Origin of the sequence: Psychrobacter vallis (genome assembly GCF_904846715.1) — a bacterium.
Lineage (GTDB): Bacteria > Pseudomonadota > Gammaproteobacteria > Pseudomonadales > Moraxellaceae > Psychrobacter > Psychrobacter vallis.
The window spans coordinates 1-230686 of record NZ_CAJHBU010000003.1 but is presented as its reverse complement, the minus strand read 5'-3'; the positions used below and the strand labels follow the sequence as shown (position 1 = coordinate 230686).

The window sequence follows — 230686 nt, the reverse complement described above, 5'->3', positions numbered from 1 at the left end:
TAGCCCTTACTCAATGCTGACCACCTTCTGATAATTGCCCTTATAACTGCCGTTTGCATCACTAAAGTAGTCTAGAAGACTATTTTGTATTGCTATTCCTAACTGCCGAGCAGTTGCATTCAAGTGACCATTGTTAATAGTGCATCGAAGAGTGCCTTTGTCATAGATATTCAGTTCTAGTAACATAGCTCTTAATATTGTTCAGTAGTCATCTTTGAGCATGGTGCGAGGCATAGCGAACGAGATTTTTTGGTATGAGAACTTAAAGATTACTGGTTCGCTGTTTTTTGGTTAGCATTTTATGCTCAATGTTCAAAACGCCCTAGTAATGCTATTCTCCATTTCATGCTCTGTAACAGCACTTATTTGAATCGGTACGGCAAAGCTCCATGGCATGCCAGCACTGCAATAAAAATATCCATTCTGGAATGACATGATATAAGCTGTAAAATCGTTACCATAATGATCCATCATGGCTTGTTCATCGCTTTCATCGCACACGGCACACCATATTTTTTTCTTTCCTCGTGCCAACATCACTCGTGTCAAATCACTCCCTTTCAATTCGTTATTCACTTTGAGCTCCTTAGATCCTCTAAGCACTTAAAAAACCACACATTCTCAAAAAGTTAATCTTACCCATAATTAGGTTTTGAGTTTGATATAAGCCACAATGAATAACTTTTTTGAGCAATCAAGAGGCATGACAAATATTGCTTGTTGTTCTACAGTCATGGACGATTGTGGATACTTAATTGTAAAACAACAGCATTAAAACTGTAACAGTTATACATGTATTTATGACAAACGGTAAAATATTAAGACGAACGGTCGTATAAGTCATTTAGAATGAACAAATATTTTATATTTCATAAGAATGATATTCCTAACAATTGATACTGAAATGAGGCAGTTGAGTCGGGTAAAATAATGATTATGACAGTCTCTACCAATTCTAGCCCTCGTAAAATTATTCACATAGATATGGATGCTTTTTACGCCAGCGTTGAGCAGCGTGACTTTCCTGATCTGCGTGGTAAGCCATTGGTCGTTGGAGGTGACCCCAACGGTCGCGGTGTGGTCGCGGCTGCCAGTTATGAAGTACGAGAATTTGGCGTGCGTTCTGCTATGTCTTGCTATGAGGCGCGTAAACGTTGTCCAGAAGTCATATTTGTACGACCGCGCTTTGAGGTTTATCGAACCGTTAGTAATGATATCCGCAAAATTATGCACAGCTTAACGCCCCATGTTGAGCCATTGTCATTGGATGAAGCTTATCTTGATGTCACTGGGCTGCAAATTCATCAAGGTTCAGCGACATTAATGGCCAATTGGCTCAGAGCTCAAATCCTAGAACACACTGGTTTAACAGCATCTGCTGGGGTGTCATTTAACAAAATGTTGGCTAAAATTGCATCGGATATCAATAAGCCCAATGGCATAGCCGTAATCACGCCAACTGATGCCGATGACTTTATTAGTACGCTACCTATTGAGCGCTTTCACGGTATTGGTAAGGCAACTGCCCAGCGTTTACATGCGATGGGTGTGAATAATGGTGCTGACCTTCGGTCTATGTCGTCTACTATATTGGTACAGGAATTCGGTAAGCGTGGACAGTTTTATCACGACATTGCTCATGGCCGTGATGAACGCACTGTAAAATCTGAGCGTACGCATAAATCTGTCGGTTCGGAGACCACCTTTCGAGACAATTTAAATGATGATGATAAGTTACGCATACAAATCTATGAGCAAAACGCAGATGCCTTTAATCAAATGCAAAAAAAACAACTGATTGCCTATACCATCACACTCAAAATAAAATATGCAGACTTTACGCAAATCACCCGTTCACACACGCTATCAACAGCGTTTGATAGCGCCAAATCTACCCATTATTGGTTAGATAAATTATTTTCAGACATTCCGCGCCAGCTGCCTATTCGACTGGTCGGTGTGACTTTTTCTTCATTAGTTCCTGCCGCACAATTACTGCCCCAGCTGAATTTATTTGAGTGATTTTATATGTAATTATGGCAAAACATTTTACTATTTATCTTTGGCAATTAATGCTTAGGCTATTTAGGTCATTCAGATAAATTTTATGCAAATGTGTGCTTATTAAACTGTCCTTTCATAACGGCGTTTCTGCTACAATTACGCCAAAATCTATATTCATTTAAAGACTTATTATGACCCATTCTCACGTGCCAAATGCTGCTACCCATACCTTGATTGATACCAATACAGATAACGCTATCTTAGATTATTTGAGTGTTGCCGATTACGATTATGAGCTACCAGACAGCCTTATTGCTCGCTACCCGTTGGCGCAGCGCTCAGCCTCAAAACTCTTGTACTTAGCCGCTGATAAGCAAAAAAATACGGCCAGCGCAGAGGATCGTTTGTTTGCTGAATTGCCTGATTTATTGAATACTGGCGATCTCATTGTATTTAACGATACCAAAGTCATGAAAGCACGACTATTCGGTCAAAAAGATACGGGCGGTAAGCTTGAAGCGCTGATTGAGCGCTTGGTGACCCTCTCAGATTTGGATACAGCGAGCTTACATTTAGAGGCTATAGACGGTACGCCCGTTAATAAAGAACATATCGCGCTTTGCCACGTTAAGGCAAGTAAAGCGCTCAAGCTCGGTCAACGCCTGCAACTTGCCGATGGTCATATGCAGGCGGTGATGATTGGTCGTCAAGACAACTTATTTATTTTGGCGTTTGATGCACCTATCTTGCCACATTTAGAGCTTTATGGTGAGCTGCCTATTCCGCCCTACTTTGAGCGTCATGCTGATGATACCGATAATACCCGTTATCAAACGGTCTTTCATGATCCAGCCAAACTCGCAAGTGTGGCGGCACCCACGGCAAGCTTGCATTTTGATGAGTCAATACTCAGTAAACTGGCAGAAAAAGGCGTTAACACGGCTTTTGTTACTTTGCATGTGGGCGCGGGTACCTTTGCACCAGTCAAAACAGACAATTTACTGAATCACACCATGCATAGCGAATATGCGCATCTGCCACAAACCACCGCTGAACTCATTAATCAAACCCATGCAAATGGTAACCAAGTTATCGCCATTGGTACAACCGTGACGCGTGTCCTCGAAACAGCGTATCAAAAAACAGCCGTAAATGGGCAAGCGCTTTCTAGCTGGTCAGGCGATACGGACATATTTATTTATCCTGGGTTTAGATTTGGTGTTATAGATCGCTTATTGACCAACTTTCACTTGCCTAAATCAACACTATTGATGCTGGTGTCGGCATTTTCTGGTAAAGCGGCCATTGAACACGCCTATCAACATGCGATCAAAGAACAATATCGCTTCTTTAGTTATGGTGATGCGATGTTGCTCGACAGAAAAGCAGAGTGAACATAACGCAAACATTTTTATATTGGACACAACAGTTGTGAAATAAACTGGTAAACTAAACGGTATTTTGTTATAACAGCAAAGACAACTTATATCTTAAAGGGCGGCTCATGTCTTGTCATTTCTCTCATCGCTTGACTACTGTACATCGCGCGATATCGATGGCATTACTTTGTTCTGTAGGCTATGCCACTCTAGCATCAACTGCACAGGCTGCAACGATTGGCAAAACGGTGGTGACTTCTGCCCAACATGAGCCCCTAGCTGCCAGTATTGTAGTCACTAATATTCGCTCAGCTGATTTTTCAGCAAGTTTGGCAAATCCGATTATTTATCAACAAATGGGGTTGACGCCCACTGATTCGATGATGGTAAGTTTTAGACCTACCTCAGCGACCAGCGGCCAAGTATTCATTACCACCTCAAAACCCGTTTCTAAGCCATTTGCTGATGTCGTATTGGCGATAGAGGATAATGGTCAGCGCAATGTCATTCCTAAAACGTTATTGATGCCACTCGATACTAGCTTACCCATTGCAATGCCTAAAGACATCGTAACAGGTGCCAAAAAACCCAACTTACCAAGTGTGTCGGCAAATAATGCCAAACCATTGACGGTGAGAGAAGGTGCGCCGCCGCCATTGATGGCAGTATCTCAGTCGTCATCAACACCCAAGTCATCAACACCCAAGTCATCAACACCCAAGTCATCGACGAGCGAATTGATAGCTTCTAGATTGCCAGCGCCCAGTATCAACACATCTGGTATTCAAGCACCTACTGTGACTACTACATCGCAAAACAACAACCTTACTTATGCCTCTAGCCGCTTAGATAATGGTCGTTTGAATAACGCTAAAAATATTGGGACAATCAACATTGGTAGCAATACTACTCAAAATACAGCCAATAATGTGATGGGTAATAAAACCATTACGAATGACGCAGCCACACTCCGTGACAAAGCAATGTTAACGGAAAACAATAAGCCTAAGACAGCTATCATTACAGACAAACAGTTAGACATTTTAAACATACAAGTCACTCGTCAAATACAGCCGAGTAGTCAGGTAGATGTTGGTATGATGGCGGCTTCCCCAACCATACCAACGCCAAATAACAATAGTACTAATGTCTTAAATCCCCATACTAATACCAGCACTGCAACTGCTGCAACGAGCAATGTGACTGCTAACGCTGTTGCATCTACAGCGCCTAGTACCGTCAAGAATACCGCTGTTTCTGCCAATAAGGCAACGAATAGCACCACAGCCCAATATCAAGTACAACGCAACGATAGCCTGTGGGTTATCGCGCAGCAGATCGCGCAGGAAAATAATCTAGATATCCAAACCGTGATGAAAGAAATCCAGTCACAAAACCCTGACGCATTTATTAATAAAGACGCTGGTCAATTAAAGGCTGACGCCAAGCTGAGCTTACCCAGTTATGATGTCTTACCTTCTCAAAATAATTTAGAAGCTGCTATTAGTGCACAAAGACAATATAGCCGCCGAGCAAACACCCCAGTAGCAACAAAGACTGCTAAGACCTCCATTAAAAAATCCTCTGAGACAACTCAAGCGGCCAAAGTGCGTGAAAAACCAACAGTTACTAAGACGCAAACACTGCCAAAAGCACAATTTTCAGTGCTCGCTCCTGATAACAATGGTAGCGCAGAAGGTACGCAAGTAAAATCAGCTGCGACAACAGGTAACGGCCTCAGTACCGATATATTAGCAACGCTTAAAGCATCAAGACAAAGTACAGCGTCACAAGCTCAGCGCTTGTCAAAAACCAGTAGTGCGCTTGACAGTTATACTAAAAAAATTCAATTACAGAATCAAAAACTGGCTGAGCTACAAGCTCGTCTCAAAAAACTACGCAATCAATAATTGCCTGACTGATCAACGCAGTATGCCATGATCATAGGCGTGGGAAAAACTATGGACAATATGCTATATATCATCGCCGGATTGGTGCTTATCTTATTAGTAGCTGGTTTAGTATTGCGCAAAAACAAAGCACAGAAACCTTCAGTGCCGCCGCATGTCATACCAACACAGAATGCCGCTACCCAAAACACGACAACTAAAAAAAATTACGACACGCCTGCCCCAAGCCATACAGATGACAATAAATTCGATCCTATTATGATTGCCCAACGTTTTATGGATCAGCAGCGCTATGACAAAGCCATTGAAACGCTCAATCGCGGGCTTAACGAAAAACCGAATGATAGTCAGTTGTCTCTTAAGCTACTTAGCATCTACGCTACCATCGATCAACCCGAAAGCTTTAATACCGTTTACGAGGCTATCAAGGCGCATAACGACTCAGATGCTATCGCACGAGCAAATGAGTTAAAAGGGTTGTATTTTGAAGAACAAAATTCAGTATTCGCACAAGAAGTACCGGCAGAAGACAATACCAATTTCGAAAGTATAGATTTCGACTTACCACCGCCACCCACCCAAATCGATAATAATAAGACTCAGTCTGAGCAAGCATCTGCGGAGAATAGCAGCCGCCCCTTGATAAATGAGTCTGTCGAGACACCAGTATTATCAAATGAACGGGGTGAGATTGACTCTACTACCGACAATGTAGAAGACGACTTTGATCTTACGCTAAGCGACTTCGAGAATGATTTCGACGAACCTGCTACTACCGCCACATCATTAGACATGTCAGACGATAAAAGCTTTGATACACCTACTACTGATAGTACAGATGCCATTGAAGATACAGATATTAGCGACTTCGATTTTAGTTTTGATATCTCTGAAGCAGACAATGCGCCATCAGAACCTTCTGTCACGTCGAATACAGCGGAGAGCGCTACCGAAACAATGGCGTCAGATCACGAAGAGTTTATTTTAGACTTTGATGACTTGACAACTGATGCTGATGAAAATACGGAAAAATCAATTGTTGAAGCCGTGACTGTCGACACCACTCAAAACATTGAAGATGACTTCACATTATCTTTAGAAGATTTTGATGAAGCGGATAACTCGAATAGCACAGAGACTGTATTAGAAAACGAGAAGCCTACCCTCGAACAAAGTCATGATATCGACAATTTTGTGCTTGAAGACAGTAGCTTTGAAGACCACACGTTAGATGATACCTTTCAAGAGAGTAATCTTAAAGAGAGCAGTCTTGAAGACAGTAATTTTGAACCTACTCACCTTGAAGAACAATCATTCGATGAACATAATTTAGAAAGTTCTCTTACTGAATCGTCAAGCATCACGCCAACTGCGCCTTTATTATTCGATGATAATACTCTATTAGATGATGACTTTGAAGCTGGCTCCTCGGTAGCAACCACTCCAGAAGCTCCAGTCGAAATCGACACCAACATTGCTACTGAAGCAGATGTTGAAACACCAGACGATTTTTCAGCGCGTTTTGCAGCAGACTTTGATTTTGTAAAATCGTTAGACAGTAATCAGGTAACTTTAGATTTGGCTGGTCAATATCTACAATTGGGTGAATATGACAGTGCCAAACGCTTGCTCACTGAAGTGATAACCCAAGGCAACAGCGAACAGCAAAAACAAGCACAATTATTACTTGAGCGTACCGCATAATAAATAATTGGGTCTCTTGTCAGTCAGTATTCTATGGTTATAAGATGTAGAATACTGGCTGATTTTTTTGCATTTAGCCTTGATATTATCTATTATTGGGCTCCTTATCTTTCACATTCTTTCATTGTGCCACTATTATGCCAGCCGCTGCTATGACAAAGACCGTATCTGACCCTATTCAACTGATTTATGCTGGTGGTACTTTTGGTAGCTATGGGCGACCTTTAGCACCATTGTCAGCAGAAGTATTTTTACCTACTCTAAAAAAACTATTACTAGAACAAGACAATGCTGCCAACTTACCAACCATTTCATGGTTAGACAATCCGCTGATTAAAGACAGTAGCCAACTTACCCCCAGCGATTTTATACATTTCTATCAATTGCTACTGACCGCTTATGCACAAGGTGATAAACGTTTTGTTTTAATCACTGGCACTGATACTTTAAGTTATCTAGGCGCTTTTTTAGCAGAAGCTTTTGCAAGTAGCGATATTTGTGTCATTTTAACCGCAAGTATGCGCCCTCTATTAGACAGTGAGGTACTCCACTCTTACTGTATCGATACTCACAGTGATGCTTGGGACAACCTCAATGATTCATTAAGATTGGCGGCGGCTGGTGAGTCAGGCGTCAGAATTGGTTTTGGCGGTGAATCGTGGCCTGCACAAACCGTACAAAAAATTCACAGTCATGACTTGATGGCATTTACAGGTCATTTTCGGGCAGCATATCCAGCCAATAGTTATATAAAAAATCTACCAGATATCCGTCGGCAGCATTGGCTTGATGATCAGCAAAAAGTACTGAGTAGCATTCAAACGCGCGCCGAGCACGCGCGTATCCATGCGCTATATTGTCTGCCTAATGATGCCGAAGTCATTAATAATCAGCTACAGGCATTATTAACACAGCCGCCATGTGGCATCATCCTGCTAGGATTTGGTTCAGGCAATGTTCCTTATTCAGCAGCGCTAGCAGAAACACTAGAGCTTGCCCACAAAAAAGGACACATGGTGATAGGTGGCAGTCAGTGCCCCTTTGGCGGGGTTAGCGACAGTTATGCCGCTGGCAGTTGGCAATATGACCATCATGTGATTGCTGGGGGGCGTTTGACCATTCCCGCTATTTATGCACGATTATTATGGTTGCTGCTGCGTTATGACAGTCCAGCAAGACGTCGGCAGCGCTGGTTAAATAATGTCAATCAGGCTGGAACAAGTATCAAAAAACGATAAACGATGCTCAAACACTTTTAACTTCATGAGCTTAAAAACTATAATGTCTGAGAATGAAATTACTGAAACTGAATGTTTACCCACTTATACCTTAGCAATTGCTATTGAGTTCTTGGGCACACATTACCATGGCTGGCAGCGGCAACGAGAAGTGCTGGGTGTACAAGAAGCGTTAGAGACAGCTATCGGCAAAGTCGCTAATGAACCAGTAGAAGTCATCGCCGCTGGGCGTACTGATGCCAGCGTGCATGCCAGCAATATGATTGCTCATTTTACGACTCGTGCATATCGTCCCACGCACAACTGGTTACGCGGTGTGAATAGCTTATTACCTGATGACATTGCCCTTCGATGGATTCAACCAATGCCAGCCGACTTTCACGCGCGCTTTGGTGCTATTGCCCGTCGTTATCGTTATATCACCCTCAACCAAGCCCAGCGCCCTGCGATACTCAATCATCAAGTGACTCATGTTTATGAGCCTCTCGACTTAGTAGCGATGCAGCAAGCTGCTGCCGATATCGTTGGTACTCACGATTTTAGCAGCTACCGCGCTGCCGCCTGTCAATCCAATCAACCAGTACGCAGTGTCAGCCACGCCAACCTGTTCGCTCATGGTCAATTTATGGTCTTTGACATTCAAGCAGATGGGTTTTTGCATCATATGGTGCGCAATTTAATGGGCACGCTATATGCTATTGGCAGACATGAGCTGGAACCAGAAGATTTTTTACGTATTTTGCATCAAAAAGATCGCACGATTGCACCGCCTACTGCTTCTGGCGATGGCCTGTATTTTGTTAATGCTTACTACCCTGAGCGTTTCCAGAAACTATTACCGAACGCCCCTCTCACGCCTATTTGGCTAAATCTGCCCGAATAAATCAATACAAGTTGGCATACATATCACTTACATGCTGTCAAGTCAAAAGCAGGTTCTGTATTGCTTTAATCTGCTAACTTACGTATAATATGGGCTTATTTTTAATTGATTGATACAAATTATGGCAAAAGACGATATTATTGAATTTGAAGGCGAAGTCATCGACACCCTTCCTAACACTTTGTTTAAAGTTCGTTTAGAAAATGGACATGAAATTATTGCTCATATCTCAGGTAAGATGCGCAAACATTATATTCGTATCTTGACGGGTGATAAAGTTAAGGTAGAGATGACACCTTATGACCTATCTAAAGGTCGCATCACTTACCGTGGTAAGAACTAAATACTTGTTAACTACAATGGTTATTAACGTATTTGTAAAGATACAGCCAATAGCCGAATAGCTACTTTTTCGCTGATAACTGATATAGACGCTTGGGTGGTTTAACTGATAATAATAATGAAAACGTTCACCTGCTCATTATTGCCTATCAATGTTTTAGTTATTTAGTATAAGCTGTCTTTTCTTACCATAAAAAATACCGCTAAATTTCAGCGGTATTTTTTTGTCTATATTTTCTCGTTCAATTAAACTCAACGGTTGCGTCATTTTCAATAACACCCAAAAGACTGAGCGCATCCCAATTGGTTAGACGGACACAGCCCGCTGATGCTTGACGACTAATACGCTCAGGATCGGGTGAGCCGTGAATACCGTATGAGGGCTTACTCAGCCCAATCCATACTACACCAACAGGATTGTTGGGGCCCGGCGGAATGACAGACTTTTTACCATCATCACCAGTATAGGTGTAGTTGGGCTCGTGAATTTTGACTTTGACCTGATGCGTACCTGTTGGAGACGGTGTTGCCGTGCTGCCCACTGTCGTCGGATAGCTTGCGATCAGATTGTCATTATCATCGTAAGCATAAAGCGTTTGAGTGGACTTGTCAGCGACTACACGGCTCACTGGTTTGGTGTTAGGGTTACCAGGATTATAGACGATGATTGTCTCACCACTTTTGAAGCTGGCATTGGGATTGAGCGATTTGAGATAGTCCCGACTGATATGAAATTTTTCACCCAAGGCTTCAAGGACGCTTTCATAATACATGCCATCGAGCTTGGCTTTGGCTTCAGCACTAGCAGGAATATCGATGGTTTTGACATTCACATCGCTATCGGTCAGCTTATAGCTTACCAGCACAGGCTGTGAGATGAGGGAACTATTCTTAGTCAAAGCTTGCCAAGTTTGAGTATTCATTTCTTCAGTTACTGGTAGCCCTTGCCCTTTTTGAAACGCTTGCATGGCTTTACGAGTGTTTTTTCCCCAGTAGCCGTCAACAGCACCAACGCCACTATGATTCCAGTTCAATAGCGCTTGCAACTTGGTACCGACGTTACGATCAATCTTACTGCCATCCTTCCATGTTGCTTGATTGACCTTTTTAGCAGTCGTCGACAAACTGTCTGTAGTATATTTAATTTTGGGTAGTAATCTGTTTAGCGAATTGGCAGTTTTACTGTCGCCTTCAAGTTGTTGACTAACGCCATTGGTAACTGGACTTGTATCGTTGCTATCAGTCATTGTGCTGTTTGTATTCATGCCGTCCATATTATTTATGGCATTACCTGTACCATCCGTATTTGTCATATCGCTGCTTTGGCTGCTACTACCATTCACCTCAGATTCAGTATCTGCATTCATACTAACATTTACTGCGGTACTATCTGTATTATTGTCTGTCGCATCCCTTTCAGACGACTGGTTAGCATTAGTCGTTTGTACACTATTATCAGTAGTATTGGCATCACTGCAACCAACCAATAACGCTGACGCCGTACCCATGGCAACAATCATGCTGCCCACCTTAAGTAGTTGAGACATAAAACCCTCCTAAATCATCACTGTGTATCAAAAAAATTATTCAAATTTACTATAAAAACATCTTGCCATACCTCTACCACTACTCCCTAACGGCTTTATGTTACCAACGGACCATTCTTGCTCTATCTTTGTTAATAGGATGAGTAAAAGCGTCAATTTGTTTACAATAAGCTGCGATTCAAGACCTAGGCATAAAAAACCCATAAACTGCCAAGCAATTTATGGGTTCGTTTTCTCATCTTGGGTAATTGCTACTTACATTTAAAGCAGCGCTCGACTTATAGCAATTTGGCCAATACTGCCTGACCCATTTCTTGGCACCCTACTTGCTTGAGGCCAGCTTCGCTACTATCTAGAATGTCAAGCGTGCGTAGACCATCATCTAAAACATCACTGACCGCTTTTTCAATCGCTAGCGCTGCCTCTTCTTGCTTAAAAGTATAGCGCAGCATCATGGCAACAGACAAAATAGTCGCCAATGGATTGGCTTTATCTTGTCCAGCAATATCAGGTGCTGAGCCATGGCATGGTTCATACATGCCTTTGCCTGCTTCATCTAGGCTCGCTGATGGCAACATGCCAATAGAACCTGTGAGCATAGCAGCTTCATCAGACAAGATATCACCGAACATATTGCCCGTCACCATAACATCGAACTGCTTGGGATCTTTGATCAGTTGCATACAAGCATTATCAGCATACATGTGGGATAACGCCACATCGCTATAATCTGCTTGCTGCATCTGGGTCATGGTCTGCTTCCACAGTTCCGTGACTTCTAAGACGTTTGCCTTATCCACTGAACAAACTTTTGGCGCTGTACCCGCTGCTTGCGCACGCGTTTTTGCCAATTCGAAAGCAACCTTGCCGATGCGCTGAATCTCACTCGTGCTATACACCATAGTGTTATAGCCTTGCTGCTCACCGTTCTCTAGTGTGCGAATACCACGCGGCTCACCAAAGTAAATACCTCCCGTCAACTCACGCACGATCAGTAAATCTAAGCCTGAAATGATCTCAGGTTTGATACTTGATGCATTAACAAGCTGCGGATATAGCTTTGCCACCCGTAAGTTAGCAAACAAACCAAGCTCACCGCGAATTTTAAGGAGACCACGTTCAGGGCGTTTGCTGCGTTCAATTGCATCCCATTTAGGACCGCCAACAGCGCCCAGTAATACCGCATCTGCAGCTCGTGCGCGCGCCAACGTTTCATCTGGCAGAGGCTCACCAGTGGCATCAATTGCCGCGCCGCCAATCAATCCAGATTCAAGGGTCAAACCTAATGCAAACTGCTTATTGACAGCTTCGAGCACATCAATGGCTTGAGTCATGATTTCGGGGCCGATACCATCGCCTGCTAATGTTAAAATCGTTGCCATACTGGTCCTTTTGGGTAGGTAAATTCTTATTAACTGGGGTATGTTATAACGTAGAAGGAGCTAACCCGTTTTAACTTTTCATGTTCTATTTACTATACTTTGACTTTTAGATACTGTTTGTACCGTCTGAATCATACTGGTTTCTAAAAACTCGCCTTGACGCTCGGCGCCCAGTTGCTTGCAAAATCGGCGCTGCACCTCACTACCTTTAAACAGCTCAATACATAACGGTTCAGGTGAGGCATTTTCCAATAAGCTACCAGAATTCTCACCAGATTTTTTTTGATAAGCACGCAGCTGATAAGTACCCGATTCAGAAAAATCATGAATCATTGCAAAACGCTCAACGTAGCTGCTATTGTTTTCTGGATAAAAATTCACATGGATTTCACGCTTTGCAGGCATCACCCGTGCATAATAATTGGTCAAGCCTGGCATCGCCGATGCAGACAATGGCACTATTTTAATGGCATTTTTGTTGGTAAGTGGTGCCATCTCCAAATTCATTGGCGCTTTGGCAGTTTCTTTAGCGCCATTATCACCCGGCAAACCCATTACCATACTGGGATTGACTGGTTCATGGCTATCCGGCGCAATGATTAATGTTCTATCTATTCGCACAATTTCACAGTGATAAGTGCCGACACAGGCAATATTCACTTCACCAGCGATAGGCTGAATCTTACCTACCCACGCATTAGCACTTTCTGCATTATCTATTTTCTGATAGCCAGTTAATAACTGGCAACCTGATAATAATAAGCTGGCAGTAAAAATCGTACTGCTCCATAAGACGTAACGTTTTTTATTCATAATGGTGGCTACTATTCATAGGAAAAATAATAAAATGTTGTAAAAAACTTTCATTCATTTTAGCCAGTTCACCACCATAACTCAACGCCACATTACTACTGTTCAGTAGTTTTGTGAGCAATAACTATATATTCACTATTTAGGCACGTACTTCGTTGAATATCCAAGGGGTTTTCTGCATCATTTTATATTCATAATCCTTGATAGCATCACTTTGCTGCAAGGTTAGACCAATATCGTCAAGTCCATTTAATAAGCAGTGTTTGCGAAAATCATCCACTTCAAAAGGATGCTCTTCACCCGTTGGCGTGATGACTACTTGACGCTCAAGATCTGCCGTCAACTCATAGCCTTCATTGGCCACCGTGGCTTTCATTAACGTATCCACGATTTCTTCGTTTAGTACGATTGGGAGCATGCCGTTTTTGAAACAGTTGTTATAAAAAATATCAGCAAAGCTTGGCGCGATAACCGTACGAAAACCATATTCTGACAACGCCCAAGGCGCATGTTCACGACTAGAGCCACAGCCAAAGTTTCGACGTGCCAGCAAAATAGTCGCGCCTTGATAACGTGGTTTATTTAGGACAAATTCTGGATTGATAACGCGTGTGCTATTGTCTTGACCCGGATAGCCTTCGTCAAGATAGCGCCAATCATCAAATAAATTGACGCCAAAGCCTGTACGTTTAATGGACTTCAAAAACTGTTTTGCAATAATCTGATCGGTATCGACGTTTGCACGATCAAGCGGGCAGACAATACCAGTTTGGGTGTTATAAGCTTGCATAAAATGTCCTATCAATGATATTTTTATTGATGCGTATCAGTCTTAAAATGTTCTTACATCTACAAAGTGACCCGCTAACGCTGCTGCTGCTGCCATCGCTGGACTGACCAAATGCGTACGACCGCCATTACCTTGACGACCTTCAAAGTTACGATTGGACGTTGAGGCACAATGCTCTTGTGGCTCAAGTTTGTCGGCATTCATGGCAAGACACATAGAGCAACCCGGCTCGCGCCATTCAAAACCAGCCTCGGTAAACAAGGTATTCAAGCCTTCAGCCTCTGCTTGCTGCTTTACTTGTCCAGAGCCGGCAACGACGATGGCTTCTTTGACATTGTCTGCAACTTTTCGACCTTTGATAACGGCTGCAGCATCACGCAAATCTTCAATACGTGAGTTGGTACATGAACCAATAAATATACGATCAAGCTGAATATCGGTAATTTTTTGACCAGCTTCTAAACCCATATACGTATAAGCGCGCAACCAACCTTCTTGTTGCGCTTCATCAATGGCTTGATCAGGTGTTGGAACTGATTGCGTAATATCAACGACCATCTCAGGTGAGGTTCCCCAAGATACTTGCGGCGCTATTTGGTTACCGTCAAGCTCAATTACCGTATCAAATACCGCATCATCATCTGAATACAGTGTGCGCCAGTAAGCTTCCGCTTTATCCCACTGTGATTCGTTTGGCGCATAAGGACGACCTTTGACATAATCTATTGTCGTATCATCGACAGCCACCATACCCACGCGAGCGCCGGCTTCAATGGCCATATTACAGACAGTCATGCGACCCTCCATACTCATGTCTTCAAACACTTGACCTGCAAATTCAATCGCGTGCCCTGTCCCGCCCGCAGTACCAATCTTTGCAATGATGGCGAGTACCACGTCTTTTGAGGTCACGCCAGCGCCAAGCTTGCCTGTGACACGGATTTGCATATTTTTTGATTTCTTTTGAATCAAGCACTGTGTTGCCAATACATGCTCAACTTCAGACGTACCAATACCATGCGCCAAACAGCCAAGTGCCCCGTGCGTTGCCGTATGCGAATCACCACAAACGACCGTCATACCCGGCAATACCAAGCCTTGCTCGGGACCAACGACATGCAAGATACCTTGACGCGCATCATTGATGGTAAATTCAGCAATATCAAATTTGGTACAGTTATCATCCAATGTGACCACTTGCAAACGTGACACCTTGTCTTTAATACCAGGAACGCCTTCTAGACGCTCTTTGGTCACTGTAGGCACATTATGATCTGGACTGGCGATATTGGCAGACAGGCGCCACGGCGCTCTATTGGCCAGCTCCAAGCCTTCGAATGCTTGCGGACTCGTCACTTCATGCAACAGATGGCGATCGATATAAATCAGGCTCGACCCATCATCACGCTTAGTGACTTCGTGAGCGCTCCAAAGTTTGTCATATAATGTTTGACCAGCCATGTTGCTATCCTTTATTAAAGTTACTAATTACTTAGTTTTTCGTTTGCTTACGCAGGGGTAAGCGAATCTTCTATTTAAATTTTATATAAATAAAGACATCATCTAATGGTAATTTGATATTTATTACTGCTTTTACCTATCAAAATAGGTTTTATGCCGCAAATTGCCAAGTAAATATAATAAATACCTCTCGATGTCTTGTGATTATAGCAGGCTAATCCTATAATAATAATTGATGATTTTTAACCAGACGCAAACTTTTATTTCTGATACGTTATGATTGGATCAGCCAACTTTTCTTTATACCTCGCTAAACCATTAAGGACATTCGTTTGAACACCACAAACTTAACGACATTCGTGACTGTCATGCACACTGGTAGTATCTCAGGCGCAGCAGAAAAGCTGTTTATTACTCAGCCTGCTGTCAGTAAGCGTATCAAAAATCTGGAAGATGAGTTTAATATCACCTTATTTGACACAGTCGGACGAGGGATTGTCCCAACACAAGCTGCCAGTGAAATGCTGCCACATGCCAAGCGCTGGCTAGAAGACTATGAGAATTTCAAAATTAACCTGCAACATTCTCAACACATTGTCTCCGGCAAGTTGGTCATCGGCACCAGCCATCACATTGGCTTACATCATTTAGCCCCTGTGCTTAAACACTTTATTCAAACCTATCCTGCCGTACAGTTAGAAGTTCATTTTGTCGACTCAGAAAAGGCGCACAAAGCTGTATTAGACGGAGATTTATCCTTGGCTTTTGTCACTTTGCCGCCTGTTTATGACAAACGTTTGACCTATCACACATTATGGTCAGATCCGCTATACTTTATGACGGGCACTTTGTCACCTTTAGCGACCAAATCCAATGTGACCTTAGAGCAATTGGCACGATACCCTGCTATTTTGCCATCGGCCAATACTTTCACCAGTCAGATTACGTTGGCTGAATTCGCTAAACACAATCTCAAGCCTTATGCCACCATGAGTACCAATCCTCTTGAGTCTATTCGTATGTTGGTCTCTGTGGGACTTGGTTGGTCCGTTTTACCACAAACTATGATTAGTCAAGATTTAGAACGCATTGATATGGCAGACAATATCGAATTGCAGCGATATTTAGGCGTGGTTATCAATCCAAAACTCACTCAATCCAACAGTGTTACCGCTTTGCTAGACTTGCTTGCGCCTATTGAGTAGAGATTTCTCAGGGTATTTACAATATTGGATGACATTTTATTGAATTTGGCAAGCACACTGTTCGCATTTGTGACACTCATACGTTATAATACACTTGACGTTGCTTTATAACAAAAATTTACCACAAGGACACTGATAGTCATATATTGAATACTTTTAGTAAGATATGATGGTTAACAGTAGGTTTAATGGTTTCAAATGATTGATTATATATAAGTTGCTAATACTCATATATAAATAGCAGATGCGAGCAATAAACACCAAAAAACGGAATGCGACGTTCCTGTTGCTCTCTATCTCTATATGAGTGCTAGCCATAGAACAACATCAATCATATAAAACTAATAGCGAATACTGAACAAAGCCATTATGTCTCAATTAATGGCTTTTTTTGTCTTTAAATATTGTTTTAACATCGCCTTGTAAGAATGAAATTTTATAGTTAAAAATAATTACAGCCAACTGTGTTGGTTAAGGACAATTTATATGAACGGAGTTTCTAGTGGCGTACTGATATCACTTGGCGCCTATTTTTTAGTGATGATTGGGATTGGGATTTATGCTTATTTCAAGCAAGCCAATGATACTGAAGGCTACCTGTTAGGGGGACGTAATTTAGGACCCGCCGTTACTGCGCTTTCGGCAGGCGCATCTGATATGTCAGGTTGGTTACTACTTGGCCTACCTGGTTATATGTATGCTGATGGTGTGGTTAGTGTGTGGATTGCGCTTGGTTTGACACTTGGTGCATTTTTAAACTATATGATCGTGGCTCCGCGCCTGCGTGTTTACACTGAAATTGCAGACAATGCCATTACCTTACCTGATTATTTCGCCAATCGTTTTGAAGACAAATCGCACATGCTGCGTGTTATCTCCGCAATAGTTATTATCCTATTCTTTACGGTTTATACTGCCGCAAGTCTCGTAGGCGGTGGTAAGCTTTTCGAAAGTTCACTCAATATGTCTTATAGTACAGGTCTTTGGGTAACAGCTGGTGTGGTCGTCGCTTATACGCTATTTGGTGGTTTCTTAGCCGTATCAATGACTGACTTTGTTCAGGGTATCATCATGCTATTTGCGATGGTTATCGTGCCTGTCGTTGCCTTTACGGATCTTGGCGGTATATCAGCCACTACTGAGGCTGTGAGGAATATCGATCCAAGCTTGCTCAATATCACTAGCGGCATGAGTTTCATTGGTATTATTTCGTTGATGGCGTGGGGCTTAGGCTATTTTGGCCAGCCGCACATTATCGTTCGTTTTATGGCAATTCGCTCAGTAAAAGATGTTCCTACTGCCCGTAATATCGGTATGAGCTGGATGATTGTCAGTCTTATTGGTGCATTGATGACTGGTTTTGCTGGTCGCGCCTATGTACAAAAAACTGCCATGACACTAGATGATCCTGAGACCATCTTTTTGGTATTCACTCAGTTCTTATTCCATCCATTGGTTTCAGGTTTCTTATTAGCCGCAATTTTGGCAGCAATCATGAGTACCATCTCATCGCAGCTATTGGTGGTATCAAGCTCGCTAACCAAAGATGTTTATAAATTGTTTTTTGATCAAGAAGCACCAGAAGCCCGCCAAGTATTGGTTGGTCGTATTTCAGTTGTGATCGTTGCTATCGTCGCTATTTTGCTGGCCTCTAATCCGGAAAGTTCCGTATTAGACTTGGTTTCTAATGCTTGGGCAGGATTCGGTGCAGCATTTGGTCCATTGGTTATCTTTAGTCTCACATGGCGCCGTATGAACCGTAATGGCGCGGTTGCTGGTATGGTCGTTGGTGCTCTGACCGTTATCTTGTGGATCTATGGTCCTTTCCAAGTCAATGGCATGGCACTAAATAGCTGGTTATATGCTATCGTTCCGGGCTTTATCTTAAGCACGATTGCCATCTTTGCCGTTAGTATCATGACTGGTGGTCCAAGACCTTCGGTATCTGAGAAGTATAAAGAGATGGAACTGAACCTAAACAAATAAGTTAAGTTAGTACCTTTATCTTATCGCTACAAAAAAATCTCGCTATCATTAGCGAGATTTTTTTTGAATCACAGTTTATATTAAGCGATAGTCGAAGCAGCTTAAAGTTGGTACAAGGCAACCGAGCGCAGATAGTACCGTTATACAGCAAGCGAGGTTAATACCGTACTGATTTACAAATGCTTTTACTATATATAATAGCTGCACTCGTGTCTTTTGTTACTCAAATTTTTGGAAATAGTTTTATCTTCCATTAGAAAATATATTATCACCATTAAAACAGGTGAACTTGCCTCTATTAATACGTCATATCTACCAAAAAAATCTCATAAAAAAGCGACCCATGATGGATCGCTTTTTTACTTATTGGTCAATACAGAGACTACTTAATATCTTGATAAGACACTTTTAGACCTAGGATATAACCATCATTGTCTTGAAAATCTCCAACAATTTTACCGCTTGGTAGTCGACCTTTAGCATCACCGAACCATAGGTATTTACCACCAGCTGAAACTGCCCAGTTTTCGGTGACATTATATTTGGCACCAAGACCTGCACTGTAGTAACCATCAATAGGACCTAATGAAGTGGTTGGATCACCAGCACCACTGTCCCAACCAACTGTACCACTGACTGCCAATGCTGGTGCTAAACGTTTAGAAAGACCCAGCTCAACCTGCCACTGATCATCATCATAATCTACCAAATTCAAACCATCAGGACCATATATAGGATTAAGTTTACTAACTTCATTATACAATGGCGGGGTAATTTTGAAGTCACCCCATGGCACCCAACGTACTTTTGCGGTCGCTAATGTCGTCGGATTGATACCAGTCTGGAAATCAAAGTTAACTGATTTAGGGGTAGAAATCTCATAATTGCTAACTTGATTTGCCGCTGCTGCTGCCTGCTCAGGAGTAGCGCCTTGCCCAATAGCTCTAATACCTACTAGCGGATAAGTCTCAGCGATCTTTACGTCATGATCAATCTCAGAACGATACGTTAGCGCCGCTTTTAGAGCAATCTCTGGCTTGCTATAGGAAATACCCGCAATATAACCATAATCCATGTCAGGGTTGCTATTTGACGTGTAGCCAGTAGCAGGACCATAGGCTAAACCACGTAACTTCACATCGGCTTGAATACGCTGTGCTACTGGACCACCATACACTTGGAACTCTTTATTGGCACCAAACTTCATACCAAGAAGTCCAGTTAAGCTTTGGCTACGAACTTCTACATTGGTATTTTCACCTGCGCTTCCAGCTTCGGCTTGTGCTATTGCATTTACCGTACTAAGCTTTGTTATTTGCTCTATAATTCCAGCTCTTATTTCTGCATTAGGCTCTGCTGCAGCTTGGGTTCTCAACGCATTTATTGTAGGGCCAAGCGTTGCACCATTAAACTGACCATTGGTTAATTGCTGAATAGAAGAATTGAGGTCGCCTTTTGATACAAAGTTGCTGTCCCCTCTATATTCAGCAGCCGCACCAAACGGCTCATCATATAAAACACCAACGCTAAAGGTATCGTTGATATCTGTTTTTACACCATAACGAAAGAAATCATAAGCTTCAGCAATATCACCCGTTTTATCGCCACGTACATAATTATTTTCATTAGGATTGTTGTTAGCGCTATCATAACCACTGACATCAGCATCGATATAGGTATAAACAGCTTCGGCGTACGTACCGTCTTGCAAGAAGGCTGTGACATCTTGTCCTGAACGATCAAGACCAGCAGCATTAGTGACGCTAGCGACAGAAAGAGTAGCTATGGCTACTGCAAGGGTTTTTAAATGAAAGGTAGTGCGCATTGTGTATCTCCAAACGTCCTCGTTGTTTAATCACTCCAATAATCAACATGTTGCATGACTGCTCACAACATTTAGATTACCAAAGCGGTGTCCTAAGTTGAATACTAATGGCTTTTTGACACTAAAACAACAATTAAAACCCTTTATTTCTCAAATATGACTGAACAGTACACATAATATGTAAGCAAGATACCGATACTTGTTTTGCAAAATTCGTTGATTGCCTTAAATATATTTAGCAGATGAAAATAAACTTGCGTTTAACTCTATGCAATATCAACTTTTCTTTATGAAAAAGACAATAAAAAAGCGACCCATAAAGGATCGCTTCGATTTTGCCATTGAATAAAAATCTTTACCGCATAGTGCTAGATATTAATTTGATTGATAAGAAACCTTCATCCCAAGAATAAAGCCATCGTTGCTTTCGAAATCACTAACGATAGTTTTACTCGGTATTTGACCTTCAGCATCACCGAACCATAGGTATTTGCCACCAGCAGAGACCGCCCAGTTTTCAGTGACGTTATATTTTGCACCAAGACCAGCACTATAATAGCCTTCGATAGGGCCTAATGAAGTGACAGGGTTGCCTGCACCGCTATCCCAGCCGACAGTACCGGTCAAAGCCAATGCTGGCGTCATGCGTTTGGCAAGGCCTAGCTCAACTTGCCACTGATCTTCATCGTAACTCACCAAATCTAAACCCTCAGGAGGAATACCAGCACCTTGAGGTATTGTTGCTAACACTTGGCTAACATCATTGTATAACGAAGGGGTAATTGCAAAATCGCTCCATGGCACCCAGCGTACTTTTGCAGTTGCTAATGTCGTCAGGTTAATACCTGTCTGGAAGTCAAAGTTTACTGACTCAGGTGTAGTAATATCAATGCTACCAGTACGACTTGTGGGAATACTAAAAGCAATAGCACGTGGATAGTTTTCAGAGGATTGGGCGTTGTGTTCAATCTCAGAACGATACGTTAGCGCCGCTTTTAGTGCAATCTCTGGCTTGCTATAAGCAACACCAGCTAACCAACCATAATCTTGGTCAGCACTTACATGCGTAGTATAACCGTCAGCAATGCTATAAGCAGTGTCACGTAATTTCACATCCGCTTTTACGCGTTGAGCAACGGGACCACCATATACTTGGAAATTCTTATTTTCGCCAATTTTTGCACCAAGAATACCAGTAATGCTCTCAGTACGTACTTCTACATTGGTGCCTTCACCATTTCTAGGTGAAACAGGATTTTGGTCTACAAAGTTATTGTTACCGCTATAATCAGCCGCAGCACCAAAAGGCTCGTCGTATAAAACACCGATACTAAAAGTATCATTGATGTCTGTTTTTACGCCATAACGAAAAAAATCGTAAGACTCTGCGATATCATCAATATTATTACCTGACGTATCTTTACCAGTCACATCGGCATCGATATAAGTATAGACAGCTTCAGCATAGGTGCCATCTTGTAAGAATGCGGTGATATCTTGGCCTGAGCGATCAAGGCCAGCAGCACTAGCAACGCTAATAATAGAAAAAGCAGCGATCGCTACTGTGAGTGTTTTTAACTGAAAGGTTGCGCGCATTATATATCTCCAAACATCCACATTGTTTCGCTGCTACACTTATTTTTGCCAAGTAAGCAGCTTCCGAGGTGGACGATATTAAAGATTTTCAAACCGTAAAACAACTGTAAAAACACATTATTTCTCTATTATGACCAAACAGTCACTAGAGGGTAAATAAATTTAAAAATATGACTATGGTTATAAGTGTATGCAAATCCTTCTACTTATTTTTTGACATTAGTAATGTGGTGGTCGATCTGTCATCACATCAAAAGGAGCAATGCCCCCTTCTGTGTCTTGGCTCTCAACTTGTTTATAAATAAGCTGTAACTGGCGCTGTAATGTCTGAATATCTTTGTCTTGCCGTGCAATCACCTCATCGAGTCGCTCTACTGTCAGCTCCAGATGTGCCATGCTCATTTGTAAATCAATCACCTGCTGCGTTTGCAATTCGGTTTGCTCGTTCGATATGTTTTTTTGAAAGTTAGAGTGGTTCATATATTTCTCTGAGTTAGGATAAATATAAAGCTGGCAGGATTCTTTAGTACGATAGAGGCACAACCAACCAGTAGCAGCCATGACTGATGGCCTTATAGTAGCGATGCGTAATAAAAGCTATAATAAATAGTGCTGATAAAACCATTTACACGCACTACAGTCGCGTGGTGGCATGTTATACTGCTGGCAATTTTGCAACAACCCCTACTCTCTATTATATAAGCTTAAGATATTCTATGGCACTGATACATTTAAAAGATATTCACTTAGCCTTTGGCGTCGCGCCTGTTCTCGATGGCATTGATTTTGCGATTGAAGCTGGCGAGCGCGTCTGTCTGATTGGCCGTAATGGCGAAGGCAAATCTACCCTATTTAAACTGATTAGCGGCACCTTACAACCTGATAGCGGTGAAGTCATTATCAATAGTAGCGTACGCGTTGCGATGCTTGAGCAAGACGTTCCTGAGACCAGCGGACGTATATTAGACATCGTGATGGGTGGCAGTCGCCGCACAGCTGACCTGCTAATCAATTATAATGCACAAACAGATTTATGCGCCAATGGCGACATGGATGCTTGCGAGCGTATGGCCGATTTGCAGCATGATATCGATGCCGTACATGGTTGGGACTTAGAACGTGAAGCCACCCGCCTTATCACCACGATGGGTCTTAATCCAGACGATGATTTATCTTCGTTGTCAGGTGGTCGTAAGCGCCGTGTACTCCTCGCCAGATCTTTAGTCACCAAGCCTGATGTACTGCTGCTCGATGAACCAACCAACCATTTGGACGTTGATAGTATTGAGTGGCTAGAGCGCTTTTTGCTCGACTGGCAAGGTCTGACTTTATTGTTCGTTACCCATGATAGAGCCTTCGTGAATAAACTATCGACTCGCATCATTGAGCTTGATCGTGGTCAATTGACCAGCTACGACGTGACACAAGGTGAAGGTGGCTACGCACGCTACCAAGAGCTAAAAGAATTACAGTTATTGGCCGAAGAAAAAAACAATGCCAACTTTGATAAAAAATTGGCACAAGAAGAAGTTTGGATTCGCCAAGGTATCAAAGCACGTCGTACCCGTAATGAAGGCCGTGTCCGCGAACTAAAAGCACTGCGTGAAGAGCGTAGCGATCGCCGTGAACAAGTCGGTAATGTAAACATCACGATGGGTCAAGGCGAGAAAAGCGGCAAGCTCGTCTGTAAGGTTAAAAACCTACATCTTGAGTACGATGGTAATGTGTTGGTTGACAATTTTACTACGACCATCATGCGTGGCGATAAAATCGGTATTGTCGGGCCTAATGGTGCGGGTAAAACCACACTTATCAAAGCCCTACTCGATATGTCTGATGATGAAGTCACCAAAACCGGTAGTGTCGAATTAGGCACTAACTTAAAAATCGCCTTCTTTGATCAGCTGCGTGATCAGTTAGATCTTGAAGCCAGTGTTGCGCAAAACGTTTCAGAAGGTTCAGACTTCGTCGACGTTGGTGGTCGAAAGACACACATCATGAGTTATTTGCAAGACTTCTTGTTTGCACCAGAGCGTGCGCGTACGCCCGTAAAAGCCTTATCAGGTGGTGAGCGTAACCGCGTACTACTCGCCAAGCAATTACTGAAGCCTGCTAACATTCTGGTACTAGATGAGCCAACCAACGATTTGGATATGGCGACACTTGAATTATTAGAAGAATCAGTAGCCAGCTTTGGTGGTACGATTTTGCTGATCAGTCATGATCGCTCATTTATGGACAATGTCGTCACCTCTACTTGGGTGTTTGATAATGATGAAGAAGGTAAAGGCATCGTCAAAGAGTATGTCGGTGGCTATCAAGAATACTTAGTGCAGAAAAATCGTGAAGAAGCGGCACGCGTTGCCAGAGCCCCAGTCAATCAGGTCACGAACAACAAAGCGACTCATAAATCGACAACAGCCACCCAGCCTATCAAAGTGGCAAAAAAGCTCAATTACAATGAGCAACGTGAGCTGGACAATTTACCAAAAGAAATCGCGGCGCTCGAAACAGAGCAAAGTCAGCTTGAAGCAAAGCTAGCGGATGGCTCATGGTTTAACACCGACGTTGATGCCGCCACTGCAGCTAGTGAGCGTCTGTTGGCTATTGAAGAAGAAATGATGAGCAAGCTTGAACGCTGGAGCACTCTTGAGGGTTAGCACTAGCAACCAACTCATGGCTTTTATAACTTATGACTTTTATAAAGGCCCTCAATATTCTTCTTTAGGTTCTGTCTTAATAATTCGTCGAAGATAATGAAATAATCACCACTTTATTATATAGAGTGGTGATTATTGGTTTATGACTCAGTTACATAGTAGTTAGGTACTGAAAGTTAGTGAACATTGCCGCAATTTCAAGTATCATTCGCTATTGCTAAATATCCTTATTAATTATAAGGTCATCACGTTTACAATCCTTACTCAAAAACGGGTGTTAAACATTGATAATCCAGCTGTTTTGCTTTGGTTGTCATGTTCAACCTTATAATATGTCCTATAAAGGTTGCTTTATTTTTAACGCAATAATTTATTTTATCACCGAAATAGCTTAGAATAGCAACAATTAGCAAAATTAGGCACAGCTAAAGTGGCTTGATATTGTATATTTTCTAAGCCACAAACCCAGTGTGGGATAATCCCATTTCATTCACCTGGAGGAAGTATTAATGAGCCAAGCCGAAGGCGTTAATGTACAACGCCGTAGAGTTCTTATTGCCTCAACTGCCGCAATTGGTGCAGCTGGGGTAGCTGCTGTGGCAACACCTTTTGTCCGTTCTTGGTATCCAAGCGCCAAAGCCGAAGCTGCAGGGGCTGCAGTTACCCAAGATATTGGTTCTATCGAAGCAGGACAGATGATCGTCGTCAAATACCGTGGTAAACCTATCTTTGTTGTCAAACGCACAGAAGACATGCTAGCGACTTTAGAATCAGTAAAACCCTTATTGTCTGATCCTGATTCTAGCGCATCACTGCAACCTGAATATTGCAAAAACCCACAACGCTCTATCACACCCGAAGTTTTGGTGGTTGAAGGCGTTTGTACACATTTAGGATGTGCACCAAACTACCGTCCCGATGTGGGCGCAGCTGACTTGGGCGGTAACGATTGGTATGGTGGGTTTTTCTGCCCTTGTCATGGTTCTAAGTATGACTTAGCAGGTCGTGTCTATAGTGGCGTTCCTGCACCGCTTAATTTACCTGTTCCAGAATATAACGTGGATGGTAGCATCTTGACGGTTGGGGAGGCTTAAATATGAGTATGGGTAAAAAGTTAATGCATTGGGTGGACGCGCGTTTTCCAGCGACCGAAACCTATGAATACCATATGTCAAAGTACTATGCACCAAAAAACTTTAACTTTTGGTACTTCTTTGGCGTGTTGTCGATGATTGTATTGGTCAACCAATTGGTGACCGGTATATGGCTGACGATGATGTACAACCCGAGTGCCGAAGGGGCATTTGCGTCTGTTGAATATATCATGCGTGATGTAAAAGGTGGCTGGCTCATTCGTTATATGCACTCGACTGGCGCGTCTGCGTTCTTTGTCGTGGTGTATCTACACATGTTTAGAGCATTGTTATACGGTTCATACCAAAAGCCGCGTGAGCTTATTTGGCTCATCGGTATGGGTATCTACTTAGCGCTAATGGCAGAAGGCTTCTTTGGTTACCTATTACCTTGGGGCAACATGTCATTTTGGGGTGCACAGGTTATTTTGAACCTTCCTGCTGCGCTGCCAGTCATTGGTGATGGTCTTGCTGAATGGGTACGTGGTGACTATATCATCTCAGGTATCACGCTAAACCGCTTCTTTGCTTTACACGTGGTTGCTATTCCTTTAGTACTTGTCGGCTTAGTATTCATGCACATTGTGGCGCTGCATCATGTGGGTTCAAACAACCCTGATGGCATCGACATCAAAAAGCTAAAAGATAAAAACGGTATCCCATTAGACGGTATCGAATTCCATCCGTACTACACTGTGCATGACATGGTTGGTATCGTAGTCTTCTTTATCTGCTTCTTTGCAGTGGTGTTCTTCTTCCCTGAAGGCGGCGGTTTCTTCCTTGAGCCACCAAACTTTGAGACAGCAAACTCACTGAAAACACCAGCACATATTGCACCAGTATGGTACTACACACCATTTTATGCCATCTTACGTGCCGTTCCAGATAAGCTGGGTGGCGTCATTGCGATGGGTGCTGCGATTGCTGTATTATTCTTGATACCATGGCTTGATAGATCACCTGTACGCTCTATGCGTTATAAAGGCATCTTGTCTAAGATTGCACTGACTGTATTTGCCATTAGCTTTGTTGTATTGGGCTACTTGGGTGCAACACCTGCTACACCGACGGCGACAATTATGTCACGTGTATTCACGGTTTTATATTTCTTATTCTTCTTATTGATGCCGTTCTACACTGCTATTGAGAAGTGTAAACAGCCACCAGAACGCGTTACCGGAGGTCACTGATGAATATCCTAACAAAATCCTTAACAGGTTTAGGATTAGGTGCAGCATTAACTCTGACTGCCGGTACAGCACTGGCAGCTGGCGGCGGCGGATGTGGTACATTCGTGAACGCTGAAGGTGTAGAAGAACACTTGGCTTGTAGTACTGCCCCTATTGATTTTACCAATAAAGGCTCACTACAAAATGGTGCAAAAATCTTTATGAACTACTGTGCGGGTTGTCACTCAGCACAGTACGTTCGTCACTCTCGCATCGCCAAAGATTTAGAAATACCACCTGAACTGGTCGAAAAATACCTAATGGTAACTACCGATCAAATCGGTGAGCATATCAATGCTGAGATTGATCCTGAAGTACAAGCATCTTGGTTTGGTGCAGCACCTCCAGATCTATCATTAGAAAATAGACTACGCGGTGATGACTGGGTCTACACTTATTTACTATCGTTCTATGAAGATCCAAGCCGTCCTTGGGGTGCTAATAACTTAGTGCTACAAAATGCGGCAATGCCTCATGTATTGCATAATATGCAAGAACAATTGAGTGCAGAGGAGTTTGAAAGCGAAGTGGGTGACTTGGTCAACTTTATGGCGTGGATGGGCGAACCTGTACGCCATGACCGTAAAGTCATTGGATTCTTTGTGATTTTATTCTTATTAGTATTACTGATTCCAGTTTACTTACTGAATAAAGAATTCTGGAAAGACGTAAAATAAGTAAATGATTAGCCTATAAAATCGAAAGATAATATTAAGCACTACTTCTGTAGTGCTTTTTTGTGCTTTGATATTAGGGCGTGTTGAATATTCACAAATAGGCACTGCTGATCATATTTTCTGAAACGGATTATAAGTGCTAAAAATAAGACAAATAAGGCGCTCGCAAGCAATGTTTACGCACGTTCCCTTGATAAATAAGCCGACTTTGTTTACGATGACAGTCTTCACTATTAACATTAGGCTTTCATGATTGATGCGAATGACATTCCAAGTAGTCAGCTAATTTTATACGCTGATGACGGCTACGACAGTCATGTAGTGCGCCTATTACTTGAAGAAAAAAAGCTCGCTTACTATTTATCACGTTTGCACTCTGAGCGTCCTGAAGATTTAACTGAGCTAAACCCTTATCATACTTTGCCGGTCTTACAGCAGCGTGATATTGCACTCTACGAAATCAACGTAATCTTTGAATATCTTGAAGAACGCTACCATACAAACAAGTTGCTGCCTGAAACACCGCAAGAGCGTGCGCAGTTTCGACAGTTGGCTTGGCGTATCCAGCGCGATTGGCTGTCACTAGGTAAACGCCTCCTGATGCATCCAGATAGCTTTAATAAAGGACAAGCGGCAATCGCTAAAAAACAGCTCAGCGACTCATTAATTACCCTATCACCGTTATTTGCTCACAAATCATATTTCATGGCAGATGAGTTTGGCTGGTGCGACATTTTATTGGCCCCTCTATTATGGCGACTAGATGAAATGGGCATAGAACTACCACACGCGATCAGTCGCCCATTGTTTGATTATCAAACACGGGTCTTTGAGCGTAATAGTTTCCAAAAAAGCATCCGTTAATTAGACAAGTGCTGACCGTTATCTTAGAATAAATAACAATTAAAGAGTGATACATCTTCTATAGATTAATAACAACCTTAAGCCAATGTTTTATTCACCCTTATTTAATATAATCAGTTTAATACTATCAGTATAGGAAACCAAAAAATGAGCGAAATGACCTCTATCACCCCAACACGTCCGTATATGGTGCGCGCAATATATGAATGGATAGAAGACAATGCGCTCACCCCGTACTTAATGGTCGATGCCACTGCTGAGAATCTACAGATTCCAACAGAACATGTACAAGATGGGCGTATTGTACTAAATATTGCCAGCCGTGCGACGGGCAATATGAATATGGAAAACGAATATATCCACTTTAGTGCACGCTTTGGTGGGGTATCACAAGAGATTTGGGTACCACTTACTGCGGTCATGGGCATTTACGCCAAAGAAAACTCGCAAGGTATGTTTTTTGACCCGAATGAGTACGAAAACTATCAACCTGAAGAGGATTCGGTAGCGCCTCCTAAGCAAGCCAATGCCGCTCCTAAACCCAAACGTGATAATAAAGCTGGCTTAAAAGTTTTAAAGTAAAAAATGCATAGCGTCAAAAAAGCCAGCCATATTTGATATGGCTGGCTTTTTGGCGATTTTGCTAAATGAACTGGATTATTAAAGCAATTCCTAAGTTCTTGGCAACGTAACCCCACGCTGACCTTGGTATTTACCGCCGCGATCTTTGTAGCTGGTTTCACACACATCGTCAGCATCACTTTGGAAAAACAGCATCTGTGCCACCCCTTCTCCCGCATAAATACGCGCTGGCAGATTGGTGGTGTTACTAAACTCTAAAGTGACATGTCCTTCCCACTCAGGCTCAAGCGGTGTGACGTTGACGATGATGCCACAGCGCGCATACGTTGATTTGCCAAGGCAGATAGTCAATACGTCACGTGGAATACGGAAATACTCCATCGTACGTGCCAGCGCAAAAGAATTGGGCGGAATGATGCACTCGTCACCTACAATATCGATAAAGCTTTTTTCGTCAAAATTCTTAGGATCGACCACGACTGAATGGACGTTGGTGAAGACTTTAAATTCAGGGGCGCAGCGTACATCATAACCATAGCTTGAGGTGCCGTAGCTGACCAAACGCTCGCCAGCATCATTGAATCGTACTTGACCCGCTTCAAATGGCTCAATCATGCCATGCTCTTCGGCCATTTTACGAATCCAGCGGTCAGATTTAATAGACATTTTTATTCCTTAGCAAATATTTCACAGTGATGATTTTTCGATAGCGACGATTATACGGAATTGATGGGTTAATTTATAGGGTAGTGATTCCTTTAATCAAACTTTTTAAACATCAAAAAATACGCTTATCATCGACTGGTTTGGCAAACTTATTGATATTGGCTTCGATATTTTTAGCAATGTTTAGATAATACGTCGCAAACTCGTCATTAACTAAGACGCTTGGCTCGCCTTTATCCACTTGCGCACGGATACCGCTGGCGAGTGGGAGTTGTCCTAATAACGGTACGTGATACTGCTCAGCGATAAACTCACCGCCACCAGTACCAAAAATCGCTTCAGTATGCTGACAATTGCTACACGTATGCAGCGCCATGTTTTCAACCACGCCCAATACTGGAATATTGGTTTTATTAAACATCTCGATGCCTTTTTGGGCGTCAAGTAGCGCAACATGCTGCGGCGTCGTGACAATCACCGCGCCGGTCACTGGAATACGCTGAGCCAATGTCAGCTGTATATCACCAGTTCCTGGTGGCATATCAATGACCAAATAGTCTAGCTGTGGCCAGTTGGTTTGATTATACAGTTGCATCAATGCCCCCGTCGCTTTAGGGCCACGCCACGCAACAGGTGTATTATCGCCATCGAGCAGACTGCCAATCGATAGCATCGCCATACCATGAGCGTTAACGGGGACGAATTGCTCATTCTCTAACTGGGGTTTGACATTATCTACACCTAGCATCGTTGGCATGCTCGGACCGTAAATATCCGCATCGAGTACCCCAACGCGGTTACCAAGCTTTTGTAACGCCAAAGCAATATTGACTGTCGTGGTTGATTTACCGACACCGCCTTTGCCTGAAGCAACCACAATGATGTGACGAATGCGTGGATGTGCCGCTAATGACGTTTGTGTTGGTGCTGATTTAGTGATTGGCGGTTCGGCATCAGTGCTTGGAGGTGGTTGACTTTGACTGTCCATGGCATTGGTCGTCTTGGGGATTGGCTTTGGTAAGGTTGAGCCTGCGCCTTTCTCTGGTGCATGCAAGCGCACATTCATATGGATGGTTTTGATACCATGCGGCTGGAGCATCCGTCCAAGCTCCTGTTGGATGGTTTCAGGATTGCTGTTTTGTGGCAAGCGCAAATCTAAGGTAAGCTGATCACCATCACGCTCAAGACCAGTAACCATGGTAACGATGCTGACAGTACCGACTTCATAGCCGAGCAGCACCTTATCCACGGCACTATCACGTTCTGCCCGCTGTTGCGGGGTTTCAGATGCTGAATTGGATTTTTTTTTCATGAAGTTAAACATAGCTGCCGTTACTACCTATATAAGTGGGTTGGTATGGTATATTCAATCCACTATAAAAGCGTTAACCTCGCTTGACGTATTCAATATACATCTACACTCGGTTGCCTTGTAACACTTTCAAATTGAATTAACTATAGGACAAATCGATATATACTGGGACAGACATGGTCAATAGTATAGCCGACAAGCCTGTTGTCCAAACCTGTTATCGTGACAGTGTAGCTCAATTGAAAGCATAAAAAAACCACAACGCCATTGGGTCTGACGTTATGGTTTGTACAAATGATACCTACTTAGTCATAAACCCGTTAATTCATAAACCAACCATGACTCGCAACGATAGATTGTCCAGTAAAAACATTGGTAGGAAATGCGGCTAAAAATAAGGCCAATTGCGCAATATCATCGACCGTCGTAAACTCTTTATCAACTGTATTCACGAGCATGATGTCGTTAACCACGGATTCTTCACTGATGCCTTTTTCAGCCGCTTGTTGCGGAATTTGCTTGTCGACTAGAGGCGTTTTGACAAAGCCCGGACAGATCACGTGCGCGCGTACATTATGCTCCGCGCCCTCCTTTGCTAGCACACGACATAGCCCAAGCAAACCATGCTTGGCCGTGACATAAGGTGCTTTATACAATGACGCTTCATGCGAATGCACTGAGCCCATATAGATGACTGTGCCACCTCTATCCTCTTTATACATGTGTTGTACGGCCGCTTTGGTGGTCAAAAATGCCCCATCCAAATGAATAGCCAGCATTTTTTTCCAATCATCAAAGGCCATTTTATTGATCGGATCAATGATCTGAATACCTGCGTTAGAAACCAAAATATCAATGCCACCAAAAGTATCGACCAGTTTTTGTACGCCATCGTTGACAGCGCTTTCAGAGGTAACGTCCATAGCAATAGCGAGTGCTTGACCACCGCTAGCTTCGATCGCGGTGGCGGTTTTCTGGGCGGCACCAACGTTTATATCTGCGATGCCCACAGCAGCGCCTGCCTGAGCATAAGCTTCAGCGATATTCCGTCCAATACCACTTGCCGCGCCAGTGACCAACGCCACTTTGCCCGTCAAATCCTGTTGTAATTGGGTCGCCATATATCTTCCTTAACAGTGGTCTAAAAGCAATCGTTTAAAGGCAATGATCTAAAACTATTGAGCGATATTCACGGGTGTTTTTTCTTGTAGTTCTTCAAAGCTCACACCATCCGCCAGCTCAACCAACTTCAGCCCATTGTCAGTGACATCCAGTACGGCAAGCTCAGTGATGATACGATCAACCACGCCTTTACCTGTCAATGGCAGCTCACAGTTGGCAAGAATTTTTGGGTCGCCGTGCTTATTGACTTGCTCCATCAATACAATGACGCGCTGCACGCCTGCCACAAGATCCATAGCACCGCCCATGCCTTTGACCATTTTTTTGGGAATCATCCAGTTGGCAAGATCGCCTTGCTCTGAGACTTCCATTGCGCCCAGTATGGCCAGATTGACATGACCACCACGAATCATCGCAAAGGATTCTGAGCTACTAAAATAACTGGCTCCCGGCTCTGCTGTTACCGTTTGTTTGCCTGCATTAATCAAATCAGCATCGACGTTTTCTGCGGTTGGAAACTCCCCTATGCCTAATAGGCCGTTTTCTGATTGTAGCCACACATCCACATTTTCAGGAATATAATTGGCCACGAGTGTTGGTAAACCAATACCCAAATTGACATAATAGCCGTCTTTTAACTCTTTTGCGGCACGCTGTGCCATTTGTTCTCTTGTCCATGCCATGATGATTTCCTTATTTTTTTAATACTTTATTTTATAAATTCAAAAATTTTCTGCCAATTATTTAGAGGCTTTCAGGGGCTTTGATCGTGGTTTTTTCGATACGTTTTTCAGGATTACTGTTCAAGACAATTCGCTGAACAAATATACCCGGTAAATGAATCTCATCTGGATTCAGTGTGCCAGTCTCGACAATTTCTTCTACTTCGACAATGGTGATTTTGCCCGCCATCGCGCAGTCTGGATTGAAGTTACGCGCCGTCTTATTGAATATTAAATTACCAGATTTATCAGCCTTTTGTGCTTTGATTAGTGCTACATCGGCACGTAGTGAATGCTCAAGCACATAAGTACGTCCATCAAAGTCACGCGTCTCCTTACCCTCAGCGACAAGTGTCCCAACACCAGTTGCGGTATAAAATGCTGGAATGCCAGCACCACCTGAGCGCAGCTTTTCGGCCAATGTTCCTTGCGGCGTTAACTCAACTTCTAACTCGCCCGCCAAGTATTGGCGCTCAAACTCTTTGTTTTCACCCACATAAGAGGAGATCATCTTTTTGATTTGACGAGTCTCTAGTAGTAACCCTAAGCCAAATCCGTCGACACCCGCATTATTACTAATACAGGTGAGGTCTTTTACCCCGCTATCACGAAGCGCTTCAATCAATGCTTCTGGAATGCCGCATAGACCGAAGCCACCAATAGCCAGTGTTTGACCATTACTAACCACATCTTTTAGCGCCGCTTCCGCATTGCTATATACTTTTGATTGACTCATGCTCATCTCCTTGCCCGTCTGTTTTTTGTTATTCAAGCGTATTCATCATCAGTGATATTCGCTTGTTTATGCCATTAGACTATCCATTATTGCTAACAATTCATATCAATACATTCTTTATCGATATACCATATATGAAATACTTATGCTAACTTAACATATTATTTTTGTAGCGACTAGAGAATAACGTGTAGAACGTATTAGCCAGTGTAGCCGCTCAGCATAGGACAAATTAATACCGTATCGATATAGGTTCAGGGATAAAAACACACCAAATTGGCATATTTTTATCCCTGTTATTGATCACGGCCTACCTGCTTTGTTTACTCACTGTCTTAATTTTGCCAAGGAGGGCGATTATGTTTAGTACCTTTGCTATTATCATTACTTTATTACTTTTGATGTTCTTTGCTTATCGCGGTTATTCCGTGCTGATCTTAGCACCGATTATGGCGACACTAGCCGTCTTACTGTCAGGTGACTTTTTAAGCACCATCCCCGCTTACACCGATGTCTTTATGGGCTCATTAAGTGGATTCTTACTCAAGTTCTTCCCTATATTCTTGCTGGGCGCCTTATTTGGACGTTTGATGGCTGACTCTGGTGCAGCAACTGCGATTGCCAGTACCGTCGTCGAAAAGCTCGGTGCCAGCAAGGCCATACTCGCGGTGATTTTGGTCTGTGCGATTTTGACCTACGGCGGCGTCTCGTTGTTTGTTGTGGCCTTTGCCATTTATCCCATTGCAAAAGATTTGTTCAAAGCAGCCGATATTCCTAAGCGCTTGATTCCAGCGGCCATTGCCTTAGGCTCATTTACCTTTACTATGACCGCTTTACCGGGCACACCTGCCATTCAAAACGCCATTCCCATTCCTTACTATAATACCAACGTCTTTGCCGCCCCTATCTTGGGAATTATTGGCGGTACTATCATGTTTATTGGCGGTTGGTTATGGTTGCAATCACGAGCCAAAAAAGCCAATGCCGCAGGCGAAGGCTACGGTCAACACGATGAAGAAGATGTGGGCGGTATTGGAGCGGCTGAAAAACAAGCCGAAGTATTAAGCACGCATCAGACGTCATTTAATATTGCTATGATTCCACTGATATTGGTGATCGCTTTAAACGCTTTATTGACGTATGCGATTTTTCCTTCGATGGACTTTAGTGGCTTGCAAACCCAATTTCCAGAGCTGAATATCGCAGGTTCACTCGGTTTATGGTCAATTATCATCTCATTGGTCGTGGCTTGCGTAGTGATTATTGTGCTGCGTATCGGGCACTGGACCAATCTACAAAAAACCATCAACCGTGGTACTTACGACTCGATGTTACCTATTTTTAACACCGCATCGGAAGTTGGTTATGGAGCAGTTATTGCTTCACTAGCAGGTTTTATTATTATCCGTGACAGTATTTTGAACCTAACGCCTGACAACCCACTCATCTCAGAAGCGGTTGCGATGACCACGCTGGCTGGCATCACAGGTTCATCCTCTGGTGGTTTGAGTATTGCACTCTCGACATTGGGTGAAGACTATCTAAGAATGGCGGTGGCTGCTGGTATCGACCCAGAACTGATGCACCGCGTCGCTGTGATGGCCGCTGGTGGTTTGGATACGTTGCCGCACAGTGGTGCTGTGATTACCTTACTTGCCATTTGTGGTTTGACACATAAGCAGTCTTATCTAAACGTCGCGATGGTGACCATGGCCATTCCTCTCATCAGTGTGGTCGCCGTTATTATTTTAGGGACAATGTTTGGTTCGTTTTAAATAGTAGGTAAACTTTCACTCACTTTTTATGATCAAATAGTCTTGTCCCAATAAAAGCCCACTAAGCAAATGGTTTAGTGGGCTTTTTTATAGCAACTAAATCCTAGTGTTTGCGGCTAGAGCATATCCTCATTCGTTAGCGTATTAGTTTCTGATGAATGTCACAAATTTGGCTGAATTAAGTTATCATAGACACACTTTTTAAATTTTTCTTATTTTTGGAAATTTTTAGACTTGATAATATCGCGTCCAATAGGCATAAACTGCTTAGGACGTTTGATAACCAACCCGTTTATATAAAAATATAGGTGATGAAAGTGCGTGAGATTCTAGTAACCAGTGCGCTGCCCTACGCCAATGGAGACATCCATTTGGGGCATCTTTTAGAGCATATTCAAACTGACATTTGGGTACGTGCGATGAAAGCACAAAGCCATAAAGTCACTTATGTCTGCGCGGATGATGCTCATGGCACTGGCATTATGCTCAAAGCAGAAGCCAATGGCGTGACGCCAGAGGAGCAAATTGCAGCGGTCAAAGCTTCACACGAAGCAGACTTTTCGAAGTTCTTGATTGATTATGATAATTATCACACCACCCATTCAGAGGAAAATAAACAGTTTTCTGAGCTGATTTATCGTCGTCTTAATAGTGCTGGACATATCAGCACAAAGAATGTCGAGCAGCTATTTGATCCTGAAAAGCACTTGTTTTTAGCTGATCGCTTTGTCAAAGGAGAGTGCCCAGAATGTGGTGCGCTGGATCAATATGGCGATAACTGTGAGGTTTGTAGCACAACTTATAATGCCGTAGAGTTAAAAAATCCGCGCTCCACTATCTCAGGCGCAACACCCATACTCAAAACCTCCAAGCACTATTTCTTTGATCTGCCAGAGTTTGAGCAGTTCTTACAGGATTGGACACGTAGTGACAACCGTCTACAAACCTCGGTCGCCAACAAACTACAAGAATGGTTCGACTCTGGTCTTGCCAGCTGGGATATCTCGCGCGATGCGCCCTACTTCGGTTTCCAAATTCCAGACACCCCAAGTGACGAGCCAGACAAATATTTTTATGTCTGGCTAGATGCGCCTGTTGGTTATATGGCAAGCTTTAAAAACCTGTGTGATAAGCTTGAGGGCACTGACAATGCGCTTGATTTCGACCGTTATTGGACGCAAGAAAACGAGCACAAAACCGAGGTTTATCACTTTATCGGTAAAGATATTGTTTACTTCCATGCGCTGTTTTGGCCAGCCATGCTGGCAGGTAGTGAGCTGCGCACGCCGACAGGTGTTTTCGCCCATGGTTTCTTGATGGTCAACGGCGCAAAAATGAGTAAGTCACGCGGTACCTTTATCAATGCCCGTACCTATGCCAAGTACTTGCATCCTGAATATCTGCGCTACTACTTCGCTAGCAAATTGACGGACAAAGTAGAAGACATCAACTTTGATTTAGAAGACTTTATGCAAAAGGTCAACTCTGACTTGGTTGGTAAAGTGGTCAATATCGCCAGTCGCAGCGCAGGATTCTTGGTTAAGAAATATGATGGCGTGCTCTCAGACATTTGCGTAGAGTCAGAATTATTAGAAGACATTACCAAAACGGGAGATGAAATTGCTGCCGCTTACGAAAATCGTGAGTTCTCGCGTGCCATGCGTTTAATCATGCAGTGTGCGGACAAAGCCAATGAATATATCGATGCCAAAAAACCATGGTCACTGGCAAAGCAGGAAGGGTCAGAACAAGAAGTACAAGACGTCTGCTCGGTCGCTATCAATATCTTCCGTCAATTGATGGTCTATCTGGCTCCTGTATTGCCTGAATTAACCGACAACGCCAAAACGTTCTTAAATCTTGATGATTTAAGCTTTGCCAGTCGTAATGAGTGGTTATTAGGGCACAAAATCAATAAATTCAAACCACTGATGCAGCGTATTGAAGAAAAAGATATCGAAGCCATGGTAGAAGATTCCAAAGCATCATTGACGCAAGCCGATGCACCTACTGCTACTAAAAACAGTAAAGCAGATGCGAAGAACGAGCCTGCCACAACAACAGATGCCGAGCAAGCTGACTACATTGGCATCGAAGACTTTGCCAAAGTTGAGATGAAAGTGGCGCACGTCTTAGAATGCAATCACGTAGAAGGCGCGGATAAGCTATTACAGTTCACATTAGATGTTGGCGAAGACAAACCACGTAATGTCTTTAGCGGTATTCGTAAATTTTATGAGCCTGAGCAACTGGTCAATAAAAAAGTCATTTGCGTCACCAATCTAGCGCCACGCAAGATGAAATTTGGTATTTCAGAAGGCATGGTACTGTCAACTGGCAATCCAAAAACTCAGCTAACGGTGGTTACTCTACCTGACAACTGTGTTATTGGTGATGTGCTCGCCTAACAACGTTAAATTGCGTAATGATGTAAGTAATCATTAAAGAACAAAAAAAACGGTCTAAATAGACCGTTTTTTTATGGCTGACTTAAAAGATTAGAGTTTATTGTTATCTATTCAAGATATCGATGATCTGCAGCGTGTCATTAATCACCGTCACAATATTATTTTCTGGCGTACGAATACGAACGTAGCGGTCATCATAACGGTCTAACACAACAGAACGATCATAATCTCTTCTGTCAATCTTGCCGACTACTCTATAGCCATATTTATCAAGATCACGCTTAAATGAGGCATTGGGGCTAGCATTGCGATAAGCATTGATGTTGGGTTGGGCGTTGCCACTATGCTTGTAATCTTTACTAATATGAGCAGAGTTACCCTTGGCATTTCCATGACCGTTCCCATGATTGTCTTTTGCCATAGCTGGCAAGCAAATCAATGAGGTGGCAGTAATGCCAGCGATGGTTAATAACTTTAAATTAGCAGTGTTCATAATGTTATCCTTAAAATATTTATACGAAAAAATTAAGTACATATTAGAGTCTATTACACCTTCACTACGTCAAAATAAACATGGTATGAGTGGTAGACTTACTATAACTTTCGAATAAGAACTGGCTTAAGTTAATTATAAAGTGAGATCGTAATAGCTGCGTTGCTGGTTTGTACTCTTTTCAAGTATCGTTTTACCACATAACAAAATGTTCTAAGTGGCATCTTTTTTATGGGCAGAATAAATAAGAACTCAGCGCATAAGACTGTCAATACCTGCCTTAATAACACTGGTGACGAATACGCTTTAATTTCTTATTGCGATAAGTTACATTACTGTCATAATATGAACATAATGATCGATGGAATGATTACTTTATTGTTAGCCTGCTATTTTGGCATCAACATAGCATTGACTCGGCTAACCTGCATTTTCCAATATCATTTTTCAAAATCAAGCATAATTCAGGCAAGCATAAGCACTATAACCAGTAGGCTTAGCACGTCTCATAATATTGGCTTGGTTTTTTACGATTGCTATAAACTACGAGTTAACCTAATAATGACTATTGCCACTACCTTACGCTTGAGCCTATACGGTGCTGCTATCAGCGCCACCCTTGGATTGATTGGCTGTTCAAATACTACAGACACAGCCGCAACAACTGATGAAAACGCAGCGGCTGATACCGACAAGCCTGCCAAATCATTAGCCATCACCCAAATTGTCGAACATCCGTCATTAGATGAGATGCGTCGCGGCATTATTGATGAATTGGCTGACAATGGCTATGTGGAAGGTCAAAACCTAACAATCAATTTTCAAAGCGCCCAAGGCAACACGGCAACAGCAGGTCAGATTGCAAAACAGTTTGCAGGTGACAATCCAGATGCCATCGTAGCAATCTCGACGCCATCCGCTCAGTCTATCGTCGCCTCAACCAAGACAGTCCCAGTCATTTATACTGCCATCTCAGACCCTGTCGCCGCAAAGCTGATTGACGAAAATAACGTACCCATCCAATCTAATGTCACAGGCTTGTCTAGTGAACTACCTATCGAGCCGCAGTTAGACAATATTCAAAAAATCGCGCCCAACGCAAAGACCATTGGCTACGTTTATAGCCCAGGCGAAGTCAATTCCGTTGTGGTGCTCAATCAACTCAAAAAAGCCGCACCAGCACGTGGGCTTAAAATATTAGAAGTCACCGCCAATCGCCCAACGGATGTTGCCATGGCGACTCGTAGCCTTGCTGGTCGCGTCGATGTGATTTACACCTCGTTAGACAACAATGTTGTATCAGCGTTTGAAGCGATGGCTGGTGCCGCAAACGAGCTTGACATTCCAGTCATTGCCTCAGATGAGTTCAGCGTGAGACGCGGTGCTACTGCTGCCCTAGGTGTCAATGATTATGACTTTGGTCGTACGACGGGCAAAATGGTATATCGTGTATTAAATGGCGAAGCGATCAATACGATTAAGCCTGAAGTGATGAATACTCTAACCTTATACGCAAGTCCCAAGCACGCCGCTGAGCAAGGAGTAAGCTTGACAGACGACTTGTTAAAAAACGCCATCAATATCGACAAGCAAGCACAGAGTGCGAATAAATAGTGCCAAAAACTGATATTTAGCCATCTATCTTTTATATCGATGGCTCTTTTTACCCTTTATTTTATTCATTTATTAAATAATGTACGGACACATTATTATTTTCAGGAGTGAGACCCATGTTGTATCAAAATCGTTTTGGTCGTTTCAGTTTTAGTAAAGCGCTATTGTTAGGCGGCGTTTGTACCGCTGTCTTGACAGGTTGTAATCAATCAGCCCAAGATACCAGTGGCACCGATACAGCTGCTAATGGCGATGCAGCCACAGCGATGAAGACTGTCGCAATCACCGCTATCGTTGAACATCCAGCGCTTGATGATGTACGCAAGGGTGTCATCGACGAGTTAAATGAGGCGGGCTTTAAAGACGGTGAAAACTTAACCGTTAACTTTCAAAGTGCGCAGGGAAACACCGCCACTGCTGGCCAGATTGCTAAGCAGTTCGTTGCAGACAACTCAGACGTTATCATCGCGATTGGCACGCCATCAGCGCAGTCAGTAGCTGCTGCGACAAGCAGTATTCCTTTGGTATTTTCAGCAGTGACTGACCCCGTCGCAGCCAAACTGGTAACAAAACTAGATGGTTCTGGCACCAATGTTACTGGTGGTTCTGATGCTCTTCCTTATGAGCCACAGATTGAATTGATGCGTCAAATCATTCCAAATTTAAAGAACGTTGGTTACGTTTATAGCCCAGGTGAAGTCAACTCAACCACCATCTTAAACAACCTAAAAGAAAAACTGACCCCATTAGGCATCAATGTACTCGAAGCGCCAGCACAGCGTAGTACGGATATTGCGATGGCCGCACGTAGTCTCGAAGGTAAAGTCGATATGATCTATACCTCGACCGATAATAACGTTGTATCAGCCTACGAGTCATTGTATCAAGTTGCCAAAGAAAGTAAGATTCCTTTGATTGCTTCAGATACCAGTTCAGTTGAGCGCGGTGCAGTGGCAGCATTGGGTGTGGATTATTACGATCTTGGCCGCGAAACGGGTAAAATCGTTGTCCGTATCTTAAATGGTGAAAAAGCAGGGGCTATCCCTGTCTATACCCCACAAATGCTGAATCTATACGTCAGTCCAACACATGCCAAAGAACAAGGCATTACTTTGTCACAAGCGGTTATCGATAAAGCAAAAGAAGTGGTAGAATAACGCATTTTTAGCATTGGCTTATCATAGCAACCGTAAGATAGATGTCCATTTTGACCGTGTCATTATTTGCCGTTTGCTTTGACGCTAAGTGTTTAATACAAGAAACCCAGCTATGAATCAGTAGGCTGGGCTTCTTGTTTAAGCAGGTGTTGTTCCAGTAGCGGTTCATACCATACTTTAACTTATCTCATTGCTTATAAAACGCTTATTCAGTATAAAGTATTCATGCCATTTCTAAATTTGCCCTATCTTGAGTCAAATTATTGAGCCAAGGTAGCCTATGTTAATGCTTTATCGTGACATGTTTTGGTTTACCCTAACCGCAGATTGCTTAATCTGTTAAATTCACCGCTTAGCCGTTTAGCTAAAATTGACTTATAGAACCCTAAATTAAATAAGGTAACGCTCATATATGCGGCCTTATCTGATGAGTTAACGTCTATAACGTTAATTGTTGAACGCTTGGTTATGACTTACTGATCTCTTATGTCCTTAATTGCTTTTTTTGGTGCGCTTGAAAGTGGTCTGATTTATGGCCTAGTCGCACTCGGTGTGCTGATTTCATTTCGTACCCTCGACTTTCCGGACTTGACCGCTGATGGTAGTTTTCCGTTAGGCGGTGCCGTCGCTGGTATTTCTATTATTGCGGGTATCAACCCATGGCTGGCTTGTGCCTTTGGTATGTTGGCAGGCTCAGTCGCTGGTATCGTCACTGCGTGGTTGCATGTCAAGCTTGGCATTTTGCAATTACTTGCCAGCATCCTAGTGATGGTCGCCTTATATTCTGTCAATTTGCGCATCATGGGTGCGCCAAACTTGCCGCTATTGGGCGAAACCACAGTATTTAGCACCTTGGTCACTGATGGCAACGGCTATTGGATGCGCTGCCTTATCATCGGGGTGGTCGTGCTATTTGCCATGTTATTTTTAAACTGGTTTTATAGTACCGAAACTGGTTTGTCCATGCGAGCAACTGGCTCGAACCTACGTATGGCACAGGCACAAGGCATCAATACCTCATGGATGACCATTATCGGTATGGCGATTTCGAACGGTTTGATTGCTTTGGCTGGTGCGCTGTTTGTACAGACACAAGGCGGCGCCGATATCTCAATCGGTATCGGGACGATTGTCATTGGTTTGGCAGCGGTCATCATCGGTGAGACCATCATTCCTGCCAAGCGGATTTGGCTGATTACTTTTGCGGTGGTCGTCGGTGCCGTGTTGTACAAGCTATTTATTCAGGTGGCTCTATCGAGCGATACGCTACGCAGTATTGGCTTTGGCCCGCAGGATTTGAACTTGATAACAGCGCTGCTCGTGGTATTGGCATTGGTACTGCCCAAAGCCAAAAATAAATTTTTAAGTCGTAAAGTTCGGGCTTAATATCAAGGTGCAACCATAAGGAATAATTATTATGATGCAAGCTACAGATTTGCGGTTGACCTTTAATCCTGGAACGCCCATTGAAAACCCTGCCCTACGTGGTATCGATCTCAATATCGCTGATGGTGAATTTGTCACTGTTATTGGTACCAATGGTGCAGGCAAATCTACCTTTTTAAATGCGGTCAGTGGCACCACGCGCGTTGATAGCGGCTCAATTTTGTTAAATGGTATTGATGTTACCAAAAAAACAGCGCATCAACGCGCCCATTGGGTGGCTCGCGTGTTCCAAGATCCGATGGCTGGAACTTGTGAAGCGCTCACCATTGAAGAAAATATGGCGCTTGCCTATAAGCGTGGTGGTCAGCGCGGGCTCAAATTTGCCCTGAATCCGAATAATCGTGATTTGTTCCGAGAAAAGCTATCTGTCTTAAAGCTAGGGCTAGAAAATCGGTTGACCGACCGTATGGGGCTGTTATCAGGTGGCCAGCGTCAGGCTGTGAGTTTGCTGATGGCCTCATTACAGCCCTCTAAAATTCTCTTGCTTGATGAGCATACGGCTGCGCTTGATCCCAAAACTGCTGCTTTTGTTTTGGAGTTAACGGACAAAATTGTCACCGACAATAAGCTCACTACTATGATGGTGACGCACTCCATGCAGCAAGCCTTGGCACATGGCACGCGTACCGTTATGCTGCACCAAGGTCAAGTCGTCCTAGATGTTGCTGGTGATATCCGTAAAGATATGACGGTACATGACTTGCTTGATATGTTTGAGCAAACGCGCGGTGAAAAAGTTGAAGATGACAGTTTGATCTTAAGCTAACTTAGAATATAAATATCCACTTATAAACCTTCAAGGAACTTCACGTTTCTTGAAGGTTTTTTTGTTATCTATGGTTAATGATCCTATAAAGTTTATGTGCTTCATTATATAGTCGTTATATGTCAGACTTTGCCTATCCAGCTTATCTATATAGTCAAAGCATTTATAAATGGGTACGGTGTTAACCTCGCTTGCTGTACAACGGTACTTTCTGTACTCGGTTGCCTTGCACTCCTTTTAAACTGCCTCGACTATATGAGATTCATCATGCGTAAAATTCCTGTTTATAGCCACCCTGCTGCTGGTTGGCCAGCACTGCTCTCCTCTGCTCGTAAGCTAATGGACTATCAGACTTTTTTGCGTGGCAGTGTGAGTGTGTTCAAGAGTAATCAACCTCAAGGTGGATTTGACTGTCCAGGCTGCGCATGGCCCGATCATAAGTCACATAAGGCGATAGACGTCTGCGAAAATGGTATTAAAGTGGTTGCTAGTGAAACCATGACAAAAAAGGCAGATGCGGCATTTTTTGTAAGGCATACTGTCACTGAGTTACAGGGATGGTCAGGCTATGAGCTTGAGCACAGCGGTCGTCTATCAGAGCCAGTATATTATGATGCGGCGCAAGACCGCTATCTACCGATCTCTTGGGAAGCGGCTTATCAATGTATCGCTGAACAGTTAGGACAGCTTGATTCGCCCGATGAAGCGTTATTTTATACCTCAGGCCGAGTCACCAATGAACCTGCCTTTATGTATCAGTTATTTGTGCGCTGCTTTGGGACCAATAATTTGCCAGATTGTTCTAACATGTGTCATGAGCCAACCTCAGTGATGTTGGGTAAACAGTTGGGTGTTGGCAAAGCCACGGTGAAGCTAGAAGATTTTGAACAGGCCAAACTGATATTGATGTTTGGGCAAAATCCTGCAACCAATCACCCGCGTATGCTTGAAATACTTGCCCATTCTCACGAGCAGGGATGCCGAATTATTTCGATCAATCCTATGCGCGAACAAGGTTTACGTAAATTTAGAAACCCACAAAAGCCCTCCCATATGGTAGCAGGCCAAAGCGATGATATGGTCGACGAGGTCATTCAAATTCAAATTGGTGGCGATGCAGCATTATTAACAGGTATTGCTAAGTGGTTGACTAAAAACAAGAGAATAAATCAGGATTTTATCCATGAGCATACCTTAGGATATGAGGCGCTCGACGTATGGCTTCGTCAGCAATCATGGACAGATGTGGAGCGAGGGTCTGGTATCAGTAAAGAGCAAATCATTGCTATTGCCAAACTGGTTGCCGACAGTCCAGCAACGATTTGCACATGGGGCATGGGTATCACCCAGCATGTGCAAGGCGATGATAATGTGGCGATGATTGCCAATTTACTACTGCTGATGGGTATGATTGGCATTGATGGTGCAGGCGCCTCTCCAGTGCGTGGGCACTCCAATGTGCAGGGTGACCGTACCATGGGCATCCATGAACGTCCTGCACGAAAACTACTGGATAGTCTTGAACGTGTTTTCAAACGTCCGATGCCGCAAGAGCACGGCTATGATGTTGTGACAGGCGCAAAAGCACTCATTGCTGGAAAGTTAAAGGTGTTTATGAGTATGGGTGGGAATTATGCGGTTGCCGCACCTGATACCAGTGCCATTCAGCAAGCATTAACCACGACACAGCTTAATATTTTTGTCGGCACCAAGCTCAATGAAACCATGTTATATCCGGGTGCCAATAACTTGATTTTACCTTGCTTAGGTCGCACCGAACGCATTATTACCGCTAAAGGTGAGCAGTTTGCAACGATCGAAGACTCTATGTGCCAAATTGTGCCGACTCAAGGTAACCTTAAACCCGTCAGTGATACCCTAAAGTCTGAAGCACAAATTGTCGCAGACATAGCAACTCATGTATTAGAATCTGGCTCTGCCATTCCTTGGCAAGCAATGAGCGAAGATTTCGATATCGTTCGTGATTATATCGCTCAGGCGATTGATGGATTTGAGAATTTTAACCAACGTATTCGTGCTACCGAACGCGGCTTTCACCTATATCACCCAGCGCGCCATCGCGTATGGAACACTGACAGTGGTAAAGCCCAATTTGAAGTGCCACAGTACTCAATTACCTATGTCGCAGCGCAGATGTCAGAGGCCACTCTATCGTTTAAAGAACAAGCTAATGACATTGACAATAATGACGACTCTCAACATGACACTCAAAAAATTTGGCAGTTAACCAGCGTCCGTAGCCATGACCAATTTAATACCATGATTTTTGGCTATAACGACCGCTATCGCCAAACCAATCGCCGTGATGTCTTGTTTATGCATCCAGATGAAATCAGCCGCTTAGGTTGGCAAAAAGGCGATCCTGTGATGGTCACCCGCCACGCCAACAAAAACAGCTCGGATCAGCCGCGGCAACTGGGTCCACTGGTACTCACTGAGATGGACATTGCATCAAATGCTGTTGCCGCTTACTACCCTGAGTGTAACGATTTATTTGACTTAGACACACATGCGCCAGACTCCCATATTCCAGCGTATAAATCTACGACGGTCGTTTTGCAACGAGTGGCTGTAGATGCTAGCGTAGCTGAGCCTGTGTCGTAAGTGATGAGCGATATATTGAGCCATAACCCTACTTGCGAGGCAGATGAAAAAACAATGCAGATAATTAAACATGGCACTTTGTTCTGATGACAGCTCATACTCACATGAAAGAAGACGACCAATTTGATCAGCGGTTCTTGTCAAATAAAAATTCAGAGGCCTCAGAAATCGCTATCACGCCGCTTTCGCGCACCCATTTATCACAAAAGCACGCCTATTTATCCAATAAACCTCAGGTTATTGGTCAGACTCACATTGATTGCCAGCCTGTTAGTTTGGCAGTAGAAGCTGCCATTGCTATCGTTATCAATGGTATTCACTATGCTGTATTGATGGCCAGCCCTCATCAGCTAGAGTATTTAGCCATTGGCTTTTTATTTAGCGAAGGTTTGATTCATCATAGTCACGAGCTACTTGATTGGGAAGTCAACCAGCTGACAGATATCGTAAGCTATCAAAGATTTACGCAAGACTTGGATAATGAAAATATTGGCTCAGCAGAATTTGAGAAAATATCCCAGCAGTTGCAAGACTACGATATTTATGTGGTGGAGCTGATACTAAACCAGCGCTGTCACCAACGTATTCAAGCACAAAAACGTCAGCTAGCCGGACGTACAGGCTGCGGTATGTGCGGTATCACTGGGTTGACACAGGCACTGCCCGATCTTAGTAGTTATTCGCAAAGCAATTTACCCAATAACAATTGTAATAACTTGAAGAAAAAGGCGGTGATACCGAGTCTTGATACGCTACTACAAATGCGCCAAGAAGTTGATAAGTTGCAACACATACATCAACTCACAGGAGCGGTACATGCAGCGGCAACAGTACATCAGCAGGCGTTATATCTATTTGAAGATGTGGGGCGTCATAACGCCCTTGATAAACTGATTGGCTGGCAATTGCGCCAAAAAATAGAAGTTGAGTGTGTCCTGATGACTTCGCGTCTGTCAATTGAGCTGGTACAAAAATCCATTCGTGGACATATACCTTGGCTTGTTGGTATGTCTGCACCAACCAGTACAGCGGTGCGTATAGCTGAGCGTTATGGATTGGGATTGGCTGGATTTTTACGTCATGATAGAGTAACTTATTATTCGGGCTACTCGGACTGCTAAGTCGCTGCACTATATTTTTTAATATTTATCATTTATAGACATGAAACTTATACTACTCCCCAAAATCAGAGTAACAAGGAAAACGAGCGCAAATACTACGAATCGTAGGCTAAACGAATTTTACACGGTTAATCGTATTTTTGGGTTTGGTATTAAACCAGACTAGACTACTGCTTAAAATGAACCTATAAAGATTATCTATGCCCTAAATGAGTACAAATTATGGCCAAACATACTCAAGCCAGCAAATAAGTTATCTTTAATTAAAAAATAACTTGTAATTTGCTATATTTTTGCTAATATAGGCCACCTTGATTGGCTGGATGGCAGAGTGGTCATGCAGCGGACTGCAACTCCGTTAACGCCGGTTCGATTCCGACTCCAGCCTCCAATTATTTATTAACTTTACGTTAATTTTGGCTTGCATTATTATCACAACCGATTATAATAGCGACCACTTATCTAGTAACTAGATGGTCTATCAGCTAGCTTACATTTTAGATAAAACAAGTTTTGCCCGGGTGGTGAAATTGGTAGACACAAGGGATTTAAAATCCCTCGCTAGCAATAGCGTGCCGGTTCAAGTCCGGCTCCGGGTACCATTACATAGTCCTATACTATCTTATAGAACAGCTAAAGCCCCTTATATAAGGGGCTTTGTTGTATCTGGCGTTCTATACTGTCCTGCTCTATCTATCCCAATCCATGCACTTTAAGTATACCGAGTTTTGAGTTTACTCATGAAGATCTAGGATATGGAAAGAAAAGCGATTAGTTCAGACCGGGGCATGAGGATAAAAAATACTTCGTTTCTGTCAAAAACCATCCTAAACTATTCTTAATGGTGCGTCCTACTGAAACCAAGTCATAGATGCATCGCTACTACCCGCCTTCAAACCCTAAGAAAAGTATTATCTCTATCGGTATATATCCAAGTATCTCATATGCTCGTGCCTGTGAAGTTTGGCGTGAATATGAAGACTTGCTAAGTAAGGTGTAATGGGCAAAATTCATGCTACTCGAGAGACTTTGAGAGTAGAAAGTCTTTAATAAACCGTAACTTACGGTGCTCATTTAAGCTATGATGACTGTGCAATTGTCGCTTTAACTCACTGAATAAACTTTCAAGCATATTGGTCGTATTTGGCATGTCTAAATGCTCATATTCTCGATAAGTAAATAGCCAATCACTATTGGTTCTGAGACTACGATAAGCACTTCTGAGACGTTTATGTGTGTACCATGTTCTACCAGCATCAGTGTTAATACTACGTTCGTTCAGATAGTCTTCATGAGTTAAATACCAGTGATCTCAGCGCTTAATGAAGTCGACTTATCAAGCCCAGCTAGATTTAAAGTGAGCCCTCTAAGCTCAATACTGGCGATGTTCTTAGGGCGACGAGTCAGGTAACGGGTCACAATTTGTAGCTGATGAAGAACCGTTCTAGTGGTATTGTCCATAAATAACATAAGACCAAACTGGCGACCCAAGTAAGTAGTATCCATAATAATGTTAACGCACTTAGGCCGTTTAACTTGATACTCAATACTGACCTTGTCTAAGCGTCTTTGAATGGTTTTAAGACTACAGTGGTATTTGTCAGCCAGTTGTTTGTACGTCTGTTTACCTTGCGTATATTCAGTCCAAAGTGCTTCGTTATTGAGTCTTGTGCCACCTGAAAACTGCCGTTTGCAAGATAGACATTGGTACTGCTGTTTGCCTAGTTTGCGCCCATTCTTTTTAGTGTATTTTTCACGACAAAAAGGGCAGTTTTTTGATTCATGGCGTTGATTCCTTGCAAATACTGACAGTATATAGCGTTAAGAGGTGTGCTAGCATGAATTTTGTCCATTCCACCAGCAATATCCTTACTATAAGGTCGCTCAAGTGGGTTATTCAGATCACTAATATGCTTGACAAAATTGTCGCGTAGTTGCATTCAAAACCTTCCAATTTTCATCTAAGCAATCACCAGCATCACATACAGTATCGAACCGATAAACCATGTAGCATTAATAGCAATACCTGAATACCATTTTTGCTTAACTTTTTGATTTTGGTTAGCAAAGGCCGCTTGCCGCTCTGCCGTGACAGGCAAGATATTATAAGGATTATTTTTTCCATCCCACATGCACCGACGTTGCACTTCAGGATGCAGTGCAGGATTGGCGCTTGATTGATAGATATTGCCTTCGGCTAAGTCTAAGTAGCTGACGGTACAAGCACGCAACCAACCCATAAAAGTCACCTCATGGCGTAGTCCAGTCAAACCTTTGTTTTTCTTCTCTTGAGCAATATCAGCGCAGGCCAGTAACGAGGTACTAACATCTGTCGGACAGGCATGAGCATATCTTGGGTCAAGCGGCAACTCGTCTGCAGGACGCTCCATATAGGTTCGGATAAATGTCCATTGGTCGTAAGGGTTAAGCTGCATGTCTTCAAGATTGATACTTTGAATGGTTTGACTTGTTTTAGGATCAATCACATGCAGGTTCAAGGCTTCATATACGACGCCTTTGTTATGTCTGACTGAGGCGACAATATCTTTATAATTAATTAAATGAAAAATCGGCTCTTGCTTGCGATTATGCTCGTAATAGGCAATTTGTTGAGTCTGTTTTAACAATAAAATCTTATTGTAATAGGATTTTTTATTTTTAAACTGTTTATATGCTATATACGGTAGTAATCCAAACATTAAAAAGTTTAAAATAATAATAAAAAAAGCTAAGAAATAATAAAATATAGACCCATCTTTAATAATTGCCATAACCATAGCTGTCATCAAAAAGAACGACTGCCCAAATAACCAACTAAAGCAATAGGTCATTAAGAAACCAACCAACTGGTGCGAGTTAATAATCGGGTGAAACAATAAATAATCTGGGTTTACCTCGTGTACATCACGGCTCAGCTTCTCTATGCTGGCTAATTTTTCCCGATACGTAGGTATGCTCCCTTCCCAAGGTCTACTTAGTAGCTTTTCGATAGGATGGGTATTGTTAGGAGGATTGTAAATCATAGTTAGACAACATGTGATTAGCGAGCAATATTGACTAGCTATTATAAGCCACCACCGCCCACACAAACAAACTTATGTTAATTAATATAGCCACTATCCATCTAAGGTTAACTTGCCAACTCTTACCTTGAAATGCTTTTTCGGCCTCAGCAGTGATTGGTTGTATGGGATAAGGATTATCTTTACCATCCCATGTCAGTAATTTCTTAACATCAGGATGTAATATGGCTTGTTCAGCACACTGGTAGTTATTGCCTTGTAATAAGTAACCAAGCGCATATATTGAGCTAATTATAAGCATAACGATGCCGCCAGCGCCTGAATGGTGCGTATTGAGAATACCGTATTTGCGAAAGACAATATCGCTACAAGCAAATAGTGATTTACTGTTTTCTGCTGGATAAGCCTCACAGAACTCAGGATTTATCGGTAAGTCGGCGGCATCACCTTCCATATAGGTGCGAATAAACGCCCAATGCACCCGAGGATTAACTGAGACATCATGTGGTTTGATATGATGGGTAATACCTCCTGTTTTAGGGTCTGCAATATATAGATTTAATGGCGTGTAAGCCGTGTTGTGTTTGATTGTATGTATTTCAGGAATGATGTCTTTGTAGTCTACTATCTTTAATTCAAAGGGTTTAAAAAACTGCAGTGATGGTCGGTAGTAGTAAGCTACTTTTTGTTCTTTTTTTAAGAAGTAGTATTGAATGCGGTACGGATGCTTTCTGATAAATTGATAGAAGAGTAAGAAAAGAGGAGTACCAAACACAAGTAGCCAGAAAAAAGTAAGTATTATATCAAATAAGTCAAAATTACCATTTATAAATACAACTTCTCCAATATCTTGCAAAAAATAGTTACCTAGCCAAAATGTAGAAAAATAAACCCAGCCTATGCAGAAATACCAATACCAAAAGTAGCTAGGTAAGAAAGTCATATAATCAGGATTAATGTTGGCAATCTCTTTGTTAAGATGCTCAATGTCTTCTCCTTCTTCTAATAAACCTTTATTTATCTCGCTACTATACGGACTTTCAAGAACTTCTTGTAGCTCATTAACATGTTTAGCAAATTCACTGTGCTTGTCTTCAATCATTGGCTTGTCTCAATTTCCATCAACTATTATAAGCCATTACCGCCCAAGCAAATAAACTAACATTAATAAGTATGATACATACCCATCTGACATTAACTTCCCAATTTCTACCTTCAAAGGCTAATTTGGCTTCATCAGTTATGGGCTGAATAGGATAAGGATTGTCTTGACCGTCCCATGTGAGTAGCTTCTGAACTTCTGGATGTAGGATGGCTCGCTTGGTACATTGGTAATGATTAGCCTGAAATAGATTACCTAAAGCTATTATTGAGCCTATTATAAAGACCATGATCTGACCACCGCCAGAATGATCGCTAGACAGTATGCCGTTTTTACGATAGATAATATCGGCACAGGCAAATAGTGAGCCACTAGTATCAACTGGATAAGCTTGGCAGATTTCATTGTCTATTGGAAGCTCATCCACAGGGCTTTCCATATAGGTGCGGATAAATGCCCATTGTACGCGCGGATTGACTCTATAATCTTCTAGCTTTAGATGATGGGTAATATCGCCTGTTTCAGGATCAGCGACGTAGAGATTGAGCGGTGTATAAGCTCGATTGTATGGGTCCTGATGCAAGTCTGGGCGTATGTCTTTATAATCTACTATCTTAAGCTCGTAGGACTGTCTAAACTTCCAGAGTGGACGGTAGTAGTAGGCTATCTTTTGCTCTTTTTTTAAAAAGTAGTATTGGGTGCGAATGGGATATTTTCTAATAAATTGATAGAGAAGTAGGATTAGAGGTGTACAAGCAACTATGAATAAAGCTATTAGAAAGAATACTCTAAAGTAGAAAATACCTCCTAAAGACACACCTCCCTTAAACATATCTTTGTAAAATATATCGCCAATGAAAGTAGCTACAAAAAAATGTGAAGAAAAATAAACCCAGCCAATCGCAAAATAAAACACCCAAAAGTACGCAGGTAGGAATGTTAAGTAATCAGGATTGACGTCGTGAATTTCTTTGTTAAGATGTTCAATATCTTCAGTGTTCTTTAATAAGCTTTTGTCTATACTAGCGGTATAAGGACGGTCAATAGGATTGTGAAGCTCACTAATATGTTTGGCGAAGTCGTCGCGTAATTGCATTTAAAGCCTTCCAATTTTCATCTAAGCAATCACCAACATTACATACAGTATTGACCCGATAAACCATGTCGCATTGATCGCAATGCCTGAATACCATTTTTGCTTAACTTTTTGATTTTGGTTAGCAAAGGCCGCTTGCCGCTCTGCCGTGACAGGCAAGATATTATAAGGATTATTTTTTCCATCCCACATGCACCGACGTTGCACTTCAGGATGCAGTGCAGGATTGGCGCTTGATTGATAAATATTGCCTTCAGCAAGATCTAAGTAGCTAACGGTGCAAGCACGTAACCAACCCATGACAGTCACTTCATGACGTAACCCTGTTAAGCCCTTATTTTTCTTTTCTTGAGCGATATCAGCACAAGCCAATAATGAGGTGCTAACATCTGTTGGACAAGCGTGAGCGTATCTTGGGTCAAGCGGTAGCTCTTCAGCGGGACGTTCCATATAGGTTCGAATAAATGTCCACTGGTCATAAGGGTTGAGCTGCATGTCTTCAAGATTGATGCTTTGGATGCTTTGGTTGGTTTTAGGATCAATCACATGCAAGTTTAGGGCTTCATACACTAAACCTTCATTGCGCCTTATGGAGGCAGTAATATCTCTGTAATTGACCAAATGAAAGATAGGGTCTTGCTTACGCTTATGCTCATAATAAGCGATTTGTTGAGTATTTTTTAATAGCAATATTTTATGGTAGCGAGATTGCTTTCTTTTTAGTTGTTTTAGAGTAAAAAATGCACCGAATGATAAGATTGATATCAGTATAATCAGCATCATTATTAATGAAAGACCAACAATATCGAAAGGACTTAAAAAAATATAATCATATATAACCGCCAACAAGAAAAATATATTCTGCCCACCTAACCATGCACCACAATATGACGCTAAAAGCCATACGTTTTGAATAGAATTAATACTAGGATGAAATAACAAATAGTCTGGATTGACCTCATGAGCAAGTTTACTTAGCCTCTCAATACTGGCATTTTTTTCTTTAAAGTTAGGAATATCTCCCTCGCAAGGGCGACTGATTATTTTACCGACAGGAGGTATGGGAGGAGTGGGTAAGATCATAGCAGAATTCAACTCAAGTATATTTTTTAATATTTATTATTATCTAAATAGCTAATATCTTTTAAAGGATATGGCGGATTGCGGCTGGTATCAGCCATATAAGTAACGATAACTTTTGCCTTATTAATATTATGGGGTTCAAACTTTAATAACTGTGTATCAATAATAAATTGAGGTTCCGATTCTTTTTCAGTCTCTTTTTTTGTCACTATAGGTAGTAATCTCTCAATGGCTAATGACGTAATAGTACTAGCAACCGGTTCATCGCTAGTAGAGTTATAGAATGTCGCTTTATATAGGTTTTGTTCTCTGCCGTTTTTGTCAGCGACTACTTCTATAGTCAGTTGACTTGCTTTGTCCCAATTTCCAATGTGGATCTGACTTTCAAATAAGGTCAGATGCTCTTTTACAATTTCAAGGACTGGCGGAAGTCTTATCTCACTGTTTGTGCTTATTTCGTGCGCCACAGGTACATTACCTTGAAAGGTTTGCAAACGATTATTGGCTAAAAATAAGGTGCAAGCTGTAATAAAACCACTGATATCTTGTTCTAGATTAACAAAAGCTGGCTGTGTCTGAAACGGATTTATCAGATAGTAATTTTGTCCTCGCATGGCTTTATGACCAAACACGCTGTTGTCTAACCAATACTCTATTAATGTATTGTTTTTATCATCACATTTGTAAGCCAAGCGTTGAAAGACATAACTTAGCGTCATGCCTATCATCATAACACCAAGTAGTGGCGCACCAGGAATAGCTGCCGCGCCACCAGTTGCAGCGTTTGCCACCCCATAACCATAAATCAAGCCCGCCACTGCTGAAGCAGTTATTGATGCTCCCGCTCCAGCTGTCATCACGGCAGACATCCTATTCCCATCATTAAACTTACGATAGCCATAAATCGCTAAACTGCCTACCTCAAACGTCGCGCCGACCACTCCTATCCATCCTGCCCGATAGACCAGTCTGTTTGCAAAGCTGGTCTTGCCCAGTAAGCCTGCTCCTGAAGCGGTCACATCCATACTAGCCGTCACCAGTGCAAGCCCAGAACTTACTGTGCCCAATTGCTCTTGCGTTAATCGAAGCGAGTCACCTGCGTATTTTAATCTGGCAATCGCTGGTACACTAGCAATCACTGCTTTTAACTGGAGAAATGCGATGAAACCAGATAAAACTCCTGTGGCTCCTATCGCACCTTTTTTGATGTTGTCATGCCATTCAATAGCTCTAGCAGCTAATGCTTCAGCGTCTAATTGATCAAGATTAATGGGACGCTGACCATCATTTAGCTGGCTTAAGGCACTCATACCTTTACCTGTTGAAAAAGCTTCATCAAAATAATACAAAACTTGCGTTTTAGCCTGCTGCAAATTATCAATCTGTGGCGTACGCACAATATTAGTATCAGTAACGGTTTCCAAGATACTGGTTACACCTCTTTGAGCTTGTCTGGCTCTTTCATTAATTCTATTAACGACTGATTTTGGAAGCACTGAGCCTAAGGCGAAATTTGCAAAGGCAGCCATAGTATCAGCTGTGGCAGTCACCTTTTTAGGAACAACTACTAATCCTGAATGACCATAGATACTAAGTTCAAGTGTTTTATACAAATTTCTAAATGCTTTTGAATCATAAAAACTCAATGCTAATAAATTTTGACTTAGTGTCTGAATCAATTTACCTTTATTGATAGCAGCGCTTCGATTACTGTTGACTGTTATCTTATTCAACGTCGCAGCACTAACCCCTTCGACCGTATAGCCTATTCCAGCACCTACTGCTTCAGAAGCTCTATCTTTCTTGCTAAAGTCATAAATAATCTCGACTAGCTCCTTATCCAAACCGCCAAGTGCTTTGAATAGCCAGTTTTGATTGATTTTGATGCTACTACTGATCTGAGGCAATAATACTTTTTTAAACTCCTCTTCAGTGGCCATATCACTTTTTGGTGCAGTAGACTCAAAAGCATCAAGCATGCTTTGTGGGATACCAATATTACTATCATCAATACCACAGCCTGCAATACAAGAAGCAATCATCGCCTCAAAATATTTAGCAGTCTGTTCATCGTGAACAAGCTCAATGTCAAAGTCACTTTCAATAATAAATTTGAATTCTTCACTGGTGATTGCTTTGACAAAGACTTTACGAGCATTAACAATTTCTTTTTTAAGGGAAATTATTTTTTGGGAAGACTGTAGATAAGATTCATAACTGCTCTTATCGATATGCTTAAATATCAAATCATCTGGGTCAGTATCTGAGAACCCTATATTTAACAAAGTGCCAAGATAGTCGTTATTACCCGCGTTAAAGAACTTTTTGCCCTTAAACTCCGTTGTCTTAATACTTGCTTTTTCAAGATTTTTTATGATTAAAGCATTAATAGTTTTACGAATATAATCATTATTTTCTGATAGCTCACTGAGTTGACTAATCAAGTAGTTTCGTTTCTCTGCTGCTGCAATGACCTCTCCTACAGGATCAGGTAAGGCAACCATCATGGGTTTTATTTCTAAAGCAAGACCTTCATCGTATTCTACGATGCTTCTTTGCATACTTTGGTACAGTGATAATGCGGCTAGGACGCTTCCCGATACTTTACTATCTCCATTTTTCTCTAACGCATTAACCTTATTACTAATATCTCCACCTTGGGTAAGCTGTTTACGTTGAGAAAAACTCTTTATATACCCAACTTCATTAGTGCTCATATTAATGGTATTTTTATTACCTGTTAATTCATCAGCGACAAACTTTTGCATACGTTTATTACGTAGTGTTTCATCTTCGATATATTTCTTTAATGTGGGTTTACTCAGTTTGGCATGGCTCACCATTAGCCATGCCGTATCTCCTTGAAGCAAAGTAATATATTTACTATCCAACGTACTATGTTCTTTTTTATTACAGGTGAATGGCTGTACATCTTCTTCAGAAGTATCACTGTCAGACTCATTTATGTTTTGTACGTCTATTTGTCCAGATCCACTGGCTCTTTCTTTAAAATCTTTGTCAGAATACGATTGAGTACGTTTAAATGCTCCATCTGCACCTGTGTAATACTCTTTAAAACTATATCCTTCACTATCTTCTATATAACAATAAAGATAAGCATGATTTGGTAGGCTCGCAACAGCAGTATGAGTAGATGCTATAGAGGCAATCTCGTGGGCGAAACACCGCTCATCTTGGGTCGCTACTTTATAATCTGTTTTACTAAACGCCACAGGTAATATCGGAATACCCGTTTTTCCACATTCATAATCGCATTTCTTGACTGATGGGTCATCCGTAGGGATTTCATATTCTAGCTCTAATACTACAGGCTCAGCTTTCTTTTTATCTTGGGAACTTTTATGATTACTTGTCAATCTATTCATAAAGCTTAAATCATTACTCATCCCGCTACTCCCTGGCTTCTAGGCTGCTCCAAACCCTCAATAATATTATTAACCGCCTGCTGCTGCGTCATTTGACGCTTGGCAATCAATAATGCTTGGCTCATGACAATTTCATAAGATTGAGCGTTGATCACTATTTGTTCTTTCAGTTGCCGAAATATCATATTTATCCACTCTGTTTGCTCAAGCAGTTGCCACTGCTGCTGATTAAATCTAAAGGGTAAAGGCCTGAGCTGCTCCAATGCTGCTTCAATATTAGACGGATATACCTTATTGGGTATCGGCAACGTTAGTACCTTCATTTTGTTATTCCAATCAACATAATAAATATGAGAGAGCCCCAACTGGTAAATTTGCAGCTTTTGTGGCGCTGTCCATAAATAGTCCAACAACTGTATTACTCTCGGATCCCAGTAACGCAGATAACGGCGCTTGTTTGATCCTAGTCCATATGCTTGTCCTATCAGATACAGACTTTGTTTTAGCTTTTCAGTAATCGGTTGCTCAAACAACCACAAGCAAATGCTACGTGGATGCGGATTACCTGCTATATCATTGATATTCTCATATAGTGCTAGAGCCAATAGTTGCTCTAGTATGCGCTGACCAGTACTGTCACCTAACTGAATGTCAACAAGAGCTAAGTCATCGTTGAAGGTATGATGAATGCGTTTTATACGCTCAAATGGCAAATCTACGCCGCAGTCAAGGACGTTAAATATTTCTGTCCCATACGTATTTAAATCAATGAGCACAGTGAGCTGCTGATACTGATTCTCTGAGATAATTTGGTACACAGATTTGAGCTGATCTTGATACTGTTTCGTGGCTTGAATATCATCAAGACACTCTACTTGTGGTAATAACATATTTAGACAGCTCCACCTTTTTTACTCGTACTAGCCGTTTTGGCAACACAGTCAGCAAGCTCGTCTTGAGGCACAGTAATCGTTGAACTACCTCCACCCCCACTGCCCCAATCCACCTTACTCGCCTTATAGCCCACCTGCCTCGGTGTAATAAACGTCACATTACCGCCTGATATCTCAATTCCACTGCCAGCGGCTTTCAGGGTTAGGGTATCAGGGGCGATAATCTCAATACTGTCACGGCTATGGATACGGAGTACTTGCTCGCTATCGAGGCGCATTTGTGCTTTATGTGCTTGTATGGTTACATCACCATACGCTGCGGTATGGGTTTGTGCTTTGTTTGAGTAGTAGTGGATATCGCCTGCGACCAGCTGATTCATTTGAGTTTGGCTATGATAATGGGTACTGTCTGTGGCATGACTATGGGTATTTTGAGTGCTGGTAAATTGGCTATGCTGTCCACTTAGCATGGCAAGATGACGCTGTGAGTCGATGAGCAGGTTAGCTTGTTGCCATTGTCCAGCTTCGTTAAGCGCGGCATCGTTGGTGTCTTTACTAAACTTGATAAATGGCGTTTGAGCGTCTTCTTGGTTTTGGCTACCATTTGGTTTGTCATTGGCGCTACCGTCCAATCCTACTGGTTGATGGGTATTGGCGAGTTGCTCGTATGCTTGTTGATGCTGATCGGCCGTTTGTAGTTTGCTGTGACTGTTATGACTCATATGCTGGGGGCTGGTACGGCTACTGATGTGCAAGCCTTTGCTGCCTTGTATATTGGCGGCTGCCCCAGTCTCTATACTAATACCTTGTCCCCGCGCTTGACCGCGCGCATGGTCGGTGTGCTGATACAGCTGGCCTATTGTGAGGCTGCTTTGGTAGCTTGTGCTATAGAGATTGATTTGTGGACTATCAGGATGGCCGTCAAACATGAGCTGGTTATAACCATTGGTTAAGCTGTCTTTGCTGGCGTCCCCTGTTCGGCTTGAGTCAATACTTTGGGTTTTGATGCCATCTATGGGGTATAGATGGCTTTGGTTGATAAACCAAGCGGGACTGGTGGCATCAAGGGCATCTGTGTCGCTGACGCTGCTATTGTGCTGGGCATCACGATTGCCTCGACCGTTGTGGGTACTACCGATGATGATGGGATGAGTGATGTCACCACCGATAAAGTCGATAAGGACGTGCTGACCATGCCGCAGCGGATGGGTTTGTCCCATGTGGTCGGCAACGAGGTGGCTGGCGATGGGTATCCAATGAGCGCTGTCACTACTGCTCTCCTGTCCATCTTCATCCTGTTGCCAATGATAGCGAATATGGGCACGATGATTACGATCAGTATCAATAGCGCTGCCACTAACAGTATCGATAATACTGGCACTCATTAGACCAGTGAGACTAGGATGCGGTTGCCCAAGATTTGTCAGCTGTTCGCCAAAGGGAATATGGTGATGATTTGGAAATGGCAGGTAGCAAGCAGTAATATGATGGACAGTGTCGTCATCACTATCCTTTTTTAAATAAGGCTGTAGAGTCATCGGATCAAAGGGTGCTATACCCAACCAATCGGTAGGAATATGATTGTTAATACGGTGATGAATAGAAGCCAGGCTTATTGGCTCAGTCACGTAAGGATTGCCATCGATATAGTGAGCGCTTGGCAAAGAGAGATGCCGGATGTTGCCTGTGATGCTACCTAGATTGGCAAGCTGCTGAGCATTTTTTTGATAGAGAGTAGCAAGTTGATCAAGACCTTTATCATCAAAATGAGTATGGCTATGCAAAAAGCGGTTGTGACTGTTTGGACTGCTTGAATCAATAGAATGTTCGCTAGTGCTACTGCCACCATAGGTACTCAATAACCGATTGTCATAACGATGTAGGTCGGTTTGTTGGATATACTGGGTAATACGCGGACGAATGGCAGTGATACGGTCTTGTCTGTCAGCAAGATTGGCCGTATTCTGACTGAGCGTGCTATGGATGTCACTCGTGTCTGGACGCAAGTCCTCACAATCATGGGGAAGTAATACCAGAGTATGCTTGTCTGCTTCATGACGGTAATAGCCTGTGATGCCATATAGAGCAAGATACTGTGTTAAATAGGCCAGATCTGTTTGATTGTATTGCACACTGTGCTGAATATGGCAATCACTCAAACGCTCGTCAATTTCGATATCCATATCATAAGGGCTTATGATGTCAGTGATAAGCTCGCTAAGACTAAGATGATGGTGACGACGGTTGTGGCTAGAGAAGCGTAGCTGGCTTATAGCTGGCTCGCAGATAATACGATAGGCTGCCATGCCACTATTACTACCAAGGGCTGTGGCTTGCGTAACGATACCATGGCGAATTTGATTTGAATGTATAGCATTACCAGTGTGCCACTGAATCGACACACTCTGCCCTATCCAATCTTTTATATTAAGTCCCACTTGCGGATGTAATAAGGTAAGGCTAATACGGTAGCCGCAATATAGAGCAAGCTGTCGCTCTTGATAAGACTGTACACGTTGGTCGTGATGATAAGGACTTGGATAAGCACTGGGCACAGGCATAAGAGCAGGCGTATCCCAAACACTGTCTGGCAGTGGCATTCCCAATAAACTTTCAATAACATCAGCTTGCTGGATAAGGCTTGTGGCAATATCAGGATGGCCGCTACTAAGTTGCACATGCCGCTTTGTTTGAGTCCAAACCATGATAAGCCCTTCTCTATCTGTTCAAAGGTGGAAATTTTAATATTGCAAGATCACAAATAGTGTATAAATTGCTAGTTAACCAAGCATTGGTTTGTAGTTGGTTCAATTAATAACCATCGTCAGATGAATCACGTTTGGTCTGAATCCCAATCATGTCAGAGAGCATTGCTAATTGGTCTTCGTTTTTAATGATATGGGTGAGCCATTGATCCAGTGGCATATCTGCCCAATCAATCGCCCGACCGAGTAAGAATGTCACTGGACTGTGCGGCTCATTGGTCGCAAAGTAGTCTTGAATTTGACTCAATAATTTAAGGGCTTGCTGGCGGTTACTTTGATGATCGCGATTGCTCGGATTAAAACTGGTCAAAGTAGTGTTTATAGTGTTGGCGGCTTGTCCATCGTTGTCCAAAGTGACCTTCTCGTTGTCCATCATGTCAGCTGCATTCTCTTTGCCAGCACCATTCTCATTAATAGCAGACTCTGGGAGCAATGAGCGCAGATGTTGACTAAGTGCTGCCAATAGATCGGTTACTGGCGCAAACACTGGCGCATCCATACCCATAAGACTATTTAGTTGGTCGGTGAGTGTCTGCCATTGTTCTGTAATAGTATTGAGGTTTGTCATGAGCGCTTGTTGCCAAAACTCGCTACTGTTTTTTATGGCATGATTGTAGTCACTCAGTATGAGTTGATTGTGCATTTCACCATCGGGGTTTTGCTGACGCTGCTTATCATGATCGCGAGCGGTTAGATAATAATTATAATTATATTTTTGCGTCTTCGTGTCAGCGAGCGACAGCTGCTTGATATCATCAGTAAGTGCTTTAACGAACCATGAAAGCAGCCCTGCCCTGATATCCATACTGTCTTCTTCACCATCTAACGGTGGATACATAGTGAGCCAATATTCTTCATTGAGTGCCTGTAACAGGAGGAGTCCATGACCAATACCCGCTAAATGATCGGTATGACTCAACGCATCGACATACCAAAGTGCCAACTTCATATCTTTACTGGTATGACTGAGTAAATCGGCACATTGATTTTTCACAAAGTCCCAATCAGCAATTTTTAGCTCAGTGACCCAATTGCCTTGCGCCAATAGTGGATCATCCTCCTGACGGGCAGCAACGATGGCATCCATACGTGGGTCAAAGATTAAGTCTTCACCAACGCCATGATGGCTGCCATCAATAGGAGCGATAAGAGTATCAATATTGGTCATTAAAGAGTTATCAATACTCATTATAGTGATACCTCCTTAACAGATTTTTTGCGGTTTGCTTTTTTGGCTGATGGTTCTTTGGTCGATTTTTTGCTAACTGGCTTTTTGGCTGAAACTGGCGCAGTGATATTCTGATTATTTGGAGTCTGCTTATTTTCACCCTGATAGGTGGATGTTTGATTGATATCTTCTTCACTATGGCCTTCACTACATTGTGCCATTTGGTTAAGCGCTACAATGGAATTGCAGTCCAGACGATAAGCAAAATTATCGTCCGCATCCACGAATACGGTAATCTTCTTTAGCACGCTTTGACTGTCATTATGAGCAAGTAACTGACTTGCCAGCTGTGGCAGTAGCGTATGACTGATAATGGCGTCGGCGTTACGTGCACCAGAGTCCACTTCATGACAACGAGATAAAACCAGTTCAATTACTTCAGGATCGATGATACAAGGCACGTCGTAATTGTTACGAATACGGCTCGTAATTTTATCCAGCTTCAGGCGAATAATTTCTGCAAGCGCGTCATCAGTCAGCGGATAATAAGGAATCACCGTTAGACGACCTAAAAATGCGGGTTTAAAAGCTTTGTGCAAATGCGGATTGATTGCCTGTCTCAAACTGTCACTGTCTGGTAGGCTAAAGTTTCTATTATTAGGATCCGTATTGATACACTGCTGCATAATCGCGGAGGAGCCAATATTACTGGTCAATAAGATAAGGGTGTTTTTAAAATCAATTAAACGACCTTCGCTGTCTTCCATTATTCCTTTATCAAACACCTGATAAAACAAATCCAATACATCGGGATGCGCCTTTTCTACTTCGTCAAGTAACAGCACACTATAAGGACGACGGCGAATCGCTTCCGTCAACACCCCGCCTTCACCATAGCCAACATAGCCTGGTGGCGAGCCTTTTAAGGACGCGACGCTATGAGCTTCTTGATATTCTGAGAGGTTAATCGTAATAAGGTTACGCTCACCGCCATACAATACTTCGGACAGCGCCAATGCCGTTTCTGTCTTACCCACACCGCTTGGCCCTACGAGCATAAACACGCCTTGCGGACGATTGGGATCATCTAGACGTGCTTTTGCCGTATGAATACGTTTGACAATAGCCTCAACAGAATGATCTTGTCCAATGACGCGCGCTTGCAAGGTATCAGCCAAGGTCAATATGTGGTTTTTTTCATCACCCGCCATATCGGTAAGCGGAATACCTGTCCAATCTGAGATGATCTGTTTGATCACCTGCCGATCTAGTACCGCATGAATGAGACGCTGCGCTTCTTGAACCTGTTTTAATGACTGCTCAATATTTTGATACTCTGCTTGTTTGTCTAAGCGCTCCTTTGCACTCAATGTATCGGAAGCATCAAGCTTGCCATTTAACTGCTCATTGATTGCATCAAGTTGATCGTTAAGCTTGCGTTGCTCCTGCCAACGAGCGGTCATATCAATGATGCTTTGTTGATTAGATTGACGCTGCTCATCGAGCACAGCAATTTGCTGGCTTACTTTTTCTTTTTCATCAGTACCGCCGATACGCTCAAGCTGCTGACTGAGACTAGTGACATGCTGCTCTAACTGCATACCTTTTGCTTTTAATTTGTCCAACTGATTGGGCATGGCTGTCTTTGATAAACTCACACGTGCAGCAGCAGTATCCAATACACTCACAGCTTTATCAGGGAGCTGTCTATCACTGATATAACGGGCGGATAGTTCAACGGCTGCTTGCAGCGCATCATCATCTATCAAAATACCGAAATGTTCCTGCATTTTGGCGCTCAAGCCGCGAATCATTGCCACTGCCGTATCGATATCAGGTTCATCGACTTTGACGACTTGGAAGCGACGTGACAGCGCTGCATCTTTTTCGAAGTACTTTTTATACTCAGACCAAGTGGTGGCAGCAATTGTTCGCAGCTCTCCACGAGCCAGCGCAGGTTTAAGCAAATTGGCCGCGTCATTTTGACCCGCCTGCCCGCCTGCGCCAATGAGTGTATGTGCTTCATCAATGAATAAAATAATCGGCTGTACGGAGGCTTGTACTTCTTCGATCACTTGCTTTAAGCGGTTTTCAAACTCACCTTTGACGCTTGCGCCTGCTTGTAGCAATCCCATATCAAGACTGCGTATCGTCACCTCTTTGAGTTGATCAGGCACCTGACCGGCCACTATTTTTTGTGCCAAACCTTCGACTACCGCCGTTTTACCGACACCCGCCTCCCCCGTTAAGATAGGATTGTTTTGGCGACGGCGAATTAAAATATCGATCAGTTGATGAATCTCAAACTCACGGCCAATGACCGGATCTATTTGCCCATCATCGGCTTTGGCCGTCAAGTCATAAGTATATTTATCTAAGGCGGGGGTTGGCTGCGTGGTTGATTGTTCTGTGTCTATAGACTCATTATTGTTTGTACTATTTGTTTTATACTTCGTGGCGTTATTGGCGCTTTTATTGATATTGGTGGAGCTACTACCTTCTGTACTACCATGGCACTGACGCTGATAGTCGTCTTTTAAGGTAAAACGATCAATATATTGTAATTGCTCAGGGAGGGCGTTCAGTAAAGGCTGATAACGTTCATAAGTTAAAAGCACCAGCAATATATATCCAGAGCGGATTTCTAACGAGACATTTTTATCATCACTCTGACCATATTGGCTACTTGCCAGTTCCCACGCATCTTCGAGCAATGCCATCAACCGCTCACTGAACACAGGGGTTGAGCCTGTTGCTTGACCAAAATGCTCTAATAGATTTGTTATCTCTGACAGTAATGAAGGCTGAATGATCTTATTGACTTTTAATATTTGAGCGACATCATTATGCGGGGTGGCAATGAGTTCATGCAGCAAATGGATGATATCTACTTCGCGGTGTCCTTTATCAATACAGAGCCGAGCTGCCTGCTGCAAACACTGTCGGCAACTTGGGCTCAAGCGAGTAATAACGGCTTTTAACTGGCTCATAACTCTTTTCCTTTGGCATTCTTATTAAACTCAAAATTATTTATAAGCTTTACATATAAAATGTTGTGCTACTGAATAGGAAGCGCATAACGGGTGTCATCATGATTCGCAGTAGCGGGTTGCGACACCAAAAACCCACCTTGCCCCAAACCGCCAAAATTACTTTCAGACAATGACAAAGGGGTAATATATTGCTTATCCAGCTCCAGCTGCATCTCGACTGCCAAGCACACACCGCACCATTTACGAATGAAATCAATGATGACTTGATACATATCCCCTTTGGGCAACAACCTAAGATAACGTTTGGCATCCAACTGGTGAAATACGATTCTAATTTTGCTATCGAACTGTACGGCACGCGCGCCACAAAATGCGGAGACTCCAAGTACTGCATGCTGTCCACCAAGCGCTGTTTGCTCAGATGCCGGTAAATCAAACCATTCAGGCACAAACTGCTGAACACTCACCATACTGTCCAAAAAATGTGACAATACATGCGACAATTGATCTGCGGTCAGACGCCCTGGTGCAATCATGCCAGCATAAGCAATCAAGCTATCGATTGCCGTTAGCTTTTTAGGCTGCCGCGCCAGCGCTCGCAAGCTAAGCAGGTAGCTGTCCTTTTTATGGTTTAACTCATACTGTAATGGCAGGTTATAAAACCAGCTTGCCTGCACATACAAATCTGTCAAACGATGATTAAATAAATCTAAAAATGCCGGTGCCGCTTTATCTTTTGAGTGGTGAACTCGCGATGCCAGATAATCGGTATACATCGCGGGCAAAGCAGACAGTGGCCCTGTCAGTCCAATTACGGCTGGATAAACTTCTATTTGTCTGACTTTCACCTGACTAGCATTGTCGTCCATATTATCTTGGGCAATGAGCGCCATCGACTCAATTTCCGCTTGCGGATAAGCCAATGACAAAGAGGCACGGTAACGCACCTCAATAGCCGCATGCCCCATGCTAACTTCATGCTGAATTAAGCGTAGCGCTTGCAATAGCTCATAGGCTTGCGGCGCCGCGATGAGATCGGTTAAATAAGAGGACTGAGACCACTGCGTGGCTGACATCTATATATCTCCTCTTTGGTTACTGCATCGCTGATGGCAACCTCAACAAAGCTATTTAAGCTGGCGTGATAGCCAAAAACGTGAGCCAATAAATAGGCAAACTGGCGAATACTGACCCCCGCAAAATTCTTTTGGTTAATATGAATATCAATCACCGTACCACGCACGAACCCAGGTTGCGGTAAGCGCTGGATACGGCGCGCCTCAATACTGGTCGCCACAGAAATAATCCCTTCAACCAGTAGTTTGTTAGAAGCAGATTGCGTAATGTCATATAGCGACAAATACTCTTTCATGAGTTCAGCGTCTTGGGCGGCAAGTGATAAAAAATTCAGGCTAATCAGTGAGATCAAGCGCCAGCGCTCTTCACCTGTGTATTCAAACCGTGCCGTTCTGGTTGGCTGTTTTAACAGTGACAGACTACTAAAACCCGTCATTCCTTCACTAAACAGATCACCGCGACTTTGACCAAATACTACTTGGGCAGGCAAGTCTCTATTGGTACACAACAAAGAAGCGCTCATGCTCACCGAACCTGATAAGTCTTCACGGTTTTTTTCTACAAACATAATCTGATATTCGAAACCCTGCTTAAACTCAGCCATATCCCTATCACGTTTGACATGATAATAACGACCCTCATCTTGCTGCTCATAGTGATTGAGGGCATAAAACGGATGATACTCACGCTGTAACAAACGACTGTCGCTTTGTTTGGACTCTATGACTTTTTGAACTTCATAGATTTCATATTGAAAAAGCGCACGGGTATCGGGCACCAAATCATAATAGATAGAACGATGGGTCACTTGAATCGGCTTGGCTGCGGCCTTGAATAGGTTTATGACAGGCGTACAAAAAAGCTTGATACTGCTGGCACTCAGTTGCTGCAAATTTTTAAGACGGATGGTATTTTTTTTATCAAATTTAAAATAGCAGCGAATCTCAAAACCACTACTATCAATTTTTAAATCAGGGCAAGCATGCCCAAGATTCAGGCGTAGAAAGTTAAATTTCTCTGGAAAATAAAAGTATTCTTTTAATAAAGCAGAGGCAGCGTTGCTCACTCGATGGCTAGGGAGGATTTGCTGCTCAGGGTCAAAGCCTATAATCTCAAACGGACTACCCGCTACCTTATTGACTTGTCTGCCATGAACATGAGTTTGCCTAATATCACAGCCCAACAAATCCCATAGACTGGTACCTTGACTGGCATCTTCATCTATATACAGATCTAACGGATGATTCAATAATGCCTGATAATCAAAGCTGGGATTAAGACCTTTGACCTTAATGCTAATACAGCCGTTGAGCAGTCCATGCTGATTGTCGTATACTTCTTGACGTGTCTCAAAGCTGACGCTATCTATCTGTAGCGGTAGCAAAGTAACGTCTTGGGTTGATTGGAATTGGCAAGGCGTACCATTTATTTTTTGGGTGGCAAACGTACTTTGCTTAGGGACTAAGACGGCCTTACTCATCGCATTGCCCTGTACGCCCAAATTAAACTGGGCGATAGAGACAGAGGGAAAAGGTTTGAGATAATCGGGATAAACCACTTCCAATAAAGACTCTGTAAAATCGGCGTATGAATCGTCTAGTTTTTTATTAATACGTGCACTAATCAGCGAAAAAGCCTGTATCAACCGCTCAATATGTGGATCGTCTACGGTATCGTGTCCCATCAATAGTCGGTTGGCTATCTTTGGATATTTTTTGGCAAACTCTTTTGACTGTTTATTAAACAGGCTAAGCTCATGCTCAAAATAAGGAAGTAGACTATCCATGATGCCTCAATATAGTTATCGCTATCGATTGAGCAGCGATATTGGTTATTTTATTAAGTAACGTTGAGAGCTTGGCTCAAAGAACGCATCGAAACTGACCAGTTCTTGGGCTGGGTAAACCTTTAGCAAAGCTTCAATAGAGAAACAAAGCTGATTGACATCAACGGCGCCAATATCTAGCGATACTCGAACGTTTTTTAACCGTGTGTCTTGTTGTTCAACGGTTTGGGCAATTTGTTGGCAAATATAGTCACAGTCAGTAGGGTTGGCACTGCTGAGTCCCACAAAGTCCAATATGCCAAAATTCAATATTGATGAGCGTACATGTTGGTAGGACTGCAACTTATTAGACACCACACAGCGCGTGTTTAACAAAGACTCTAAATCTTGTGCGACCGAAGATTTTAATTCGTCAATATTGAGACGACGCACCACGAGTTCCTGTGCTAAATGACGAGGCTGATCATCGAATAGCTGTTCGAATAAGTTCGGGCGAAAACCCATGTCTTTGGCAGCGTAGTTCATTGATAAAATCATGCCCATTTAATAAAGTAAAAAAGAAAGGCCTAGCTACAAACCTTTCTTTCTTGGTTCAATGAATAAAGAACACCTGAAATCACTACCTTAGGCGGTATAAGTGGCAGTGTTGTTGGCGAGCGACCACTTTTTAGTGACAGCGCCTTTAGCAGTACCATCGATGTCTTGCTGCGTATAAGTCCACTCAACGGCAGCATATTTGATGCCGACTTTTTCGATTGGTACGCCTTCTGAACGTACAGTAGGCTCAACACTAGCGATAAGCGCATGTTTAAGTTTTATTTCAAGATATTTAACACGCTTATCACCATTGGCACGATAAAAATCAATTTGGATCTCATCAAAAGTATAGCCAGCAGAACACGCTTCCCATAATTTAGGGCTAGTAGAATCCAAGTCTTTCATAAACGTCATGTCAGCATGTTCACAACGCTCAGAAGTATGACCGCCCACGCTACTTGCTGTCGCTGACTTTGGCTGACGGATCAAATGATCCCATGTATTTACTTCAAGCCAACCTTTATGCTCGCTATCACGAGACTCTCCATCGATTTTGTATTTACCGCGGAACTGAATATAAATATCTTTCATATCACATACCTTATTTTAGAAGGATTAACATTGGATTTTAAGAAACGATCAGCTGTTGCTAGACTGCGGCAGTTGAGTGACCAGCCGCAAAGAAACAGACAACTCATCAAGTTGAAAGTGTGGTCTTAAAAAGACCACTGACTTGTAGACACCAGGCTTACCTGGTACTTCTACAACTTGTACAGAAGCTTCGCGCAGTGGGTATTGGGCTTTTGCTTCTTGTGAGGCTCCATCATCTAGCAAGACGTAACGAGAAATCCAGTCATTCAAAAACGACTCAACATTACCCGGCGCTAAGAAACTACCAACCTTATCGCGCATCATTGCTTTTAGATAATGGGCGATACGTGACACGGCCATAATATATTGGAGCTGAGTAGACAGCACAGCATTGGCATTGGCATCATCGTTCTGATACGTTTTGGCTTTTTGAACGGACTGGGCGCCAAAGAAAGCCGCATAATTGGTGTTTTTGCAATGGACTAGTGGGATGAAGCCTAAATCGCTTAATTCTTTTTCGCGGCGATCGGTAATAGATATCTCCGTTGGACACTTGAGCGCCAAGTCTCCTTCATCTGTCTTAAAGGTATGAACAGGCAAACCTTCTACCAAGCCGCCCCCTTCAACACCACGAATAGCAGCACACCAACGATAATCAGAGAAAGCTGAAGTCAAACGTGAAGCAAAGGCATAAGCAGCGTTTACCCATAGATAGTCACTATGATCATTACCAGAGACTTCCTCAGTGAAGTTAAAGCCTTCAACCACGGTTCCGTCTTTAGGGTTATAAGGCAGTCGACCTAAGAAACTAGGCACCGTAAGCGCAACATAGCGGGCGTCTTCTGACTGTCTAAATGCACGCCAGCGTATATACTCAGCCGTTTCAAAGATTTTTGAAAGATCCCGAGGACGACCGATGTCAGTAAATGAATCAAGCCCAAACATCTCAGCGGAGGCCGCTGATACAAAAGGTGCATGAGAAGCAGCAGCAACATGAGACAATTGCTCAAGTAGATACATATCAGAGTTTTGACGGGTAAATTCAAAATCACCAACGATAGCCGCATATGGCTCACCACCGAAGCTACCAAACTCTTCTTCGTAGATTTTTTTGAACAATGTGCTTTGATCGAAATCAATTGAAGATTGAAAATCTTTGGTAAGCTCACGTTTGGTAGTATTCATCATGCGTATTTTTAGCATGGATTCCGATGGCGTTTGACTGCATAGATAGTGTAGACCGCGCCAACTAGATTCTAATTTCTGAAATTCAGGAGCATGCATAACTGTGGTCAACTGCTTAGATATCAGGGCATCAATCTGTGCAATACGCGCGTCAATCGATGCAGCCAAATTATCTGATAACGTCACTGTCCCTTGCATCACTTCATTCGCCAGCTCAGCGATTTGTGATTTTGCTCGATTCTTTTCATCATCGGACTTAGCCACGTTGCTTTTATTAACGATTTCTTCTAGTAAGTCATAGCTTTCACTATTTAACGAATCAGTTGCTAGGTTCTGCTGGGCTTGGGCACTCATCGTTTAATCCTCACCATCAGTTTGGTTTTGTTCTGCCATTTTTTTGACCTGCTCTGTGTTTTTGAGCACATCGTCCAATAAGTCTTCAAGCTTTTCATTGGCTGAGATTTTATTGCGTAAATCCGCCAAACGATCGCGTGCTTGTACCAATTGTTTTAGTGGTTCAATCTGTTCAGCAACAGCTTCGGGACGAAAATCATTGATACTATTGAACGCAAGATCAACCGCAAATTCCCCACCTTTATCGCTCAAATCATTTCTAACACGGAAGGCGGCACGCGGTGCTAAGCCTGACATCACCTCGTCAAAGGTATCCAAATCTACTTCGACAAACTTTTTGTCTTTAAAGCGCGGTTGTTCAAGGGTGGAATCTCCTGAAAACTCTCCCAACACACCAACCACGAAGGGAATTTCTTTCGTTTCAATCGAATCACCAACTTCGACGTCATAAGTAAGATGCACCCGAGGAGCACGTACCTTTGCGAGTTTCTTTTGCACACTGTCTTGATTTGCCATAATAAGTTGCCTCAGCAGTTTCTATTTTCAACGTAATATGCTGAATGGATCAGCGGATTTGGCGTTGCTGTTTCTGGGGGATGATGGTTTAGCTGGTTTATTGACGGGCTTTGTTTTCGGTATTTGCCGTGACGGTCGCTTTACAGTTGCTTTTCTTTTAGTCGGGCTAGCTTGTTTTTTTACCGAGGAACGATATTGAACTTTTGGCCTACTTGTTGTTTTAGCCCTTCTCGGTTTTACAACAGGCGATGGTGGTTTCGGCAAAGACTCATCGTAATTAAATCCGTAGATATCACCATATATCTTACTTAGGGCATACTGATATTCTTTTAAAAATGCCGCATCAACCTCGTCTGTCAAATAGCCTGATTGCAACTGGCTTTGAGAGACCATAGCACTACTATTTAGCAGTATCTTGTTTAGCTTATCATTGTTTTGACCTCGATCAATTGCTTCACTGGCTGCGTATACAGCATAACTATGATAGCCATGGTTATAGTAAATCTGCGCCAAAACTTCCCATGCTAGTGAGTCATTTTGATTGAGAGCTAGCCTCTGATTCAAGTCTGTAACAAACTGATGCAGTTGTGGGGATTTTGCATCAGCATTTTTGAGTGTATTGAATTGATTAATGATGCTAGCACTTGGATCTTTTTCTTGTATGACAAGCTCACTATGCGCTGTACTCATCGCTGCGACCATAACGAAAAGACCCGCCAAAACAGTTTTAGGTAGCTGAAAACTGGCTCTGATATTGCTTTTAATATTGGTCATCGTAAATCGGCGCTCGCCATTATTAGTATGAGATAAATGCATCTGTCTGCTCAAAATTGTTTTAATTGGACGTATTAACTAACGTTGTAATACTAGTCAACGTTTCCTTAAATGTCGCCTTAACACCGTTATCCATCAATGCATCGTTGTGATAAACATCAATATTGCTCTCCATTACTTTGACAGCTGAGAGCATGGCAATCTGACGCGCATCAACCCTTTCATTGTCAATGCTCAAAGCTTCATTTGCTGCTCTTAATGCTCGTGCATAACGCTTTGAGTCGTAGTTTTTTTGGGCGATGGTTATCCACGTTTCAAGATTGTGTGGATTGGTATTATCTGTCTCATTAGCATTAGACAAATATGCAATCGACGGCTCACTCAACTGTCTGACTGTTGCCTGACTTAGTGTGTTTTGCTTATTTTCTTTGGTGATCGCGCTACAACCAGCTATCAATAAGGCTGTATTAAGCATAACTATTAGCAGGCCTGATGAGGCAAGATTGATGCGATAAATATGGTTCATGGGTATAGTGTCATCACTAAAAATGTAAAAACTGAATGTTAGATGAAAAATATTAACTAAAGTTCGTTTTATATCATAAATTATTTTTAACGATTATACATATACTTGACAATATTTCAATAAACTCTATAATTTTCTTAGTAAATAATTTACAAGTCATCCCATTCAAGCCATTTCTTTGGTATAAAACAAGCTGTAACGGTACCTAAATTATGCCTTATCAGACCACCCGTCTACATAAAATAACCGTTAATACCAAGTATTTAGGCAAAAGTACCTTTTATCCAGTTGCATTTTTTGGAACAAGTGCTGTTAATAAAACTGAAAATTTTAATATACTAGTGTTTGCTTATATTTTAATTGAATCGAACGATTGTTTGTCTTTAATTGGCTCGCCTATATGTTTGAGCACGCTATCAGTTGATCGTACTCCTACCTGTCATAACGGGCTGATACGAGGCATAAGCTATCAGCATTCAGATGGGGCTATGCACTTCTATACCTTGGATATCGCTAGTCCCGACTGGCAACTGACTCAGGCTGTAAATACTCGCAGTTTTATCAATCAATCTGCGCTTGATATCGTTACTACTATCCTTGGCGACTATGATCTGAAATGGCAGGTTTCTGAAACTCTATTGTCATCAGATCGCTTGTCTGTATCATTACCGATGCGGACTCAGTCAGATGTCAGTGACTATGACTTTATCACTGGACTGCTCGCTGATATTGGGGTATCTACCTTGTGGGTATCAGGTGATTCTATTGATGATCTTGGCACGTGGTGGCTGATTAGTGGTTTGAATGAAACCGAACTAGCACCACTAAACTACAGCTACGCACAATCTTCGGTGCAGTCAGGTCAAGACAGTGTCAATACGCTACAAATGAATGCGAAGCAATTCGGTAGTCGTACAGTCATCGTACGGGCAGACGGTTTAGCCGCTGATACCATCTATGAAGGTCAAGCGATAGATGAGTCGCCCTTCGCGATAGAAGATATAACTGTATTATTCGCTGCCCCTTCTCGAGTAAACAGCGATGAGGCCGCCGCCCAGCTTGCTAAGCAATGGGCATGTGCAAATCATTGTCAGCGAGAAACCTATCAAGCCAGTGGAACCATGCGTGGTCTTATGGCTGGCAGTCTTGTCGGCATCAATAATCTACCCTCTATTGGCAGTCTATCTACTCATTGTATAGCCAAGATGACGGTTGGCATCGAACCCGATAACGATAGCGTGTCTTATCATCATCAGGTATTTATTAAAGAATGGTTAGAGCGCACTGTACAGCACACCCAACGTAATCTGACGAACATCAATGCGGCTTCTATCCCCCAACACGCCTACGACATCGCTCGTGATACGGGCATCTGGGTATCATCTACCCTATTAGATTCCTCAATTCCTTACTGTCCATATCCAAGCCATCTGTCATTGGTTAGCAGCACTTATCAAGGTCTCACCCAAGCCCGTACTGGTGTGTCCGTTCCCTCAAGCTACCACTCGAGTGTCACCGATGACAACCTACAACAAACCATCACCACTCCTGTTTGGTCAGGCATCAGTGATCATGACGATGGCACTACTTCGCCCCTACGATCATTACAACTCTCATCGGGTAGCACTCATGGTTGGCAGTTTTCCCCGCGCATCGGACAGTCTGTTCTGCTCAACCACTGGTACGGCGATATAGACAGTCCCGTTATCAGCCGCTCCCTGTATGACGGTATCGGTATGGGTGATGTGGATGAGAAAGATATTACTACTCGTGATGCTGGATTATCAAATCGACACAACGTACAAGGCGGATCATCACCTCGATGGCATGGTGGTGGCCTCGGTCATTCGCAAATCAGTGATGATGATAGCCACAGCGTCTGGCTATCAGGTATCGCTCAGTACGGGCTTAGCTCTGAGTCTGAGGTCACATTCAGCTTTGACGATACACCAAACAAAGTCGGACTCCAATGGACAGTGAATACCGAATCACATGCCAATGCTCAAAATCCGGCCAGTACAGATACCGCCACCTTCGCCCCTGATGAGCATGTATTAGAGCTTGGTGTACTGCGTCATCGCTACAGCAATCATCAATCAAATGACAGTGGTCAGGGTATCAATGTCGCAACCGACCATGGACTACAGATCAGTGGTAAGTCTGGCGTTCTACTCTCCACCTTTGGATTAAGACACTCACAGTCAGAGCATGAGTCTGCTTGGGTCAATGATGCGGGGCAGCAGCAACTTAAACTGGGCGCTGAGTTAAATGGGACGTTTATTGAGGCCAAACAAGCTCATCTGCAATCTACGCGAGCACTCAGTAGCACCAATCAATCGATAGTGGCTTTTAAGATCACAGCCCAAGTGATAGATGAGACACTCAATACGGAAGTGTTGGGTGCACCCGATGTGCTACTGGTAAGTAAAGACAGTATTCTCGCTTCAGGAACCAACACACTATGGACGGCAAAGACTATCGTACGGCAATCAGCCAGCACGCAGTCGGATGTGATAGCGGGTAACTTTGCTCTGATGGCAGACAGCATTGAGTCGTTAGCTGGGGTTGGTGGTCAGGCCGATCAGTCAGGACTACATATCAGTGCGAACAGAGAACCACTCGCGATACAAGCGCAAGGTGGTGAGCTGCAATTGCATAGTCAACAAGGTATGACAATTGGCAGTGAGTCGGGACAGGTGAATGTGTCGAGTCCTAAGCGAATTAAGCTACAAACGTCAGGTGGGGCTTCGATTACGATAGATGACAGCGGGATTAAGCTTGTGTGCCCAGGGACGATTAAGATTAAGGCGGTGAAGAAAGCGTTGGTGGGTGGAGGTAAAGTTAACGCGCCATTGATTTCTTTGGTTAAGTCTGGGTTATTCAGTAAAGCTTTTGATTTAAAAAAACTTATCCCTCAAGATTTAATAGACCAAGGTATTAGCTATAAGATTATTAATCATACAAGAGGTACAGAGATCGAGGGACAGCTTGATGAAGAGGGTCAGACATTAAGAGTGTTTGGGGATAAAGCTGAGAAAGTTGAGTTAGAGCTTGATGCGGTTAATATTAGAGAGATAAATATTGATGATTTAGATCTTGACGAAAATTTTGGAGATAGATACGAAGATGAAGACTGTGGTTGCTAACTTTAAACTAAATTTTCAGAGTTGCTCAATATTAATTGCTGCACTCATTCTATTCGGATGCAATGTTCGAAATCCTGCTCCTAACCTAGAAATGAAAAATGAAAAATCGTTGGAAGTAAATTCAGAATGTCAGTTTAAATCTGTTTTTGACGATAGCATACCAGGGCGGATAAGTTATTTTAACCATATGGGAAAAATGGTTAAGTTTGAACCTGATCCTGATCATTTTTGGCAATCTATTGTTGTAGGTTGCTTAAATACCAATGAAGGTTTAATTATTATAGGATTAGACCGAAATCATCCTGCAGAGTCAGTTGCACAAATGACTTTATCTACTTATTTATATAAAAATAATGATTTCATTTCAAAGAAATACTTGAATCAAGCTTGGAGCTGTATGCCTGATCATTCAAAGGGTAATTTTTTAAATACATCTAATTCAACTATAAATATTAAGTGTAAAGATAAAAAAGAAGATAATGAAAACATAACTTCATCTTTCGATCAAAAATTTAGTGTAAACATACTATGAGTTATACTTACGAAGATAAATTAAATTTTATCGTTGACATTTACTGTCCTATTAGAAAAGTTTCATTCGAGACAGGAATGTCTTGGAAAACTATGTTAGCACAGGCAGCTCAAGAGACAGGATGGGGTGAAAAAGTCTTATCCGGTACTAATAATATTTTTAATATCAAACTCGATAGTAAGTGGAAAGGGAGAACTAAGACTTTCAGAGTATGGGAGGGGAAAAAAAGTAGTGGTAGATACGAGAACTCTAAGTTTCCTGTTTTTGACTCGCTAGAAGAAGCTATCTACGACAGAGTTGACTTTTTGAAAAGAAATCCTAGATACTCTAAATTATTTAGCCAAGGTATTATAGGAAATTTTGAAAAAGAAGCACAAGCTCTTGAAGATGCAGGATATGCTACACACGCAGACGAAAAGACTGGCGAGTTAATTTATGCTGAATTACTTTTAGGAGTTTTTGGTCCAACTATGAGAAAAGCTATAGCACGTGCAGAAGAAAAAGCAAACTGTGCAATCACTGCAGCTATATTTAGAAAAGGTGTAAGCGGTGAGCTATTAGCAAACACTAGGGTTCTCATAAAAACTGACAATAATGATTATATTGATAAAAAAACTAATAGCAAAGGCATCATAGAAGGAATAACCTCTAATCTCAATGGTTCAATAAATTTTAATCTTGATAATAAAGAGTTTTCATATTCAGGCACTAATAAAAGAAAATTAGCGATTGAAGTCAATATTACTAATGACAAGTTCGTGACGGAAACAGTTAAACATGTAACTAATGAAAAGGAAAATGGCAGTCAAAAAACCGAAGTTGATGGTAGTAAACAATCTAATACTAATAAAAAAGATATAGAGAGTGAAGTCGTCTTTAACATAAAACTAATCGAAGGTGACACAGGGAAACCCATACCGAATACAACCTATTACCTTGAATATAAAAACAATATTAAACCGCATAAAACTGACAATTCAGGTGTTGAATCAGGTCTAAAAGCTGATATTAACCAATCTATTGGCGTCTACCTTGACGATGACGGTGGCAAGAAACAATCTATTTATAGCATGGCATTCCCTGTCACGGGAGACTTAAATGGACAGACCAAAGTATTAAAGGTTCCTGTCGTTACGCTGCAACTGAAATTTGTTGATAAAAGTAAAAAACCTATATCTAACTATCAATTTAAAACCGTTTATCGCGGTCGAACTTCTGAAACCAAAAAAGCGAATGCTAGAGGCATAGCCACTGTAAAAGCACTGGCGGGACAGGAACTAAAGATCATTCATGTAGCAGCAAATAAATTTACGAGAAATATTGTCACTGACGGTGCAACTGAATGGACATACAGTACTGACAAGCTAATTGAAGATTCTAGTACTACTAGTAATGTACCCTCTAGTTCACCCTCTTCCTCGCAAAAACCGAATAATATAAGTGCTACTGACAAAGGTAACGTTATACGCAATGATAAAATAACTCCAACAGGGCCAACACATGAGGTCACAACAGATAAAGCAAGAATTACCATTAAGTTTTTAGATGAAGCCACGAATAAACCATTATCAGGGCTTTCATATTGGACTCAATCTACTCTATATGGCAAAAACCTTTCAGTAACGGGTAATGACGGTACAAGAGGAAGAACGCATGACTCAGATGTGGGTGTCAGTATTGCAGTGTTAGTTAATGAAAATGGCAAAGAAATTAAAAAAGGTACTATTATCGCTAACAATGATAAAAACAGTGTTGCTTATATTTATAAGGCCAAGAAGCCTAAAATATCAAATATTGAGATTAAATTTAAGACACAGAGAACCAATGTTGTTACTGAAAAATCTAAAAATATTCTGCGTGAACTTGCTTCTCAATATGGAATGAAAACAATATATATAACGAGCACATTAAGAACCCCTGAAGAACAAGCTAGTGCAATGTACAATAATATTGCTGCTGGTAAAGTGATTGGATATGCTCCACCAGGAGCAGAAGTAACTCGTATCTGCCAAAGCGGTATAAAAAAAGGATTGGGCAAAAGTCAAACCCTTAAAAATATGGTATCTAAGATTTTAGAATACGATAAAAAAGGTCAGAGAGTATCGAAGCATTGTGTTAGTTTCGATACTTATGCTAAAAAGAATATCATTGATTTGGGTGTTAATAGTAATGGATTTACTACTAATGCGCAAAAGAAAAGATTTCAAGAAATCTGTGATGCAGCTCTTAAACAGGGTAAGCTTTCAAGTTTTATATCTCCTTTAAGAGACAAAGCTGAACCAGCTTTTCATCTCGAAATACCTCAATAGATAAGAAGCTATATTTTATGAAAAAAACCCTACTCTTATTGGTTATTTTAGCTGTACAAGCTTGTGGCGACACCACTGTTCAGCTTCCTACAGATGATGTCCATAATGGCAATGGCATAAACTTAAAGTTAGAAACAAATACTGTTCGATCATCCTCAGATATCGACACAGGCATAGACGCAGGCATAGACGCAGATACAGGTATTCCAACAGGTATTTACTTTTCTAATAAGAAATGTAGTTCAGACAAAACTTGCAAAAGTTTTAATCCTGAAAAAATTGATGGGAAATATTTTCTATCTAAAAATCAGGATTCAAACGAAGCTACGTACTACTTATTAGTTAAGGATAATACTTACTACCTTTATAGTTTACAGTTTCTAGATGAAGACTACAGAGCAGTTGGATCTTGGTCACAAATGAAAGAAATCAACGCAGCAGACTTAACTTTTGAAATCGAATCTATTAAGCAAGTCATGGGTTCAGACTATATGGGAAGTTACGACAATGCTAATATAAACAATAAACTTAATACTTTAGCTAATCAGTCTGGTTTGCTAGAAATAGGTAGCCTATTAGAGGGTAACCAAATACCTACTCATGAAAATATCAAATTTATACGCACAAATGGTGGTTACAAGGTCGATTGCGAAAATTATATAAAAAAATATGAAGAAGTAGCTGACGAATTTTTTGAAAAAAATATGGCTGTAGGCTTTCACTTTTACTATGAATGTTCTAGTGAAAACGTTATATATTTTCAAGATGTAAGTCAATTAAAATAGATATTGTATCTATTCCTATTTGTAATATTAAATACTAACATTCATTCTGTTAGCCATAATTTTATGTAAACTATAATTTCTAAAAAACGCGCAAAATAAAGGATTAACAGTCATAGGCTGTTAATCCTTTATTATTTTTTGGTGGAGATGAAAAAAAACCTGATTATCCATATTTTGAACTACATCCAAATGGTCAAAATCGGCGAAGCTTGAAACCTCAATTAATAAAATTAGATATTAAAACTATTAACTAGAGTTAATAAAATATGGAAACAAAATAAAAATTAACAGCTTTATTTGCAATTGCTTTTTTAGGATCTGCATTTGCAAACTTTAGTACTTATTCTAAAAATCTAACTGATAGGGTAATAAATCAGTTCGTTTTTGGTGTTAAAATAGATATAGACTCTCATTCTATGAAAAAATTAAATGATAGATTTGAAGCTTCTCCTGATGATGGATCCACTTTTAACCAAACTATTGAAATATTTAAACTAAACAATGAATAATGCCTTTCATTAGTTACATTATATAGTGAGTCTGGTTTTGGAGGATACGAAGATCTGCTAGTTTTTAAAAAAAGATAATAGTAGATCTTGAAAGAAATTTATTTTTTTCGACAGAAAATAAAATTTTTACTAAGGATAATATACATTATGACAATGTTATAGACGACTCTAGAGAAACTCAATTTAATTTAAAGAAGAATTTTGAAAGGTATAGCAAAAAATTTAACTCAAAAGTAATTTCTAATTGTAAATAATATAGTCAGTCCATACTAAAATTAGTACAACCCATATCATGGAACAGTTTGTCTAAATTATTCTCCATCCATCCTTGGCGTAGAAACTTTACCTGTGCCCATTTCTTTTCCCACTCGAGCACAGCTCTCGTCTTGCGCTCGGGCAAAGCATTGTTTTGCCTTATCCTCGCTCAGGATTTAGATCAGGGCTGTAAGGTGGTAGAAATAACAGACAATGACCATGTCTATTGAGTAATCTTTGAACGCGTTTATGAAAGCTGGCATTATCCATGACGATCACGCATGATGTTTTTAAGCTTGGAATTAGTGTGTATTTGCACCAATCGTAGAATATGTCACCATTGATATTTTTATCAAAGTAATTTAGTGCAAACAGTATCTTTTCATAGAGAGCACCAATGACGTTGGTTCGTTTTTTGCCTTGCCAGTTGTAACGGTTGATACAAGGCTTACCTATCGGTACATAGCCATAGGGTCTGATGATGTCGCACTCAAAGCCACTTTCGTCCATGTAAATAATGGGGTAGCCTTGCTGCATGAAACTATTAAGCTTACTCTGATATATTGCTCTTTTTATCGGACAGGATTTTGGATGCTCTAAGCTCTTTTTTTTGACTGATGCTAAGGCGTTTTAAAGCGGCCTCGATGCCTGACTTGCTACAGCCAAAACGCTTTGCTCTCTCGTACAGGTAATCGTATGGATACTGTTCAACGTCTTTTAATAGCACTTCATTAGGTATTTTACGGGGTGGTTTATTGCGAGTTAGTTTGATACTAGGATCTTTAAGCCAATTCTGTAACGTGGCCTTACTAATGTCATAAAATGTACAAGCTTGCCTGATACTAATGCCTTGTTGTTCGGCACTTTTAATCACTTGAGCACGAAAGTCTACTGAGTAAGTCATAATCTTTTTATTTTTCACTTGTTTTGAAAGGACTGTGCTACTTTTATAAAGCCCTTACTATATAGTAGCCAAAAAGCTAAGAACAAATTAAGCAAAGTTAAACACATATCAATTTCTGAAAATTCAGCCTTGAGAATGTTTGAAGAACTTATTCCAGATTATGCAGAACGAACCGTTAAAATTTACCCTCAAATAGTATACCTTCATCCAGACTGCCAAGGTTCTTTGGTTTCTTTGGTTTATAACAGAGGTTCGAGTCTCAAGAAGATAGATTCGAGAACTGAAATGATTAATATTGTAGCTCACTTGAATAAGGGCTATTTGAGTAAAATACCTAATGAGTTCAGATCAATGAAAAAATATGGAAAAACAAGTCAGGCGTTCGAGGTTTATTATCGCGTAGGGATCAAGAAGCAAGTTATTTTGAAGAAGGTCTAAAGAAACATAGTAATCATTAATTTATGAGCGATATTATGAAAATATACCAACTAATTTTAGCATCTCTCTTAGTAGTTTCGTGCTCAGATTATATAGACATCAACAAAAAACTCGCAAACGATACTGATAATCATATTAAAATCGATGACAAGAAGTCTACTATAAGTATGAATGACATTGAAAGCAATGTTAAAAATGAATATCAAATGACACAAGAACAACTGAACCTAGTTCAGTTAGAATTAAGGAAAAAAAATCCTAATAATTTTGATAAATCTTTAGAGTTACTAGAAAGTATTTGGCATCAATATATTGTAGACAAATGTGATAACGAGTTCCCCATTGATTCTTCAAGAGGTAGTATTGCTCTAACTGAAAACACACTCTGTCTAATGACAGCTACTGAACTACATACTACTGAACTTCAAAGGCTTCTGGCGTACGATTTAAATTCAACGAAAATTATAAAAGGTCAGAAATACGCAACTGCTATTTGTAGTTTTTATAAACTATCTCGTAGAGAAGAATGTTTTGAGCGCATTAAAAAAAATGAAAGAATAATTAGTAATTTAGGAGATGATCCAGAAAGCATTAGTGTTAAGAGTTCAATTTCAACATATGTTGTTAGTGTAAAAAAAGCCCATATTTACAAACAACCTAATATTAACTCTGCGACTTCTTCATATTTTATTAAAGGTGATGAAGTCGAACCTTTAATGGTTGTTGACAACTGGATCAAAGTTTCTTATTTGAAAGGCTCAAAGCAAGGTTGGTTACACCTTGGTGATCTTGAGAAGCAAAAAGATTTTGACTTTTCTTCTAATGAAATAATTGGTAGTAAGTTACAAGAAGGATTTGAAAAAATTCAACCAAATCAATCTATAATTTCTGATCAGAAGAGATATATTATAAATAAAGAAGGTGTTGGCAAAATTGTTCTTGGAGAAAAATTTACTTTAAATCGATTTGATAAACTAAGTAGTCAGTTAGAAGGTATTGATAATTGTTTTTTAACTACTTCAAACGAATATCCTAAGTACCAGCATTCACTATATTTTCAATTTTTTGATAACGTATTGACTGGCGTTAGTATTAGTAGTTTTGGTAATCCTGATGAAATATCGTTTAGATCTTATACAGGTGTAAAGATTGGTGATACTGTTGAAACTGTTCTGAAGTTACATGACAAGCAACCTGATGAAATATTGGATAGTCCACATACTGACGACCCTATATTTATCTATTGGACTGATAGCTCCAAAAAAACAGGCATGCGCTATGATACTGCAGATGGAGAAGTATCAAGTATGAGTCTTAACTATAATCCACATATTCGTTATTTTGAAGGCTGTGGTTAGGAGCTAAGTCGCCCTACCAACAACCACTCCAACCAACGGAAAACCTCGCATCTTAACTATATTGGGTTCTTCTGTTTTAAATACAAAGCTTCCAATTTTAAACAGAAATCTTTTTTAGCTAACGGAGAATCCGTAGATTGCCCTTTCTAATTTTTATCTCGATTGTATATTCATTATCAATTCTCAAAACCAAACCAAAAAAAATCCGACCACATTAAGTAATCGGATTTTTAATATTTGGTGGAGATGGCGGGAGTTGAACCCGCGTCCGCCAGCATTACGCTCATGAATCTACATGTTTAGTTTCTGTCTTTGATTTTAGTCTGCACCGATCCGACAGTCAGGATGGATTAGCCGATTCTCTACTTTTGAACCCAAGCGATTGAGACAATCCCTTGTGGCGAGCCTACATGCGGACGCTTCAACTTAGTTGACCAACTGTAGGTGATCAGCAACCAAGTAAACAGGGTTTAAGCTGCTAGAGCGTAATTTTCGTCGTTTGCGACTATAACAATATATGTTTGATTAACGAGAGGACATATACTCTCGACATGCATCATTGAGTTTCATCACCAGCGTCGAAGCCAGAACATCCCCAATAAGGTCGATTATTATATAGCACTTATATGCTGAATTTCAACCTATAAGGCAGCGGCATTACATTATGTTACAGCTCAGTTGTTTAAGCCAAAACGTTATTTAGCCATTTACCAATATTCTGAATTTGTGGCATACAGACCTGATGTGCCATCGGGTAAGTATTATATTTAACATCATATCCTTTCTCAGAAAGTAACTGATGCGCTTGCTCACCCAAAATCACAGGAACCACTGGGTCGTGAGTGCCATGTTCAATCAAAATCGGCATGTTTTTATTAGCAGCGCTATAGTCGATATTATCATTGGTTGCCAGATAAGTAGAGAGCGTCATTAATCCTGCCAAGCGCTCTGGATAGCCCAAGGCCACATGATACGCCACTGCCCCGCCCTGTGAAAATCCTGCGATGACGATGTGTTCAGGCGCGACACCCTGTTCAATCTCACGGCGAATCAAATCCTGTATTTGCTGAGAAGACTCTTCAATCTGAGCGGTATCGACTTTGCGTTCAAGACTCATCTCTAAAATGTCATACCATGCTGGCATTACCATACCGCCATTGACGGTTACTGCACGCTTAGGCGCATGCGGAAAGACAAAACGCACGGCCATATCATTAGCTAAACCGAGCTGCGGTACGACTGGCTCAAAATCATGACCACTGGCGCCCAAACCGTGAAGCCAAATGACGGCTCTATCTATCTTTTTTTGTGATGGGTTATGCTCAACAATAACAGCCTCTAAACAGTTACTCATATTTTATCCTTAATGGTTATTGATATTTGAAAAATAAATAAAGTCAAAACGCAATGTCTCTGTAGTTGTCATCATTTCTTAAACATAATTTGCTAAGTTAAGCGTGGTACTACTAACAGACAGACCTTACTTCTCATTTTGCCCTTTTTTCGAGGACAGTTTACATGACAATATTAAATAATTCAGTGGCGACGCGTTATCAAGGCGCTTGTAAAAGCAATCCAACAAAAAAACTTCTTTTACCGCTCATGCTTGTCAGCAGTGTTCTGTTAATAGCGTGCAAAGAAGATGACAACATCGTAACTACCGTACCACCTACCATGCCGCCAATCACTGAGCCGTCTCAGTCTATGATTTATACTTATGGGGTTCGTCCATTCTATCTGGTCAATGACATGGATGAGGGTGCGCTCAAGGACGAGCTTTTGGCTTGCGGAGATCAGCAGCCCAGCAAAACAGACTTTTCTATTGCTCATCGCGGGGCACCCTTACAGTTCCCTGAACATACCTATGATGGCTACATTGCCTCCGCACAGATGGGAGCAGGCATATTAGAATGTGATGTAGCATTCACCAAAGATGGTGAGCTGGTTTGCCGTCACGCACAGAATGATTTGCATACCACGACTAATATTGTAGCAACCCCGCTTGCTGGTCAGTGTACTGTACCGCCTATAATAGACGCCAATGGTATGCTTACCAATGCGGCAGATATTGAATGTCGAACCTCAGACATCAGTTTAAATAATTTTCAAACCCTCAAGGGAAAAATGGATGCCGCCAACACTCAAGCCACAACTATTAGCGGTTATATGAATGCAACCGCACCGTGGCGAACAGATTTGTATTCACAAAATGGAAAACTATTGACCTTAAAAGAACACATTGCACTTGCCAGCAGTTTGGGCATGAAGCATACCCCTGAGCTAAAAGCGCCTGCTGTACCCATGCCATTTAATGGCTATAGCTTAGATGATTATCGTCAGCAGCTGATTGATACCTATAAGGCGGCGGGTGTTGCACCTAGCGACGTATACCCGCAATCGTTTAATATCGAAGATATAGACTATTGGCTTCGCAATGAGCCAAGCTTTGGCGCCAATGCTGTGTATTTAATTGATGATAGCAATGAAACGGCGTTGGGCACCTTGTTTGATAAAAACAACCCGACCACATGGAAGCACTCCTTAGCCGATATTAAAGCACGAGGCATCAACATCATTGCTCCAGCCTCTTGGTTACTGGTCACAAGCGATGGCAATGGCAATATGTCACCTTCTGAATTTGCTATACAAGCCAAAGCTAATGGGCTGGAGATCCTCACATGGTCACTTGAGCGATCAGGCCCACTAGCAAATGGCGGGGGCTGGTACTATGATGGTCTGAATGATGCGATCAATAATGATGGCGATATGATGACCTATATTGATGTACTGGCACAAGACGTTGGCGTCAAAGGTATCTTTTCAGATTGGCCAGCACCCGTCAGTTACTATGCCAACTGCAAAGGCTTAACCTAGCAGTTATACCATCAAGATACCTATACCATCAAGATACCTATACCACCGAGAGTATATTATAGTACCTTAACCAAAAGACCGTCTTAGCAAACCTAAGAGGGTCTTTTTTAATGCTGATTCTGACAAGCTATCACTTTATAGCCGGATCATACTCGTTAGTGACAATGGGCAGCAAGACCATCTGATACCAAGCGCCACTGTACTCTGATTGTTTGGGCGTATTTACCTGTTTTGCCTCCCAATTTTTTTCATCAATTTTCCATCGTATTGGTAATTGCCATTTATCAGCTGGATTATAAACTATGCTAGGATGATCGCATACTTTAGTCACAGTGCGTTTATTATGAGTACTTGCCCCCATATTTTATTGGTAGAAGACGATCCGGCTATTGCCATGTCGTTGAAAGTTACTTGCAAGCGTGAAGGTTGGGATATTACGTGGCTAGACAATGCCAGTAGCGTGCTGCCGATGCTACACAGTAATGAAGCAAGGGATCTATCCGCGATTATTTTAGATGTGGGGTTGCCAGATGGTGACGGATTGAGTTTATGTCAACAAATACGCCATACCACTGATATTGATGCTCTAAAAGATATCCCTATTGTGTTTTTGACGGCTCGTAGTGATGAAGTCGATCGTATCTTAGGTCTAGAGATGGGCGGAGATGATTATTGTGCTAAGCCTTTCAGTCCTAGAGAGCTGGTCGCCCGTTTAAAAGCCATTTGGCGACGTGACCAATTACTTTCTCAGCCGTCAGTTATTCATACCACATCTACTGACAATACCGTTAATGATACATTTTCTAATAACCTGTCCGGTCAGGCCTTAACCTTTGACTGTCAATCTGGTATTTGGCATTACCAACCGCTGAATTATTCATTAATATGGCAAGGGCAAAAGCTTGAGCTTAGTAATACAGAGCGCAAAATTTTATTAACCTTATTGCAGGCTCCCAATCAAGTCTTTAGCCGAGAGCAACTTTTAAATGCGGTCAGTGACTATCCAGATCATCGTTTAGCGCGGACGATAGACAGCCACATCAAGTCGATTCGTAAGCAGTTGGCGACGGTCGACGCTAGCATCGATGTCATTCATACGCATCGTGGACTGGGATATGCATTATGTCCTGCTTAATATCGTTACTTGATCACTTCAAATCGCCTCCAAAACCATGAAACATAAAGTCAGTGACAATCACAAAACCAGTGATAGTACTCCTACACACCAAAGCAACTGGTATGCAAAACTGCATCCGATTGGCACCGCGCAGCAAACAACAAAGCCTAAACGATTACTGAATTTGAGTATTTTTTTCAGAATTTGGTTGGCGGTTGCTTTGGTACTGATCATTTGCGGTGTGGTTGCATTTACTCAACTATTTGGTTATGTCAAACCAACAGCGCAGCAAGTCATCGAAGACACGTTATTGGATACCAGTAAATTTCTCGCGGCGAATTTGCAGTTGCCATTGTCCTCGGGCCAGCTATATGATGATGTTTATCAAGCAAAGCTCGATACGGCTTTTATCAGTACGCCAGCAACTCATGAGACCACCCAGCCTAAATATGAAAACAAAAACCATAGCAGTTTTCGGGTATACGTAACCGATAGTAAAGGGCTGGTCATTTATGACTCACTACCCGAGCCTAACAATGATGAAGGGCAAGACTATAGTCGCTGGAATGATGTGTATTTGACCTTGAATGGTCGATATGGGGTCAGAAGCACAACGCAAAACCAAAATCAGCGCGATGGTACGATCATGTATGTGGCACAGCCCATAAAAAGTGAAACAGGCAAGCTGATGGGTGTCGTCAGCGTTGGTAAGCCAGTCGCTAGTGTATTGCCTTATTTAGACAGAACACGCGAGCGCATGTTTATTACTGCGCTGCTTATGAGCATTGCTGCCCTCATTTTAGCAGGATTGGTAGCATGGTGGCTCAAACAAAGCATTACCTTGGTGACCCAATATACCAGTGCGTTGGCGGAGGACACCAAAAAACCGTATTTCTACTTAGGCCATGAGCTAAATAGCCTGACTGATACGATTGAATCTATGAAACATCAATTAGAAAATCGAGCTTATGTCACAGATTATGTCCATACGCTTACTCATGAGCTCAAAAGCCCCTTAACAGCAATTCGCGCCAGCAGTGAGCTATTAGAGGACGGGGGGCTGGATGCAGAGGATAGGCAAATGCTCATCGAAACCATTGGTGAACAAAGTATTAAAATGCAGCAGCTGATTGATCGCCTTCTATTACTTGCCAAGATTGAACAACCGACCTTTAAGCTCAATCGCAAATTAACACCTTTATTGCCATTGTTACAAAGTCTGGCAAAAGACAATGCCGCTAAGTTGCAACAGCAGCATCTGCCCCCTATCCAAATCTATATTGATGATCAGTGCTTTACTGAAACGACCGTTTTACAGCCAAATATGTTGGCACACACCAGTGTTTTTGCTGACCAGTTTTGGTTGGTACAAGTGCTGCAAAATGTACTAGACAACGCCATTCATTTTGCCGAAAGCACGGTCATTATTTATATACACAACTCACTAAATACCGTGACCATTGATATATTTAATGATGGCAAATTACTACCTGACTATGCGGTTGATAAAGCATTTGACCGTTACTTTAGTCTATCGCATCAGAGTCAACCTGCCCATCATTCAACAAGCCATTCATCAGATAAAGACTCGTCCCACAGCCTTGAAACAGAATCTCCTAGCATGTCTCGTAGCACAATCAAAAAAGGTACTGGCCTTGGCTTAACCTTGGTCAAGCAAGTCATTGAGCATCATGGCGGTCATGTCGCTATTAACAATGTTATTGCAAACAGTGATCAAGGTAATGCCTCTATGAGTCAGCTTTCTGGCGTAATGGTCAGTATTACCTTGCCTTTGACTAAAGAATAAATAGCTTAAAAAAACCTAGACTCATCCGCTTCAACACCCTTTTTTCCTATCGCTAAAAACTCTATGCTTAATGACAATTCATTAACTTTCCATCATTGGTACACGTGATTTCTATCTTTTTATTTTACGATAGCGTTATTCATCTTCGTAATCTAAATTAAAGGTAGACAGAGCAATGCAAAATCTTATGCATCAAAATCAAATCATAGAAAACTGCTTAGGTCGTAGTCGCCATTATTGTCTACAAGCATTATCGCATGAAGGAATTGATAGCATTACTTTTGGCCATTGGCTGGCCATTCCTAGCCAGCAGCTACTTTTGGTGTTTAGACATCAACGATGCGTGGCGATTGATGGTTATCAGCTGGCAGCTTAAACTCTTATCAGCTCGACATAGTGGCAACTGCACTTATTTTGCCATAAAAAAACCCTTTATTATTTTTAGTCATTTAATACTAAAAACGATAAAGGGGTTTTTTATAACAGTAATGTTAAGTAATAGACTGTACTGGCGGCTGGACATCTGCATTTTGACCACGATGACGCAGATAATGATCGAGCAATACAATCGCTAGCATAGCTTCAGCAATGGGCGTTGCGCGTACACCAACGCAAGGGTCATGACGACCTTTGGTCAACATATCCACAGACTCACCTTGAGTATTGATACTCTTGCCAGCAGTCGTAATACTAGACGTGGGCTTAAGGGCAATACTGACTCGAATATCTTGGCCTGACGAGATGCCACCCAATATACCGCCTGCGTGATTGGCCGTAAATCCATCTGGGGTCATCTCATCACGAGAGCGATGGCCAAACTGTCCTGCGACATCCATACCATCGCCAATCTCCACCCCTTTTACTGCATTAATGCTCATCATGGCATGGGCGATGTCTGCATCTAAGCGATCAAATACAGGCTCTCCAAGTCCAACTGGTACACCACTAGCGATAATCTCAAGGCGAGCACCGCAACTGGTTCCTTCACGGCGGAGGCTATCTATCAATGTCTCAAAACGACCTATGGCTTCTTTATCCGCACAAAAAAACGGATTGCTATTCACAAACTCCCAATCAATTTGACTTGGCTCTAGGACGTTACTGTATTCATTACCGATTTGGGTAACGTGACCACGGATTTGTACTCCTAAGCGATCTTGTAGGTACTTTTTAGCAATAGCACCCGCTGCCACCCGCATCGCTGTCTCACGTGCCGATGAACGCCCACCACCACGATAGTCGCGAAAGCCATACTTCATACTATAAGTATAATCGGCATGACCCGGACGAAAAGTATCTTTGATGTCGCTATAGTCTTTGGATTTTTGATTGGTATTGCGAATCAATAGGCCAATAGAGGTGCCTGTCGTTTTGCCTTCAAACACACCAGAGATAATCTCAACTTCATCAGACTCACGGCGCTGGGTTGAGTACTTGGATGTCCCCGGTTTGCGGCGATCCAAATCTACTTGTAAATCCTCTTCAGACAGCGCTAAACCTGGTGGCACGCCATCGACGATTGCCATCAAACCTGCACCGTGCGACTCGCCGCAAGTGGTAACTGTAAAAACCTGTCCAATACTATTGCCTGCCATAACTATCCTTAAACAAGTAAACGCGACTGCTGCTTATTTGACCAACTGTCTGTGATTTTTACTGATCATTACCAACTTTTATAACTATGTATGTATGGCTATTGGATACTATCCAACTGCTGTATAAAAGCAGCAAACAACTGACGACTGGCTACTAATTCATCATAAGTAATTGCAAAAACGCCATGTCCGCCATGAGCAAATTTTAGCCAATCAAACTGGATTTCAGGATAAGCTTGTTTTAATGCCCACTCACTATCGCCCACTTCACAAATGAGTAAGCCTTCTGGACTCAAATAGTCTGGTGCTTCAAACAAAATACGATGAACCAAATCCAACCCATCTTGACCCGCTGCTAATGCATGTTCAGGCTCATATAAAAACTCAGGTGGCAGCTCTGCCATGATGGCCGCATCGACATATGGCGGATTGGTAACGATAAGCTCATACTGATTTTCAGCAGGGATTTTAGCAAATAGGTCTGATTCAATCACATTGACTTGATGACCAAGATCATGGTGATCGACATTGACCATTGCCACTTCTAGCGCCCCTTTATCAATGTCAGCTGCATCGACCAGTGCATCGACGAAACGCGTTGCAAGGGCAATCGCAATACAGCCTGAGCCGGTACATAAATCTAAAATGCGTTCAGGCTGCGACAATTGCTTAACGTCTAAACCGTGATCGTAAAATGCCGCGGTTTGTTCATTGACACCTACCCCAAGCGGTTTGGCCAGCTCACTGACTTCAAAATACGGATGGAACTGCTGACGTATCAACTCTGCGATAGGTGAACGCGGGATCAAAACACGCTCATCAACATAAAAAGGCAAATCACAGAAGTACGACAAGTTAATTAAGTAGCTTAGCGGCTTACGCTCAGCGATACGCTCTTCTAACAAGCTTAGTACCAACTGCTTCTCTGAGGTGGTCAAGCGGCAATCAAGAATTTGCTCATTCGCTGACCAATCTAAAGAGAGTGAGTGCAAAACAATCGCTGCTGCTTCAGCAAACTCATCGGTGGTGCCTTGCGCAACGACCACATCATAATTACGCAACTGCGTGACCGAAAAGCGAATGAAGTCACGAATACTAACCAGCTGCTCACGCGCTTCTTCCATCTCTGCATGCAAGTTGGCAAATTGATCGTCCTCACCGAGAAGCCCAGTCTCCAAATCGTACTCGATATCGCCTTCTAGAGCTTGCGACCCATCCTCATTGAAGTATTGATTTTGAAACTCTTCTGCGCTCATTGTTTGGTCTTCTGACATATCGCACCTTGCTGATTGCATTGTTACTGATTACATGGTCACCGACTAATAATAAAATAAATAGTCATTAACTACATGCGAGTGGGTTAAATTGCTTTTTGGGAAAAGCGTATCTGTTAAATGAAATTTCGATTATACATTATAGACATAAACGCTAAGTAGCGCCAATATTTGCACCCATACTGACACTTTGTATTTATGAACATAGCCTGAATAATGAGAATAATTTGTAATAAACAAGCATCATTCAATACATACTCTCGCTATCTTATTGCCCAATTGTAGTGAATACGTCAACGGTTGACGTTTAGCAAGCCTTAAATGCAAAAAGATGTGTCTAAAGTTTGCGAAGCTACCAAATTATGCGCATAATAGCCGCATTAGTAGCAACCACAAGTGACTCAATATTATGAAAATAAAGCCTATTATTACTGCTATCTCTCTCGCTGTCATCAGTGCTAGTGTTAGCGCGCTTGCCGCCCCCGCTGACAATACTCGCTCGTTGCCAGTACGCACAGCTGATGCCATGCCTGGTATCGCAAAGAAAGTCAGCCTCGACGTACAAGAAGATCGTAGTCGCTCAATTAATAGCGCTGCTGCTGTTGCCGTAAAACCCAATGCGAACAACTCCAAGCCAGTAGATCGCATGAACCAACTTATTGATTCAAAGCAAAACGCTACGCCGAACGCTGCTGCTGCCGACAATATGAGTGCAGCAGAACTAACGCTAAAAGATGAACAATCTGACAGCACCGATGATATTAGTGAAGGTCAAGCCGTGGCCGCGCCTAGCGACGTCTCATCTATTGATTCAACTGACCCACTGGCTTTCGAGCTGCCTGACAGTGAAAAACGCCAAGACTTCAGCGATGATCCTACCATCAAAAATATCGAAGACAAAGATGGTAAGAGATACACCACGCTAAACTTGTCAAATTATGCCAAGCAGGTCAATGAAGCGGTCTGGTCACCTAATATGAAAGTCAACTCAGCGATGACTATTAAAATGCAGGCATTGCTTGATTGGAACCATGCTTCTCCAGGTCCTATCGATGGCGGCTGGGGTATGAACAGCAAAAAAGCCCTTATCAACTTCCAAACCATGAAAGGCTTGCCAGCGACTGGCAAAATGGATCAAAAAACATGGGATGCATTGATCAAAAATATCCCTGCTAATAAACCAGTATTGGTCACTTATACGATCACTGAAGATGACATCAATACCAACTTTGCGACCACGCCTGCTACCTCAGAAGCAAAGTCAAAGATGAAAGGCCTGTATTATCAAGATATCAAAGAAATGCTGGGTGAACGTTTCCATATGGATGTACGTTACTTAGACAAGCTAAATACAAACAAAGCGTATAAAGCTGGCGAGACCGTCACTGTTCTTAATACCCGTGGCCCGCTTAATCAGCGTATCAATCGCGTCGTTGCCAATAAAGCAGAAAAAACACTGTACGCCTACAATGGTAATAAATTGGTTGCCACTTACCCAACCACGATTGGTAGTGATGCCACACCTTCCCCACAAGGTACTTTCAAGATTATCAATAAAGTAAAAATGCCTTGGTATAAAGCAACCGTTGGTGAAGGTGCACAGAAAAAAATCCATATGCTACCACCAGGACCAAACAACCCTGTCGGCGTAGTATGGATGGGCTTATCTAAACCTTCTTATGGACTACATGGCTCACCAAAGCCTGAAGGCATCAGTCGCCAAGCATCAGCAGGTTGTGTGCGTTTGACCAACTGGGATGTGCTAGAGGTTTATGCCAATATCGAAAATGGCGCGACCGTTGAGCTGCAATAAATATTTATAAATGATGAATAAAAAGACCTTGATATCAAGGTCTTTTTTTATGGTCAGAATAAGGCGTGTTGGTCTAAAAACTTGAGGTTTTACCAGCAATATAGTCGAGTCAGTTTACAGTGGTTACAAGGCAACCGAGTGCAGATAGTGCTGTTGTACAGCAAACAAGCTTAACACCGTACCCATTTATAAATACTTTGACTATATTAAGCACCGTAGCCTTCTTCGTTCCCAGTAATATTGCCTAGTTTTTTGCTGAAATACCAGCTGATAGGCAAACTCAACAGCAAGCCCGTGGCGATAACGATTCGAATATGGACAATCTCATTGAACCCTGTCACCAAAGCGGTAACCATAAGCACGCCAATAACGACTGTTAATGCGATGGTAAAAACTACAGAAAATAATGGCCAGTTCATTACCTACTCCTTACTTTTATTGTGGATATAGTATCTTTATACACTAAACCCACAATAAAAGTAAGTGTTTCTTTTGAACCTTGTGGCCACTGATATTCAACGGTTCTCAGAAAAAACCTTGTTACTATTAAGGTTTTTATCGCAAGCACTGCATTGTTTTAAATATTACTTTTTGACCACCTCTATTCACCTATTTCTCTTTTCGTAAATCGCAAAAAACTCATATATTTTTATCTGTTTATCATTACAATAATGACTTTCTGTTCTCTTTTAAGAAAGTTTTCTATTATGACCTCATCCGAAAAAAGCGCTGCGCCTGACTCATCGAATCTACAAAACTCGTCAACTTCTACTGATCGTTTGGATAATCAAGATACTTTACCTAGTACAGTGGCTGATGCTGCGGTGATAGATGATCCTGAGATGGTGGAAGATAAAGACTTGGCATGTACTCAGGATTCTGAAGCCAATATAGTGATAGAGTCGATCAGCGAAGATGTAGCAGTAGCAACACTAGAACCATCTGAGTCTGAGTCAACCTATGAAGAGTCCGTTGCTATAAAGTCAGAATCAGATTTTTTTCAAGTGGAGGCTGTGAATGCCGCAGAAACAAGTTCTGCCAATTCACCTGAAACGGAAACGGCTCTTGAAACAGAAGATAGTCACCCTATTGACGAGCAAAATACGTCAATAGAGCAAGCGGATAAATCTTCAGCCAATCGGCGAAAAGCAGACGACAACGCCAAAAATAAAAATACAACTCAAGTCAATCACATACCGACTGCTAGCCAAGACGAAAATACTGATGTTAAAGATATTGACGTCACAGATAATGCAGAGCCGCTAAGTGACAAAGAGGAAGAAGTCAAAGAAGAAAAAGAAGCCAAGCTTGAGTCTTATAAGCAATTTGTAGCAGAGCAATTCAGCAAACAAAAAGTCGATTACCCTGAAGTACGTGTCAGGATTGAGGCCAATGCGCTGCCGACCAGAATGTACTTTGTGATGAATGCGCTATCCGCTATCATCGCCAGTTACGGCTTAATTACCAATTCTGCCGCTGTAGTCATTGGGGCAATGTTGGTGGCTATGATGCTAGGCCCTATCACAGGGGTAGCACTCGCGGTCATTGATTATCGTATGCCGTTACTGCGCAAGTCATTGTTTGCTGTTGCCGCTGGTGTATTACTAGTCATCCTCGTCGGCTTTATCATTGGCTTATTGCATAGCACTCAGCCGCTGACAGCAGAGATATTGTCTCGTACTCAGCCAACCTCTATGGATTTAATGATCGCTTTAGCGGGCGGTACAGCGGGTGCTTACGCCATGGTTTCACCGCACCTCTCGGTCGCCGTTGTGGGCGTGGCAGTAGCCACTGCTTTGGTGCCACCACTTGCTGCTAGTGGTATTTTATTTGCCAATGGTGAGATAAAATTTGGCTTTGGGGCACTTTTATTAGCCGTTACCAACATCGTTGCTATTCAATTTACCAACGCTCTTGTGTTGTGGGTTTTAGGCTTTCGTCGCTTGGTCGATGACGATTATAAGTCGAACACCTATTTGACATTTTTGCAACGCAACGCCGTGACTTTATTACTCCTAGGTGGACTAGGCACTTATTTGACCATTAATCTACACACTAACGCCAAGCAACAAATGTTTGAAAACAATGTCAAAGAAACCATCAATACCTACTTTGTTGATAAGGGCAACGTACTGACCAATACGCAATTTGACACCGCAGATGAAAATCAAGTCGTACGTGCCATCATTCGCGGTGAGACAACGCCTAGCTCATACGATGTGCGCCAAATCGAATCAACCATTACCCTAGATATGAAAGAAAACTTCCCTGACTATTTGCCCATTAAAGTGCAACTGCGCTACTTGCCAGTACAAGTGATTGAATCTCATCCATTGATACAAGATAAGCTCGATGAAACCGATGCGGCAATTTTGACCAATTAACGTCCATCTTATTCAGCCATTTTCGATTGACTAAAATGCTGGTTTTATTCATAGAATACCCTAGCAGTTGTAACTCTTGTACCAAGAGCTTGAGCGTTTGTGCTAAAATCGCTTGCAAAATTATTTTACTTAATATACTCAATTCTATCCGTCAGTAAGGAGCCGCTGTGAGCCAGCCATTTCGCTCAGCCGATATTCGCCAAGCCTTTATCGATTTTTTTATAAGCAAGCAGCACACCCCAGTGCCATCGTCTAGCCTGATTCCACATAATGACCCGACATTGCTGTTTACCAATGCCGGTATGAATCAGTTTAAAGAGACCTTTTTGGGTATGGAACCACGTGATTATACGCGTGCTGTTACTTCGCAAAAATGCGTACGAGCTGGTGGCAAACATAATGATTTGGACAATGTAGGCTACACAGCACGCCATCATACGTTTTTTGAAATGCTCGGTAATTTCTCGTTTGGCGATTATTTTAAACAAGCAGGTATTGAATATATCTGGGAGTTTTTGACCTCTAGCGATTGGCTTGCCATTGATAAAGACCGTTTGTATGTCACCATTTACGAAACCGACGATGAAGCCTTTGATATTTGGAATAAAAACATCGGTATTCCAAGCGAGCGCATCATTCGTATTGGCGATAATAAAGGCGCGCCGTACGCCTCAGATAACTTTTGGACAATGGGTGATACTGGCCCTTGTGGCCCTTGTACCGAAGTCTTTTATGATCACGGCGCCGACATCGAAGGCGGTTTGCCGGGTACACCAGAAGAAGATGGTGATCGCTATATCGAGATCTGGAATTGCGTATTTATGCAATTCAATCGCCAAAAAGACGGTACGCTATTGCCACTCCCTGCGCCAAGTGTTGATACGGGCATGGGGCTTGAACGTATTAGTGCCATTATGCAAGGCGTTCATGGTAACTATGAGATCGATTTATTCACTCATTTAATGGATGCGGCCGCTGAGATTTTAGAGATTAACAATGAACAACAGTCGTCACTAAAAGTCATCGCAGATCATATCCGCGCTGTATCGTTTTTGATTGCTGATGGCGTCACGCCAAGCAACGAAGGTCGTGGCTATGTACTGCGCCGCGTGATTCGTCGTGCGGTTCGTCATGGCAACAAGCTTGGCGCAGACAGTGATTTCTTTTATAAAATGGTCGCGCCATTGGTTGCTGAAATGGGCACAGCCTATCCAGAACTAGCAAGCAAGCAAAGCGTCATAGAAAACGCCATTCAAAAAGAAGAAGCACAGTTTGCCAAGACACTAGCGCAAGGGTTGCGTTTGCTTGCCAGCGAACTTGAAGGCTTACAAGATGGTGACACGCTCTCTGGTGAAGCCGCTTTTAAGTTGTATGACACTTACGGTTTCCCGATTGATTTGACCGCTGACATCACACGCGAACGTGGTATCGCTATTGATGAAGCTGAGTTCGATGAGCACATGCAAGCGCAACGTGAGCGTGCTCGCGATGCTGGCAAATTCGATGTCGATTATAGCAGCGTTATCCAAGTAGAGACGCCAACGACATTTATTGGTTATGAACAATTAGAAGAAGATGGCGTTACTGTCAATGCGCTTTATCAAGACGGCAATGCAACCGACAGCTTAACTGAAGGAACAGAAGGTGTTGTCGTGCTTGACCGTACCCCTTTCTATGCCGAAGGTGGTGGTCAGGTTGGTGAGCTGGGCGAGATTCGTACTGCGACAGGTGTCTTTGAAGTTCAAGATACCAAAAAATCTGGTCAAGCTATCATTCATTATGGTGTGGTAACCATGGGTGACATTAGCACCAAACAAACAGCAGATGCTCAAGTGCTATCTAGTATCCGTGCGGCAAGCGCCAAAAACCACTCTGCCACTCACCTATTGCATGCAGCATTAAGAGAAGTATTGGGCGAGGAAGTCACGCAAAAAGGCTCGCTGGTCTCAAGTGATGTGCTGCGTTTTGATTTCTCTTATGACAAACCAGTCAGTAATGCCGAGATCACGCGTGTAGAACGTCTCGTCAACGAGCAAATCCAAGCAAATACTCCTGCCCGTATTGAGAATATGTCTATTGATGAAGCGATGAAACAAGGTGCCATGGCGCTGTTTGGCGAAAAATATGGCAGCAACGTTCGTGTACTGACCATGGGTACAGATAGTATCGTAGACGGTCAGCGCAAGCCTTTCTCTATCGAGCTATGCGGTGGTTTGCATGTACAACGTACTGGTGATATTGGCGTGCTCAAAATCACGAGCGAATCAGGCATCGCCGCTGGTATCCGCCGTATCGAAGCAGTCACGGGTATGAACGCGATTAAAAACATTCAGCAAAGCGAACTACAGCTGAGCGAATTGGCGAGCCAGCTCAAAGTGAAACGTCCTGAAGTGGCGCAGCGTGTCCGCACCATGGCAGATAAACAGCGCGATTTAGAAAAACAACTAGAGCGTTTGCAGCAGAAAATAGCCAGCGCACAAGCAGCCAATTTACTCGATGACGTTCAGACCATTGCTGGTACACCCGTTCTTATTAGTACATTAAGCGGTATCGATGGCAAATCCATTCGTACGCTAATGGACGATATTAAATCTAAACTGCCCGATAGCATCATCGTCCTGATTGGCGATAAAGACGAGCAGTTGGCACTAGCAGCCAGTGTGTCGAAGTCTGTCACTGCTAAAGTGAAGGCAGGTGATATTATTCGTCATTTAGCAGAGGAGCTGGGCGGTAAAGGTGGCGGTAAGCCTGATTATGCCCAAGGCGGTGCACCAAAGTCTAGCAATAGCTCGGCCGTTATTAATGCGCTACCTGCTTGGATCGAAAGCCAGCTCAGCTAAGCATTCAACTAAGTACTATACTGCTGTATTGTCCGCAGGACATGTGATTGGTTATAGCTATTATAACCAATCGCCATACATCTAAGCTGTATGGGCACTTAACCTTATGTCATAGATGTGATATAAAGGTCAACGCTTTCAAACATCGTTCATTCGGTTAAAAGCCATGGTGAACAAATAAAAGACATAGGGCGCAACTCTTATAATACGGCTTTATCTATACCAGCATTGATGACAGTCACATTGACGCTCATCAATGACAATAAAAAGTCATTAATGAATAATAGGTAGGTTTTTATGGCGTTAATAGTACAGAAATACGGCGGCACCTCGATGGGCAGTATCGACCGCATTAAAAACGTCGCCAAACGAGTCAAACGCTGGCATGACAATGGTCACCAAGTTGTCGTCGTCGTATCTGCTATGAGCGGCGAAACCAACCGTTTGATTGATCTGGCACGCCAAATTAGCAATCAGCCTGATCCTCGTGAATATGATCAAATGGTCTCAACGGGTGAGCAAGTTTCTATCTCATTGCTTGCCATGGCAATTAAAGAGCTTGGCATTGGCGCCCGTTCATTCACTGGCCGTCAAGTCGCCATTAAGACTGATAGCGCCCATAATAAAGCCCGTATCGAAAGCATCGACGATGAAAATATTCGTGAACAGCTAGACGCGGGTAATATTGTTATCGTGGCAGGTTTTCAAGGCATTGATGAAGAAGGTAATGCGACGACGTTAGGTCGTGGTGGCTCTGATACGACAGGTGTTGCTATTGCCGCCGCCTTGGGTGCTGATGAGTGTCAAATTTATACCGATGTCGATGGTGTCTATACCACCGATCCTCGCGTGACCTCAAAAGCCAAAAAGCTTGAGAAAATCACCTTTGAAGAAATGCTAGAAATGGCCAGTCTTGGCTCTAAAATTCTCCAGATCCGTTCAGTAGAGTTCGCTGGTAAATATGGCGTGCCTTTGCGTGTGCTATCTAGCTTTGATGAAAATACTGACGGCAGCTTTGACCAAGAATTTCAAGACACCGTTGGTACCCTAATTACGATAGACGAAGGAGACAGTATGGAACAGGCAATCATCTCAGGTATCGCATTCAACCGAGACGAAGCAAAAATTGTAGTACGCGGTGTACCTGATCACCCTGGTATCGCTTCTGCTATCTTAAGTCCGATTGGCCGCGCCAATATCGAAATCGATATGATTGTGCAAAATCTTTCGGTCAATGGTACGACAGACTTCACTTTTACGGTCAATCGCTCTGACTTAGACAAAACGATGAAAGTGCTCAATGAAGAAGTCAAAGACGAGATTGGTGCCAAAGAAATATTGGGTAATAGTGAAGTGGTCAAAGTCTCTTTAGTGGGTGTCGGCATGCGTTCACACGCAGGGGTTGCCAGCCTTATGTTCCAGACTTTGGCTGAAAATAACATCAACATCCAAATGATATCGACCAGTGAAATCAAAGTCTCTGTATTGATTCAAGATCAATATTTAGAAAAAGCGGTTAAATCATTACATACCGCATTTGGTCTTGATCGTGAAGATGGTGAAAGCAAAATCGCTGGACTATAATGCGTTCAGTATAAAACGAGTCAGCGGGACTGGTATGAATTTTTCGCAGCATCGAGCTGCAAAGGCACAGCAAACCAGAAAATTTATACCAGCTCAGCGTTAGAATATATCGCTTAAAACCAGTAAATATAAACATTCGGTTTTCACGGTTTTATTCATTGATGGTTCGTTACTTTCGATAATACTTAAATTAAATAGGGTCTTTTTAGATCCTATTTTTATTTTTTATTATTGCTAGGCTGAGTATTTATCCAATAGTTTTGTGAAAACCCGTGACAGCCTCAGTTATGCCCCCTATAATGGGGCTTTCATTTGGGCTAAATGAATATACCTATCATTGCCGTTATTGGCACAACGTTTGGCATTGTGGTTATTATTAATACATTGCATGTTTGATGCTGCGGTGATGTCCTGCAATTGAGAAGTGATCTAATGAGTAATAATTTGTTGATGCGACATAAGGAGTGTGACGCATGTTAATTTTGACACGCCGCGTGGGCGAAACGCTAATGATTGGCGACGAAGTCAGTGTGACTGTTCTAGGTGTCAAAGGCAATCAAGTACGTATCGGTGTGAATGCACCTAAAGATATTGCCGTACACCGCGAAGAGATTTATCAACGTATTCAGCATGAGCGTTCTGTACAGTCGCAAATGCAGCATCTGGAGCAAGGCAGTTTTGCGCCTTCATTCGATGACGAAGATTATTTTAATCGCTAGGCTGTAATACTAAATGCTTAGCTACTAATAACTATTGGGCACATATAAGCATTGTATTGTTATAAGTAATCTACACAAATACTATATTTTTGCTTTTTGAATCTGCTCTGAGGTCATTTATTTATGAGTATTCGCCAATCAGATGTATCGGCTCTACTTAATGGTTTGAATAAAAAAGCCATTGGATTCAATGATGTCATTAGCTTTATTGATGATTTTTATCGCTATGCACCTGCTCCTTTTGTTAATGGCATGGTACATAATGCAGCTGGTGAAAATGAAGGCAGTGCGAAGATTTTTGGCTTTGCCAAGCATCATGGTTTGAATCAGTTAGATACGCTAAAACTATTCGGCGAGCATTATGCCAAAGTTCAAGCGACGCCTAATGGTACCGATCATGCCAATATTCGCAATTTTTTACATTGGGGCTGGCAAGGGTTTTTGATGCAAAAAAACCCTTTAACGGTACGCCCTAGCGTTGATACGACTGCACTTTAATTACCTGTTAAACACAAAAAAGCCACGCTAACTAGCGTGGCTTTTTCGTTGTGACTCATTATTGAGAAGTTTATTTGTCACGGAATTTAATGGGTTGTACCGCGCCTTTAGGGTTTGGCATGTTGGGATAATGATGCTCATGCTCAACATCACATTCAGCACCAACGATAGAGCCATCTTCTTTAACTGGCTTATGAATGTAACCAGTACGCTCGGCAGGTGGCAGGTGTTCGTGCTCCCAAACCATGACCGCTTGCATGCAGGTTTCGCGCTGTTCAGCGGTTAGCTTACGCCCATCAGGCCATTTACCTAGCTCAATCGCCATACGAAATTTATCCACCACTTCTGGTGTTAGACTTGCTAATATCGTTTGTTTATCCATCTTACTTACTCTCCACCACTATTTTCTATATAGCATTTTTTGTATAACAGATTCGCTTATTCGTCGTCCATAATATCATCATCGACGTCAAGACTGAATTCTTCTGCATGGACGTTCCAGTGTAGCTTGGTACGGCAAGCCTCATAAAAATCAAAACCGGGCGGATGTAACAAAGTGAGCTTATCCGGATGTTTACGAATATAAAGGCGCTGCTCTTGTTCAAGTGGGACGCTTGGCTTGCCGTCTGCACTGACCATCGGCTGAGTGCGATTGTCTTCATGAATACGAATACAAACTTCGCTGTTGCCGCTCACCACAATCGGCCGACTGGATAACGTATGCGGATGCATAGGCACCAGACAGATGGCATCCATGCTCGGATGAATGATAGGCCCACCACCAGACAAGGCATAAGCCGTTGAACCCGTCGGTGTGGCCGCTATTAAGCCGTCACTATGCTGTCTATAAACATCCTGACCGTCAATTTTCATCTGAAAGTCGATCATGTGTACCGATTTTCCAGCATGCAACACGATATCATTGAGTGCCATGTCTTCATGGATGATATTACGCCCTTCTCGTATCTCCATGGTCAACAGAAAACGATGATCCAATTGATAGTCGCCCATCAATACTTGCCGCAACTTAAAAGCGGCTTCCTCAGGTTTTACATCAGCCAAAAAACCTAGACGGCCACGGTTGACACCCAATACAGGCACACGGTAACGCGCCAGTGCCTCAGCAGCATGTAATATTGAGCCATCACCGCCGACGACGATCACCAAATCACAAATTTCACCGATCAAGCCTCGCTTAACGATTTTGACCTTTTCAATTTCTATGAGATCTAATGTCGGCAAGTTGGCAGTTTGCACGTCCATAATCAATGTGAGATTCATATCATTGATCGTCTGGGCAATCTGTACCAGACTTTGTGTGACACTACGCTTACCCGCGCGCCCCATTAGACCAATGCGCCTAAAAGCAGGATTTTTGATAGCGTGGAACAGCTCTGATTCATGTAAATGTGGCAATCTTGCTGACTGCGCTGAGTTTTCCATAGAACGACTCGGTATAACGGTAAAATACAAAGCAATAATAACGATAAATGCGGGCTGAGACTAGTAGGTTTATGAGTAATCGTTGTTAACTGTCGTAATTGACCCCATATAAAAGCCATCACACGTTGTTTTAGACGTGTTCGCTTAGTTACCTTAGGCCAATTTTATACATACACCCATCAGCAAATATAGTCAATCCAGAATAAAAATGGTGCATCCATTAATTATGTTCTACTGGTATAAATTTTCTTCGCTGGCTGTTCGCAAGCGTGACAGAGGCTTCAGAAAATTTACACCAGCAGAACAGTAACCTTTTTAAAGTGGATCAACTATATTGACTGCCGAACCGCTTGGTTGGCAGTCACGTAAACACAGTTGACAATAATGGCGGGTTTGCTAAAGTAGCTGACATCTATATTGTTTATATTTTATTATTAAGGATACATGTATGGCCAATCCTATTGTCAGTCGCGCAGAACTTGCGATCGGCGGTAATCCAATGACGGTCAAGGGTGTGATTCAAAAGACCAGTCTATTACTTGGATTATCAGCCATCACGGGTGTGGGCTTTTTCTTTTATGCACTCATGGCTGGTCTGTCGCAAGGTTTTATTACGATGGCCGCCTTCGGTAGTATGTTTGCCGCTTTTGGTCTTGCTCTTTTTATCACCTTTAAACCGCAGAAAGCCAAAACCTTAGCGGTGCCTTATGCGCTTTTAGAAGGCATATTCTTGGGCGGTATTTCACTGTTCTTTATGAGAATGTATCCAAGCGTGCCAGTCACGGCTATGTGTGCAACTTTTGTGACGGCAGCGGTGATGTTAGGGTTATATCGTTCGGGTCTGGTCAAAGTCACTGAAAAATTCCGCTCCATTGTGACCTCAGCCGTTATTGCCATTATGCTCGTTTACGTAGCACAGTGGGTGCTTTCTTTAGCATTTGGCTCAACCTTACCTTTCTTGTTTGAAGGTGGCGCGATCGCTATCGGCTTTAGCTTATTTGTGATTGTTATCGCGTCTTTTACACTTTTATTGGACTTTGATAATATTGATCGCGGTGTGGCAATGGGCGTTTCTGAAGACTACGAATGGTTATTCAGCATCGGTATCCTTGCCACGCTAGTGTGGATGTACATTGAATTTATGCGTCTACTGAGTTATCTACAAGACTAATTTAAAAAACATTTGACTCTAAAAAGTACCTAACAGCCATTTTGAAAAAACCGCCTTAGCTATTTATATATAGTTAGAGGCGGTTTTTTTATGCGTTGAATTTGACGCTAATTCAAACTAAGCCCGTTTTAAACGCAGTGCATTCAATACGACTAGCAATGAGCTGAGTGACATGCCAATAGCAGCCAGCCAAGGTGGTACATAGCCTAGCGCTGCTGGTATTAATACAATGCCATTATAAGCAAGCGCCCAGCGGAAGTTTTGTTTGATGATATTCTCTGCTTTGTTGGCGATACGTTTGGCAGCCGTAATGGCTTCGATTTGCCCGTTTAAAATAATACTATCACTAGATACTTGTGCCAAATCCGCAGCCCCAGCAATCGAGGTCGAAACATCTGCCGCTGCTAATACGGGTGCATCATTGATACCATCTCCGACCATCAACACTATCGACCCTTTGGCTTGCAGCTGCTGAATGTGGTTGACCTTGTCCATGGGTGACAAACCATTATAGGCATATTGCATGCCCAAGCTTTCAGCCATAACCAGTGCCTGTGGACTTGGGTCACCAGTCAACATAATAGACTCAATACCCAACTCTTTAAGCTTATCAAGCATGGTTTTTGCGTTATCACGTACTTTGTCATTAAAATAAAAACACGCCAGCGCTTGCCAAACTTCTGAGTCTTTTGTCTGGCAAGACAAGACCACGGCTGAGCTGGCTCGCTGTGCAACCAAATCAATGGTCAAATCATTATTGGTAATGGCATGGTTGTTTTCATTTTCATTGTTGTTGTTATTGAGTCTATCTAAAGCAAAATCCACATGGCCAATTCGGTATACTATCCCGTCAATCACCGCTTGTACGCCACCTGCTGGATAATGCTGTAAAGCTTGCGTCGCAGGCAGATGCAGTTGATAAGCAGCAGTAAGTAACGCATGAGCGATCGGGTGACGACTCCCCACTTCTAGCGCGGCCGCCATTGCTAATATGTCATCTTTTTGCTCGGCTAACTCTAGATCGTGCGCGTCGGATTGATTTATCGGTTTTATCAGTTCAATATTAAGTAAATTTGGCTTGCCATAAGTCAGCGTGCCTGTTTTATCAAACGCCACATGGGTTATCTCAGCGAGCGTCTGCAATGTATGTCCACGTGTTGTCAAAAAGCCATAGCTGGCCAATCGATTGGTCGCGACCGTCAGTGCAATTGGCGTTGCCAAAGACAGCGCACAAGGGCACGTCGCGACCAATACTGCAACCGTGGCCCAAATCGCTTGGCTCGGATCAACAAGGTACCAACCGATAAAAACCAACACGGACAATACCAAAATCCGCGCCACAAACCAACGTGCCAGCTTATCCGCTTGCTGCGCCAGTTTTGGTTTTTCACTCATGGCGCGGTTCATCAGCCTATCAATCAAGCCTACTTGACTGTCTTCTGGCAGTGCTGTAACCAACATCTTAAACGGTTGGCTGTCATTCTGCGCACCGCCAACGATATAGTCTCCTTGTGTCTTGATAATCAAGTCGCCCTCGCCCGTCAGTAGGCTTTGCGACACAGTGGCGGTTGCACTAAGCAAAATACCATCGCTAATAATCTCAGACCCCGCTTCAACCAAAATGATGTCGCCCACTTGTAAGCTGTGAGCAGTCACCATTTGTTTTTCTTCTGGTAGCTGTTGCGATTTTAGGTTTTTCGTTCTTTGACTGGCGGCCTGTTGCCAATCTTGGGCGACACGCATGGTTAGGGTATGAACGTTGGCATCCATGCCTTTCATAAAATTAGGCGTAGACTTGATCGCCGTAGGTGAGACATTTTGAGCTCCTTGATTAACGATTAAGTCATCCGTTTGAGCACTAGCACTTTTATCTGTATTATCAAGCTCATTTTGCGCCAGTTGCTGTAAGATACGCTCAGCAGCCTCTTTGTCTTCAGCAATTTTTTGTACCAGTACTGGCTCCACCACCACCAAGTCATTGGCCATCGTAGCGGCTTTTAAGCGCGCATTGTGCTCAATATAACGCCCTGCCAATAAGAAGAAAATAAACATGCTGACCGAATCGTAATACGTCTCTCCCTGCCCAGTGATGGTGGCATAGAGACTGGCAAAGAAGGTCACTACTAAGGCGATACTAACGGGCACATCCATATTGACTTGACGTGCACGAATCGCTGACCACGCTGATGTAAAAAAAGGCAGACCGGCATAAAAAAAAACAGGCGTACTGACAAATAGCGATACCCAACGCAGAAAATCGCGCTGAAATATCAGCATGTCACTGTATTCACCAAAATAAATAGCAACGGCATACATCATCGCCTGCATCGAACCCAAGGCTGCGATACCTAACCGCAATAGCATCTGATTGGTGTGACGTGCCAGCATAGCCTCATGGGTATCTTGCCGATAAGGCTTGGCTTCATAACCAATTTCATTAATGACTGCTAAAATACGGCTGATAGGGAGCTTGGTCTCGTCCCAAATCACCCGCATGCGTTGATTGGTTAAATTGACCTGACATTTACTGATGCCCTCTAGTTCATCGAGACGCGACTCAATCAACCATGTACAAGCCGCGCAGCGTAGGTTATTGACAGACAGCTCCGCCACTGACAGACCATCTTGCGCATAGACAAATTGTGATTTTATCTCGTCGTGATCGTATGCTTCGAGGCGAGTCAACTGAGTGGGCAAGCTTGCCGTACGGTTAATCTCCGAGCGGTCAAGATAGTATTGCTCAAGTCCAGCTTCGACGATGCTTTGAGAGGCTAACTGGCAACCCATACAGCACATCTCACGCGACTGACCTAGTATCTCGGCATGAAACGGCGGCTGAGGTACTGGATCACCGCAATGGAAGCAATGACCTGCAAGTGGCAGCACAAGACCTTCGGTGATAGAGCTGTCTTCATAGGGATGGCTGGTTGTAGATACCATTGGTGATGGGACACTAGACATAATCGCGCTTACTTCCTTTAGACAGGTTTGCTTAGACCCTATTCGTTTTGAGTAAACTTGCTATTATCAAGCATGCTCAATATTACTTAAAACAGCTATTTTAGATACATATTGGCATGGCTAGTACAAATTTAAAAATACCTGATAATTCATAAAAATTACATCGTTACATCGATCTTAAACCACTATTCTATATAGTCGATTCACTTTAAAAACGCTTAACACCAGATCATAAATATCCGTACTTCAATAGAGATTATACTATACACAATCACTGTGAGCGGTATAACCGTCCATAGTCTACTACCAATGAATGCCTCTGTTAACGATGATAGATTGAAAAATTTGTCAATTTACGTCATTATGAGGCAGTTTTTTATCCAAAAATGGTGCGACATCCGTGCAAAAATCCAATTCCAAGCTAGCAAACACTAAGTTACCAACCCCCAAGCTACCACACTCATCTAAGTCTACTGTACACGCGCTACCCTCTCAGCAGCGCGGTTTGGTATTTAGTAGCCTTTTATTAATTGTCATTATTGCTGGCATGGTGCTCTTGGCTTTGTATTTAGTCAAGCTTGATCGCACTATCACTCATAAGTTTGAGGGTAAGCGCTGGGATATTCCTGCAAAAGTATACTCACAGCCGCTGGAGTTGTATCAAGGTGCCAATGTCGATAGAGACACAATGAAGACGTGGCTGGAGTTGCTCAATTATCAAAGCGACAACACTTATGATCGCACGGGTACTTATCATAGATCAGGCAATACCTACTTTATCCATACGCGCGGCTTTACTTATAGCGCCAACGATGTGGATAAAGAGCAAGTCATCAAAATGACCATTGCTGGTAATAAGATTGAGTCTGTACAAAGCACCTTACCTGCCAAAAGCGGCATCATTCGCTTAGAACCTGTGAATATTGGTGGTATCTATCCAGACAGTAACGAAGATCGAATGGTTGTCTCTTTAGATCAAGTGCCTCAGCCGTTAATTGATGCACTGATCGCCACCGAAGATCGCGGCTTTTATGAGCACAAAGGGGTATCTATCCGTGGTATCGCTCGCGCCGTAATGAATAATTTCTCTGGCGGCGCAAGACAAGGCGGCTCAACCATTACCCAACAGCTGATCAAAAATTTCTATCTGAATTCAGATCGTACGTTAAAACGCAAAGCCAACGAAGCACTGATGGCTGTACTACTTGAGCTACATTATAGCAAAGATGAAATTCTACAAACTTATCTCAATGAGATTTACTTAGGTCAAAACGGCAATCGTTCTATCAATGGTTTTGGCTTGGCTTCCCAGTTTTATTTTGACAAACCGCTTAATGAGCTGCGTTTAGACCAACAAGCCTTGCTCGTCGGTATGGCAAAAGGCCCTAGCGTTTACAACCCACGTCGCCATCCGAATGATTCAAAAGCGCGCCGTGATGTGGTACTGAACAATATGTTGGCAGTTGGCTCACTCAGCCAAGAAGACTACGATAAAGCGATAGAGCAGCCACTTGATGTTGTTGATAAGCCAGTTGAAGGCAAAAGTCAGTTCCCTGACTTTTTGGATATCGTTAAACGCGAATTGAATACCGTCTACTATTCTGACGACCTCAAAAACGAAGGTCTAATTATCATTAGTACTTTAGACCCTATCGCTCAATTAGCAGCAGACAAAGCAGTAGACAGAAAACTTGGTGAACTGCGTCGTAATAACAGTAAAACTAAGGACTTGCAAGGAGCGTTAGTCAGTGCCAATCCTGAGACTGGTGAATTGGTGTCTGTAGTAGGCAGTGGCAGCGAATTTACAGGCTTCAACCGTGCTGTCGATGCCAAGCGCCAAGTGGGCTCTTTGTTAAAGCCCATTATTTATATGACAGCGCTTGAGAGTGGTCGTTATAATTTGGCAAGTTCGGTAGATGACTCACCAATTACGGTCAATCTGAACGATGGTGACGAGTGGAACCCTAAAAACTATGACAATCGAGATCATGGTTATGTACCATTGACCACGGCTTTGTCGCAATCTTATAACCAAGCTGCGGTACGTTTGGGCATGGAGTTTGGCATCAGTACCTTTGCCAAGCAACTACGGCGTATGGGCGTTAAAGAGGAAATACCGCCTTATCCTTCAGCGTTATTGGGTTCTGTCAATCTTAGCCCGATGGATATGCTTGGCGTGTATCAAGTATTTGCTACTGGTGGCTTTCGTACCCCTATTCATAGTATTCGCACCGTGATTGATGATCGTGGCCGTATCTTGCAGCGTACTGGTCTTAATACTCAACGTAGCATTCCGCCTGAGACCAATTTTTTGACCAACTACGCACTACAGCAAGTGGTTTCAAACGGTACTGCCAAACGTGCTCAATCGCTTGGCAGTAATTTGAACCTCGCGGGCAAAACAGGCACCACAAACGATTACCGTGACGCTTGGTTTGCCGGTTACAGTGGCAACTATGTCAGTGTGGTTTGGGTAGGTCGCGATGACAATAAGCCGATTGGTTTGAGCGGTGGTACTGGCGCATTACCCGTCTGGGTTGATTATATGAAACAATTGAAACTCACTCCTGTGGCATTACCAGAGCCTGAAGGTATTGAATGGCTCTGGCTAGAAAACAACTCAGGCAAGCTGTCTAATGAGCGCTGTGCCAATGCTCGTTACTTACCAGTCATGTCAGCGCATCTACCAGAAGAAGCCAGCAGTTGTGCCATCGGTCTATATCAACAAGATCGTGCGCTCGAACAAATGCAATCACAAAACCAGCAAGGCGCTATCAATCAACAACGCCGCCGTGAAGGGTTAGAGATTCCCAATAGCGAAACTATCGATAGCGACAGCCAAGAAAACAGTGATGAGCAAAACGGTAACGAAGCAGAAAATCGTGCTGATACTTGGTATGACCGTGCCGTTGAATGGTTCTAAAATTGTTTTTGATACTTAAAAAAGGTCTCAATATGCTATTACTGCTACCGCAAACTTTATCCGCTAAACCGGCTATTATCACGCGGCTTAGAAGAACCACGCGCGCCAATACTGTACTCACAGCCAGCGCGCTTGCTGGTATGCTGAGTTTGAGTGCTTGTCAGACTGTGCCCACCATGCCGGCTGCAAAGCAAACAACGCCCATTCAAACGACACCCTCATCGCAAATGCCAGACGCATCCACGCCGACTGTAACGCAAGCACCAATTATCAGAACAGAAGACGATTACTCGATCGAGCCTTATACTCCAGCTGAACCACCCGAATCCACGAATCCATTAACGCAAGAAGCACCTATTTTCACACCCTCTAGCCCAACGTCAGTACCACCTAATGCGGTTATCACCACACCTTCTCGTGATGACTATATAACCCCTGAGCCATCTATACCATCACATAACGAGCTATTGGAACAGGCAAGAAAAAACTCACAGCAACGAACGCAGCAATCAGCCAGTAATAATAGTAACCTGCCAGCGTTTCGCAATTTGATGCAAGTGGGTATCAGTCAGCTAAAATCTGGCAAACTGACCAATGCTGAGAATACCTTTACTCGAGCGCAGCGCCTAGCACCCAAATCCTCTGCGGTGTACTTTTATTTGGCACAAGTGGCACTGAAAAAAAATCAACCACGCAAGGCAGAGGCAATGGCCAGACGTGGTCTTAGTGTCTCTCAAGATGCCAATCGCAGGCGAGCACTGTGGCAAATCATCTTGCAATCAGGGCAAGCACAAGGAAACGCCCGCGTGATCAATGAAGCAAAGCAAGCCTTGCGCTAATATCTTTATATTTTGCATCATTAAGTTCTAAAACATAGTTCATCCAACACACACATACACACATCAATTTATTTTTATTTTAGCTTAAGGTTATCGTTATGGCATGGCAACAACTGCATTTACAATGTGAAAAAGCAAACGTCGATTTGGCTGAAGCGCTGCTATTAGAAGCAGGTGCGTTATCAATCGCTTTAGACGACGCAGGCGATCAGCCTTTATTTGAACCACTACCGGGCGAATCACCGCTATGGGATGATGTTATTCTGACAGGGCTGTTTGATGCGACCACCGATGTTGGTAGTCGTCATGCTGTCGAGCAATTGAGTCATGAAATCGCAGCACAAGTACAAGCCACGCGTATTTGGCTGACCGCTGTTGATGACAAAGATTGGGAGCGCGAATGGATGAGCAACTACCATCCTATCGAATGTGCTAATAACTTATGGATTGTGCCTAATTGGATCACACCGCCCAAGCCTGACGCTACCAATATTATTATGGATCCAGGGCTGGCCTTCGGTACTGGCTATCACGCCACGACTCGTTTATGTCTCGACTGGTTAACCGAGCAAGACTTAACCGATAAGGTAGTCATTGATTACGGTTGCGGTTCAGGTATTTTAGGTATTGCTGCTTTATTATTGGGTGCGCGCCATGTTTATGCCGTCGATATCGACCCACAAGCAGTGCTCGCGACCAATCAAAATGCAGTACGCAATCATGTCGGTGATCGTCTGCAAGCTTTCTTACCAGAAGAGTTCACAGATTACTGCTCACAAAATGATGTCTTGCCTGTAGAAGTGATTGTTGCCAATATTTTGGCCAAGCCACTGATTGGCTTAGCACCTTATTTTGCGACGTTAATTGCACCAAAAGGACGTATTGTTCTAGCAGGATTAATAGAGTCGCAAACCGAGCAAGTGACCGCTGCTTATCAGCCTTATTTTGCACTCGATCCAAAGCATGCCTTTACGGCACAAGAAGATCAACATTGGCAACGTTTATCTGGTACATTTACAGGCTAGCAACATTTAATTACATCTGTTACGATAGAGGGCAGTCAAATGTTATGTGTTTGGCGCCACTCTGTCTTTGCCGATGAATCTCAAATTTGTAGAGTTTTCAAAGTACAGTGTTTACATCATAGGCAGCTATGAGCGGGTGGCTACGCGGTATTGATAACCATACTTTTTTGGATTCGACCCTATGACCACGCCAATAAAAACTCAGTGCCCTCATTGTCAAGCTTGCTTTAAAATACAACAAACTCAGTTGAATAAAGAAAACAGCACTGTCAGCTGTCAGCACTGCCAACAAAGTTTTTTGGTCAATGAACATCTTATTGTCACCCCTGATGTTCCTAATACGTCTACTGCGCAAACAGATACAAAGACGCCTCATATCAATGGTCGATTCGATCCACGTACTCATTCTGCAGCGCCTACCAAGGCTCATAATAAAAATCAGAATGGGTTGAGCGATTCTAAATCATCACTCAATAAACGACATGAAAAACACCCTTCATCTGATACTTTAATTCATGATGATTTGATTTATGATGATATGGATATCGAAGAATCAGATGACAATGTTTTAGAATATGACTCACTAGACAGTATGGATGCGTGGCTGACTCAAGCAAGCTATGCCTCCACAGCAGCTCACAAGCCATCAAACCAAAGCTATAAAGTAGACAATAAAAATAATAGCGACGCTCCCCTAAAAAAAACCTCATCAACTGCTATAACAGAGCCAACTGTACTTAGTTCAACCGCAGCTAATAATATTCATGCAAATATCGACAATACAGCTGACAACTCATGGCTCGAACAACTTCTTAAAGAACAAAACAAAAAAGAAGACACACCAACAGACGACACGGATTTATCGCAACTGTTGCTTGAGATGGGTGTACCACTCAAAGACGACGAAACTCTTGAAGAGCGTATGAGAAAGTCTCAAGCAAAGTTTGTACCAGCATCAGACAAACATTCAATTGCATCCTTACTCTGGACGCTCGGATGCTTGGTATTAGCACTACTGCTCTTTGCTCAGTATGTTATTTTTAATCTAGAAACGTTGGTCAAAAATCCCGCTCATGCTCAGCGTCTCCAAGCAATATGTTCAATCGCGGCCTGTAGTTTGCCGAGTGCCGATTTAACGGCATTTACAATGACCAAATCTAACCACGACTCCAGTCAAATCAAGAATACTGCTGCGTTTAGTGATGTGAGTGCAACGCTAACCAATCAAAGTGAAAAATCGCAGCTGTATCCTAATGTCAAAGTCAGCGTTTACAGCGCAAACAATTTGATTGGAACATTTATTGCCACGCCAACTGACTATCTGTTGAGCAAGCAACACCACTTAGCAGCTAATAGTGAGCAAAAACTGTTATTCACCATCCCTGTCCCCAATACACAAATTCGTGAAGTGACTATCAGCCCATTTTACTAAGCAAGTTTTATAACAAAAGAAGCGGTCTACGAATGATGTGGGAAATAATACCAATACCAAAAATCAGAGTAGCAAGGAAAACGAGGGCAAGTACTACGTGTTGTAGGCTAAACGAGTTTGATATAACCAATCGTATTTTTTGGGTTTGGTATAAGCTTTCATTGATGACACGTCCTAAGATAACGATCAATCTATCCGTGCTAGACAATATTTATTTGATATAATACCCTAACCTTTTATGGTTTGATTCTCTCCAATCTCAAGGACATTATCTTATGGCACCTCATGCACAGCATACTGCCAATCATTTTGCCAAAAGCTCTGAGCATCCTGCCGATTATAATAAACACGATTATCATCCGAATCACAACGTTGGCCCTACCTTGAACCACTATGCAAGCAATACGAATGAGCCTTTGCGCGTACATGTTGAGCGCGTGGTACGGGAGTATTTTTCGATGCTGGGTGATGAGATGCCTACCGATTTGTATGAGCTTATTCTAAAACAGGTCGAAGAACCCCTTTTATCTGTCGTCCTTGAAAAAACGCGGGGCAATCAAACCAAATGCGCACAAATTTTAGGTCTTAATCGTGGCACGCTGCGCAAAAAACTCAAAACCTATGACTTAATGTAGCATCAGCTATATGAGCCAACTTATCTGTTCTAACCATCATTACGCATGGCAGTTTAATGTTCATGATTTTATCCATTGCGATATTGTCTACAATAATTGTCATCATCACCTTGCCAGACGTTTACGTCAGGCTTTTTTTATGGAATTTTTTTATGAGTACAACCCCACTTGCCCTATTGTCGGTCTCCGATAAATCTAATATTGTTGAGTTTGCACAAGGTCTTATTAAAGCAGGCTTTGGCTTATTATCTACCGGTGGTACTTATCGGTTACTCACAGAAAACAACGTTGCTGTGACCGAAGTGTCAGATTACACGGGCTTTCCTGAGATGATGGATGGCCGTGTCAAAACGCTACATCCTAAAATTCATGGTGGAATCTTAGGGCGTCGCGGTACTGATGATGCAGTCATGAGTGACCACGCGATTGATCGTATTGATTTGGTTGTCGTAAATTTATATCCGTTCGCTGAAACCATCGCTCGGGCTAATGTCACCATGAACGATGCTATCGAAAACATCGATATTGGTGGTCCTACCATGGTACGTTCAGCTGCAAAAAACCATGCCCACGTGGGTATCGTGACCGACCCAGCAGATTATGAGCACATACTTGCCGCATTAGGTAATGGCACTGAACTGACAACAGCCTTACGCTACGATTTAGCAGTCAAGGCTTTTGAGCATACTGCCCAATACGACGGTATGATTGCCAATTTCTTAGGCAGCCGTGTCAATGAAAACCAGCAGCCTGAAAATTTTTCACGTACCTTTAATGTGCAGCTTGAGAAAGCTCAAGACCTTCGCTACGGCGAAAACCCACATCAAAACGCGGCTTTCTATATCGAAAACCAACCACTAAAAAGCCAACAAGCTTCTATTGCCACTGCAAAGCAATTGCAAGGTAAAGCGCTGTCTTATAACAATATCGCTGATACGGATGCCGCCCTTGAATGCGTTAAAGCTTTTCATGCCCCTGCTTGCGTCATCGTTAAGCACGCCAATCCATGCGGCGTCGCAGTCGATCATGATCAGGTAGCTGCTTATCGTACTGCGTTTAGTACTGATCCTGAATCTTCTTTTGGCGGTATTATTGCCTTTAACCGTCCATTGACGCTGGCCACTGCCAAAGCCATTATCGACAATCAATTCGTAGAAGTTATCATTGCTCCTAGTATTGAAGACGGTGTGCTTGAAGCGACTGCCACTAAGAAAAATGTCCGTGTGTTGGTTTGCGGCGAACTTCCAGCGCCAGATCAGCGCGACACCCAGCTTGACTATAAGCGTGTCAATGGTGGTCTACTGGTGCAAGAGCAAGATCTTGGCTTAATCACTGCTAATGACCTAAAAATCGTCACTGATGTACAACCAACTGAAGCGCAAATAGCCGATCTACTGTTCAGCTGGAATGTGGCAAAATATGTCAAATCAAATGCCATCGTTTATGCAAAAGATCAGCGTACTATTGGTGTTGGTGCAGGTCAAATGAGCCGCGTCAACTCAGCACGTATTGCGGCTATCAAAGCGGAACATGCAGGATTGGCAACAGAAGGCGCTGTTATGGCTTCTGATGCTTTCTTCCCGTTCCGTGATGGCATTGATAATGCAGCCCAAGTAGGCATTGCTGCTATTATTCAACCGGGTGGCTCTATGCGTGATGACGAAACCATCGCGGCTGCAAATGAGCATGGTATCGCAATGGTATTTACTGGAATGCGTCATTTCCGTCATTAAACTATCTTACATCTCTTTGTGGGCTAGCATTGGTTACATTACAAAGGTATCGCCCATTAAAAAAAGCCACTTTATCAATTGATACAGTGGCTTTTTCACGTTTGGCATTTAAGAATAATATAGCAAAAAGTTAACGTCCCTGTGCATTTGCCATATTGGTTTCATTGATCTCAACTTTATACATCAAACGCAAATAATCTAAATAGTCTTGTAGCTGATCTTGACCTAAATTATCACGAATGATCGTCGCAGTTTGCGCTCTTTGCATATCAGACAGCGGCGACTGCTGCTGAGTTTTGATACGGTCACCAACCAACAAGGTCGCACCTGCCTCTGTCTCACTAGCGATAGCAACGACGCCGTTGTTAGCAGCCTGCTGACTAAAGGCCAAACCACGTTCTTTGTCTGTCAATAATGTCGTTTGACGATTGACTTCACCCAATGCCTGAAAGCTTACTGATTGCTTTTTGATATCAGCGGGCGTTTTAATACCAGCGGCTACTGCTTTGGCCTCTTTTAGCGCCAATGCTGTCGCCTTTTGCTGACGTAATGTTTGGGTGATTCTAGGCGTAGCTGCGGATAAAGTAAGCGTCTTAGTAGGGCGATAGTTACTCGGCTGTACCCATACTGTACCATTACCCACTTCAATACCTGCTGTCACTGCCTGATCTTGAATCGTAAACTCATCAAAGGCCTGCTTGATGACGGCTGGTTGCGACAGTACCGATTGATTGTTTTCTTTACGGTAATCTTTGAGACGTTTTAGTGTTACGTTCTCTTGCTGAGCAATATCTTCGATACTAAAACCATCTGCCGCCAAGTCATTAATCGATGTCACTTTATCTGCATAAATTTCCTGACGCTTATATTCTTTTGCTTTAGCCGTTAATTCATCACGCATGCTTTCTAAGCTTGCTACTTTGCTGCCATTGTCTTCGGTGACAGTAAATATTTGATAACCAAAGCTGGTCTTGACAGGTGCGGTGACCTCACCAACACTTAAACCTTCTAAAGCTTTTTCAACAGTGGCGGCATCATTACCAAACACAGAGGGGTTAAAGGTACCAATATCACCACCAGTCTCTCCTGATGGATCATCTGACTCAGTTCTGGCCAATGCCGCAAAAGCTTCGCCTTTGTTTAGACGGGCTTTGATTTTGTCTGCTCTGGCCTTGGCATCATCACCAGTTAATAATATTTGACTGATTTTACGCTCATCAACGACTGCTAGACTTTGCTTGTAAGCTTCATATTGCTGCTGCAAGTCTGCTGTCGTAATCTCATTCACTTGAATAGTCTGAGGACTAAGCTGAATATAAGCCAAATCGACCATTGCTGCACTTTTTAGCTTATCTTTATTGGCATCATAATACGCTTGTATATCATTTTTGCTCAGCGTCACTTGGTCTTGATACTCTTGCCAATCAAAACGATGTAGCCAAATATTACGCGACTCAAGTTGTAGATCAATCAATTGACTGACAGCTTTCATCGGATAGACGGCTGTACCAACGATACTGGCATTGAGCTGATCAAGGCTTAACTGATTACGAAACTCAGAAAATAGCTGGTCTTTCGTCATACCGCGCTGACGCAAAAAGTTTGCAAATTGATCGTTAGAGAAGTTACCCTCAGCATCTTGAAAGACTTCTTCTTGACGCAATAAACGATTAATGGTGTCATCAGACACAGTCATACCAAGCTTACCTGCTTGCTGCTCTAATAAGGTACGATCTATAAGGCCCTTTAGCACTTGTTCGTGCAGCACATCTTCATTCAATAAACTGGCATCATCAACTTGCTCTAATATTTCAGTACGACGGTTGTTTACGGCAGTCTGATACTCGGACAACCCTACGCTTGCTTCACCCACCTGAGCGATTTGGTTGGGATCAACCCCGCCACCAAAATAGCTTTCGACACCCAATAGAGCGAGCGGCGATAGGCATAAAATCAATAAAATGCGACCTGGCCAGCTTTTTAAGAAATCGCGCAATTTATCCATAGTTATCTCTGCTTTATTAACCTATATTGATGAAAAACCATTGTAATACTATTATTAATATCAATGCTATCTAAGCCAGCAATGGTAAGAGTAAAAAACGTGTACATTTCGTGTAGATCGCGCGCCCTATGATACGTGATTTTTAACCCATACTCAAAATATTCACGTTGTCTGATACAAACTATAGCGATAAAAAAAGCACCTATATATTAGGTGCTTTTTTTATCGCTATACTCTTAACTTATGCGCTAAGAATTCGCTTTAAAAGAATGGCTTAGTTTAAGCGCTCTTTTAAGTTTTTACCAGCTTTGAAGCTTGGTACTTTACTGGCTGGAATGCTAAGCTCTTCACCAGTCTTAGGATTACGGCCAGTACGGGCTTTACGGTCTTTTACGCTAAAAGTACCAAAACCAACTAATGAAATGCTATCGCCAGCTTCTAACGCTTCGCCAACACTTTCCATCACTGCATTTAATGCATCGCCAGCTTGAGTTTTGTTTAGACCACTTTTTTCTGCAATGCTATCAATTAATTCTGACTTATTCATAAAATTTCCTTCAAGTTTAAGGGGGGTAATAAACGCTCACGCCAAGTATTGTAACGCTCTCATAGCATTTAAGCAATAAAAACCAACTGACTGGCGTATTAACAGGTTTCGCTTTGTTATCGTCTTTATATCAAGGCAGCATAAGGAGCGCAAGCAATTTTACATATTTTCGCACGCTGTACTACGTATTTGACACCCAATGTTACGCAAAGCATCTGCAACCATTCTACTAGCACACTATTTTGACCAAAACATCTATCGTATTATGATTCAAATGCGTTGCTGGATCGCATCAATACATTGCCAGTCATAAATATCAGTGTCTTTATTGATGATCAAATTGTAAGGTAATAATTTATTAACTGACAGAAACTAGGGTTACTTTTTATTATAAAGACGTTAGTATAAGCAAAATGTGACCACATATATCAGATCGATAGTAACTCTTGGTTTATTTTTGCCTCTCATTTGCCAAATAAAAAACGGACTATTTACATGAAGCGTTCTACGTTGTCTCACTCTTTTCTTAATATCATTCTGGTGTTCATCGAGTCGGCGCTGACACTTTTGTTACGTTTAGATCCCGAACTACGTAAAGCTGCTTATCCGCTTGCCAAACAAGGCACTGTCGTGGCACTGCGCTTGTATTTGCCACATGTCGAGATCTTTGCCACCTTTAGCACCAAAGGTGTGCTATTAGATGCTCAACTACCTGTTGGCCGTAGTGAGCCTGATGTTGTTATTAATGCCTACAGCATCCAAATTATCAATGCGATTACCACTCACGATAGCGAAACGACAGAAAAGCTACAAATGCGCGGTGAGTCTGTGCAGGTGCAATTGGTGAAACAATTTATCATGCAGCTCGGGCTTGGTAGCTTAATTCAAGGTTTGATTAAGAAGTTCAAAGGCGGTAAAAGCAAACAAGACCTGACTGAAGCCGAAATGGCAGACAAAAAAAACAGCTATCAGTTACGCATTAAAGAGCAGCAGACCCAAATAAATACGCTAACCATGAAAAATCGTGAACTTGAAACGACCTTGAAAGAGGCGCAAAGCAAACAAAAAACCCTGATTATCGTAACCATTGTTGCCATTATCGGTATGATTGGTGCCATCATAACGCTATTAATGAACTAATTTTAATCCTGTCATAATGTCTTGTTAAATGAAGCGTTTGATGCCGAGTAAAAGGCATTAAACGCTTTTTTCTTTTTGAATTGCTTCCTGTCATTGAGCACAGACCCATCATTTAAAATCAATAGTATTACAATTAATAGCATTCCCCTGCTCTCTACCCTCCTCTAACAATCATTGTTTTTATCAATCGTAGTAATAAGCCAGATTAACCATTCAACCACATTTTAATCTTGACTAAATTACTCAGGATTAAGTATAATTGACCCAATCGTTGCACACATCGGGTTAATCATCTGTTGTTTAATAACGATGAAACACAACTTAGCCAGTATATGATTCGCTTAGTAGCTTTTGTTTTACTCACTACCACTACTTTCATTTCGCTAAGATCGTTGTTAAATAAAAATAACATAATAGTTTGGAGATAACACATGCGTTTGACTACTCGAGGCAGATATGCCGTCACTGCATTACTAGATTTGGCGCTGCAAACTAGCCAACAAGATAGCGCGGTGTCCTTATCTGATATTGCCAAACGGCAATCGATTTCTATCTCTTACCTTGAACAGTTATTTTCCAAGCTTCGCAAACGTGGCCTTGTTACCAGTATTCGCGGTGCCGCTGGTGGTTATCACTTAGCCAAACCATTGCACGAAATAGATGTGATGAGCATTATTTCTGCCGTTGATGAATCTGTTAATGCAATGCAGTGTGAAGGACGCGGAGACTGTCAAGGTGGTACAATGTGCTTAACCCACGACTTATGGTGTGCTCTATCCAATCATATTGAACAGTACTTGAAAAATATAACATTAGCGCAATTATTAGATATGGAAAATGTGCAGTCAGTTTCCGAACGTCAGCACATATCCGCCAAAGATATTTCTTTAAAAGACATCAATACCATTACCCTATCGAACAGCGAGGCAAACCCAGCATGAGCCAACATAACAACCTTATATACTTAGATTATGCCGCCACCACGCCAGTTGCTAAATCAATAGCTGCGAGAATGAGCGAGTATCTGACAGTAGATGGCATCTTTGGTAACCCAGCCTCGCGCTCGCATGGCTATGGCTGGCAAGCAGAAGAAGCGGTAGAAACGGCGCGTCAACAAGTGGCTGAAGTCATTAACGCTGATCCACGCGAAATCGTCTTTACTTCTGGCGCAACCGAATCTGACAACCTCGCCATTAAAGGCGCAGCACACTTCTATCAGTCTCGTGGTAAGCACATTATCACTAGTAAAATTGAACACAAAGCGGTACTTGATACTTGTCGTGAGCTTGAGCAAGAAGGTTTTGAGATTACTTATCTTGAGCCTCAACCAAGCACCGGCCTTATTTTGCCTGAGCAAGTTAAAGAAGCCTTACGTGATGACACGATTTTAGTCTCACTCATGATGGTGAACAACGAGCTTGGCACCATTACTGATGTCACTGCCATTGGTGAGATCACTCGTGCAGCTGGTATTGTATTCCATGTTGACGGTGCTCAGTCTGTCGGTAAAATATTGATTAATCTTGAAGAGATGAAAATCGACTTAATGAGCTTTTCAGGTCATAAAGCCTATGGTCCTAAAGGCATTGGTGCTTTATTTGTTCGTCGTAAGCCTCGTATCCGTTTAAAAGCGGAGCAGCACGGGGGTGGTCATGAGCGTGGTATGCGTTCAGGAACATTACCAACGCATCAAATCGTTGGTCTTGGTGCGGCTTTTACTCTCGCCAATGATAGTTATAAAGAAGACAACGCCCATGCTGCAAAATTGCGCCAAAAGCTGTGGGATGGACTACAAGATATCGAAGAGATTTATCTAAATGGCGACCTAGAAAACAGCGTACCTAATATCGTGAATATCAGCTTTAACTTCGTTGAAGGTGAATCCCTCATGATGTCGCTAAAAGATTTAGCGGTCTCATCAGGTTCGGCTTGTACTTCAGCGACGCTTGAGCCTTCATACGTATTGCGCGCTATCGGTCGTCCAGACGAACTGGCACACAGCTCGATTCGTTTCAGCTTTGGTCGTTATACCACTGAAGAAGATATCGACACAGTAATCAAGCAGATGCATGAAGCGGTTGATAAATTACGTGCCCTATCACCACTTTGGGATATGTACCAAGAAGGTGTTGATTTAGATTCAGTCGAATGGGCTGAGCACTAAAATCAAGCACAGAGCGTAATACAGCTTCACATATATTTATTAAACGATTGATCAGACAATTATAAATCCAGTTTTTATTAACTAAATGTTTGACCCCAATTATCGATGAGTGGGTAGCATTTCAAAGATTAATAATCTACCACTCATCATCTAACCAGGAGAAAACCCCATGGCCTATAGTGACCAAGTTATTGATCATTACGAAAACCCACGCAACGTTGGCAATCTTGATAAAAATGCCAAAAATGTTGGTACCGGTATGGTTGGTGCCCCAGCTTGTGGCGATGTAATGCGCCTACAAATCCAAGTCGATGATAATGGTATTATCGAAGATGCGCGTTTCAAAACTTACGGTTGCGGTTCAGCAATTGCTTCAAGCTCACTTGTTACTGAGTGGCTAAAAGGCAAGAGCTTGGATCAAGCTGGCGAAATCAAAAACAACGATATCGCTAAAGAGTTGGCTTTACCACCAGTAAAAGTGCATTGCTCTGTCCTTGCAGAAGATGCCATTAAAGCCGCTATTAGCGACTATAAAGGTAAGCATGGTACAGCAGCAGTAGTAACAGAAGAAGCTGTCAGCTAGACCGCACCGCTGTGGCGTTATGTTAGCAAAGCTAAAGTAGTAATATGTTAAAAAGCTACTGAGGCTAAAGAGGTGACAATGACGCTTATGTAATTGTCACCTTTTATTTTCTAGCATACTGTTTTGGCAATCTCTTTAACTTGATTGCCATTTTATATAAATTTTTTATTGATACTTATAATGAATAGTCAATGGGAGTTGGCATGATTGAAATGACAGAACGCGCCGCTCAGCATGTCCGAGATTTTTTGGACAATCGCGGTCGTGGTGACGGTATTCGAGTTGGTATCCGTACAGCAGGCTGCTCGGGCTTAGCTTATGTTTTAGAGTTTGTAGATACCCCTGATGAGAATGACACCCGCTATGAAAGTCGTGGCGTTAGTATCTTTATTGACCCTAAAAGCTTGGTATATTTAGATGGCTTGTTAATGGACTACGAAAAAGAAGGGTTGAACGAAGGTTTCAAATTCACCAATCCCAATCAAAAAGGGGAATGTGGTTGCGGTGAATCTTTTACCGTTTAATAGTTCGATAAATTTATATTTTTGAGTTTATGCACTATTAGTGATGAATCAATGCAAAAGACATAGATGCAATGATAGATCCAGCTGAAGAATCAGATTATAAAACAAGTTCTCAGCCAGATTAAGACTTTAAAAAACAAATAAAAAAGCAAGGCGTAAGATATGATAGACACTATCCCAGCGACACAATTTGATAACTTCTTTGCCCTATTTGAGCAACCTGTACAGTTTGAAGTCAATCAAGACAGTCTCGATCAACATCTGCGTCTGCTACAAAAACGCCATCACCCTGATAATGTTGTAAAGAATCTAGCAGATACTAACCAAGCACAGCAGCAATCAGAGCAGTATTCTGCAATCATCAATCAAGCCTATCAAACGTTGAGTGCACCTGATAGCCGTGCTGGTTATCTACTAGGTATGGCCGATCAAGCACAACATTTAGAACACTCAATCGCAGACTTAGATTTTTTAGAAGATGCGATGGAAATGCGAATGGATTTAGATGACGCTATTAATAGCAAAAACCTTCCAGCCTTGCAGCAGCTACATCCTCAAATTACAAAGCGTCTAGCAAAACAGTCTGAGCGCTTTAATAGTGCTTACAAAAACCAAGACTGGCAAACGGCAATTGACGCGACACAAAAACTGAAATTTTTGGTCAAATTGAATGCAGATGTGACGACTGGTCTTGATGACGTCGCCACTGCTGAACATTCAGATGACGATGATCTATACGTTTAGATAACTGTAAACCACATACCTTATTCAACAGTTATATTCTAAATATTGGGTTAAAATAGTATCGTCTATACCGTATAATCTATGGCTTTAAACAAGCTTAGCTGCTGAACGTCCCTATCATTAGAATGAAGATGTAGCCGTTAAGCTATAATACTGCCTATGCTATGTTCGCCCCACTTTACTTATTCATTTTATCTCTGAGTTATCCTTATGTCTTTAATGCAAATTGCCGAACCCAATCAAAGCGCCCAACCTCACCAGCATCGTTTTGGTCTGGGCATCGACCTTGGTACTACACGCTCATTGGTTGCTGTGGTGCGTTCTGGCAAGGCGCAAGTATTAGAAGCAGGTGCAGCAACAGATACCTTGTTACCTTCTGTCGTCTATTACCCAAGTACAGGCAACCCTTTAGTCGGCTATGATGCCCTAGCCCACTTAGCAGATGATCCAAAAAATACGATCGTCTCGGCTAAGCGTTTTATGGGTCGTAGCCAAGCTGATATCAAATTCTCGCATCCTTACGAGTTGTCTGGTAGCAAAGATGATATGCCAGCATTTGTCACTGCTCAAGGCGAGGTCTCTCCTGTTGAAGTCTCAGCGCGTATATTAGCCGCGCTTGAGCAACGTGCAGCGAGTGCATTGCCTGCAGACAGTATTGAGGGGGCAGTAATTACCGTCCCAGCTTACTTTGATGAAGCCCAGCGCCAAGCAACCAAAGATGCAGCTCAAGCCGCGGGCATCAATGTGCTGCGCTTACTAAATGAGCCTACAGCTGCTGCAGTCGCTTACGGTCTTGATCAGCATACTCAAGATAATGACAAAGAAAGCTACTATCTGATCTATGATTTGGGTGGCGGCACTTTTGATGTATCTATCTTAAAGCTGAATGACGGTGTATTTGAGGTGCTGGCCACTGGTGGCAATAGTGCATTAGGTGGCGACGATATTGACCGTCTCATAACCAATTGGATCATCAAGCAATTGAATATCGATCCAAAAGACGTAAGTCGTCATGACAAGTCAATACTTGCGCAACAAGCCAAAGCGTACAAACAAGCATTGACTGATGCTGAGCAGGTCGATATTAGTGTCACTATCAATGAGCAATCTTATCAAGGCATATTACGCCGTGAAGATATACTCACAATTGTAGAACCTGTTAGCCGTCGCACATTAAGCGTGTGCGAACAAGTGCTGCGTGATGCTAAGCTATCTACCACAGATTTAGACGAAGTTATCTTAGTCGGCGGTTCGACGCGTATGCCTGCCATCCAACATATCGTGACGGAGTTTTTTGCTAAGCAGCCACTTTGCCGTCTGAATCCAGATGAAGTCGTCGCTTTGGGCGCAGCTCAGACAGCACATCAATTAGTCAATGGTAGTAGTGACAATAATATACTATTATTGGACGTGACGCCTTTATCACTTGGTCTTGAAACCATGGGTGGTTTAGTTGAAGTGCTTATCCCACGTAATACCCCTATTCCTGTCAAAAAACGCCAAGTATTTACTACGTATCAAGACGGTCAAACAGGCATGGTGATTCACGTGGTACAAGGTGAGCGCGAAACCGTGGAAAACTGTCGCTCACTGGGACGCTTTGAGCTGTATGGTATTCCACCAATGAAGGCTGGTTTTGCTCGTATTGAAGTCACCTTTAGTATTGATGCCAATGGTCAGCTTACGGTTAGCGCGCAAGAAACCACTACCAGAACAGAAAGCAAGATTGAGATTGTCCCTTCTTATGGGCTGTCAGATGAGCAAAAAGAACAACTACTTGTTGCAGGCTTCAAGCATGCAGAAGAAGACAAAAATGCGCGCTCTTTGATCGAAACCAGAGTCGAAGCTGAGCGTGAAATATTGGCCTTAGAGTCCGCACTTAATGAGTTTTCAGCATTGTTGTCTTCTGACGAACAACACACTTTAGCAGAGCAAATACAATCGCTAAAAACCGTGCTCAGCATTAATGACTTAGCACTTACTGAAACGCAACAAGCACAGCTCAAGCCACATAGTGATGCCTTTGCTGCTCGTATTATGAATCAAAGCGTAAAAGCCAGCATGGCAGGCACGAGCGCCCAAGATTGGTAGCAGACACGTTTAGCCATATGACTTAAATGTCGTATCACATAGAACTCTCATATTCTTACTTCTTTAAATTGATTAGCATCGGAAAGACGATTTATGCCAAAAATTACTGTACTACCCCATCACGAGATTTGCCCTGAGGGTGCAGAAGTTGAGCTAAAAGCTGGTGAAAACTTGTGCAAAGCGTTATTAGAAAAAGGTATCAAAATCGAGCACGCGTGTGAAATGTCAAAAGCGTGTACCACCTGTCATGTGGTCGTGCGTAAGGGCTTTGATAGTTTAGATGAAATGGACGATATCGAAGCGGACTTATTGGATCGTGCTTGGGGATTAGAGCCTGATTCACGTCTGTCTTGTCAGGTTATGCTTGATAATGAAGATTTGACCATTGAGGTTCCTAAATATACACTCAATCATGCAAAAGAAAACCACTAAACGCCAGTGGCAAAAATTTATTCTTGTAGGGCCATGTCTGTTTTAAACCAGATTGACCATATATCGAAAAAGCCAGTTATTAGTATAATAACTGGCTTTTTTATACCTAATATCGGGATATTAACCAGCTATTTGGCGCAGTTTGGCAAATATTTAGCCATTTTTAACTCATTTAGTCGCCATCGTTCAGATTGAGGACACACCCTAATCCTTTAATTAGGATGAGTATCACTACGTTTAATTTCCTCAGCTATACTGATGGCTACTTTTTCTTGCTCTTGCTCGATACGTTCCAGCGCAAAATTTAAGCGATCCCTAATGTCTTGATAGTCATTATCTTTCATGTCTTTAAAGTTAAGATGCAAATTAAAACCAGGTAGTGTGTGATCCACCCACTTTGACAAATGGCCTTTTTGAGCATCGGGATCCAATACTTGCCACGCCTCAACTTTCTTATCAAAACCTTTTAGCTGAAAAGAGCCTGCATGCTGACACTCATAATTATGACAAACATAATCATACGTACTCTCGCTGACTAATATCTCATCTTTACCAGCGCTCGCTTCCAGTCTTGCCGCTAAATTGGCTTCTTTACCAATCAATGTATAACTGAGACGATTGTTACTGCCAAAATTACCAACATGGCAATAACCTGTCGTAATACCAATACGTATATATAAGCCGTCAAAACCCATTAACCGCCATTTCTGTCTTAACGTGCGCATTTCACGGCGCATGTCTATCGCCATTGCCACACAATCTAGCGCATCTTGACGCGAACCACGACTGTCTGGCTCACCAAAAAAACACACCATACCATCGCCGATGAACTTGTCCAGAACCCCGCCATGCTTCTCAGCAATCAAGGTCATACAGTGCATATACGTATTCAAAATATCGGCCAAATTGTCAGCACTTAAACTATCCGACAGTTCGGTAAAGCCTATAATATCCGAAAACATAATCGTCAACTTGGCGCGCTTATTAGATACACTCACAAGACTGTCTGTTCTTACAATCGGCTCCCAAATTTGTGGCGGTATAAATCGAGTTAACTTGTTGATGACCGACACCATCGTCCCAAGACGCCCTGTCGCCTTACGAGCACGTACTTTATAGCTACTATATTCTTGGTAAACATACCAAAATTGCCACAAGATAACAGCCATACTTGCCAACAATACTATAGTAGGCACCCAACTCTCACCACAGTCCATATCAGCACCATCCAAAATGGCACCAACATAATAAAAGACAACGGCTGTCACCAATGCCACTGTCAGAAGTTTTAGATAGTTTTCAGAGCCGCTAACGATGATGCGTACACCAATCAACGAAGCCAAACTGAATGACATTACAGGGCAAAACTGTAGCGACCCAATAACGACAGACAGTAAAATAATGACAAGATTAGAGGTCCAAAAGCTTGTTTGCCGTCTATAATTATAAATCAGAATCATCAAACCTGGTAGAGTAATAACCACCAGTAACGCCATTGAGGTAGGACGAAAATCTAAATAAAAAGCCAGTAATGTGACAGTAAGGATTAAAACAAAAACTTCTGGGTAATCAAATCGACAAACTCCCTCATTCTTTGACGGAAGCTTCAATTTCAGCGTGTCTAAAAAAGGCATATAAAGTGTTCGCTTTATCTAGCAGGCTAACGGAAAAACCATGATACATAACAATAATCTAAACGTCATAAATATATTATTGGTGTTTAGATTATTGTTATGTACTAAATTTTCTAAAAATATATTATACTTTTTAAATGAAGCAAAACCTAGGCCACCGATAACTAAACAAATACCATTTATCATTTAACTGATATCATTTAGTTATAGATACTGCCTAAATTATTTGAATAGAGCAACATGAAAGAAGCCAGATACTAATTAGTATCTGGCTTCTTTCGTGTATTCACATGCGATTAGTCGCAAAACTTCTAGCGGTTCAATGTGACCTAATACTTTATTGCATTTGCCAATCAAACGGCATTTGATGATGACCACGTAATGCCATCATTAAGGTCTGTTGCATTTGCGCCAATACTTCTTTGGTATAAGGCACAGCAGGTACACCCCATATTGGGTTTGGCCACTGCATATCATTTTGATAACGAACAATATGATGAAAATGTAGCTGCGGGACTTGATTACCGAGTGCTGCCACATTCATCTTATCTGCTTGGAAAGTCTTAGCAAGTTGGCTCGACAACCAGCTAGACTCACGTAAAAACTGCGTTTGATCGGCCTCAGACAACTCGTACAACTCTTTAATACCTGATACACGCGGCACTAATATCAACCACGGAAACTGGCAATCATTGATTAAACGACACGTTGATAGTGGAAAATCACCCACTAAAAAACTGTCAGCAGCAAGTTTATGATGAAGTTGGAACATAATGACGGTTCTCTTGTTATGAAGCTTGAAGAAAAAAATAAAATGTGAAAAGGTAAAATTCAATAGGTTAAAAATATAATACGTTAAAACCATAATAGGCTAAATATATAGTGTCGCTATTTTATCAGTTATCCATCCGATAAAATAGCACCATCACCGATAGCCTTAGCATTTCACCTTGGCGTTACTTCTATACCCTATTAAGCCACTATAACTGGCCTATCGCTATCATCAAATCCAGCTACGCCGACTCTTCCACCATATGTTCACTAAAATAGCGTAATAACTCTTGAATTACGGTGACACGTTGTTGCGGCGTTGCCAATTTATTGGCATCCTGATAGCGAATACCAGAAGCGCCATTCATACGATAGTGCTGACCGTTTGTCTGAATCAATTTAATGATAGCCAGCGCATCAACTGGTGTATCTGGTGCAAATTCAAGGGTCATGCTACTGCTATTGGCATCAATCTTATTGATCTTAAGTGGCTCTGCCTGTAAGCGTAAACCATGGACAGCAAATAGTTGCTTGGTTTGATTAGGCAGTGTACCAAAACGATCAATCATTTCAGTACGAATATCTGTCAGCGCCTCTTTATCGTCAGCATTGCTAATGCGCTTATAAAACAACAAACGCTGATGCACATCGTGCAAATACTCTTCTGGTATCAACGCGGAGCTGTGCAGATTAATTTCACTGGTTAATGACAAGGGTGTACTCAAATCAGGCTCTTTACCCGCTTTAATCGCCTTAGTAGCACGCTCTAGCATATCCATATATAGGCTAAAACCAATCGCCTGCATATTACCACTTTGTTGCTTGCCTAAGATTTCACCTGCGCCGCGAATTTCTAAATCTTCGCTTGCCAGCATAAATCCAGCGCCAAGCGTGTTAGCTCGCTCGATGGCATGCAAGCGGCGTTTGGCATCCCCTTTAAGACCTTTGATAGAGGGCACAAGCAGATAGCAGTAAGCTTGATGATGGCTACGACCAACACGGCCACGAAGCTGATGCAATTGAGCCAAACCAAATTTATCAGCGCGCTCAATGATGATCGTATTGGCATTTGGGACATCGATACCCGTTTCGATAATAGTAGAACAAATTAACACATTGAATTTTTTATGATAAAACTGCTGCATCACTTGTTCAAGTTGACGCTCCTGCATTTGCCCATGAGCGACGCCCACTCGCGCCTCAGGAACCAGTTCACGAATGGTCTCTGCCATACGCTCGATACTCGCCACATCATTGTGCAATAAATACACCTGTCCCCCACGCAGCAACTCACGCAAGATCGCTTCTTTTAATAACGCCTCTGTTTTTTGCATCACAAAGGTTTTAATTGCCAAACGGCGTGCAGGTGGCGTGGCAATAATTGACATATCACGCATTCCTGACAACGCCATATTGAGCGTTCTAGGAATTGGGGTTGCCGTCATTGACATACTATCGACATTGGTCTGAATGGCCTTGATACGCTCCTTGTGACGCACACCAAAGCGATGTTCTTCATCGACAATCATCAGTCCTAGATTAGAAAACTTTACATCAGGTTGCAATAGCTTGTGAGTACCAATGACGATATCAACCTTACCAGCTGCCAAATCCGCCAAGACCGTATCTTGATGCTTTTTACCGCCAAAGCGCGATAATGTCTCGATACGTACTGGCCAATCAGCAAAGCGATCGCGGAAATTGTCTTCATGCTGACCTGCCAGCAGGGTCGTCGGTACTAATACGGCAACCTGATAGCCGGCGCTAACCGCAATGAAAGCGGCACGCATAGCAACTTCTGTTTTACCAAAACCCACATCCCCGCAAATGAGACGATCCATCGGCTGGTTTTGTCTCATATCTTCCATAACTGCATGGATAGCATGGGCTTGGTCAGGAGTTTCCTCAAAGGCAAATTGGCTAGCAAATAGCTCATATTGTGAGCTGTCTATTTTGAAGTGAATGCCCACCTTGGCTTCGCGCCGTGCTTGTATATTTAGGAGTTCTGCGGCAACATCGTGGATTTGCTCTAAGGCTTTTTGCTTGGCCTTGTCCCATTTTCCACTACCAATCTTGTGCAGTGGTGCCAACGCTGGATCACCACCACTATAACGATTAATCATTTGCAAGTTGGCGACTGGCACATAAATACTGGCTTCATCAGCATATTTTAGATGAATAAACTCTTGCTCACCGTCGCCAACGTCCAAGGTAATCAAACCATTATAGCGACCAATACCGTGCTCAATATGAACAACTGGACTGCCTTCGGTTATTTCAGTGACACTTTTTACCAAAAACTCTTCTGACACACCGCTTTGACGGCGGCGGCGAGTTTGTAGTACCTGCCTACCAAACAGTTGCGTTTCACTAATCAACACCAAACGTTCCGGTACATAAACACCACGTTCAATGGGCGCAACTGTCAAACCAACCTGTGGTCGTTTGCTATCACTAAGACTGGTTGTTTTATCTGCTGCTAAAAATGCTTCAAAGCTATCATAAGCTTCGATATCAATTTTGCCTTTGAACAACTCAATCAGAATCTCACGGCGTCCCGCTGTTTCAGCAACCACCAATACGGGTGTTGCGGTTTGTGCTTGTCGGTTCAAAAACTCTAGCAATTCGGTTAAAGGTTCAGCCTTTTGATGATTGACTGGCAGTTGCGGTGGCTCTTGAGCGCTTAACGTCACCAATCCTTGCTTGTTATTGGGTGTGAGACCCTCTGATGCTACCTCTTCACTGTCAATAGCAGCGACATCCGTCATGGTTGCCAGTTCATCACGCGCGCTTAATATCACGCGTGGATAGTGATTGAGATACTCGTTAAGGGTATTGGATAATAAATACAGCAGCTCAGGGGCAACAATGGGTTTATCAATATCGTGACGACGCTCTTCATAGCGGCGCTGGATTTGCGACCAATAATCTGCCTGCTTTTCATGAATCAATTCATCAGTGATGAACAGTGCATCGCTTGGCAAATAAGAAAATAAACTGCTGTCTGCCTGCCAATCCTCTGCATCAAAAAATAGGGGTTGATAATATTCAAGTCCGCTGCTGGCAATACCTGCCATGACATCCTTGTGTAGCTCAAATTTACGACTGCTGACATTAGGGAACATCGCTGCAAAATTGGTACGGAAAGTCTCACGGCCTTCATCGAGTGGAAACTCTTTTGCGGGTAGGATTTGGAATTGTTCAATAGGCTTTGAGATGTCCGGCAATTTATGCAGTAGCGATAGCGATTCTTTTGCCATACGGCTGTCGTTGCCTGTCATCATTGCATTGAGGTCATCAAGGGTCAACGTGCGCTGGGTTTGCGGATTAAAGAATCGAATCGTTTCAATTTCGTCGTCGAATAAATCTAGACGCAGCGGAAATGGCTGACCCATCGCAAAGATATCAATGATACTCCCACGTACAGCAAATTCACCTGGCTCAAAAACATTTTCAACGGCTCGGTAGCCTGCTTTTGCTAGTAGCTTACGCTGCGTATTGATATCAAATCGATCACCAACGCTTAAATCAAAATGCTGGCCAATTAGCCAACTTGGCGGTGCCACACGGTGCATCAACGCTTGCACTGAGATAAGCAACACACCTGACGTCGGCATATCGGTCAATAAGTTAATACGCTCGCTCACGATGTCTTGATGCGGGGATAGCTCATCATAAGTCAATGTTTCCCAATCGGGAAATACATAGGCATCAACACCGCAAAATGCCAACTCTGTCTCTATTTGATTGAGCTGGTTTTGGTCGCGTGTCACCACGACTTTGAGACGATCGGCGATCTCCCATATCGGTGCTTGCATCAAACTTGCCAGCCACAAACTACCGACTGCACCATGCACAGGCGCAAGCCAACGCCGCTGTGTATTCTGAATAGGAAATAACTGCTGGTTAATAGGGTCAAACGCGTCAGTCAAAGCAGTGATAGGCATAAAGGATAGGATCAAAGTTAAGAGTCAGATGAGTATTATACGAATATTTAAGCAATTACCAAAATGTATGCCGTAACGGTTTGTCATTTAGCACGGCCATTTGGATTTTTCAAAAGAAGTCAAAAGATAAATGCGCATAAAATAAACGTAGCCTTCCAAATATATAGGGCATGTTGGACACACCCTAATCAGTTCAACTTAAATTAATGGCTGGTCACTAGCGATGATACCGTTGTTGTCTGCATAAACAAACATGCCTGAATTCAGCGTTAAATCACCAAAACTGATTTCGATATCTGTTTGTCCTTCATCGCGACGATTCGATTTACGCGGGATACAACCTAATGCCATCACCCCAACATCCATATTTGCCATATCATCGACATCACGGACACAGCCATATACGACGACACCAGCCCAACCATTATCTATCGCGGCTTGTGCGATCATGTCGCCTAAGAGCGCGCAACGCATAGAGCCACCGCCATCGACAACCAACACCTTACCATTACCATTTTTGTCTTTACCATCACTGTTTAATAAAGACTTCACACGGCTATTGTCTTCAAAACACTTTAGCGTCACAATTTCACCGCAAAACCTGTCTTTGCCACCAAAGCGTTGAAACGACTTTCCCTCGATATTAGGCAAGCACACCTGCGCTTCAGGGTTGGCATCTAACAAATCACATGTCACAAAGTTTTTTTTATTCATCACTGTTGATTCTGGCATAGTCAGACTCCTTGTCTTCCGTTTTTAAGTTGCGGTAATTTAGATATAGTAAGTTCAGTATAAAAATTCAGCGGGACTGGAATGCTCATCTTTAAACGAGAAGTTTCGCCGCATCGAGCTACGCAGGCACAGCAAGCTAGAAAAATTTATACCAGTTCAGCATTGCAATATGATGGTTCTATTTTATTTAGAATCAACTATCAATTCTAGGTTATCTAGCGTTTACGGTTTCACTCTGGTCATCGCCAGCATTTGCTTATTTTCGATGATAACCGTTTTCTGCATCATAGGCTCAGTGCGATATTTACTACGCTCATAAATATCATGCGCGCTCATCGCCATCGCACTAGCAACACGCTTAGCAGAAATAGGGTGCAGTGATAATGACTCTGACACCAAAGGCGAAATCAGCTGAAAGGCCTTTTGTCCAATACTCTCTAGTGGACGTCCTTGGTGTTTGCCAAGCAATAATGAAGGACGGAAAATAACCATCTGCGCAAAATCTAACGCCATAATAGACTGTTCCGTCTCAGCTTTTACCCGATTATATAAAAAACGACTGTCAATATCGGCATTCATCGAAGACAATAAAAAGAAGTTTTCAACGCCTTTATCTTGGCAAAGTTTGGCAAAATTTACGTTATAATCATGGTCGATTTTCCGAAAAGCTTCATTGCTACCAGCCTGCTTTTTTGTAGTACCAAGACAGCTAAAGGCATCTGTCTTGCGATCAACGCCAACACTTGCAAATATTTCTGCTAAGTTATCAAAATCATTGACCTGATAGAAACGCATGCTAGCATTAATATAGCGTGGCGGACGCCTTGCAATCACAATTAACGTGTCATAAAGTTCACTAAGCTGTTTAACAAGATGCTGCCCTACCAGTCCTGTCGCACCAATTACAATTGCTTTTCGCTGCATATCCTATCCACTTATAGACGGTTGAAAATTTATTATAATGACGAAGCAGATACTTTGGCCGCTTATCATTTTAGTATCATACCTAGATTAACGCATAACTGACGTTATTCTACAGGGTTTATTGTAAGAGATTTTATCAGCTATAGTCGATTCGCTCTAAAAAATACACTACTACTGTGATAAATTTTCGTCTGAGGGGTTGCATAGCCAATGAGAGCATCCATACCTATAGCGTATTTTTAGGAATATAAATCTTTTATTGCTGACCAACTATGTCAATAAAAACCTACTATAAACACCCTAAAAACCAGTCATCCATGTGATCTCATAACTTCTTTAAGCATTAATCATCAAACATATTGTCCTAAGCGCAATAATTTGCTAAAATATCCGGCTTTACACGTCAACGCTGTTTAATTATTCCAAACAGTTCTGGCGCTTGCGATGATTCATTAATATTAGATACTTTAATATTAGACATCGACATCATGTTTGACGAGACGGCTGCTCGTCACCGATGATTGTTAAACCCATTATTGCAATCAACATTCATATTTTATCTGTCTTTATCAAGGAGATACGCGTGGCTAATACTGCACAAGCTCGTAAACGCGCCCGTCAAAACACCAAACGTCGTCAGAACTCTGCGTCACAACGCTCTATGGTTCGTACTTACTTAAAACGTGTTGATGCGGCTATCGCAGCCAAAGATTATGATGCGGCTACCGAAGCTTATAAAAAAGCGGTACCAGTTCTAGATCGTATGGCTGACAAAGGTATTATTCATAAGAATAAAGCTGCTCGTCGTAAGAGCCGCCTAAACAAAACCATCAAAGGCCTACAAGCTTAAGATTTGTATTGTTTAGACCGCATCTCGCTATCATAGCGAAATGACTAAAACCTTGTCACTAGTTGTAATACTGGTACAAGGTTTTTTTATGCCTACTCAAAAATTAAAACAGCACAGAAAATTCATCTGAATAGCTATGAGGCTGTTTTCAAAAATTTTAGTAATAAGGAACAGGTATAAATTCTATATCATATAGACTAGGACGTGTTTGATACAGCGATTCATATTTTTAGGATTGGCATCACATCCACTTTACTTCTGGTGGTAATAATAGTTTGCTGGGGTGAAATCCTGCCGCACGGTAACCCTCTAATAAAGAGTGTATTGGCCGAATATATACTTCACCGCGCCAGACAAAATACGCGTTAGCATGCTCAAAAGGCTTGTCATCAAACCACAAAAACACCCCTTCCATCATCTTTGGCCAATCATTCCAATCTATCTCGATCACATCAAACATCACTGCTAAAAATGCGGACAGTAAAGTATCATGACTGACAGCAAGCATCAAATGCCCATGTTGTGGCTGATTCTGATAAAAAAGCGATAAGATATCGAGACCACCTTGATAGGCATTTTTAGTGCCTTCGAGATTGCCTTGCAAAAACCGATTGATAAAATTAAGCACGCCAATTTCTTTAAATATTGGATTGGCAACGTCAGGTTCAGTGACTAAGCTGCCTGGCTCAACCAATAAAGACTGATGCGAGATTTCACGTTTTAGTCCTGCTCCTTCTTGCATAAGCTGCGCTGTATCAATACAACGACCGATAGGGCTTGAGATACTATCGACGTCGAGTGAATATGGCAAATGTCCTGCCAACCAACGTCCCCAAGACTTTGCCAACACGCGACCTTTGGGTGTCAGTGGCAGCTGATAACTGGCAAAACCATTGCCATCAGAGCGCTCACGTAGAGAATGTCTGGTAAATAAAATCAGTCGTTTATTTTCAGGCAGTAAACTGACCGAAGCAATCATACTCTCAGGTAGGTGTGAAGGCGCTGGCGCACTTGGAGTATGACTCGCAAGTTTCTCAGCGGATATTTTTGACAAAGGATTACTAGGATTTCTGCTCATAGTCGTAAGCGTAGCAGATTTTTTGATAAGAATGAATAAAATATCCATTCAGTTTTAGGACGTGTCGAGAAATTCATGACGCTAATAGTATCGATATTTTAATCAAGATCAATCACTCTATCCCATGCAAATTCCAAAGCCGTACTACTCACCTCATTAGGATAAGCACGCGGATTGACAATGACACGTGTTTTACCAATACGATAGTCAAATGCTTCATGCGTATGACCATGTACCCAAAGTGCCGGTGCCCAATCCTCGTGCATCCACTCAGATAAGTCACTGACAAAAGCGGCATTACTCGGCAAATCCGCATATTTTTCAGACACTGATAACGGACTGATACTATGATGACTCATGACGACAGTTTTTTTGCCGAGCTCTTTAGCCGTTATCAATGCTTGCTGAAGCCATCGACGCTGCTTAGCATGAATTTGCATCGAAACCTGAGGGGAAAATAGCTCACTACCAGCATATATTTGCTTATAATCACGCATAAACCGCATGGCAGCAGCCATGGTATCTTCATTGGCTTGATACTGATAATCCGTCCACAGTGTGCAACCTAAGATTCGCACTTCACCAATATCCATATGTTGACACTGTAGCACCCTAACACCTTGCTTCGACTCATCACTATAATTGTCCCACGTTGCTAACTTCTCATCAAAATGTAACACGTCTTCATTAAAATATTCATGATTGCCGGATATCGTAATTAGCGGCACTTGTAAGCGTGTTGCTTGCGCTTGTAGCCACGGCATACCGCTATCACTATTGGCCGTGTCTCCCGCTACTAGTACTACGTCTGCATCAGTCTTAGGGATATGTCCTATCGGATGCGACTGACGAGCATAGCTATCAATATGTAAGTCACTTAAAATTTGTAATTTCATATTATTTAATATTATCCAAAGGTGCTATTTTCAAAAATTTTAGTGGAAATAAAAAAAGCATGAGTACCACATGTCATAGTCTACGCAAGTCCAGCATAGCCGATCATAACTTTTAGGGTTTGTATAAGCATAAGTTCAAATAGTGTAGCACTTTTTTACTAATCAACAAAAAGTAAAAAAGACAGCGAGTTAGGCTGCCTTTTCTGCTATTTTCCAGCTATGTAACACTAGATACTTTTTATAGACGCTTTTTTTAGAGGCTGTGGAGTATGGTTTGCAGTTTAGCAGCAGGATCGGCAGCTTGAGTAATTGAACGACCAATAACCAGATAATCTGATCCATAACTTAGCGCCTGTTTTGGCGTACAAATACGTTTTTGATCATCCGCATTGTCTTCAAGCAAACGAATACCAGGAGTGACAAGCTTGAAGTCATTACCACATAAGGATTTAAGTACCTTGGCTTCTTGTGCCGAGCAAACAACCCCATCAAGACCTGCCTGTTTGGTCAATTGGGCCAATCGACTCACTTGGGCATCTAAACCGTCAACAATACCCGTTTGCATCAGTGCTTGATTGTCCATAGAGGTTAAGACCGTAACTGCAATCAGTAATGTCTCAAAACCACCTTCTAATAAACGCTGCTTGGCCAGTGACATCGCCTCTAAACCAGCACTTGCATGGACATTTACCATCCATACACCTAGCTCTGCCGCTGCCAATACTGCTTGCGCGGTCGTGTTAGGAATGTCATGAAATTTTAGATCCAAAAACACGTCAAAATCACGCTGATGTAGCGCCTTAACGATTTCAGGTCCACAGCGAGTAAATAGCTCTTTACCGACTTTTAATCGACACAATGTGGGGTCTAATTGGTCAGCTAACGCTAAAGATGCCTCCATAGTCATATTATCTAATGCAACTATCACTGGAGAATGGATTATATTATTCATTGTTATGCCATTTTATATCAAGTTTATCAAATTATTATGTCTAGCCGTCTCAACAACATATTCATTATTCAATCAATAGTCGCGTTTCTTCTTGGTTAAGGTCGCATTTGTATCTAAATTATGTGCGGTGTCTTCATGTACATTGGTAGCTGTTGCACCATAGACCGCTTCATCTATCGTGGGAGCGTTTGCTTGGCGGTCGATAACGATATTTGCTTGTGTCAATTGCTCCTGCAAATTTGCATTTACCTTTTGCAGACGTGAGATTTCCCATTTATTCTGTAATACACGAAATATGAGTAATGCCAATAAGATACCAATGACGACACCAAGTATGAGACAGAGAATCAGTAGCAATCCTAAATTCATCGTAGGTGCTTGCGAGAATAGTAGGTTTACGCCTATTTCGGTATTATTTGCCAATACCAAACCAAGCGAATAAGCAAAGCTTAAAAACAGTAAAACAAACAGTAAAAATCGCATAAGATATATACCTCGGTTTGGCGTATCAGAGATATTTTAAAGATAAAATCATAGCAAAAGCAGCTAGCGAATTACTTTAAAATGTTCTATTTAATCAATAGTTTATAACTGCTCTTAACTATTTGCAACTTTATCATTGACTGCTTCACGTAGTGCTTTACCCGGCTTAAAATGTGGAATGGCTTTAGCAGGAACAGGGACACTTTCTCCCGTTTTAGGATTGCGACCCATGCGTGCACGGCGATGATGTAAGCAAAAACTGCCAAACCCTCGAACCTCTACTCGCCCATCATTAGCCAAAGTATGGGTCATCAGATTTAATATTTCACGCACTGCGTCATCGACCACCGCATCAGCCATATTGTCACAGTTCGCACTCAGATTACTAATAAATTCAGATTTATTAATCGTTTGTTGCATTATTACGCTTGCCTTGTCGATTGATGGATAAGATGATTATGAATCAAACTGAACATCTATTGATTCACATCTCGTTACTCAATGTTGCAAATGATAACGGATATTGCAGTAAATAGGAATAAAAGTTTGCCAATTTGACTAAAAACCTCAATGATGAAACTTGTATCAAAATGCAATCATAAAAAAAGCGACCGGAGTCGCTTTTATTATATTACTTTTATATCAATATCTTACCGATTATTGCATTTGTTCTTTGATCAAATCACCAATCGTTTTTGGCTGAGCATCAGAACTTGAAGCAGCAGTAGTGGTGTTCGTGCTACCCAAATCTTTAATCGCTTGACGCTCTTCAGCTTCGTCTTTCGCTTTGATAGACAAGTTGATATTGCGTGTTTTACGATCAACACTGATGATCTTAGCTTCAACATCATCACCAACGCTCAGATGCTTAGTCGCATCTTCAACACGGTCACGTTGAATTTCAGAGGCACGTAGGTACGCTTCAACTTCATCAGCAAGCTCAATAGTAGCGCCTTTAGCATCTACTTCTTTTACTTTACCATTAACAATAGCACCACGGTCATTGTTGACTAGGTATTCATTGAATGGATCAGAGCTTAACTGTTTCACGCCTAGGCTGATACGGTTTGCTTCTGCATCTACTGACAATACCATTGCTTCAACAGTGTCGCCTTTGTTGTAGTTACGAATAGCGTCTTCGCCAGTTTCGTTCCAAGAGATATCAGATAGATGAACCAAACCATCAATACCACCGTCTAGACCGATAAAGATACCGAAGTCAGTGATTGATTTGATCGTACCAGTGATTTTATCACCACGCTCATGTTTCTTATCAAACTCATCCCATGGATTGGCTAGAGTCTGTTTGATACCTAGGCTAATACGACGACGTTCTTCGTCGATATCAAGAATCATGACTTCAACTTCATCGCCCACTTGAACAACTTTTGATGGGTGGATGTTTTTGTTGGTATGATCCATTTCTGATACGTGTACTAGACCTTCAATACCTTCAGAAATCTCAGCAAAACAACCATAGTCAGTCAAGTTGGTGACGCGTGCTTTAACAACGCTACCTACTGGATAAGTACCGCCAACGTTGTCCCAAGGATCAGTACCAAGTTGTTTTAGACCTAGGCTAACGCGATTGCGCTCACGGTCAAACTTCAATACTTTAACTTTCAAGTCTTGGCCAACTTCAACAACTTCAGATGGATGCTTGATACGGCGCCATGCCATGTCAGTGATGTGCAATAGACCATCAATACCACCAAGATCAACGAACGCGCCGTAATCAGTTAGGTTCTTAACGATACCTTCGATTTCGATGCCTTCTTCAAGCTTGTTCAATAGCTCTTCGCGTTCAGCTGAGTTTTCAGCTTCCATAACTGCACGACGGCTAACAACCACGTTGTTACGCTTTTGGTCAAGTTTGATAACTTTGAATTCAAGCTCTTTGCCTTCAAGGTGTGTCGTGTCGCGAATAGGACGCACATCTACCAATGAACCTGGTAGGAACGCGCGTACTGAACCGATATCTACGGTAAAGCCGCCTTTAACTTTGCTTGAAATAATACCTTTTACGATCTCATTATTATCAGAGATTTTTTCAAGGATATTCCAAGTTTCAACGCGCTTGGCTTTTTCACGCGACAGTAAGGTTTGACCCATACCGTTGTCGACCGCTTCAACTACGACATCAACACTATCGCCAACTTCAACTTCAAGTTCGCCTTCTTCGCTTAAAAACTCTTCACGAGCGACGATACCTTCAGATTTTAGACCAGTATCAACAGTAATCCAGTCGTTATCGATGGCGACAACAGTACCGGTGATAACCGAGCCACGCTCGATATCCAGACCTGTTTCTTCGATGCTCGCTTCAAATAGTTCAGCAAATGATTCCATTATGTCTACCTTTGTATAGCCGTATCCTGTCCAGCACAGTACGGATCAAATTTATGACTGTATAAAACGAGAATACTGGTTTTATATCTCATACATTCATATAAAAAAACGTTTGTTGATAATAAGCAAATGATTGAAAAAACTCATTAGCAACAACCGTCTTACACCAAACCACTTTATATAATTATTCCTAGAAAACTTACCTTTTTATAGGTTTTTGGAATTCGAAAAACAATCAAGTTTCATTACTGCAATTTTATACTAAATCCAACCTTTATAGGGAGTTTTTTGGTACTTACTATGTTGTTTTTATTAACGAATAAAAACAATGCCCTTTTCTTGAGAGTGTTTCTTTATTTGCTCATAGACCATATCAGCGTCTAATGTTGAACTATCTAATAGCAAGGCATCTTCTGCAGGTTTTGAGGGTGCAGTGGTACGATTTTCATCACGATCATCACGGGCTTTAATCGTTGCTAAAATTTCCTCAAAATCGGCTATTTGACCAGCATTGAGTAGCTGCGTTACGCGGCGCTCAGCACGTGCTTCAGCACTTGCTGTTAAAAAAACTTTTACATCGGCATCTGGAAATACTACCGTACCCATATCACGACCATCAGCGACCAATCCTGAGCGGGTTGCCATATCTTGTTGCAGCTTTAACAATGCTTGACGAACTTTTGGGAACACAGCTACCTGTGATGCATAGCCACCCACCGTTTCGTTACGGACTTGCTCACCTACCGCCTCGCCATTTACAATGATATCAACACGTCCTGACTCATTGTTAGGCACAAAAGCAATGTCTAAATTTTTTGTTAATGCCAAGATAGCCATCTCATCAATTTCTTGACTGACATCTGTAGAGATCAACCCAGCTTCAAAGGCTTTGAGTCCTACAATTCGATACAAGGCACCCGAGTCTAGTAACTGATATCCTAACGCTTGTGCTAAGCGCCACGTAACCGTGCCCTTACCTGCGCCACTTGGCCCATCGATACAAATAACCGGATAACGCAATGGCAACACTTGGTCATCATCACTATTAAGCAAGGTCTCATTACTCTTAAATAAATTATCAGGTGTGCAGACAGTCATAATATTCACTTAACAGTAGGCGCTACTTATGCGGTTTTTAGTATGCCAGCAACAGAACGATATTCATTGAGTAGTTCACTAAACATTTGGCAGCGACCGTAACGTTTCGCCCTCAAATAGGGCAATATTATAGCAAAGAAACGAATCAATCACTAGCAACAAGACCGATATCTTGTTAATTATACCAAACCCAAAAAATACGATTGGCTACTTCAAACTCGTTTGGCCTACAATAAGCAGTACTCGCGCTCGTTTTTCTTGCTACTCTAATTTTTGAGATTGGTATTTGTGAATATCAAACGCGCCCTACTTATCTGATTTTTTTGCAGCTTTTCTGCGCTCACGAAAAAAGGCTTTAAGCATCTGACTACTATGATCGCTACATAGGCCACGGTGTACATGAATGTTATGATTATAAAAGGGCTGCGCTGATAAATTCATTTGACTACCAACCATCCCAGCCCGTGGCTCGCTTGCTGCATATATCAATCTATCAACTCGTGCATGAATCAACGCGCCAATGCACATGGTACAAGGCTCTAAAGTGACATATAAGGTGGTTTGCAGCGGTAAACGATAGTTTTTTAGGCGCGCACAAGCATCTCGTAGCGCCACGATCTCAGCATGAGCCGTCGCATCATGACGGCCAATCGGTTCATTAAACCCTTGACCAATCATTTGCTGATTATGTACCAATATAGCACCTACTGGCACTTCTCCAGCTTTGGCTCCTTGTTTGGCCAATTGAAGCGCTTTTTGCATCCATTTAGCATCTTGAATTGACCAAAATGTACGGGTGGCAAACGCCTCACTTATCGGTAAGCCATTCATAAACGGACCATTCATAAACTCATAAGGCGGTAGGTTTATCATTGGATTGATTGGCATTTACTGTGGCAACTGCCAATCAATCGGCGTTTGACCGTATTGCAGCAGATAGTCATTGGTCTTAGAAAACGGCTTAGAACCAAAAAACCCACCCCGATTGGCCGCAAGTGGCGAAGGATGTACCGCTGTCAAAATCAGATGTTTACTGGTATCGATATACTTACCCTTTTTTTGCGCCTTGCTACCCCACAAGATAAATACGGTATGCTCCGTTTGTTCATTGACCGCATCAATCATAGCATCAGTAAATTGCTCCCAGCCTTTATTTTGATGACTGTTTGGCTCTCCTTCTTTTACAGTCAATGAACTGTTCAATAGCAAAACCCCTTGCTGCGCCCAATAAGTTAAGTCACCATGCTTGGACGGCTGAATGCCAATATCATCTGCCATCTCTTTGAGTAGGTTATTGAGTGATGGTGGCTTTGGAATGGCTTTGGGAACAGAAAATGATAAGCCCATCGCTTGCCCCGGACCATGATAAGGATCTTGTCCTAAGATAACAACCTTAACCTGTGCTAGCGGCGTTAAGTTAAGCGCATTGAATATCAGCGGTGCAGGTGGATAAATACTGTCATCTGACTGATAGGCATCCTTTAAAAAAGCCCGTAAATTATCCATATTATCTGATGTTAATTCCTCTGACAATGCCATCTTCCAATCTTCTGGAAGGCGGACTTTGTCTAAAATTGCCTGTTTTTGCGCTGGAGTTTTTGTCGTCTGCTCATCGAACAGTTCCATAATATGTCCTTTATTATTTGTTATAGTCGTTTCTAAATAAAACATATACATTATATTGCAACGCTGCACTGATATAAATTTTTCTTGCTTGCTGTGCGCTTTGCACTCCAGAGGCTGCAAAAAATTTATTCCAGTCCCGCTCGCTATATCGTTTTTATAATGAACTCACTATATGAGAGAGATAAAACGGTTTATAGATTTTATTGTAAATTATAGCAATAAAAAAACGGCTACCGCAGTAACCGTTTTTATAATATAGCAATCGTTTCTATAATATTAGTCGTAATGGTTTAGCTGGCTAATGATTCAGAATCTGGATGTGGCTCATGCGTCTCAACCACTGTCAAGATAATACGGCTATCGGCCGAACCTTTATCTGAAGACTTGCCGCTATTTTTATCGAGATTGATAGTATCATCCTTTTGGGCATCGGTTGCTTCAGGCTCCAAGGTAAGATGTACTACCCCGCCATTAACCAATTCACCAAACAGAATCATACTTGCCAATGGCTTTTTGATCTCATCCTGAATCAAGCGCTGCATCGGACGGGCACCCATGAGACGATCATAGCCTTTGTTGGCCAAATAATCACGCACGTCATCATCAATCTCTAAAGTGACTTGCTTATCATCAAGCTGTACCTGTAGCTCAACCAAGAATTTATCGACCACCGATACCACCACTGACGGATCCAATGGATTGAATTGAATAATTGCATCTAAACGGTTACGGAATTCAGGAGTAAATACACGTTTGAGTGATTCAGTATTGTCACGGCTATGATCTTGCTGCGTAAAGCCCATAGAAGAGCGACTAATGCTATCTGCGCCGACATTCGTCGTCATAATGACGATCACTTGCTTAAAGATAGCCACACGACCATTATTATCAGTCAATGTGCCATGATCCATCACTTGTAACAACAAATTGAACACATCAGGATGCGCTTTTTCGATCTCATCAAGCAATAACACACAGTGCGGATGTTGATTGATCTTTTCAGTCAACAAGCCACCTTGGTCATAACCCACGTATCCTGGCGGCGCACCAATTAGGCGTGAAGCGGTATGGGCTTCCATATATTCTGACATATCAAAACGTATCAGCTCCACGCCTAGTAGATTGGCTAGCTGACGAGAGACTTCTGTTTTACCAACGCCTGTCGGCCCCGCAAACATGAATGAACCAATCGGCTTGTCTGGTGCTTTTAGACCAGCACGAGACAGCTTAATCGCATCAGCAAGTGTCGCAATCGCTTCATCCTGACCAAACACCAAATGCTTTAGATCGCGGTCCAAGTGCTCAAGAATACTTTTGTCATCACTTGATACTGATTTGGGCGGAATGCGCGCTAGCTTGGCAATGATGGCTTCGATATCAGCCACATCAATTTTCATCGGTGGTTTTTTGGCTTTAGATAGTTTTGGTTCATCCTCTGTGTTGGCGCGATCATGCGCTTTGGCAGATTTTGCTTCATCTTGCATTTCACTGTCGCTGTCATTGTCGGTATCAATTCCTTCAACATCAGCATCAATCTGCGCATCAAAGTCTTGCTCTATATCCGCAATGAAACTTTCTTCAGCATCGATGTCATCGGCATCAGGAATCACACCCAAACGCTTATAGGCACCTGCTTCATCAATCACGTCGATTGCTTTATCTGGCAAAAAACGCTCATGAATGTGCTTGGCTGATAATTGTACTGCTGTGACCAGTGCTTCATCCGTATATTCAACATTATGAAACTCTTCATAACGCGTTTTGAGACCCCGTAAAATATCGATGGTGTCATCCACACTGGGTTCTTTTACATCAATTTTTTGGAAACGACGTGAGAGTGCATGGTCTTTTTCAAATACCTGACGATACTCAGTGAAAGTCGTCGAACCAATACAGCGTAACTCACCATTGGCAAGTGCGGGCTTAATTAGATTTGATACATCCATATTGCTACTCATAGAGGAGCCTGCGCCGATAATCATATGAATTTCATCGATAAATAAAATGGCGTTCGGCTTTTTCTTGAGCGCGTCAAGCAAGGATTTCATGCGTTTTTCAAAGTCACCGCGATACTTGGTTCCTGCAATTAATGAACCAATATCAAGGCTATAAATCACACAACCGCTCAGTGGCTTTGGTGCTTTGTCATTGATAATTAACCATGCCAAACCCTCAGCAATAGACGTTTTACCAACACCCGGCTCACCGACTAATAACGGATTGTTTTTGCGGCGGCGACATAGTACTTGAGCAGCACGCTCAATTTCAGAAGCACGCCCAATCAATGGATCCGTCTTACCTTCTGCGGCCCGCTGGTTTAAATTAGTAGCAAACTCAACCAATGGATCTTTGCTGGTTTTCTCAGACGCGCTACGGCGCTCACCAGTCACAGATGCACGTGGCTCAGCTGGCTCGTCCTTGTCTTGACCATGAGATAAATATTGAGTCAGCTCAAGACGACTGATGCCTTGCTTTTTAAGCAAATAAACCGCGTAAGTATCATGCTCTGAAAACATAGAGACTAAAATATCTGAGCCTTCGACCAGACGGCCACCACCAATAGACTGTACATGAAAAATAGCGCGTTGCAAAATACGATCGAAGCTTTGGGTCGGCTGCGGTGATTGCTCCGTATCTGCCTCTACCGTTGGCGTATGCTTATTGATATAAGCTTCCAATTCAGTACGTAGCGTTGAAACATTGGCGTTACAGGCAGTCAATGTGTTGGCAGCGTGAGTATTTTCTAACAGTGCCAATAGTAAATGTTCAACAGTGAGATACTCATGCGATTTTTGGCGCGCAAGTGTCATTGCTAAACGCAAAGAAACTTCAAGATGACGACTTAACATAATGACTTCCTACAGTTATACCTATCTTAATAATTGATAGCTTTATGAATGAGTTAGTAAGTAAATCAGGGCGACAGATAGATTGTTCAAGGGCAATATTCGTATTATTAACAAGCATGAATAAAGGACATTGGGCATAAACGGCTTAAATACCATGCGATTCATCATTGACGGAGAATTTTGATAATTGACACATGCTTTTCTTTATCTCAACACGATACTCAAGCAGAGTCAATCTATTAACACAGACTAAAGTGTATCGAAGCATATTGCACGTTGGTAGATTCAGAAATAACAGTGTATGAGCAAACGAAGAAATGAGTAGATAAGAGCAAGTAATAGAATGATTCAAAAGGTTATAAAGAGTTTAGACAACCTTCATTTAGTTTAGGGCATGTCCTCATTTTAAACATGGCGATAAAAATGAGAACAAAAAGATTGAAACGATGAAAGTAAAAAAGAACGAAAAACTTAGGTACAATCTTTACTCACCTTGATGCGGCTCTATTTGAGTGAGTAGCGGATAACCTTCACGATGCGCAAGGCTGTTTACCTTTTTGGCTTTGGTCTCAGCAATATCTTTAGGATAAATACCAGCGATGCCTTTGCTACTGTTGTGAATCGTCAGCATAATCTCGACCGCAGAATCCATACTATGACGGAATTCTGACTGCAAAACGTAGACGACAAACTCCATCGGCGTATAGTTATCATTGTACATAACCACTGCATACATGGGTGGTTTAGCCACTTCTGGCTCTGCCACCAACACGTCAGTCTGTGGCGCAGTTTCGCCGTCCGTATCACCATCTTGCGCACGGGGTACAGGCATATTGGGAAAGTGCCAATCAGAAACCGTCGGTATAGCTTGTAATATCATTTTTTTCATCATAATCAAAATATAATTATAAGGTAAGTTTGGAGTAAGAGAGATACTAAAGGCAGGTAATCAAGCATGTAACAACGCTTAATCGTTACATATAAGCGTTGTTCATGATTTTGAATAACGCTATCATCAACTAATAACTCATTAAGGTTCTATTGGGCTTTCATCAACTTTTGGTAAGTCTAAAAGCGATAACGGCATACCATCAACGCTAGCACCAAGTGTCCAATTATACAACTGCTCTATTTTTTGCCCGCCTGCTTGTAAGCTAAGCTTGACTTGTAATGGTTTAAATCCAGTTGGCATCGTGAAACGACCACGAATACGGGTAATACCTTCAATCGTATAGAACGACGGATCCAACGGTACTTCCACCAAATCGTCGTCATTAAGCAACGTCAATGTTGGCGTTAAGCGTTTGGCTTTACCATCACTGCTGAGCATACCAACATCAAAACCATACTCAAAGGCATTTTCAGGCAAGGGTTTAATCTCAGCACCAATCACCTGTAAAGGCATGCCGCCTTTATCACTAACGATATCTGCATACAATTCATTGAGCTGAGAGATCTGTCTGTTTTTTACCGTTAAGGTTTGCTGACTTTTACGCAATTCGTTGAGATTGGCCAAACTTATCGCCAACTCTTGCTTGGCAGTAGATGCTTGGTTGGTCGCTATTTTATGACTGAGGCTTAATTTTTCAAGCTCTCTTGTGGCCTCAGTGCTATTAATCATTGCTTGCTTGGTTTCCGTTTGCATCGAATGAAAGCCGCGCTGATAGCCTAATTTGTGACCAAATACCAGTCCAACGATAGCCGTCACTAATATCACAACGACAAAGAGCGCTAATACTAATGTGGATGCTCCTCGTTGCGTCCCATCTATTGCATTTAACGAACCAGCACTACTTTTAGGCAGATGCGGTCTATGCCCCATGTAATAAAGAGCAGCATTTTGGCACGATGAACGTGCTGGCTGTGAGCAAAGGCGTCGTACAAGCTTGACACGCATTTAAATAGTATCTCTTAACAGTAAAGGCAAATCATTATAGCGGAATTTATAATCAATACCTAGCACCATGAATCTGAATGATTCGTTAGTAACAAGCCCCTATTAGGGGACAATAGGAGCAAAATCCAATCCCATAGATTCATCAAATCCAAACATCACATTCATATTTTGTACGGCTTGTCCGGCTGCACCTTTTACCAAATTGTCTTGTACTACGATAACTGTTAACTCAGCGCGCGCGTTATCTTGGTGAACAGCAATGCGTAAGCGATTGCTAGCACGGACACTACGCGTATCTGGATAAATACCTTTTGGCATAACATCAATGAATGGCTCTGACGTATAGCTACTCTCGAATACTTGTTGCCAGTCAATAGCAGCGCCAGCTTCAGTAAGCTCTAAATGAATAGAGCTAAGCATGCCACGTATCATGGGTACAAGATGCGGTAAAAAACGAATGCGATGAGTAAATTGGCTGTTTAATAGTTGTGCAACGCCTTGTTCGATCTCTGGCAAATGACGATGCCCTTCGACACTATATGCTTTAAAGTTATCGGTGGTTTCAGCATAGTTGAGCGCAAGTTTCGCCTGACGACCTGCTCCTGAAACACCAGACTTTGCATCAATAACAATACGAGACTCAACCAGCCTTTCTGCTTGTTTATTTTGGGTTTCGATAATTGGTTTTAAACCCAAAATAGCAGTAGTCGGATAGCATCCGGGATTGCCAACCACCAAAGCACTTGCTAATTTATCGCGATTGACTTCAGGCAATCCATAAACGGCTGTTTTTAGGAGATCAGGACAAGCATGCGATTGTTGATACCAGTGCTCAAAATCCGTCAATGATTGCAAACGAAAGTCAGCGGCCAAATCAATCACTTTTACCCCTGCTTGAGTAAGTGCTTCAGCTTGCTGCATGGCAACGCCGTGTGGCGTGGCAAAAAACACCACATCGCATTTTTGTAATGTCGCAAGCGTGTTATCGCCTAAATCACTAAATACTATATCTGAAATACCGCGTAAGCTCGGGAATATCTCATCAGCTCGTGTGCCCGCTTCGCTACGTGATGTGAGCAAATCAATAGATACTTCAGGATGCGCAGACAATAAACGAATCAGCTCAATACCCGTATAACCTGTACCACCAACAATCGCTGCTGAAATCATAAAATATTCCTTTTCTTTTACGCCGTAAATACTAGCTAGATATAACGTCTACATTTAAGCTTAGAAAACTTAAATTTTATAATCATGTACCGCATCGATAAACACTTTGGCATTGTCAGGATTGACCCATTGAGTGATACCATGCCCTAAGTTTGCTATGTAGCCTGTTTTTTCACCGCCAGCATAGGCGCTATCGAGCATTGCGTTGACTTCCGCTCGAATAGTCGCGGGCGAGCCATACAATGTGGCTGGATCCAAGTTACCCTGAATGGCTTTACTACTTTGTAGTTTTTTATGCTGTTTGGTCAGCTGGCGCTGGCTTTCATTCAGCACTTGTCGCGCACGATCGACCGGCATCGTCCAGTCTAGACCCAACACATCGGCTTCGCTGTCCGCTTGAACATCCAGCCACAATCCACCACCTTTGGTGAATAGTACCACTGGGATTTGCGGATGACGGACTTTTAACTCAGCGACAATGCGCTTGTTATAAGCATGCGAAAAGTCAATGAACTGACGATGACCAAGCGCGCCGCCCCAACTATCGAATATCTGTAATATTTGAGCGCCAGCGACAACTTGTGCATCTAAATAGTCAATCACTGCCGTTGCTAATTTATCTAATAATTGATGTAAAAACTCAGGATTACTGTACAAGAACCCTTTAGTATAACGGTAGTCTTTTGAGCTGCCACCTTCAATCATATAGGTAGCCAATGTCCATGGACTACCAGAAAAACCAAATAAAGGCACTTGGCCATTTAGGGCTTTACGAATACTCGTCACCGCACGCATGACGTAATCCAGCGAGTCATTGGGTTCAAGTAATGGCAATCTATCAAGATCAGCTTGCGTACGAATAGGATGTTTAAATTTAGGACCTTCACCCGTCTCAAAATACAGACCCAGTCCCATGGCATCAGGAATGGTTAAAATATCACTAAATAAAATAGCCGCATCTAGATCATAACGACGTAGCGGCTGCAAAGTCACTTCAGTAGCACGGTCTGTGTCTTTGCATAAGCTCATAAAGTCACCCGCTTCAGCACGAGTCGCCTTGTATTCTGGCAAATAACGACCTGCTTGACGCATCATCCAAACTGGAGTGGTATCTATCGTCTCAAAGCGTAGTGCCCGTAGCAATCTGTCATTTTTTAAAGGCGCAAATTCTTGCTGAATCGAGTTGCTATTGTCTGAAGCACTCATGTACAAATCTCCAAAACAACAAAGTATTCATGAGTATGAACACTTTGTTGGATAAAATAAATTGAATAAAAGAGTAATAAATTTTTATAACATATGGATAGCAACATGTAAGTTTAAAAGACTGCAATATCGCTAATGAACATTAATAGCAGTCTCTAAACTTTTTATACACTACTTTAGAATGCTTTTATGAAACGCTCGGTATTTGTTATAAGCACTCAAATCTTGAAACAATAAATATTGCTATAAAACTCATGCATTATACGGTTATTGCCAAGTTATCACGGTGCACCATCACGACACGTTCTTCACTATTACCAAAGATCTTATCAAACTGTTCGGTACGTTCACGTGCCACTCGCCGCGCATCATGAGAGGAGAAATTCACCTGTCCAACAGCGATACGCTCACCCGTATCTTCGTGAATAATTTCAACGACATCACCTTCATCAAAGCCACCACGAACCTCGACAACACCGACGGGTAATAAGCTTCTATTATGTTCGGTTAAGGCTTTTGCCGCACCAGCATCGACAACCAAGCTACCAGACATACGCAGATGCGCCGCCAGCCATTGCTTACGAGCGATAATTTTGTCTTCATCATTGGTCGTCAAAAGCGTGCCAACTGCTTCACCTGATACCACACGAGTGATAACGTCATCAATAGCTCCGCTCACAATAACGGTCGGACAACCACCCATTGCAGCAAGGCGACCAGCACGGATTTTGGTCAGCATACCACCGCGTCCAAGCTTACCGCCATCTCCTGCTATGTCAAACAAATAATCCGCCATTGCACGCTCTTGTCGAATCATTCTAGCATTGGGATTGTCACGTGGGTTATCCGTAAACACACCATCTTGATCCGTTAGGATAATGTACAAATCTGCATTGACCATCGCTGCGGCCATTGCACCTAAAGTATCATTATCACCAAATTTAATTTCATCAATAGTAATGGTGTCGTTTTCATTAATGACAGGTAGCACGCGCCATTCTAATAATTGCGTCAGCGCACTTGTCGTATTGAGATAACGGCTACGATTAGATAAATCATCATGAGTCAATAGCAGCTGTGAGCTTTGAATACCATGTTGGATTAAGGCTGACCACCATGTTTCAATCAAACCCATTTGCCCGATAGACGCACAAGCTTGTAATGCCGCTAGCTTTTTAGGGCGCTCGTCAAGATCCATCCGTACTACACCTTCAGCAACCGCACCTGACGATACCAGCAGGACTTCAATGCCCTGCTTATGTAATCTAGCGATCTGCTTTGCCCACTCATATATGGCAGTTCGATCTAGCCCTCGACCATTATTGGTTAATAACGATGAGCCAATCTTGACAATAACGCGCTGAATATCAAAGTTGCGGGTTTGCTTAATAAACCGTGCTTCTTCGATCGTGTTTTCCATGTCACCTACCATATAAACTCCTGTTTCTCATGTGAATTGATTACGGGGATTGATTAAAAAATTCAAACATATCCGCTTAAGCGCATTCGCTTAAGGAACATAAACTACCTCGACGCCATCTTCGTCGTCATCATTAAAGTTAGCATCAAAATCGGCATCATCGGTTGAATCTAGACCTTCACGCGCCGCTTTGCGTGCTGCACGATACGCTTCACGCTGGGCTTCAGTGTTAAGGCGTACTTCCACTTCTAAGCGCTCAAAACGTGTTCTTTGTGCTTCAGCGAAGATAGGATCTTCTAGCTCACGCTCACGCTCTAATTCAATCTCATTCATCAAGTGATATTTAACCGCATCAGTCCCTTCACCCATTAAGGTTGAGGTGCGAAATACATCGCCTGTCCAATCAAGCTCGGCGACAATATGGGTACAAAGCTTATCTAACTCTTCTTCAGGCACCTGATCGATTTTGTTCAATACCAAAATCTGTGGCAAATTAGCCAATTCAGGTGAAAAACGCTCAAGCTCTCTTAAGATGACGCGAGCATTCTCTACTGGATCACTGCCATCAATTGGCTGTACATCAACCACATGTAACAAGCGACGTGTACGAGCCACATGCTTCAAGAAACGAATGCCAAGTCCGGCACCTTCTGAAGCGCCTTCGATAAGACCTGGAATATCCGCCATCACAAATGAGCGATGACGACCGATATCGACCACACCCAAATTAGGAACGAGGGTGGTAAATGGATAGTCAGCAACCTTTGGTCTAGCAGCAGAAACTTGACGGATAAAGGTAGATTTACCAGCATTAGGCAAACCAATCAAGCCAACATCGGCCACTACTTTTAGCTCAAACTTAAGAACTTTTAGCTCACCTTCAAAACCTGACGTCGCTTTACGCGGTGCTTGGTTAGTAGAGCTCTTGAAATGGGTATTACCCAAACCACCATCACCACCTTTGGCAATCAGTAACGTCTGACCAAGTTCAATCAAATCGCCCAACACTTCATCTGTTTCGGTATCAACTACTGTGGTACCGATAGGCACTGGTAAAAACAAATCATCAGAACCCTTGCCTGAACAGTTTCTACTATGACCGTTCTCAGCTCGCATGGCATCGTGACGACGAGTATAACGATAGTCAACTAGCGTATTGGTGTTATCCTCTGCAATGACATAAACGTCTCCGCCCTTGCCGCCATCGCCACCATCAGGTCCACCACGTGGGACATATTTTTCTCGGCGAAAACTGGCGATTCCGTTACCACCGTCACCTGCTTTTACCGTTACGACGGCTTCATCAATAAATCGCATTTTACTTTCCTTAATTTACAATCCAGTATACATACTGGTTACAACCAACGGCTGTGTTTTAGGGTGTTACTAAATCGTGTGGTCATCGCATTGTCATCATGCTCTCAGCAAACGTTGTATTTTCTCTTAGCATTTATTATGACAATAACACCCGATAACCAATCAGACTATCGGGTGTTTGAGTATAACATTTCAGATTATGCCAAACTATCTAACAGACATATAAAGTAGCATTTGTTCAGGTTTGATGCTTTATGCTGGAATCTGCGTATAACTGATTCCTGCCATTTGCGTCGCCAAACGCAATACCTGAGTGCTATACCCTACTTCATTATCATACCAAATATAAACGATCGCATGATTGTCAGTCAAAATCGTTGCTTGTGCATCGACGATACCGACATGAGTATCTCCGACAAAATCGGTCGATACGGCTTCTGTTGAATCTGTATAAGCAATCTGCGACTGCCAAGTGCTGCTATTAGCAACTTTACGCATAAAATTGTTCAACGCATCGGCGCTGTTCGGTGCGGTTTTGAGGTTCAAGTTCAATATTGCCAAACTGACGTTTGGCGTAGGTACACGAATTGCATTACCCGTCAATTTACCACTCAATGCTGGTAGCGCTTTGCCTACCGCTTTTGCCGCACCGGTACTCGTGATAACCATGTTGAGTACCGCACTACGGCCACGGCGATCGGCTTTATGATAATTATCAATGAGGTTTTGGTCGTTAGTAAATGAGTGAATCGTTTCGACGTGACCGTTTTCAATACCGTATTCATCGTTCAATACTTTTAGGGTTGGCGTGATGGCGTTGGTGGTACAGCTTGCCGCACTAACAATCGTATCATCGCCAACCGTATCGTTATTCACACCATAAACGACGTTTTTGATTTCACCGCCAGCAGGTGCCGTCAATAAGACTTTTTTCACGCCTGTAGATTGCAAATGCTTACCAAGACCCGCTTCGTCTTTCCAAATACCTGTATTGTCAATAACGACTGCATTATCAATACCATAAACGGTATAGTCGATATCGCTTGGATCATTGGCATAAATAATCTGCACAAAGCGACCATTAATAATCAGACCATTGTTTGCGTCATCGACAACCACACCACCAGCGAAGCTACCATGAATGGAATCACGCTCTAATAGTGATGCACGCTTTGCTAAATCACCAGCGGCAGCAGGACGTACGACAATGGCTTTTAATTGCAAACCTTTCGCGCTTGATGCTTGTGACAGGAGCAGACGCGTTAAGATACGACCAATACGACCAAAGCCATACAATACAACATCCGTTGCAGCATTCACGGTGTTGTCATTGCTATTTATTGCTTGAAGCGCCGTTTGTAAATCAGTGTCATTGGCGATTAGTTGCCCAACATCAACTCGTGCCGACTGCAGACTAGGGTTGTCTGCTAACGCTTTAACCATGGCTAACGTATCAGCGATATCAATAGATTTAGCACCTTGCTCACGCAGTGCAACTTTTTGATGCAATGCCAATATTTGACCAACTGAAGTCGTATTTAGCGTTTCGCCGAACAAAGTCACTTGCACGTCTTGCTGGTTATAGAGCTTATTTAATAGCCCCATAAGCTCAATCGCTTGCTGCTCTTGGTTGTTATAATTGCTTAAATGGTCTTGATGCAATTGGCGTAAAGTATCAGCGTTGCTCACGAGAAACATCCTTATGGTCAGTAATGTATGATCAATAAAGTATAAAGAACTAGAAATGAGATAAGTCGTGGGTAGTCTAAGCAATAACTCTAGCATGATAACCAAACACGGTTGGTATTACTTATTGACGTTAGAGTATTTAAATCGCCTAGATTTTAGCCTAAAACGCTCTATTTTGCCAGCGATAACCGAACTACGAGGGCTTATAAGGCATTTTATTATGACATGCTGGTCATAATAAAAATAAAGGCAGCCAATGATGCTGCCTTCTTATGGCTCGTTATTTTGGATAACCAATCGGATAATATAAAGCCAAATGGCTGATTCAATCAGTCACTAGGTGGCTAGCTAAATAATTATGGCACCAATTTAACGGTTTGATTGCTATGCGGTGTCAGCTTAAATTCTTTTAAATCATATCCTTGCTGCTGAGCAATCTGACGATATTTAGCATAGGTTTCCTGACTGACATTTGGCGAACGAGCCAATAACCACAGATAGTCCTTATCAGGTGTTCCTACCAAAGCCGTTTTATAATCAGCATCACGTGCTAGTACCCAATAGTCAGCGCGCCCTACTGGCAACCAACGAATCCACGATGGCAAAAACGTCACTTTTAACTTACTTCCCGTTGCATCTACTGGCTTAGCTAGACCCTCAGCGGAAATGCTAGTACCATCTGTACCCATACACTTATTAGCGACTATGATGCCTGATCCATCCGTTTTTTCAGTGTAAGTGGCCGTCACGTCACTGGCACAATTACGCTGAAAATACATGGGCAAGCGCCCTATCTCATACCATGTTCCTGCGTATTTCTTCAAATCCACACTATCAACTGTGGTTGGGGTACTGGCAGCCTTATGTATGATGGCACTTGGCTTGATTGATAACGTTTCTGTCGTTGTTTTATCAGTCGTAGCACTCGCTGTTACTCCTACTCCAGAGGCAGCATTTACTGGTGGCGTTGCAGCATAAGCTGAAAACGCGGCTAACGGTATGATAATAGCTAAAGCAATGCCTGTATGTTTGATTAATCCATTCATAAATATACGCTCCGGTATCTCTGTATATGAGGCATTGCTAGTGGATGATGCATCGATGTCTTGCCAAGCATCATCTAAACTCTCCACCGAATCAGTTGAAAAATCTGACATCAATGGTTCTTTTTCGCTTAAATTTTGTGATTGTTTATAACCATTGGCAATATCAAAACTGTCATTGTCATGAGTTTTTAGAATATCATTCTTTGCATTTTGTGTGTCAGTCATGGCGAACTCTTTTGCCTTTACAGGGCGTTTGTAGCCAAAACAGCTATCTTGTGGAGACGTGATTGTCGCCAAATGATTAGAATCTTGATTATTCCATTTTTCATGATGGTAGCTAGCATCATTGCTGGCATCACCTGTATGCTGATTATCACCGTCGTTCATATAGTAACTGCTCGACTGGTTAGTCTGCTGAGACTGAGAACCAGCTTCCTGTGAATCAGACCATGCTGACTGAGGTAACTTATTGGTTTTCATAGAGGTACCATTATTAATAGTGACTATTAGAACGCTTTATCCATACTCTTCATTTGATTGCTTAAATTTGGATTTCTTCGGTGCCGTTAATGATAAACCGTGTCTTTAGATATGAAATCTAATGCCATACAAATCAAACTTGATCTAAAAGAGTGAGAAACGCAGCTATCTGGTTAGCAATCTTGCGTGTCAAAATAAAATAAACGCTCTTTGATTAAGTAGTAAATATTAGAAGCAATCTAATCATTAAAGTAGTGATGCAATGTAGGGAATCGCAACGGTTTGTAAGTGACTATGTATTTATGCAGTGAAATAAACACATAGTTACTCATTGGATAAATATATTAAAAATCAGGTATTTATATTGACAGAATTTGATGGTGTCCTCACCGATACAAATCACGTTAATATTTTTGCAGTGACGATTTTGCAGTTTTTTTTGTTAAAGAAATTTGCGAATACCAGCAATACCGACACCGCCGTGCTCCAATGCTTGATCGATCATCGCAGGTGATAGGCCGCCTAAACCGATGATTGGCATATCCGCCAATTGTGCCAATGCTGACCATGACTCCCAGCCAAGTGGCTCAGTATTTGGGTGTGTTTGGGTAGCTAGGATGGGAGATAAGAAAGCAGCAATCACTGGTGGTAACAGCTGTTGTAGGCGCAAACTGGCAAGCTTATTGGCTGCCTGAATACTGGCTATATCATGGCAACTGACGATTAATGGACGATCATGAGAGAGCAGTTGGTCAGATGCAAAAGCATTCTTATTACTATCAAAATGACCATCAAAACTGTCATCAAAATTATTATCAAACCATTGCATTAATGCGGTGTGCGTTAAGTGGTTAGCGACAATTTTCTCACTAACATTTACGTCTGGCGTCTTTATCGAACTTTCAGTGGTTAGCGACTGACTTGCATCCTGCTCAGGTATAATTACCAAGATATCTGGACGTATATCCATTAACTGCGCTGCTAAATGCTTTGCACCAGTGTCTTTTATTCGAATATATACCCAAGTATCTGCTGCTAATTTTTCTTGATGATATTGCAGCCATGCTGCCGCTGGATCAGGATGGGCGCTAAAGTGTATTAATGGATAGGTAATCGCTATGTTGGTTGGCAGACTTAGCCAAGCAAGAATGGTTTTATTGGCGGCTGGTAAGTGATATTTCCCTGCCAATAAATCGCATTTATCTACCCATACTAACGCTTGCCCTTCTAACCCGTACTGACAGGATTTGTGCTGTTGATACTGCACTGCTGTCAGCTCAATTTTATAGACCGCTAAGCTAACCTGCTTATCACCATAATCGTGATGTAGGCGACCAAGTTTCACAATAGTATTGTCTTGAATGGCAATACCTGTCTCTTCAGCGACTTCTCGAATGACTGCCTGCTCTGCACTTTCATTGGTATCTATCTTACCGCCCACAAACTCGTAACGATTGCCCTGATGTTGGGCAGCATGTCTGAATCCAAGTAAATACTGTTCTTTATGATAAATGACTGCGATTGCAACGTTTACGATAATTGCTTGCTCATGTTTGGCTGGTTTTTTTGCTTCATCTGACATGACAGAATCCTTTATAACGGTTTTTATGACAGTTCTAATCATCTTTATGGTTTATCATTTTAAAGAATGAAAAGCGATATAAATTTATATAAGTTATTGATTTAAATTAATATTTATTTTTTATTAGGAGTTTTATAACAACTTTATAAGAATTTCTTTAGATAAGTTTACATAATAACTGCATTTTATTTTATCAATTGGCTTGCAAAATTATCGAATCTAAATGATAATTATTATCGTTAAAAGCAATAACTCTTCTTGCTACCCTACCCAGCCAATTTTTATCAAAAGGAATTTACTATGAGCATGGTCATTTCTCGTTACTTAAATTGCCGTGAAAACCGTTTACCTACTTTACAATCTCAGCATCTATTCGCTCTAACCAAAGAAGTGCGTATTGAGCATGAAGGTGAAGAGTATCGTCTACGTTTAACTCGCAATAATCGCTTAATCCTGACTAAATAAAAAATATCAGCACACTTTTACACTTATAAAAAAACGCCTTCAACAAAAGGCGTTTTTTTATGTCACATAAAGGATTCAGTTTAAAAAAATACAGTGCTATCCGCTATTTTCAGTATTCGAATAGCGCTTTTAGAACTGCCAACTATAGACCACGTCTACCGCGTTTTCTGCGGCTGAAGTTGCTTCAACGTAGATACGGCGTGTCAGTTGATAGCGAATAGAGAGGCTGTTTTGCGCATTAAAGACACCTACGCCATAACGAATATATAAGTCAGGACTGACATAGCCGGTGACATTGACATTGGTGTCTTCACTGCTGCCTGAAGCATCAACCGTCAAACTCTGAAAGCCAAACGCTTGACCAATTTGATTGGTTAGATTGCGCGTCCCACTTAGACCAAAGCTCAAACCAGCTGCCGCTAAGTTATTGGTTACCTGTGACTTAAATCCTTGCTCACTAATCTGTGTGGCGCTTCTATTATCGAGGCGACCTGTCACCAAAGCGTTCATTGCTTGTTGCTGCGTCAATCCAGCATTATTAAAAACAATAATATTTGGGCTTTCTGTAGTGCCTTTGACACGCACACCCACTGTTTTGCCACTGATGATCTTAACCGCCTCTATACTCAGATTGGGCTTCATCACATCTCCGTTAAAGCGTACCTGCCCGTAGTTAAGCTCTAAATTCTGACCAAAAGCGTTGATGTTGGTACGACGTGACACCTGTACCACACCTCTTGCCCGCATGACACCTGTGCCATTTTGCGTGATATTAATCGCGCCTGCCAACGGAATGACTGCGCCAAAACCACGGAAATTGATATCGTCACCTAAATCAACACCAATGTCTGCATTGATTGACCATGGTTGTGAGACCGCCAACACCTCGTTAATATTGCCAATCAAACGGCGATCAAGCACGACGGCATCTTCGGTTTGGGTAATGATATCTTCGCTAGCCTCTGGCGGACGAATAGTCGCAGATGGCACACTGACTACGCCTGTAATATTGACATAACGGTCACCTGGGCGCACGATGATATCGATATCAGGGTTAATTTGGGCCAATAATAACGGTGGTTGCGTAATCACCAAATCTTTACCAGCAACACTCAGTTTGGCCTGTAATTTTTGTTGCCAATTAACCGTACCTGTCACCGTACCTGTACCCGTGCCACTTTTAAACGTTCCATCGATGGTCGCTTGTGTGCCCCGAATTTTGGCTTCAGTATTCACGTTGGTTAAATTCACAGGTAAGTCGAGCATCGCAATGCGGCCATTTGCCAGTTTTACATCACCATAAAACTGCGGCTTGTCTAAGGTACCACCAAGTCCGCCTGCCATCGTGATATTGCCTTCTAGTACGCGCATACCGGGGAAAAAAGGTTTAAATATCGCAAGATTCAGCTCATTTAGCACCAAAGCGCCTGATATTGGCTTCGGTGTTTTGTACGGATCAACGACAACTTCAGCATAGCCACGCGCACCGCGACCAGTATTGATGTCTGTACGCAGCTTGATGCCTTCAGGAACGGATAAAGCAATGAGTGAGACACGCTTATACGGCAAGGTAACAGGGGCACTATCACCATCTTGCATCAAGCCGATTTTACCGTTATCTGAATATAATGTCGTATTGATAGTCGGTGGACGACCAGCTTGCCAACCGACAATGGCTTTACCATTAATCTTACCCTGCCAGTCAATGTCGTTGGGTAAAAAGACTGAAAGTAATGAGGTATCTAAGTTCTGTAGGACGACATTGACCTCACCTTTATCTGGTGACGCAATTAAGTTTTCGCGTAAGCACACCTTGCCTGTTTGATCCGTTGCTTGCCAGCAATGCGCTGCCAGCTGCACTTTTAAGTCATTATCTCTACCATTTTGATTATTAGGTAAATTCACAATTAACTGCGCTGGTTGCAGCTGGTTTAAGGTGGCATATTTAGATTTGATACGGCCTTTACCGATCACACCTGACCAGCTTAGATTGTCTCGATTAAAACCCCCTTTGAGCCTTGCGCTGACATCCAGCTGCTCGTTGGTAACGTCAACGTCAACCACATGCGCCTGTTCAGTGCCGTTAAAAGTAGCTTGCACGCTTTTGAACGTTTGTCCTGCCGCATCTAAGCCTTCAGCGGTGACGATAAGCTGGCTTGGGCTATTGGCCAAATTGACCAGTTTGCCACGCACACGACCTTGGCGCAAAATAAAACCGGGCAAGGCGATGCGCTCACCAACCAAATCAATATAAATGGTGGGTAATGCTTGCCCTGCTGGCTGAGATAAGGTTGCACCGCCCGTGACTTTACCAGCCAGCTTGTTTGAAAGCTGGTCTAGACTGGTGATATTGATTTTGGTTTGTAATTGTCTAGCATTGCCATTGGCAGTGATATAGTTATCACCCCAACGCAGCACCAGATTGTCAGCATTTAAACTGTCGATTAAGGCATTTACTCGCTGATACTGTGTTTGTGCATCTTGTGTTTGTAGACGTTGGAAGTAGCCTGCCAAGTCTTTTGGCAGACGCATTTTCGCCGCCAAGCTGCCTTTGGCGCTAAGCGGTTGACCTTTTAGCATACCGCTCAAGTCAATTTGCTCAATATTGATAACTTGCTGCGAATCACTCCAGCGACCATCTGTATTTATGGTACCGGTTATCAAACTTGGCGTGTCTTTTAAGAAATACCCGACGTTAAAACGATCCATCACTGCATTGATGTCCCAAGCGATACCTTGACGCACATCTACGTTACCTTTGGCATCGATGCTGCCAGCGGCGCCCACATGACGGAAGCGGTTGATACGAATCAGCTGAGCATCACCACTGGCATCAATGGTCAACTTACCTGCTGGCAGTTGCTCAGCATCTAATATACCGTCAAAATTTACCGAAAAACGTTGCAGTTTGCCTGCCGTGTTTGCTTGGTTTTTGGGCGGTGTTTGCCACTCACCACTGGTTTTTAGATCACCCGTAATAATCGCTGGATTGTTGGGTAAAAAATACCCCACATTAAACGCATCAAAACGACCATCGACTGTCCAACCAATGTTATTGCGCAAATCAATGACACCTTTAGCCTTCACTGCGCCCGCTTCACCATTATAATTGAATTGACGAATACTGATCAGCTTTGGTGTGCCAGCGGCATCGATAACCAGACGTCCTTTTGGTACATCTGCCGTATCAATCTGCCCATCAAAACGGGCATCAAATACTGACAGCTCACCACCTATAATATCAACGCTGGCATCGCCATTACCAGCTATGCCGATAGTGCGACTATTCTGCGTGTCGTCAAGCTGCGCCTGCAAATCTGTTTTGCTCAAGGTAATAATATGACGCTGACCGCTCACACCGTTTTTGGTAATGTTCAATAAACGACCGCGCGCGCTGACACTGCCTGTCAGTCGCTCAAGCGGCAAATCACTGCGATATTGTTTGGGTAGCAGTCCATTGGTACGAGCATCAATTTGCCATGTCAATGGACGTTTTTTGTTCGCCAATTGAATCTGTCCAGTACCCGATAAATCACCTACTATGCCTTCGTAATCAAGACGATTAATATCAATAACATCACCAACTTTACGCACGCGCACATCGTAGTTGCCTTTGGGTGCCGCATTCAGCTCATTGATAACTGCATTGGCATCAACGGACAATCGTGAACCACGAACGATGACATCGGCTTGTCCGCTCGGACTATCGATATTGCCAATATTGGGGACGTTTCGGCGGACAAGGTTTTGCCATTTGGCATCAATATACCAAGGGGCTACTTGTGTAGATTTCGCTGACACTTTGCCACGAGTTATATTGGCATTGACATACTCGCCGTCACGTTGACGTAAGTCCGCATCAATTTCTATATTGCCAGCGCTATTTTTTTGCTGATAATGCACTGACAGTCTGCCATTAAGCTTTTGTGGCGCATACGCTTTAAAATCGGCATATTGCTCAGGAATAACGCTTTGAATATCAAAGTTGCTACCGTTCGCTCGCACTTTTGCATCAAAACTGTCTTGCCAATCTAAAATACCCTGCAATATCAAGTTTCCAGCAGGGACTTCAGCTTCTAAGCGATCGATGCGTAATTGACTATTCGCAATGATACCGCGACCTTGATAATGGCCAGATGGAATGTCTTTGGCCGTCAATTCGGTATTGATGCGTAGACGTATCTCAGAGAGAACGCCTGTGGCAGTTGCCGTACCGCTTTTTAGACGGATATCTTGGCTTTCGGCATAAGGAATGAGAATATCGTCCCATTGTAATTTGGCCTGAAACGGGGAGTCTTTATCCAGTCCTTGCACGACGAAATCACCGCTAACATCGCTGTCATTATAGCGACTACTCACCTCACCCACCGTGCGCTTTAGTGTGCCTGTCGCCGTGATATTTAATGGATCAATATAAGCTTTTTCTAGCGCGCTGACTTCTGCAATGGCACTTAAATCCAGTGGATAGTCGCCTTGTAAATCAATCTCACCTTGTAAAGCGCTGATTTTGACAATGTCGGCATACTGCAAATCACCATGACCAACTGTCACCATACTACCGACCCATGTCAAATCACGAGCAACAATATCATGAACGACGATAGGCTCTTTGGTCACTTGTTTATAAATAATTTTTTTAATTTTGGCTTGATCAAAACGCAGGTTGACTGGTAACTGTAAGGTTTTATAGTCAAATGGCTCACCCGTTGGTGGCTTAGTATTGAGAATCTCAATGGTTTGTATATCTGCCTCACGCAAATGCACTTCTTTGGCAAATATGGCACGCCAGCCTATCTTGACATACGCTTTATCAACCAATACAGTAATATCTTCAGTCGCTTCTATATCAATATCAGTGATCCAAATACCATCACGTAAATTACCGCGCCCATATTGAAACTCAATACCCGTTTCGGCACTGATTTTCTCCAAGATAAATTTGGTGCCCGAATCTGTACCCATCGCGTAAAAGAACACGGCAAACATAATCGCTAGTACGATTAAAATAAGTACCAATAGTTTGAGTAAGAATGACAGCGGATACCAACGTTTGACTGCGCGGGCGTCGCGCTGTGCTGGATCTTCATCTGGTGTGTTATTGGGCGGGGTATTTTTTGTCAACATGACACTCAACTACATTAGAGAATGATTACCAGCAATCGGCACGATAAACAGCAAATAGAACGAATTACACTACTAGATTAAATCACTATAAAGGCGAGCCGATAAAGAAGTGCAGTCTAATGGGGATACTCTCTTCTGTCACACCAGCGGCAACATCGACTCGCACCACACCGACAGGCGAGGCCCAGCGGATACCAACGCCAACGCCGACCTTTGTCTCAGCCTCAAAGTTTTTGTCGTAAGCATTACCCACATCGGTGAAGAATGCCCCGCGAAAGCCTGGTCTAAACTCATAGTTATATTCTGCACTACCCACTGCCAGAATTTGCCCACCCGTCAGATAACCTTTATCTATTGGCGATAAGCTTTCGTAATCATAGCCGCGGATACTTTGATCCCCACCTGCAAAGAAGCGTAACTTGTAAGGTACTTCACGAAAATCATCTGCCCAAATATAGCCAGTATTAACACTGCCCAGTACTTGATGTTTTTTATCATCACCAAAGCTATAAATACCACTGACTCCCGCACGCGCGATTGCCAAATTGGTATCACTAAAAGCTTTATCAGCCCCTGCTTCGATCGAATAATACTGACGTATGCCGCGAGTTGGATTGGTTGCACTGTCTACATCAGCTCTATTTATACCGTAACCAAACAACAGCGCTTGCTGGGTATCCAAGGTTGTAGGGAGATCGGGACGCACTGCTTCATCGATACCTGTTTCAGGCTCATCCAAACGGTAGCGTACAGAATAGCTACGATTCCAGCCACTTTCACGACGAATATTACGTGCCAACGCTGCTTTTAACGTTTTGGTAGAGAGGTCGAAGTTGCCCTCACCTTGATTGATCACTTCTTCTTCATAAGTCAGACGTGCGTCTAACTTATCATTGAGTGGATGCTTCCAAGGTCGACTGGCGTAGACGGCAACGTTTTTAGTGATTCTCGAGACTTCAGTTTCTGCCCCTGCTTGATAACCTTGACGATTTAACAGGTTGTAATCTATTTTTGCAGTGGCACGCACACCAGTGTCTGTGCCATAACCCAAACCAACTTGCGCATCGCGTGGCTTACTAGAAGAGACGAAAACATATAATGGTACTTTTTTGCTTTGTGCCACGTCTTGCGGCGTTTTACGTCCTGCCAGCGTTGGTGGTACAAAGTTTTCATCAGCGAGGATACTTTTTTCATCAGGAAATATTTTCTGAGCGACATTGCTGATTGAGTCACTGATTTTACCTAAGAGATTATCCGCTGCTTGATCTTTTTCATCCAACACACGATCATTTGGCAAGTTGCTCAAACGTTCTGCCTTCTGTTTGATGGCTTGCAGTTTATCCAGTGTTTCTTCATCAGCCTCAAACTCGATAGCAGCAATATCGGCCGCATTGACAGTCGCGCCACTGTTGGCGGTGACACCACTGCTAATAATGCCGTCAGAAGAACTGTTGGATGCAGATACGTTAGCAGTATTTTCATTATCGAGGCCATTTGACGCCCCAGCATTATTGACATCATTATCCAACACGTCATTGTTACTGACTGCTGAATTATCAAAAGCCAACGTGCTGGCCTCACTACTTTCATCCGGTGGCAATATGGATTCGACGTTGACGGTATTAAAGTAGCGGGTTGCTGATAGATCATTACTGAATTTGGTAACGTCTGGACGATAAAAAGGATCGCCTGGCTTGAAATCAAAGAGCTGCCGTAATAATGATAACTCAACAGGCAACTTGTCAGGATCTTGCGTCAGCGTATTGGTTTCTGCATCATAGGTAAAGAACACCACCTCATCAAACTCATAACGATCACCAGTGTTATAGACCAAAGACACATCCGCTGTGTTGTCTGGTAAGATGATATCGACGGATTTGTTTAGCCAATACTGATCGAAATAACCGTATGTATTACTCAGTGACTCAAGCGCAGCTTTACTGTTTTTGTAGACACGGTGATTAAAAATATCCCCTTCTTGCGGCGGCAATTCTGCTTCAAACGTGGCAAACTCTTCTTGCTCACTGCCTTCACCGCGAATATCAACAATACGGCTGTCCACGCGTACAGGCTCGCCCAGCTCTTCAATAATGACATCAATGGTATCGCGATTGGACTGGCGTAGACGCAAGGTCATGTCATAATAACCAACCGCTTTGGCGGCATCTAATGCCGTTTGACGTAAACGCGGTAAAGCAGCCGTAAAGTCGACAACAGATTGCACAGTAGTATCGTCAAGGGCGGCTTTGATGTTTTTCATAGGCTGAACATCATTATCAGCCTCGATCAGTTTTGGCGTGGTCGCATTATCAGAGGCCGCTTGTTGTAAATAAACGGTGGTCTCTATATTTGGCAGTGCCGTCACCCCGCCATTAAATAAGCGGTTATAAAGACGCTTGACGATATTATTTCTATTACGCGCCAGTGGTTTAGACTTACTGGCTTGCTCGATGCTTTGATTGACTGCTTGAGTGTCCGTTTGATAGTCTGGCAAATAGTCGTCAGGATTGATGATATCTGAGGGCGTACCCTCTTCATTGGTTATCTGGTTGGCATTCGCCGTACTCTCGTTATTAATATCGCTTGCGCCATTTACCCCTCCACTACTAACCGCATCACTCACATTAATCGGACGCGTTGTTATCTCGGCTGTCTCTGACAGCTCAGCTGCGACCTCATTACTACCTAACGTATCAAGGTTATCAGGGCTTGGCAGAGTGGCAGAGTCTAAACTCACATCCAAGCCAATTGGCGTGGTCGCATTATTTAATGTCGAGACGGGCGCATCAAAATCACTGTCATTATTGATACTATTAATGTCTTGGGCATTCTGTATGTCCATCGCTGCCAATTCACGATCAATCTGCTCGGGTGTCATCATCTGATAGCCCTGCTGCTGTATCGCCGTGGCTTGTTGCAACAAATCGTCATTAGAATTATTGAGTGAATCAAACTGAGCATTATTTCTGTCAGTCATATCAGCAAATTCAACCTCTGATTGAAATTGAGCATTGGCTTTTGACTCAGATTTTGTGATGCCTAGCGTTTGTTCGTTATAATCATCTAACACCGACTGATCGATGATGCCCTGCTCCACCGCTTTTTTTAGTCTCAAGGCGTCTAAAGCCATGTCAAGTTGAGCGTCATCATTTGAAGGCGGTGTGGACTGATTGGTAGTAGATTGATTGGCAGTGATTTGACTGGTCATAGATTGGCTAGGAACATTTGTGCTATTGGCGGTGTCAGCCAATGCGACAGGTACGATGCCGAAACCTACTAAGCTGGTCGCTAAAGCTTTAAAAAGTGCTGAGCGCGTAAAATGAATACGAGGGACATCACTACATAAAAAATGGCTGGAAGTCTCAGCCATAGCTACACGCGGGTATTTTAGAGGGGCTTTATGCATAGTTTGAGTATTCATATCATTCTGAATATTCAAACTATCACGCTGTATAACCGATACGTTGCGCGCTAGAGTTGAAGGCTGATGTTTCATGTTGATTTCCTATCACCTCACGCGGCACAATCTTATTAACGATATCTATCGTCAAGTCTTACCGGTGAATAAGCTTATGGTAGCTGGCTAAATTATGGTTGACGAAATTACTTTTGATAATGGTCATTCATGGTACAACGTCTATACCATGCTTGTATCAGCGGACGGATGGACTTAAGTAGCAACAAACCTTTGTCATCACTCATGCCTTGCAACGCAACCATATAAAATTTACAAATCATAACTTAGTTAATTATGAAATCATAGCATCGGTCGCATGTATTTTTATCAAAGCCTTGCTATTATACGGCTTAATATTGATAAAGCCTATGCTATATTTCGATAAGTTTTTGATACTATTGAGAATTGCCTTTAGCTTAATCGCTATATTCAGCATTTTACGCCACTCTATCAGCCGCGATCCATCTGTAGGAATTTTCATGGCCAACCAGTTTCAGTTATTTAAGCGCCGCCGTTTTAGCGCCATGTTTTTTACCCAGTTCTTGGGCGCATTTAATGACAATATTTTTAAGCAAGCACTCATACTAGTTTTGACTTATACCGCTGCCAGTCAGCTGGGAATGGAAGTCAGTATTTTAAATAATTTAGCCGCGATGTTGTTTATCTTGCCCTACTTTTTGTTTTCAGCACTCGCAGGTCAAATTGCCGATAAGTTTGAAAAATCAAAATTAACGCAATTTATCAAAATACTTGAATTGGTCATTATGGCAGTTGCCGCCGTTGGCTTCGTTTTTGAATGGTATGCACTGCTATTTGTCGCATTATTTTTGATGGGTACGCATTCGACCTTTTTTGGCCCGATTAAGTACGCTTATTTGCCTCAGGCGATGAAAGAAGATGAGTTGGTCGGTGCCAACGGTCTTTTTCAGATGGGTACTTCTCTAGCTATTCTCGTTGGTATGATTGTCGCCGGCATCTTAACTCAGCTATCACAATCGTTGTATTGGATTAGTGCAACCGTATTGGTCGTTGCTATTTTGGGTTATCTAGCAGCACGTTATATCCCTACCATGCCAGCCATGCAGCCTGATCTTAAGATAAACTGGAATATCATTACCACCAGTTTATCTACTGTGCGCTACCTGTACTCACTGCCATTCTTGTTTTTTGTCATTCTTGGCAACAGCTGGTTTTGGTTTTATGGGGCGACGTTTTTGACCCAAGTGCCAGAATTTAGCAAAGTGATTTTACATGGTGATGAGTCGGTGGTTATTTTTCTATTGACCCTATTTTCAGTAGGTGTGTCGATTGGTTCATTGTTGTGTAAATCATTGACCAAAAACCAAGTGAGTCTGCGCTTATTGCCTTTTGGTATTGCTGGATTGAGTCTATTTGCTATTGATTTGTATTTTTCATTGTCAGGGCTCAATATTGATGTGAATAATGACGCACTACTTGGTATCAGTGATTTATTTGGGATAAGTGGTAGCTGGCGTGTGTTTGCGGATTTGTTCTTGTTGGGTTTTAGTGGTGGTTTATATATTGTGCCATTGTATGCCTCTATGCAGGCATATGCACCCAAGAGCCATCGCGCGCGCATTGTTGGTGCCAATAATATCTTTAATGCAATATTTATGGTCACCTCGGCAATTTTTGCGATTGTTATCTTAAATTCATTAGGTTTGACATTACCGCAGCTGTTTTTAGTGACTGGTTTGCTTAATATTGCCTTTGGTGCTTTTTTATATATCAAGCTCAACAAACATATTAAACAGGCCGTTATTCAAACGCATGATGAAGTCAGCTCATAAAATACCGTAAAAAGTGAAACCACAATAACCTTGAACCAATAAAGCAAACAAGTATTATCAGGATATATGAATCATTGAACCATCAATAGTGATGCCGATAATTTAGATTGTTTGCTATAGTAATATAGTGAGTTCAGTATAAAAACGATAACGATATAGCAGAACTGGAATACAAAATATCTGTTTTATTTAGAATCGACTAAATGCATAACGTAATGACTATATAACCTTATTTTATTGATAGTAGATAAAGCCATCAGGAGTGAATCATGGCCCTGCGTCCCTTATCCAAAATTGACCATTTATTACTTGGGGTCGACAAGGCATTACGAGCTGTCGTCCCACATTCAAACCCTAGCACCCGTCCATTACCCGTCAGTAGTGACGAAATTCCTGAGCTAACCATCACTGAGGCCAGACATGTCGCAGGACTGATGCGTATCAATCACACTGGTGAAGTATGTGCACAGGGCCTTTACCACGGTCAAGCATTTGCTGCAAGAGACAGCGGCGTCAAGCAAGCCATGCAACAATCGGCGGAAGAAGAAGTCGATCATCTGGTATGGTGCGAGACGCGTTTGACTGAGTTGGGCAGTCACGCTAGTGTCTTTACGCCATTATGGTATGGCATGTCTTTTGGTCTTGGGGCAGTTGCGGGCGCTATTTCTAATGAGTTTAGCTTAGGGTTTGTTGCGGAGACAGAGGCACAAGTCAGTGAGCATCTACAAGATCATATCAATCAGTTGCCTGAACACGATCAGCGTTCAAAAGAGATATTGGCACAAATGGATATTGAAGAGCTACATCATCGTGAGCTAGCACTTGCCAGTGGCGGTGCTGCCTTATCACCACCAGTTCGTCAGACCATGCGCTGGATGGCCAATCGTATGAAAGCCGCGGCTTATCATTTATAACGGCTGATGTTGTTAGCGCAAATACAATCAATCTTCTCGCTGGTGTTTCTATTCACTTAACGGTATTACTCATATTATTTGGCTGGTTTGAGTTTTGCTATTAACAATCCTGCTACTGATAGCGTTAGGCTTAATTTGCTAGGGTATAAAAAATTTGTACGATTTTGCTTCAAAGATATGATCTCATTGCCCTCCATTTGCTCAATAACGAATACATTAAATAAGGTAACGATTTTTATGAAAGCCGCTAACCAATCAACTCTCTCTACCAGCTTGTCTACTAAGTCACCTAAGCTTGTCACCCTGACAGCACTTGCTACTGCATGTGCGATGCTGCTGTCAGCGCCTGTCAATGCAGCCGAGGCAGATACGACCGCCACCTCTGTGCCTAGCGCCATGGATTCTAGCAAACGTGTGATTCGTCTTGCTCGACCTAACGCCGCCATTAGCAGCACTGCTCAACCAAACGCGCAAGTGACACCGCCGGCGAATTTGCAGCTTGGTGCAGCCACCAGCAATAGTCAACCAAACAGCCTTCCGCAAAGCGCTGCTCAGCAACGTAATGTTCCACAGAATCCTGCGCCTATGAGCAGTACGCCGCCACAAATGACCGCACCTGCCGTGGCCACACCTGAATTAACAGGCACTACCCGTGTTTATGAACCCGGTCCGCTAACCGCGACTGGTATTGATCTACGCAGTGGACAGCTTGCCAGTATCCCAACGCCGCAAGTACAGTTGTCAGACGTGAGCTTTGTGCCAACTGTGTTCATCCCACAGCAAAAAGGTCTCGGCACGGATAAACTCGACGTGAGCTTGCTTGATGACTTCATCAAAGAGGTGTCACCTAACGCACGCCATTATCCACCAAACTTTCCTAACCGCTCACAGCGTCATTACACGCGTGAAAAGATCAAAGTATTGGCTGAATGGATTGAGCCTTATGCTAAGTCGCCAAACGCCTCTTATGATGTATTGCTTCGTGCCGCCAAGCTTAATGGTATGGGGCGAAATCTAGATTTGGGTTCTGACTATACGGTTCGCGGCGGACAATATGTGGATCGCGCTATCAAAATCCAACCTGATAGCGGTGAAGCCAACTTTTTGTACGGGCTGATGTTATCAGAAGGTGGTGGTTTTAAAGAAGGTCAAAAATATCTGGACCGCGCGGTGGCTTTAGGTTACACCGAAGCAGAACAAAGTTTGGCTCAGTCAGATTTGTTAACGGATCGCCGCGATAATGCGTTGGAGCGTCTGCGTCGACTCGCACAAAAAGACCCTAACAATGCCATTATTCGTCAGCAAATCAAACTTGTCGAAGAAGGTAAGTTTTACATTTGGGACATACCCGCTCCCAGCATCAACGTCCGACCAAGCGCTTAAAATTACTACATTTGTTAAGTAATCTAGACTCAAAATCAAACGCCGCCGTTTTATATCGATATTATTTCAATATAAAATGACGGCGCTTTTTTGTGTCTGCTAAAAGTGTTGACTGCGAAACCTGATAAATAGAACTTGGTTATAGTCGATACTAAATAAAACTGATACACGACATTATCACGCGAGACTGGCACAAATTTTTCTGGCTTGCTGTGCCTACGCCGACAGAGGCGGCGAAACTTCTCGTTTAAAGATAAGCATACCAGTCCCGCTGACTCATTTTTATCCTTAACTCACTATATTTGCCCTTAAATATCATAGTTTAATGTCAAAAGTTACGCTACACTCATTCTTATCATCGCTCATTTAATTGACCCTATCATCATGACTACCATTTATTGGATTGACCTATGACTTTCACTAATCCTATCAAAAACATGGTGATGCAAGCCAACAAAAACCCTCTGTCTATTACTTCAGCGGCTTTGGTGGCAATTATTGCATTGCTACCTGCGTGTAGTGTGGTATCAGTGGATAGACAAGCGTCAGCGAAAACCATTACAGCTCAGCGTGGCAATATTGTCACTGGCAAAAATCTGAGCAGCGATACGGCATCAGCGTTACTGTCGGCAGGGCTCAATGAGCAAGCTTGTATGCAGCAATTTGACTTATGTTTGACTCAGCTTACTGACAGTATTCTTTACTCGCATTATCGCTCTACACTGGCGATTTTTGCAGAGTTGCATTATGCAAAAGCGCGCCAGCTTGCCGACTCTCAAGACTGTCGCAATGCCCTCTCCCGTCCACCGCTTGACCCTTATTATGCTAATGCACCTTTGAGTGATGTTGCAACCAAAGCCCAGCAGGAGAACACCAGTATTTGTCTAACGGGTTATCAAGAACGGTTGTTTGATGCTATCAAATCCAGCTATGCCTATCTGTTTTATGACAGCTTGGCGCATGATTTTGATGGCGCTGATCGCAAAAGCCTCTCTCACATGCCCAATCGTATTCCAAGTGATATTGATATTCAAACTCAAGACATCTATAACGCTGCCAGCAACGATGTTATTACCCAGCTTTATAGATCCACCAACAGCTCAAATCAATTGATGAATGGCACAAAAGCAGAGTATCTACCAACGACCGCCAACAAACTTGACAGCAGCAATCAAGCCGCTATTGCCAATCGTTCACCACTCAAAGGCAAACCGACGGATCAAATCAAAGTTATGAAGGTACAAGCCGATGATTATGATCTCGGTATTTATTTGCCAAACGAAAACAACTATCTGCAAAATGCACACAAGCAAACGTCTGCGCTAGCAGACTTAGTATCCACTTATGAGCTGCGTCTCTCTGGGCTTAACTCTATCAGCAAACGTTCAGGTTTGGGCATCAGCTTAGTGGCTTCATTAGATGATCGCTATACCACCACCATTCGCCAATTATTGGTCGCATCATTATCCGGTCGGCTAACCAACGAAAAAAACAGTAAAAGTACAGAAGAAAGTAAGCCGAGTTCACGCATCTATCCTACTGGACATTTGCTATTAACTGGATTGATTCAACCAAGTGGCGATAGCGTACTGGATGTACTGAGCAGTCGTAAGCTCGATATCCACTTGTATAATCCGTATCAGAGTGAAAGTGTCACTATTTTAGGTGATGAGTATCCGCTAGCCGCTAACTTCTCTGCAGGTTATGGTTTATGGCTGTCAGAAAACCAGCTCGATGGCGTCGGTTATTTGAATTTAATCACACGCCAGCCCGATGCAGGACTGCCTAAGCTATTTATGCTTGAGCCTTATGATCCCAATAAGCGTGTCATCATTATGTTGCATGGATTGGCCTCTAGCCCTGCAACTTGGGTAAACTTAACCAACGATATTCTCAATGATGATAAATTGCGTGATAACTATCAAGTGTGGCAGATATTTTATCCAACCAATTTGCCTATTTTAGAAAATCGTTATCAAATTCAACGCTTAATTAATACCACTTACGAGCAAACCGACCCAACAGGGCAAAATCGCGCCAGCAAAAACAGTGTGATTATTGGTCATAGTATGGGCGCTATCATCGCTCGTATGATGCTGTCCGATGAGAATTTGGTTGATGACTTAGACCGATTAGACGATCAAAACATACTCTCCAGTAGTGAAAAACGTAAAATTAGGGACGCAATTAAAGAATCGTTTACTGATAAAGCGCTCAAAGAACGTTTTGAATTAACGGCTTTACCACAAGTAGATACGGCTGTCTTTTTGTCCGCCCCTTTCCGCGGCACCGACTATGCAGACCGCTGGTTTACACGGGCACTCCGCCGCATTGTCTACTTACCAGTCGGTTTGATTAAGACGGTCACTGATAACTTAGCAACGATTGCCACACAAGGCGATTTGGCACAAAACCCATTGGGAGCGTTATATTTGCAAAATGGTGCTAGTCAACTCAGCGATAAGTCCTCTTTTATACAGTTGACTAAAGACATCACCATCAATAATCGCATTACCTATCATTCTATTATCGCCAATAACGATGCGGACATCACGAAAGGACTGGCACAAATGCAGCCTAGCGGTGTGAAACTCGACTTGTCGCAGGCCATAGAAGAAGATGCCAAAGACGAGGCTGCTAGTGCGAGCAACACCTCCGATACTCCAAAGATACCTGCTGCCCCGCTGGTCGCTGCGGTGACTGTCGATGACAATATCAGCCAAGCACTCACTGAGCGCTTATCAGATGGTATCGTACCTTATACGAGTGCCCATCTTGACGGCGCGGCCTCTGAGACGGTGATTAATGGTGGCCATAGTATTCAAGCCAATCCGCAAACCATTTTAACGTTACGACGAATTTTGCATATGCAATTACAGGAATAAGACAAATTTAAATCACTTGTTAAAACAGTATCAAGGTTTCTGCTAGCTATTTGTAAACCCTATCTTAACAGTCCTATGCTACTTATAAATTAGGCAATATATTGTTCTTCATGGCTATCAATTCAAGATTTTTAGGTACATTTGATACTATTTGGATGACTACTAGGTATGTAACTGCGTGATTGGGCAGCTTGCGTGTATATCTAGGGAGGCGCATAATAGACCCATAGCAAATGACAGTAATATACTAATTTATAAGGATGTAAGTTATTTAACCCAGCTAAACAGTGATGATCTTAGCCGCACTTTATTTTAAATATTGCTCGCTAGTGAACACTGAGCTACTGCCCGTAATCAATAGTTGTCACCTTATTATATGGTCAATTACGGACAGTTACTTGCGTTGTATGGAAGCCAGCGCTATTCAGCTAATAGATAAGGGTGACCATTTATGTTCGCTACGTTTATGATTGACCAGCTTGATGCGCTGATGCTGGCGCGCATCCAATTCGCTTTTGTTATCTCGTTCCATATTGTCTTTCCCGCCTTTTCTATCGGGCTTGCTAGCTGGTTAGCAGTTCTTGAGTTCCGTTGGTTGAAAACAGGTGATCCTATTTACGCTGAAGTTTATAAACACTGGGTGAAGATATTTGCCGTGGTGTTTGGTTTGGGCGTGGTGTCAGGTGTGGTGATGTCTTACCAGTTCGGTACTAACTGGGCGGTTTTCGCAGACAAAGCTGGTAACGTCCTAGGCCCTCTACTCGCCTACGAAGTATTGACCGCGTTTTTCTTAGAAGCCTCTTTCTTAGGTATCATGCTATTTGGTTGGGGACGCGTCAGTAAACGCATGCATTTCACTGCCACTGTCATTGTCGCCATTGGTACACTGATATCAGCTACTTGGATTTTGTCGGCTAATAGCTTTATGCAAACGCCACAAGGTTTTATGATAGGCGCTGATGGTTTGCTATATCCCACCAATTGGCTTGAGATTATATTTAACCCCTCCTTCCCCTACCGTCTCGCACATATGGTGACAGCAGCCTTCTTGACGACTGCTTTTGTTATCGGTGGTATCGGTGCTTATTATATTCAATCTAAAAAACACACAGAACACCGTCGGCATGGTCGGGTAATGCTAGGTATGGCAATGATTATGGCCATATTTGTAGCGCCTGCACAGGTATTGATTGGCGATGAGCATGGCTTAAACACGCTTGAGCATCAACCAGCAAAAGTAGCCGCCATGGAAGGGATTTGGGAGGATGAGCGCGGCGCGGCTTTACGTTTATTTGCCATTCCTGATCAAGAAAACCAAACCAATAAGTACGAAGTAAAAATTCCTTATGTGACCGGTTTGATTCTTACCCATTCGCTCGATGGTGAAGTAAAAGGCCTTAAAAATTGGGCGCCTGAAGATCAGCCGCCTGTCATTGTTGTGTTTTGGGCATTCCGTATCATGGTTGCCATTGGTATGCTGATGGTATTGGTCGGTTTATTCAGTCTCTATAAGTACTTCAAAAAACAACAGTTCAATCCCGAAAGCGTGTGGTTTCACCGAGCATGGATGATGATGACACCTCTTGGTTTTGTTGCAATATTGGCTGGTTGGTTTGTGACCGAAACAGGTCGTCAACCATGGACAGTATATGGCGTGATTCGCACGGCTGAAAGCATGTCACCACTCGCCGCTCAGCAAGTAGCAACGACGCTGATTGGCTTCATCATCCTGTATATCTTCGTGTTCGGTGCTGGTAGCTTTTATATATTGCGCTTGATTGCACAAGGGCCCAAACCTTATGAGAACCCTGCTGATGATAATTTCTATGAGCATTCAGTGACAGAGAGTCAAGGTCGCGCATTAAGCGGCGATAAGAATCCTGCTAAAAATACTGAAGAAGATTTAGATACGCCTGCGGACGATGTTGATGATGGAGGGTTACGCTAATGTTTAACTACGGTGATGTATTAGACTTACCCTTAATTTGGGGCGGACTTATCGCTCTATCCGTCTTTATCTATGTGTTACTTGATGGCTTTGATTTGGGCTGTGGTATTTTGTTCCCGTTTGCAGGCTCCGATAAGAATCGTAGCCGAATCATGAACTCTATTGCGCCATTTTGGGATGGTAATGAGACTTGGTTGGTATTGGGCGGCGGTGGTTTGTTTGCCGCTTTCCCAGTCGCTTACGGTATTATTATGACAGGTCTTTATTTACCAGTAACCGCCATGCTTTTTGGTCTTATTCTGCGCGGAATGGCGTTTGAGTTCCGCTTTAAAGCTTCGTCACGTCGTCATATTTGGGACACCTCATTTTTTGTCGGTTCGGTCGTCGCAGCCTTCTCTCAAGGCATTATGCTTGGGGCGCTCGTACAAGGTCTTGAAGCCAGCAACCGCTTATATACTGGTGGACCTTTTGACTGGTTTACGCCTTTCGCTATCGTTTGTGGCTTTGCGATGATTATCGGTTATGCGTTACTTGGCTCTACTTGGCTCATCATAAAAACAGAGCATACTTTACAAGTGTGGGCACGTAAAGTCTCTGGCTGGATGCTTTCTGCCTTGGTCGTGGCGATGATTATCGTCACAGGATTTATGTATTTTTCAGATATCAATGCACTCGAAGGATGGTTTAAGTTCCCAAGTTTATTGTATCTCGCACCTATGCCTATTATCGTCTTACTATTGTTTTTTCTCATGCGTAAAGACTTAAAGACGGAGCGTGAATATCGTCCTTTCTTATTAACGGTTGCTCTATTTTTGATGGGTTACATCGGCGTCTGTTTTGCCATGTTCCCTTATATCGTACCGTATCAAATGACGATTTATGAGGCAGCCGCTGCGGATACGTCGCTATCCTTTATGTTAGTTGGCGCCGTTATTATGCTGCCAATTATCTTAAGTTATACTGCTTTTGCCTACTATACTTTCAAAGGGAAATCTGATCACAATCCTATGTATTGATTGCGAACAGTAGTCTATAACGTATCAGCCAAAAACGGTGGCTATCATTATTCATTCATGATAGCCACGACTCATAAGCCAATCAGGAGACTTTCATGAAAAAGCTTAGTAAAAAACAATCACAATGGGCATGGTTTGCTGGCTTATATCTAGCAGGGTTCTTGGTGGTCTTTATCTTTGCCCAATTAATCAAGTTAGCGATGGGCGTTTGATGCTAATCGCTAATGTCATAAAAAAAGCAGCGTCTAGAAATCAACGCTGCTTTTTTTATTGATCTGTTTTTATTTGATATTAAGGCGTGTTTGATATTCGACCATGGCACTGACAGCGACTATTTGTGAATATCAAACACGCCCTAAGTTTATGCGCCTAAGTGATTGTCAGCGCCTTTACTATCAATAAACTCATTGACCTGCGCCAAGCGTTCAGGCGTTCCAACATCTATCCAATTGTCAGTAATCACCTCAGCCGTAATTTGAAACTTTATCATCGCCTGCTTAAGCAGTGGCGCTAACGCAGCTGGCTGACCGGATACCAATCCATCCACCAATCTGGGCGACATCACACTGATACCAGCAAAAGTATATTTGTCCGCCTCGCCAATTGCCTGCTCACTGGCCAGACCATTATTGATCGCAAAATCACCACCATTATTATGCTCTGGATTGTCAATCAATAACAGATGCGCACGTTGATCGGCACTCAGCGTATAGTCTCGCAATTGGGTAAAATCATAAGTCGTCCACACATCAGAATTGACCAAAATGAACGGCTCATCACGCAGTTTTCCCGTTTGTAACGCTTGAAAGATACCACCTGCCGTCTCAAGAGGCTCATCACCTTCAACAGACCAATGCAATGTGACCCCGTACTGTGTACCATCACCCAATGTATCCATTAACTGATCAGCAAGCCATGAGGCATTGATAGCAATATCAGTGATGCCAGCTGCACACAATGCTTGGATATGCCAAACAATAAGCGGCTTTCCACCGACTTCTACCAAGGGCTTTGGGGTTCTGAGTGTTAATGGACGTAAACGCGTGCCTTTGCCAGCAGCCAAAATCATGGCTTGTGTAATCTTAGACGTAGACATGGCTCTGCATGCTCCTTTTTATATTATGACGTGAGCTTTTACCCTCACTCATGAGTGGTTATACTGCGGCAAATTTATCTTGATAAGCTGGCAGCATAATACTTTTTAGCCATTGGCTAAAGGGTATGACTGCTTGCTTTATCTCATCATTGCCCCGCTCAGCAAGCCAGTTCAATTCAATAAGCAGATCACGCATGACTTTGGGAATATCGGCCAAATAGCGGTCTTTACCATCACGCTCAGATAAGCGAATAAAAATCCCGAGCACTTTTAAATGCCGCTGTACGCCCATTACATTCATGTCATTTTCAAGCTGCTTTAGGCTATCTGCTGTGATTAGATCAGCTTGCTTTTGTAATTGCCAAAAATCATTAATCCATTCAGATATTTGACTCTCTGGCCATTCAACATAAGCATCACGCACCAATGATACCAAGTCGTAAGTGTAAGACCCTATGACCGCGTCTTGAAAATCAATTACACCTAAGCGCGAGCTATCCGTTTGGTCTAACATAAGATTGCGGCTGTGATAGTCACGATGAACGATGACTTGTGGCTGTAGCAAAACCTCTTTTATCAACGCCGCTTTTAGAGGAATCCATAACGTATTATCAAGTGCCACACCGATATAGGGTATAAACCAGTCACTAAACAAATCCATTTCACGATTCAATAACGCGGTGTCATAATCTGGCAATTGATGTTGAGATGTTGCCGTGTCAACGGGGACAGTTTGTAACGCCACCAATGTCTGCATGGCCAACTGGTAATGCGCACTTACCTGCACGGGCGTTGCATCCGTGAGCAAATGGGCAAATTCCACTGTACCAAAATCCTGCAATACCAAAAAGCCCTTGTCCACATCTTGGGCAATAAGGGTGGGCACATTGACAGCGGGTGACATCAGTTTGGCGACATTAATGAACTGACGCATGGCATCTTGTTCGTCAGCAGAATCCATCACAATGTAACGCGACTCCCCTGCATTGCTATCTTCTGCCAACTGGAGACGATGATATTGACGGGCGCTGGCATCACCTGGCAAGCTATCGAGCGTAAACGCTTTACCTGCAAATACTTGCTGCAACCAGCGCTCTAATTGTTGTAAGCGATTTTCTGTGTGGTTTTGGGTCATATTGGACTCTAAAATTATTTGGTCAGTCATAAATGGCATCGCAGGTTAAATATCAGTCGTAAACAATTAAAGTAGTGATAAGTCAGGCAAATACTTGCTAAAATAGCAACGTCTTAAGCTATAGTCGCTGCTATAAATAGTCGTATTGATATCTCATTCAATATATAGTGCTAGGCATCATTTCAACACCCATTTAAAAGACAGCTTGGCTATATTATAAATTTTGGTAAATAGTGTAGCTGATTTGGTTTTTTTTGACTATGATTAGTCGTCATTATATGTAAAACACCCAAATTCTTGAGATTATATTCTCAGTTAGTGATTTTTTAGTCTTTTATTAATGGCTATGATACCGTTAAATAATATGGCTACTAAACTCAATATCGCAATCCAATAGGCTCTGCAATCATAGGTGTGCCCTTGTTATATTCTCCGCTTTACCAAAGCATTCGTTTGATCTTATTCGGTGCTTTAGGCTTATCAAGCCTAACGGTCAGTGCTGCGCTCAGTGATGCTGAGCCGCAACAGACAGAATCACCTATCACTGGTAGTAGTGCTAACCCTTATGCTTCTGACGTAGCTACTAGTGCCTATGCCGATAGCATGAGTGTCAATCACAATGGTACTTATCCAAAGGTAGAGCCAGCGACTCTATCGGGCATCGATAGTACCCCTCTAACGAGCGACTTAAATGATTTAGATAGCTTAGACAACAGTGCTGTGGATAATCGCTCTTTAAATATCACTGAGATTAATGACAGCAACTCTACAGCTGCGGCACAATCCTCAAATACGATCAATGACCGTCAAGTAGTGAGCGATGTAAAAGCGAGCGATGAAAGTATTCAAGACAGCCTGATGCGTTTGGCGGAATTTTATGAGTTGACGCCAGATACTAAAACGCCAATTTTGGACAGTGCTGATAGCACCAACGCTGACAGTAGCAACGCTGAAGCAGATAATAGTGACAGTACTCTGGCGACTGCACCGCAAACCATTCCAAAAGTGGGTAGGAACTTACAGCTACTCCCTAGTGCAGTAGACAGTGCTCAACGCTGTGAAGGTCAATGGGTATATCCAAAGAGCAATCCCAATTATCAACGTGCTGTGAACGAGGCTGGAGCAGCGAATGGCCAGCCAGCACCCAACCTGAATGGTATTCCGAACAATCAAGCGCCTCTGTTTACAGAATCAGACTACGGTTATTACGACAATGTTGATTATGCTGAGCTGTCAGGCAATGTCATCATCAATCAAGGCACACAGCATATAGCAGCAGAAAAAGTTTTGCTCGATTTGAGCAATGGTGTGGCGGCGGCTCAAGGCAATGTTATGTTTACTGACCAAGCGACCGGTCAGCGAAGACAATCTAATAGCACCCCGAACAGCTCTCTAAACACAGCGCAAACCGGCCTCAGTGCTCAGGCATCCCAAGGTGGACTTATCGGCGTCGCTGATAGCTTGAATTATAATACAGAAACAGGGCAATCAACGGCCACCGATGTGGCTTTTGCGAGTGTGGAACTGCAAGCACATGGCTATGCCAAACGCTTAAACAAACCCAATGACAGTCAGTATGAGTTAGATGAGGTGATGTTTAGCACCTGTCCACCTACAAATCGCAAATGGCAATTTGATGCAAAGAGCATTGACTTAGATACTGATACAGGTCGCGGTGAAGCCTATAACACCACCTTCCGTATCGCGGATGTACCCGTGTTTTATCTGCCTTATTTTAACTTCCCGATTGACAGTCGTCGCAGCAGTGGCTTTTTATTACCGAGTGCCAGTATCAGTAGTGAGAGCGGGCTTGAACTTGACGTGCCTTATTATTTTAATTTAGCACCCAATTATGATGCCACGCTCAATACTCATATTTATACCGATCGTAATCCCATGGTTTCAGGTGAATTCCGCTACCTAACCGAAAATTATGGCGAAGGTATTTTTAACGGCTCATACTTGCCCAATGATAAAGAATACAACGATGAAGATCGTACCAGCTTCTTCTATGATCATTATTGGTCATCCAGCAGCATTCCACGCCTGAGCGGTGACGCCAAATACAGCTATGTGTCAGATTCAGACTATCTCAATGATTTTGATACGTTGGGTTTATCAGACAGCACCATAAACTTACCGCGCCGTGCTCGGGTTAACTACTATAATGATTACGTTGACGGTGAATTGAAAGTAGAAACTTTCCAAACGCTAGACGCTTTTACCGATAGTGGTCAGCCATTAGAAGACAAAGACAAACCTTATTCACGATTGCCACAGCTCAAACTTGATTATCGACTGCCGTGGGCAAAAAACTTCGATATCACTGGTGTCAGTGATTCTGCTTATTTCAAAAAATCGATCGATGATGGGTCTGAAAATGAAAAAAGTGGCGCCCGTCTTTATAATAAATTAAGTGCTGTTTATCCAATCGAAAAATCATGGGGTTATATTAAGCCCCAGTTAAGCTTGCAACATCTTTATACCTCATATGATGAAGATAGCTTGGCCGATAATCAACTCAGTGACGAAGATGGCAGTCAGTCAGTATTTGTGCCGCAAGCCAGTATCGATGCGGGACTGAACTTTTACCAAGCAGGTTCACCTTTTGGTGCGTTTGACGATACCATGGGTGGCTATCAATTGCTGAGTCCGCGATTGAAATACACTTATTCGCCTTATAAAGACCAAAACGAGCTTCCTAACTTTAACACGCGTATTGCCTCTATCAATTACGAGCAACTGTTTTCAGACAGCTGGTTTTTAGGTCATGATCGTTTGCAGGATCTGCATTCATTTACTCCTGGTATCAATTATCGTTACATCGACGCAACGGGTGTGACACGTTTTGATGGTAGCATTGCAGAGCAATTTTATATCGATGAAGGACGTGTGACACTTGACGATGAGCAATCTGTCTTTAACTCTTCTTCTTCGGGGATGGTTTGGGATACCAGCACGCAGCCTTATAATAATTTTTGGGTTGATGTCAGTGGCGCGCTTACCAACAGTTATGATTTAAATTATATTACCACTGAGCTTCGCTATCAGCCGTCAGACAACAGCTTATTTAACGTTGGGTTCGTTAAGCGTCAACGTGACGAAAACACCAATCAGCTACCGCTCTCCGCTTTTACAGCCTCTGCGGTCTTTCCGATCAATAACAATTGGCGAGTCTTGGCTCAAGGCCAATATGATTATAATCGTGATAAAATGCTTGATTCGTTGGTCGGTGTTGACTATGAAGACTGTTGTTTTGGTTTTGCAGTTTATGGCCGTCGTTACTATAATGACCTCAACGTCAAAGACAAACCAACACAAGCAATCATGGCAGAGATTAGATTGAACGGACTTGGTAGCGGTAGCAGCCGCCTAACACGCTTACTCTCTGATAAAGTGCTGGGCTTTGAACCTGTCCAGACGGCATGGAAAGATTAATAAATCATCGTTCAGCCAGATTAGAGTATGATTTGCCTAGGGCGTGTTTGATATTCACGAATAGGCACTGCTGATCGCTAAAATGGTTCCAGACAAGGCGCAAGTCGATGATAATGTTAATACCTTAGCGAGACTTGCAACACAGTATTGGACAGTTTTAGTAATCAGCCCCAATCATAACAACACAGGGGACAGGACTCTTTTTTGCCGCTTCATTGCTAAAAATAGACGTATACAATGACTATACTCACTATCTTTACCTTCGAATCGCCTAAAAAATAGTCTCTGTCAGTGCCATGGTTGAACTATCAAACACGCCCTAGATATTTATAGAACATTTTTATAACCCTATTATGGACAACCCTGTCTAATATTTGACTTTCAAAAGTATGGGATAGAGTTAACCGACTACCATCCGATGCGATGACATTGATGAGGAGCATCATGAGATTTTTTTCTTTACGCCAGATTAGCCGAGCTGTACTGCTGTCTACGAGTGCCAGTGTTGCGCTTACATTGAGCGCCCAAGCTGCCACTGTTAATGCAGCAGCACAAGCAACGCCTTCTGCTGCACAAAGCAGCGTCAATCGTTTGACACCAGCCAATAGCACAGATGGTATTATTGCCTTGGTCAATGAAAACGCGATTTTGAAAAGCGAATTGGTCGCTGCTATCACGCAAACTCAAGCACGCGCAAAAGCTGCTGGCGAGCCTATAGCTAACTCAGCTCAATTACAATCTGAAGTCTTAAATGCACTTATCCTCCGTGAGCTACAGCTCTCCATGGTCAAACGTGTCGGTCTGAACCCTGACGAGGCAGCCATTAATCAGCGCCTTGGTCAAATCGCACAGGCAGAAGGACTTAGTAGCATCTCAGCATTACAGCAACGGCTTGACGCAGCACAACCTGGCAGCTATGCTGCTCTTCGCGCGCAATTGATCGAAGATGCTGCCATCCAAGCGCTACAACAACGCCAAATCACCAATCGGGTACGTATTAGTGAGCAGGATATTGATGCGTTTTTGGCCTCGCCTGAAGCCAAACGCCTAAACCAAAGTGAATATCAAACAATTCACGTGCGAGTTCCTTACATCGATGACTACAGCCGTCTGTCAGAAGCTCAACGTGCAGAAGCGCTGAAGGTAGCACAAGCGTTGCGTACTCGTCTACTTGTACCCAATGTCGATGTTGCTGAAGCCGTTGCTGCCAGTCAAGGCAACTATCCTATTCCACTACAAGGTGGCGACATGGGCTTTCATCAAGCGGCATCCCTACCTACAGAGCTGTCAAGTGAGATTACCAAGCTTGAGGTCGGCGCTGTCAGCGCACCGTTAGTAACCCCTGAAGGCATTGACATCATTAAGCTGGCTAATAAAAACTCCAGTGACACCGTATTGATACCGCAGTGGAATACTCGTCATATATTAATTAAGGTCGATGAACTGCAGACAGATGCACTTGCTGAGCAAAAGATCAATGACTTGTATGAGCAGCTACGTAGTGGCGCTGATTTTGCTGGTTTAGCATCAACTTATTCAGATGATCCAGGCTCCGCAGGTCGTGGTGGTGATCTTGATTGGGTCAGTGAAGACGATATGATCGGGCCGTTTGAAGCCGTTATGAAAAATACCGCGGTCGGTGATTATTCTGCTCCTTTTAAAACACAGTTTGGCTGGCATATCCTAAAAGTCGATGGCAAACGTCAGCAAGATGTGAGCGACCAATATCGTCGTAATATGGCGCGTCAAGCACTATATCAACGTCTAGCACCGCAAGCCAGAGAAGACTGGCTACAAGAGCTACGAGCAGGCGCTTATATCCAAGTGCTGGGTTAGTCTATTTCTGCACGTTATATTTGATCAAAAAAAGGATATCTGTTGATGCAGGTATCCTTTTTTATTTAGCTTAGGCATTTATCCACAAAGAAAAGCCCCGAACCTAGGGCGATTGGTTCGGGGCTATGGGGCTTCATATTGTTATTATTATTTCTTCCATGTTGACTCATCCTAAGTCATAAACAGTAACCTATAAAACAGCGGGCTGACCTGAATTTTATGATACTGTCTCAACACTGCATCCTTGCATGTCCTTGTGTTGATGGATGTATTATAGGTCAATCAGTTTCAGTCGACTAGAGGCCAAAGACCTTATTTAACGTAAGCATATGCTTACGTCCTAATCCCTAATCTTACTACATTATAATATAGTCGATACTGAATAAAGTGAATGCAGGATATGATGGCACAGGACGCGGATAGAAGGTAAGATTGCACTCTGTTAACACACACTTCTACGCTCTTCTGCATGCTCCTGTGAAACTTTTTCTCCTTCTTGTTTACCTTCTTCTATTTTCTTATCTGTTTCTTTGATATCTTCTGCTTCTGCCTTCGGTGCGTTTTGCTCTTGTTGACTGGTTTCTTCTGGCTCATATTGCAAAGTTGTCATGACAGGAAAATGATCGGAGCCGACTGAAGGCATACGCTGAATATCAACCACGGTAAAGCAGGCACTGTGAAAAATATGATCCAAAGCCCAGCGCAAAAATGGATAATCGACATGGAACGTATTGATAAAGTGCCGACCAATACGGGGATCCAATAATCCCGATATTCGTTGAAAACGTCTGGTCGTTTTTGACCATGCCACATCATTGAGATCACCTGCCAATATGGCTGTTTGCTCATTTTCTTTAATATGTTTGCCAACCGTCAGTAGCTCGGCATCGCGAGTGGTCGATTTGTCTGCTTCCGTTGGGCTTGGTGGCATAGGGTGCAGACAATACAACCAAATCACGCGACCACCTTGTAGACGCAGCTGTGTGTGAATAGAAGGTATGTCGTCAATCATTAAGTATTTAACTTCAGGGTCAATCAGTTCAAGCTTAGAATATAAATGCATACCATACAAATTATCCAGCGGTACTTTTACCGTATAAGGATAATCAGTCTCAATTTGATTGAGGGCTTTTTCCCATTTTTGATCACTTTCTAGGGTAATTAAAATATCAGGCTGTCTGTGCTTGACCAAATCAATCAGTTTGTGAGTGTCATCATTGGGCGTTAAGACATTTGAGACCATGATCTTAAGCTCGTGCGCTTGTCCTTCTAGCAAATCTTTTGCCTGTTGTACTTCTTTTTTCCATAGCTTGGTATAAGGCAACACCATTCTCAGTTGAAACGCTAACGTGATACTTAATGCCGCAAATAACAGCCATTGACCTAGCTGCCACTCTGACCAAAACGCCAACATGCCAATCCAAGCAATGACGCCCAGTACCATTATCTGAATACGTGGAAACTCAACACCACGTACCCACCAATTATCAAGTGGCAACCAGCCCCAAATTGTCACAAATGTGATGAACCCTGCTAGCCACTGCACGCTGGCATATAATAGTGAAAGATCCATAATATGTATTAACCGTTTATTAAAATGAGGACTGCATTAATGATACTGATCATCCATACAATAACAAAGATCTGCATAACGTTGACTAAATTGCCATAAGTACTTACTTTAGCATTTCGTAAGATTATCGCCTAATAGTGAGACTTAATTATGTGACGACTGCCATAAAACGTTACAATTTTATGCCACTCCGGATGGCAAACATAGCACGTCAAGCAGCTTGCTTTTATTACCTACCATAAAGCACTCAAACAAAAGTAAGTATCGACGTTATAATAATAACTTAAAGTTATAATAAACACAGGTAATAGTGTCTAAAAAACGTCTAAAAATTGCCAAAACGCCTTGCTTTTTGTAGCCATTCACGGCATTGTTATCGGCTGGCAATGCAATAAATAATGGTAACTAGGATTAAACTTCATGAGTAATTTGACAGTAGGTTTGGTAGGTTGGCGCGGTATGGTCGGGTCAGTATTGATACAACGTATGACTGAAGAAAAAGACTTTGACGGTATTACGCCTGTGTTTTTTTCGACCAGCAATGCAGGTGGTGATGCACCAAGTTTTGATGGTATTAAAACCAGCCAATTAAAAGACGCTCATGATATTGACACATTAGCAACCTGTGATGTAATCATTACCTGCCAAGGTGGCGACTATACGTCAAAAGTGCATCAGCCGTTACGTGATAGTGGCTGGACAGGCTATTGGATTGATGCAGCCAGTACATTAAGAATGGAAAACGACAGCATCATTATTCTTGATCCAGTCAACCGTGCTGTCATTGATAGCGCCCTAGCTAATGGTCAAAAAGACTTTATTGGTGGTAATTGTACGGTATCACTCATGCTAATGGCGATTGGCGAGCTGTTCAATAAAGGCTGGGTAGAATGGGTCAGTGCGATGACCTATCAAGCAGCAAGTGGCTCTGGCGCAAACAATATGCGCGAGCTAATCAACGGCATGGGTGTCTTGCATGACGCTGTTAAAGACGAGTTGGCTAACCCTGCTAGCGCTATTTTAGATATCGACAAAAAAATTGCTCAGACTCAACGTTCAGATGACTTTCCTACACAGTATTTCGGCGTGCCTTTGGCTGGTAGCTTGATTCCTTATATCGACGCCCAGCTAGAAAACAAGCAGTCACGTGAAGAGTGGAAAGGCGGTGTTGAAACCAATAAAATCCTTGGTAATTCTGAAGCCAATAATGTGCCAATTGATGGCATGTGTGTCCGCATTGGGGCGATGCGCTGCCATGCTCAAGGTCTGACCATCAAACTCAAAAAAGATATCCCATTAGAAGAGATTGAAGCCGCTCTTAAAAACAGCGGTAACGAATGGTTAGATTTGGTCGAAGACGATAAAGAAGCCACCATCAACCGCTTAACGCCAGTGGCAGTAACGGGTACGCTAACGGTCGCATTAGGTCGTTTACGTAAACTGAATATGGGGCCTGAATATCTAGGTGCATTTACCGTTGGTGACCAACTATTATGGGGTGCCGCTGAACCCTTACGCCGTATGCTCAATATCATCCGTGAACAAAAAAACTGAATCAAAGTTTTTTAAGATTTAATACAAAAGACTGAGTTAAAAAGACAGCGATTGCTGTCTTTTTTTTGCTCTATTTTTGCTGATAAGCAATCATCACTTCGTTGCGACGCATAAAGGGTAGCGTCCACGGTGGATTATAGCGTGCCAACTCAGGTGTACCCGTAACCGTTAAATTACGCTCTTGCATCCAAGCCTGTAATTGCTCCGTTTTTTCTGTGACTTTTTGGCTGCCTGCCAATCCTGAAAATTTGATAACCCCGTAATTTTGCGCAGGCACTTCCACGATCTCAACATTTGGGTTGTTTGGTTTGGGCAGCGTTTGCATTGTATAGCGACTCGGCATAGTAAACTGTACGCGCCATTGACCATCATTTTGTTGCATACTTACTGGTGCCGTCATCGCAATTTTTTGAGAGTCATTACTGTCTTTTTTGGTGTCAGGTTGCATCGTAACGGGTGCTGTCATCGCAATCTTACTACCGCCCCCACTGGGCGCTGTATTATTACCGAAAATATAGTCTGCTAGAATTTTAAATCCTTCGCGACTGGCGTCATTTTGGTCGCCTGTCACCCAAGTCTGTGCAACAACCTGCCTATCGTAATGACGCAATTCAAATTCGGCTGCTTGCGCCAAAACGGTGTAATTCGGCTCTTCAGTGGCCATAGCTGCTCCTGATATGAATATTAAACTACCCAATAATAAATAGCTTGTTTTGCTCATAGATTGTCTCCAGCGTCCAAAAGCAAGGTTTAAGGATTGACCACACTTCACGCACTACTTTTTCACTTTACCAATAACTCAATGACGTTGTCTGTGTCTTTTGGTGTTTTGATCGGTTCTAAGTAAACAAAATGCTTTCATCGTAGCCTACTATTGGAATGATTTTATACTTGCTGTTTACAAGCATGGCAGAGGCTGCAAAGCATTCATCCGAGTGGCACTGTAGCCTTTTTAAATTGGCTCGACTATATCCATAGCCCGACCGAATCAAATGGTTATATCCATGACACCTGAACATACATATCCAAAAAACAGCGAACAATGCTATAATTAGCGCCATTTTCATAGCTTAAATAGCGGTTATCATATGCAATTTGTCTTACATAAAACAGCCAGTGGCGAAACGCGTGCACGCCGTGGCACGGTTCATCTCAATCATGGCGACGTACAAACACCTGCGTTTATGCCTGTCGGTACTTACGGTACTGTCAAAGGTATGCTGCCACGTGATATCGAAGCCATCGGTGCAGATATTATTTTAGGCAATACCTTTCATTTATGGCTGCGTCCCGGCACAGAGGTTATCGATAAATTTGGTGGCCTACACAAGTTTATGCATTGGAACAAACCTATCTTAACCGACTCAGGTGGTTTTCAAGTATTCAGTCTAGGCGCTATGCGTAAAATCACTGAAGAAGGCGTTGACTTCAAATCTCCTATTGATGGTGCCAAGGTTTTTCTATCTCCAGAAAAATCTATGCAGATTCAATACAGCTTAAATTCCGACATTGTCATGCAGTTCGATGAGTGTACGCCTTATCCTGCGACTCATGATGAAGCCAAAAAGTCTTTAGAGCTGTCATTACGTTGGGGCCAGCGCTGCGTTGATGAGCATAACAAACTAGAAAGCACCAATGCTCTGTTTGGTATTATTCAAGGCAGTATGTACGCTGATTTGCGTCAACAATCACTCGATGGTTTGCTCAAGATTGGCTTTGATGGTTATGCCATCGGCGGCTTATCCGTTGGCGAACCAAAAGATGAGATGATGGATGTCTTAGATTATATGCCAAATGCGATGCCAGCAGACAAACCGCGCTATTTGATGGGTGTGGGCAAGCCTGAAGATATCGTCGAAGCAGTACGCCGCGGTGTGGATATGTTTGATTGTGTGATGCCAACTCGTAATGCGCGCAACGGTCATTATTTCGTCACAGGCGATACGGACAATGCGGGCGTGGTACGTATCCGCAATAGCCAATATCGCAATGATGACGGCCCACTAGACCCAGAATGTGATTGCTATACGTGTCAGAACTTTAGCCGTGCTTATCTATATCATCTGAATAAATGCAAGGAGATGCTAGGTGCTCAATTGGCAACTATCCATAATTTGCGCTACTACCAACGTTTGATGCAAGGCATTAGAGATGCGATTGAGCAAGATAACTTTGACGAGTTTGTAAGCGATTTTTATAGTAAACGCGGACAAACCGTTCCTGAGCTTAATTTGCGTTAATCTAACGATGGCTTAATAACAATTTTATTAAGTCTATTGAAACCTAAAAATGCCAGTCAGTAAAAACTGACTGGCATTTTTTTGTGATATTTCGAATCTTTAAAATTTCAAAGATTTTAGTAAATGTGATCGTCTGGCAATTGATCCATTGCAATATCAGGATGTTTTCTCAGGTGCAGAATTGAAGCAATTAAACCACCCCATATAAGCAGCATTGAAATAATCATAAAAATAATCGCTGAAGTACTCATAATAAATTCCTATTAAAATTTCGATCTGGTTAGAGGCTATCATCAATCAAGCGAGATTTATCATCCTCATCATCATGTCGACCTCTAATACGAGTGAGGATAAACGCTCCTAATCCGAAGAATACGACAACGCCCCAACCAAATAACAATAAGATAGAGGTCGAGTAACCTTCATATGGCTCTTGAACCAAATTGATAAGCTTTAGACCCAAAGCAATAGTCAATACCGTTGGCGTGATAACTGTTAGCATAAATATCCAAGCGCCGCCTAGTTTGACACTAGAAATACGATTGATATGGTCAAGTAAGCCTGGGATTTTTTGACGGTTAAACCATGTGACGCAAACAATTGACATCAAACCACCAGCTACGATACCAATATTATTAGCGAAATGATCGATCACATCAACCAGTACGAGTGAGCTACCAGTAGAGAAGGCAACAATAGATATAGCAGCACAGACTCCACCAATCACAGCAACTGCCTTTTTGCGTGACCAATCAAACTTGTCTTGGAAAGCAGAAATAGGTACTTCAAGAATACTGATTAACGAGCTAATACCAGCAACCACTAAAGAACCGAAAAATAAGAAACCAACGAAATCTCCACTGGCTCCCATCGTAGAGATGATTTTAGGGAAGACAAAGAACGCCAAGCCAACACCACCACTAGCGACTTCTGCGACATCTTGACCTGTCGACATTGCCATAAAACCAATCGCAGCAAAGATACCGATACCAGCAATAAGCTCAAAAGAAGAGTTAGCAAAACCTACCACTAAGCCTGCGCCAGTTAGGTTGGTATTCTTTTTGAGGTATGAGGCATAAGTTACCATGATACCAAAACCCACTGATAGTGAGAAAAACACATGGCCATAGGCAGCAAGCCAAACGTTAGGATCTTTCATTTTCTCCCAATTTGGCTCAAAAAAAGCATTTAAGCCAATTGCAGCGCCAGGTAAGCTAAGTGCTTTGAACACCATGATACCGAACAATACAATTAACAGTGGAATACAGATTTTATTGGCAAGCTCAACACCTTTACGGATACCGCCAAACATAATCAATATGGCCAATGCCCAAACAATAATGAGACCAGTAAACATCTGTGGTACAAATACTGAGGTCAATTCTCCTGTATGTTTTACAAAGTCGCTGACGAAGAAGGTTGTGGTATCCTCACCCCATTTTTGACCAAAAGAGAAAAACATATAGCTGCCCGCCCAAACAATAACGGCAGCATAGTAAATGGCAATTACGAAAGAGACGAGCGTCTGCCACCACCCTATAAACTGGGCATTTTTTACCATTTTTTTGTAGGCACGCGGTGGAGCTGACCGATATTTATGTCCGATAATATAATCTAGAAATAATAGCGGGATACCTGCAGTTAATAAAGCAATAAGATACGGCACCATAAATGCCCCACCACCATTATCATAAGCCACATATGGAAAACGCCATATGTTACCTAACCCGACAGCTGAACCGACAGCGGCTATAATAAATCCAGTTCTACTGGACCAATTTTCCCTTTGCTCTGCCATACGACACTCCTAAAATTCAATTATAATTCCCTTTAAGTTATCAAACTCGTCAAAAGACCAAGATAGATACTTAAAGAGACTACAAATTAGCGGTTGGTTAAAATAAGTTACTAGAATCTAACAGTACATGACTAGGAAGTTTCTGCTAAGCGACCAAAAAAGTCAAGCAGTTATAAACATAAAAAGCCATAACGATTGGTTATGGCTTTTTATGATTTTGTCTTTATTTGACGAGTGTTTGCCAAATAATACATCTATACGCTATATAATCTTAAGTAAATCTAATCAAATTTCTAGCGTACCACGCCTCGGCTGCTTTTCTGTAGTGAATCGATGAGCAGTTGAATTTTTGGCTCTTTTGGCAACAACTCATTATTCAAGATTTCAAGCGCTTGCGCAATCGTTAACCCAGATCTAAAAATCGTACGATAAGCCTGGCGTAACACATCAACCGTGTCTTTTGACCAATCTTTACGGCGCATTCCCTCGATATTGAGACCATGCGTTTTTGCTGGATTGCCCGATACCATAGTAAAGGCAGCCACATCTTTTAAAATCAAAGTGGCACCACCGATCAAACTATAATCATCGACACTACAAAATTGATGGATACCTGAGTTTCCACCAATGATGGTATGATTGCCAATATTCACATGACCTGCAACACCAACGTTGTTGGCCAATACGTTATGATCACCAATCACACAATCATGAGCCACATGAGTATTAACCATTAGTAGATTATAGCTACCAATTTTAGTCAGTTCACTGTCTTGTGTTGTACCACGGTGTAAGCTGCACGCCTCACGAATAGTATTGTGATCACCGATTTCAAGCCACGTGCGTTCACCAGCATACTTCAAATCCTGTGGATCTTCGCCAATACTTGCGAACTGATAGAACTGATTGTGTTGACCGATACGAGTCAACTTGGCCACGACCACATGCCGATGCAACACCGTATGTGCGCCAATTGAGACCTCATCACCGACGATACAATATGGGCCAATGATGGCAGTCTCATCAATCTGAGCGGACGGTGAGATGAGTGCTGTTGGATGTATCTGACTCATAATGTAGGCCTTTGTATCATCTGATGCGAATAAATGGTAAAACAAATACAGCCAATTTAACCTTATTAGATAAAATAAGAGTAACTCTGCTGTTAAACATGATTATTGATTGCAATTTTTGCTGCCCATTTGAATAGAATGCTTTGGTCAATGATGGGCATAATAGCAACAAATAAATACTACTGCTCTTGACGGGCAATCATTATCTGGGCACTGGCAGCAAGCTCATCTTCGACATGTACCGTACAATCAAACTTATAAATACCATGCTTTTGCATGACTGTTTTGGCTCGAATAATCAGCTGATCACCAGGAATAACTCGGCGCTTAAAACGAACCTTATCAACACCTGCAAACAGATATAGATAGCCGTCTTCTGCCGTTAATCCTGCGCTAATAAACCCGAGCACGCCTGATACTTGTGCCATCGACTCTACCATCAATACGCCTGGCATAATCGGCTCATCAGGAAAGTGCCCATTAAAAAACTCTTCATTAATAGTCACATTCTTAATACCGGTAATACATTCTCCGGGCGTGCAAGCAATGATCTTATCTACCAGCAAAAAAGGATAGCGGTGTGGCAAGTAATGCTTGAGGGTATGATAAGTTAATGGCAGCGTGAGACCTTGCTCAGCCAAGCTTTTAACATCTTTATCAGTTGGGGTATCTATATCGTTACTGCTCATAATGGTACTTCCTTGCTATGTTTTTAATCTTTATGGCTTATTTTGTTTGTATTTGCGCCAATCAATCCCGACCAAGCTGACGAAAACGTACCGCAGCACGTCGCCAGTTAGCAGTTGGCATGGCCGCCGTTCCAGAAGAATACGAACCAGCCGTTTTGATGGATTTGGTTACCATTGTCATTCCAGATAAAGTGACATCATCGGTGATTTCGATGTGACCTGTAATACCGACAGCGCCCCCAATGATACAACGCTTGCCTATACTGGTACTACCAGCAATGGCTGTTTGGGCAGCGATGGCAGTACCATCACCGATACGCACGTTGTGGGCAATTTGTACTAAATTATCAATGATAACATGATTGCCGATGACCGTATCATCGATGGCACCGCGGTCTATACAGGTTTGGCTACCAATGCGCACATGATCGCCAATCACTACTCGTCCTAGCTGAGCAATGCGCTCCCAGCCAGTGGTACTAGGATCTCTGGTTGGGGCAAAACCAAAGCCTTCTGCGCCAACACTCACACCAGCATGTAACCTCACATGGCTACCAATGACACTATTATGGCCAATAACGACTTGGGATTTAATCACACAATCATGGCCGATATCAGTATTTGCTTCAACCACCACATGAGCATAAAGTGAGCTGCGTGCACCAATTTGCACATGATCGCCAATCACACAAAAAGGACCAATATAAACCTGATCGCCAATAACTGCACTATCGGCAATCACAGCGCTAGGATGAATACCATTAAGCCCTGAATCCTGAGCAAAAATCTGACTGGCACTGGCATAAGCCAAATATGGACTTGCCACTACCAGTGCGACAGCTGTTTTTGGAACTTGATCCCGATACTCTTCGGTAATCAACACTGCTCCTGCCTGACTACGCGATAAACTAGAAATATAGTGAGGATCCGCTAAAAAGCTCAATTGCTTATTATCAGCAGTAGTTAAACTGCCAATACTGCTGAACTCGTGACACAACTGCTCCGCATCGATTTCGGCCTTATTGATAATAGGCTGACGCTGTTCAATTCGAGTGATAAGTTGCTCAATCGTTATCATAGTTGCTATTAGTATTATTATAAATATTATTATGAATAAGACGGTCGCCAAGCTAAAAACTCACTTGGCGACCTACTGATATTGCACTAACGCTTCGTTCATTTAAATAACTTTGTCTCGTTGATGAGAGGAACCAGAACAATTATATTAAATTAGAACGTATTACCAATTTGGAACTGTACTTTTTCCGTCTCATCGCCTTCTTTATCACCAATAGGCATCGCATAACTGAGTGAGATCGGGCCAATGGGCGTATACCAAGTCACACCGGCACCAGCACTAAAGCGCATCTTATTGTCTTGCGTCAATAATGGCACATCCGTATCAACACCTGTACTAGGATTAATGAAAGTGCGATCTTCTTTATCAGTGGTATCAAATACCTGACCACCTTCAGCAAATAACACGGGACGTACTTGATCTGCCCAATCACCCTTAAAAGGCATTGGTAAAATCAACTCACTACCGAAACTGACCAACGCATTACCCCCAACTTCTTCTGAGGAAAATGTTTGATTAGCGGAGTCATTGACTGCATCAAAATAGGCTTGTGATTTTGGTCCAAGCGTTGACGCTTCATAGCCACGCACTGAGCCATAACCACCCGCATAAAAGTTTTCATAGAATGGCAAATCATTACCATAACCAAGTCTAGTATAACCGCGCGCTACCCAGTCTTTGTAAAATGGATAATAGACATTACCCTGATAAATGAGTTTCTGATAATTCGTATCACCTAGACCAATGGTCGCATCAACCTTATGGCTCATCCCTTTAGTCGGGAACACAGGACGATCTAAGGTGCTGTAATCCCAGCCAAACAGTAAATTGTAAGTTTGATAGTCATTTTTGAAGCCAGTACGACCTTCAAAATCGCCTGTGAAGTCTTCAAACGTACCACCGTCATCAATAATTTGCTGTACGTTTGATACACCGAGGAAACGACCGCCACGTACTGAGGTATTATCGACGTTTAGACCAGCGCTAACACGCTTGGTTTCATCAACAGGATAGCTGTAATTCAGCGTGGCACCATAAGCATCCGTAACATAGTTACTCACGTTTCTATCATCGTACTTGGTTTCACGATAATAAGCGCTCAAACCTTGCGATACTCCATTTTCAGTAAAGTAGGGATCGGTATATCCTAAGCTATACGAGTCACGTGTCTCTGATCGGGACAATGCCGCTTTGACGCGGTTACCCGTACCCATAAAGTTGTTTTGGGTTAAATCTAATTGGAAGGTGACACCGCCACTTTGCGAATAGCCTGCAGCAATCGTTGAGCTACCAGAAGGCTGCTCTACAACGGTATAGCTAACATCTACTTGATCTGGCTGGTTAGGTACTGGCTTCACATCGACATTGACGGCCTTAAAAAATCCTGTACGCATCAATCGTGTGCGTGACAACTGAATTTTTTCACTAGACGCAAGCGAGCCTTCTAGTTGACGCATCTCACGGCGCAGTACTTCGTCTTGAGTTTTGATATTACCCGTAAAGTTGATACGGCGAACATAAATAGGACGGGCAGGGTCGATAAAATAGTCAACTTCAACCACTTTGGTTTCATCATTGATACGTGGTACAGGTCTGACCTGCGCTAAATAATAACCTTCATTGCCATAACGGCTTTTAAGCGCTGCAGTCGTCTCATCTAGCTTGGCTTGCGAGTATTTTTCATTCGGGGCAAAAGTGACCAGCTCTTTTAGCTCATTGGTGTCAAAAGTCGGCTTACCTAAGAAATTCACTTCACCAAATTGATATTGCTCGCCTTCGGTGAGACTTACTTCGATAAAGACGCTGCTTTTATCTTCACTGATATTAAGTACGGCATTGTCTACGGCAAAACGCACATAGCCATCATTTTGGTATAGTGCTTTTAGGTTTTCCAAACTGGCAGCCAGCTTTTCTTTGGCATAACGATCAGATTTAGACAGCAGGCGTGTCCAAGAAGATTCTTTGACAGCAAAAATGTCTTTGATTTCTTCATCGCTAAAGTGAGTGTTACCAATCACATTGATATCCACGACTTTGGCAGGCTTGCCTTCAATAAAGCGCACGTCAAGCTTGACACGGTTGCCATCTAGCAGCGTTTGGTTAACCTCAATATTACTGTTGTAATAACCTTGGCTAATGTACTGCTGCTGTAGCTCATTGGCGACGCCCTGTAATGTGGCCTGCTTCAATACATTACCAACAGACAGACCCGCGTTACCTAATCCTTGCTCAAGCCCTTCTTTTGGGATGAGTTTATTGCCTTCAAAATTTACCTCAGCGATGGTTGGGCGTTCAACGACATCAAATCGTAACTGACCACCTTCGACACGGCTTTGAATATCGGCGAAGTTTTCGGTCGCATATAGCGCCTTAATACTGGCCGCCAAACTACTGTCATTAACCGTATCCCCTACCGAAATAGGTAGAACCGGATAGAGGCTATCGGGGGTTAGGCGTTGTAGACCATTGAAACCGATGTCAGTTACTACAAATTCTGCAGCCTGTACAGGCATACTCATCATCGCTACAACTAACGGCAACCCTGCCGCGCTCATAAATAAAGGCGTACGCATAAACACTATCCGTCAATAAAAAACTTGCTTAAGTTAAGTTAAAAAGCCCGTATTGTCCAGCCCATTTCACATGGAATCTTAAATTCACGCACGGCAGACTCAGAACACTTTATATAAAATGCATCACAAAATAAACTAAAAATTACGATTAGTACAGAGTTCTTGACACAAAACACCTTGCCTACTCTGTCAACAATCAGTGCCCAATAACCACAGAACCATTAGTATATCGCGCCTTGTCAATCATATCGACCAGCCCTCCATCAAAACAGACGACTAATATCATTACCAATTGCTAACACCATGAAACCTGCCAGCAAGAGTAAACCAATATTTAGACCCACCATTTGCACCCCTTCTGAGAGTGGCTTGCCTCGAATCAGCTCAATAAGATGATAAACGATGTGACCCCCATCTAATACCGGAATAGGCAAAAGATTTAGGACAGCGAGACTCAGACTGATCAAAGCCGCTGTAGACAATACCATCTGCCAGCTAATATCGAAGCTTTGTTTGGCAACTTTGGCGATGGTAATCGGCCCTGATAAATTGTCCAAGCCTATCATACCTGACAGCATTTTACCCATGGAGCTTACCGTCATCACCGCTAACTGCTCGGTCTTTTCAAACGATTTAACCAGCGACTCACCCGGGCCATAGACCACTGTTGTTTTATATGCGTCAGGGATGACAATTTCAGACTGTGCCACCATAGCACCAATCTGCCCATAATCGTTACCTAAATTGTCTTTTTTACCTTGTGGCATGATCTGTAGCTGAACAGGCTTATCATCGCGCAACACCGTAAAATTAAGTAGAACTTCAGGGTTATCACGGATGATACGCGTGGCACTGATCCAGTCGCTGATTTCTTCGCCATTGATAGCAGTAATGCGATCACCTTCTTTTAGACCTTGGCGACTGGCCGCGCCATCAGGCGTCAAATCACCCACTATTGGCGCAATTTGTGGCTGCCACGGTAGCATACCAAAGCTGGTCAACGCGTCTTTACCTTGTGCCGCGCCTTGCATAAATTGCTGTACTGGTGCTTGATAGGTTTTGGTCAAGTTTTCACTTTGTCCATCCGACTGCATGGTAATACTGACAGTATCTGTCTCCCCCATACGTCCAGCAAGACGATAGTTGATACCTTCCCACGTCTCTACTTTATGACCATCAATCGCAACGATTTTATCACCAACTGGCAACTGCGCCATTGCAGCTGGCGTATCAGGTAACACTTGCCCAATTTTAGTCGCCAGCTGCTCTGATGGGGTCATAAACAATACCCAAAATAGCGCAATAGCAATGACAAAATTCATGATAGGACCGGCCGCGACAATCGCAATTTTTTTGAGCGGATGCTGATGATTAAAGGCTAAATGCCGCTCGTTTTCTGCCACATTCCCTTCACGCTCATCGAGCATTTTGACATAGCCACCAAGCGGCAGTGCTGAAATACGATAGTCAATGCCGCTTTTTTTGCTGGTCCAACCAAAAAGCTTGGGACCAAAACCAATAGAGTAAGTCAACACTTTAACGCCGCAGAGTCTCGCCACGATATAATGACCCCACTCGTGTAGGGCAATGAGCGGACCTAAGACAAATATTGCCGCAAGGAGCGTTAACAAAAACGTCATGATCTTTTCTCGATTAAGTTACTCTTGATACAATTATGCCAGCTTTTTGACGAGCGTCTCGGTATGACAGCGTGCTATTTTATCAATTGCCAATATATCTTCTATATCAGCCCGCTCATTTAATAAAGGTACTTTTATCTCAGTCAGGGCTTGTTCACTGATATCCGCAATATCCGTTAGACGAATTTTTCCATCCAAAAACGCAGCGACTGCAATTTCATTAGAAGCGTTTAGCACAATAGTCGCCTGCGTACCTGCTTTCATCGCTTGACGAGCAAGACGTAGGCAGGCAAATTTTTGTAAATCAGGCTCAATAAACTCCAATCCACTGAGTGCATATAAATCTAAAGGCTGTGAACCGCTATCAATACGATTCGGGTAGCTAAGTGCATGGGCGATTGGAGTTTTCATATCTGGACTGCCCAACTGCGCTAAAAAACTGCCATCGCTATATTCTACCATCGAGTGGATAATGCTTTGTGGATGAATCACCACATTTATTTTATCTTCAGGCAAATCAAATAGATGACAGGCTTCTATCAACTCAAGACCTTTATTCATCATGGTGGCAGAGTCGACCGATATCTTTTGACCCATTGACCAATTTGGGTGTTTGACGGCTTCAGCGATACTTGCTTGCTGCATCTGCTCAAACGATTGCTGCAAAAAAGGACCACCAGATGCGGTCAACCATAGTCTACGTACACCGTGATCTGGCTGATGAATCTGGGTGTTGTCTTGTTGAATAGCCAGTGGCAGACACTGAAAAATAGCATTGTGCTCAGAGTCGAGCGGTAGCAAAGTCGCATTATGCGTTTTGACCGCACTAATCATCACTTGCCCTGCCATCACCAGCGCTTCTTTGTTGGCCAATAAAATACGTTTGCCTGCACGAGCGGCGGCTAAGGTCGACGGTAGACCTGCTGCGCCCACAATAGCAGCGACCACCGTATGGGTTTGCGAATCGGTGGCAATATCTACTAGCCCTGCCTCGCCCCCTACCACATCAATAGTAAGGCCAGCCGCCATGAGACGCTGGGCAAAATCATCGACCGCTGCCGTCGGTACGCTGACACGCTTAGGCAAAAACTGCTCACAGAGCGCAAATAACTTATCTAAACGGTGATAGCCTGACAAAGCGTAGACTTCATAATGGTGTGGTTGCGCTGCTAAAATAGCCAACGTACTATCGCCAATCGAGCCTGTCGCGCCTAATACGGCGATGCGTTGCGTCATAACAATCGGTGCCTATCAATAATACTGCGAAAAGTAAAATAAAAAACCAAGAAAACGTGGTAACTATTAAAGTAATGTATCTGTTTTATTTAGAATCGATTATATATAGCAGCAAAGTCAAACCCCTACTGACCTACAGTCAACCCACTATAAAGTTAGTAAGCACATTCATTTTTGAGATTTATATTACTATTAAACCTAGCTGCTGCATCACCCAAAAACCAAGCGCAAATATTGGTGTGGCAGACAATAGCGAATCAATACGATCAAGGACACCACCATGCCCAGGTAGAATCGTTCCTGAGTCTTTTACACGGGCGCGGCGCTTAAGCATTGACTCAAACAAGTCACCAAGTACGGACGCCAAAATCGTCAAAGCTGATAACGAGACAAATGCAACCAATGACACACCCGTTAATTGCAGCTTAAAGACGCTAATGGCGACAACAACCAGCAAACCAGTGACTAAACCACCAGCCAGCCCTTCTATACTCTTATTAGGTGAGACATTCGGTGCCATTTTGTGACGACCGAGCTTACGCCCAACAAAATAAGCCCCACTATCTGTACACCACACCAATAAGAACACATAAAACAACCACCATGCTGACAGTTGCCACAAGTAAAACATCGCGGTAATGCATGCAATCAATATCACAGCACCCATCAATGCCAACTTCTTGCCGTACCAATTGGTGTGAGTTGGAAAAGCTCTTACCCAAGACAGTGCCATCAACCATATTACTAATGAAGCGGCCCACCAAAACAGCCACGTTACTTTGAATATAAGTGATACCAATGTCAGTACCAAGACCAATAAGACAAACAGCGCAGGCTGCCGCCATTTTGGCATCAGCTTTGTCCATTCGTGAGCAGAAATTATGACGCCAATCGCTAGAAGCGGTGCAAATAAGATAGGGGTTTGGCTCGCAAACATTGCAATACCAACGATAATAACGAGAATAACTGCCGTCTTAATTCGTTGCCACATACTTATTGAACCTTATACTTATAATAATAAAAAATGCATGGTCAAAAAGTGCATTATAGCAGGTAATCTACAATCGCCTTCTAGGGCATTTCCTCATAGCAACTAACACTCATTAAAACGGTTTATTATTTCACAAACAAGCAGTATTAACTACTGATAGAATATTAGCTTTGTAGGATACTACGCAAACCCTTTAAACAGGTCTATTAAACAATCAATATCCTAACGAAATTGTTGCTCCGTCACGACCTGTTCACTGGTTTTGCCAAAGCGGCGTTGGCGCTGGGCAAACTCCGTTACCATCATTTCCAGCTCACTTGCGGCAAAATCCGGCCATAGTGTTTGGGTAAAGAACAGCTCTGCATAAGCGGCTTGCCACAATAAAAAATTAGAGAGTCGATACTCACCGCCCGTCCGTATCAACATATCTACTGCGGGCGCATCGGCCAGCTGAACGTACTCACCAAGCAGCTCAGTATTGACATCTTCAGCACGCAACTGACCTGCCTGTACTTGCTGTGCTAACTGTTTTGCGGCATGCGCAATGTCCCACTGCCCACCATAACTGATGGCGATCACTAGCGTCATGGCATCAAACGCCGCCGTTTTTGCTTCAGCATCTGCCATTAATGCTTGTAAATCAGCGCTAAGATGACTGCGATCACCGATAAAACGTAAGCGAATACGGTACTCATTCATGCGCGGCATTTGCTCATTGATAGTCAATGCCAACAGCTGCATCAATAACATTACTTCACTGGGTGGACGTTGCCAATTTTCACTAGAAAAAGCAAATACTGTCAATACCTCAATTCCTGTCTCGACACAATACTCGACAATAGGATCTAACGCCTCTTTGCCAGCCACATGCCCTTGGCCTTTGCCCAAATTATGGGCTTTGCCATAGCGGTTATTACCATCCATGATAATGGCAATATGGCGCGGAAGAATAGCAGAAGTCGAAGGGACTGACATAGACATAGGAAAACTTACTTATTGTTAAGGTAAAATAATAATAGCCTGTAATAGATCAGTTAAAAAGTATAGATCATATAATTCACAAACTTATCACAAATCAAGATTTTTATAGTTTGCGAAATATAGGCCATCAAATATCATTGATACCATTGCCGAAAATTTTAGTAGCAAGGAAAGAGAGTATCAGTACTATATCTAGCAGCACTGTGTTTATTTTATAGTAAATTCACTATATCGTACCAGTTGACATAATAATAAGCAGCCAATAGCGATAGCGCATTGGCTGCTTAACTGTAAAAAGAAGGCTCAACTGTTGTTGCTATAAATAACAACGCGCTAATGGTTAAACGTCCATCAAATCACTTTCTTTTTTACTCAGACGGCTATCAATAGTCTCAATATATTTGTCAGTAATTTTTTGAATGTCATCGCTAGCACGGCGCTCTTCATCTTCTGAGATTTCTTTTTCTTTTGCCAACTCTTTGATGTCATTCATCATATCACGGCGGATATTACGAATAGATACGCGGCTGCTCTCAGCTTCTCCGCGGGCAAGTTTTTGCATGTCGCGGCGTGTTTCTTCTGTCAAGGCTGGCATCGGCACACGAATCACGTCAGCTGTCATTGGGTTCAGACCTAAATCGGCTTCGCGAATGGCTTTATCGATCGCTTGCACCATGGTACGATCAAATGGCTGTACCAGTAGTGTACGCGAGTCTTCAACGTTCACACTAGCCACTTGGTTCAGCTGTGTCGGAGAGCCATAGTAGCTAACCATTACACCTGACAACATACCTGGGTGCGCACGACCCGTACGAACTTTACTAAAAGTACTCTCAAGCGCTTCCAAGGTTTTTTGCATGCGCGCTTCGCCGTCTTGCTTAATCTCTTTGATCATTATGTGTCCTTATTTATCGCTACCGACAAATCATTCATTATTGTTGGTTATAAAAAACTATTAAGGGATATATTGCTATCTTAGGGCGTATCATCCGTTAATGATAAACGCGCGTGCCTTCATTTTCGCCCATAATGACATTTAATAATGCATTGGGTTTGGTCATATCAAACACTTGTAGCGGCACGTTATGCTCACGGCATAGAGCAATAGCGGTTAGATCCATGACGCCAAGCTTTTGCTCTAACACTTCATCAAACGTTAAACCATCGTATTTGACTGCATCGGAATGTAGGCTTGGGTCTTTGTCATAAACACCATCGACTTTGGTCGCTTTCAAAATCAAGCCCGCTTCGATTTCGATACCGCGCAAACAGGCAGCGGTGTCTGTGGTAAAAAACGGATTGCCAGTGCCAGCGACAAAGATACAAACTTCACCATTTTTAAGATAGCGAATCGCGTTACGGCTGCTATAGCTTTCGGTGACTTCGCCGATGGGTAATGCTGACATTAAGCGCGTTTTAATATTACGGCGCTCAAGTGCATCACGCATTGCAAGCCCATTCATAACCGTCGCGAGCATACCCATCTGATCACCAGTGACACGGCCAACCAAACCTTCTTTTTGTAATTGCGCGCCGCGATATAAGTTACCACCACCCACAACAATCCCAACTTGCACGCCCAGTCCACGCAAGTGAGCGATAGACAAGCTCATCTTATCAAGTACTTCGGTATCAATACCCATGTCTTTACCTCCAGCTAACGCTTCACCAGAGAGTTTCAACAAGATACGAGAGTAACGCGGGTTTTTGTCAGACATGAGGTCACCTTGTTAGCATTAAATTATAATTACAGTCATTGGTAAAATACAAATAGCGCTTGCCCAGCGCGCCATACTTAATGATGGGTGTATTTGAAAGGCTAAATCGCGCTAATTGTAGCAAAAACTGCCTGCTCTTGGGCAATTTTCACTTGTATATTACAGGGATTTTTATCCTTTATAGCTGGCAAATAAATCATATTCGCTAGCATCATCAATCGTCACCGTCAAAAACTGCCCGACTTTTACTTGAGCATTAATCTCATCGACATAAACACGACCGTCAATCTCTGGCGCATCCGCATAGCTACGGCAAATCGCAATATTCTCATCGCTATCAATGTCGTCAACCAAAACCATTAAGGTCTTGCCAACTTTTTCTTGTAACTTTTGTGCAGATATGTCTTGCTGTAGCGCCATCAAACGCTCATAGCGTTCTTGCTTCACTGCTTCAGGGACGTGATTTGGCAAGTCATTGGCAACCGCGCCTTCAACTTCTGAATAAGTAAATGCGCCAACGCGATCAAGACGCGCTTCAACCAGCCAATCGAGCAAACACTGAAAATCTTCTTCGGTCTCACCTGGGAAACCAACGACGAAGGTCGAGCGAATGACGATGTCAGGGCAAATCTCACGCCACGCTTTGATACGTGCCAGCGTGTTTTCGCTATGCGCAGGACGTTTCATGGCTTTTAAGATGCTATGACTGGCGTGTTGAAAAGGTATGTCTAAATAAGGCAGTAGCTTTTTTTCGCCCATGAGTTCAACGACTTTATCGACATGCGGATACGGGTAAACGTAATGCAAACGTACCCAAATGCCTAAGTCATTCAACGCTTGGCACATATCATAAAACTTTGATTTGAGCGGCATACCGTTCCAAAAACTGGTCTTGTATTTCAAATCCAGTCCATACGCAGAAGTATCTTGCGAGATAATCAGTAACTCTTTTACGCCTGCGTTTTTGAGCGCCATTGCTTCATTCATTATGCTATCAATCGGGCGCGAAACCAAGTCACCACGTAAGCTTGGAATGATGCAGAACGTACAACGATGGTTACAGCCTTCAGAGATTTTAAGATAAGCATAATGACTTGGGGTTAATTTGATACCCGCCTCATTGATCAAATCTATTTTTGGGTCGTAATTGGCATCCAAACTACGATTTGGCTTAGGCACGTGTTGCGCAACCGCTCTAATCACTTCATCATAAGCATGAGCGCCAGTCACTGCTAGGACGGCGGGATGCATTTCACGGATTTTCTCTGCTTCTTTACCCAAACAGCCAGTAACAATCACTTTGCCGTTTTTACTAATGGCTTCACCGATTGCGTCAAGCGACTCTTGTACCGCTGACTCAATAAAGCCGCATGTATTGACCACGACAAGATCTGCCCCTTCATAATCACTGGCCACTTGATAACCATCACGGCTAAGCTCTGTGATAATACGCTCACTATCCACCAGTGCTTTTGGACAACCTAACGACACAAAACCAATCTTTGGTGCCGCACTTACTGGCGCGTTGGCAGTCGCTAACGTTGCATCGCTACTTTGTGCAATACTACGGTTTTGATTGTGGTTGGCTTTATGATGGTAGGGTTGGCTACTGTCTGATAATTCTTGCTCTTTTGCCATGATTGGTTTGGCAGGATTAAAAATAGTGGCAGGATTCTTAGGAGCGTCTTTAGATAAGGTAGAAGCTGACTGTGAGGTCATCGTAGTCGTATTCATCGACTCGGTAGAAGTTTTGGGCATGGCTGACCTTGCTAGAGAGAAATTGGCTATGCGCATTGTACGTTTTTTTTGCAAAAATCGCCAGTTTTGCCGTTCTATAGTGTTGATTTGTGGTTAAATATTATATCAAGCATCCTTTTTTTAGGCTCTACCTATGACAACCAATTTGAAAACGGTAAGACCGACACCTGACTTAGCCTTTATATCACAGCATCTGTTCACAGCTATCTTATGGGTCGATGATACCCTCTCCATCACTTGGTTGAATGCTCAAGCCGAACACCTACTTGCTATCAGCAGTGGCAGATTACTCAATCAGTCTGTCTTGACATTGCTGGCACCTGAGGAGCTAAAATCACAAAACAGCTCAACCATTCATAACGACGATACAAGCGAGCAAATGATAGAAGAGCAAATCTGCTCTTTAACCGAACGTTTTTATCAAGCAAAGCAGTACCAGCAACCATTCATTGATCACGATCACATCATAAGCACTCCGTTGAATGGTAATTTGCCCCTCTCAATCGACTACAGTGTGACGCCTGTCATTTATGAACAGCAGACTTATTTTATTATTGAAATATGGGGCAAAGATCGCCAAAGTCGCATATCAGAGGAGCAGCGCCAACAACAGCAATATGGTGTTGCCCGTCATATGTTACGCTCGGTCGCCCACGAAATAAAAAATCCGCTTGCTGGCATTCGCGGTGCGGCGCAACTGTTACAGCGACAGTTTATTAAATTCAGTGACGTGGCGACATTTGACCCTCAATCTTCTGGGGTTATCTCCCATCCAACGTCTATATTAAACCATAACAACAACCTGCAAAAAACCGCGATAAAACTTCGTAACTATACCGATATCATCATCTCAGAGACAGATCGCTTAACCCATCTTATCGGGCAGTTTCTTGGCTCCAATCAACTACCAAACTGGCAAACTCTTAATATTCATGAGCCACTAGAGCACGTATTAACCTTGATACGCAATCAGTATCCACAAGTGACACTACAGCGCGATTATGATTTATCGTTGCCTGAGTTGCAGGCTGACAAAGACCAGTTGATTCAAGTGTTTTTAAACCTGATTAACAACGCTTGTGAATCGATGACAGAGTTCGAACAAACATTACCGCAAAAAGAACCACCCAAACCGAAAACCTTATCCTCTTCTAGTTCACAAATAGACCGTAATACTGACGACTGTCATTACCAGCCAACGCTACATATTCAAACACGAGTGGCCTTTCAACATACCATCAGTGGGCAACAGCACAAACAAGTGGTGCAAATTAACATTACCGACAACGGTTCAGGGATTGATCCTGCACTGATTGGACAAATATTTTTCCCGATGGTGACCAGCCGTGCTAAGGGAACTGGCCTTGGATTGTCCATTGTGCAAGATATTATCAGCCATCATCATGGTATGATTGACGCCAGCTCTACTCAAGCACAAAATCCTAACGACAATTTAAAAAACAACCCGCACAATAGTCAGACTTGTTTTACGCTATACCTACCGTTTAACCAACCAATTATGGAAACCTAGGCAGCGCTGCTCCGCAGATAAAACCGCTCAATCGCACATTACTAAATCATCAATCTAAACAATTCATTGCTCATTAGGCCTGATACATGACTGAATATAACGATAAACACAACCCTAAAAGCGATAGCCAAACATCGAAAGATCAGATAATTGGTGACCAAATGACAAAAGTAACGGTCAATAATGCCCCTGATGCCAATCCAGCAACGCTCTGGCTCATCGATGATGATGCGGCATTACGAATGGTACTGGCTGATACTTTTGAGGACGCAGGACTTACCGTTATTAGCTTTACGCAAGCACAAGCAGCATGGACACGCCTCAATGACATCCTGCAGGCATCAGCTGAACCATTACCAGATGTGATATTGACTGATATTCGCATGCCAATGATGGACGGTTTATCCTTTAGTGATTGGGTGCATCGGCATTTCCCAAAGCTGCCAATTGTCATCATGACCGCTCATTCGGATCTCACGTCGGCGATTAATAGCTACCAGACCGGCGCATTTGAATATTTGCCAAAGCCCTTTGACTTGGACGATGCGGTTGCCACGATTTATAAAGCAATTAATTATCAGCCCAATATGAACGTGGAAAATGCTATAACTGCGCCTAATAGCCACATAAACACTGATACCTTATCCGACACCTCGTCCTTCGATAATGATGCGATATTTGATACCAAAAAAAATGTTGTCAGTAAAGCCAATTCAGTAAGCAAAAATAATCAGGCTGCCAACCATAAAACTGGTATTCAAACTGATACTAAGGTACAGAGTAATCCCAATCCTAGTGGCATCATTGGTCAATCACAAGCCATGCAAACAGTGTTTCGCGCTATTGGCAGGCTGGCACACTCCCCTATCACGGTTTTGATTACAGGTGAGTCGGGAACAGGTAAAGAATTGGTTGCCAGTGCTTTACACCAACATTCCCCTCGTCATCAGCAGCCTTTTATTGCCCTAAATATGGCTGCCATTCCGCATGATTTGATCGAATCCGAGTTATTTGGTCATGAGAAAGGTGCTTTCACTGGCGCGACGACAACGCGGCAAGGTCGTTTTGAGCAAGCAAATGGCGGGACGTTGTTTTTGGATGAAATCGGTGACATGCCATTTAGCACCCAAACCCGTTTGCTACGAGTACTGGCCAATGGAGAGTTTTATCGTGTGGGTGGACAGCAACCTGTCAAAGTCGATGTACGCATCGTGGCCGCCACTCATCAAAACCTAGAAGCATTAGTAAAACAAGGCAAGTTCCGTGAGGATCTGTTTTATCGTCTGAATGTTATTCGTCTACCCCTACCGCCTCTGCGCACGCGTCCTGAAGACATTCCTGCGTTGGCCACCTACTTTATGCAGCGGGCAGCCGAACAGATGAATACGCCACCAAAGCAACTACATCCTGCGGCGCTACAGATTGTACAGTCTTTTGAATGGGGCGGAAATGTACGCCAGCTTGAGAACGTTTGCTTATGGCTAACTGTCATGGCGACTGGTGATACCGTTATGGTTGATGATTTACCACCAGAGCTGTTGGAAAGTATTCCTTCTCATTTTGAGGCGCATCCAGAGCAAAATTTATCCACGCAACAAACGGCGCAAAATCACCAACAGCAAAATGGTGCTCGTATAGAGAATCAACATGCTCATGATATTTCGAACAACTCAAACTGGCAGCAAGCCTTGGCCGTTTGGGCTGAGCAATCATTGCAAACAGGTGAAACCGATATTTTACAAACGGCAACACCTGAATTTGAACGTGTCTTACTAATGGCAGCCCTCAAGCACAGCGGCGGCAAAAAAATAGCGGCAGCCAGCTTGCTCGGTTGGGGTCGCAACACACTGACACGTAAGTTACAGCAGTTAGATATCTCTGTATAAAGCACAAAAACGCTAAATAAAAATCTCAGTAATATCAGATATTTATTATCATTGGCAAAAATAGTTATCAAATAATTAAAAATAACTGCAAATAGGGCTTGCCAAACTACGCAAACTCTATATAATAGCCAACCACTGAGACGCACTACCGAATCAGTTAACTGTCTAGATAGCATTTGAGTTTAACTGCTTTTGATGATAGAGTAACAAAAATGGGGCTGTGGCGGAATTGGTAGACGCACCAGATTTAGGTTCTGGCGCCGCAAGGTGTGAGAGTTCGAGTCTCTCCAGCCCCACCATTTTTGGATAGTACATCTTAGACCAAATATTAAAGCCTGCTATTTAGCAGGTTTTTTTGTGTCTATAATTTCAATCGTACATTCATACTCTGTCTAAATCTAATAGTATTTTATCCATCGTCTGATACCGCTTCTCTATCCGCTTTGCCAATGCTTTATCTATGATAAATTGATAATGACTGTATTCTGTTGGCAGCCTTGGAATAGGCTGTTGGCAATGCTGTATCGTCCAATCAATCATCGGATCGCTACTTTGGGTATTTATATTAAAAGGTCGTGCGCCCGTTACTATCTCAACCATCATTATCCCAAACGCATAGATATCACTTTGAACGGTGGCTGCTTGCCCTTGCCAGCGCTCAGGTGCCAGATAAGCTGGCGTACCAAAAGGATGTGCTTTTATTGGTTTATCAACTTTCTCTGCTAAGGCAAAATCGATTAATATTAAATCAGGAACTATATGATTACTATCTATCGAGGTATAACTGAGCAAGATATTACTAGGTTTAATATCATTATGTAGCCAGCCAGTGTTATGTAGATTGGCTATAAGATTCGCGGTCTGTTTGATGAAATACTGCTTTTGTTTATTCGTTAATAATGGGTATTTTTGCCTACTAAGCTGCTTTGCTAAGCTGCCATTCGGATAGTAGACCATGACTAAAGCAGTTAAATGCTGGCTCTGTCCCAACGCTTGAACGTCTAACTTATGATGAGCGAGTATTAATGGTGCGATAGCGGCACTGTGATTTTGAGTTTGCGATAAATGATTTAAAGATCTTAAAACATTGATTTCATGAGCCAAATCAGATGAATCATGACTGGCATGAGACACTAGTTGCCATTTAATCATCACGTGCCCGAACTGCGAATGGGTGGCGCGCGTTAAACCTTGGTAGCCAGTCTTTCTGATGTGCTGCATTGGGGTATTTTGAGATTTTTCAGTATGCGCAGTATTTGTCTGACCTATTCGCTGGTGTACTATTTCACCATACTGCAATACTGAAAATACTTGCGTCACAGTCGGCAATAGCTGCTGAGCATGTGCTTGCAAAGCCTGTATAATAAGCGAATTACTGGCACTGTTTTTCATAGTTTGATCTTTTATGATAGTTTTTCATAATGCAGTGAAATCTTGAAACTGCCTTTACGCAATTTAAATACCTCTCAACGGTTAGAATTATTATGTCGCAACCAAACAGCTCATCTAAGCCTACTACTCATTACGCCCTGCCTACGCCACTATTAGATTTGCTCAGCCAATACTTACAAGAGCAAGTCACGCCAACGATTAAGATTGATCCTGCGCAGCTGGCTTATCGCTGGGTCGGTGGTCATAATGGTCATTTAGAACCACTGGCGGTCAATTTATTTTTAAGTTTAGACGACTTGCATGGGATAGATACCCAAAAGTCAAAACTGGTACAAAATACGCGTCAGTTTTTAAAAGGCTATCCGGCCAATCATGTCCTGATGACGGGGACACGCGGCGCGGGTAAATCCTCACTGATTCGAGCGTTGCTACAAGCCTATCATAGCGAAGGACTGCGCATTATTGAAATTGCGCGGGATGATCTAAAGGTACTTGATAAGATTCGCGCCGCGATTCATGCATTGCCAGCAGATTGTGAATGCCGCTATGTGGTCTACTGCGATGACTTGGCGTTTAACGGTCAAGACGAGAGCTACAGAACATTAAAAAGCGTCTTGGATGGGGCGCTTGATTCAGAGCAAGACAAACTGCTGGTCTATGCCACCAGTAACCGCCGTCACCTATTGCCGCAACTGATGAAAGACAACGTCAATATATATAATGGACAGACCGATGAGGTCAACCCTTATGAGACCATTGACGAGACTGTTTCATTGTCTGATCGTTTTGGTCTATGGCTATCATTTCATCCAATGGATCAAACCACATATCTACAAATTGTTCATCATTATCTATATATGCAGCAAAAACACAGCGTAGATAATGAAAATAATAATAAAACAACTGATGTTGAAGTGTTAGGTAACGCGCTACCTGATGATATCAGAGCGGCAGCTTTACGATGGGCGTCAGAACGTGGTGGGCGCTCAGGACGAGTCGCTTATCAGTTTAGTCGTTACTGGATAGGAAAAACCCAGCTGGATGCTGAAGACAGTCAAACTTAAGGTTGAACGTGCAATCATTGCTCATAGTCGCGGGCGTCGCCCAAATATTGTACATGCTCATGCTCTTTACTATCTGCCAAGTCAGCTGCCCCAGTGACCATATACTGAGCAAAATCTGCGGCCAACCATAAACTGCCCTGATAGACGCTTTGGGCATCTGCTCGAATATGTCCCATGTTTGGCGCACTGCTATCCAGATTGTCAAAGCTCTGATAACGAGCGCTAAAATGCGTCAAAATTAAATTTTTGACGCCGTTATCTTGCGCAAACCTGCCCACTAAATATGCACTACTGTGCATAGGGTCAAACTCTGGGTTTTTTGCCTGAATCTTCGCTAAGACGTCAGTCGTATACGTGGCTTCATGTACCAATAAATCCGTATCAACCACCGCTGCACTTAGACAATCTGGTGTATCATTATCTCCAGCCACAACGACGCGTGTACGTTGCACGTCATTACTGACATATTCTGACGAACGCAACTGCCGCCCATTATCAGTTATCACATCCTTACCTTGTTGTAATTGGCCCCATAGCACACCTGCTGGAATACCTTCTGCTGTCAACTTATCTGTATTGAGTAAACGCCGACTGATATGCTGAGTGATACCAAAACCATGCGAAGACACACGATGCGACAAGGGGTGAATGTCTATTAAAAGCTGATGTTGCTTGTCTAAATTGAGAGTGACCATACCTTTGAGCGCACCTTCTTTAGACAATAAATCTTCAATTGCCATAAAATCAATCGCAAATGGGAGATACAGCTCTGTGGTGAGCTTGAGGGCATCGAGTAGCGTGGCAATGGCTTTTGGTGCAATCAAAGTCAGTGGGTCACGACGACCTGACATGGCAGCACTCGCGAGCAATCCTGGCAAACCATAACAATGGTCGCCATGCACATGCGTGATGCAAATGGCGGCCAATTGATGTAAGGACAGCTTGGTATGCAATAGTTGCTGCTGTGTGCCTTCACCGCAATCAATCAATAGCCATGGGCGAGATTTTTTATTTTGATTACTGTGACTTTGTTTTGAGCTCGGCAAGAAAGGATTCAGACACTCAATCGCCAATGCCGTAACGTTACGCTGTTTGGTGGGTACGCCTGCCGATGTCCCTAAGAAGGTTAATTTTAACATGGGTGTATTTTCTTACTTATCATACGCATATCAATCTCAAAAGATATAATAAGCAGTGTCAGACGCATCTCACCTACTATGAGTTGGTACTGAAGTTGGTACTAATACTCGTTTTGGGTACTACTCAAATTTTTGGTAATGGTACTATTTGCTATGACAATAAACATATCATGTTGCTACGACAATTGACATATCATGGTTTTTTGACCTTCGATCATTTTTCCACCATTGGCAGTACACTCATTGACCATGTTAGATTCATAAGATTTCCAGCCTCCATAAAAGCTTGCTGCACACAATAAAACCACCAATATCTTTTGTGTCCACGATTTAATGGAGACCTGCTGCGCATGGATATTTTGATTGGTGATATTACTATCAGTGTTATCGGCTTTATGCTTGGTCAGGTCATTCTGATCGCTCATGGCTGTACCTTCTTTATATGCTATCGTTGGATATGAGAAAAAACGCTTACAATAGCACATTATTTATTCAAAACTTCGGTATCTTTAAAACTGCGGTAGACCGCCTTTTCCTTCGGCACGTTTAAAGGCTGGACGTTCATGACAACGCTTGAGCCAATTCAAGAGATTGACATATCTGACTTTGTCCATGCCCGCACGCGCATTAGAGGCGGCTACCACGATATACATTTGAATGTCGGCTGCACTAAAGGTTTCGCCAGCGAACCAGTGATTGTCTTGGAGATGCTGTTCCATTAGGTTTAGGTTATTCACAATATTGTTATTAATCATTCCATCTTCAACTTGCTTACGAATACCTTTACTGATCGGTTTGATGAGCATGGGTGAGCGTTCAACCACTTTGCTAAATACCAAACGCATTACCAATGGTGGCATCGCTGAAGCTTCAGCAAAATGCAGCCAAAACGTATAAGCTTCCCACGCTGCTTCATTGTCATCAGTAGGCTTAAACTGATGCTCGGTATCGTAGTGTCTCAGCAAATATTCAATGATAAATCCTGACTCGGCCAGCGCACGATCATTAACTTCTAGTACAGGCGTGTGTCCTAACGGATGAATTTTTTTAAGGCTATCGGGAGCAAGATAGGCTTTCGTACGCTCGTAACTGGTCAGTTTATAGTCCAGCTCTAGCTCCTCTAACAACCATAAAATACGAAATGAGCGCGAATTGTTTAAATGATGCAGAGTTAACATAAACCGTCCTAGTTATATATTGTTTTAAATCAGCCATAATCTCTTGGATATGGCGCCAAGCTTTCAGTTAAGCGTAACGCCACTGCTCTCGATAATAGCGTAATCTACGCCCATTTGACACTACAAGTTTGTAGAACGGTGACGAAAACACTGCCTGACAAGTCAGTTCTACATATATCTAGGACACGGTAGTCGTCAGCATTATTCTACATGCAAGGCTTCAATCTTGCGCGTCATCTTATTGATCTTTTGCTGATATTTTTTGATTTGACGGAAGCGATGCGCAATTAGCACGCCTTTGATACGGCGATTTTTGAGACGGCGGCGTGGCGGAAAACTGCCCACTTGTGGCTCATTGTAGCCATGTAAGCGATTCTCACGTTTGCGCGCCAGATAGCCAAGTGAGCTATCAGCAATCATAATAAGCAGTGCGATGAAAATCATGCTATACATCAGCATGGAGCCGCCTTCATGTAAGTTACGATCCAAAATCGCAATCGAAAATATGAATAAAAATACTGGCTCAAGGTAACACAAAGTCCCAAACAACGAGACAGGCAGCTTTTGACTCGCAACCATCGTCAGTGACATCGCAGCAGTACTGATGATGCCTAATAATGGCAACAGATACCAAAGCTTATGGTTGGTTATTGCCACCTCAAAGCCGCCATTCATATATAGCGCGACCAATACGACAGGCAATAACAACACAAGATCTGAAATCAAGCCTGTGATAGGCGGTACGGCCAGTTTACGACGTAGCAAGTAGTACGGCGGATAACCCAAGCACACAAATAAAGTCGCCCAAGAGATAGCACCATATTCAAAGATATCGTAAGCAATACCGAGACCTGCGCATATGATCGCAGCCCACTGTAGCAAGCTCATGTCTTCATTGTAAAAGAAGCGACCGACTACGATCATAATCATTGGATATAAGAAGTAACCCAATGTCACTTCAAGTCCTAATCCATTGACTGGTGCCCACATAAATATCCAGATTTGCGCACCCAAAATCGGAGTGGGTAATATAAATAAAAACCACTCTTTTGCGTTTTTTAGTGTTTTTAGATAATCAAAAATATGCTGCCACTGCTTTAGCACACTCACTAGCAGCACCAGACTAAAAAACATCGTCAGCACACGCCAAGAAGCAACTTGCGTACCTGATAACGGTTGCAACAGCAAACCAAATAAGAACAGCAATGAGTATAAAAAATTTGCAGCCACAGCAGTGATCGTACCCTGCGAGGTTTGGTTAGTAGTCAACATCACAACAGCCTTTAGAGATTGGGGCACATCCTTGGCAATTTTTAAAAAAAACAAAAGCCTCAGACGATAACGTCTGAGGCTTTTGCATATAAGGTCGTCGCGCAATCTAAGATAAACGCTTTTAATGTATATTGCTACATCATGGGCGGCATTATGTCAAAGTCGGAATAGATAAGCAATGCCACTGTGCATCTAGTGTATTAATCTCTACATTCAATAAATTTAATATATATAAGTGCTTATTTTGCATCAAGTTGTTCAATTTTTTGCTGTATCTTATCCATCTTTTTTTGATAACGACGAATTTTGCGAAAACGATGCGCTGTTAATACGCCATCGATACGCTGATTGATAAAATGACGGCGCGGAGGGAATCCGCCCACTTGAGGCTCTCTATAACCATGCAAATGGTCGTCACGCCGACGAACCAGATAACCCGCCGCACTATCCACTATCATCACCAGTAGCGCAAGCATAATCATGCCATACATGAAGAGCGAGCCACCTTCATCAAGGCTTTGGCTCAGAACCGTAATGGATAACACAAATAGCAGCATCGGCTCTATGTAGCTCAGCGCTCCAAACAATGAAACTGGCAGCTTACTACTCGCAATCATCGTCAGCGACATTGCCAATGCGCTAAAAGCACCAAGCAGCGGCAATAGATACCAAAACTTCATTTCTTGTGCCGCCACACTAAAACCACCAGTAATATAAAGCATGATCAGCACCACTGGTGTCAATAATGTCAAATCAAACAGCAAGCCGGTAATGGGTGGTACAGAAAGCGTGCGCCGCAATAGATAATACGGCGGATAGCCCAAGCACACAAATAGCGTCACCCAAGATACCGAGCCATATTGAAAAATATCGTAACCAATACCCAGCGCCGCAAACATCGCTGCCACACACTGCAAGGTACTCATGTGCTCACGGTAAAAAAATCGACCAAGAACAATCATCACAAGCGGTAATAAAAAATAGCCCAACGTGATATCCAGACCAAACCCATTCACTGGTGCCCACATAAACAACCAAATCTGTCCGCCCAAGATTGGTGCGGGTAATATAAATATCAGCCATTCTTTTAAGGTCTTAAGTGTCTTTATATAATCAAAGACATGCTGCCACTGCTTGGTCAAACTGAGCAACATGATCAAACTTAACAGCATCATCAGCACTCGCCATGAGGCCACCTGTGTCCCAGAAAGGGGCAACATAAATAACCCAAACAAGAACATCATCGAGAATAAAAAGCTCGATGATACCGCTGCGATAGTTCCCTGAAAAGTTTGATTGTTCGTGAGCATAACAACAGCCTTAAAAATAGAACCCTGTGTACATTATTGAGAAAAAAATTAAGTTAAAAAATAAAAGCCTCCAACGATAACGTCAGAGGCTTTTTTCTAGAACAATGATGAGAAACTAGACTGAAAAGCTAACTACTAGAACTGTTATTCGTCGTCATCTACTGCATCAGTATCCAATGTATAATCATTGGCAATATCGATAGCGTCGTTGACATCAGCCGTTGCTGTGTTACCAGTTGCGGCGTCGATATCTATTTGCTCTTGACCCTCTACCTCGAACGTACCGTCTCCTCTCATAGCATCGATGAGTTCATCGTCATTTTCTTCATGTTCAACACGTGCCATGGCGACCAATTTCTCATCTTTAGACAGACGGATAAGCGTGACACCCTGTGTATTACGACCAGAGCTGGCCACATGCTCAACTGGTGTGCGTACCAATGTGCCTTTGTCTGATATTAAGATAATATCGTCTGTAGACTCAACTTTGGTGGCACGAACGAGCGCACCATTACGCGCACTGGTTTTGATAGCGATCACACCGCCGCCACCACGATTTTGAGTATTAAACTCATCGATAAAGGTACGCTTACCAAAGCCGTTTTCACAGGCAATGAGGATTTCGCGTACATCATCTTCGATAACGACCAATGACTTGATAAATTCATCAGTAGCCAGACGCATACCTCGAACACCTTTCGCCGTACGACCCATAGCACGAGCATCATTTTCATCAAAACGAATGGCTTTACCACTTGAAGCAAACAACATGACTTCTTGGTTGCCACTGGTAATACGCGCACTCACCAATTTATCGCCTTCTTCTAATCCCACAGCAATCAAGCCATTCGAGCGAATGTTGGCAAACTGCTTAAGCTCTACTCGCTTGACTGTCCCATTCGCGGTTGCAAAAAAGACAAAAGGAGGCTCTGCTTCATTGCTGTCTGCTAGCGAATCATCATCGTTATCTACTAGTGGCAGATCCGCTTTCGCCGATAAATCTTCTACTATTTTTGGAATTGGTAATATCGTGGTAACCGTTTCGTCACCATTTAAGCCAATCAAATTGACCAATGGACGACCACGAGCACCGCGACTGGCGATTGGCACTTCAAAACCACGCAAGCTAAAGACGCGCCCACTATCGGTAAAGCATAAAACTGTCGCATGGGTTGAGGTCACGACCAAATGGTCAATCACATCGTCTTCTTTCATTGCGGTTGCAGACTTGCCTTTACCACCACGTTTTTGTGCGACATAATCATCAATCGGCTGGGTTTTTGCATAGCCAGTACGCGAGACGGTCATGACGACTGTTTGCTCAGGAATGAGGTCTTCGCGGTTGAAATCAGTACGCGAGTCAATGATATCGGTGCGACGCTCGTCACCAAAATTGTCACGAATCTCAATCATTTCATTAGAGATAATGGTCATTAACTTATCAAAATCGCCAAGAATCGACTCTAAATGGGCGATTTCACGCAGTAAGTCTTGGTATTCTTCGGTCAGCTTATCTTGTTCAAGACCGGTTAAGCGATGAAGCTGCATATCCAAAATCGCATTAACTTGCTCAAGTGATAAGCGATAGCTTGCTTGATTCTCAATCAGACCAAATGGCGCTTTAGGATCTTCACCTTCGATGAAATCAGGACGTACCGATTGGCTGCCAGCAGCGGCTAACATCGCCACCACACTCCCTGAACCCCACGTATTATTGAGCAAGCTTTCACGTGCCAAACCGCGATTAGCAGAGGCTTTAATTGTTGCGATAATCTCGTCAATGTTTGCGAGTGCAACCGTTAAGCCTTCTAGCAAATGGCCACGTACACGCGCTTTATTAAGCTCATAAATGGTACGGCGCGTCACTACTTCTTGGCGATGACGTACGAACGCTGCGATTAGTTGACGCAGGGTTAATAATTTTGGCTGACCATTATCCAGTGCCACCATATTAATGCTAAAACTAGACTCAAGCGGCGTTTGTAAAAACAAATTATTAACGATCACTTCGGCAGTTTCACCGCGGCGCAAGTCAATGGCGATACGCATACCGTCTTTATCAGACTCATCACGAATCTCGCTAATACCTTCAATCTTTTTATCACGCACCAGCTCAGCAATACGCTCAATCAATTTGGCTTTATTGGTTTGATAAGGCACTTCAGTGAATACGATACGCTCGCGATCACGATTAACACCCGTATCGGTCATGGGTTCGATATGGTAGCGACCGCGTATGTGCAAACGGCCTTTGCCCGTGCGATAAGCATCTAAGATACCAGCACGACCATAGATAATGCCGCCTGTTGGAAAATCAGGTCCTGAGATGTGCGACATCAATTCTTCCGCTGAGACTTGCGGGTTTTCTGCATAAGCCAAACAGGCATTAATGACTTCGGTCAGATTATGCGGTGCCATATTGGTGGCCATACCGACCGCGATACCTGTACCACCATTAATTAACAAGTTAGGAATACGGGCTGGCATAACGCTTGGCATACGCTCCGAGCCATCGTAGTTGTCTTCCCAATCGACCGTGTCTTTGTCCAAATCAGCCAGCATCTGATGGGTCAGCTTGGTCATACGCACTTCGGTATAACGCATCGCTGCCGGTGGATCATCATCAATCGAACCAAAGTTACCTTGACCATCCACCATAGGATAACGCAGGCTAAAATCCTGTGCCATCCGCACAATGGCATCGTACACAGCACTATCGCCATGTGGGTGATACTTACCGATGACATCACCGACCACACGTGCTGACTTCTTATAAGGCTTATTGTAGTCGTTAGATAGCACATGCATGGCATACATCACGCGGCGATGGACAGGTTTGAACCCGTCACGCACATCAGGTAGCGCACGCGAGACAATCACGCTCATCGCATAATCCAGATAGGATTGCTTTAGTTCATCTACGATGCCAATAGGACTGACCGACTCGCTCATATACACTCCTTCACTCATATCCACGCTATTAATTTTGCAGGCTTTATAGATAGCGTATTTGTCTCACTAAATATTGATAAGAACCAATAAATATAACAAGCAAAGCAACACTATAAAGCGTGAAAAATATTAGGAAAATTATGATATTTTTGATAATAAATAAAAGAAGTCATCTTAGCACAAATTTGCTGATTTAGGGGTTCTGAGCGTCATTAAAATCAAGCAAAACAGCCTATTAACCCCAATATTTTCAGCAATCAATGTCCTCTAAAAATATATCACTGGCAAGTTCATTTTGATTGACTAATCTTGCCACTTTTAGCCCATTTAAATGACTATCGAGTAAATTTAAAACACGCCCTAGACAAAAAAAATTTAAACGCTACACTAACTCATCTTTTACAATACTTAAGTCACGACCTAACAGGCTACTCTTATTATGGATATCATTCTTGCGATTGTTTGGATTTTAGCAATGGTGCTATATAGCTTTTCGAGCGATTATGTTACTAGCTTTCCTAACCATAACAATCGTGCTGTGCCTTATGTCCGTTGGGGGGCACTTTTAGTCGCTATGGCTTTATCAGCATACTTGGCACAAGCCTATCAAGAGAACCTACAGGGTAATGGTATGTGGGTGTTCGTTATCGTAGTATTTGTCATTATTGTTTTATCGAAAGTCGTCTTCAAATGGGTCATTAATAGACGTTTGCAACGCTAGGTTGTACCGAATATTTTTATTACCCTAACCCTCTTACTGATTGATCTGAATGCCTTATGCCAACTAAACATCAAGATAGACAACCTGACTTAAACCGCTCCATACCACCAGAAGTCGATCGAGAAGATCGTAACTTTGATGCGATTGCCGATCACTTTGAAAAAAAAGTCTATGGCGGTTTAAAAGGTGAGATTCGCTTGGCGGTGCTCCGCCGTGATATTTTTGAATATAGCGCGCAAATGAGTAGCAGGCTTGGACGCCCTTTACGGATTTTAGACGTAGGTGCAGGGCTGGCACAGATTGCAATTGAGCTTGCCACTCAAGGACACACTGTAGTCATCAATGACATTTCGGCCAATATGCTTGAAAAAGCCAAAGCGAGCGCGGCACTGATAGACGAAGATCTTGATATAACATGGTATGTTTGCCCGTATCAAGCGCTTGAAGACAAGCTCATTGAAAACAAACTAACCAAAGATAATGAGCAAAAAAGCACCGGCGATGCGGTTAACACATCAGCCAAGTTTGACTTAATAATGTCGCATGCTTTGCTAGAATGGTTAGCAGAACCTGCCATGGTCATGGACTTTTTTGATCGGCAACTGGCAGATCATGGAGCGCTGTCGTTATGTTTTTATAATCCAGCGAGCTTCGATTATCGTAACCTGATTATGGGTAATTTTAACTTGCTTGATAATACGGACTACAAAGCTGACAATAAAAAAAGTCTGACACCCAATTATCCAGTTGCCAAAGAAGAAGTGGAATCTTGGCTAACGGCACATAATTATCACATTGTGCGTGCCAGTGGTTTACGCGTGTTTCATGATTATGCACCGCTCAAACGCGGCGGTCATAATGACCCAGATGCCGTGATACGAATGGAGCTACGCTACTCGCAACAAGAGCCGTATAAATGGCTGGGGCGTTATTTGCACATTATGGCAGCTCGCTAGGAAAGATTAATAACGCCTATTTTACTGCTTCAATTCTCTGTGACCTATCGTACTCAGACCAAGTCGTCGCATGGATTTCGTTTTCGTTAAACACCACCACATGCTCTAGCAAAGGTAAGATGCCAATGTGTGAGCCAATCTCGTGATTATGATGACTGGCAACTAACGACAATACCGTTTGCCCATCATCGAGCTGCAAGCGGTATAAATAATTGGCACCGCGAAAAACTCGGCCAATCACTAGCGCCGTCCGCGCACTGTCATCATCGTGAATGATGTCATCCGGGCGCACGAGTACTTTAATAGGTGTGCCATTGGGATAATCATACTCACAGTATTGCGGCTGTCCCAATTCATCACAGACTTCCATGCGTCGATAAATATTACCCAGTGCCGTCTCGACGTGGCCTTCTTTGATAATGCCATCTATCATTGCGCCCTCGCCCACAAACTCGGCCACAAAAGGACTGATTGGCTCATGATATAGCTCACTTGGGGTCGCCCACTGTACCAGCTTACCTTTTTCCATCACCCCTACTTTATCTGCCAGCGCAAACGCTTCGTTTTGATCATGAGTGACCAAAATAGCAGTGGTATTGGTGCGCTTGAGAATGTCTCGCACATTCATGGCCAATGACTCACGCAGCACCACATCCAAATTAGAAAAAGGCTCATCGAGCAATAGTAGCTTGGGTTTTGGTGCTAAAGCTCGTGCTAAGGCAACGCGCTGCTGCTGCCCACCTGAGAGCTCATTTGGACGTTTGTCAGCATGTTCAGTTAACTCGACGAGGCTTAACATTTCAGCCACTCGGGCTTTTTTGTCGGCGGCAGACCATTTATTCAGTCCAAAAGCGATATTCTTTGCCACGCTCAAATGCCCAAACAGTGCATAGTCTTGAAACACCATTCCCATACTGCGTTTGGCGGGCGCGACTGCAAATGAGTTGCGGGCGGTTTTGTCAGTTAAGCACTGATCGTTTAGATAGATCGTGCCGTGGCGGCTCGGCTCTAATCCTGCAATGGCTCGTAATGCCGTGGTCTTGCCACAGCCGCTATAACCCAAAAAGCAGCCAATCTCGCCTTGTTGTAATATCAGTGATAGGCCATTGACAACGATGGTATCGTCATAGCCTACGATTAAGTCTTGTACACTAAAATAAGGATTGCTGGCCATATCACTCTCTTGGCTCAAAGTAACGTTTGGTTCATAGGATTTATTGAGCTGGGTTTGATGCGTTTTGATTTGGGCTACTGACAATTTTTTGGCATCCTCAGGTATTGGCTTAATCTCAGACGCCATAGTCTTTACGGACTTAGGGTCTGATGAGTGGTTTATTGAATCGGTGAACATAGACAGTACCAGTTGGCTACTTAGAAATAAAGACGATAGATAAAACAGTCAATAAGGTCATCAACATAAAAAGATCAGAGACTTTTGATTCATTTTATTACTTTAAAAACTGTCTTTAGCTTTGTTTATCACTTTGGCGCAACAATATCCAAACAGGCAAAAGTCCAACCAACACAATCAATAAGCTTGGTAATGCCGCCCGTCCCCACATGCCTTCACTGGTCATCTCAAACACTCGCACCGCCAATGTGTCCCAGCCCTGTCGCCGCGTCATCAACGTAATCGGCATCTCTTTCATCACTTCGACAAAACCCATGAGTAACGCGGTGAGCACGCCCGGACTAAGCACTGGTAACATCACCTGTCGCCAACGCTGATAAGGGCTGTCACTCAGTAAATTGGCCGCCGCTTCTTGATTGACTGTCAATCGCTGTAGCTGTCGATCCACTGGCTGAAAACTCACCGTCATAAAGCGTGTCGATAATGCCAACAGCATCACAATGACACTGCCTGACAGCACTTGATGCGAGGTGATACCAAAAGCAATCATTTGGTTATCCAGCCAAGCGATTGGAATAAATATTCCGACCGCCAATACCGTACCTGGCACCACATAACCCAAATTGGCTAAAGTGGTCATCAGCTTAGTCGATTTATCAGGATATTGCCGTTTAATCCACGCAATGATAATCGCCAAAAAGGCAATAAAAAGCGTGGTCATACTAGCAATCATAATGCTATTGGTCACAAAATCAATATAACGCGTATCAAAATCTTGTCGAAAATTCAATGCTGTCCAATAAATCAGTTGCAGAAATGGTATAAAAAAAGCCACCAAAAATACGACCGTACAGAATAAAGTCATGGCCAAATTAGCAGGTTTGCTGGCTTCAAAACGCTGATTATTGCCTTGAGCGACAGAGTTACCACGCTTTGATTGCCAGTACTGCTCAAACAATACCACGATAAAGACCACACCAATTAACAAAGCTGCCAACTGTGCCGCCGTTGTTAAGCTAAAAAAGCCAAACCATGCTTTATAAATAGCCGTAGTAAAGGTATCGACATTAAATACTGAAACCGCGCCAAAGTCTGCCAAAGTTTCCATGCAGGCCAGCAACAACCCACCAATCACCCACGGCAGAGCTTGTGGCAATGCCAGCCGAAAAAACACGCGACCACGGCTAAGGCCCAGCATCTGCCCCGCTTCTATCGCCCGCCTGCCTTGTGATAGAAACGCTTGACGCGCCAGCAAATACACATAAGGATAAAAAGCGAGCGACAATACCAAACCTGCACCCCAGACATTGCGTACCGACGGAATGGCATTATTGATGCCTAAATCTCGCAAACTTGTCTGTAATGGCCCACTAAAATCAACCATACCGACGGTGACGAACGCCAATACGTAAGCAGGCATCGCGAGCGGCAACATCAGCGCCCACGAAAAAAACCGCTGCCCAGGGAAGCGGTACATGCTGGTCACCCAAGCGAGAGCCGTGCCGATAGTGCCAGAGATGATAGTGACCATCAATAATAAGATAGCCGTGTTTTTGAGAACTTGCGGCAGCACATACGCTTTCATGTGCGTCCAGATATCAGCCACTGGCTGTGTCCACGATAGCAGCACGATCAAAATTGGCACGAGCATAAACAACGAAATCAGTCCTAAGACTGATTTCGAGATCATACGTTTACGAATAGCGTGGTCTTGACTGACAGTTTGTTTGTCATTCACATGGTCATTGCTCGTGCCGCTTTGCCGTACAGACGTATTTGGCATTGGGATCATATTATCGGTACCGTGTCAGACGCATAAAGACCTTACAAACCGACTCCAAACTCAAATATTACAGTTAGCTTTTAGCTTTTAGCTTTTAGCTTTTAGCTTTCGCTACTGTAATGTTTGAGCCTGTAATATTTAAAATCAATATTTAAAGTCGGCTTGATAAATAATGCTCTATTTATAACCCGCTTTGTCCATCATTTGAATCGCTTGGGTTTGTAATTCGCCAAATTTCTGCACGTTGATGTCATCTTTCTTAAATTGACCCCATGATCCAAGCAGCTCTGATTCATCCACGCCTTCTTTTATCGGATACTCTTTATCCGAGCTGGCATAGATGCCTTGAGCGCTGTCAGATGACAACCACTCGATTAGTTTGAGCGTACCATCTGCGTTGTCCGAATTTGCTATGACACCCGCACCAGAAATGTTCACATGCGTTCCTGTCGTGGCTTGGTTTGCCCAAGATATTTTCACTGGGAAATCAGGCTTTTCATCAAAGATACGACCATAGTAATAACTATTAGCAATCCCTACTTCACACTGACCGGCTGCAATGGCCTCTAACAGGCTGGTATCATCACTGAACACATCGGTGGCTAAGTTATCGACCCAGCCGCGGATAACTTGTTCGGTTTGTTCCGCGCCTAAATTTTCAATCATACTGGCAACCAGTGACTGATTATAGACTGAATTCGAGGTACGCAAACAAAGCTTGCCTTTCCACTTTGGATCTGCCAAATCTGCATAGGTCGATATTTGATCAGCTGTGACTTTACTTGGGTCATAAAAGATAGTACGCGCACGTAACGACAAACCTGTCCACATACCTTTGGGATCGCGATATTTTGCTGGAACATTGGTTTCTAAAACTTCTGACGCCACTGGCTGCAGTAGTCCTTGCTGTGACGCTTGCCATAAGTTACCAGCATCGACTGTCAACAGCATATCGGCTGGCGTATTTTGACCTTCGGCTTGTAGACGTGCCATAAGTGGGCCAGCCTTGTCCGTGATCAGCTCGATTTTTACACCAGTCTCTTCGGTATAACGATCTAACAATGGCTTAATTAACTGCTCGTTACGTGATGAATAAATCGTAATCGTTTGAGCATCTGCGTTGGCCGCGTTATCAGCAGTCGCATTATCAGTGGTTACTTGCTCAGTACCCATTTCTGCTGTTTCCGCTTCCGCACTCTCTTCTGGCGTAGATGAATTACTACAGCCAGTAAGACCCAACATCATGCCCAATACGGCAACCGATAAGGTGAGTTTACTAGAAGGTAAGGTGACGCTGATGGCGCTCAATGACATGGTTTTCCCCATAATGGTGCTATAAAAGTTTTAGATGGATGCTGAGACAAAGCGGTGCTACCAATCACAATATTTAACACTCATTAGTAGAATTGATAAGACCATAATGCTTGAAAACAACATACTAATGGAAATGAGATTAACTATCAATACATTTATTTTACGCAAAAACCACACTCAAATGCACCCTTATGCCTCAGTGTTTTACACTAGCCATTGCCCTAAAATGGCATTAACGGCCGCTTCAGTACGCAATATGCGCAGACCCATATTTACCGCCTCGCAGCCTTGGGCGGCAAGCATCTCTATCTCGTACTCGATCCAGCCACCTTCAGCGCCAATACACACCAAGCTAGGCAACGCCAATGCTGACGGCTTTTGTGAATACTGTTTTTGTAAATGCTGTTTTTGCAAATACTGAGCAAATGACTGTGCGCCATAAGGATGTGCCACGATGGCGCGATTGGTTACTAGATGCGCCATTTCATCTTCGACAAAGGGTTTAAAACGTTTTTTCAGGTGAATGCGAGGCGCTATCGTATCAACACCTTGTTGCAGTCCTTCTAAAACGAACTCATCGAGACGCTCTAGCATCGGACTTTGCCAATAGCTTTTCTGGGTACGGTAGCTGTTTATTAAGAGGATGTCGCGTACGCCAAGTGCGGTCATATCCATAATCAAACGCCGCAGCACTTTTGGCCGTGGCAATGCCAATACCACCGTCAAGTCTAGCTTGGGTGGTGGCGGTATGGTGAGCTTAACCTCACGCAACTGGATACATTCAGGAGTCATATCCTCAATGATTGCCGTCCCTAAATGACCACCGAGTTGAGCAATTTTAAGAGTATCACCGACTTTTGCTGTCAATACTTGATTTACATGATTGATTTGCGCCAATGCCTTGATTTGCGCCGTATCATGCATGAAGCTTGCTGCTGGTAGTAAAATACAGTTCATACCGTTTATACAGCCTCTGTGCGCGAGTGTTGCTCAATAACACTGGTAATCATAGCAAATTGACGCGGCAATACTGCTTGCTGCTGCTTGGTCATCTGCTCGCCAGCTTGTCCAGCCAGTTTCGCCAGCTCAAGATGACTGAGCCAAAATGTGAGCTGTTGATAAATCAAGGTGTTATCGTCATCAGTAGAGACAGATTGCTGGTGAGAGGGTTGTTGACTGGTCGGTAACTTATTCTGCATGATTGCTTGCTCATCTATTGCATTAAGTCCATCTGTTGCCGCTTTTTCTTTAGCAGTTGAATCATAGGAAGCAGGATGATAAAAAGTGTTGTGCGGTTGATACAACGCTCCTACTTCGGCCAGCTTATCCACCACACTCTGGCAAGACTGCGTATAACGTCCCATCAACACAGGCGTTGCCACACTCGCTGGCTCAACAGGGTTGTGTCCGCCAATATCGACCAATGAGCCACCCACTAACGCCGCATCTGCTAATGCGTACCAAGTCATTAGTTCACCCATACTGTCTGCCAAATAAACTTGCGTGTCTGCGTTAATGGTTTCTTCTGCACTTCGCCTCGCCATTTTTAATGCTTGGTTTTGGATAAGGTCTGCTACTTCATCAAAACGTTCAGGGTGTCTCGGCACGATGATGAGCAGCGTATCAGCCAGCGCTGAATGGGACAGTATTTGCTGATGCCACGCTAATACGGTGTCTTCTTCACCGCTATGTGTGCTTGCCGCCACCCAAATCGGTCGACCTGCTACTCCCAGCGCTGCTGCCAGCTCAACGTGCCGATTTGACAGTCGGTTTGATATATTCTGCTTTTGGCTGTCGCCACTCTCATGCTCTGGATGCATGACCTTATCAACAATTTTGGGAGTATTAATCACCCATTTTAGTGAGCCTGCCACACGGATTCGTGCGCTATGCGCCCCCAACTGGCGAAAGCGCTTTGCAGACTCGTTATCTTGTGCAATGATTAAGCTCAAATTCTTCATCATACTGGCACTGACCGCACCAATTTTCTGATAGCTTTTAAAAGAAGACGCTGAGAGCCGACCATTGACCAAGATACTAGGAATATCACGCTCAGACAGTTTGGTTAAAATATTTGCCCATAACTCTGTTTCTACAAATAAAGCGGCGATAGGCTGCACATGCGTTAAAAAACAGTCAATCACTGCTGGACTGTCTACTGGTACATAACTGTGACTCATCTGACCTTGAGCAATCTCATCTGCAAAACGACTGGCACCGCGCGCAAAACCTGTCTGCGTGGTATTGGTCAGCCATATTTTATAACCCTCGGCTAGTAGCACATCTAACAAAGGAGCGACGGTATTGGTCTCGCCCAATGAGACAGCGTGACACCAAATGATGCCTTTATTGGCAACCGACACCTCAGTATCAGAATTCAAATTAATCGATGGACGTGCTGGATAGCTTTTGCCAAAGCGCTGCGCCACTTCTTGCTGATAATTATCACGCTTATGTGAGCGTCGCCATACTTGCAGTCGGTATAATGGTTTGAGTAAGCCGATAATAGATTGATAATAAAGAGGCGGCGCATAAACCCCGCGGCTCGGCAAGGCAGTAAGATCAGCCGATTTTGAAACACAATCAGAGGGTGTATGAGAAGATGGCATGCAACAGCCTAGATTAGTAATGGATCAAATAATAAAAAATGACGATAAAAAACGCGCCAATTCTACCTGAATTTCGCGCCTAATTATAAGTTTTTAAGAGATAGGGCGTGATAAGATAAAATCTCTTAGACAAGAATCACTATCAGTATCGCTATCACGCCCACTATACCGAGCAATATTTGATAGCGCTTGATACTGTGTTGCTCTTGGTTTTTTGTGGTAATTAATGCTTGTGCTTGCTGCCACTGTGCTACCAAATCGGCGGCTTCGGCGTGGCCATTTTCAGCGGCTTGCGTGAGCCAATATTTGCCACTGTCTATATCTTGCGTGACGCCCAAACCTTGATAATACATCTTGCTTAGTAGACGCTGGGCGCGGCTATCTTCTTTGCTGGCCGCTTGCTTAACCCACTCAACACCTGACTCTGTGCCAGCCATTTTATCAGCGGTTAATCCTTCACCCAGTAACTCATACATCGCCAAACGCAACATAGCAGCGGTGTTGCCAGCATTAGCAGACTCTTGTAGTACCAGTAGTGCTTGCTTTTTTGCAGCCAAATGGTTCGCTGAAAACACAATTTGTGCACGGGGTTTATTTCGCTTGGTAACATACTGCTCAAACTGATCCAGCACTTCCCGAGCCTTTTGATAGTCAGCATCGCCCGCAGTTTGTATCACCTCAATCTCATCCAGCTCGGTCAGCAACTGCGTAAACATATCTGGCGTTGGCGAGATTTGTGCTGTGGGCGCTGGTTTTGTTAATGGGGGAATTTCTGGTGTGGAAATGCTTGGTAAAGGTTCATTCTTAGAGGGCTCAGGCTTAATAAGAATGTCTCGTTTAGGCTTAGATAAATCAGGTTTGAGAAGGTGCTCTTGTTGAGACAAGCGGCTATCTGCTAGGCTGTGATTGTAACTATTACTGGCCGTCATTTTTGCTACAGAACTCTGAGAATCGATAGTACTCTGGGCATCGATGCGTCTGCTTACTGGCAAATTCACCTGCTCAGCTACATCAACATTTTGACTGTTGCTACTACTGTTATTTTGAATGACATTTTCGGTAGCTGAACCAGAAACTCGATGGTTATTAGCGTTTGGTAATCTGGCGTTGACGGCTTGATATAAGCCGCTCCCGATTTGACCGCCTTGTACAGCAGCAAACGGTCGATCGATATGTCCAAACAAACGCAACCCGATTGGCTCTAAAGCAAAAAACAAGGCTGATGCCCTATCAACATCACTGTAATTGTCATTGGCATCAGGGTAACCTTCGTCGCGATAGCCAACTGCCATATGCTGGTAAAAATCGTCAGTTGTCAAAAGGAGTTCAGGATAGCGCTTACGTAGCTCAAACTGACCATACCAATGCGGCGACTGTTGCCATTGCCGCGCCAATACGCGTCCTGCATAAAAGGCCAAAAACATCATAAAGTTACGATAGCGCTCATCGACTAACAGCGCCTCTTCATCCCATCTACCCACCTTAATCATGTCACGGCGTATTTGTGATAAGAGCGTATCTACACGCTGCAAACTTACCAGCGACTCATCCAATATACAATCGCGAAGCTCGGCTTCATAAGCTGTGCCTCCTGCGATAGGGCGCTCAGCTAAGAAGTCTTGCCAATAGCCTGCTGCAATATAGTCAAGTGGCGTTTGGGGCGATGCAGACATAGACAGGCGTGTCCTTTTCTGTAAATACACTGAGGATATAATCGATTTCATTTAACCAAAATATAGTGCTACCTTAACCTAAAATCTAAGGCGCTACAATAAAGGACTAAACAAGCGTACCACATTATCAAACAAACGTGCCGCACCATGACGCTGCGTCCACTCTTCTAAATCCAAAAAACGGCAACTTTGTAAATAGATTTCTTGGCAATCAGCGACTTGGGCAACCATCTCTGGTGTATAAATCGCCAAACTGACTTCCATATTTAGATAAAAACTGCGCATATCGATATTCACGGTGCCAAACAGACAGTAATCATCATCGATGACCACTGTTTTAGTATGCAACAAGCCACCTTTAAATAAAGCAATGGTCACGCCAGCTTCAAGCAATTCCTGATAATAGGCTTGGGACGCATGTTGCACGAGGAACGAATCGACTTTTTCAGGCACAATAATCGTCACCTCGACCCCGCGTTTAGAAGCTATCGTCAGTGCCCCTGACAGGGTTTCATCGGGTACAAAATATGGCGTGGTAATACAAATGCGTTTGTTGGCACGATGAATTACTGTGACCAAGGTATCATAAATCACATGGGCAGTTACTTGCGGGGCTGAGGGTATCAGCTGTGCCAGTACGCCTTCCACAATCGGCATTTTCGGTATCACAATCGATGTCGAGCCAATATCTGGCTGCTCATGGTAATCAATACTCTCGCCCAACACTTTTACCCGACTGTTTAAGTCGTTAATAGTCGGATTCATCACATACAGTTTACGAGTATAGTTATTTACCCGCTGATTGAGCGCGTCAAGATTGTCATTGTTTTCAGCACCGATATCCGTTACCACCACTTTCGCCATAGCTGTAGTGATACTGATAAAGCGTCGGTTGGTTGTGCGTATCGCCACATCAATCCACTGCCCGACGTTTTTATTTTGTTTAAAAAACCTCGGATCAACCAAATTAAAACTACCGATATAACCGATGTGCTCATCTATCACCACAATCTTACGATGATTGCGCAAATCGGAGCGTTTAAACAGCGTTTTAAACAATCCCACGGGCAGTGACTGATGAACAAAAACACCTGCCCGCTCTAATGTACGGTGTGCCTGACTATTAAAAAAGCTAAAACTTCCCACACTATCAGCCAATATATGACACTCAACCCCTCGCTGCGCCGCCGCCGCCAACGCTTCTATCACTTCTAATACCTGTCCTTTGGGATAGACAATGTAAAACTCCATCAGAATAATGCGTTGAGCTCCTTGAATATCCTCAATCAAACCTTGAAAAATCGTATTAGGCTCAGTCAACAGCTGCATCTTATGATCCGGAAATATCCCAAGCCCTGTCCAACGCGTACCTATTTGACTGACACCTTGATAATTGGCTGGCAGTAAATCTTGCCCTTGATCAAAAACCAAATGCTCGCGCCGCGCCATGTCATTCATCAATATACTTGCTTGATCTACTCGCTCACGATAGCGCCGACCAATCATCGGCTCACCCAGCAATATGTAAGCAATAAAGCCAAATAATGGTAAGGTATAGAGCACAGCAATCCAAGCAATCGACACCCCAATATTGCGCTGCACCGATACAATTCGTAGCGTCATACCTATCATCAAAATAATATGCAATACGAGACCTAACCCAGCAAGATCTCCCCAAGACCAAGTGGTAAAGGTATGTTTAATAGTAAACGCGTCGATGTCTGCCTCCGACAATCAGATGAAAAATAAAGCGTAAGTTATAAAGCAAGAACAGTATAGTGGTTTTTGATCACTGAATAATAGGGACAACTATAACAAGTATCTTCGGTGGAGTATTTCTAAATAACTGACTTAAGCTCCTATAGATAATGGTATTGAGAGTGTTTTTTTAATTATTTACTAATATTATTAAAATACTATTTGACAGCCATGTGTAAATCTATATAATACACACCCACAGCAAGGGGACTTAATTAAGTTAGCTTCTG

The 230686-nt window shown here is 42.8% G+C and carries 172 protein-coding genes, 3 tRNA genes, 1 other RNA gene and 1 pseudogene; 74 read left to right on the top strand and 103 right to left on the bottom strand.

What is annotated here, in order from left to right; translation table 11 throughout:
* Positions 1-312 precede the first annotated feature (312 nt).
* Entirely contained in the window at positions 313-576 is a 264-nt protein-coding gene (locus tag JMY02_RS03470; RefSeq protein ID WP_201595188.1) for a hypothetical protein, read from the bottom strand.
* Positions 577-936: 360 nt separating this feature from the next.
* On the opposite strand from JMY02_RS03470, the gene dinB reads away from it, so the two are divergent.
* From dinB to infA, 7 genes are all read left to right on the top strand, one after another.
* Positions 937-2022: a DNA polymerase IV gene (gene dinB / locus JMY02_RS03465; RefSeq protein ID WP_201595186.1), complete on the top strand. Its 1086-nt coding sequence runs from the start codon at positions 937-939 to the stop codon at positions 2020-2022.
* Between the two features lie 173 nt (positions 2023-2195).
* The gene (gene queA / locus JMY02_RS03460) at positions 2196-3398 is read left to right on the top strand and encodes a tRNA preQ1(34) S-adenosylmethionine ribosyltransferase-isomerase QueA (RefSeq protein ID WP_201595184.1); all 1203 of its coding nucleotides are present in this window, start codon (positions 2196-2198) and stop codon (positions 3396-3398) included.
* Positions 3399-3508: 110 nt separating this feature from the next.
* Positions 3509-5293 carry a type IV pilus assembly protein FimV gene (locus JMY02_RS03455; protein ID WP_201595182.1) on the top strand — a complete coding sequence of 595 codons (1785 nt, stop codon included), beginning with the start codon at positions 3509-3511 and terminating at the stop codon, positions 5291-5293.
* Between the two features lie 51 nt (positions 5294-5344).
* Positions 5345-6997, top strand: coding sequence for a FimV/HubP family polar landmark protein (locus tag JMY02_RS03450; RefSeq protein WP_201595180.1), 1653 nt, complete (start codon positions 5345-5347; stop codon positions 6995-6997).
* A 152-nt stretch (positions 6998-7149) separates the two neighbouring features.
* Positions 7150-8235, top strand: coding sequence for an asparaginase (locus JMY02_RS03445; protein ID WP_201595178.1), 1086 nt, complete (start codon positions 7150-7152; stop codon positions 8233-8235).
* Positions 8236-8278: 43 nt separating this feature from the next.
* Complete coding sequence (gene truA / locus JMY02_RS03440) at positions 8279-9118, top strand: tRNA pseudouridine(38-40) synthase TruA (protein ID WP_201595176.1); 840 nt, start codon at positions 8279-8281, stop codon at positions 9116-9118.
* A 121-nt stretch (positions 9119-9239) separates the two neighbouring features.
* Positions 9240-9461, top strand: a complete 222-nt coding sequence (gene infA / locus JMY02_RS03435) for a translation initiation factor IF-1 (RefSeq protein WP_021814850.1) — start codon at positions 9240-9242, stop codon at positions 9459-9461.
* Between the two features lie 241 nt (positions 9462-9702).
* On the opposite strand, the gene JMY02_RS03430 is transcribed toward infA, so the two are convergent.
* From JMY02_RS03430 to leuC, 5 genes are all read right to left on the bottom strand, one after another.
* Positions 9703-11007 carry a L,D-transpeptidase family protein gene (locus tag JMY02_RS03430; RefSeq protein ID WP_201595174.1) on the bottom strand — a complete coding sequence of 435 codons (1305 nt, stop codon included), beginning with the start codon at positions 11005-11007 and terminating at the stop codon, positions 9703-9705.
* 278 nt (positions 11008-11285) lie between these two features.
* Complete coding sequence (leuB, locus tag JMY02_RS03425; protein ID WP_201595172.1) at positions 11286-12389, bottom strand: 3-isopropylmalate dehydrogenase; 1104 nt, start codon at positions 12387-12389, stop codon at positions 11286-11288.
* Positions 12390-12467: 78 nt separating this feature from the next.
* Entirely contained in the window at positions 12468-13202 is a 735-nt protein-coding gene (locus tag JMY02_RS03420) for a hypothetical protein (protein WP_201595170.1), read from the bottom strand.
* A gap of 139 nt (positions 13203-13341) precedes the next feature.
* Positions 13342-13992, bottom strand: coding sequence for a 3-isopropylmalate dehydratase small subunit (leuD, locus tag JMY02_RS03415; RefSeq protein ID WP_201595168.1), 651 nt, complete (start codon positions 13990-13992; stop codon positions 13342-13344).
* A 42-nt stretch (positions 13993-14034) separates the two neighbouring features.
* Entirely contained in the window at positions 14035-15453 is a 1419-nt protein-coding gene (leuC, locus tag JMY02_RS03410; RefSeq protein ID WP_201595166.1) for a 3-isopropylmalate dehydratase large subunit, read from the bottom strand.
* A 332-nt stretch (positions 15454-15785) separates the two neighbouring features.
* Here leuC and JMY02_RS03405 point away from each other — a divergent pair, with 332 nt between their 5' ends.
* Both JMY02_RS03405 and putP read left to right on the top strand, forming a co-directional pair.
* Entirely contained in the window at positions 15786-16658 is an 873-nt protein-coding gene (locus JMY02_RS03405) for a LysR family transcriptional regulator (RefSeq protein ID WP_021814856.1), read from the top strand.
* 486 nt (positions 16659-17144) lie between these two features.
* Positions 17145-18644 (top strand): sodium/proline symporter PutP, encoded by a 1500-nt coding sequence (putP, locus tag JMY02_RS03400; RefSeq protein ID WP_201595164.1) that lies wholly within the window; start codon positions 17145-17147, stop codon positions 18642-18644.
* Between the two features lie 382 nt (positions 18645-19026).
* On the opposite strand, the gene JMY02_RS03395 is transcribed toward putP, so the two are convergent.
* The 3 genes from JMY02_RS03395 to JMY02_RS03385 all read right to left on the bottom strand — a co-directional run bounded on the left by JMY02_RS03395 (position 19027) and on the right by JMY02_RS03385 (position 22626).
* Positions 19027-20469, bottom strand: coding sequence for an outer membrane protein transport protein (locus JMY02_RS03395; protein WP_201595162.1), 1443 nt, complete (start codon positions 20467-20469; stop codon positions 19027-19029).
* A gap of 375 nt (positions 20470-20844) precedes the next feature.
* The gene (locus JMY02_RS03390; protein WP_201595160.1) at positions 20845-22065 is read right to left on the bottom strand and encodes an OmpP1/FadL family transporter; all 1221 of its coding nucleotides are present in this window, start codon (positions 22063-22065) and stop codon (positions 20845-20847) included.
* Between the two features lie 219 nt (positions 22066-22284).
* Positions 22285-22626 (bottom strand): SlyX family protein, encoded by a 342-nt coding sequence (locus JMY02_RS03385; RefSeq protein WP_406947720.1) that lies wholly within the window; start codon positions 22624-22626, stop codon positions 22285-22287.
* Positions 22627-22781: 155 nt separating this feature from the next.
* Here JMY02_RS03385 and JMY02_RS03380 point away from each other — a divergent pair, with 155 nt between their 5' ends.
* From JMY02_RS03380 to JMY02_RS03355, 6 genes are all read left to right on the top strand, one after another.
* Positions 22782-24725: an ATP-binding cassette domain-containing protein gene (locus JMY02_RS03380; RefSeq protein ID WP_201595158.1), complete on the top strand. Its 1944-nt coding sequence runs from the start codon at positions 22782-22784 to the stop codon at positions 24723-24725.
* Between the two features lie 509 nt (positions 24726-25234).
* Positions 25235-25819, top strand: coding sequence for a ubiquinol-cytochrome c reductase iron-sulfur subunit (gene petA, locus JMY02_RS03375; protein WP_201595156.1), 585 nt, complete (start codon positions 25235-25237; stop codon positions 25817-25819).
* A 23-nt stretch (positions 25820-25842) separates the two neighbouring features.
* A complete protein-coding gene (locus JMY02_RS03370) occupies positions 25843-27048 on the top strand; it encodes a cytochrome b (RefSeq protein WP_200861766.1) in 1206 nt (401 codons plus the stop codon).
* Positions 27048-27764 carry a cytochrome c1 gene (locus JMY02_RS03365; protein ID WP_201595154.1) on the top strand — a complete coding sequence of 239 codons (717 nt, stop codon included), beginning with the start codon at positions 27048-27050 and terminating at the stop codon, positions 27762-27764. The genes JMY02_RS03370 and JMY02_RS03365 overlap by 1 nt, the downstream gene beginning before the upstream one ends.
* A gap of 249 nt (positions 27765-28013) precedes the next feature.
* Positions 28014-28628: a glutathione S-transferase N-terminal domain-containing protein gene (locus JMY02_RS03360; RefSeq protein ID WP_201595152.1), complete on the top strand. Its 615-nt coding sequence runs from the start codon at positions 28014-28016 to the stop codon at positions 28626-28628.
* 147 nt (positions 28629-28775) lie between these two features.
* Positions 28776-29210: a ClpXP protease specificity-enhancing factor gene (locus tag JMY02_RS03355; protein WP_201595150.1), complete on the top strand. Its 435-nt coding sequence runs from the start codon at positions 28776-28778 to the stop codon at positions 29208-29210.
* 90 nt (positions 29211-29300) lie between these two features.
* Here the strand turns inward: JMY02_RS03355 and dcd are convergent, their stop codons facing one another.
* The 5 genes from dcd to JMY02_RS03330 all read right to left on the bottom strand — a co-directional run bounded on the left by dcd (position 29301) and on the right by JMY02_RS03330 (position 33768).
* A complete protein-coding gene (dcd, locus tag JMY02_RS03350; protein WP_010199897.1) occupies positions 29301-29876 on the bottom strand; it encodes a dCTP deaminase in 576 nt (191 codons plus the stop codon).
* A gap of 112 nt (positions 29877-29988) precedes the next feature.
* Positions 29989-31200 carry an iron-sulfur cluster carrier protein ApbC gene (gene apbC, locus JMY02_RS03345; protein WP_201595147.1) on the bottom strand — a complete coding sequence of 404 codons (1212 nt, stop codon included), beginning with the start codon at positions 31198-31200 and terminating at the stop codon, positions 29989-29991.
* Positions 31201-31508: 308 nt separating this feature from the next.
* Entirely contained in the window at positions 31509-32309 is an 801-nt protein-coding gene (locus JMY02_RS03340) for a 3-hydroxybutyrate dehydrogenase (RefSeq protein ID WP_201595146.1), read from the bottom strand.
* A gap of 54 nt (positions 32310-32363) precedes the next feature.
* Positions 32364-32993, bottom strand: a complete 630-nt coding sequence (locus JMY02_RS03335) for a CoA transferase subunit B (protein ID WP_201595144.1) — start codon at positions 32991-32993, stop codon at positions 32364-32366.
* Between the two features lie 61 nt (positions 32994-33054).
* The gene (locus JMY02_RS03330; protein ID WP_201595141.1) at positions 33055-33768 is read right to left on the bottom strand and encodes a CoA transferase subunit A; all 714 of its coding nucleotides are present in this window, start codon (positions 33766-33768) and stop codon (positions 33055-33057) included.
* A 359-nt stretch (positions 33769-34127) separates the two neighbouring features.
* Here JMY02_RS03330 and JMY02_RS03325 point away from each other — a divergent pair, with 359 nt between their 5' ends.
* Positions 34128-35543, top strand: a complete 1416-nt coding sequence (locus JMY02_RS03325) for a GntP family permease (RefSeq protein WP_201595139.1) — start codon at positions 34128-34130, stop codon at positions 35541-35543.
* A 311-nt stretch (positions 35544-35854) separates the two neighbouring features.
* Positions 35855-37951, top strand: coding sequence for a methionine--tRNA ligase (metG, locus tag JMY02_RS03320; protein WP_201595137.1), 2097 nt, complete (start codon positions 35855-35857; stop codon positions 37949-37951).
* 103 nt (positions 37952-38054) lie between these two features.
* Here the strand turns inward: metG and JMY02_RS03315 are convergent, their stop codons facing one another.
* Complete coding sequence (locus JMY02_RS03315; RefSeq protein ID WP_201595135.1) at positions 38055-38444, bottom strand: hypothetical protein; 390 nt, start codon at positions 38442-38444, stop codon at positions 38055-38057.
* A gap of 561 nt (positions 38445-39005) precedes the next feature.
* Here JMY02_RS03315 and JMY02_RS03310 point away from each other — a divergent pair.
* The 8 genes from JMY02_RS03310 (at position 39006) to JMY02_RS03275 (ending at position 47775) form a co-directional block, all read left to right on the top strand.
* On the top strand, positions 39006-40058 hold the full coding sequence (locus tag JMY02_RS03310; protein WP_201595133.1) for an ABC transporter substrate-binding protein: 1053 nt from the start codon (positions 39006-39008) through the stop codon (positions 40056-40058).
* A 116-nt stretch (positions 40059-40174) separates the two neighbouring features.
* The gene (locus tag JMY02_RS03305) at positions 40175-41215 is read left to right on the top strand and encodes an ABC transporter substrate-binding protein (RefSeq protein ID WP_201595131.1); all 1041 of its coding nucleotides are present in this window, start codon (positions 40175-40177) and stop codon (positions 41213-41215) included.
* A gap of 486 nt (positions 41216-41701) precedes the next feature.
* Positions 41702-42601, top strand: a complete 900-nt coding sequence (locus tag JMY02_RS03300) for an ABC transporter permease (RefSeq protein WP_201595129.1) — start codon at positions 41702-41704, stop codon at positions 42599-42601.
* A gap of 31 nt (positions 42602-42632) precedes the next feature.
* The gene (locus JMY02_RS03295) at positions 42633-43427 is read left to right on the top strand and encodes an ABC transporter ATP-binding protein (protein WP_201595127.1); all 795 of its coding nucleotides are present in this window, start codon (positions 42633-42635) and stop codon (positions 43425-43427) included.
* Positions 43428-43694: 267 nt separating this feature from the next.
* Positions 43695-46052, top strand: a complete 2358-nt coding sequence (locus JMY02_RS03290) for an FdhF/YdeP family oxidoreductase (RefSeq protein WP_201595125.1) — start codon at positions 43695-43697, stop codon at positions 46050-46052.
* 86 nt (positions 46053-46138) lie between these two features.
* Complete coding sequence (locus tag JMY02_RS03285) at positions 46139-47173, top strand: formate dehydrogenase accessory sulfurtransferase FdhD (protein ID WP_227678401.1); 1035 nt, start codon at positions 46139-46141, stop codon at positions 47171-47173.
* A gap of 317 nt (positions 47174-47490) precedes the next feature.
* Positions 47491-47564 (top strand) — tRNA-Cys (locus tag JMY02_RS03280).
* 124 nt (positions 47565-47688) lie between these two features.
* Positions 47689-47775 (top strand) — tRNA-Leu (locus JMY02_RS03275).
* 694 nt (positions 47776-48469) lie between these two features.
* On the opposite strand, the gene JMY02_RS13820 is transcribed toward JMY02_RS03275, so the two are convergent.
* The 19 genes from JMY02_RS13820 to JMY02_RS03180 form a co-directional block, all read right to left on the bottom strand.
* Complete coding sequence (locus tag JMY02_RS13820) at positions 48470-48985, bottom strand: transposase (RefSeq protein WP_455233767.1); 516 nt, start codon at positions 48983-48985, stop codon at positions 48470-48472.
* Positions 48895-49113, bottom strand: coding sequence for a hypothetical protein (locus JMY02_RS03265; protein WP_201595123.1), 219 nt, complete (start codon positions 49111-49113; stop codon positions 48895-48897). Before JMY02_RS03265 ends, JMY02_RS13820 begins: the two co-directional genes overlap by 91 nt.
* A gap of 21 nt (positions 49114-49134) precedes the next feature.
* A complete protein-coding gene (locus tag JMY02_RS03260; RefSeq protein WP_201595120.1) occupies positions 49135-50196 on the bottom strand; it encodes a DUF6708 domain-containing protein in 1062 nt (353 codons plus the stop codon).
* Between the two features lie 34 nt (positions 50197-50230).
* Positions 50231-51298, bottom strand: a complete 1068-nt coding sequence (locus JMY02_RS03255) for a hypothetical protein (RefSeq protein WP_201595118.1) — start codon at positions 51296-51298, stop codon at positions 50231-50233.
* 19 nt (positions 51299-51317) lie between these two features.
* Complete coding sequence (locus tag JMY02_RS03250) at positions 51318-52394, bottom strand: DUF6708 domain-containing protein (protein ID WP_201595116.1); 1077 nt, start codon at positions 52392-52394, stop codon at positions 51318-51320.
* A 21-nt stretch (positions 52395-52415) separates the two neighbouring features.
* Positions 52416-53477 carry a DUF6708 domain-containing protein gene (locus tag JMY02_RS03245; protein ID WP_201595114.1) on the bottom strand — a complete coding sequence of 354 codons (1062 nt, stop codon included), beginning with the start codon at positions 53475-53477 and terminating at the stop codon, positions 52416-52418.
* A gap of 26 nt (positions 53478-53503) precedes the next feature.
* Positions 53504-56884 (bottom strand): toxin VasX, encoded by a 3381-nt coding sequence (locus JMY02_RS03240; protein ID WP_201595112.1) that lies wholly within the window; start codon positions 56882-56884, stop codon positions 53504-53506.
* Complete coding sequence (locus JMY02_RS03235) at positions 56881-57753, bottom strand: hypothetical protein (protein WP_201595110.1); 873 nt, start codon at positions 57751-57753, stop codon at positions 56881-56883. Before JMY02_RS03235 ends, JMY02_RS03240 begins: the two co-directional genes overlap by 4 nt.
* Positions 57754-57755: 2 nt before the next feature.
* On the bottom strand, positions 57756-60461 hold the full coding sequence (locus JMY02_RS03230) for a contractile injection system protein, VgrG/Pvc8 family (RefSeq protein ID WP_201595108.1): 2706 nt from the start codon (positions 60459-60461) through the stop codon (positions 57756-57758).
* Positions 60462-60567: 106 nt separating this feature from the next.
* Positions 60568-61710 carry a type VI secretion system protein TssA gene (gene tssA / locus JMY02_RS03225; RefSeq protein WP_201595106.1) on the bottom strand — a complete coding sequence of 381 codons (1143 nt, stop codon included), beginning with the start codon at positions 61708-61710 and terminating at the stop codon, positions 60568-60570.
* Positions 61710-64679 (bottom strand): type VI secretion system ATPase TssH, encoded by a 2970-nt coding sequence (gene tssH / locus JMY02_RS03220; RefSeq protein WP_201595104.1) that lies wholly within the window; start codon positions 64677-64679, stop codon positions 61710-61712. Before tssH ends, tssA begins: the two co-directional genes overlap by 1 nt.
* Before the next feature lie 68 nt (positions 64680-64747).
* Positions 64748-65758, bottom strand: a complete 1011-nt coding sequence (tssG, locus tag JMY02_RS03215) for a type VI secretion system baseplate subunit TssG (protein WP_201595102.1) — start codon at positions 65756-65758, stop codon at positions 64748-64750.
* The gene (gene tssF, locus JMY02_RS03210) at positions 65722-67545 is read right to left on the bottom strand and encodes a type VI secretion system baseplate subunit TssF (RefSeq protein ID WP_201595100.1); all 1824 of its coding nucleotides are present in this window, start codon (positions 67543-67545) and stop codon (positions 65722-65724) included. The genes tssG and tssF overlap by 37 nt, the downstream gene beginning before the upstream one ends.
* A gap of 45 nt (positions 67546-67590) precedes the next feature.
* Complete coding sequence (gene tssE / locus JMY02_RS03205) at positions 67591-68070, bottom strand: type VI secretion system baseplate subunit TssE (RefSeq protein WP_201595098.1); 480 nt, start codon at positions 68068-68070, stop codon at positions 67591-67593.
* A 99-nt stretch (positions 68071-68169) separates the two neighbouring features.
* Positions 68170-68673, bottom strand: a complete 504-nt coding sequence (locus JMY02_RS03200) for an Hcp family type VI secretion system effector (RefSeq protein WP_010199975.1) — start codon at positions 68671-68673, stop codon at positions 68170-68172.
* Between the two features lie 48 nt (positions 68674-68721).
* The gene (gene tssC / locus JMY02_RS03195; protein ID WP_201595096.1) at positions 68722-70212 is read right to left on the bottom strand and encodes a type VI secretion system contractile sheath large subunit; all 1491 of its coding nucleotides are present in this window, start codon (positions 70210-70212) and stop codon (positions 68722-68724) included.
* Positions 70213-70215: 3 nt separating this feature from the next.
* The gene (gene tssB, locus JMY02_RS03190) at positions 70216-70728 is read right to left on the bottom strand and encodes a type VI secretion system contractile sheath small subunit (RefSeq protein ID WP_201595094.1); all 513 of its coding nucleotides are present in this window, start codon (positions 70726-70728) and stop codon (positions 70216-70218) included.
* A gap of 27 nt (positions 70729-70755) precedes the next feature.
* Positions 70756-71544, bottom strand: a complete 789-nt coding sequence (locus tag JMY02_RS03185; RefSeq protein ID WP_201595092.1) for a tetratricopeptide repeat protein — start codon at positions 71542-71544, stop codon at positions 70756-70758.
* Positions 71545-71563: 19 nt separating this feature from the next.
* Positions 71564-72028, bottom strand: coding sequence for a hypothetical protein (locus JMY02_RS03180; RefSeq protein WP_201595090.1), 465 nt, complete (start codon positions 72026-72028; stop codon positions 71564-71566).
* 212 nt (positions 72029-72240) lie between these two features.
* Between JMY02_RS03180 and JMY02_RS03175 the strand changes: the two genes are divergently transcribed.
* Genes JMY02_RS03175 through JMY02_RS03160 form a run of 4 tightly spaced genes read left to right on the top strand, consistent with a single transcriptional unit; the run spans position 72241 to position 78800 of the window.
* A complete protein-coding gene (locus JMY02_RS03175; RefSeq protein ID WP_227678399.1) occupies positions 72241-75174 on the top strand; it encodes a DUF2345 domain-containing protein in 2934 nt (977 codons plus the stop codon).
* Positions 75155-75706 carry a hypothetical protein gene (locus JMY02_RS03170; RefSeq protein WP_201595086.1) on the top strand — a complete coding sequence of 184 codons (552 nt, stop codon included), beginning with the start codon at positions 75155-75157 and terminating at the stop codon, positions 75704-75706. Before JMY02_RS03175 ends, JMY02_RS03170 begins: the two co-directional genes overlap by 20 nt.
* Complete coding sequence (locus tag JMY02_RS03165) at positions 75703-78015, top strand: glycoside hydrolase family 73 protein (RefSeq protein WP_227678398.1); 2313 nt, start codon at positions 75703-75705, stop codon at positions 78013-78015. The genes JMY02_RS03170 and JMY02_RS03165 overlap by 4 nt, the downstream gene beginning before the upstream one ends.
* A gap of 17 nt (positions 78016-78032) precedes the next feature.
* Positions 78033-78800: a hypothetical protein gene (locus tag JMY02_RS03160; RefSeq protein ID WP_201595082.1), complete on the top strand. Its 768-nt coding sequence runs from the start codon at positions 78033-78035 to the stop codon at positions 78798-78800.
* 923 nt (positions 78801-79723) lie between these two features.
* Here JMY02_RS03160 and JMY02_RS03155 read toward each other — a convergent pair.
* Together JMY02_RS03155 and JMY02_RS03150 are read right to left on the bottom strand one after the other, a co-directional pair.
* The gene (locus tag JMY02_RS03155; RefSeq protein ID WP_201595080.1) at positions 79724-80101 is read right to left on the bottom strand and encodes a transposase; all 378 of its coding nucleotides are present in this window, start codon (positions 80099-80101) and stop codon (positions 79724-79726) included.
* A gap of 13 nt (positions 80102-80114) precedes the next feature.
* The gene (locus JMY02_RS03150; protein WP_201595078.1) at positions 80115-80468 is read right to left on the bottom strand and encodes an IS630 transposase-related protein; all 354 of its coding nucleotides are present in this window, start codon (positions 80466-80468) and stop codon (positions 80115-80117) included.
* 473 nt (positions 80469-80941) lie between these two features.
* Between JMY02_RS03150 and JMY02_RS03145 the strand changes: the two genes are divergently transcribed.
* Entirely contained in the window at positions 80942-82264 is a 1323-nt protein-coding gene (locus JMY02_RS03145) for a hypothetical protein (protein ID WP_227678397.1), read from the top strand.
* Between the two features lie 238 nt (positions 82265-82502).
* On the opposite strand, the gene ssrA is transcribed toward JMY02_RS03145, so the two are convergent.
* Positions 82503-82861, bottom strand: a transfer-messenger RNA (tmRNA) gene (ssrA, locus tag JMY02_RS03140).
* Positions 82862-82946: 85 nt separating this feature from the next.
* Positions 82947-83618 (bottom strand): alpha/beta hydrolase, encoded by a 672-nt coding sequence (locus JMY02_RS03135; RefSeq protein ID WP_201595074.1) that lies wholly within the window; start codon positions 83616-83618, stop codon positions 82947-82949.
* A gap of 164 nt (positions 83619-83782) precedes the next feature.
* Between JMY02_RS03135 and JMY02_RS03130 the strand changes: the two genes are divergently transcribed.
* From JMY02_RS03130 to JMY02_RS03115, 4 genes are all read left to right on the top strand, one after another.
* Positions 83783-85138, top strand: a complete 1356-nt coding sequence (locus JMY02_RS03130) for a glycerophosphodiester phosphodiesterase family protein (protein WP_201595072.1) — start codon at positions 83783-83785, stop codon at positions 85136-85138.
* A gap of 343 nt (positions 85139-85481) precedes the next feature.
* Positions 85482-86273: a response regulator gene (locus tag JMY02_RS03125; protein WP_227678396.1), complete on the top strand. Its 792-nt coding sequence runs from the start codon at positions 85482-85484 to the stop codon at positions 86271-86273.
* A 37-nt stretch (positions 86274-86310) separates the two neighbouring features.
* Positions 86311-88062, top strand: a complete 1752-nt coding sequence (creC, locus tag JMY02_RS03120) for a two-component system sensor histidine kinase CreC (RefSeq protein WP_201595068.1) — start codon at positions 86311-86313, stop codon at positions 88060-88062.
* Positions 88063-88237: 175 nt separating this feature from the next.
* Entirely contained in the window at positions 88238-88438 is a 201-nt protein-coding gene (locus tag JMY02_RS03115; protein WP_201595066.1) for a hypothetical protein, read from the top strand.
* Positions 88439-88553: 115 nt separating this feature from the next.
* Here JMY02_RS03115 and aroC read toward each other — a convergent pair whose 3' ends face one another.
* Positions 88554-89657 carry a chorismate synthase gene (gene aroC / locus JMY02_RS03110; protein ID WP_201595064.1) on the bottom strand — a complete coding sequence of 368 codons (1104 nt, stop codon included), beginning with the start codon at positions 89655-89657 and terminating at the stop codon, positions 88554-88556.
* A gap of 98 nt (positions 89658-89755) precedes the next feature.
* Complete coding sequence (gene prmB, locus JMY02_RS03105; RefSeq protein ID WP_227678395.1) at positions 89756-90931, bottom strand: 50S ribosomal protein L3 N(5)-glutamine methyltransferase; 1176 nt, start codon at positions 90929-90931, stop codon at positions 89756-89758.
* A 406-nt stretch (positions 90932-91337) separates the two neighbouring features.
* On the opposite strand from prmB, the gene JMY02_RS03100 reads away from it, so the two are divergent.
* Complete coding sequence (locus tag JMY02_RS03100; protein WP_201595235.1) at positions 91338-92744, top strand: L,D-transpeptidase family protein; 1407 nt, start codon at positions 91338-91340, stop codon at positions 92742-92744.
* 206 nt (positions 92745-92950) lie between these two features.
* On the opposite strand, the gene JMY02_RS03095 is transcribed toward JMY02_RS03100, so the two are convergent.
* Positions 92951-93163, bottom strand: coding sequence for a hypothetical protein (locus tag JMY02_RS03095; protein WP_021814963.1), 213 nt, complete (start codon positions 93161-93163; stop codon positions 92951-92953).
* Between the two features lie 288 nt (positions 93164-93451).
* On the opposite strand from JMY02_RS03095, the gene JMY02_RS03090 reads away from it, so the two are divergent.
* The 5 genes and pseudogenes from JMY02_RS03090 (at position 93452) to JMY02_RS03070 (ending at position 100769) form a co-directional block, all read left to right on the top strand.
* Positions 93452-95128 carry a TIGR00341 family protein gene (locus tag JMY02_RS03090; protein WP_227678393.1) on the top strand — a complete coding sequence of 559 codons (1677 nt, stop codon included), beginning with the start codon at positions 93452-93454 and terminating at the stop codon, positions 95126-95128.
* A 167-nt stretch (positions 95129-95295) separates the two neighbouring features.
* Positions 95296-97968: an alanine--tRNA ligase gene (alaS, locus tag JMY02_RS03085; protein ID WP_201595060.1), complete on the top strand. Its 2673-nt coding sequence runs from the start codon at positions 95296-95298 to the stop codon at positions 97966-97968.
* Between the two features lie 297 nt (positions 97969-98265).
* Positions 98266-99552, top strand: coding sequence for an aspartate kinase (locus JMY02_RS03080; RefSeq protein ID WP_201595058.1), 1287 nt, complete (start codon positions 98266-98268; stop codon positions 99550-99552).
* A gap of 473 nt (positions 99553-100025) precedes the next feature.
* A pseudogene (csrA, locus tag JMY02_RS03075) lies at positions 100026-100193 on the top strand (carbon storage regulator CsrA); the annotation flags it as partial.
* Positions 100194-100394: 201 nt separating this feature from the next.
* Positions 100395-100769, top strand: coding sequence for a HopJ type III effector protein (locus JMY02_RS03070; RefSeq protein WP_010199421.1), 375 nt, complete (start codon positions 100395-100397; stop codon positions 100767-100769).
* Between the two features lie 70 nt (positions 100770-100839).
* On the opposite strand, the gene JMY02_RS03065 is transcribed toward JMY02_RS03070, so the two are convergent.
* Together JMY02_RS03065 and JMY02_RS03060 are read right to left on the bottom strand one after the other, a co-directional pair.
* Positions 100840-101151, bottom strand: coding sequence for a YeaC family protein (locus JMY02_RS03065; RefSeq protein ID WP_021814967.1), 312 nt, complete (start codon positions 101149-101151; stop codon positions 100840-100842).
* Positions 101152-101207: 56 nt separating this feature from the next.
* Positions 101208-102212, bottom strand: a complete 1005-nt coding sequence (locus JMY02_RS03060) for an NAD(+) kinase (protein ID WP_201595056.1) — start codon at positions 102210-102212, stop codon at positions 101208-101210.
* Between the two features lie 448 nt (positions 102213-102660).
* On the opposite strand from JMY02_RS03060, the gene JMY02_RS03055 reads away from it, so the two are divergent.
* Positions 102661-103383: a Bax inhibitor-1/YccA family protein gene (locus JMY02_RS03055; protein ID WP_201595054.1), complete on the top strand. Its 723-nt coding sequence runs from the start codon at positions 102661-102663 to the stop codon at positions 103381-103383.
* Between the two features lie 117 nt (positions 103384-103500).
* On the opposite strand, the gene JMY02_RS03050 is transcribed toward JMY02_RS03055, so the two are convergent.
* The gene (locus JMY02_RS03050) at positions 103501-106344 is read right to left on the bottom strand and encodes a heavy metal translocating P-type ATPase (protein ID WP_201595052.1); all 2844 of its coding nucleotides are present in this window, start codon (positions 106342-106344) and stop codon (positions 103501-103503) included.
* A gap of 400 nt (positions 106345-106744) precedes the next feature.
* Between JMY02_RS03050 and mrcB the strand changes: the two genes are divergently transcribed.
* The 6 genes from mrcB to purH all read left to right on the top strand — a co-directional run bounded on the left by mrcB (position 106745) and on the right by purH (position 114931).
* The gene (gene mrcB, locus JMY02_RS03045; RefSeq protein ID WP_201595050.1) at positions 106745-109267 is read left to right on the top strand and encodes a penicillin-binding protein 1B; all 2523 of its coding nucleotides are present in this window, start codon (positions 106745-106747) and stop codon (positions 109265-109267) included.
* Positions 109268-109299: 32 nt separating this feature from the next.
* The gene (locus JMY02_RS03040) at positions 109300-110106 is read left to right on the top strand and encodes a tetratricopeptide repeat protein (RefSeq protein WP_201595049.1); all 807 of its coding nucleotides are present in this window, start codon (positions 109300-109302) and stop codon (positions 110104-110106) included.
* Positions 110107-110204: 98 nt separating this feature from the next.
* A complete protein-coding gene (gene prmA, locus JMY02_RS03035) occupies positions 110205-111131 on the top strand; it encodes a 50S ribosomal protein L11 methyltransferase (RefSeq protein ID WP_201595046.1) in 927 nt (308 codons plus the stop codon).
* Positions 111132-111312: 181 nt separating this feature from the next.
* Entirely contained in the window at positions 111313-112563 is a 1251-nt protein-coding gene (locus JMY02_RS03030) for a DUF3426 domain-containing protein (protein WP_201595044.1), read from the top strand.
* Between the two features lie 383 nt (positions 112564-112946).
* Positions 112947-113198 carry a DNA-binding transcriptional regulator Fis gene (fis, locus tag JMY02_RS03025; RefSeq protein WP_227678404.1) on the top strand — a complete coding sequence of 84 codons (252 nt, stop codon included), beginning with the start codon at positions 112947-112949 and terminating at the stop codon, positions 113196-113198.
* A 152-nt stretch (positions 113199-113350) separates the two neighbouring features.
* Positions 113351-114931 (top strand): bifunctional phosphoribosylaminoimidazolecarboxamide formyltransferase/IMP cyclohydrolase, encoded by a 1581-nt coding sequence (gene purH, locus JMY02_RS03020; RefSeq protein WP_201595040.1) that lies wholly within the window; start codon positions 113351-113353, stop codon positions 114929-114931.
* 130 nt (positions 114932-115061) lie between these two features.
* Here purH and JMY02_RS03015 read toward each other — a convergent pair whose 3' ends face one another.
* Together JMY02_RS03015 and JMY02_RS03010 are read right to left on the bottom strand one after the other, a co-directional pair.
* Positions 115062-116936, bottom strand: coding sequence for a SurA N-terminal domain-containing protein (locus JMY02_RS03015; RefSeq protein WP_201595038.1), 1875 nt, complete (start codon positions 116934-116936; stop codon positions 115062-115064).
* Between the two features lie 274 nt (positions 116937-117210).
* A complete protein-coding gene (locus JMY02_RS03010; RefSeq protein WP_011513979.1) occupies positions 117211-117483 on the bottom strand; it encodes an HU family DNA-binding protein in 273 nt (90 codons plus the stop codon).
* Positions 117484-117978: 495 nt separating this feature from the next.
* Here JMY02_RS03010 and JMY02_RS03005 point away from each other — a divergent pair, with 495 nt between their 5' ends.
* The 8 genes from JMY02_RS03005 (at position 117979) to fdx (ending at position 125161) form a co-directional block, all read left to right on the top strand.
* Entirely contained in the window at positions 117979-118623 is a 645-nt protein-coding gene (locus tag JMY02_RS03005) for a hypothetical protein (RefSeq protein ID WP_201595036.1), read from the top strand.
* 431 nt (positions 118624-119054) lie between these two features.
* Complete coding sequence (locus JMY02_RS03000) at positions 119055-119564, top strand: Rrf2 family transcriptional regulator (protein WP_021814980.1); 510 nt, start codon at positions 119055-119057, stop codon at positions 119562-119564.
* The gene (locus JMY02_RS02995) at positions 119561-120787 is read left to right on the top strand and encodes an IscS subfamily cysteine desulfurase (RefSeq protein WP_201595034.1); all 1227 of its coding nucleotides are present in this window, start codon (positions 119561-119563) and stop codon (positions 120785-120787) included. The genes JMY02_RS03000 and JMY02_RS02995 overlap by 4 nt, the downstream gene beginning before the upstream one ends.
* A 169-nt stretch (positions 120788-120956) precedes the next feature.
* Positions 120957-121370, top strand: coding sequence for a Fe-S cluster assembly scaffold IscU (iscU, locus tag JMY02_RS02990; RefSeq protein WP_201595032.1), 414 nt, complete (start codon positions 120957-120959; stop codon positions 121368-121370).
* 203 nt (positions 121371-121573) lie between these two features.
* Positions 121574-121894, top strand: a complete 321-nt coding sequence (gene iscA, locus JMY02_RS02985; RefSeq protein WP_201595030.1) for an iron-sulfur cluster assembly protein IscA — start codon at positions 121574-121576, stop codon at positions 121892-121894.
* Between the two features lie 162 nt (positions 121895-122056).
* A complete protein-coding gene (hscB, locus tag JMY02_RS02980; protein ID WP_201595028.1) occupies positions 122057-122638 on the top strand; it encodes a Fe-S protein assembly co-chaperone HscB in 582 nt (193 codons plus the stop codon).
* 210 nt (positions 122639-122848) lie between these two features.
* Positions 122849-124729 (top strand): Fe-S protein assembly chaperone HscA, encoded by a 1881-nt coding sequence (gene hscA, locus JMY02_RS02975; protein ID WP_201595026.1) that lies wholly within the window; start codon positions 122849-122851, stop codon positions 124727-124729.
* A gap of 93 nt (positions 124730-124822) precedes the next feature.
* Positions 124823-125161 (top strand): ISC system 2Fe-2S type ferredoxin, encoded by a 339-nt coding sequence (gene fdx / locus JMY02_RS02970; protein ID WP_201595024.1) that lies wholly within the window; start codon positions 124823-124825, stop codon positions 125159-125161.
* A gap of 212 nt (positions 125162-125373) precedes the next feature.
* Here the strand turns inward: fdx and JMY02_RS02965 are convergent, their stop codons facing one another.
* The 5 genes from JMY02_RS02965 to JMY02_RS02945 all read right to left on the bottom strand — a co-directional run bounded on the left by JMY02_RS02965 (position 125374) and on the right by JMY02_RS02945 (position 133169).
* A complete protein-coding gene (locus JMY02_RS02965; RefSeq protein ID WP_227678392.1) occupies positions 125374-126516 on the bottom strand; it encodes an adenylate/guanylate cyclase domain-containing protein in 1143 nt (380 codons plus the stop codon).
* Positions 126517-127132: 616 nt separating this feature from the next.
* Complete coding sequence (locus JMY02_RS02960) at positions 127133-127567, bottom strand: HIT domain-containing protein (RefSeq protein ID WP_201595020.1); 435 nt, start codon at positions 127565-127567, stop codon at positions 127133-127135.
* Positions 127568-127808: 241 nt separating this feature from the next.
* Positions 127809-131513: a transcription-repair coupling factor gene (gene mfd, locus JMY02_RS02955; RefSeq protein ID WP_201595018.1), complete on the bottom strand. Its 3705-nt coding sequence runs from the start codon at positions 131511-131513 to the stop codon at positions 127809-127811.
* 198 nt (positions 131514-131711) lie between these two features.
* Complete coding sequence (gene rraA / locus JMY02_RS02950) at positions 131712-132227, bottom strand: ribonuclease E activity regulator RraA (RefSeq protein WP_265087946.1); 516 nt, start codon at positions 132225-132227, stop codon at positions 131712-131714.
* A 240-nt stretch (positions 132228-132467) separates the two neighbouring features.
* Positions 132468-133169 carry an NAD-dependent epimerase/dehydratase family protein gene (locus JMY02_RS02945; protein WP_201595014.1) on the bottom strand — a complete coding sequence of 234 codons (702 nt, stop codon included), beginning with the start codon at positions 133167-133169 and terminating at the stop codon, positions 132468-132470.
* Positions 133170-133752: 583 nt separating this feature from the next.
* On the opposite strand from JMY02_RS02945, the gene rpsT reads away from it, so the two are divergent.
* Complete coding sequence (rpsT, locus tag JMY02_RS02940; protein WP_010200097.1) at positions 133753-134019, top strand: 30S ribosomal protein S20; 267 nt, start codon at positions 133753-133755, stop codon at positions 134017-134019.
* 241 nt (positions 134020-134260) lie between these two features.
* On the opposite strand, the gene JMY02_RS02935 is transcribed toward rpsT, so the two are convergent.
* The 19 genes from JMY02_RS02935 to JMY02_RS02845 all read right to left on the bottom strand — a co-directional run bounded on the left by JMY02_RS02935 (position 134261) and on the right by JMY02_RS02845 (position 157157).
* Complete coding sequence (locus JMY02_RS02935; RefSeq protein WP_201595012.1) at positions 134261-135097, bottom strand: histidine phosphatase family protein; 837 nt, start codon at positions 135095-135097, stop codon at positions 134261-134263.
* Between the two features lie 98 nt (positions 135098-135195).
* Entirely contained in the window at positions 135196-135993 is a 798-nt protein-coding gene (locus JMY02_RS02930; RefSeq protein WP_201595010.1) for a metallophosphoesterase, read from the bottom strand.
* A gap of 253 nt (positions 135994-136246) precedes the next feature.
* Entirely contained in the window at positions 136247-136945 is a 699-nt protein-coding gene (pyrF, locus tag JMY02_RS02925; RefSeq protein ID WP_201595008.1) for an orotidine-5'-phosphate decarboxylase, read from the bottom strand.
* A gap of 72 nt (positions 136946-137017) precedes the next feature.
* Positions 137018-137428 carry a lipopolysaccharide assembly protein LapA domain-containing protein gene (locus tag JMY02_RS02920; protein ID WP_201595006.1) on the bottom strand — a complete coding sequence of 137 codons (411 nt, stop codon included), beginning with the start codon at positions 137426-137428 and terminating at the stop codon, positions 137018-137020.
* 114 nt (positions 137429-137542) lie between these two features.
* Positions 137543-137848, bottom strand: coding sequence for an integration host factor subunit beta (locus tag JMY02_RS02915; protein ID WP_021814997.1), 306 nt, complete (start codon positions 137846-137848; stop codon positions 137543-137545).
* A gap of 237 nt (positions 137849-138085) precedes the next feature.
* The gene (rpsA, locus tag JMY02_RS02910; RefSeq protein WP_200861769.1) at positions 138086-139780 is read right to left on the bottom strand and encodes a 30S ribosomal protein S1; all 1695 of its coding nucleotides are present in this window, start codon (positions 139778-139780) and stop codon (positions 138086-138088) included.
* A 309-nt stretch (positions 139781-140089) separates the two neighbouring features.
* Positions 140090-140875, bottom strand: coding sequence for a (d)CMP kinase (gene cmk / locus JMY02_RS02905; RefSeq protein ID WP_201595004.1), 786 nt, complete (start codon positions 140873-140875; stop codon positions 140090-140092).
* 306 nt (positions 140876-141181) lie between these two features.
* Positions 141182-141763, bottom strand: a complete 582-nt coding sequence (gene tadA / locus JMY02_RS02900) for a tRNA adenosine(34) deaminase TadA (protein WP_227678391.1) — start codon at positions 141761-141763, stop codon at positions 141182-141184.
* On the bottom strand, positions 141764-142501 hold the full coding sequence (locus tag JMY02_RS02895) for a uracil-DNA glycosylase (RefSeq protein ID WP_201595002.1): 738 nt from the start codon (positions 142499-142501) through the stop codon (positions 141764-141766).
* A 290-nt stretch (positions 142502-142791) separates the two neighbouring features.
* The gene (gene clpA / locus JMY02_RS02890; RefSeq protein ID WP_201595000.1) at positions 142792-145350 is read right to left on the bottom strand and encodes an ATP-dependent Clp protease ATP-binding subunit ClpA; all 2559 of its coding nucleotides are present in this window, start codon (positions 145348-145350) and stop codon (positions 142792-142794) included.
* Between the two features lie 484 nt (positions 145351-145834).
* Complete coding sequence (locus JMY02_RS02885; protein WP_021815004.1) at positions 145835-146230, bottom strand: ATP-dependent Clp protease adaptor ClpS; 396 nt, start codon at positions 146228-146230, stop codon at positions 145835-145837.
* A gap of 150 nt (positions 146231-146380) precedes the next feature.
* Positions 146381-147247 (bottom strand): hypothetical protein, encoded by an 867-nt coding sequence (locus tag JMY02_RS02880; RefSeq protein ID WP_201594998.1) that lies wholly within the window; start codon positions 147245-147247, stop codon positions 146381-146383.
* Between the two features lie 102 nt (positions 147248-147349).
* Entirely contained in the window at positions 147350-148417 is a 1068-nt protein-coding gene (argC, locus tag JMY02_RS02875) for an N-acetyl-gamma-glutamyl-phosphate reductase (RefSeq protein WP_201594996.1), read from the bottom strand.
* A 69-nt stretch (positions 148418-148486) separates the two neighbouring features.
* Positions 148487-149623 carry a uroporphyrinogen decarboxylase gene (gene hemE, locus JMY02_RS02870; RefSeq protein ID WP_201594994.1) on the bottom strand — a complete coding sequence of 379 codons (1137 nt, stop codon included), beginning with the start codon at positions 149621-149623 and terminating at the stop codon, positions 148487-148489.
* Positions 149624-149882: 259 nt separating this feature from the next.
* Complete coding sequence (gene proB / locus JMY02_RS02865) at positions 149883-151055, bottom strand: glutamate 5-kinase (protein WP_201594992.1); 1173 nt, start codon at positions 151053-151055, stop codon at positions 149883-149885.
* Positions 151056-151133: 78 nt separating this feature from the next.
* Positions 151134-152360 carry an Obg family GTPase CgtA gene (gene cgtA / locus JMY02_RS02860; RefSeq protein WP_201594990.1) on the bottom strand — a complete coding sequence of 409 codons (1227 nt, stop codon included), beginning with the start codon at positions 152358-152360 and terminating at the stop codon, positions 151134-151136.
* 252 nt (positions 152361-152612) lie between these two features.
* Positions 152613-154058 (bottom strand): glyceraldehyde-3-phosphate dehydrogenase, encoded by a 1446-nt coding sequence (locus JMY02_RS02855; RefSeq protein ID WP_201594988.1) that lies wholly within the window; start codon positions 154056-154058, stop codon positions 152613-152615.
* A gap of 347 nt (positions 154059-154405) precedes the next feature.
* On the bottom strand, positions 154406-155575 hold the full coding sequence (locus tag JMY02_RS02850) for a lipocalin family protein (RefSeq protein ID WP_201594986.1): 1170 nt from the start codon (positions 155573-155575) through the stop codon (positions 154406-154408).
* A gap of 442 nt (positions 155576-156017) precedes the next feature.
* A complete protein-coding gene (locus tag JMY02_RS02845) occupies positions 156018-157157 on the bottom strand; it encodes an NUDIX domain-containing protein (RefSeq protein WP_201594984.1) in 1140 nt (379 codons plus the stop codon).
* Positions 157158-157463: 306 nt separating this feature from the next.
* Between JMY02_RS02845 and hemP the strand changes: the two genes are divergently transcribed.
* Positions 157464-157622 (top strand): hemin uptake protein HemP, encoded by a 159-nt coding sequence (hemP, locus tag JMY02_RS02840; protein ID WP_227672156.1) that lies wholly within the window; start codon positions 157464-157466, stop codon positions 157620-157622.
* A 129-nt stretch (positions 157623-157751) separates the two neighbouring features.
* Here the strand turns inward: hemP and JMY02_RS02835 are convergent, their stop codons facing one another.
* Together JMY02_RS02835 and JMY02_RS02830 are read right to left on the bottom strand one after the other, a co-directional pair.
* Positions 157752-162746, bottom strand: a complete 4995-nt coding sequence (locus JMY02_RS02835; RefSeq protein WP_201594982.1) for a translocation/assembly module TamB domain-containing protein — start codon at positions 162744-162746, stop codon at positions 157752-157754.
* Between the two features lie 85 nt (positions 162747-162831).
* A complete protein-coding gene (locus JMY02_RS02830; protein WP_201594980.1) occupies positions 162832-166242 on the bottom strand; it encodes an autotransporter assembly complex protein TamA in 3411 nt (1136 codons plus the stop codon).
* 440 nt (positions 166243-166682) lie between these two features.
* Between JMY02_RS02830 and JMY02_RS02825 the strand changes: the two genes are divergently transcribed.
* The 7 genes from JMY02_RS02825 (at position 166683) to JMY02_RS02795 (ending at position 176372) form a co-directional block, all read left to right on the top strand.
* Positions 166683-168014: an MFS transporter gene (locus tag JMY02_RS02825; RefSeq protein ID WP_201594978.1), complete on the top strand. Its 1332-nt coding sequence runs from the start codon at positions 166683-166685 to the stop codon at positions 168012-168014.
* A gap of 275 nt (positions 168015-168289) precedes the next feature.
* The gene (coq7, locus tag JMY02_RS02820; protein ID WP_201595231.1) at positions 168290-168928 is read left to right on the top strand and encodes a 2-polyprenyl-3-methyl-6-methoxy-1,4-benzoquinone monooxygenase; all 639 of its coding nucleotides are present in this window, start codon (positions 168290-168292) and stop codon (positions 168926-168928) included.
* A gap of 237 nt (positions 168929-169165) precedes the next feature.
* Positions 169166-170311: a hypothetical protein gene (locus tag JMY02_RS02815; RefSeq protein WP_201594976.1), complete on the top strand. Its 1146-nt coding sequence runs from the start codon at positions 169166-169168 to the stop codon at positions 170309-170311.
* 410 nt (positions 170312-170721) lie between these two features.
* Positions 170722-173196 (top strand): esterase/lipase family protein, encoded by a 2475-nt coding sequence (locus JMY02_RS02810; protein WP_227678389.1) that lies wholly within the window; start codon positions 170722-170724, stop codon positions 173194-173196.
* A gap of 451 nt (positions 173197-173647) precedes the next feature.
* On the top strand, positions 173648-175144 hold the full coding sequence (locus JMY02_RS02805; RefSeq protein WP_227678388.1) for a cytochrome ubiquinol oxidase subunit I: 1497 nt from the start codon (positions 173648-173650) through the stop codon (positions 175142-175144).
* Positions 175144-176160 carry a cytochrome d ubiquinol oxidase subunit II gene (cydB, locus tag JMY02_RS02800; protein ID WP_201594974.1) on the top strand — a complete coding sequence of 339 codons (1017 nt, stop codon included), beginning with the start codon at positions 175144-175146 and terminating at the stop codon, positions 176158-176160. Before JMY02_RS02805 ends, cydB begins: the two co-directional genes overlap by 1 nt.
* A 95-nt stretch (positions 176161-176255) precedes the next feature.
* Complete coding sequence (locus tag JMY02_RS02795; protein ID WP_201594972.1) at positions 176256-176372, top strand: DUF2474 domain-containing protein; 117 nt, start codon at positions 176256-176258, stop codon at positions 176370-176372.
* A 149-nt stretch (positions 176373-176521) separates the two neighbouring features.
* Here the strand turns inward: JMY02_RS02795 and murU are convergent, their stop codons facing one another.
* The gene (murU, locus tag JMY02_RS02790; protein ID WP_201594970.1) at positions 176522-177256 is read right to left on the bottom strand and encodes an N-acetylmuramate alpha-1-phosphate uridylyltransferase MurU; all 735 of its coding nucleotides are present in this window, start codon (positions 177254-177256) and stop codon (positions 176522-176524) included.
* Between the two features lie 58 nt (positions 177257-177314).
* Positions 177315-178421, bottom strand: a complete 1107-nt coding sequence (locus tag JMY02_RS02785; protein ID WP_201594968.1) for an aminoglycoside phosphotransferase family protein — start codon at positions 178419-178421, stop codon at positions 177315-177317.
* A gap of 390 nt (positions 178422-178811) precedes the next feature.
* On the opposite strand from JMY02_RS02785, the gene JMY02_RS02780 reads away from it, so the two are divergent.
* Together JMY02_RS02780 and JMY02_RS02775 are read left to right on the top strand one after the other, a co-directional pair.
* Positions 178812-181829: an LPS-assembly protein LptD gene (locus tag JMY02_RS02780; RefSeq protein WP_201594966.1), complete on the top strand. Its 3018-nt coding sequence runs from the start codon at positions 178812-178814 to the stop codon at positions 181827-181829.
* A gap of 444 nt (positions 181830-182273) precedes the next feature.
* Positions 182274-183665, top strand: coding sequence for a peptidylprolyl isomerase (locus JMY02_RS02775; protein ID WP_201594965.1), 1392 nt, complete (start codon positions 182274-182276; stop codon positions 183663-183665).
* Between the two features lie 442 nt (positions 183666-184107).
* Here the strand turns inward: JMY02_RS02775 and JMY02_RS02770 are convergent, their stop codons facing one another.
* The gene (locus JMY02_RS02770) at positions 184108-185238 is read right to left on the bottom strand and encodes an endonuclease/exonuclease/phosphatase family protein (protein WP_201594963.1); all 1131 of its coding nucleotides are present in this window, start codon (positions 185236-185238) and stop codon (positions 184108-184110) included.
* A 429-nt stretch (positions 185239-185667) separates the two neighbouring features.
* On the opposite strand from JMY02_RS02770, the gene asd reads away from it, so the two are divergent.
* A complete protein-coding gene (gene asd, locus JMY02_RS02765) occupies positions 185668-186792 on the top strand; it encodes an aspartate-semialdehyde dehydrogenase (protein ID WP_265087945.1) in 1125 nt (374 codons plus the stop codon).
* A 70-nt stretch (positions 186793-186862) separates the two neighbouring features.
* Here asd and JMY02_RS02760 read toward each other — a convergent pair whose 3' ends face one another.
* The gene (locus tag JMY02_RS02760) at positions 186863-187456 is read right to left on the bottom strand and encodes an SOUL family heme-binding protein (RefSeq protein WP_265087944.1); all 594 of its coding nucleotides are present in this window, start codon (positions 187454-187456) and stop codon (positions 186863-186865) included.
* A 424-nt stretch (positions 187457-187880) separates the two neighbouring features.
* Between JMY02_RS02760 and tgt the strand changes: the two genes are divergently transcribed.
* Positions 187881-189032 carry a tRNA guanosine(34) transglycosylase Tgt gene (gene tgt / locus JMY02_RS02755; RefSeq protein WP_201594957.1) on the top strand — a complete coding sequence of 384 codons (1152 nt, stop codon included), beginning with the start codon at positions 187881-187883 and terminating at the stop codon, positions 189030-189032.
* Between the two features lie 116 nt (positions 189033-189148).
* Here tgt and JMY02_RS02750 read toward each other — a convergent pair whose 3' ends face one another.
* From JMY02_RS02750 to rimO, 13 genes are all read right to left on the bottom strand, one after another.
* Positions 189149-189283, bottom strand: a complete 135-nt coding sequence (locus tag JMY02_RS02750) for a methionine/alanine import family NSS transporter small subunit (protein ID WP_201594955.1) — start codon at positions 189281-189283, stop codon at positions 189149-189151.
* Between the two features lie 29 nt (positions 189284-189312).
* Positions 189313-190830, bottom strand: a complete 1518-nt coding sequence (locus JMY02_RS02745) for a sodium-dependent transporter (protein ID WP_201594953.1) — start codon at positions 190828-190830, stop codon at positions 189313-189315.
* Positions 190831-191123: 293 nt separating this feature from the next.
* Positions 191124-191903, bottom strand: coding sequence for an acyl-ACP--UDP-N-acetylglucosamine O-acyltransferase (gene lpxA / locus JMY02_RS02740; protein WP_201594951.1), 780 nt, complete (start codon positions 191901-191903; stop codon positions 191124-191126).
* Positions 191904-192082: 179 nt separating this feature from the next.
* Complete coding sequence (gene fabZ / locus JMY02_RS02735; protein WP_227678387.1) at positions 192083-192592, bottom strand: 3-hydroxyacyl-ACP dehydratase FabZ; 510 nt, start codon at positions 192590-192592, stop codon at positions 192083-192085.
* Positions 192593-192653: 61 nt separating this feature from the next.
* A complete protein-coding gene (gene lpxD / locus JMY02_RS02730; RefSeq protein ID WP_201594949.1) occupies positions 192654-193670 on the bottom strand; it encodes a UDP-3-O-(3-hydroxymyristoyl)glucosamine N-acyltransferase in 1017 nt (338 codons plus the stop codon).
* Positions 193671-193822: 152 nt separating this feature from the next.
* A complete protein-coding gene (bamA, locus tag JMY02_RS02725) occupies positions 193823-196243 on the bottom strand; it encodes an outer membrane protein assembly factor BamA (RefSeq protein WP_201594947.1) in 2421 nt (806 codons plus the stop codon).
* Between the two features lie 263 nt (positions 196244-196506).
* Positions 196507-197883, bottom strand: a complete 1377-nt coding sequence (rseP, locus tag JMY02_RS02720; RefSeq protein ID WP_201594945.1) for an RIP metalloprotease RseP — start codon at positions 197881-197883, stop codon at positions 196507-196509.
* Positions 197884-197916: 33 nt separating this feature from the next.
* Positions 197917-199119 carry a 1-deoxy-D-xylulose-5-phosphate reductoisomerase gene (dxr, locus tag JMY02_RS02715; protein WP_201594943.1) on the bottom strand — a complete coding sequence of 401 codons (1203 nt, stop codon included), beginning with the start codon at positions 199117-199119 and terminating at the stop codon, positions 197917-197919.
* Positions 199120-199300: 181 nt separating this feature from the next.
* Positions 199301-200110, bottom strand: a complete 810-nt coding sequence (locus tag JMY02_RS02710) for a phosphatidate cytidylyltransferase (protein ID WP_201594941.1) — start codon at positions 200108-200110, stop codon at positions 199301-199303.
* 222 nt (positions 200111-200332) lie between these two features.
* Entirely contained in the window at positions 200333-201091 is a 759-nt protein-coding gene (gene uppS, locus JMY02_RS02705) for a polyprenyl diphosphate synthase (protein ID WP_406947717.1), read from the bottom strand.
* A gap of 340 nt (positions 201092-201431) precedes the next feature.
* Complete coding sequence (frr, locus tag JMY02_RS02700) at positions 201432-201986, bottom strand: ribosome recycling factor (protein WP_201594939.1); 555 nt, start codon at positions 201984-201986, stop codon at positions 201432-201434.
* 97 nt (positions 201987-202083) lie between these two features.
* Positions 202084-202809 carry a UMP kinase gene (gene pyrH, locus JMY02_RS02695; RefSeq protein ID WP_021815045.1) on the bottom strand — a complete coding sequence of 242 codons (726 nt, stop codon included), beginning with the start codon at positions 202807-202809 and terminating at the stop codon, positions 202084-202086.
* Between the two features lie 171 nt (positions 202810-202980).
* Positions 202981-204567, bottom strand: a complete 1587-nt coding sequence (gene rimO / locus JMY02_RS02690) for a 30S ribosomal protein S12 methylthiotransferase RimO (RefSeq protein ID WP_201594937.1) — start codon at positions 204565-204567, stop codon at positions 202981-202983.
* Positions 204568-204700: 133 nt separating this feature from the next.
* On the opposite strand from rimO, the gene JMY02_RS02685 reads away from it, so the two are divergent.
* The 3 genes from JMY02_RS02685 (at position 204701) to JMY02_RS02675 (ending at position 208283) form a co-directional block, all read left to right on the top strand.
* On the top strand, positions 204701-206098 hold the full coding sequence (locus JMY02_RS02685) for a two-component system sensor histidine kinase NtrB (RefSeq protein ID WP_201594935.1): 1398 nt from the start codon (positions 204701-204703) through the stop codon (positions 206096-206098).
* An 86-nt stretch (positions 206099-206184) separates the two neighbouring features.
* Positions 206185-207984, top strand: a complete 1800-nt coding sequence (locus JMY02_RS02680; RefSeq protein WP_201594933.1) for a sigma 54-interacting transcriptional regulator — start codon at positions 206185-206187, stop codon at positions 207982-207984.
* A gap of 214 nt (positions 207985-208198) precedes the next feature.
* Positions 208199-208283: transfer RNA gene (locus tag JMY02_RS02675), tRNA-Leu, on the top strand.
* A gap of 82 nt (positions 208284-208365) precedes the next feature.
* Here the strand turns inward: JMY02_RS02675 and JMY02_RS02670 are convergent.
* Positions 208366-209376 (bottom strand): serine/threonine-protein kinase, encoded by a 1011-nt coding sequence (locus tag JMY02_RS02670; RefSeq protein WP_201594931.1) that lies wholly within the window; start codon positions 209374-209376, stop codon positions 208366-208368.
* A 92-nt stretch (positions 209377-209468) separates the two neighbouring features.
* Between JMY02_RS02670 and JMY02_RS02665 the strand changes: the two genes are divergently transcribed.
* A complete protein-coding gene (locus tag JMY02_RS02665; protein ID WP_201594929.1) occupies positions 209469-210440 on the top strand; it encodes an ATP-binding protein in 972 nt (323 codons plus the stop codon).
* 14 nt (positions 210441-210454) lie between these two features.
* Here JMY02_RS02665 and JMY02_RS02660 read toward each other — a convergent pair whose 3' ends face one another.
* From JMY02_RS02660 to gyrA, 6 genes are all read right to left on the bottom strand, one after another.
* A complete protein-coding gene (locus JMY02_RS02660; RefSeq protein WP_201594927.1) occupies positions 210455-211579 on the bottom strand; it encodes a ribonuclease Z in 1125 nt (374 codons plus the stop codon).
* A gap of 176 nt (positions 211580-211755) precedes the next feature.
* Positions 211756-212004 (bottom strand): hypothetical protein, encoded by a 249-nt coding sequence (locus JMY02_RS02655; RefSeq protein ID WP_201594925.1) that lies wholly within the window; start codon positions 212002-212004, stop codon positions 211756-211758.
* An 84-nt stretch (positions 212005-212088) separates the two neighbouring features.
* Positions 212089-212757: a glutathione S-transferase gene (locus tag JMY02_RS02650; RefSeq protein ID WP_201594923.1), complete on the bottom strand. Its 669-nt coding sequence runs from the start codon at positions 212755-212757 to the stop codon at positions 212089-212091.
* 201 nt (positions 212758-212958) lie between these two features.
* Entirely contained in the window at positions 212959-214029 is a 1071-nt protein-coding gene (rarD, locus tag JMY02_RS02645; RefSeq protein ID WP_201594921.1) for an EamA family transporter RarD, read from the bottom strand.
* Between the two features lie 239 nt (positions 214030-214268).
* A complete protein-coding gene (rarD, locus tag JMY02_RS02640) occupies positions 214269-215339 on the bottom strand; it encodes an EamA family transporter RarD (protein ID WP_201594919.1) in 1071 nt (356 codons plus the stop codon).
* A 144-nt stretch (positions 215340-215483) separates the two neighbouring features.
* A complete protein-coding gene (gene gyrA, locus JMY02_RS02635; RefSeq protein ID WP_201594917.1) occupies positions 215484-218291 on the bottom strand; it encodes a DNA gyrase subunit A in 2808 nt (935 codons plus the stop codon).
* Positions 218292-218730: 439 nt separating this feature from the next.
* Here gyrA and JMY02_RS02630 point away from each other — a divergent pair, with 439 nt between their 5' ends.
* Both JMY02_RS02630 and JMY02_RS02625 read left to right on the top strand, forming a co-directional pair.
* On the top strand, positions 218731-219012 hold the full coding sequence (locus JMY02_RS02630) for a hypothetical protein (RefSeq protein WP_201594915.1): 282 nt from the start codon (positions 218731-218733) through the stop codon (positions 219010-219012).
* Between the two features lie 56 nt (positions 219013-219068).
* A complete protein-coding gene (locus JMY02_RS02625) occupies positions 219069-219968 on the top strand; it encodes a methyltransferase domain-containing protein (protein WP_201594913.1) in 900 nt (299 codons plus the stop codon).
* Positions 219969-219984: 16 nt separating this feature from the next.
* Here JMY02_RS02625 and JMY02_RS02620 read toward each other — a convergent pair whose 3' ends face one another.
* From JMY02_RS02620 to JMY02_RS02590, 7 genes are all read right to left on the bottom strand, one after another.
* On the bottom strand, positions 219985-221142 hold the full coding sequence (locus JMY02_RS02620; protein ID WP_406947721.1) for an ABC transporter ATP-binding protein: 1158 nt from the start codon (positions 221140-221142) through the stop codon (positions 219985-219987).
* A gap of 292 nt (positions 221143-221434) precedes the next feature.
* Positions 221435-223111 (bottom strand): ABC transporter permease, encoded by a 1677-nt coding sequence (locus JMY02_RS02615; protein ID WP_201594911.1) that lies wholly within the window; start codon positions 223109-223111, stop codon positions 221435-221437.
* Between the two features lie 168 nt (positions 223112-223279).
* The gene (locus JMY02_RS02610; protein ID WP_201594909.1) at positions 223280-224416 is read right to left on the bottom strand and encodes an extracellular solute-binding protein; all 1137 of its coding nucleotides are present in this window, start codon (positions 224414-224416) and stop codon (positions 223280-223282) included.
* A gap of 204 nt (positions 224417-224620) precedes the next feature.
* The gene (locus JMY02_RS02605; protein ID WP_201594907.1) at positions 224621-225373 is read right to left on the bottom strand and encodes a 16S rRNA (uracil(1498)-N(3))-methyltransferase; all 753 of its coding nucleotides are present in this window, start codon (positions 225371-225373) and stop codon (positions 224621-224623) included.
* Between the two features lie 5 nt (positions 225374-225378).
* Positions 225379-227025, bottom strand: a complete 1647-nt coding sequence (locus tag JMY02_RS02600; RefSeq protein ID WP_201594905.1) for a 3-deoxy-D-manno-octulosonic acid transferase — start codon at positions 227023-227025, stop codon at positions 225379-225381.
* Positions 227026-227150: 125 nt separating this feature from the next.
* Positions 227151-228698, bottom strand: a complete 1548-nt coding sequence (locus tag JMY02_RS02595; RefSeq protein ID WP_201594903.1) for a tetratricopeptide repeat protein — start codon at positions 228696-228698, stop codon at positions 227151-227153.
* A gap of 93 nt (positions 228699-228791) precedes the next feature.
* On the bottom strand, positions 228792-230432 hold the full coding sequence (locus JMY02_RS02590) for a cardiolipin synthase (protein WP_265087943.1): 1641 nt from the start codon (positions 230430-230432) through the stop codon (positions 228792-228794).
* Between the last annotated feature and the right edge of the window lie 254 nt (positions 230433-230686).

Excerpts from the sequence above, each read along its gene's own strand:
- mfd (WP_201595018.1), bottom strand. The coding sequence starts at position 131,513 with ATGCCTATCACTGCTTTGACTGACGCGTTTGACCCTATTAACCAGCAG.
- JMY02_RS03365 (WP_201595154.1), top strand. The coding sequence starts at position 27,048 with ATGAATATCCTAACAAAATCCTTAACAGGTTTAGGATTAGGTGCAGCA.
- JMY02_RS03115 (WP_201595066.1), top strand. The coding sequence starts at position 88,238 with ATGCAAAATCTTATGCATCAAAATCAAATCATAGAAAACTGCTTAGGT.
- JMY02_RS02750 (WP_201594955.1), bottom strand. The coding sequence starts at position 189,283 with ATGAGTACTTCAGCGATTATTTTTATGATTATTTCAATGCTGCTTATA.
- JMY02_RS03165 (WP_227678398.1), top strand. The coding sequence starts at position 75,703 with ATGAGTTATACTTACGAAGATAAATTAAATTTTATCGTTGACATTTAC.
- JMY02_RS03290 (WP_201595125.1), top strand. The coding sequence starts at position 43,695 with ATGCGTAAAATTCCTGTTTATAGCCACCCTGCTGCTGGTTGGCCAGCA.
- truA (WP_201595176.1), top strand. The coding sequence starts at position 8,279 with ATGTCTGAGAATGAAATTACTGAAACTGAATGTTTACCCACTTATACC.
- rraA (WP_265087946.1), bottom strand. The coding sequence starts at position 132,227 with ATGAATAAAAAAAACTTTGTGACATGTGATTTGTTAGATGCCAACCCT.
- lpxD (WP_201594949.1), bottom strand. The coding sequence starts at position 193,670 with ATGATAACGATTGAGCAACTTATCACTCGAATTGAACAGCGTCAGCCT.
- queA (WP_201595184.1), top strand. The coding sequence starts at position 2,196 with ATGACCCATTCTCACGTGCCAAATGCTGCTACCCATACCTTGATTGAT.
- creC (WP_201595068.1), top strand. The coding sequence starts at position 86,311 with ATGAAACATAAAGTCAGTGACAATCACAAAACCAGTGATAGTACTCCT.
- JMY02_RS02845 (WP_201594984.1), bottom strand. The coding sequence starts at position 157,157 with ATGTCAGATGAAGCAAAAAAACCAGCCAAACATGAGCAAGCAATTATC.
- JMY02_RS03370 (WP_200861766.1), top strand. The coding sequence starts at position 25,843 with ATGCATTGGGTGGACGCGCGTTTTCCAGCGACCGAAACCTATGAATAC.
- JMY02_RS02880 (WP_201594998.1), bottom strand. The coding sequence starts at position 147,247 with ATGCGTGTCAAGCTTGTACGACGCCTTTGCTCACAGCCAGCACGTTCA.
- tssA (WP_201595106.1), bottom strand. The coding sequence starts at position 61,710 with ATGAGTATTGATAACTCTTTAATGACCAATATTGATACTCTTATCGCT.
- JMY02_RS02830 (WP_201594980.1), bottom strand. The coding sequence starts at position 166,242 with ATGAAACATCAGCCTTCAACTCTAGCGCGCAACGTATCGGTTATACAG.
- JMY02_RS03040 (WP_201595049.1), top strand. The coding sequence starts at position 109,300 with ATGCTATTACTGCTACCGCAAACTTTATCCGCTAAACCGGCTATTATC.
- aroC (WP_201595064.1), bottom strand. The coding sequence starts at position 89,657 with ATGGCAGGCAATAGTATTGGACAGGTTTTTACAGTTACCACTTGCGGC.
- bamA (WP_201594947.1), bottom strand. The coding sequence starts at position 196,243 with ATGCGTACGCCTTTATTTATGAGCGCGGCAGGGTTGCCGTTAGTTGTA.
- tgt (WP_201594957.1), top strand. The coding sequence starts at position 187,881 with ATGCAATTTGTCTTACATAAAACAGCCAGTGGCGAAACGCGTGCACGC.
- JMY02_RS02945 (WP_201595014.1), bottom strand. The coding sequence starts at position 133,169 with ATGCAGCGAAAAGCAATTGTAATTGGTGCGACAGGACTGGTAGGGCAG.
- hemP (WP_227672156.1), top strand. The coding sequence starts at position 157,464 with ATGGTCATTTCTCGTTACTTAAATTGCCGTGAAAACCGTTTACCTACT.
- purH (WP_201595040.1), top strand. The coding sequence starts at position 113,351 with ATGAGTACAACCCCACTTGCCCTATTGTCGGTCTCCGATAAATCTAAT.
- JMY02_RS02935 (WP_201595012.1), bottom strand. The coding sequence starts at position 135,097 with ATGAGCAGAAATCCTAGTAATCCTTTGTCAAAAATATCCGCTGAGAAA.
- rseP (WP_201594945.1), bottom strand. The coding sequence starts at position 197,883 with ATGACGTTTTTGTTAACGCTCCTTGCGGCAATATTTGTCTTAGGTCCG.
- JMY02_RS03310 (WP_201595133.1), top strand. The coding sequence starts at position 39,006 with ATGACTATTGCCACTACCTTACGCTTGAGCCTATACGGTGCTGCTATC.
- JMY02_RS03240 (WP_201595112.1), bottom strand. The coding sequence starts at position 56,884 with ATGAGTAATGATTTAAGCTTTATGAATAGATTGACAAGTAATCATAAA.
- JMY02_RS03430 (WP_201595174.1), bottom strand. The coding sequence starts at position 11,007 with ATGTCTCAACTACTTAAGGTGGGCAGCATGATTGTTGCCATGGGTACG.
- JMY02_RS02685 (WP_201594935.1), top strand. The coding sequence starts at position 204,701 with ATGACAACCAATTTGAAAACGGTAAGACCGACACCTGACTTAGCCTTT.
- hscA (WP_201595026.1), top strand. The coding sequence starts at position 122,849 with ATGTCTTTAATGCAAATTGCCGAACCCAATCAAAGCGCCCAACCTCAC.
- hemE (WP_201594994.1), bottom strand. The coding sequence starts at position 149,623 with ATGAGTGCTTCAGACAATAGCAACTCGATTCAGCAAGAATTTGCGCCT.
- JMY02_RS02620 (WP_406947721.1), bottom strand. The coding sequence starts at position 221,142 with ATGGCCAGCAATCCTTATTTTAGTGTACAAGACTTAATCGTAGGCTAT.
- frr (WP_201594939.1), bottom strand. The coding sequence starts at position 201,986 with ATGATCAAAGAGATTAAGCAAGACGGCGAAGCGCGCATGCAAAAAACC.
- JMY02_RS03235 (WP_201595110.1), bottom strand. The coding sequence starts at position 57,753 with ATGTTATTACCACAAGTAGAGTGTCTTGATGATATTCAAGCCACGAAA.
- JMY02_RS03160 (WP_201595082.1), top strand. The coding sequence starts at position 78,033 with ATGAAAAAAACCCTACTCTTATTGGTTATTTTAGCTGTACAAGCTTGT.
- clpA (WP_201595000.1), bottom strand. The coding sequence starts at position 145,350 with ATGTTAAGTCGTCATCTTGAAGTTTCTTTGCGTTTAGCAATGACACTT.
- JMY02_RS02855 (WP_201594988.1), bottom strand. The coding sequence starts at position 154,058 with ATGTTTCTCGTGAGCAACGCTGATACTTTACGCCAATTGCATCAAGAC.
- tadA (WP_227678391.1), bottom strand. The coding sequence starts at position 141,763 with ATGCCAATCAATCCAATGATAAACCTACCGCCTTATGAGTTTATGAAT.
- proB (WP_201594992.1), bottom strand. The coding sequence starts at position 151,055 with ATGGTAGGTGACATGGAAAACACGATCGAAGAAGCACGGTTTATTAAG.
- JMY02_RS03090 (WP_227678393.1), top strand. The coding sequence starts at position 93,452 with ATGACCTCATCCGAAAAAAGCGCTGCGCCTGACTCATCGAATCTACAA.
- JMY02_RS03070 (WP_010199421.1), top strand. The coding sequence starts at position 100,395 with ATGAGTATTCGCCAATCAGATGTATCGGCTCTACTTAATGGTTTGAAT.
- prmA (WP_201595046.1), top strand. The coding sequence starts at position 110,205 with ATGGCATGGCAACAACTGCATTTACAATGTGAAAAAGCAAACGTCGAT.
- JMY02_RS02625 (WP_201594913.1), top strand. The coding sequence starts at position 219,069 with ATGCCAACTAAACATCAAGATAGACAACCTGACTTAAACCGCTCCATA.
- iscA (WP_201595030.1), top strand. The coding sequence starts at position 121,574 with ATGATTGAAATGACAGAACGCGCCGCTCAGCATGTCCGAGATTTTTTG.
- pyrF (WP_201595008.1), bottom strand. The coding sequence starts at position 136,945 with ATGAATAATATAATCCATTCTCCAGTGATAGTTGCATTAGATAATATG.
- apbC (WP_201595147.1), bottom strand. The coding sequence starts at position 31,200 with ATGTTTAACTTCATGAAAAAAAAATCCAATTCAGCATCTGAAACCCCG.
- cmk (WP_201595004.1), bottom strand. The coding sequence starts at position 140,875 with ATGACTGTCTGCACACCTGATAATTTATTTAAGAGTAATGAGACCTTG.
- hscB (WP_201595028.1), top strand. The coding sequence starts at position 122,057 with ATGATAGACACTATCCCAGCGACACAATTTGATAACTTCTTTGCCCTA.
- argC (WP_201594996.1), bottom strand. The coding sequence starts at position 148,417 with ATGATTTCAGCAGCGATTGTTGGTGGTACAGGTTATACGGGTATTGAG.
- JMY02_RS03050 (WP_201595052.1), bottom strand. The coding sequence starts at position 106,344 with ATGTCTAGTGTCCCATCACCAATGGTATCTACAACCAGCCATCCCTAT.
- JMY02_RS02660 (WP_201594927.1), bottom strand. The coding sequence starts at position 211,579 with ATGTTAAAATTAACCTTCTTAGGGACATCGGCAGGCGTACCCACCAAA.
- JMY02_RS03055 (WP_201595054.1), top strand. The coding sequence starts at position 102,661 with ATGGCCAATCCTATTGTCAGTCGCGCAGAACTTGCGATCGGCGGTAAT.
- JMY02_RS02995 (WP_201595034.1), top strand. The coding sequence starts at position 119,561 with ATGAGCCAACATAACAACCTTATATACTTAGATTATGCCGCCACCACG.
- dxr (WP_201594943.1), bottom strand. The coding sequence starts at position 199,119 with ATGACGCAACGCATCGCCGTATTAGGCGCGACAGGCTCGATTGGCGAT.
- JMY02_RS03450 (WP_201595180.1), top strand. The coding sequence starts at position 5,345 with ATGGACAATATGCTATATATCATCGCCGGATTGGTGCTTATCTTATTA.
- pyrH (WP_021815045.1), bottom strand. The coding sequence starts at position 202,809 with ATGTCTGACAAAAACCCGCGTTACTCTCGTATCTTGTTGAAACTCTCT.
- JMY02_RS03145 (WP_227678397.1), top strand. The coding sequence starts at position 80,942 with ATGAAAATATACCAACTAATTTTAGCATCTCTCTTAGTAGTTTCGTGC.
- JMY02_RS03230 (WP_201595108.1), bottom strand. The coding sequence starts at position 60,461 with ATGGTTTGGACTCAAACAAAGCGGCATGTGCAACTTAGTAGCGGCCAT.
- JMY02_RS03380 (WP_201595158.1), top strand. The coding sequence starts at position 22,782 with ATGGCACTGATACATTTAAAAGATATTCACTTAGCCTTTGGCGTCGCG.
- murU (WP_201594970.1), bottom strand. The coding sequence starts at position 177,256 with ATGTCTACGTCTAAGATTACACAAGCCATGATTTTGGCTGCTGGCAAA.
- fabZ (WP_227678387.1), bottom strand. The coding sequence starts at position 192,592 with ATGAGCAGTAACGATATAGATACCCCAACTGATAAAGATGTTAAAAGC.
- JMY02_RS02665 (WP_201594929.1), top strand. The coding sequence starts at position 209,469 with ATGTCGCAACCAAACAGCTCATCTAAGCCTACTACTCATTACGCCCTG.
- JMY02_RS02775 (WP_201594965.1), top strand. The coding sequence starts at position 182,274 with ATGAGATTTTTTTCTTTACGCCAGATTAGCCGAGCTGTACTGCTGTCT.
- JMY02_RS02680 (WP_201594933.1), top strand. The coding sequence starts at position 206,185 with ATGACTGAATATAACGATAAACACAACCCTAAAAGCGATAGCCAAACA.
- JMY02_RS03260 (WP_201595120.1), bottom strand. The coding sequence starts at position 50,196 with ATGATTTACAATCCTCCTAACAATACCCATCCTATCGAAAAGCTACTA.
- JMY02_RS03080 (WP_201595058.1), top strand. The coding sequence starts at position 98,266 with ATGGCGTTAATAGTACAGAAATACGGCGGCACCTCGATGGGCAGTATC.
- JMY02_RS02835 (WP_201594982.1), bottom strand. The coding sequence starts at position 162,746 with ATGTTGACAAAAAATACCCCGCCCAATAACACACCAGATGAAGATCCA.
- fdx (WP_201595024.1), top strand. The coding sequence starts at position 124,823 with ATGCCAAAAATTACTGTACTACCCCATCACGAGATTTGCCCTGAGGGT.
- gyrA (WP_201594917.1), bottom strand. The coding sequence starts at position 218,291 with ATGAGCGAGTCGGTCAGTCCTATTGGCATCGTAGATGAACTAAAGCAA.
- leuC (WP_201595166.1), bottom strand. The coding sequence starts at position 15,453 with ATGGCTGGTCAAACATTATATGACAAACTTTGGAGCGCTCACGAAGTC.
- JMY02_RS03005 (WP_201595036.1), top strand. The coding sequence starts at position 117,979 with ATGAAGCGTTCTACGTTGTCTCACTCTTTTCTTAATATCATTCTGGTG.
- JMY02_RS02605 (WP_201594907.1), bottom strand. The coding sequence starts at position 225,373 with ATGAACTGTATTTTACTACCAGCAGCAAGCTTCATGCATGATACGGCG.
- JMY02_RS03065 (WP_021814967.1), bottom strand. The coding sequence starts at position 101,151 with ATGGATAAACAAACGATATTAGCAAGTCTAACACCAGAAGTGGTGGAT.
- JMY02_RS03245 (WP_201595114.1), bottom strand. The coding sequence starts at position 53,477 with ATGATCTTACCCACTCCTCCCATACCTCCTGTCGGTAAAATAATCAGT.
- JMY02_RS03175 (WP_227678399.1), top strand. The coding sequence starts at position 72,241 with ATGCCTTATCAGACCACCCGTCTACATAAAATAACCGTTAATACCAAG.
- JMY02_RS03330 (WP_201595141.1), bottom strand. The coding sequence starts at position 33,768 with ATGAGTCAATCAAAAGTATATAGCAATGCGGAAGCGGCGCTAAAAGAT.
- JMY02_RS02815 (WP_201594976.1), top strand. The coding sequence starts at position 169,166 with ATGAAAGCCGCTAACCAATCAACTCTCTCTACCAGCTTGTCTACTAAG.
- JMY02_RS03305 (WP_201595131.1), top strand. The coding sequence starts at position 40,175 with ATGTTGTATCAAAATCGTTTTGGTCGTTTCAGTTTTAGTAAAGCGCTA.
- JMY02_RS02745 (WP_201594953.1), bottom strand. The coding sequence starts at position 190,830 with ATGGCAGAGCAAAGGGAAAATTGGTCCAGTAGAACTGGATTTATTATA.
- JMY02_RS02825 (WP_201594978.1), top strand. The coding sequence starts at position 166,683 with ATGGCCAACCAGTTTCAGTTATTTAAGCGCCGCCGTTTTAGCGCCATG.
- uppS (WP_406947717.1), bottom strand. The coding sequence starts at position 201,091 with ATGTCTATGTCAGTCCCTTCGACTTCTGCTATTCTTCCGCGCCATATT.
- JMY02_RS02805 (WP_227678388.1), top strand. The coding sequence starts at position 173,648 with ATGTTCGCTACGTTTATGATTGACCAGCTTGATGCGCTGATGCTGGCG.
- JMY02_RS02710 (WP_201594941.1), bottom strand. The coding sequence starts at position 200,110 with ATGTGGCAACGAATTAAGACGGCAGTTATTCTCGTTATTATCGTTGGT.
- JMY02_RS03265 (WP_201595123.1), bottom strand. The coding sequence starts at position 49,113 with ATGCAACTACGCGACAATTTTGTCAAGCATATTAGTGATCTGAATAAC.
- JMY02_RS02595 (WP_201594903.1), bottom strand. The coding sequence starts at position 228,698 with ATGTCTGCATCGCCCCAAACGCCACTTGACTATATTGCAGCAGGCTAT.
- JMY02_RS03060 (WP_201595056.1), bottom strand. The coding sequence starts at position 102,212 with ATGGAAAACTCAGCGCAGTCAGCAAGATTGCCACATTTACATGAATCA.
- tssE (WP_201595098.1), bottom strand. The coding sequence starts at position 68,070 with ATGAACTACGCTGCCAAAGACATGGGTTTTCGCCCGAACTTATTCGAA.
- iscU (WP_201595032.1), top strand. The coding sequence starts at position 120,957 with ATGGCCTATAGTGACCAAGTTATTGATCATTACGAAAACCCACGCAAC.
- leuD (WP_201595168.1), bottom strand. The coding sequence starts at position 13,992 with ATGCAAGCTTATAACACCCAAACTGGTATTGTCTGCCCGCTTGATCGT.
- cydB (WP_201594974.1), top strand. The coding sequence starts at position 175,144 with ATGTTTAACTACGGTGATGTATTAGACTTACCCTTAATTTGGGGCGGA.
- JMY02_RS02795 (WP_201594972.1), top strand. The coding sequence starts at position 176,256 with ATGAAAAAGCTTAGTAAAAAACAATCACAATGGGCATGGTTTGCTGGC.
- JMY02_RS02600 (WP_201594905.1), bottom strand. The coding sequence starts at position 227,025 with ATGCCATCTTCTCATACACCCTCTGATTGTGTTTCAAAATCGGCTGAT.
- tssG (WP_201595102.1), bottom strand. The coding sequence starts at position 65,758 with ATGTCAGCCACGCAGTGGTCTCAGTCCTCTTATTTAACCGATCTCATC.
- JMY02_RS02810 (WP_227678389.1), top strand. The coding sequence starts at position 170,722 with ATGACTTTCACTAATCCTATCAAAAACATGGTGATGCAAGCCAACAAA.
- JMY02_RS03420 (WP_201595170.1), bottom strand. The coding sequence starts at position 13,202 with ATGAATAAAAAACGTTACGTCTTATGGAGCAGTACGATTTTTACTGCC.
- JMY02_RS02615 (WP_201594911.1), bottom strand. The coding sequence starts at position 223,111 with ATGATCCCAATGCCAAATACGTCTGTACGGCAAAGCGGCACGAGCAAT.
- JMY02_RS02610 (WP_201594909.1), bottom strand. The coding sequence starts at position 224,416 with ATGTCATTGAGCGCCATCAGCGTCACCTTACCTTCTAGTAAACTCACC.
- JMY02_RS03000 (WP_021814980.1), top strand. The coding sequence starts at position 119,055 with ATGCGTTTGACTACTCGAGGCAGATATGCCGTCACTGCATTACTAGAT.
- tssC (WP_201595096.1), bottom strand. The coding sequence starts at position 70,212 with ATGAGTGCCCAAGCCCAGCAGAACCTAGCAACTGATTCGTTAAATAGT.
- JMY02_RS03340 (WP_201595146.1), bottom strand. The coding sequence starts at position 32,309 with ATGGCGACCCAATTACAACAGGATTTGACGGGCAAAGTGGCGTTGGTC.
- rimO (WP_201594937.1), bottom strand. The coding sequence starts at position 204,567 with ATGCCCAAAACTTCTACCGAGTCGATGAATACGACTACGATGACCTCA.
- JMY02_RS03015 (WP_201595038.1), bottom strand. The coding sequence starts at position 116,936 with ATGGATAAATTGCGCGATTTCTTAAAAAGCTGGCCAGGTCGCATTTTA.
- JMY02_RS03125 (WP_227678396.1), top strand. The coding sequence starts at position 85,482 with ATGAGTACTTGCCCCCATATTTTATTGGTAGAAGACGATCCGGCTATT.
- infA (WP_021814850.1), top strand. The coding sequence starts at position 9,240 with ATGGCAAAAGACGATATTATTGAATTTGAAGGCGAAGTCATCGACACC.
- JMY02_RS02965 (WP_227678392.1), bottom strand. The coding sequence starts at position 126,516 with ATGTCATTCAGTTTGGCTTCGTTGATTGGTGTACGCATCATCGTTAGC.
- rarD (WP_201594919.1), bottom strand. The coding sequence starts at position 215,339 with ATGCTCACGAACAATCAAACTTTTCAGGGAACTATCGCAGCGGTATCA.
- petA (WP_201595156.1), top strand. The coding sequence starts at position 25,235 with ATGAGCCAAGCCGAAGGCGTTAATGTACAACGCCGTAGAGTTCTTATT.
- JMY02_RS03335 (WP_201595144.1), bottom strand. The coding sequence starts at position 32,993 with ATGGCATGGACAAGAGAACAAATGGCACAGCGTGCCGCAAAAGAGTTA.
- JMY02_RS02915 (WP_021814997.1), bottom strand. The coding sequence starts at position 137,848 with ATGCAACAAACGATTAATAAATCTGAATTTATTAGTAATCTGAGTGCG.
- tssF (WP_201595100.1), bottom strand. The coding sequence starts at position 67,545 with ATGGATAGTCTACTTCCTTATTTTGAGCATGAGCTTAGCCTGTTTAAT.
- JMY02_RS02655 (WP_201594925.1), bottom strand. The coding sequence starts at position 212,004 with ATGAGCGATCAGAATGACCTGACCAAGCATAAAGCCGATAACACTGAT.
- leuB (WP_201595172.1), bottom strand. The coding sequence starts at position 12,389 with ATGGCAACGATTTTAACATTAGCAGGCGATGGTATCGGCCCCGAAATC.
- JMY02_RS03285 (WP_227678401.1), top strand. The coding sequence starts at position 46,139 with ATGACAGCTCATACTCACATGAAAGAAGACGACCAATTTGATCAGCGG.
- rarD (WP_201594921.1), bottom strand. The coding sequence starts at position 214,029 with ATGTTGACTACTAACCAAACCTCGCAGGGTACGATCACTGCTGTGGCT.
- JMY02_RS03130 (WP_201595072.1), top strand. The coding sequence starts at position 83,783 with ATGACAATATTAAATAATTCAGTGGCGACGCGTTATCAAGGCGCTTGT.
- JMY02_RS03170 (WP_201595086.1), top strand. The coding sequence starts at position 75,155 with ATGAAGACTGTGGTTGCTAACTTTAAACTAAATTTTCAGAGTTGCTCA.
- JMY02_RS03325 (WP_201595139.1), top strand. The coding sequence starts at position 34,128 with ATGTTTAGTACCTTTGCTATTATCATTACTTTATTACTTTTGATGTTC.
- JMY02_RS02630 (WP_201594915.1), top strand. The coding sequence starts at position 218,731 with ATGGATATCATTCTTGCGATTGTTTGGATTTTAGCAATGGTGCTATAT.
- JMY02_RS03295 (WP_201595127.1), top strand. The coding sequence starts at position 42,633 with ATGATGCAAGCTACAGATTTGCGGTTGACCTTTAATCCTGGAACGCCC.
- JMY02_RS03360 (WP_201595152.1), top strand. The coding sequence starts at position 28,014 with ATGATTGATGCGAATGACATTCCAAGTAGTCAGCTAATTTTATACGCT.
- JMY02_RS03455 (WP_201595182.1), top strand. The coding sequence starts at position 3,509 with ATGTCTTGTCATTTCTCTCATCGCTTGACTACTGTACATCGCGCGATA.
- JMY02_RS03390 (WP_201595160.1), bottom strand. The coding sequence starts at position 22,065 with ATGCGCGCAACCTTTCAGTTAAAAACACTCACAGTAGCGATCGCTGCT.
- JMY02_RS02895 (WP_201595002.1), bottom strand. The coding sequence starts at position 142,501 with ATGGAACTGTTCGATGAGCAGACGACAAAAACTCCAGCGCAAAAACAG.
- JMY02_RS03250 (WP_201595116.1), bottom strand. The coding sequence starts at position 52,394 with ATGCAATTACGCGACGACTTCGCCAAACATATTAGTGAGCTTCACAAT.
- JMY02_RS03445 (WP_201595178.1), top strand. The coding sequence starts at position 7,150 with ATGACAAAGACCGTATCTGACCCTATTCAACTGATTTATGCTGGTGGT.
- JMY02_RS03395 (WP_201595162.1), bottom strand. The coding sequence starts at position 20,469 with ATGCGCACTACCTTTCATTTAAAAACCCTTGCAGTAGCCATAGCTACT.
- JMY02_RS03150 (WP_201595078.1), bottom strand. The coding sequence starts at position 80,468 with ATGACTTACTCAGTAGACTTTCGTGCTCAAGTGATTAAAAGTGCCGAA.
- JMY02_RS02670 (WP_201594931.1), bottom strand. The coding sequence starts at position 209,376 with ATGAAAAACAGTGCCAGTAATTCGCTTATTATACAGGCTTTGCAAGCA.
- JMY02_RS03200 (WP_010199975.1), bottom strand. The coding sequence starts at position 68,673 with ATGAAAGATATTTATATTCAGTTCCGCGGTAAATACAAAATCGATGGA.
- JMY02_RS02785 (WP_201594968.1), bottom strand. The coding sequence starts at position 178,421 with ATGACTGACCAAATAATTTTAGAGTCCAATATGACCCAAAACCACACA.
- JMY02_RS02885 (WP_021815004.1), bottom strand. The coding sequence starts at position 146,230 with ATGATATTACAAGCTATACCGACGGTTTCTGATTGGCACTTTCCCAAT.
- JMY02_RS03385 (WP_406947720.1), bottom strand. The coding sequence starts at position 22,626 with ATGGCTGCTACTGGTTGGTTGTGCCTCTATCGTACTAAAGAATCCTGC.
- JMY02_RS02650 (WP_201594923.1), bottom strand. The coding sequence starts at position 212,757 with ATGTTAACTCTGCATCATTTAAACAATTCGCGCTCATTTCGTATTTTA.
- JMY02_RS03135 (WP_201595074.1), bottom strand. The coding sequence starts at position 83,618 with ATGAGTAACTGTTTAGAGGCTGTTATTGTTGAGCATAACCCATCACAA.
- JMY02_RS02770 (WP_201594963.1), bottom strand. The coding sequence starts at position 185,238 with ATGGATCTTTCACTATTATATGCCAGCGTGCAGTGGCTAGCAGGGTTC.
- JMY02_RS02960 (WP_201595020.1), bottom strand. The coding sequence starts at position 127,567 with ATGTTCCAACTTCATCATAAACTTGCTGCTGACAGTTTTTTAGTGGGT.
- lpxA (WP_201594951.1), bottom strand. The coding sequence starts at position 191,903 with ATGAGTCAGATACATCCAACAGCACTCATCTCACCGTCCGCTCAGATT.
- prmB (WP_227678395.1), bottom strand. The coding sequence starts at position 90,931 with ATGTCAGAAGACCAAACAATGAGCGCAGAAGAGTTTCAAAATCAATAC.
- JMY02_RS03315 (WP_201595135.1), bottom strand. The coding sequence starts at position 38,444 with ATGAACACTGCTAATTTAAAGTTATTAACCATCGCTGGCATTACTGCC.
- JMY02_RS02850 (WP_201594986.1), bottom strand. The coding sequence starts at position 155,575 with ATGAAAACCAATAAGTTACCTCAGTCAGCATGGTCTGATTCACAGGAA.
- tssH (WP_201595104.1), bottom strand. The coding sequence starts at position 64,679 with ATGAGCCAGTTAAAAGCCGTTATTACTCGCTTGAGCCCAAGTTGCCGA.
- JMY02_RS03255 (WP_201595118.1), bottom strand. The coding sequence starts at position 51,298 with ATGATTGAAGACAAGCACAGTGAATTTGCTAAACATGTTAATGAGCTA.
- JMY02_RS03155 (WP_201595080.1), bottom strand. The coding sequence starts at position 80,101 with ATGCAGCAAGGCTACCCCATTATTTACATGGACGAAAGTGGCTTTGAG.
- dcd (WP_010199897.1), bottom strand. The coding sequence starts at position 29,876 with ATGTCTATTAAATCTGACCGCTGGATTCGTAAAATGGCCGAAGAGCAT.
- JMY02_RS02930 (WP_201595010.1), bottom strand. The coding sequence starts at position 135,993 with ATGAAATTACAAATTTTAAGTGACTTACATATTGATAGCTATGCTCGT.
- JMY02_RS03180 (WP_201595090.1), bottom strand. The coding sequence starts at position 72,028 with ATGAACCATATTTATCGCATCAATCTTGCCTCATCAGGCCTGCTAATA.
- JMY02_RS03300 (WP_201595129.1), top strand. The coding sequence starts at position 41,702 with ATGTCCTTAATTGCTTTTTTTGGTGCGCTTGAAAGTGGTCTGATTTAT.
- JMY02_RS03355 (WP_201595150.1), top strand. The coding sequence starts at position 28,776 with ATGAGCGAAATGACCTCTATCACCCCAACACGTCCGTATATGGTGCGC.
- JMY02_RS03095 (WP_021814963.1), bottom strand. The coding sequence starts at position 93,163 with ATGAACTGGCCATTATTTTCTGTAGTTTTTACCATCGCATTAACAGTC.
- JMY02_RS03185 (WP_201595092.1), bottom strand. The coding sequence starts at position 71,544 with ATGCATTTATCTCATACTAATAATGGCGAGCGCCGATTTACGATGACC.
- metG (WP_201595137.1), top strand. The coding sequence starts at position 35,855 with ATGAAAGTGCGTGAGATTCTAGTAACCAGTGCGCTGCCCTACGCCAAT.
- JMY02_RS03030 (WP_201595044.1), top strand. The coding sequence starts at position 111,313 with ATGACCACGCCAATAAAAACTCAGTGCCCTCATTGTCAAGCTTGCTTT.
- tssB (WP_201595094.1), bottom strand. The coding sequence starts at position 70,728 with ATGGCAAATCAAGACAGTGTGCAAAAGAAACTCGCAAAGGTACGTGCT.
- JMY02_RS02920 (WP_201595006.1), bottom strand. The coding sequence starts at position 137,428 with ATGCGATTTTTACTGTTTGTTTTACTGTTTTTAAGCTTTGCTTATTCG.
- cgtA (WP_201594990.1), bottom strand. The coding sequence starts at position 152,360 with ATGCGATTTATTGATGAAGCCGTCGTAACGGTAAAAGCAGGTGACGGT.
- dinB (WP_201595186.1), top strand. The coding sequence starts at position 937 with ATGACAGTCTCTACCAATTCTAGCCCTCGTAAAATTATTCACATAGAT.
- JMY02_RS03010 (WP_011513979.1), bottom strand. The coding sequence starts at position 117,483 with ATGAATAAGTCAGAATTAATTGATAGCATTGCAGAAAAAAGTGGTCTA.
- JMY02_RS02760 (WP_265087944.1), bottom strand. The coding sequence starts at position 187,456 with ATGGCCACTGAAGAGCCGAATTACACCGTTTTGGCGCAAGCAGCCGAA.
- putP (WP_201595164.1), top strand. The coding sequence starts at position 17,145 with ATGAACGGAGTTTCTAGTGGCGTACTGATATCACTTGGCGCCTATTTT.